The organism is Vibrio azureus, from assembly GCF_002849855.1.
In the GTDB taxonomy this organism is placed as follows: domain Bacteria; phylum Pseudomonadota; class Gammaproteobacteria; order Enterobacterales; family Vibrionaceae; genus Vibrio; species Vibrio azureus.
Genome location: NZ_CP018616.1, coordinates 2,766,538 through 2,997,223, shown reverse-complemented (window position 1 = coordinate 2,997,223; position 230,686 = coordinate 2,766,538). Strand labels below are relative to the sequence as shown.

Annotated in this window: 187 protein-coding genes, 18 tRNA genes, 9 rRNA genes, 1 pseudogene and 1 riboswitch (2 of these 216 running past the window's edge); of the genes and pseudogenes, 137 read left to right on the top strand and 78 right to left on the bottom strand. The window is 44.5% G+C overall.

The annotated features are described in order from the left end of the window. From ubiD to BS333_RS13640, 8 genes are all read left to right on the top strand, one after another. Positions 1-1,512, top strand: the 3' portion of a protein-coding gene (gene ubiD / locus BS333_RS13675) for a 4-hydroxy-3-polyprenylbenzoate decarboxylase (protein WP_021711259.1). The gene continues 345 nt to the left of window position 1, outside the view; only the last 1,512 of its 1,857 coding nucleotides appear in the window; its start codon lies off the left edge, out of view; its stop codon occupies positions 1,510-1,512. Positions 1,513-1,777: 265 nt separating this feature from the next. Next, entirely contained in the window at positions 1,778-2,491 is a 714-nt protein-coding gene (gene fre, locus BS333_RS13670; protein WP_021711260.1) for an NAD(P)H-flavin reductase, read from the top strand. 520 nt (positions 2,492-3,011) lie between these two features. After that, a 16S ribosomal RNA gene (locus BS333_RS13665) occupies positions 3,012-4,579 on the top strand. A 104-nt stretch (positions 4,580-4,683) separates the two neighbouring features. After that, positions 4,684-4,760: transfer RNA gene (locus tag BS333_RS13660), tRNA-Ile, on the top strand. A 42-nt stretch (positions 4,761-4,802) separates the two neighbouring features. Next, positions 4,803-4,878 (top strand) — tRNA-Ala (locus tag BS333_RS13655). Between the two features lie 335 nt (positions 4,879-5,213). Next, positions 5,214-8,104, top strand: a 23S ribosomal RNA gene (locus BS333_RS13650). A 114-nt stretch (positions 8,105-8,218) separates the two neighbouring features. After that, positions 8,219-8,335: ribosomal RNA gene (gene rrf / locus BS333_RS13645) — 5S ribosomal RNA — on the top strand. The 16S, 23S and 5S rRNA genes sit together here with 3 tRNA genes alongside, the layout of an rRNA operon. A gap of 88 nt (positions 8,336-8,423) precedes the next feature. After that, positions 8,424-8,514 (top strand) — tRNA-Ser (locus BS333_RS13640). A 458-nt stretch (positions 8,515-8,972) separates the two neighbouring features. Here BS333_RS13640 and BS333_RS13635 read toward each other — a convergent pair. The 4 genes from BS333_RS13635 to hemC are packed head-to-tail and all read right to left on the bottom strand — an operon-like array spanning position 8,973 to position 13,058. After that, entirely contained in the window at positions 8,973-10,154 is a 1,182-nt protein-coding gene (locus tag BS333_RS13635; RefSeq protein ID WP_021711626.1) for a heme biosynthesis HemY N-terminal domain-containing protein, read from the bottom strand. After that, positions 10,154-11,368, bottom strand: coding sequence for a uroporphyrinogen-III C-methyltransferase (locus BS333_RS13630; RefSeq protein WP_021711625.1), 1,215 nt, complete (start codon positions 11,366-11,368; stop codon positions 10,154-10,156). Before BS333_RS13630 ends, BS333_RS13635 begins: the two co-directional genes overlap by 1 nt. A gap of 17 nt (positions 11,369-11,385) precedes the next feature. After that, entirely contained in the window at positions 11,386-12,117 is a 732-nt protein-coding gene (locus BS333_RS13625) for a uroporphyrinogen-III synthase (protein WP_021711624.1), read from the bottom strand. Between the two features lie 2 nt (positions 12,118-12,119). Continuing rightward, positions 12,120-13,058, bottom strand: a complete 939-nt coding sequence (gene hemC / locus BS333_RS13620; RefSeq protein ID WP_021711623.1) for a hydroxymethylbilane synthase — start codon at positions 13,056-13,058, stop codon at positions 12,120-12,122. A 344-nt stretch (positions 13,059-13,402) separates the two neighbouring features. Between hemC and BS333_RS13615 the strand changes: the two genes are divergently transcribed. Next, positions 13,403-15,931 carry a class I adenylate cyclase gene (locus tag BS333_RS13615; protein WP_021711622.1) on the top strand — a complete coding sequence of 843 codons (2,529 nt, stop codon included), beginning with the start codon at positions 13,403-13,405 and terminating at the stop codon, positions 15,929-15,931. 62 nt (positions 15,932-15,993) lie between these two features. Here BS333_RS13615 and cyaY read toward each other — a convergent pair whose 3' ends face one another. Continuing rightward, positions 15,994-16,308, bottom strand: coding sequence for an iron donor protein CyaY (gene cyaY / locus BS333_RS13610; protein WP_021711621.1), 315 nt, complete (start codon positions 16,306-16,308; stop codon positions 15,994-15,996). Between the two features lie 74 nt (positions 16,309-16,382). Between cyaY and lptM the strand changes: the two genes are divergently transcribed. From lptM to yigB, 6 genes are all read left to right on the top strand, one after another. Continuing rightward, the gene (gene lptM / locus BS333_RS22625; RefSeq protein ID WP_033004475.1) at positions 16,383-16,499 is read left to right on the top strand and encodes an LPS translocon maturation chaperone LptM; all 117 of its coding nucleotides are present in this window, start codon (positions 16,383-16,385) and stop codon (positions 16,497-16,499) included. Between the two features lie 61 nt (positions 16,500-16,560). Further along, a complete protein-coding gene (gene lysA / locus BS333_RS13600) occupies positions 16,561-17,814 on the top strand; it encodes a diaminopimelate decarboxylase (RefSeq protein WP_021711619.1) in 1,254 nt (417 codons plus the stop codon). A 10-nt stretch (positions 17,815-17,824) separates the two neighbouring features. Continuing rightward, positions 17,825-18,655, top strand: coding sequence for a diaminopimelate epimerase (dapF, locus tag BS333_RS13595; RefSeq protein WP_021711618.1), 831 nt, complete (start codon positions 17,825-17,827; stop codon positions 18,653-18,655). Beyond that, on the top strand, positions 18,649-19,380 hold the full coding sequence (locus BS333_RS13590) for a DUF484 family protein (protein WP_021711617.1): 732 nt from the start codon (positions 18,649-18,651) through the stop codon (positions 19,378-19,380). Before dapF ends, BS333_RS13590 begins: the two co-directional genes overlap by 7 nt. Continuing rightward, on the top strand, positions 19,343-20,278 hold the full coding sequence (xerC, locus tag BS333_RS13585) for a tyrosine recombinase XerC (RefSeq protein ID WP_033004474.1): 936 nt from the start codon (positions 19,343-19,345) through the stop codon (positions 20,276-20,278). Before BS333_RS13590 ends, xerC begins: the two co-directional genes overlap by 38 nt. A 9-nt stretch (positions 20,279-20,287) precedes the next feature. Beyond that, complete coding sequence (yigB, locus tag BS333_RS13580; RefSeq protein WP_021711615.1) at positions 20,288-21,010, top strand: 5-amino-6-(5-phospho-D-ribitylamino)uracil phosphatase YigB; 723 nt, start codon at positions 20,288-20,290, stop codon at positions 21,008-21,010. Positions 21,011-21,096: 86 nt separating this feature from the next. Here the strand turns inward: yigB and BS333_RS13575 are convergent, their stop codons facing one another. Beyond that, the gene (locus BS333_RS13575) at positions 21,097-21,714 is read right to left on the bottom strand and encodes a tRNA-uridine aminocarboxypropyltransferase (RefSeq protein ID WP_021711614.1); all 618 of its coding nucleotides are present in this window, start codon (positions 21,712-21,714) and stop codon (positions 21,097-21,099) included. A gap of 110 nt (positions 21,715-21,824) precedes the next feature. Here BS333_RS13575 and BS333_RS13570 point away from each other — a divergent pair, with 110 nt between their 5' ends. Continuing rightward, positions 21,825-22,304 carry an EVE domain-containing protein gene (locus BS333_RS13570; protein ID WP_021711613.1) on the top strand — a complete coding sequence of 160 codons (480 nt, stop codon included), beginning with the start codon at positions 21,825-21,827 and terminating at the stop codon, positions 22,302-22,304. Between the two features lie 48 nt (positions 22,305-22,352). On the opposite strand, the gene BS333_RS13565 is transcribed toward BS333_RS13570, so the two are convergent. Together BS333_RS13565 and BS333_RS13560 are read right to left on the bottom strand one after the other, a co-directional pair. After that, positions 22,353-23,177, bottom strand: coding sequence for a Cof-type HAD-IIB family hydrolase (locus BS333_RS13565; protein ID WP_021711612.1), 825 nt, complete (start codon positions 23,175-23,177; stop codon positions 22,353-22,355). A gap of 147 nt (positions 23,178-23,324) precedes the next feature. Next, positions 23,325-24,323, bottom strand: a complete 999-nt coding sequence (locus tag BS333_RS13560) for an alpha/beta fold hydrolase (protein ID WP_021711611.1) — start codon at positions 24,321-24,323, stop codon at positions 23,325-23,327. Between the two features lie 65 nt (positions 24,324-24,388). On the opposite strand from BS333_RS13560, the gene rhtB reads away from it, so the two are divergent. From rhtB to arsJ, 4 genes are all read left to right on the top strand, one after another. Next, on the top strand, positions 24,389-25,006 hold the full coding sequence (gene rhtB / locus BS333_RS13555) for a homoserine/homoserine lactone efflux protein (RefSeq protein ID WP_021711610.1): 618 nt from the start codon (positions 24,389-24,391) through the stop codon (positions 25,004-25,006). 242 nt (positions 25,007-25,248) lie between these two features. Beyond that, a complete protein-coding gene (locus BS333_RS13550; RefSeq protein WP_021711609.1) occupies positions 25,249-26,250 on the top strand; it encodes an ArsJ-associated glyceraldehyde-3-phosphate dehydrogenase in 1,002 nt (333 codons plus the stop codon). 10 nt (positions 26,251-26,260) lie between these two features. Beyond that, positions 26,261-26,764, top strand: a complete 504-nt coding sequence (locus BS333_RS13545) for a cyclin-dependent kinase inhibitor 3 family protein (protein ID WP_021711608.1) — start codon at positions 26,261-26,263, stop codon at positions 26,762-26,764. A gap of 190 nt (positions 26,765-26,954) precedes the next feature. Beyond that, positions 26,955-28,184: an organoarsenical effux MFS transporter ArsJ gene (gene arsJ / locus BS333_RS13540; RefSeq protein WP_033004473.1), complete on the top strand. Its 1,230-nt coding sequence runs from the start codon at positions 26,955-26,957 to the stop codon at positions 28,182-28,184. A 337-nt stretch (positions 28,185-28,521) separates the two neighbouring features. Here the strand turns inward: arsJ and BS333_RS13535 are convergent, their stop codons facing one another. Next, positions 28,522-29,001 carry a cystatin family protein gene (locus BS333_RS13535; RefSeq protein WP_021711366.1) on the bottom strand — a complete coding sequence of 160 codons (480 nt, stop codon included), beginning with the start codon at positions 28,999-29,001 and terminating at the stop codon, positions 28,522-28,524. Between the two features lie 211 nt (positions 29,002-29,212). Between BS333_RS13535 and BS333_RS13530 the strand changes: the two genes are divergently transcribed. After that, a complete protein-coding gene (locus tag BS333_RS13530) occupies positions 29,213-30,226 on the top strand; it encodes an acyltransferase (protein WP_033004379.1) in 1,014 nt (337 codons plus the stop codon). On the opposite strand, the gene BS333_RS13525 is transcribed toward BS333_RS13530, so the two are convergent. Then, the gene (locus BS333_RS13525) at positions 30,223-30,552 is read right to left on the bottom strand and encodes a DUF2500 domain-containing protein (RefSeq protein ID WP_021711364.1); all 330 of its coding nucleotides are present in this window, start codon (positions 30,550-30,552) and stop codon (positions 30,223-30,225) included. The two genes, BS333_RS13530 and BS333_RS13525, sit on opposite strands and share 4 nt — an antisense overlap. 238 nt (positions 30,553-30,790) lie before the next feature. Between BS333_RS13525 and BS333_RS13520 the strand changes: the two genes are divergently transcribed. Together BS333_RS13520 and BS333_RS13505 are read left to right on the top strand one after the other, a co-directional pair. Beyond that, positions 30,791-31,159, top strand: a complete 369-nt coding sequence (locus tag BS333_RS13520; RefSeq protein WP_021711363.1) for a hypothetical protein — start codon at positions 30,791-30,793, stop codon at positions 31,157-31,159. Positions 31,160-32,063: 904 nt separating this feature from the next. Next, positions 32,064-32,702: a lysoplasmalogenase family protein gene (locus BS333_RS13505; RefSeq protein ID WP_021711362.1), complete on the top strand. Its 639-nt coding sequence runs from the start codon at positions 32,064-32,066 to the stop codon at positions 32,700-32,702. An 84-nt stretch (positions 32,703-32,786) separates the two neighbouring features. On the opposite strand, the gene BS333_RS13500 is transcribed toward BS333_RS13505, so the two are convergent. Further along, positions 32,787-33,053: a DUF1145 domain-containing protein gene (locus tag BS333_RS13500; protein ID WP_021711361.1), complete on the bottom strand. Its 267-nt coding sequence runs from the start codon at positions 33,051-33,053 to the stop codon at positions 32,787-32,789. 25 nt (positions 33,054-33,078) lie between these two features. Next, entirely contained in the window at positions 33,079-33,678 is a 600-nt protein-coding gene (gene rsmD / locus BS333_RS13495; protein ID WP_021711360.1) for a 16S rRNA (guanine(966)-N(2))-methyltransferase RsmD, read from the bottom strand. A 219-nt stretch (positions 33,679-33,897) separates the two neighbouring features. Here rsmD and ftsY point away from each other — a divergent pair, with 219 nt between their 5' ends. From ftsY to glpG, 6 genes are all read left to right on the top strand, one after another. Then, positions 33,898-35,082 carry a signal recognition particle-docking protein FtsY gene (gene ftsY, locus BS333_RS13490; protein WP_021711359.1) on the top strand — a complete coding sequence of 395 codons (1,185 nt, stop codon included), beginning with the start codon at positions 33,898-33,900 and terminating at the stop codon, positions 35,080-35,082. A gap of 22 nt (positions 35,083-35,104) precedes the next feature. Then, positions 35,105-35,779: a cell division ATP-binding protein FtsE gene (ftsE, locus tag BS333_RS13485; protein ID WP_021711358.1), complete on the top strand. Its 675-nt coding sequence runs from the start codon at positions 35,105-35,107 to the stop codon at positions 35,777-35,779. After that, positions 35,769-36,737 carry a permease-like cell division protein FtsX gene (gene ftsX / locus BS333_RS13480; protein ID WP_033004377.1) on the top strand — a complete coding sequence of 323 codons (969 nt, stop codon included), beginning with the start codon at positions 35,769-35,771 and terminating at the stop codon, positions 36,735-36,737. The genes ftsE and ftsX overlap by 11 nt, the downstream gene beginning before the upstream one ends. A 176-nt stretch (positions 36,738-36,913) precedes the next feature. Then, the gene (rpoH, locus tag BS333_RS13475; RefSeq protein WP_033004371.1) at positions 36,914-37,771 is read left to right on the top strand and encodes an RNA polymerase sigma factor RpoH; all 858 of its coding nucleotides are present in this window, start codon (positions 36,914-36,916) and stop codon (positions 37,769-37,771) included. Positions 37,772-38,195: 424 nt separating this feature from the next. Beyond that, positions 38,196-38,516, top strand: coding sequence for a thiosulfate sulfurtransferase GlpE (glpE, locus tag BS333_RS13470; RefSeq protein ID WP_021711355.1), 321 nt, complete (start codon positions 38,196-38,198; stop codon positions 38,514-38,516). Continuing rightward, the gene (gene glpG / locus BS333_RS13465) at positions 38,516-39,355 is read left to right on the top strand and encodes a rhomboid family intramembrane serine protease GlpG (protein ID WP_021711354.1); all 840 of its coding nucleotides are present in this window, start codon (positions 38,516-38,518) and stop codon (positions 39,353-39,355) included. Before glpE ends, glpG begins: the two co-directional genes overlap by 1 nt. 103 nt (positions 39,356-39,458) lie before the next feature. Here the strand turns inward: glpG and BS333_RS13460 are convergent, their stop codons facing one another. Continuing rightward, positions 39,459-39,869 carry a flagellar basal body-associated protein FliL gene (locus BS333_RS13460; RefSeq protein WP_021711353.1) on the bottom strand — a complete coding sequence of 137 codons (411 nt, stop codon included), beginning with the start codon at positions 39,867-39,869 and terminating at the stop codon, positions 39,459-39,461. 183 nt (positions 39,870-40,052) lie between these two features. On the opposite strand from BS333_RS13460, the gene BS333_RS13455 reads away from it, so the two are divergent. Next, a complete protein-coding gene (locus BS333_RS13455; protein WP_033004368.1) occupies positions 40,053-40,592 on the top strand; it encodes a chorismate lyase in 540 nt (179 codons plus the stop codon). Then, a complete protein-coding gene (gene ubiA, locus BS333_RS13450) occupies positions 40,593-41,447 on the top strand; it encodes a 4-hydroxybenzoate octaprenyltransferase (RefSeq protein WP_021711351.1) in 855 nt (284 codons plus the stop codon). Between the two features lie 76 nt (positions 41,448-41,523). Here ubiA and plsB read toward each other — a convergent pair whose 3' ends face one another. After that, positions 41,524-43,968 carry a glycerol-3-phosphate 1-O-acyltransferase PlsB gene (gene plsB / locus BS333_RS13445; protein ID WP_021711350.1) on the bottom strand — a complete coding sequence of 815 codons (2,445 nt, stop codon included), beginning with the start codon at positions 43,966-43,968 and terminating at the stop codon, positions 41,524-41,526. 370 nt (positions 43,969-44,338) lie between these two features. Here plsB and lexA point away from each other — a divergent pair, with 370 nt between their 5' ends. The 3 genes from lexA to dinF all read left to right on the top strand — a co-directional run bounded on the left by lexA (position 44,339) and on the right by dinF (position 47,372). Further along, entirely contained in the window at positions 44,339-44,962 is a 624-nt protein-coding gene (gene lexA, locus BS333_RS13440; RefSeq protein ID WP_021711349.1) for a transcriptional repressor LexA, read from the top strand. A gap of 149 nt (positions 44,963-45,111) precedes the next feature. Beyond that, the gene (locus BS333_RS13435; protein ID WP_021711348.1) at positions 45,112-45,900 is read left to right on the top strand and encodes a class I SAM-dependent methyltransferase; all 789 of its coding nucleotides are present in this window, start codon (positions 45,112-45,114) and stop codon (positions 45,898-45,900) included. 110 nt (positions 45,901-46,010) lie between these two features. After that, entirely contained in the window at positions 46,011-47,372 is a 1,362-nt protein-coding gene (gene dinF / locus BS333_RS13430) for an MATE family efflux transporter DinF (RefSeq protein ID WP_021711347.1), read from the top strand. Positions 47,373-47,435: 63 nt separating this feature from the next. Here the strand turns inward: dinF and sthA are convergent, their stop codons facing one another. Next, a complete protein-coding gene (gene sthA, locus BS333_RS13425) occupies positions 47,436-48,836 on the bottom strand; it encodes a Si-specific NAD(P)(+) transhydrogenase (RefSeq protein WP_021711346.1) in 1,401 nt (466 codons plus the stop codon). 289 nt (positions 48,837-49,125) lie between these two features. On the opposite strand from sthA, the gene fabR reads away from it, so the two are divergent. Both fabR and BS333_RS13415 read left to right on the top strand, forming a co-directional pair. Continuing rightward, positions 49,126-49,767 (top strand): HTH-type transcriptional repressor FabR, encoded by a 642-nt coding sequence (fabR, locus tag BS333_RS13420; RefSeq protein WP_021711345.1) that lies wholly within the window; start codon positions 49,126-49,128, stop codon positions 49,765-49,767. Beyond that, the gene (locus BS333_RS13415; protein ID WP_021711344.1) at positions 49,767-50,132 is read left to right on the top strand and encodes a YijD family membrane protein; all 366 of its coding nucleotides are present in this window, start codon (positions 49,767-49,769) and stop codon (positions 50,130-50,132) included. Before fabR ends, BS333_RS13415 begins: the two co-directional genes overlap by 1 nt. An 89-nt stretch (positions 50,133-50,221) precedes the next feature. On the opposite strand, the gene trmA is transcribed toward BS333_RS13415, so the two are convergent. After that, positions 50,222-51,331, bottom strand: coding sequence for a tRNA (uridine(54)-C5)-methyltransferase TrmA (gene trmA, locus BS333_RS13410; RefSeq protein WP_021711343.1), 1,110 nt, complete (start codon positions 51,329-51,331; stop codon positions 50,222-50,224). 185 nt (positions 51,332-51,516) lie between these two features. Then, positions 51,517-51,717, top strand: a riboswitch (cobalamin riboswitch). Between the two features lie 53 nt (positions 51,718-51,770). On the opposite strand from trmA, the gene BS333_RS13405 reads away from it, so the two are divergent. Both BS333_RS13405 and murI read left to right on the top strand, forming a co-directional pair. Beyond that, positions 51,771-53,618, top strand: coding sequence for a TonB-dependent receptor domain-containing protein (locus BS333_RS13405; protein WP_033004366.1), 1,848 nt, complete (start codon positions 51,771-51,773; stop codon positions 53,616-53,618). Positions 53,619-53,745: 127 nt separating this feature from the next. Continuing rightward, positions 53,746-54,552: a glutamate racemase gene (gene murI, locus BS333_RS13400; protein WP_021711340.1), complete on the top strand. Its 807-nt coding sequence runs from the start codon at positions 53,746-53,748 to the stop codon at positions 54,550-54,552. Here the strand turns inward: murI and BS333_RS13395 are convergent. Next, positions 54,515-54,970, bottom strand: coding sequence for an RNA recognition motif domain-containing protein (locus tag BS333_RS13395; protein WP_021711339.1), 456 nt, complete (start codon positions 54,968-54,970; stop codon positions 54,515-54,517). The two genes, murI and BS333_RS13395, sit on opposite strands and share 38 nt — an antisense overlap. Positions 54,971-55,574: 604 nt before the next feature. Between BS333_RS13395 and BS333_RS13390 the strand changes: the two genes are divergently transcribed. The 5 genes from BS333_RS13390 (at position 55,575) to BS333_RS13370 (ending at position 60,894) form a co-directional block, all read left to right on the top strand. Further along, positions 55,575-57,127: ribosomal RNA gene (locus BS333_RS13390) — 16S ribosomal RNA — on the top strand. Positions 57,128-57,217: 90 nt separating this feature from the next. Next, a tRNA-Glu gene (locus BS333_RS13385) sits at positions 57,218-57,293 on the top strand. Positions 57,294-57,629: 336 nt separating this feature from the next. Further along, positions 57,630-60,519 (top strand): 23S ribosomal RNA (locus BS333_RS13380). 114 nt (positions 60,520-60,633) lie between these two features. Next, positions 60,634-60,750, top strand: a 5S ribosomal RNA gene (gene rrf, locus BS333_RS13375). A 67-nt stretch (positions 60,751-60,817) separates the two neighbouring features. Next, positions 60,818-60,894, top strand: a tRNA-Asp gene (locus BS333_RS13370). A 381-nt stretch (positions 60,895-61,275) separates the two neighbouring features. Here the strand turns inward: BS333_RS13370 and pssA are convergent. Both pssA and BS333_RS13360 read right to left on the bottom strand, forming a co-directional pair. Beyond that, a complete protein-coding gene (gene pssA, locus BS333_RS13365; RefSeq protein WP_021711884.1) occupies positions 61,276-62,616 on the bottom strand; it encodes a CDP-diacylglycerol--serine O-phosphatidyltransferase in 1,341 nt (446 codons plus the stop codon). A gap of 71 nt (positions 62,617-62,687) precedes the next feature. Continuing rightward, on the bottom strand, positions 62,688-63,143 hold the full coding sequence (locus BS333_RS13360) for a GNAT family N-acetyltransferase (RefSeq protein ID WP_021711885.1): 456 nt from the start codon (positions 63,141-63,143) through the stop codon (positions 62,688-62,690). Between the two features lie 76 nt (positions 63,144-63,219). On the opposite strand from BS333_RS13360, the gene murB reads away from it, so the two are divergent. Both murB and birA read left to right on the top strand, forming a co-directional pair. Further along, positions 63,220-64,260 carry a UDP-N-acetylmuramate dehydrogenase gene (gene murB / locus BS333_RS13355; protein WP_033004577.1) on the top strand — a complete coding sequence of 347 codons (1,041 nt, stop codon included), beginning with the start codon at positions 63,220-63,222 and terminating at the stop codon, positions 64,258-64,260. Next, positions 64,260-65,228: a bifunctional biotin--[acetyl-CoA-carboxylase] ligase/biotin operon repressor BirA gene (gene birA, locus BS333_RS13350; protein ID WP_021711887.1), complete on the top strand. Its 969-nt coding sequence runs from the start codon at positions 64,260-64,262 to the stop codon at positions 65,226-65,228. Before murB ends, birA begins: the two co-directional genes overlap by 1 nt. A 9-nt stretch (positions 65,229-65,237) precedes the next feature. Here birA and coaA read toward each other — a convergent pair whose 3' ends face one another. Next, positions 65,238-66,161: a type I pantothenate kinase gene (coaA, locus tag BS333_RS13345; RefSeq protein WP_021711888.1), complete on the bottom strand. Its 924-nt coding sequence runs from the start codon at positions 66,159-66,161 to the stop codon at positions 65,238-65,240. A 206-nt stretch (positions 66,162-66,367) separates the two neighbouring features. On the opposite strand from coaA, the gene BS333_RS13340 reads away from it, so the two are divergent. The 14 genes from BS333_RS13340 (at position 66,368) to BS333_RS13275 (ending at position 83,299) form a co-directional block, all read left to right on the top strand. Beyond that, positions 66,368-66,443, top strand: a tRNA-Thr gene (locus BS333_RS13340). A 45-nt stretch (positions 66,444-66,488) separates the two neighbouring features. Next, positions 66,489-66,573 (top strand) — tRNA-Tyr (locus tag BS333_RS13335). A gap of 34 nt (positions 66,574-66,607) precedes the next feature. Beyond that, a tRNA-Gly gene (locus BS333_RS13330) sits at positions 66,608-66,682 on the top strand. A 13-nt stretch (positions 66,683-66,695) separates the two neighbouring features. Next, positions 66,696-66,771: transfer RNA gene (locus tag BS333_RS13325), tRNA-Thr, on the top strand. 102 nt (positions 66,772-66,873) lie between these two features. Next, positions 66,874-68,058: an elongation factor Tu gene (tuf, locus tag BS333_RS13320; RefSeq protein WP_101903902.1), complete on the top strand. Its 1,185-nt coding sequence runs from the start codon at positions 66,874-66,876 to the stop codon at positions 68,056-68,058. 269 nt (positions 68,059-68,327) lie between these two features. Then, a complete protein-coding gene (gene secE, locus BS333_RS13315) occupies positions 68,328-68,708 on the top strand; it encodes a preprotein translocase subunit SecE (protein ID WP_021711338.1) in 381 nt (126 codons plus the stop codon). Positions 68,709-68,721: 13 nt separating this feature from the next. After that, positions 68,722-69,270, top strand: coding sequence for a transcription termination/antitermination protein NusG (gene nusG / locus BS333_RS13310; RefSeq protein ID WP_021711337.1), 549 nt, complete (start codon positions 68,722-68,724; stop codon positions 69,268-69,270). Between the two features lie 141 nt (positions 69,271-69,411). Beyond that, positions 69,412-69,840, top strand: a complete 429-nt coding sequence (rplK, locus tag BS333_RS13305) for a 50S ribosomal protein L11 (protein ID WP_005440554.1) — start codon at positions 69,412-69,414, stop codon at positions 69,838-69,840. 4 nt (positions 69,841-69,844) lie between these two features. Continuing rightward, positions 69,845-70,546 carry a 50S ribosomal protein L1 gene (gene rplA / locus BS333_RS13300; RefSeq protein WP_021711336.1) on the top strand — a complete coding sequence of 234 codons (702 nt, stop codon included), beginning with the start codon at positions 69,845-69,847 and terminating at the stop codon, positions 70,544-70,546. A gap of 294 nt (positions 70,547-70,840) precedes the next feature. Beyond that, positions 70,841-71,335 (top strand): 50S ribosomal protein L10, encoded by a 495-nt coding sequence (gene rplJ / locus BS333_RS13295; protein WP_021711335.1) that lies wholly within the window; start codon positions 70,841-70,843, stop codon positions 71,333-71,335. Positions 71,336-71,392: 57 nt separating this feature from the next. Further along, complete coding sequence (gene rplL / locus BS333_RS13290; protein ID WP_021711334.1) at positions 71,393-71,758, top strand: 50S ribosomal protein L7/L12; 366 nt, start codon at positions 71,393-71,395, stop codon at positions 71,756-71,758. Positions 71,759-72,009: 251 nt separating this feature from the next. Next, complete coding sequence (rpoB, locus tag BS333_RS13285) at positions 72,010-76,038, top strand: DNA-directed RNA polymerase subunit beta (RefSeq protein ID WP_021711333.1); 4,029 nt, start codon at positions 72,010-72,012, stop codon at positions 76,036-76,038. A 105-nt stretch (positions 76,039-76,143) separates the two neighbouring features. Then, complete coding sequence (gene rpoC, locus BS333_RS13280; RefSeq protein ID WP_021711332.1) at positions 76,144-80,346, top strand: DNA-directed RNA polymerase subunit beta'; 4,203 nt, start codon at positions 76,144-76,146, stop codon at positions 80,344-80,346. A 394-nt stretch (positions 80,347-80,740) separates the two neighbouring features. Continuing rightward, complete coding sequence (locus BS333_RS13275; protein WP_021711331.1) at positions 80,741-83,299, top strand: lactonase family protein; 2,559 nt, start codon at positions 80,741-80,743, stop codon at positions 83,297-83,299. A 91-nt stretch (positions 83,300-83,390) separates the two neighbouring features. On the opposite strand, the gene BS333_RS13270 is transcribed toward BS333_RS13275, so the two are convergent. After that, the gene (locus BS333_RS13270) at positions 83,391-83,882 is read right to left on the bottom strand and encodes an Rsd/AlgQ family anti-sigma factor (RefSeq protein ID WP_021711330.1); all 492 of its coding nucleotides are present in this window, start codon (positions 83,880-83,882) and stop codon (positions 83,391-83,393) included. A 177-nt stretch (positions 83,883-84,059) separates the two neighbouring features. Between BS333_RS13270 and nudC the strand changes: the two genes are divergently transcribed. Further along, positions 84,060-84,839, top strand: a complete 780-nt coding sequence (nudC, locus tag BS333_RS13265) for an NAD(+) diphosphatase (protein ID WP_021711329.1) — start codon at positions 84,060-84,062, stop codon at positions 84,837-84,839. 139 nt (positions 84,840-84,978) lie between these two features. Next, entirely contained in the window at positions 84,979-86,046 is a 1,068-nt protein-coding gene (hemE, locus tag BS333_RS13260; protein ID WP_021711328.1) for a uroporphyrinogen decarboxylase, read from the top strand. A gap of 370 nt (positions 86,047-86,416) precedes the next feature. Here hemE and BS333_RS13255 read toward each other — a convergent pair whose 3' ends face one another. Further along, positions 86,417-86,989, bottom strand: a complete 573-nt coding sequence (locus tag BS333_RS13255; RefSeq protein ID WP_021711327.1) for a uracil-DNA glycosylase family protein — start codon at positions 86,987-86,989, stop codon at positions 86,417-86,419. Then, positions 86,980-87,228 carry a hypothetical protein gene (locus tag BS333_RS13250; RefSeq protein WP_021711326.1) on the bottom strand — a complete coding sequence of 83 codons (249 nt, stop codon included), beginning with the start codon at positions 87,226-87,228 and terminating at the stop codon, positions 86,980-86,982. Before BS333_RS13250 ends, BS333_RS13255 begins: the two co-directional genes overlap by 10 nt. Positions 87,229-87,294: 66 nt before the next feature. Here BS333_RS13250 and BS333_RS13245 point away from each other — a divergent pair, with 66 nt between their 5' ends. Then, positions 87,295-87,882 carry a YjaG family protein gene (locus BS333_RS13245; protein ID WP_021711325.1) on the top strand — a complete coding sequence of 196 codons (588 nt, stop codon included), beginning with the start codon at positions 87,295-87,297 and terminating at the stop codon, positions 87,880-87,882. A gap of 134 nt (positions 87,883-88,016) precedes the next feature. Here BS333_RS13245 and BS333_RS13240 read toward each other — a convergent pair whose 3' ends face one another. Further along, positions 88,017-89,147 (bottom strand): CNNM domain-containing protein, encoded by a 1,131-nt coding sequence (locus BS333_RS13240; RefSeq protein WP_021711324.1) that lies wholly within the window; start codon positions 89,145-89,147, stop codon positions 88,017-88,019. 315 nt (positions 89,148-89,462) lie between these two features. Between BS333_RS13240 and hupA the strand changes: the two genes are divergently transcribed. Together hupA and BS333_RS13230 are read left to right on the top strand one after the other, a co-directional pair. Next, positions 89,463-89,735, top strand: coding sequence for a nucleoid-associated protein HU-alpha (gene hupA, locus BS333_RS13235; RefSeq protein WP_021711323.1), 273 nt, complete (start codon positions 89,463-89,465; stop codon positions 89,733-89,735). A gap of 39 nt (positions 89,736-89,774) precedes the next feature. Beyond that, positions 89,775-90,485, top strand: coding sequence for a DUF1481 domain-containing protein (locus tag BS333_RS13230; RefSeq protein WP_021711322.1), 711 nt, complete (start codon positions 89,775-89,777; stop codon positions 90,483-90,485). A gap of 147 nt (positions 90,486-90,632) precedes the next feature. Here the strand turns inward: BS333_RS13230 and purD are convergent, their stop codons facing one another. Together purD and purH are read right to left on the bottom strand one after the other, a co-directional pair. Then, complete coding sequence (gene purD, locus BS333_RS13225; protein WP_021711321.1) at positions 90,633-91,922, bottom strand: phosphoribosylamine--glycine ligase; 1,290 nt, start codon at positions 91,920-91,922, stop codon at positions 90,633-90,635. Positions 91,923-92,018: 96 nt separating this feature from the next. After that, positions 92,019-93,626, bottom strand: coding sequence for a bifunctional phosphoribosylaminoimidazolecarboxamide formyltransferase/IMP cyclohydrolase (gene purH / locus BS333_RS13220; protein WP_021711320.1), 1,608 nt, complete (start codon positions 93,624-93,626; stop codon positions 92,019-92,021). Positions 93,627-93,888: 262 nt separating this feature from the next. Between purH and zntR the strand changes: the two genes are divergently transcribed. The 5 genes from zntR to rrf (BS333_RS13195) all read left to right on the top strand — a co-directional run bounded on the left by zntR (position 93,889) and on the right by rrf (BS333_RS13195) (position 101,490). Next, positions 93,889-94,287 (top strand): Zn(2+)-responsive transcriptional regulator, encoded by a 399-nt coding sequence (gene zntR / locus BS333_RS13215; protein WP_021711319.1) that lies wholly within the window; start codon positions 93,889-93,891, stop codon positions 94,285-94,287. Positions 94,288-94,433: 146 nt separating this feature from the next. After that, a complete protein-coding gene (gene cadC / locus BS333_RS13210) occupies positions 94,434-96,026 on the top strand; it encodes a lysine decarboxylation/transport transcriptional activator CadC (protein ID WP_021711318.1) in 1,593 nt (530 codons plus the stop codon). A gap of 452 nt (positions 96,027-96,478) precedes the next feature. After that, a 16S ribosomal RNA gene (locus BS333_RS13205) occupies positions 96,479-98,031 on the top strand. Between the two features lie 338 nt (positions 98,032-98,369). After that, positions 98,370-101,259: ribosomal RNA gene (locus tag BS333_RS13200) — 23S ribosomal RNA — on the top strand. 114 nt (positions 101,260-101,373) lie between these two features. Further along, positions 101,374-101,490 (top strand): 5S ribosomal RNA (gene rrf / locus BS333_RS13195). Between the two features lie 106 nt (positions 101,491-101,596). Here the strand turns inward: rrf (BS333_RS13195) and BS333_RS13190 are convergent. The 10 genes and pseudogenes from BS333_RS13190 to acs form a co-directional block, all read right to left on the bottom strand. Continuing rightward, a pseudogene (locus BS333_RS13190) lies at positions 101,597-102,633 on the bottom strand (IS630 family transposase). A gap of 372 nt (positions 102,634-103,005) precedes the next feature. Further along, entirely contained in the window at positions 103,006-103,302 is a 297-nt protein-coding gene (gene fis, locus BS333_RS13185; RefSeq protein ID WP_000462885.1) for a DNA-binding transcriptional regulator Fis, read from the bottom strand. A 23-nt stretch (positions 103,303-103,325) separates the two neighbouring features. Further along, positions 103,326-104,294, bottom strand: coding sequence for a tRNA dihydrouridine synthase DusB (gene dusB, locus BS333_RS13180; protein ID WP_033004106.1), 969 nt, complete (start codon positions 104,292-104,294; stop codon positions 103,326-103,328). A gap of 138 nt (positions 104,295-104,432) precedes the next feature. Then, entirely contained in the window at positions 104,433-105,320 is an 888-nt protein-coding gene (prmA, locus tag BS333_RS13175) for a 50S ribosomal protein L11 methyltransferase (protein WP_021710577.1), read from the bottom strand. Positions 105,321-105,525: 205 nt separating this feature from the next. Next, complete coding sequence (gene panF / locus BS333_RS13170) at positions 105,526-106,980, bottom strand: sodium/pantothenate symporter (RefSeq protein ID WP_021710575.1); 1,455 nt, start codon at positions 106,978-106,980, stop codon at positions 105,526-105,528. Further along, complete coding sequence (locus BS333_RS13165) at positions 106,970-107,251, bottom strand: YhdT family protein (RefSeq protein ID WP_021710574.1); 282 nt, start codon at positions 107,249-107,251, stop codon at positions 106,970-106,972. The genes panF and BS333_RS13165 overlap by 11 nt, the downstream gene beginning before the upstream one ends. 341 nt (positions 107,252-107,592) lie before the next feature. Further along, positions 107,593-108,936, bottom strand: coding sequence for an acetyl-CoA carboxylase biotin carboxylase subunit (gene accC, locus BS333_RS13160; RefSeq protein ID WP_021710573.1), 1,344 nt, complete (start codon positions 108,934-108,936; stop codon positions 107,593-107,595). A 14-nt stretch (positions 108,937-108,950) separates the two neighbouring features. Then, on the bottom strand, positions 108,951-109,409 hold the full coding sequence (gene accB / locus BS333_RS13155; protein WP_021710572.1) for an acetyl-CoA carboxylase biotin carboxyl carrier protein: 459 nt from the start codon (positions 109,407-109,409) through the stop codon (positions 108,951-108,953). Positions 109,410-109,468: 59 nt separating this feature from the next. After that, on the bottom strand, positions 109,469-109,918 hold the full coding sequence (aroQ, locus tag BS333_RS13150) for a type II 3-dehydroquinate dehydratase (protein WP_021710571.1): 450 nt from the start codon (positions 109,916-109,918) through the stop codon (positions 109,469-109,471). A gap of 298 nt (positions 109,919-110,216) precedes the next feature. Next, positions 110,217-112,169 (bottom strand): acetate--CoA ligase, encoded by a 1,953-nt coding sequence (gene acs / locus BS333_RS13145; protein ID WP_021710570.1) that lies wholly within the window; start codon positions 112,167-112,169, stop codon positions 110,217-110,219. A gap of 435 nt (positions 112,170-112,604) precedes the next feature. On the opposite strand from acs, the gene BS333_RS13140 reads away from it, so the two are divergent. Both BS333_RS13140 and BS333_RS13135 read left to right on the top strand, forming a co-directional pair. Continuing rightward, complete coding sequence (locus BS333_RS13140) at positions 112,605-113,822, top strand: 3-phenylpropionate MFS transporter (protein ID WP_021710569.1); 1,218 nt, start codon at positions 112,605-112,607, stop codon at positions 113,820-113,822. Between the two features lie 87 nt (positions 113,823-113,909). After that, complete coding sequence (locus BS333_RS13135) at positions 113,910-117,341, top strand: PAS domain-containing hybrid sensor histidine kinase/response regulator (protein WP_021710568.1); 3,432 nt, start codon at positions 113,910-113,912, stop codon at positions 117,339-117,341. 16 nt (positions 117,342-117,357) lie between these two features. Here BS333_RS13135 and BS333_RS13130 read toward each other — a convergent pair whose 3' ends face one another. The 8 genes from BS333_RS13130 to aspA form a co-directional block, all read right to left on the bottom strand. After that, complete coding sequence (locus BS333_RS13130) at positions 117,358-117,852, bottom strand: hypothetical protein (RefSeq protein ID WP_021710567.1); 495 nt, start codon at positions 117,850-117,852, stop codon at positions 117,358-117,360. 99 nt (positions 117,853-117,951) lie between these two features. After that, complete coding sequence (locus BS333_RS13125; RefSeq protein ID WP_021710566.1) at positions 117,952-119,679, bottom strand: sodium:solute symporter family protein; 1,728 nt, start codon at positions 119,677-119,679, stop codon at positions 117,952-117,954. Positions 119,680-119,689: 10 nt separating this feature from the next. Continuing rightward, positions 119,690-119,953 (bottom strand): DUF4212 domain-containing protein, encoded by a 264-nt coding sequence (locus tag BS333_RS13120; RefSeq protein WP_021710565.1) that lies wholly within the window; start codon positions 119,951-119,953, stop codon positions 119,690-119,692. A 201-nt stretch (positions 119,954-120,154) separates the two neighbouring features. Beyond that, positions 120,155-120,781, bottom strand: a complete 627-nt coding sequence (locus tag BS333_RS13115) for a MarC family protein (protein ID WP_021710564.1) — start codon at positions 120,779-120,781, stop codon at positions 120,155-120,157. A gap of 156 nt (positions 120,782-120,937) precedes the next feature. Further along, positions 120,938-121,573 carry a response regulator transcription factor gene (locus tag BS333_RS13110; RefSeq protein WP_021710563.1) on the bottom strand — a complete coding sequence of 212 codons (636 nt, stop codon included), beginning with the start codon at positions 121,571-121,573 and terminating at the stop codon, positions 120,938-120,940. A gap of 206 nt (positions 121,574-121,779) precedes the next feature. Beyond that, complete coding sequence (locus BS333_RS13105) at positions 121,780-123,618, bottom strand: protein-disulfide reductase DsbD (protein WP_021710562.1); 1,839 nt, start codon at positions 123,616-123,618, stop codon at positions 121,780-121,782. A 158-nt stretch (positions 123,619-123,776) separates the two neighbouring features. Next, positions 123,777-125,084 carry an anaerobic C4-dicarboxylate transporter gene (locus BS333_RS13100; protein WP_021710561.1) on the bottom strand — a complete coding sequence of 436 codons (1,308 nt, stop codon included), beginning with the start codon at positions 125,082-125,084 and terminating at the stop codon, positions 123,777-123,779. A 185-nt stretch (positions 125,085-125,269) separates the two neighbouring features. After that, a complete protein-coding gene (aspA, locus tag BS333_RS13095; RefSeq protein ID WP_021710560.1) occupies positions 125,270-126,721 on the bottom strand; it encodes an aspartate ammonia-lyase in 1,452 nt (483 codons plus the stop codon). Between the two features lie 429 nt (positions 126,722-127,150). Here aspA and BS333_RS13090 point away from each other — a divergent pair, with 429 nt between their 5' ends. Further along, positions 127,151-127,639 carry an FxsA family protein gene (locus BS333_RS13090; protein ID WP_021710559.1) on the top strand — a complete coding sequence of 163 codons (489 nt, stop codon included), beginning with the start codon at positions 127,151-127,153 and terminating at the stop codon, positions 127,637-127,639. A 103-nt stretch (positions 127,640-127,742) separates the two neighbouring features. Here the strand turns inward: BS333_RS13090 and trmL are convergent, their stop codons facing one another. The 3 genes from trmL to BS333_RS13075 form a co-directional block, all read right to left on the bottom strand. After that, positions 127,743-128,222 (bottom strand): tRNA (uridine(34)/cytosine(34)/5-carboxymethylaminomethyluridine(34)-2'-O)-methyltransferase TrmL, encoded by a 480-nt coding sequence (gene trmL, locus BS333_RS13085; protein ID WP_021710558.1) that lies wholly within the window; start codon positions 128,220-128,222, stop codon positions 127,743-127,745. 204 nt (positions 128,223-128,426) lie between these two features. After that, complete coding sequence (gene cpxA, locus BS333_RS13080; protein ID WP_021710557.1) at positions 128,427-129,821, bottom strand: envelope stress sensor histidine kinase CpxA; 1,395 nt, start codon at positions 129,819-129,821, stop codon at positions 128,427-128,429. Further along, positions 129,821-130,510, bottom strand: a complete 690-nt coding sequence (locus BS333_RS13075) for a response regulator (RefSeq protein WP_033004101.1) — start codon at positions 130,508-130,510, stop codon at positions 129,821-129,823. Before BS333_RS13075 ends, cpxA begins: the two co-directional genes overlap by 1 nt. 190 nt (positions 130,511-130,700) lie before the next feature. On the opposite strand from BS333_RS13075, the gene BS333_RS13070 reads away from it, so the two are divergent. From BS333_RS13070 to pfkA, 3 genes are all read left to right on the top strand, one after another. Continuing rightward, positions 130,701-131,198 carry a CpxP family protein gene (locus BS333_RS13070; protein ID WP_021710555.1) on the top strand — a complete coding sequence of 166 codons (498 nt, stop codon included), beginning with the start codon at positions 130,701-130,703 and terminating at the stop codon, positions 131,196-131,198. Between the two features lie 124 nt (positions 131,199-131,322). Then, positions 131,323-132,231: a CDF family cation-efflux transporter FieF gene (gene fieF / locus BS333_RS13065; protein ID WP_033004100.1), complete on the top strand. Its 909-nt coding sequence runs from the start codon at positions 131,323-131,325 to the stop codon at positions 132,229-132,231. Between the two features lie 280 nt (positions 132,232-132,511). Then, positions 132,512-133,474 (top strand): 6-phosphofructokinase, encoded by a 963-nt coding sequence (gene pfkA / locus BS333_RS13060; RefSeq protein ID WP_021710553.1) that lies wholly within the window; start codon positions 132,512-132,514, stop codon positions 133,472-133,474. Positions 133,475-133,694: 220 nt separating this feature from the next. On the opposite strand, the gene BS333_RS13055 is transcribed toward pfkA, so the two are convergent. Further along, positions 133,695-135,092, bottom strand: a complete 1,398-nt coding sequence (locus BS333_RS13055) for an MATE family efflux transporter (protein WP_021710552.1) — start codon at positions 135,090-135,092, stop codon at positions 133,695-133,697. Between the two features lie 384 nt (positions 135,093-135,476). Here BS333_RS13055 and BS333_RS13050 point away from each other — a divergent pair, with 384 nt between their 5' ends. Together BS333_RS13050 and groL are read left to right on the top strand one after the other, a co-directional pair. Continuing rightward, positions 135,477-135,767, top strand: coding sequence for a co-chaperone GroES (locus tag BS333_RS13050; protein WP_021710551.1), 291 nt, complete (start codon positions 135,477-135,479; stop codon positions 135,765-135,767). A 71-nt stretch (positions 135,768-135,838) separates the two neighbouring features. Beyond that, on the top strand, positions 135,839-137,485 hold the full coding sequence (gene groL, locus BS333_RS13045; RefSeq protein ID WP_021710550.1) for a chaperonin GroEL: 1,647 nt from the start codon (positions 135,839-135,841) through the stop codon (positions 137,483-137,485). Between the two features lie 101 nt (positions 137,486-137,586). On the opposite strand, the gene BS333_RS13040 is transcribed toward groL, so the two are convergent. Both BS333_RS13040 and epmB read right to left on the bottom strand, forming a co-directional pair. Then, a complete protein-coding gene (locus BS333_RS13040) occupies positions 137,587-138,084 on the bottom strand; it encodes an MgtC/SapB family protein (protein WP_021710549.1) in 498 nt (165 codons plus the stop codon). A gap of 94 nt (positions 138,085-138,178) precedes the next feature. Then, the gene (gene epmB, locus BS333_RS13035; protein ID WP_021710548.1) at positions 138,179-139,201 is read right to left on the bottom strand and encodes an EF-P beta-lysylation protein EpmB; all 1,023 of its coding nucleotides are present in this window, start codon (positions 139,199-139,201) and stop codon (positions 138,179-138,181) included. Between the two features lie 32 nt (positions 139,202-139,233). Between epmB and efp the strand changes: the two genes are divergently transcribed. The 3 genes from efp to BS333_RS13020 all read left to right on the top strand — a co-directional run bounded on the left by efp (position 139,234) and on the right by BS333_RS13020 (position 142,451). Further along, the gene (gene efp, locus BS333_RS13030; RefSeq protein ID WP_021710547.1) at positions 139,234-139,800 is read left to right on the top strand and encodes an elongation factor P; all 567 of its coding nucleotides are present in this window, start codon (positions 139,234-139,236) and stop codon (positions 139,798-139,800) included. A gap of 220 nt (positions 139,801-140,020) precedes the next feature. Beyond that, positions 140,021-141,424, top strand: coding sequence for an SPFH domain-containing protein (locus tag BS333_RS13025; protein WP_021710546.1), 1,404 nt, complete (start codon positions 140,021-140,023; stop codon positions 141,422-141,424). 343 nt (positions 141,425-141,767) lie between these two features. Then, a complete protein-coding gene (locus BS333_RS13020; protein WP_021710545.1) occupies positions 141,768-142,451 on the top strand; it encodes a nitroreductase family protein in 684 nt (227 codons plus the stop codon). A gap of 81 nt (positions 142,452-142,532) precedes the next feature. Here BS333_RS13020 and frdD read toward each other — a convergent pair whose 3' ends face one another. From frdD to frdA, 4 genes are read right to left on the bottom strand one after another with little or no spacing between them, the layout of a single operon-like run. Continuing rightward, positions 142,533-142,910 carry a fumarate reductase subunit FrdD gene (gene frdD, locus BS333_RS13015; RefSeq protein WP_021710544.1) on the bottom strand — a complete coding sequence of 126 codons (378 nt, stop codon included), beginning with the start codon at positions 142,908-142,910 and terminating at the stop codon, positions 142,533-142,535. An 11-nt stretch (positions 142,911-142,921) separates the two neighbouring features. Beyond that, positions 142,922-143,305 (bottom strand): fumarate reductase subunit FrdC, encoded by a 384-nt coding sequence (gene frdC / locus BS333_RS13010; protein ID WP_021710543.1) that lies wholly within the window; start codon positions 143,303-143,305, stop codon positions 142,922-142,924. Then, the gene (locus tag BS333_RS13005) at positions 143,305-144,066 is read right to left on the bottom strand and encodes a succinate dehydrogenase/fumarate reductase iron-sulfur subunit (protein WP_021710542.1); all 762 of its coding nucleotides are present in this window, start codon (positions 144,064-144,066) and stop codon (positions 143,305-143,307) included. The genes frdC and BS333_RS13005 overlap by 1 nt, the downstream gene beginning before the upstream one ends. Then, positions 144,066-145,913, bottom strand: a complete 1,848-nt coding sequence (frdA, locus tag BS333_RS13000; RefSeq protein ID WP_021710541.1) for a fumarate reductase (quinol) flavoprotein subunit — start codon at positions 145,911-145,913, stop codon at positions 144,066-144,068. Before frdA ends, BS333_RS13005 begins: the two co-directional genes overlap by 1 nt. 281 nt (positions 145,914-146,194) lie before the next feature. Between frdA and epmA the strand changes: the two genes are divergently transcribed. The 3 genes from epmA (at position 146,195) to BS333_RS12985 (ending at position 148,909) form a co-directional block, all read left to right on the top strand. Further along, positions 146,195-147,166 (top strand): elongation factor P--(R)-beta-lysine ligase, encoded by a 972-nt coding sequence (epmA, locus tag BS333_RS12995; RefSeq protein ID WP_021710540.1) that lies wholly within the window; start codon positions 146,195-146,197, stop codon positions 147,164-147,166. Between the two features lie 115 nt (positions 147,167-147,281). After that, on the top strand, positions 147,282-147,917 hold the full coding sequence (locus tag BS333_RS12990) for a TetR/AcrR family transcriptional regulator (protein WP_021710539.1): 636 nt from the start codon (positions 147,282-147,284) through the stop codon (positions 147,915-147,917). A gap of 35 nt (positions 147,918-147,952) precedes the next feature. Next, positions 147,953-148,909 carry a hypothetical protein gene (locus BS333_RS12985; protein ID WP_021710538.1) on the top strand — a complete coding sequence of 319 codons (957 nt, stop codon included), beginning with the start codon at positions 147,953-147,955 and terminating at the stop codon, positions 148,907-148,909. Positions 148,910-148,951: 42 nt separating this feature from the next. On the opposite strand, the gene BS333_RS12980 is transcribed toward BS333_RS12985, so the two are convergent. The 5 genes from BS333_RS12980 to BS333_RS12960 form a co-directional block, all read right to left on the bottom strand. Next, a complete protein-coding gene (locus BS333_RS12980; protein ID WP_021710537.1) occupies positions 148,952-150,082 on the bottom strand; it encodes a murein hydrolase activator EnvC family protein in 1,131 nt (376 codons plus the stop codon). 41 nt (positions 150,083-150,123) lie between these two features. Beyond that, complete coding sequence (cysE, locus tag BS333_RS12975) at positions 150,124-150,945, bottom strand: serine O-acetyltransferase (protein ID WP_021710536.1); 822 nt, start codon at positions 150,943-150,945, stop codon at positions 150,124-150,126. Between the two features lie 98 nt (positions 150,946-151,043). Then, positions 151,044-152,081: an NAD(P)H-dependent glycerol-3-phosphate dehydrogenase gene (gene gpsA, locus BS333_RS12970; RefSeq protein ID WP_021710535.1), complete on the bottom strand. Its 1,038-nt coding sequence runs from the start codon at positions 152,079-152,081 to the stop codon at positions 151,044-151,046. A gap of 195 nt (positions 152,082-152,276) precedes the next feature. Further along, positions 152,277-152,741, bottom strand: a complete 465-nt coding sequence (gene secB, locus BS333_RS12965) for a protein-export chaperone SecB (RefSeq protein WP_021710534.1) — start codon at positions 152,739-152,741, stop codon at positions 152,277-152,279. A 208-nt stretch (positions 152,742-152,949) separates the two neighbouring features. Beyond that, positions 152,950-153,384 (bottom strand): rhodanese-like domain-containing protein, encoded by a 435-nt coding sequence (locus tag BS333_RS12960; RefSeq protein ID WP_021710533.1) that lies wholly within the window; start codon positions 153,382-153,384, stop codon positions 152,950-152,952. A gap of 571 nt (positions 153,385-153,955) precedes the next feature. Between BS333_RS12960 and gpmM the strand changes: the two genes are divergently transcribed. Further along, entirely contained in the window at positions 153,956-155,488 is a 1,533-nt protein-coding gene (gpmM, locus tag BS333_RS12955; protein ID WP_021710532.1) for a 2,3-bisphosphoglycerate-independent phosphoglycerate mutase, read from the top strand. A 245-nt stretch (positions 155,489-155,733) separates the two neighbouring features. Here gpmM and asd read toward each other — a convergent pair whose 3' ends face one another. Beyond that, positions 155,734-156,591, bottom strand: coding sequence for an archaetidylserine decarboxylase (gene asd / locus BS333_RS12950; protein ID WP_021710531.1), 858 nt, complete (start codon positions 156,589-156,591; stop codon positions 155,734-155,736). Between the two features lie 268 nt (positions 156,592-156,859). Then, entirely contained in the window at positions 156,860-157,924 is a 1,065-nt protein-coding gene (gene rsgA / locus BS333_RS12945) for a small ribosomal subunit biogenesis GTPase RsgA (protein ID WP_021710530.1), read from the bottom strand. Between the two features lie 117 nt (positions 157,925-158,041). Here rsgA and orn point away from each other — a divergent pair, with 117 nt between their 5' ends. The 10 genes from orn to BS333_RS12895 all read left to right on the top strand — a co-directional run bounded on the left by orn (position 158,042) and on the right by BS333_RS12895 (position 160,057). After that, positions 158,042-158,587 carry an oligoribonuclease gene (gene orn / locus BS333_RS12940; protein WP_021710529.1) on the top strand — a complete coding sequence of 182 codons (546 nt, stop codon included), beginning with the start codon at positions 158,042-158,044 and terminating at the stop codon, positions 158,585-158,587. 156 nt (positions 158,588-158,743) lie between these two features. After that, positions 158,744-158,819: transfer RNA gene (locus BS333_RS12935), tRNA-Gly, on the top strand. 55 nt (positions 158,820-158,874) lie between these two features. Beyond that, positions 158,875-158,951: transfer RNA gene (locus BS333_RS12930), tRNA-Met, on the top strand. 104 nt (positions 158,952-159,055) lie between these two features. Then, positions 159,056-159,131 (top strand) — tRNA-Gly (locus BS333_RS12925). Positions 159,132-159,183: 52 nt separating this feature from the next. Further along, positions 159,184-159,260: transfer RNA gene (locus tag BS333_RS12920), tRNA-Met, on the top strand. A 104-nt stretch (positions 159,261-159,364) separates the two neighbouring features. Further along, positions 159,365-159,440 (top strand) — tRNA-Gly (locus BS333_RS12915). A 52-nt stretch (positions 159,441-159,492) separates the two neighbouring features. Beyond that, a tRNA-Met gene (locus BS333_RS12910) sits at positions 159,493-159,569 on the top strand. 104 nt (positions 159,570-159,673) lie between these two features. Next, positions 159,674-159,749: transfer RNA gene (locus BS333_RS12905), tRNA-Gly, on the top strand. A gap of 52 nt (positions 159,750-159,801) precedes the next feature. After that, positions 159,802-159,878, top strand: a tRNA-Met gene (locus BS333_RS12900). A 103-nt stretch (positions 159,879-159,981) separates the two neighbouring features. Continuing rightward, positions 159,982-160,057 (top strand) — tRNA-Gly (locus BS333_RS12895). Positions 160,058-160,904: 847 nt separating this feature from the next. Here BS333_RS12895 and queG read toward each other — a convergent pair. Then, positions 160,905-162,032, bottom strand: a complete 1,128-nt coding sequence (gene queG, locus BS333_RS12890) for a tRNA epoxyqueuosine(34) reductase QueG (protein WP_021710909.1) — start codon at positions 162,030-162,032, stop codon at positions 160,905-160,907. Between the two features lie 276 nt (positions 162,033-162,308). Between queG and tsaE the strand changes: the two genes are divergently transcribed. From tsaE to hflC, 8 genes are all read left to right on the top strand, one after another. Then, positions 162,309-162,773, top strand: a complete 465-nt coding sequence (gene tsaE / locus BS333_RS12885; RefSeq protein ID WP_021710908.1) for a tRNA (adenosine(37)-N6)-threonylcarbamoyltransferase complex ATPase subunit type 1 TsaE — start codon at positions 162,309-162,311, stop codon at positions 162,771-162,773. Continuing rightward, positions 162,767-164,491 (top strand): N-acetylmuramoyl-L-alanine amidase, encoded by a 1,725-nt coding sequence (locus tag BS333_RS12880; RefSeq protein WP_021710907.1) that lies wholly within the window; start codon positions 162,767-162,769, stop codon positions 164,489-164,491. Before tsaE ends, BS333_RS12880 begins: the two co-directional genes overlap by 7 nt. Before the next feature lie 17 nt (positions 164,492-164,508). Further along, the gene (mutL, locus tag BS333_RS12875; protein WP_021710906.1) at positions 164,509-166,584 is read left to right on the top strand and encodes a DNA mismatch repair endonuclease MutL; all 2,076 of its coding nucleotides are present in this window, start codon (positions 164,509-164,511) and stop codon (positions 166,582-166,584) included. Next, positions 166,581-167,513 carry a tRNA (adenosine(37)-N6)-dimethylallyltransferase MiaA gene (miaA, locus tag BS333_RS12870; protein WP_021710905.1) on the top strand — a complete coding sequence of 311 codons (933 nt, stop codon included), beginning with the start codon at positions 166,581-166,583 and terminating at the stop codon, positions 167,511-167,513. The genes mutL and miaA overlap by 4 nt, the downstream gene beginning before the upstream one ends. Positions 167,514-167,707: 194 nt before the next feature. Continuing rightward, positions 167,708-167,971, top strand: a complete 264-nt coding sequence (hfq, locus tag BS333_RS12865; protein ID WP_021710904.1) for an RNA chaperone Hfq — start codon at positions 167,708-167,710, stop codon at positions 167,969-167,971. A gap of 37 nt (positions 167,972-168,008) precedes the next feature. Next, complete coding sequence (gene hflX, locus BS333_RS12860) at positions 168,009-169,298, top strand: ribosome rescue GTPase HflX (RefSeq protein ID WP_021710903.1); 1,290 nt, start codon at positions 168,009-168,011, stop codon at positions 169,296-169,298. A gap of 45 nt (positions 169,299-169,343) precedes the next feature. Then, positions 169,344-170,546 (top strand): FtsH protease activity modulator HflK, encoded by a 1,203-nt coding sequence (gene hflK, locus BS333_RS12855; protein WP_021710902.1) that lies wholly within the window; start codon positions 169,344-169,346, stop codon positions 170,544-170,546. Positions 170,547-170,548: 2 nt separating this feature from the next. Beyond that, a complete protein-coding gene (gene hflC, locus BS333_RS12850) occupies positions 170,549-171,529 on the top strand; it encodes a protease modulator HflC (RefSeq protein WP_021710901.1) in 981 nt (326 codons plus the stop codon). Between the two features lie 147 nt (positions 171,530-171,676). On the opposite strand, the gene BS333_RS12845 is transcribed toward hflC, so the two are convergent. After that, positions 171,677-171,862, bottom strand: a complete 186-nt coding sequence (locus BS333_RS12845; RefSeq protein ID WP_021710900.1) for a DUF2065 domain-containing protein — start codon at positions 171,860-171,862, stop codon at positions 171,677-171,679. A gap of 174 nt (positions 171,863-172,036) precedes the next feature. Here BS333_RS12845 and BS333_RS12840 point away from each other — a divergent pair, with 174 nt between their 5' ends. Both BS333_RS12840 and motX read left to right on the top strand, forming a co-directional pair. Then, positions 172,037-173,353, top strand: a complete 1,317-nt coding sequence (locus BS333_RS12840) for an adenylosuccinate synthase (protein WP_021710899.1) — start codon at positions 172,037-172,039, stop codon at positions 173,351-173,353. Between the two features lie 224 nt (positions 173,354-173,577). Continuing rightward, positions 173,578-174,213 carry a flagellar protein MotX gene (gene motX, locus BS333_RS12830; RefSeq protein WP_033004224.1) on the top strand — a complete coding sequence of 212 codons (636 nt, stop codon included), beginning with the start codon at positions 173,578-173,580 and terminating at the stop codon, positions 174,211-174,213. Between the two features lie 114 nt (positions 174,214-174,327). On the opposite strand, the gene hmpA is transcribed toward motX, so the two are convergent. Next, positions 174,328-175,512 carry an NO-inducible flavohemoprotein gene (hmpA, locus tag BS333_RS12825; RefSeq protein ID WP_021710897.1) on the bottom strand — a complete coding sequence of 395 codons (1,185 nt, stop codon included), beginning with the start codon at positions 175,510-175,512 and terminating at the stop codon, positions 174,328-174,330. A 108-nt stretch (positions 175,513-175,620) separates the two neighbouring features. On the opposite strand from hmpA, the gene nsrR reads away from it, so the two are divergent. The 11 genes from nsrR to BS333_RS12770 all read left to right on the top strand — a co-directional run bounded on the left by nsrR (position 175,621) and on the right by BS333_RS12770 (position 190,928). Continuing rightward, on the top strand, positions 175,621-176,046 hold the full coding sequence (gene nsrR / locus BS333_RS12820; RefSeq protein ID WP_021710896.1) for a nitric oxide-sensing transcriptional repressor NsrR: 426 nt from the start codon (positions 175,621-175,623) through the stop codon (positions 176,044-176,046). Between the two features lie 120 nt (positions 176,047-176,166). Continuing rightward, complete coding sequence (rnr, locus tag BS333_RS12815; protein ID WP_021710895.1) at positions 176,167-178,668, top strand: ribonuclease R; 2,502 nt, start codon at positions 176,167-176,169, stop codon at positions 178,666-178,668. A gap of 91 nt (positions 178,669-178,759) precedes the next feature. Continuing rightward, positions 178,760-179,503, top strand: a complete 744-nt coding sequence (gene rlmB, locus BS333_RS12810) for a 23S rRNA (guanosine(2251)-2'-O)-methyltransferase RlmB (RefSeq protein ID WP_021710894.1) — start codon at positions 178,760-178,762, stop codon at positions 179,501-179,503. Positions 179,504-179,648: 145 nt separating this feature from the next. Continuing rightward, positions 179,649-180,335, top strand: a complete 687-nt coding sequence (locus BS333_RS12805) for a phosphoglycolate phosphatase (RefSeq protein WP_021710893.1) — start codon at positions 179,649-179,651, stop codon at positions 180,333-180,335. A gap of 116 nt (positions 180,336-180,451) precedes the next feature. Next, entirely contained in the window at positions 180,452-181,489 is a 1,038-nt protein-coding gene (gene trpS / locus BS333_RS12800; protein ID WP_021710892.1) for a tryptophan--tRNA ligase, read from the top strand. 396 nt (positions 181,490-181,885) lie between these two features. Further along, positions 181,886-184,888 (top strand): ExeM/NucH family extracellular endonuclease, encoded by a 3,003-nt coding sequence (locus BS333_RS12795; protein ID WP_021710891.1) that lies wholly within the window; start codon positions 181,886-181,888, stop codon positions 184,886-184,888. Between the two features lie 174 nt (positions 184,889-185,062). Further along, the gene (locus BS333_RS12790) at positions 185,063-185,650 is read left to right on the top strand and encodes an aminodeoxychorismate/anthranilate synthase component II (protein WP_021710890.1); all 588 of its coding nucleotides are present in this window, start codon (positions 185,063-185,065) and stop codon (positions 185,648-185,650) included. Between the two features lie 408 nt (positions 185,651-186,058). Then, positions 186,059-187,270, top strand: a complete 1,212-nt coding sequence (locus tag BS333_RS12785; RefSeq protein ID WP_021710889.1) for an aspartate aminotransferase family protein — start codon at positions 186,059-186,061, stop codon at positions 187,268-187,270. A 120-nt stretch (positions 187,271-187,390) separates the two neighbouring features. Beyond that, positions 187,391-188,410 (top strand): arginine N-succinyltransferase, encoded by a 1,020-nt coding sequence (gene astA / locus BS333_RS12780; RefSeq protein WP_021710888.1) that lies wholly within the window; start codon positions 187,391-187,393, stop codon positions 188,408-188,410. A 28-nt stretch (positions 188,411-188,438) separates the two neighbouring features. Continuing rightward, positions 188,439-189,896, top strand: a complete 1,458-nt coding sequence (gene astD / locus BS333_RS12775; protein WP_021710887.1) for a succinylglutamate-semialdehyde dehydrogenase — start codon at positions 188,439-188,441, stop codon at positions 189,894-189,896. Between the two features lie 222 nt (positions 189,897-190,118). After that, positions 190,119-190,928, top strand: a complete 810-nt coding sequence (locus BS333_RS12770; protein WP_021710886.1) for a DUF1338 domain-containing protein — start codon at positions 190,119-190,121, stop codon at positions 190,926-190,928. A gap of 143 nt (positions 190,929-191,071) precedes the next feature. On the opposite strand, the gene crp is transcribed toward BS333_RS12770, so the two are convergent. The 6 genes from crp to BS333_RS12740 form a co-directional block, all read right to left on the bottom strand. Further along, a complete protein-coding gene (gene crp, locus BS333_RS12765) occupies positions 191,072-191,704 on the bottom strand; it encodes a cAMP-activated global transcriptional regulator CRP (protein WP_005381432.1) in 633 nt (210 codons plus the stop codon). 240 nt (positions 191,705-191,944) lie between these two features. Beyond that, on the bottom strand, positions 191,945-192,814 hold the full coding sequence (locus BS333_RS12760) for a phosphoribulokinase (protein WP_021710885.1): 870 nt from the start codon (positions 192,812-192,814) through the stop codon (positions 191,945-191,947). Between the two features lie 203 nt (positions 192,815-193,017). Beyond that, on the bottom strand, positions 193,018-193,227 hold the full coding sequence (locus BS333_RS12755; RefSeq protein WP_021710884.1) for a YheU family protein: 210 nt from the start codon (positions 193,225-193,227) through the stop codon (positions 193,018-193,020). 33 nt (positions 193,228-193,260) lie between these two features. Then, positions 193,261-194,268, bottom strand: coding sequence for a hydrolase (locus tag BS333_RS12750; RefSeq protein WP_021710883.1), 1,008 nt, complete (start codon positions 194,266-194,268; stop codon positions 193,261-193,263). A 267-nt stretch (positions 194,269-194,535) separates the two neighbouring features. Beyond that, a complete protein-coding gene (locus tag BS333_RS12745) occupies positions 194,536-195,015 on the bottom strand; it encodes a TIGR02444 family protein (protein ID WP_021710882.1) in 480 nt (159 codons plus the stop codon). Further along, entirely contained in the window at positions 195,012-196,931 is a 1,920-nt protein-coding gene (locus BS333_RS12740) for an ABC transporter ATP-binding protein (protein ID WP_021710881.1), read from the bottom strand. The genes BS333_RS12745 and BS333_RS12740 overlap by 4 nt, the downstream gene beginning before the upstream one ends. Before the next feature lie 179 nt (positions 196,932-197,110). On the opposite strand from BS333_RS12740, the gene kefG reads away from it, so the two are divergent. The 5 genes from kefG (at position 197,111) to BS333_RS12715 (ending at position 201,454) form a co-directional block, all read left to right on the top strand. Beyond that, positions 197,111-197,698, top strand: a complete 588-nt coding sequence (kefG, locus tag BS333_RS12735) for a glutathione-regulated potassium-efflux system ancillary protein KefG (protein ID WP_021710880.1) — start codon at positions 197,111-197,113, stop codon at positions 197,696-197,698. Then, a complete protein-coding gene (gene kefB, locus BS333_RS12730; RefSeq protein ID WP_021710879.1) occupies positions 197,682-199,478 on the top strand; it encodes a glutathione-regulated potassium-efflux system protein KefB in 1,797 nt (598 codons plus the stop codon). The genes kefG and kefB overlap by 17 nt, the downstream gene beginning before the upstream one ends. A 29-nt stretch (positions 199,479-199,507) precedes the next feature. Next, positions 199,508-199,708: a YheV family putative zinc ribbon protein gene (locus BS333_RS12725; RefSeq protein ID WP_021710878.1), complete on the top strand. Its 201-nt coding sequence runs from the start codon at positions 199,508-199,510 to the stop codon at positions 199,706-199,708. An 87-nt stretch (positions 199,709-199,795) separates the two neighbouring features. Further along, positions 199,796-200,329, top strand: a complete 534-nt coding sequence (gene slyD / locus BS333_RS12720) for a peptidylprolyl isomerase (RefSeq protein WP_021710877.1) — start codon at positions 199,796-199,798, stop codon at positions 200,327-200,329. A gap of 192 nt (positions 200,330-200,521) precedes the next feature. Beyond that, complete coding sequence (locus BS333_RS12715) at positions 200,522-201,454, top strand: isoaspartyl peptidase/L-asparaginase family protein (protein ID WP_021710876.1); 933 nt, start codon at positions 200,522-200,524, stop codon at positions 201,452-201,454. Positions 201,455-201,511: 57 nt separating this feature from the next. Here the strand turns inward: BS333_RS12715 and BS333_RS12710 are convergent, their stop codons facing one another. Together BS333_RS12710 and BS333_RS12705 are read right to left on the bottom strand one after the other, a co-directional pair. Beyond that, entirely contained in the window at positions 201,512-201,739 is a 228-nt protein-coding gene (locus tag BS333_RS12710; protein WP_021710875.1) for a SlyX family protein, read from the bottom strand. Further along, entirely contained in the window at positions 201,736-202,722 is a 987-nt protein-coding gene (locus BS333_RS12705; protein ID WP_033004223.1) for a WD40 repeat domain-containing protein, read from the bottom strand. The genes BS333_RS12710 and BS333_RS12705 overlap by 4 nt, the downstream gene beginning before the upstream one ends. 129 nt (positions 202,723-202,851) lie before the next feature. On the opposite strand from BS333_RS12705, the gene fkpA reads away from it, so the two are divergent. The 10 genes from fkpA (at position 202,852) to BS333_RS12655 (ending at position 212,011) form a co-directional block, all read left to right on the top strand. Further along, positions 202,852-203,646 carry an FKBP-type peptidyl-prolyl cis-trans isomerase gene (gene fkpA / locus BS333_RS12700; RefSeq protein ID WP_021710873.1) on the top strand — a complete coding sequence of 265 codons (795 nt, stop codon included), beginning with the start codon at positions 202,852-202,854 and terminating at the stop codon, positions 203,644-203,646. 243 nt (positions 203,647-203,889) lie between these two features. Continuing rightward, the gene (locus BS333_RS12695; protein WP_021710872.1) at positions 203,890-204,612 is read left to right on the top strand and encodes a helix-turn-helix transcriptional regulator; all 723 of its coding nucleotides are present in this window, start codon (positions 203,890-203,892) and stop codon (positions 204,610-204,612) included. Continuing rightward, positions 204,609-205,001, top strand: coding sequence for a sulfurtransferase complex subunit TusD (gene tusD, locus BS333_RS12690; RefSeq protein ID WP_021710871.1), 393 nt, complete (start codon positions 204,609-204,611; stop codon positions 204,999-205,001). Before BS333_RS12695 ends, tusD begins: the two co-directional genes overlap by 4 nt. Continuing rightward, on the top strand, positions 204,998-205,354 hold the full coding sequence (tusC, locus tag BS333_RS12685; protein ID WP_021710870.1) for a sulfurtransferase complex subunit TusC: 357 nt from the start codon (positions 204,998-205,000) through the stop codon (positions 205,352-205,354). The genes tusD and tusC overlap by 4 nt, the downstream gene beginning before the upstream one ends. A gap of 7 nt (positions 205,355-205,361) precedes the next feature. Further along, positions 205,362-205,637 (top strand): sulfurtransferase complex subunit TusB, encoded by a 276-nt coding sequence (gene tusB / locus BS333_RS12680; RefSeq protein WP_021710869.1) that lies wholly within the window; start codon positions 205,362-205,364, stop codon positions 205,635-205,637. A 178-nt stretch (positions 205,638-205,815) separates the two neighbouring features. Continuing rightward, complete coding sequence (gene rpsL, locus BS333_RS12675; RefSeq protein ID WP_004399892.1) at positions 205,816-206,190, top strand: 30S ribosomal protein S12; 375 nt, start codon at positions 205,816-205,818, stop codon at positions 206,188-206,190. Between the two features lie 115 nt (positions 206,191-206,305). Then, positions 206,306-206,776 carry a 30S ribosomal protein S7 gene (gene rpsG, locus BS333_RS12670; protein WP_021710868.1) on the top strand — a complete coding sequence of 157 codons (471 nt, stop codon included), beginning with the start codon at positions 206,306-206,308 and terminating at the stop codon, positions 206,774-206,776. Between the two features lie 140 nt (positions 206,777-206,916). Then, positions 206,917-209,016 (top strand): elongation factor G, encoded by a 2,100-nt coding sequence (fusA, locus tag BS333_RS12665; protein WP_005532212.1) that lies wholly within the window; start codon positions 206,917-206,919, stop codon positions 209,014-209,016. Between the two features lie 154 nt (positions 209,017-209,170). Continuing rightward, positions 209,171-210,355 carry an elongation factor Tu gene (tuf, locus tag BS333_RS12660; RefSeq protein WP_101903900.1) on the top strand — a complete coding sequence of 395 codons (1,185 nt, stop codon included), beginning with the start codon at positions 209,171-209,173 and terminating at the stop codon, positions 210,353-210,355. Positions 210,356-210,733: 378 nt separating this feature from the next. Next, a complete protein-coding gene (locus BS333_RS12655) occupies positions 210,734-212,011 on the top strand; it encodes a malic enzyme-like NAD(P)-binding protein (RefSeq protein ID WP_021710753.1) in 1,278 nt (425 codons plus the stop codon). Positions 212,012-212,143: 132 nt separating this feature from the next. Here the strand turns inward: BS333_RS12655 and metJ are convergent, their stop codons facing one another. Beyond that, positions 212,144-212,464, bottom strand: coding sequence for a met regulon transcriptional regulator MetJ (metJ, locus tag BS333_RS12650; RefSeq protein WP_005432736.1), 321 nt, complete (start codon positions 212,462-212,464; stop codon positions 212,144-212,146). Between the two features lie 257 nt (positions 212,465-212,721). Between metJ and BS333_RS12645 the strand changes: the two genes are divergently transcribed. From BS333_RS12645 to metF, 3 genes are all read left to right on the top strand, one after another. Then, complete coding sequence (locus tag BS333_RS12645; RefSeq protein WP_021710752.1) at positions 212,722-213,885, top strand: O-succinylhomoserine (thiol)-lyase; 1,164 nt, start codon at positions 212,722-212,724, stop codon at positions 213,883-213,885. A 16-nt stretch (positions 213,886-213,901) separates the two neighbouring features. Next, the gene (locus BS333_RS12640) at positions 213,902-216,310 is read left to right on the top strand and encodes a bifunctional aspartate kinase/homoserine dehydrogenase II (RefSeq protein ID WP_021710751.1); all 2,409 of its coding nucleotides are present in this window, start codon (positions 213,902-213,904) and stop codon (positions 216,308-216,310) included. A 396-nt stretch (positions 216,311-216,706) separates the two neighbouring features. Beyond that, positions 216,707-217,609, top strand: coding sequence for a methylenetetrahydrofolate reductase (gene metF / locus BS333_RS12635; protein WP_021710750.1), 903 nt, complete (start codon positions 216,707-216,709; stop codon positions 217,607-217,609). Between the two features lie 84 nt (positions 217,610-217,693). Here the strand turns inward: metF and BS333_RS12630 are convergent, their stop codons facing one another. The 3 genes from BS333_RS12630 to argE form a co-directional block, all read right to left on the bottom strand. Further along, positions 217,694-218,233: a PadR family transcriptional regulator gene (locus BS333_RS12630; RefSeq protein ID WP_021710749.1), complete on the bottom strand. Its 540-nt coding sequence runs from the start codon at positions 218,231-218,233 to the stop codon at positions 217,694-217,696. 440 nt (positions 218,234-218,673) lie between these two features. Further along, positions 218,674-221,307: a phosphoenolpyruvate carboxylase gene (gene ppc / locus BS333_RS12625; protein WP_033004169.1), complete on the bottom strand. Its 2,634-nt coding sequence runs from the start codon at positions 221,305-221,307 to the stop codon at positions 218,674-218,676. A 334-nt stretch (positions 221,308-221,641) separates the two neighbouring features. Next, complete coding sequence (argE, locus tag BS333_RS12620; protein ID WP_021710747.1) at positions 221,642-222,778, bottom strand: acetylornithine deacetylase; 1,137 nt, start codon at positions 222,776-222,778, stop codon at positions 221,642-221,644. Between the two features lie 141 nt (positions 222,779-222,919). Between argE and argC the strand changes: the two genes are divergently transcribed. The 4 genes from argC (at position 222,920) to argH (ending at position 228,219) form a co-directional block, all read left to right on the top strand. Further along, positions 222,920-223,924 (top strand): N-acetyl-gamma-glutamyl-phosphate reductase, encoded by a 1,005-nt coding sequence (gene argC / locus BS333_RS12615; protein ID WP_021710746.1) that lies wholly within the window; start codon positions 222,920-222,922, stop codon positions 223,922-223,924. 21 nt (positions 223,925-223,945) lie between these two features. Then, positions 223,946-224,737, top strand: coding sequence for an acetylglutamate kinase (gene argB, locus BS333_RS12610; protein ID WP_021710745.1), 792 nt, complete (start codon positions 223,946-223,948; stop codon positions 224,735-224,737). Between the two features lie 119 nt (positions 224,738-224,856). Further along, positions 224,857-226,071 carry an argininosuccinate synthase gene (locus BS333_RS12605; protein ID WP_021710744.1) on the top strand — a complete coding sequence of 405 codons (1,215 nt, stop codon included), beginning with the start codon at positions 224,857-224,859 and terminating at the stop codon, positions 226,069-226,071. 273 nt (positions 226,072-226,344) lie between these two features. Next, the gene (gene argH, locus BS333_RS12600) at positions 226,345-228,219 is read left to right on the top strand and encodes an argininosuccinate lyase (protein WP_021710743.1); all 1,875 of its coding nucleotides are present in this window, start codon (positions 226,345-226,347) and stop codon (positions 228,217-228,219) included. A gap of 636 nt (positions 228,220-228,855) precedes the next feature. Here argH and BS333_RS12590 read toward each other — a convergent pair. Further along, positions 228,856-230,328 carry a dihydrolipoyl dehydrogenase gene (locus tag BS333_RS12590; RefSeq protein WP_021710742.1) on the bottom strand — a complete coding sequence of 491 codons (1,473 nt, stop codon included), beginning with the start codon at positions 230,326-230,328 and terminating at the stop codon, positions 228,856-228,858. A gap of 147 nt (positions 230,329-230,475) precedes the next feature. Then, positions 230,476-230,686: the final stretch of a glutathione peroxidase gene (locus BS333_RS12585; protein ID WP_021710741.1), read on the bottom strand. The gene runs 518 nt beyond the window's last position; the window shows 211 of its 729 coding nt (coding positions 519-729); the start codon falls outside the window, past its right edge; it ends in the stop codon at positions 230,476-230,478.

The window sequence follows — 230,686 nt, the reverse complement described above, 5'->3', positions numbered from 1 at the left end:
AACATGCCTGCTAAACGACTACGAAAGGCGCCTTGCCAAGAAGTTGTTTGGCAAGGTAGTGATGTGGATCTGGATAGAATCCCGGTGATGAGTTGTTGGGCTGATGATGTCGCCCCATTACTCACTTGGGGTTTAACGGTAACGAAAGGACCGAATAAGAAACGTCAGAACCTTGGTATTTACCGCCAACAGAAGATCGCGAAAAATAAAATTATCATGCGCTGGCTGGCCCATCGTGGTGGTGCGCTCGATTTACGTGATTGGATTGAAACTCACCCAGGTAAGCCATTTCCAGTCTCTGTAGCCTTTGGTGCTGATCCGGCCACTATTCTTGGTGCTGTCACCCCTGTTCCAGATACACTGTCTGAATACGCTTTTGCTGGTTTATTACGCGGCAGTAAAACTGAAGTGGTAAAATCAATCAGTAACGATTTAGAAGTCCCTGCCAGTGCAGAAATTGTTTTGGAAGGATATATCGACCCCACTGAGTTCGCTGACGAAGGCCCTTATGGGGATCATACTGGCTATTATAACGAAAAAGAAAAGCATCATGTTTTCACTATTACGCATATCACCATGCGTAAAGACCCTATCTACCATAGCACTTATACTGGTCGTCCACCTGATGAACCTGCGGTTTTAGGGGTGGCACTGAATGAAGTTTTTGTGCCTATCTTACAAAAGCAGTTTCCCGAAATTGAAGATTTCTACCTTCCACCGGAAGGGTGCTCCTATCGCATGGCGGTTGTCACGATTAAAAAACAGTATCCGGGTCATGCTAAGCGAGTCATGATGGGTGTGTGGTCTTTTTTACGTCAATTTATGTACACGAAATTTGTGATCGTCTGTGATGAGTCGGTGAATGCTCGAAGTTGGGATGATGTCGTTAAAGCGATGACTCTGCATATGGATCCGGTTGGGGACTGCTTAATGATTGACAATACGCCAATCGACTCACTTGATTTTGCCTCTCCTGTTGTTGGTCTAGGATCAAAAATGGGTCTAGATGCAACGATAAAGTGGGATGCCGAAAAGGCGTTAGACTTACAACCGCATCAAAACAACAGCAGTAGAATGCTCAGCGAAGCGGAGTTAGCAGGGCTTAAGCAACAGCGCCCAGACATTGTGGAAATTTATCAGCCAGAAAGAGCACAAGGTCAATTTGCAATTGTAACGATGCAAAAAACGCAAGCAGGTCAATCACAAGAGTTATTAGAATACTTGTGGCGCTTTTTTGATAAAACACATCAAAATAAGTTTATTATTGTGTGTGATGACGACGTTAATGCTTATGATTGGAATGATGTGATTTGGGCGATAACGACACGGATGGATCCAAACCGAGATACCATAAAAATCAGCCAGAAAGGTCAGATTAGCTCTAAGATCGGTTTAGATGCAACCAATAAGTTCGAGACTGAAGTCACAAGAGAATGGGGCACGCCAATTAAAAAAGATCCTACACTAGTGTCTCAAGTCGATAAAATTTGGGAGCAGCTAAATATTCTGTAAGCTTTCAGATTATAGAGCCGCCTTTTATTTGGCATTTGATGCTAAAGCAAAGAGACGTGATCTTGGCAGCAATGCTCAACCATAACCTTTGTTTGCCACACGGCTCTCCATTTGTGCAAGTATAACTTGTACGCAGAGCAATAGGGAGAGAGCTGAACACCTCTCCCATACTATTAAAAAATCAGCAAGGCTAGGTGCTTTCCTACTTAGTCTTTGTAGAAAGTAATTCAGTGCTTACCTGTCTAGTGTAAGCGAGAGGAACATCATGACAATCCAATGTAAAGTCAAGTCGATAGAACCATTAGCTTGCAACACCTACAAAATTCTTTTACAGCCGGAATCACCAGTGGAGTTTAAAGCGGGCCAATATTTAATGGTTGTGATGGGAGAGAAAGACAAACGACCTTTTTCTATTGCAAGTAGTCCATGCCGTCATGCGGGAGAGTTAGAGTTACATATTGGAGCTGCAGAGCATAATGCGTATGCGCTAGAAGTGGTCGAAGCAATGCAAACTGCTTTAGAAACAGGGAAGCGCATTGAAATTGATGCACCACACGGCGATGCATGGATTCAAGAAGAAAGTGAGCGTCCATTATTGCTGATTGCTGGTGGTACTGGTTTTAGTTATGTACGTTCAATATTAGATCATTGTGTGGCTCAAAATAAAACGAATCCTATCCATCTATACTGGGGGGCTCGTGATGATTGTCAATTATACGCGAAAGAAGAGCTGGCTGAGATTGCCGATAAATTTGCACATGTGCATTTTGTTCCTGTTATTGAGGTCGCGGAACAAGAATGGCAAGGGAAGGTTGGTAATGTATTGCAGGCTGTTTGCGATGATTTTGAAAGCCTTGAACATTACGATATTTACATTGCTGGTCGATTTGAAATGGCAGGGGCAGCCCGCGAGCAGTTTACACAAAATAAAAATGCAAAGAGTGACAGAATGTTTGCTGATGCATTTGCTTTCATCTAATCAGTCGATATCGAGCAAAAAAGAGGATTTTTTATTCTCTTTTTTGCTGCTTTGCTTAAATAAGCAACGAACATAGGTTTTTTTTGATTTTTTTTCAAAAAACTATTGCGCTTAATGTCAAACTGCCTATAATGCGCATCCACTGACACGGCAGAGGCAACAAGGCTTCAGTCGAGTTAGAGAGGGTAAGAAGTTCTAAAGAAAATAAATGAAAAAAGTGTTTGACACTTTCAATTATCTCGCTAGAATTCACCTCCGCTTTAAGAGAAAACTTCTCAAAAAGCCAAGCTCTTTAACAATATAGACCTATCAATCTGTGTGGGCACTCGTTGATGATAATCCAATTAGAAGCTTTAGCTTCAAATTAGGTTTCAGTGAACTGAGTGACCAAACGAGTCGAAAGACTTGGCACAGTCAATTCATTATCATTCTGTTGGAATGGTAATAGCTTTAAAATTACTTCTTACTTTTAAGTAAGGATGAGTTTTGAAGTCAGTATTCATTGAGCCGAAAAAACTTTAAATTGAAGAGTTTGATCATGGCTCAGATTGAACGCTGGCGGCAGGCCTAACACATGCAAGTCGAGCGGAAACGAGTTGTCTGAACCTTCGGGGAACGATAACGGCGTCGAGCGGCGGACGGGTGAGTAATGCCTAGGAAATTGCCCTGATGTGGGGGATAACCATTGGAAACGATGGCTAATACCGCATAATGTCGTTTTCTATAAACGAAGGGGACCAAAGAGGGGGACCGCAAGGCCTCTCGCGTCAGGATATGCCTAGGTGGGATTAGCTAGTTGGTGAGGTAAGGGCTCACCAAGGCGACGATCCCTAGCTGGTCTGAGAGGATGATCAGCCACACTGGAACTGAGACACGGTCCAGACTCCTACGGGAGGCAGCAGTGGGGAATATTGCACAATGGGCGCAAGCCTGATGCAGCCATGCCGCGTGTGTGAAGAAGGCCTTCGGGTTGTAAAGCACTTTCAGTCGTGAGGAAGGCAGTATCGTTAATAGCGGTATTGTTTGACGTTAGCGACAGAAGAAGCACCGGCTAACTCCGTGCCAGCAGCCGCGGTAATACGGAGGGTGCGAGCGTTAATCGGAATTACTGGGCGTAAAGCGCATGCAGGTGGTTTGTTAAGTCAGATGTGAAAGCCCGGGGCTCAACCTCGGAATAGCATTTGAAACTGGCAGACTAGAGTACTGTAGAGGGGGGTAGAATTTCAGGTGTAGCGGTGAAATGCGTAGAGATCTGAAGGAATACCGGTGGCGAAGGCGGCCCCCTGGACAGATACTGACACTCAGATGCGAAAGCGTGGGGAGCAAACAGGATTAGATACCCTGGTAGTCCACGCCGTAAACGATGTCTACTTGGAGGTTGTGGCCTTGAGCCGTGGCTTTCGGAGCTAACGCGTTAAGTAGACCGCCTGGGGAGTACGGTCGCAAGATTAAAACTCAAATGAATTGACGGGGGCCCGCACAAGCGGTGGAGCATGTGGTTTAATTCGATGCAACGCGAAGAACCTTACCTACTCTTGACATCCAGAGAACTTTCCAGAGATGGATTGGTGCCTTCGGGAACTCTGAGACAGGTGCTGCATGGCTGTCGTCAGCTCGTGTTGTGAAATGTTGGGTTAAGTCCCGCAACGAGCGCAACCCTTATCCTTGTTTGCCAGCGAGTAATGTCGGGAACTCCAGGGAGACTGCCGGTGATAAACCGGAGGAAGGTGGGGACGACGTCAAGTCATCATGGCCCTTACGAGTAGGGCTACACACGTGCTACAATGGCGCATACAGAGGGCAGCCAACTTGCGAAAGTGAGCGAATCCCAAAAAGTGCGTCGTAGTCCGGATTGGAGTCTGCAACTCGACTCCATGAAGTCGGAATCGCTAGTAATCGTGGATCAGAATGCCACGGTGAATACGTTCCCGGGCCTTGTACACACCGCCCGTCACACCATGGGAGTGGGCTGCAAAAGAAGTAGGTAGTTTAACCTTCGGGAGGACGCTTACCACTTTGTGGTTCATGACTGGGGTGAAGTCGTAACAAGGTAGCGCTAGGGGAACCTGGCGCTGGATCACCTCCTTATACGATACGGATAGTTTGCTTTCACTTTTTAAAAGTGAAGACAAATGAGTCACGATGAGTGTCCACACAGATTGATACGGTTTATAAGTAAAAGAGACGATACTGGGTCTGTAGCTCAGGTGGTTAGAGCGTTCGCCTGATAAGCGAGAGGTCGGTGGTTCGAGTCCACTCAGACCCACCAATTCTTCCCCAAAAGAATTGGCAAGAGTATCGACACCTTAATGGGGCTATAGCTCAGCTGGGAGAGCGCCTGCCTTGCACGCAGGAGGTCAGCAGTTCGATCCTGCTTAGCTCCACCATCTTTAAGCGCATTTTCTTGAAAAAGACGAGTGCTTTTAAAAATGGTTACTTTATCTTAAGTAATTAGCTCTTTAACAATTTGGAAAGCTGACAGATAACAATTTGATTAATTGTTATCTAATAAAAGTTCTCAAATCCTATGTCTTTTAAAGATGTAGGTACCAATACACATTCAAGTGTTCTTGGGTTTTACTTCGTTCTTAACGAATGAAGCAAAACATATTTGAGTCCGGCAAAATCGAACGCTATCTCGCTCATTTAAATAATGAGATAGCAACTTTGGTTGTTTAAACAACAAACTCAAGATTTCTTCTGAAACTCTTTGGGGTTGTATGGTTAAGTGACTAAGCGTACACGGTGGATGCCTTGGCAGTCAGAGGCGATGAAAGACGTAGTAACTTGCGATAAGCCCAGATTAGGTAGTAACAACCATTTGAGTCTGGGATTTCTGAATGGGGAAACCCACGTGCATAAGCACGTATCGTTATGTGAATACATAGCATAACGAGGCGAACCGGGGGAACTGAAACATCTAAGTACCCCGAGGAAAAGAAATCAACCGAGATTCCGAAAGTAGCGGCGAGCGAAATTGGATTAGCCCTTAAGCTTTTTATGCGTTAGACGAACGGTCTGGAAAGTCCGGCGATACAGGGTGATAGCCCCGTAGTTGACAACGCACATTCAGTGAAATCGAGTAGGGCGGGACACGTGATATCCTGTCTGAATATGGGGGGACCATCCTCCAAGGCTAAATACTACTGACTGACCGATAGTGAACCAGTACCGTGAGGGAAAGGCGAAAAGAACCCCTGTGAGGGGAGTGAAATAGAACCTGAAACCGTGTACGTACAAGCAGTAGGAGCCCACTTTGTTGGGTGACTGCGTACCTTTTGTATAATGGGTCAGCGACTTATATTCAGTGGCAAGGTTAACCATCTAGGGGAGCCGTAGGGAAACCGAGTCTTAACTGGGCGCTCAGTCTCTGGATATAGACCCGAAACCAGGTGATCTAGCCATGGGCAGGTTGAAGGTTGAGTAACATCAACTGGAGGACCGAACCGACTAATGTTGAAAAATTAGCGGATGACTTGTGGCTAGGGGTGAAAGGCCAATCAAACCTGGAGATAGCTGGTTCTCCCCGAAAGCTATTTAGGTAGCGCCTCGGACGAATACTACTGGGGGTAGAGCACTGTTAAGGCTAGGGGGTCATCCCGACTTACCAACCCTTTGCAAACTCCGAATACCAGTAAGTACTATCCGGGAGACACACGGCGGGTGCTAACGTCCGTCGTGGAGAGGGAAACAACCCAGACCGCCAGCTAAGGTCCCAAATTACTACTAAGTGGGAAACGATGTGGGAAGGCTCAGACAGCCAGGATGTTGGCTTAGAAGCAGCCATCATTTAAAGAAAGCGTAATAGCTCACTGGTCGAGTCGGCCTGCGCGGAAGATGTAACGGGGCTAAGTAGTAAACCGAAGCTGCGGCAATGCACTTTTGTGCATTGGGTAGGGGAGCGTTCTGTAAGCCGTTGAAGGTGTGTTGTAAAGCATGCTGGAGGTATCAGAAGTGCGAATGCTGACATGAGTAACGATAAAGGGGGTGAAAAACCCCCTCGCCGGAAGACCAAGGGTTCCTGTCCAACGTTAATCGGGGCAGGGTAAGTCGACCCCTAAGGCGAGGCCGAAAGGCGTAGTCGATGGGAAACGGGTTAATATTCCCGTACTTCTTACAATTGCGATGGGGGGACGGAGAAGGCTAGGTGGGCCTGGCGACGGTTGTCCAGGTTCAAGTGCGTAGGCTGAAGAGTTAGGTAAATCCGGCTCTTCTTAAGGCTGAGACACGACGTCGAGCTACTACGGTAGTGAAGTCATTGATGCCATGCTTCCAGGAAAAGCCTCTAAGCTTCAGATTGTAAGGAATCGTACCCCAAACCGACACAGGTGGTCGGGTAGAGAATACCAAGGCGCTTGAGAGAACTCGGGTGAAGGAACTAGGCAAAATGGTACCGTAACTTCGGGAGAAGGTACGCTCTCGACGGTGAAGTCCCTCGCGGATGGAGCTGTTGAGAGTCGCAGATACCAGGTGGCTGCAACTGTTTATTAAAAACACAGCACTGTGCAAAATCGTAAGATGACGTATACGGTGTGACGCCTGCCCGGTGCCGGAAGGTTAATTGATGGGGTTAGACTTCGGTCGAAGCTCTTGATCGAAGCCCCGGTAAACGGCGGCCGTAACTATAACGGTCCTAAGGTAGCGAAATTCCTTGTCGGGTAAGTTCCGACCTGCACGAATGGCGTAATGATGGCCACGCTGTCTCCACCCGAGACTCAGTGAAATTGAAATCGCTGTGAAGATGCAGTGTACCCGCGGCTAGACGGAAAGACCCCGTGAACCTTTACTACAGCTTGGCACTGAACATTGACCCTACATGTGTAGGATAGGTGGGAGGCTTTGAAACCAGCACGCCAGTGTTGGTGGAGCCGTCCTTGAAATACCACCCTTGTAGTGTTGATGTTCTAACGTCGACCCCTTATCGGGGTTGCGGACAGTGCCTGGTGGGTAGTTTGACTGGGGCGGTCTCCTCCCAAAGCGTAACGGAGGAGCACGAAGGTGGGCTAATCACGGTTGGACATCGTGAGGTTAGTGCAATGGCATAAGCCCGCTTGACTGCGAGAATGACAATTCGAGCAGGTGCGAAAGCAGGTCATAGTGATCCGGTGGTTCTGTATGGAAGGGCCATCGCTCAACGGATAAAAGGTACTCCGGGGATAACAGGCTGATACCGCCCAAGAGTTCATATCGACGGCGGTGTTTGGCACCTCGATGTCGGCTCATCACATCCTGGGGCTGAAGTCGGTCCCAAGGGTATGGCTGTTCGCCATTTAAAGTGGTACGCGAGCTGGGTTTAGAACGTCGTGAGACAGTTCGGTCCCTATCTGCCGTGGGCGTTGGAGAATTGAAAGGGGCTGCTCCTAGTACGAGAGGACCGGAGTGGACGAACCTCTGGTGTTCGGGTTGTGTCGCCAGACGCATTGCCCGGTAGCTAAGTTCGGGATCGATAACCGCTGAAAGCATCTAAGCGGGAAGCGAGCCTTGAGATGAGTTCTCCCTGATACATTAAGTATCCTAAAGGGTTGTCGGAGACTACGACGTTGATAGGTCAGGTGTGTAAGCGTTGTGAGGCGTTGAGCTAACTGATACTAATTGCCCGTGAGGCTTAACCATACAACACCCAAAGGGTTTTGATGGACTCAAAGCAAGAACGAATTGAATGTGTAAGAACTGAAACAGCTTTCCAGATTATTTAAATCCTGATAACAGGGTTTAAAACAGAATTTGCTTGGCGACCATAGCGATTTGGACCCACCTGATTTCCATCCCGAACTCAGAAGTGAAACGAATTAGCGCCGATGGTAGTGTGGGGCTTCCCCATGTGAGAGTAGGACATCGCCAGGCTTGATTAATACATTTAGATTTTTTAAAATCTAGGTGTAAAGCTAAGACTTAGCATCAAAGATAAGACTATGTTTTAGTAACAATTTGTGGAGAGATGGCTGAGTGGTCGAAAGCACCGGTCTTGAAAACCGGCAACCGTTAATAGCGGTTCTAGGGTTCAAATCCCTATCTCTCCGCCACTATTAAAAAAGCCGCTGTATTTACAGCGGCTTTTTGCTTTTTATCTCATGAAAAACTTTTAGCTCATGAGATAGTTGCCCCAAAGTCTTCTCTGTTAACACTTCATATCCTCCACGGACTCTTCTTCCTATACTCAGTGCTGAACTCATAGAGCAAGCATAAGGTCATTAGGATAATATTATCTTGACCCAATATTTTACGAACTACAACGACGTTGTGGATAAGCTCTGCAGTAAGTGGGGTCACTGTTCGGGAAGTGTTGATTTTCAAGGTTGGTATCATTTCCTAGATTAGTATAAGAAGTGGTGTTTGAGGCTTTCTTTAAGGGGCGCTTAGCGTTGATGTCTAACGACTATACTTATTCCTCTACAAGCCTTGAAGGGGTTAAGGAGCTAGGCTTATAGGCAATAAAAAAGCCGACAAAATGCTGTCGGCTTGAAAGATAGGTTAGAGATGGCTATTTCTCTTGGGTTAGTGCTAATGCTTTGCGGGAAACTTCGTGAGCAGCTTTAGTTAGATTCTGTTTCTCTAATGTATCGGCTAAAAAAGCATAATCGGAAATGTCAGTACGAACCTTTAATGCTGCTTCTAAATGATGCTGAGCGGGTTGCCACTTTTCTTGGCGGAACAAAAAGTGTGCAAGAGCACTGTGAGCGGCGGCATTGTGTGATTCTCGCTGTAAAGTGCCTTCTAGCAAAACGATGGCAGGATGGTCATCAGCCAATTTAAGCTCAGTCAGTAACTGGTAAAGTGTCTCCGTCGGCTGTTTTTTTAATGTGTTCTTGATCAGCGTAAATGCTTCATTATCTGCTTTTCGACCAATCAGCTCACGTGCAAAACATTCGATCAATTTGACATTCTGTTTTACTTTACGTGGCAAGCTATTCCAATGTAAAACCAGTCCCTCACTGCCTTGCTGAATGGCGATATCATGCATTAAACCACATTGAGCACTTTGCAGAAGTTCTGTCTGCTGCTCTTTAGTGATTTTTCTGACTTTGACCAATTCAGGGATAAGGTCGATGAGTGGTTGCCAAAGTTTCAACTGGATATAAGTATTTTTTAGTAAATCGAGTACGATGGCGTTATTGGAATATTTTCCTTTGAGTGTTTGTAACGTATCAAAAGCCGATTCGTAGGCACCATCATTAATAAACTGTTTAGCTCGGGTAAGCTCTACAGCAAGGTAAGCATCCTCTTGTTGGCTAGCGAGTGCTAAATATTCGTTACGCTTGGCTTTGTCTCCATTCCCTTGAGCGGCTTCAGAGGCCACCAGATAACAAAGTAATGGCATGTCATGGTGCTTTGCACAACTCAGTGCAAGCTTTTCGGCACTTTTCCAATCTCCCTCGAGCAACTTGATGATGCTTTCATTCGTTGTACGACGAGCTCGGCGTATTTTTCGAACATTAAAATAATCGAGCGAGTTAGTGCTGATACTAATGATGCTTTTGATTATATACTCAAGCAAGAAGAGGGCGGCTAAAGTGGCTATGATCAGGATTACCATAGTGGTAAAACTCATCTCTATCGTTTTATTTGCAATAGAAATGAGTACGTAACCTTGTTCATCAGCATAATGGGAGCCAGCATATAAACCCAAACCAAGAATAATAAACAGGAAAATCAAACGTATCATTATTGCCCCTCCGAGTTTGTCATTGGAGCAATATCTCGGTGTAGACGCTCACGAATGGTATTTTTTAGAGTTTGCTGACTTTTGAGTTCCGAAGGGTACTGTACCGTTAGGCTTTGTTGCTCAAGTTTATTGAGCTCTTGGCGAAAATCTGTCACAGCCTGTTCGTCGTTGTTAAAGAAATCCGCTATCCAGTTGTCTGCTGTTTGTAAGGATTGTTGATAAATCTCATCTTGCTGGCGATAAATGGCTTGTATGGCAACGCCGAGTTTCGCTTTGAGGTTCTCTTTTAGATAAAAATGCTGTTTGGGAGGCAGAAGTGGCGCTGTACTCTTATCTGATGTTCTTATCGTGATAAAGCTGTCAGCGAAGCTCTTGAGTGATGTTTTTAGGTTCTCTTGCCAATTTGACACATCTTCTGTCAGGACTTTTTTCTCGTTAGCCTCTTCTGGGGCTAGGATAGGTTGTGCCAGAGGTAGCGTGTCGACCTGTTGTTGAAGGGCTGTCAGTTTTAAGATCATGCTTTCTTGATCGACAGAAGGCAGCATTTTTAGCTGTACGATGTCATCAGTGATTTCCTTGCGCAGCTTGATTAAGCTTGGATCATTTAAAGCTATGATGCGTTGATCGGCATCTTTCATGAGTTGAATGGCGCTAGCAACATTATGCTCTAAATACAACTTTCTGCCTGCGAGTTGGACTAGATAGTTCGCTTCAGTAAGCAGCCAGCCGTTGGTCCTAGGCTGCTTTCCGCTCAGGCTGGCTATCTCTTGTTGTAAGCTAAGAATACTTCTCTCTTGCCGGTCCAGCCCCTCTTCAATCGCTTCTTTGGACTCTTCCTTAAACTTATTAGCTTTCTCTTCTGTCTCATTTTTATTGCTTTGTAGCGTCTTTTGAATGTTATTTTGTGTTAACTGTAATTGAGTTTCGAGATTGGTGAGTTGAACGATATAGTCGGCTTGTTGTTTTTGGAATTCGGCTTGTTGATTGGCAAACTTGTATGTCAGTCCTCCACCGAAAGCGAGTGAGATTAAAACGGCGAGTACACCAAGTTTGGTGCCGTGATTGCCAGGCTTTTTCTTTACTTCAGCCTTGATCGGTTTTTTCCCTGACTTTGCCTTAGTTGTTGTGGCCTGCTTTTCAGTGGGCGCCACTGATGGTTGATTATCAGAAGAAGTTGAGTCGTGTTTTTCTTGTTTGTTATTGTTACTTGTCATGCCTATATCCTGTTTAGCTATGGCGTGAGAGCCGTCAGTAAGTCTTGATTGGATGCACTTCCTATACACCTTATCTGAGAAAATCCCCTTTGACGTGCAAGATCAGCTACTCGTTGACTGGGGAGATAAAGCTCTTGCTGATTGAGCCAAGCTAATTGTTCTGATGTTAATGGATCACATAAATACGCTAATTGTTCACTACTAGTGATGACGATTTGGGAGACTTGCTGGACTTTCCACATTGCAAGGCAGCGTGCGGGGTCGAATGGAATAAGGTCTCGTTTGTATGTCTCACCATAGTGTACTGCTGCCCCCCGTTTTACGAGTTCATCTTTGATCAACTCACGGCCTCCGTTACCACGAAGAATAAGGACGTTTTGTTTTTTTACATGTTTGAGTTCAGTAAGTTGCAATAGATGTTCACTATCACTGAACCGATGTGGGTAGTGTACTTTTTGTTGGGTACACATGCTTAAATAGTGTGCTGTTTTTTGACCAACGGCAAGATATATTACTTGTTGAGGCCACGATTGATTGTGATTGCTTAGGATCTGTTCCGCATAATGAACGGCGTGCTGGCTGATTGCGATAATAATGTTGGCTTTATCGAGGTGTTGCAGCCACTCAACCTTATCTGGCATTGAGTTAATCGTAATTAATGGGTGATGGATAGCCTTCACCCCGTGATGATTAAGTAAAGAGCAAAGCTCATGACCTTGCTCTCCAGGCCGAGTGACCAAAACAGCCATAGTTAGTCGTGGTCTGCGTACAATTTGGTTAAAATGTCGCGCGCGCCTTTTTCCAGAAGCTCATTAGCCAACTGAATGCCTAACGCTTCGGCATCCTGACGATGTCCATGGATCTCACCGCGCACAATCAAGCTCCCATCAGGTTCTCCCACTAGCGCTCTTAGCCAGATGTTCTCTCCATCCAGTAAAGAGTAACTACCAATAGGAACTTGGCATCCTCCTTCCAGTGTGAGGTTCATGGCTCGCTCGCAACGAACACGATCAGCAGTGTCAGGGTGATTGAGAGGTTCTAGAAGCTGGCGAAGTCGTTGGTCATCAAGGCGACATTCAATCCCGACAGCACCTTGACCTACTGCTGGAAGGGATTGCTCTGGTTCGATTAAGCTGCTAATACGATCGTCTAGTTTGAGGCGTTTTAAGCCTGCTGCAGCGAGGATAATCGCGTCGTATTCTCCGGCGTCAAGTTTACTTAGTCTGGTGCCGACGTTACCACGAAGGTCTTTAATCACTATATCAGGGCGGTAAGCTTTTAACTGACATTGTCTGCGTAGGCTGCAAGTACCAACAATGGCCCCTTGTGGGAGGTCATCAATGGTTTTGAAATGATTTGATACGAATGCATCACGAGGGTCTTCACGTTCACATATCGTCACCAACCCTAGCCCTTGCGGAAAATCGACGGGAACATCCTTCATTGAATGCACTGCCAAATCAGCACGTCCCTCTAGCATGGCTACTTCAAGCTCTTTAACGAAGAGCCCTTTACCACCCACTTTAGCCAGTGGAGTGTCAAGGATCACGTCACCTTGAGTGACCATGGTGACCAGTTCAACCTCAAGGTTAGGGTGAGCGGCTTGCAAAGCATCTTTCACATAGTGAGCTTGCCATAAAGCAAGAGGACTTTTACGTGTCGCGATGCGAATGGGCGTAGATTGTGTCATGATCTTCTCAATATTACTGTGATTTGGTTTTATCCTACCACTCAACGGAGGAAAGTTTTAATGTTAGTTAGTGTTCTGTTGGTTTCAGAAATGGAATGCTTTTATATTATGAAAATAGTGTGATTGGATTCTCATTTAAACTCAGTCGGGTTATTATGTAAGAGTTGTAGCAAATGGCACTAGGACATAGTGAACTTGCGATTGGTATGGAAACCTTAAATCAAACTATTTGTAAGCAGTAATCTTTACCAATCTTAGCAAAAGTGTTAAATTGATCACGTTTTTTGCTCGGTATGGCTTAAAACATCAGCAGATTTCATGACTGTTCAACCAAGGAACCTCCCTTGCAGGCTTACACTCAAAAACTTATTCAGCGATTAGACAATCTCAACCAGCAGCGTATCGATCGTGCGTTGGCGCTTATGAGTTCGCAAAACCAGCAAGTTTTTCACCTGATTCCTGCTCTGTTGCACTTCAACCATCCTAATCTTCCCGGTTTTCTTGATGCAGAGACTCCGCATGGCTTGTTTGGCTTTGAGCTGAATGCGATGCAGCAGCAACTGGTTGATGCTTATTTTGACCATAGTCCCACTGTTATCGAAGCGGTGACCGACGCGGATATTCTTGGCTTATATACTATGGGGAGTACGTCCTCAATTGGTCAAAGTACCTCAAGTGATTTGGATATTTGGGTATGTATTCCTCCAACCATGAATGCTATACAGCGTGATTGCTTAACCAAGAAGTGCTTATCGATCACAGATTGGGCACAAGCTCAGGGAGTCGAGGCGAACTTTTTCCTTATGGACGAAGATCGCTTTCGTAATAATCATTCTGAACAAATGACCGGGGATAACTGTGGCTCTTCCCAGCACTTACTCCTACTTGATGAATTTTATCGCTCAGCAGTACGCTTAGCTGGACAGCGCTTATTATGGCAAATAGTGCCTCCTGAAATGGAAGAGTGCTATGGCGAGTACGTTGCTCAGTTATATGAGGATGGCAACGTAAAATGTGATGAATGGATAGACTTTGGCCAGCTTAACCGTATTCCAGCGGAAGAGTATTTTGGTTCCAATCTGTGGCAACTGTATAAAAGCATCGACTCACCGTATAAATCTGTATTAAAAGCGATCTTGCTTGAAGCGTATTCATGGGAATACCCAAATACGCAGCTATTGAGTATCGATACCAAACGACGTTTCTTTGCTGATGAGCCAGATTTATATGGCATGGATGCGTACTACTTAATGCTTGAAAAGGTCACGCGTTATTTAGAACGTATTCAAGATCAAACCCGCTTGGATCTTGTGCGTCGTTGTTTCTACCTCAAAACCCACGAAAAGCTCTCGCGTGACCCAGATACGGGGTCGGTTGCTTGGCGTCGTGAAGCGTTAAGCGAGATGATTTCCACGTGGAATTGGGACCATAAAGTGGTGGCGGAACTGGATGACCGACGTCATTGGAAAGTCGAACAAGTCAAAGTTGTTCATCATGCATTATTAGATGCCCTAATGCAGAGCTACCGTAATTTGATTCAGTTTGCCCGTCGTAATGACATTACTTCTGCGATAAGTCCACAAGACATTAGTATCTTAGCGCGCAAGCTGTATGCGGCATTTGAAGTGTTGCCGGGTAAGGTGACCCTTTTAAACCCACAAATATCCCCTGACTTGCACGAACCTGATCTGAGTTTTATCGAGGTCACAGAAAGTGGCGTGAATAAGCCTGGGTGGTATCTATACAAACAGCCGTTGGATGCTCATCGTATTCTTGGACAACCATTTTTAGAGCACCACGAGTACCTGAGTAAATTGGTTTCCTGGGCATTCTTTAATGGTTTGATTACAGAGTCGACCTATTTGCATGCTGTGGTACGTGAAGCACAACTGGATATCGATAAGTTCTACCAAATGGTGGGGGACTTACGTAATACCTTTTCATTGCGTAAACGTCGTCCAACTATGGAAGCGTTAGCAAGTCCTTGTGAGATAAGCCAACTGGCCATGTTTATCAATTTTGAACATGACCCTACCGCTGATTTGTCTGGCCGTATGTTGAAATCTGAGGTCAAGAGTACCGAGATATTCAGCTTTGGTCCCGATCAAATTAATTTGGTTGGCAGTGTCGACCTTGTCTATCGTAATTCATGGCATGAAGTTCGAACGTTGCACTTTCAAGGTGAAACGGCGATCTTAGACGCGCTTAAGACCATATTGGGAAAAATGCATCAAGATGCGCTGCCTCCTGAGTCTGTTGATGTGTTCTGCTATGCTAAAAACATGCGCGGAGTGATGCGTAATACGGTTTACCAGTTGCTTGCCGAGTGTATCGACCTACGTTTGAAACCCGTCGAGCCGGAAAAGAGACGTCGTTTTAAAGCCATGCATCTTGGGTGTCAAACTCATGGTTTATTCTTTGAACGCCGAGGAGTGTCTGTTCAGAAGTTAGAGAATTCGGTTGAGTTTTACCGCAGTATTTCGACCAATAAGCTGAATGGTTCACCGCTACTGATGCTGGATCGAGGGCAAGAATTTCAGTTGCCTGAGGTCGTTGATGGCTTCGCCAGTGAAGGGCTAGTACAGTTTTTCTTTGAAGATACTGAAACGGGCTTTAATATCTATGTGTTGGATGAAGCTAATCAAGTTGAAGTCTATCATCAGTTCAGTGGCACGAAAGATGAAATGATTGCATCAGTAAACGGCTTTTACACGGCGGTTAAAGATAATAATCAAGTCGCGTCACAGTGCATTAATTTTAACTTGCCTCAATACTACCAAATCATTCATCCATCAGAAGGGAATACACACATTATTCCTTACCGAAGCGAGAATGTCTCTTCAGTCTCTGTCCCTAAAACAGCCAGTGTGTAAATAAAAAGAGCATGATTAGCTCTTTTTATTTATGGCAACATTTGGGACTCACTAGTTCAGCGTTATACCCAATCTATGCTTTCACCCGCGTGTTTTTCACATTCTTCTTTAACCATATCAAAGAGCTTCATGGCCGTTTTTGAGCAGATCCACTGACCATCGATCTGCTTAAAATGAAAGCCTCCTGACTTTGATGCCAACCAGATCTCATGCATGGGTTCTTGACGATTGATGATAATTTGGCTGCGGTCTTCAAACTCTAGTGTCATAACATTGCCTGACACTTCGTAATCGATATCCGCGCCAGATTCGTCGATGGCTTCTTCGATGATTTGCAGTTGTGTGTCTACTTGTTGATGAAATTCGGTATCGTTCATCCTTTTACCCTATTGCTTTTCTTGAGTGTGGTGCGATTATAGAGGGCATTGATTCAATAATCACGATATGCAAAATGAAAAAACTACTCATGGTGTTGGGAATGCTCGCCGCTACGACTTTGGTCGGCTGTGGTCAGTCAGGTGCGTTGTATATTCCAGATGACGCTCAGCAGACTGAACAAGCACAATAATAACTCACCCCGAACGTTGTTTCATGGGGGAAGCAATCGAATTAATTAAGGGAAGTACACTTTGGACTATTTTAACTATCAGGATGATGGCCAGCTTTGGGCTGAAGACGTCTCACTTCAAGATCTTGCCGAGCAGCATGGCACGCCTCTTTATGTTTACTCTCGCGCTACGTTAGAGCGTCATTGGAGTGCGTTTGATAGGGCTGTGGGCCAACATCCTCATCTTGTTTGTTACGCAGTAAAAGCTAACTCTAACCTGGGTGTTTTGAATGCACTCGCGCGCTTAGGATCCGGCTTTGATATTGTATCGGGTGGTGAACTTGAACGTGTTATTGCAGCGGGTGGTGATGCGAAGAAGGTGGTGTTCTCTGGTGTGGGAAAAACACTGGCAGAGATGAAACGTGCGCTAGAGCTGGGCATAAAATGCTTCAACGTGGAATCAGAACCAGAACTTGAGCGTTTGAACAAAGTTGCAGCCGAGCTCGGCGTGATTGCCCCGATTTCGTTAAGAATCAATCCAGATGTCGACGCAAAAACACATCCTTACATTTCGACGGGTTTGCGTGATAACAAATTTGGTATCGCCTTTGATCGCGCGCCGGCGGTATATAAGTTTGCTCAAAGCTTACCAAACCTAAACGTGCAAGGCATTGATTGCCATATTGGTTCCCAGCTGACGGATATTGAGCCTTTCATTGATGCGACCGATCGTCTTTTGGCACTGATTGATGATTTGAAGGCACAAGGTATCCATATTCGTCACCTGGATGTTGGCGGCGGTCTTGGTGTGGTCTATCGTGATGAAGAACCTCCTCAGCCTGCAGATTATGCTAAGGCTTTACTTGATCGTTTGGCCAACCATCAGGACCTTGAACTGATTTTTGAGCCAGGCCGAGCGATTGCTGCTAACGCGGGTATTTTGCTGACGCGAGTTGAGTTTCTTAAACACACAGAACATAAAAACTTTGCTGTTATTGATGCGGCGATGAATGATCTCATGCGACCGGCGCTTTATCAGGCTTGGCAGGATATTGTTCCCGTTGTCCCACGCCAAGGTGAAGTACAGCTGTATGACTTGGTTGGGCCTATCTGTGAAACTGGTGACTTCTTAGGTAAAGATCGTGAACTGGCACTACAAGAAGGTGATCTACTCGCGGTTCGTTCTGCTGGTGCCTATGGTTTTGTGATGTCTTCGAATTACAATACGCGAGCTCGAGCGGCAGAGGTGATGGTTGATGGTAATCAGCACCATGTTGTCCGTCAACGTGAAGAACTGACGCATTTGTGGCAGTTGGAACAAATTTTACCGGAGTAATACACGACAAATGCACTTCCATTTTTCCAAAATGCATGGCTTGGGCAATGACTTTATGGTTGTTGACTGCATTACCCAAAATATGTTTTTTTCGCAAGATTTAATCCGCCGTTTGGCGGATCGTCATACTGGTGTTGGTTTTGACCAATTGCTTTTGGTTGAAGCACCGTACGATCCTGAAACTGATTTCCACTACCGTATTTTTAATGCAGATGGTAGTGAGGTAGAGCAATGTGGCAATGGTGCACGTTGTTTTGCTCGCTTTGTGCGCTTGAAAGGCTTAACCAATAAATACAGCATTAGCGTGAGCACCAAAAAAGGAAAAATGGTTCTTGATATTGAGGATGAAGGCATGGTGACGGTCAATATGGGGATACCCGAGTTTGAGCCGAATAAAATCCCCTTCAAAGCTAAGCAAAAAGAAAAAACCTATATTATGCGTGTGGGTGATAAAACATTATTCTGTGGTGCAGTCAGCATGGGTAATCCGCATGTCGTCACCGTGGTTGAGGATGTCGATAGCACCGATGTAGAAAACTTGGGGCCTTTACTTGAGTCTCATGAACGTTTTCCAGAACGCGTTAATGCTGGCTTTATGCAAGTGGTTAATCGTCAGCATATTCGTCTACGAGTGCATGAGCGTGGAGCAGGTGAAACTCAGGCGTGTGGTAGTGGTGCTTGTGGGGCGGTTGCGATCGGTATTTTACAAGGTTTATTAGATGAGACCGTTAAAGTTTCTCTACCTGGAGGAGAGCTTTCAATCTCATGGCAAGGCCCGGGTAAACCTCTGTTTATGACTGGACCTGCTACTCACGTATTTGATGGGCAACTCTCATGCTAATTGAAGGTAAGGAAAATCAACCGCAGCCAGTTCAAGCCGATGCCATGACGGCAGAAATTGTTGCAGAATACTTACGCGATAACCCCGATTTCTTTGTCCAACGTCCTGAGCTGGTAGAACGGTTGTCGCTGCCTCATGCTGATTTAGGCGCAGTGTCATTGGTGCACGTTCAAATGAATCGTCAGCGCCAGCGCATTGAAGAGCTGGAAGAAGAGATTACAGCTTTCATGTCATTGGCCGCAAAAAATGATAGAACGTTCTACGAATTCATGGACCTACAAGGGCAGTTGTTAAAGTGTTGTCATGTGAATCAGGTCATTATGGCGATTGAACGTAAGGCGAAAGAATTAGGTCTTACGGCTTACCTTCGTTTACTCAATGCCAATGAAAGCATGCCAGCACTTAAGCAAGAGGACTATCAACGTTTTGCTACCAACCATCTTAATGGTAAAGAAGCGTACTTGGGGCGTTTAAGAAAAGTTGATCGTGAGGCGTTATTTGGGGACGTATTAGTTCCTGAAATGGGTTCATACGTTGTTTTACCGCTTGGTCATAAAACGCCACTGGGCTTACTTGTATTTGCAAGTGAAGATGGTGGTCATTTTCAACCTGATATGGACACGTTGTTTTTACGTCATCTATCATTAGTAGTGACACACCTTGTTCAGACACTCGCATGGCATCAAGATGACGACAACAGTACAGAACATTCCTTTACCAAGTAGTTTGCAAAAGCCGTTGGAGCACTTCTACGAATACCTACGTAGCGAAAAAGAGCTTAGCTTACACACTCAGCGCAATTACAAGCAGCAGCTTGAGACAATGGCGCAGCATTTAGCCAATATGGGAGTGAAAGACTGGGCTCAAGTGGATGCGGGATGGGTTCGTCAAATTGCTGGTAAAGGGATGCGTGATGGCATGAAAGCCAGCAGTTTGGCGACGCGCTTATCATCCTTGCGTAGCTTTTTTAACTTCTTGGTTTTACGTGGTGAATTACTTGCAAACCCCGCGAAAGGTGTGTCTGCACCTCGAAAAAAACGCCCACTGCCTAAAAACTTGGATGTAGATGAAATGCACCAGTTGCTTGAGGTCAGTGAGAATGACCCTCTGGCGATACGAGATCGCGCAATGATGGAACTGATGTATGGTGCTGGATTACGGCTTGCCGAATTGATCAGTATCGATGTGCGAGATGTCAAACTACGCAGCGGTGAATTGCGTGTTATTGGTAAAGGCGATAAAGAACGCAAAGTTCCTTTTTCCGGGATGGCCACAGAGTGGCTGGGACAGTGGCTGAAGGTCCGAAATGAGCTTGCTTCGGCTGATGAGGCTGCTTTGTTCGTCTCTAAATTAGGGACACGAATTTCGGTTCGCAGCGTACAAAAACGTATGGCTGAATGGGGTCAGAAGCAGTCAGTAGCCAGCCATATTAGCCCACATAAATTACGCCATTCCTTCGCAACACATATGTTGGAGTCGAGCCAAAATTTACGCGCGGTACAAGAGCTTTTAGGGCACGAGAATATCTCTACTACCCAGATTTATACTCATTTGGATTTTCAACACCTTGCTGATGTCTACGATCAAGCTCATCCTAGAGCACGCAAGAAACAAGAAAGCTGAGGTCCTGTTGTGAAGTTTTATCGCAGTATTAAACCGATTAAAGCCATCACGTTTGATCTCGATGACACTTTGTATGACAACGTTGCCGTCATTGTAAAAATGGAGCAGGAACTGCTTGCTTGGTTTAAAGAGCACCATCCGGTCGTCGCGCAGATGAGTGCGGAAGATTGGCGTGTGGTCAAGCGCCGTCTCTTACGAGAAAAGCCCGCTCTTAAACATGATGTGACGTTACTTCGTTTCGTGCAGATTCAAGCGGTCTTCTTATCTCAAGGCTACTCATCGCTTCAGGCAAATCAGATCGCGCAACAAGCTGTTGAACTGGCGCTAGAGTGGCGAAATCGAGTAACCATCGCTCCAGATAATATTGCGTTATTGCAGACCTTAGCAGAAAAGGTGCCGTTGGTTGCGATTACCAACGGGAATGTTGACTGTAAAAAAATTGGCTTAACGCCTTATTTTCAGCATATTCTGCGAGCAGGTCCCGATGGGGCGGCAAAACCAGACAGAGATATGTTTCAAAAAGCACAACAACTCTTGGCTTTGCCTGCTGATAATATTCTTCATGTTGGTGATCATCTTATCTCCGATGTCAAAGGGGCGATATCGGCTAACTTTGCGAGTTGTTGGTTCAATAATACAGGCTGTCAGATTCGCACGTTATGCCATGGAGGCTTATTACCTGATATGGAAGTAAGTCAACTGGCTTCTTTATCTAGGCTAGTCGAAGGTTAATAGTTTCACGTGAAACCACTTGTTTTCAGTCGATAAACCGTTTTTTATCTTCGATAAATAGTTTGTTTTACCGTCAATGAATAGAATTAAAGGCGTTGATCAGGCGGGACGTCCTTTAACGGGTGGCCACTTTTCTCTGCTTGAAATCGAGACAAATATTGTTGGAAAAAATCCTGCATAAGTTGATGGTTTTTTTCTTCACCTAACTGGCTTAATAATTCAGCAGAGATTTCAAACGTACATAAATTACCCGTTTGTTGATTACGTCGTAAAGAATATTGAGAGTCCGCTTGAGTATTTAATGTCATTGTCGGAATGGACTCTAACCAGCGGCTTTTATTAAGTATTTTTCTGGCTTCTTGCCACGTTGCATCAAGGATGATAAAGAGCGGTACTCGATGTGATTCTTCACTATGCTGCATCACTTGAGGGAGTTCAAGGCTGTTTTCTGTGGGGAAAAGCAACACAGGAAACATACTCGGGTCGGTCAATTTTTTCCATAGTGAAGCTGGGGGTGTTTGTCTATCCCAAATCACTTGCTCGGCATTTAGCTGGCATTGAATGAGTAACTTGCCCGTGTTGCTTGCTCGCTTTTGTTCGTTGGGATGAGTGAGCAAAATAAGTGAATATTGACTGTTCAAGACCGGGGTCAAAGTGCAGTAACAATTGAATTTAAAGCCGCACTGAGAACAAGCTTGAGCCATGGTGAGTGTTCCTTTACTTTATGGGTTATATTTTGGCTGACTGTAGCTTGGGTGTTCAACATCATCTTGCTATTGCTGCTTTCACAATCGACCTCTACAGGAATGATATTATGGCATACTGGTTATTTAAAACAGAGCCTGACACTTTTTCAATTGATACACTTCGCGTACAAAATGTCTCTTGCTGGGAAGGCGTACGTAATTATCAAGCACGTAACATGATGAGAGATGAGATCAAATGCGGAGACCTGGTACTGATTTACCACTCCTCTTGTAAGCAAGTTGGGGTTGCGGGTATTGCTAAGGTCATTAAGGAAGCTTACCCAGATCATTTTCAGTTTGACCCAGAAAGCGATTATTACGATCCTAAATCCTCCGTTGATAACCCTCGTTGGGTGATGGTTGATATTGAGTTTGTCAGGAAAACGGCGCGTATTATTCCACTGTCAGTGATGAAGGCGATGCCAGAACTAGAGAGGATGCCATTGGTTAAAAGAGGCAATCGATTGTCGATAATGCCTGTTAGTGATCAAGAGTGGACAGCGATCCTCGGTAAAGAATGTCTCCCGAGTCAGCGTCGCTCGGTATAATTTTTCGGAGCACAAAGCGTCTATCTCAATGTGCTCCTTACTTACCTATTAAAGCAAATGTTCACTTAGGTAGTGCGCAACGGCATCATCAGCATTGCTGCCAATCACCTCATTATTTGGTAATGCTTTAAAGACCTTTTCATGGGCGGTTGCCATGACTAAGCCTTTTCCTGCCATCGATAACATTTCTACATCATTCATGCCGTCACCGAATGCGATGCAGTTTTCTAATGTTTGACCGAGCGATTCTGCAATTGCTTTTAACGCGCTGCCTTTCGATACATCGGCAGCCATCACTTCTAAGCACCATGGTGTTGAGAACGCGATATTTAATTGTTGGCCAAACTGTTGTTTAAGTTTGTTTTCAAATTTGACGAGGTGTTCATGATCTTCGCCAGGGTGAGTGAAGAAAATCTTAGCAATTCCTTCTTGTGGCGCTTGGTTTTTATCAAATAGCGTATAAGTAAATGCTTCGTGAAAATCACGCAGTTGCTCATCATCTTGACTGAGTAACCAAGCATCATTTTGATACATGTGGATAAGTATTTCCGGATCCATTTTGATCGTGTCGATCACGCCTTGAATGAGATTTTCAGGAATATTTTGACTGTAAATGAGTTGATCATTTTGGTCGTGTACTCGTGCGCCATTAGAAGTGATCATGTAAGCGGGAATACCAACACTGTGGCGAATGCTAGCAACATCAACATGGTGACGGCCTGTCGCAAAGATAAAGGTATATCCTTTGTCATGTAATGCTCTGAGCGTTTCTCTCGAATAGGCATTTAATTTGTGGTTAGGCGCTAATAAAGTGCCGTCTAAATCGGAAGCAACGATCTTAGTGATGGATTTGCAAGGTAGCGATGTGCTCATGAAGCCCTCATCAATAATGCTAAATTGTCTGAAGTTACTGCAGGTCATCGCTTTACTTAGTATGACGTGAGTAATGGTAAATAAACCCAAGCTTACTGCAAAATGAGCCAGAATAAGAGGATAAATTACCGATGTTATATTTCCTCTTTAATCTTCTTTTTGCTCAATATTACGCATAAAAGTAAAGAGTTTGTTGAGCGCCTGATTACGATATTGATCTTGTTCAAAGAGGACCTCGTGTTGTGAGCCCGCAATTGAAACGAATTCGACGCGAGCGTTCGTTTTGCTAAGTTTGTCGATAAACTTCTTTTGGGCAGTATTGCTGACAATACGATCGCTACCGGCTTGGAGTAATAAGACTGGCAAAGTGAGTTGGCGGGTGAGCAAAATACATTGTTTTGCAGCTATTAGCCCTTGCCAGACCCAACGCTTACTTGGCCCACCAACCTGTAACTCGGGTTTATCTTGGTATAATTGGCGAAACCAATGGTAGCGTTCATAGCTTTGACTCAATGGATTATCATCGAAAGGCTTTGCATAGTAGGCTTTCTGACCTGGAGCATAACTGGCCTGTGGTGAGCAAGCTGCCAAGATCTGGCACACAGGGAGAGCGATAGGGCTCAGGTACCAAGGAAGTTGGATGCCAAACATTGGTGAACTTAAAATTAATCCATTAAAGAGATGTTTGGGGTGAGTTTGCAAATAACGTGTTGCAATGGCACCTCCCATTGAATGTGAGAGCATTGTCCGATGCTGGTAAGCAGACAAATCAAAATGCTCAATGACGGATGCCATGTCTTTAATATAATCATCAAACTCGTAGACGTGACCTACATCAGTATTTTTTAAGAGCCGATCTGATAAACCTTGTCCCCGGTGATCAAAGGAATAGACATCATAGCCTTGTCGATAAAAATCATAAAAGAGCTCTTGATACTTCCAGACGGATTCAATTCGGCCATTGACGATAAACACGGCTTTGTCATGCTTGGGATGCGTAAGCTTGCACCAGTAAATTTTTTTCTTCTCAACGCCTTTGATAAAGCCCTCTTGGCGAGTGTGCCACAGATTTGCAATTGGGCCGGAAATGGCTTGCTTGAACAAATTTTCTTGAGAGCTTTTCAAAGGTGTAGCAGGAGTTGTCATGGATGGGTTGCCTAAATGAACACGATTAGAATGAACTATATTCGAAGAATTATAAAGGAAATGCAATGGATACACATGTTTGGCTTGCTTATCTGGCGACAGCGATAATTTTTAGCTTAGCGCCTGGCTCTGGTATGGTGAACTCGGTCAGCAATGGTTTAGCTTATGGGATGCGTCGTTCATTGAGCGCCATTGTTGGACTACAAATTGGCTTAGCCATTCACATTCTTTTGGTTGGGGCTGGGATTGGTGTTCTTGTGGCACAATCTGCAACCCTCTTTAATATCTTGAAATGGCTTGGCGCTGCTTATTTGCTGTGGCTTGGCATTCAAAAATGGCGAACAAGCTCGACTTTAGAATCTGTTCAAATAGAAAAATCAGTTTCAAGTCGAGCCTTATTTTACAAAGCAATTCTAATCAATTTGACCAACCCAAAATCGATCGTGTTTCTCGTTGCGTTGTTTCCGCAGTTTATTGACCCATATACCAATCAGATGACGCAATTACTGATTTTGGGGTTCACGACAGTGATCATTGATGGGGTTGTCATGCTTGGTTATACCTTTTTAGCTTCTCAAATTGGTGGCGTCGTTCGCTCGGAGAAAATAATGAGTAGGATGAATAAGGTTTTTGGTTCAATGTTTATTGGCTGTGGTGCTCTGTTAGCCTCAGCGAAGTATTAAGTAAGCGCTATTCAACCCATTCTTCAATACAAGCCAGTGGATTAAAATCATTGGCTTTTCTCTCTTGATATCCAGTGATGAATACCTGAATCACATTGCCATTTTGATGCTTAATTATTGAGTGCTTCGGTGCTGTTATTAATCTTTCATGACACTAGAGCCTAAGTCTTGACGGCATACGCTAAATTAGGATATATATGGAATCCCATATATATCGATTTGATGAGTATTAAGGTGGCGTGATGACAATTAAGGTCGGAATTAATGGCTTTGGCCGAATAGGACGTTTAGCACTGCGTGCTGCATTTGATTGGCCAGAATTGGAGTTTGTGCATATTAATGATGCTGCAGGCGATACAGAAGCTCTAGGGCACTTACTTGAATTCGATTCCGTCCAAGGACGTTGGCATCATGAAGTTGCCGTTGAAGGCACATCATTAATGATTAATGGCCAACGTATTGCGACTTCAAAAGAGCGTGATATTAATGCCGTTAATTGGGGACAATGTGATGTGGTCATAGAAGCAACGGGCGTTCATCGTAAAACCTCTTTGCTTAATCAATATTTACAGCAGGGTGTAAAACGTGTCGTTGTTAGCGCTCCGGTGAAAGAAGAAGGGATTGCCAATATTGTTGTTGGAGTCAATGAGCATGTATTTGACCCTGAGCAACATCGAATTGTAACGGCGGCTTCTTGTACAACTAACTGTATTGCTCCGGTAGTCAAGGTGATTAATGAAGCGCTGGGTATTGAACAATCACTGTTTACTACTATTCATGACTTAACCAATACACAGACTATTTTGGATGCTCCTCATAAAGACCTCCGTCGAGCTCGTGCATGCGGCATGAGTTTAATTCCAACCACCACTGGCAGTGCAAGTGCTATCGTGGAAATTTTTCCAGAACTGAAAGGTAAAATTAATGGCCATGCTGTACGGGTGCCTTTGGCGAATGCTTCATTGACCGACATCATTTTTGATGTGAAACGCGACACAACCGTTGAGGAAGTCAATGCTTTACTCAAAACCGCATCGCAAGGCGAGCTAAAGGGCATCTTGGGTTATGAAGAGCGTCCTTTAGTGTCTATCGATTACAAAGGTGATCAGCGTTCAACAGTCATTGATGCGCAATCTACCATGATGGTGGGCTCTCGGATGGTGAAGATCTATGCTTGGTATGATAATGAAATGGGTTACGCAACCCGAACCGCAGAATTGGTTCTGAAAGTCGGTAAAGCATAAGGAGTACACAATGACACACCCTACATGGCAGCTCGATCTCACAACTGGAAGCCTTATCTTGACCCCATGTCCTGGGACAAAAGATGCAGATTTATCAACCTCGCTACAGCAGTTGAAAAGCCAGGGGGCTGTAGCGGTTGTTACAGCTCTTGATGACCATGAACTAGCAGAAAAACAAGTATCAGCATTGGGTGATCTGGTTGGCCAATTAGGAATGAAATGGTTTCAAATTGAAATTGAAGACGATTGTGCTCCTGATCAGGTTTTTGCAGCGAAGTGGCAACAAATCAATGATGAGTTGCATGGCGTGCTGAACCAAGGAGGAAAAGTGGTTTTGCATTGCATGGGCGGGTCAGGTCGTACTGGTATTCTTGCTGCACATATACTTTTAGAAAAGGGTTGGACGTTACCAAAAGTGATTGAAGAAATTCAAACTCTACGTCCCAATGCATTCCAAAAGCCAAGCCAGCTTGATTACATACAGCGTATTGCAAAGCAAGCTGTACAGCTCTAATCGCATTTGGTACATGATGATCTAATTGGCTGTAAAGGTAGCAGCTCGCTTAATCAATCAAAAGAGTAATTTTTAATAAGCTGTTGATTTTGATTGTTTTTATTTTTTGTTTTTTATATTAACAAGTACGTTCAGAAAGAATTTGGGTTGCTATGATCCAAATGCTTGTTAGGCTGTACGTAATGGGGTCATGATGGAAAAACTGAGCAAAAGCATTCGCCAATATATGTTAGTCACTTTTAATTACTGGAACTTTACTGTGACTGACGGTGCGCTAAGGATGTTAGTGGTGCTTTACTTTCATCAATTAGGCTATTCAAGCCTCGCTATTGCCTCCTTATTTATCTTTTATGAGCTTTTTGGTGTAGTAACGAATTTAATTGGTGGTTGGTTAGGTGCTCGGTTAGGGCTAAATAAAACCATGAATATTGGTTTGATTATGCAAGTCTGTGCTTTGCTCATGCTCGCGGTTCCTAGCACTTGGTTGACTGTTGCTTGGGTTATGGTCGCTCAGGCGGTGTCAGGAATCGCAAAAGATCTGAATAAAATGAGCGCAAAAAGTGCGATTAAGGCATTGGTACCTAATGATCAGAACCACAAACTCTACAAGTGGGTAGCGATACTCACTGGTTCAAAGAATGCTTTGAAAGGGGTTGGTTTTTTTATCGGTGGTTTGTTGCTGTCCGTATTTGGCTTCCAAGCTTCGATGCTGCTGATGGCGAGTGTGTTAAGTGCAGTATTTATCTTTAGCTTGATTTGGTTAGAGAAAGATATGGGCAAAGCGAAGCATAAGCTGCCTTTTCGTCAAATATTTTCTAAGTCAGAACCCGTTAATATCCTTTCTGCGGCCCGAATGTTTTTATTTGGCGCAAGAGATGTATGGTTTGTGGTTGCGCTACCGATTTATCTTGGCAATGTCTTTGGGTGGGAACATTTGCAAGTTGCTGGTTTTTTAGCGGCTTGGGTCATTGCATATGGTTTTGTTCAAGGTCTGGCGCCACGAATTACCCAGCGGCTAAACGGCACGGTTCCGGATGGTCGTGCTGCGGTGATTTGGGCCGTTACGCTGATGTGTACCGTTGGCCTTATTGCCTACAGTGTTCAAGTTAACTGGCAGCCTCAATGGGTGATAACCATAGGTTTGATGGTATTTGGCGCCGTTTTTGCGATTAATTCCTCTTTGCACTCCTACCTTATTGTGGAGTATGCGAAAGCAGATGGAGTCTCACTGGATGTCGGTTTTTATTATATGGCCAATGCTATGGGGCGATTACTCGGAACGTTATTGTCAGGTTGGGCATATCAACAATCAGGCTTGGCGGCATGCTTGTGGGTTTCTTTTATCTGCTTAATCATCACCGCGATTATTTCTCTTTATCTCCCCAGACATATTCCACAAGATCATCCCAAGTCTTGCTAATGTTGCTCATGGCTTTTCAGTCTGTCACTTTAGGTACGCCGATAGACTGAAGAGCCATGATATACCCAAATGACCTCAAGATGCTTGATTCAGAGCGAGGTCACTGAGTTGAATTCAAGGAAGACTACGAAGCGGAATAGCAAGCTCTTTCCAAGTTGTCTGACGTAAGAAGTCGGCTCAGTGACACGCTCCCAAAGGGCGAGTGTCCTTAACTCTCAGACTTTGTTAACGATTCTCAATGTAGAACGACTATATCTCCGAATCGTTGCCGCGCCTGAGAGTTAAGGTCATCTCGCTGAACGCAGCATCTTGAGGTTATTTGGGTATATTAAAGGCCTTATGGGCAAAGAGGACCTAATTCAGCAGGCTGAATAATCTGTAGCTCTCCTTGCAATGGACGATAAACGACCACGTGTAAAATCGCGCCATTTTTTAACTCGTATTCAATCGCGTAATTCGTACCGCTGACAATTTGCGTTCTTACATCCAGAATTTTACTGAACTCTGGCGTCATATTGGTTTCGTTAAGCACAAAATCCATCGCGTGTTGTGCTTCTGGAGAGAGGTCCTGCTTTGACCAGCCCCCCGCTAGATTCTTATCGCCGCAGATGGGATTGGGCTTGGTGAGATCTTTGGTCAAATGCGATTCTTCCCATTGTTGTGGTGTCTCCGCCATGGCTTCTTCTGCCGCGACTTCTATTTTTTGCTGGGCTTCGCTGGTGGCTTGAGTAGGCGTCTCTATCACGACATCTTGTTTCTTATCACAACCAACCAGCGCAACAATACAAACCAGTGAGGCTAACAAGGTTTTTTTCATTATGATCTCTCTTAATATCAGCGGCTCAATAGATTAAAGGTGTAAGTTTATAATCATGTTCAAAATGAAAAGCTTAGGGCGTGAATCTCATTTATACAACTTTTTGGCGTAAATTGTTGATTAAGACTGGTAAAGGAAGAGTCTTTGATTAAATTTGTTGGGGCATATTCTCTACATGCTGGAGAATAAAATGGAAAAGCTATCAAAGGAAATGACAGAGCGAGTTCTATTTTTTTATTTATTACGTTGTGTTGCGGCACTTGCAGTCATCACTATTCATGTTATTGGGCCCTATCGACATGGCCTAGGTACCATTCCCATCGAGCAATGGCTTGTGGTTATTGGCATTAACAGTGCGAGCCGTTGGGCAGTGCCGGTATTTATTTTGATTACCGGAGCACTGATGTTGAGTGATCAACGGGCATTCAATCCTAGGTATTATGTTCAACGTCGCTGCAGTAGAGTGGTGGTGCCATTTTTATTCTGGTCTATCTTCTATGCCCTTTTATCTGGATGGACAACTCAGGGTAACAGCATTGAGCATACTCTATCGGCCATACGTCAACTCGGCTCTCAAGCAACGTATTACCATTTAGGTTTTTTCTACTACTTCATACCCTTGTACTTGGTTGTTCCGCTTTTCCACTGGATGCGCCAACATTTTGATGATAGCTGGCTCTATGGTTTTGTTGTGCTTTGGCTTTTTTCAAGTGTATTGTTTTTATTCAGAGTGGATGGGTTCTGGAGCCATCCACTTTGGCTTTATGTGGGCTACTTGCCATTAGGGTATCTTTTGTTTAAGAAAGTTCCTCTTACTGGCCGCACTGTAACATGGTTTGTTTTATTGGGACTGGCTGCGTTAGCTGTGACATTTGGAATGGTTGCCTTCAATAGCTTAGAATCGGGTAAATACAGTGTTGGACGATGGTTATCATACAAAACACTGAACGTGATTCTTGTGGCTGCGATGGTGTTTATTTTGTGTCGCTTTATCAGTGAGAGGTTGCCCCTAAAAACGCACAAGGCTATTCACTTTGTTGGGCAATATTGTTTTGGCATTTATTTGCTTCCCCCTCTTTTTCTATGGCCGATGCGTGAAATGGGGTGGTTTTCTGCACATCCCGTATTGGCAATTCCTACCTGGGTATTGCTCAGTGGTTTGGGAGCCTTAGTGATGAGTTATTGGTTATCTCTCTCTGCTAAGACTCGGTGGCTGGTGCCTTAACGTTCTAAAGCGAAGTGTAAAAACTTGTCGCCACGATAAGTGAGTAATCCCTTATCTCCCGGTGTTAGAGATTGGTAGTAGTGAATGCCGACTTGAAATTCACGTTTAGGGCCCATCATCCCACGTTGCACATAAATCCAATATTCTTGATCTTCTTGGCCAGGCTGAGTTTCTGGCAAGACTATTGCTTGCTTATCTAATATGGTCACTTTAGCTTTTTGTTCTGGGGCATTATCGCCAAAGTAATGTTTGTTATAGAACTGGAAGAAAGCCCAAGCACCAGCTGCAATAAGGGTGAGTAAGGCCAGAATAAGTGAGATTGGCATAATAACCTCCCATAGTTTGTTTTACTCCATTTTACCGTACTCTATGAGTCAGTAATGGGTTAAGGTGGCTTATTCGTGATCCAGTAAAAGTGTTGTCGGTATTATTCGATCTGCTTCACAGTTTATGAATTCTGAATTGTGAAACATAAATGGAAGCTATTCAGAACAAACCGAAAAGTGCTTAATTTATAGAAGAATGAAATGACAATAAGAGTAATAGTGACCAAGGAGGGTTGCGATGTCAGATATTGAAAAAGTGGTGATGCGCACCCGTAGGCTTGAAAAGCTACTACGCACCCAATATCACGCAGATGGTAAAGGTTTGCATCAAATGATCACCAGTTGTGAAGACCGCTTACCACACGATGTGATTGCTAAGTTACGCTTTATTGCGACGGTTCGTAATAAAGTCGTGCATGAAGAAGACTACACGCTCAATGATAGAAAAGGCTTTTTGCATGCATGTGATGTATGCGAAAAAGAATTGACACCAAGGAGCTCGCGTTTTATTTGGCGGACAGCAATTTTATTGATGGTTGCTATTACGTTAGCAGCTCTTGGGTTCTACTACATGCATTGGGACTTATTGGTACAACATTTGAAATGAAATAGCCGAAGAATAAAAGACCGTTGTGAAGGGCAAATAAAAAAGGGACGCGATTGCGTCCCTTTTTAAATCAATGGTTTAGTACATCATTGGCAGTGTCATTAAACCAACAACTACTGCAATCATAACCAGCCCTTGTTTTTGAGAAGATGAAATCATAACACTACCCCTACAAACTTTGATGAACTTAATGTAGACAATGTATCACTTTTTTGAGTCTTCGGTCAACATCGAGGCTGAAGTATTTTAAAAAATCATAATAACTTCTATTTTTGATGGGTTTTAATGGTAAGAAACAGTGTTTTTTGACATGGTTAACAAGTGTTCTTTGTTTGTTTTGTATACGATTTTTCAGTTTAAGTGTTTGTTTTTGTTTGGTTATAATGTTGGTGAATATTTATTCGTTTTTTTTGTTTTGTTTTTTTTGGTTTTTTATTTTTTTCTTATCGAAGTCCTTATAAGTATGATTAAATCTGCTTTATTTTGATGTTTTCCTTTGGGTGGTGATGGTCGGGGAGGGTTTTTCATTCATATGAAAGACTTTTCTGTATAAATTGATTGTTGTTGCTCTTTTTTTATTTTGCTGGTTTTGTTTTATATGGTTGTTTTGTTTGAATTAATTTTCAATTATTGCGCTTTGTTTTTCTGATTTTTTATGTTTTGTTTACTTTTGGTTTTAAATTCTGCTTCGGTTTGATGAGTTGGTTTTTTTTAAATGTTTTAGGTTCGAAGCTTAGCTTATTCACTGTTTGCTATATCGATTGGAGTGAAAAATTGTGTGGAACTAAAGTGGGTTGGAGAGAGTGAATGATTCGCTATCGAGATCCAACTTTGATTGATTATGCCTTTACATCAAGATTAGTCTACCTAGACTAGCGCGTGGATAAGTGAAAGGTATGGTGAGATGTGGAGTTGGTTAGCGATCGGTTTATCAGGTTTTTATTCTGTCCTTGGGACCAAGCAAGCGAACTTTATGCAGGCTCTGGTTTTTAAGCTTTTTACCTTGTTCTTGTTATTAATTCTGATTTTGACTGCTGGAAATACAACGGCTCATTCTTACTGGATCGCAGGCGGGTTGGTAACATTTATGCTTGCTGACATACTGCATTCATTGAAATCAGGTCGGTTCTTAAAAGCACTGTATTTTACCGGCTACTTACTTGCTCAGGTATGCTATAGCAAAGCCTTTTGGGTGCAGTTAAATGGCGAAGTGATTTGGTGGCTGTTAGCGTTACTATTATCTGCCAGTATCGTGGCTTTCTTCCTTTTATTGCCCCGACTTGATGCGTTATTAGTCCCTGTTGCTATTATGGGCGTTATGCTGGTTCAAATGGCTTGGGTATCGGGAGAAGTGTGGTTGCAAATGCCGAGTTATTCTAGTGCGTTGGGTTTTGGTGGCACTTTAGTCATGATTGCCTCCGCTCTTGGTTATGCAGTGTATGACTATCGTAAAGTGAATAAGACTATCAGCCTGTGGATCAATGGCAGTTATTTGCTTTGCCATGTTCTTATTGTTGCATCCGGTGTTTCTTTATCGATTTAGCGGATGTTGGCCGTGTAAGCGGTTGGATTACTTTCGTTCTTAAGCAAAAAAGCCGCGGCTCAATTGAGTCGCGGCTTTTTGTTTTTAGACCATGTGTTTACGACGAATATCGAGTAAAGCGAAGATACCAAACACAAGGATGGAATATTTCTCCCAGGTGCTCATCTTAATTTTATCGCCGAACGCACCGATGAAAATCGCCATTTGCAGTCCATGCATCATAAATAAGAAAGCGGTCATAATGTATAATGCGATGGCGGCTTTACCGGGGAAAGGGATAAAGATATTCAGGAGTAAGACAAACCAGACAAAGGCAATGGCTGCCTTGGCAAGTATCAATAATGCTTTCATTTAACTATCCTTTTAATGTCGTATGCTAATCAGATGAACGTTGATATAGACGGAAACTGACTTGACCTGCTGTTTTTTCTCTGTGTAAATGCCAGTTATTCGGTAACTTTGTCATAGTCAGTTCTTTTTCTGTTTCGATATAGATCATAGCGTCAGCGGCTAGCCAGCCTTGCTTCTCTAGTAAATCGATCGTCTCATCTAGAAGCCCTTTACGAAATGGAGGATCGATGAAGACGACATGATATGGGGTTGCAGGCTGCTGTAAAAACTGAAGTGCATCGTTTTGAATGAGTTCAATATTGGTGGCTTTTAGAGCCGTGACATTTTTTTGTAGTTGTTGAAATGCTTGTGCGTTCAGCTCAACCATAGTGACATGCTCAGCTTGCCGAGAAGCGGATTCAAAACCAAGGCTGCCGGCACCTGCAAATAAATCGAGACACTTCGCCTGTGGTACGTCTTGGGCTAACCAATTAAAGAGTGTTTCCTTGACGCGATCCGTGGTGGGACGCAAACCTTCTGCGTCGTGGACAGGGAGTTTTCTGCCTCTCCATAGACCACTAATGATGCGTACAAAGCCGCTGGTGGGCTTTTTTTGTGATGAGTTTTGCTGGCGACGTTTTACCATAGATTTTTTGACCGCTAATAAAGTGATACTATACCCAATCACTCAGGCTGTAAGCTTGGGTATAGCCCAGAATATTGAAGATGGTAGAGTGTAACATTAATACGATGAGATTTATCTCTTAGTCACGTTTGGAACACTTTGCTCATTGCTTTTCTGACAGAGCCATCTTGTTAGAAAAGAGTCATTAATAGATAAAAAGACAATCTAGGATAGCCCCTGATGACGGAAAAGAAAAAGCGCGGATTACTTTCGTGGCTAGGCTTTGGTGATGAAGAACCAAGCCAAAAATCAAAACAAGAAGAGTCTGCTTTACCAGAGAAGGCTGAACAAACAACAGCTGACGACAAGTCGCGAGAGGAAAACCAAGCCACAGCAGACAGCTCGGAGCCAGTTGCAGCGGTTGAGGTTGTTGAAGCTGAACAAGTCGAGTCTGTCGAGCAAGAAAATCTTTCTCCTCGAGTGCAAGAGCAAGAGAAACCGACCGAAAGCTTTTTTGCTCGCTTGAAGCGCAGCCTGAGCCGTACTAAAGCCAATATTGGTGCTGGCTTCTTTGGCCTGTTTAGCGGTAAAAAAATTGATGATGATTTGTTTGAGGAGCTGGAAGAGCAACTGCTGATTGCCGATGTTGGCATGGACACAACAACGAAAATCATCAATAACCTGACAGAGAAAGCGTCACGTCGTGATTTAAAAGATGGTGAAGCATTGTATGGTTTGTTGAAAGAAGAGATGGCAGACATTCTCGCTAAGGTAGAACAACCGCTTGAAATTGACACGAGCAAGACACCTTATGTGATTTTGATGGTCGGAGTGAACGGGGTAGGTAAGACCACGACAATCGGTAAACTTGCCAAACAATTCCAAAATCAAGGTAAAAAAGTCATGCTTGCTGCAGGGGATACGTTCCGAGCTGCTGCCGTTGAACAATTGCAAGTATGGGGAGATCGCAATCAGGTTCCTGTTATTGCTCAGCATACTGGAGCGGATAGTGCGTCGGTGATCTATGACGCGATTGAAGCGGCTAAAGCGCGTGGTGTGGATGTGGTGATCGCCGATACCGCAGGGCGTTTGCAGAACAAAGCGAACTTGATGGAAGAGCTGCGTAAAATTGTGCGAGTCATGAAAAAAATTGACGACTCTGCGCCGCATGAAATTATGCTAACGCTTGATGCAGGTACGGGTCAAAATGCCATTAGCCAAGCCAAATTGTTTAGTGATGTTGCTCCGCTTACAGGAATTACCTTGACTAAACTTGATGGAACGGCAAAAGGTGGAGTGATCTTCGCGCTTGCCGATCAGTTTGAAATCCCACTGCGCTACATTGGTGTCGGTGAAGGGATCGAAGACTTGCGTCCATTTGAAACTCAAGAGTTCATTGATGCTCTTTTTAGCCGAGAAGAGTAGTTAAGAGTGAGAGGAATTCACTGTGATTCAATTCCAGCAAGTTAGCAAAGTTTATCGAGGTGGTAGACAAGCCTTACAGAAAGTTGACTTTCATCTTCGACGTGGAGAAATGGCATTTCTGGGAGGGCACTCCGGAGCCGGTAAAAGTACTTTGTTGAAACTGATATGTGCGATCGAACGCCCAAGCGATGGCAAAGTGCATTTTAATGGTCATGATATCACTCGCATTTCGCCTAAAGATATTCCCTTTTTGCGTCGTAATATCGGAATCGTTTTTCAAGATCACCGCCTGCTTATGGATCGCAGCGTCTTTGACAATGTTGCTCTACCGATGCGTATTGAGTCTATTTCTGAACAGGAAATTAAACGTCGTGTCTCGGCTGCCTTAGACAAAACCGGTTTGCTTGATAAAGCCCGCTGCCTACCAAGCCAGTTATCTGGGGGAGAACAGCAGCGTGTTGGGATCGCTCGTGCTGTGGTTAATCGACCGACGTTATTAGTTGCCGATGAGCCAACAGGTAACTTAGACCCTGATTTATCTGGTCGTATTTTGCGTTTATTTGAAGAGTTTAACCGTGCAGGAGTGACGATCCTCATTGCTACTCATGATATTGGTTTGGTCAACTCTCGCCCACAATATCGACATTTTGAGTTGAACCAGGGCTTTTTGAGTGAGGTTGATGATTATGGAAGGTAATAAGCGAACTCACAAAAAAAGGAAGGGGCGCAGTACAAAACGAGTCAATACCGACAGTGTGCTCTCTTCTCATATCAAGCAAGCAAAGGCTTCTTTCAGTGAATTGTGGCGTCGGCCTCTAGGTAATATTCTGACCTTAGCCGTGATCTCCATGGCATTGGCTATGCCTGCTTGCGTGTATTTATTAGGGAAAAATTTAGCGAGTGCAGCTGAAGATGTGGCCTCTCCATCAAAAGTGAGTGCTTACTTGCTTGAAGGTATGCCAGATGCTCGGGTTATGGTGCTTAAAGACCAAATTGAGACTTGGCCGCTTGTTAAAGAAGTAGAATATATCTCGCCGCAACAAGGCCTCTCTGACCTGAGTCAATATGCAGGTTTTGATCAGGCGTTGAGCTTATTAAATGGTTATGCGTTACCTGGGGTCTTGGTGATTGCTCCTGATTCAGAAACGAAAAGTGATGTCCAAGCTTTAGCTAATAAAGTCGCAAAACTTGAAGATGTCACCGATGTCAGGTTAGATGAAGACTGGCTAGTTCGATTAGATGCCATCAAAACACTAGCGGGTGTCATCGTTATCACTCTCACTTTGTTGATGTTAGGTGCGGTATTTTTGATTGTTGGTAATACCCTGCGCTTTAATGTACTCGCCAATAAAGAAGAAATTCAAACCATGAAACTGATCGGAGCAACAGACGGCTTTATTCTTCGTCCTTACCTGTATACCGGTATGTGGTTTGGTGTGTTGGGAGCGTTAATTGCTTGGTTAGTGACCGCGGTGATTACCTTTGTGATGAACAATGCTGTGGCAGAATTAGCCTCACTGTACGACAGTCAATTTCGCTTAATTGGCTTAAATTGGGATGAATCCTTACTTCTGATGGTGACCGGAAGCTTAATCGGTTGTATTGCGGCAAGGATCTCTGCTCAGCGTCACCTTAAAGAAATTGAACCAGTTTAATTTGTCACTGTCATATTACAGGAATTAATTTAGCGTAAAATGTTGCCTAAAGCTTGTTTAGGTTGCGTGTTTGTGGATAATAGTTTGCCCTGTTTGAAATTTGTTCATGTTAGATTCAAGTAGGTTAAGCTACAGTACAAAACGATGCTCAAGATCAGAGATTGATGAGGAATGGAATGACAAAAGAAGCGTATCCGATGGCTCTAGTCACGCAAGATAGCCTTGATAGCTATATTCGATCTGTTAATAGCTATCCAATGCTAACAGCAGATGAAGAGCGTGATTTGGCAGAAAGATTACACTACAACGGTGAAATTGATTCAGCGAAAGGGCTGATTCTATCGCACCTACGATTCGTTGTTCATGTTGCTCGAGGATACTCTGGTTACGGTTTGCCAATGGCAGATCTGGTGCAAGAAGGCAATATCGGTTTAATGAAAGCGGTTAAACGCTTCAACCCTGAAGTTGGAGTTCGACTGGTTTCTTTTGCTGTGCATTGGATCAAAGCTGAAATCCACGAATATGTGTTGCGTAATTGGCGAATCGTTAAAATTGCGACCACAAAAGCACAACGCAAACTGTTTTTTAACTTACGTAAGTCTAAAAAGCGCTTGGGTTGGTTTAATAATGGCGAAGTAGAGACAGTCGCGCGCGAGTTGGGCGTTGAGCCAGCAGAAGTTCGTGAGATGGAGTCGCGCCTAGCGGCGGTTGATTCTGCATTCGATATGCCAGTCGATGAAGATGACAGTTCTAATGCCTATACGGCGCCAACGTTATACTTAGAAGATAAAGCCTCTGATGTTGCTGATAATATCGAAGCCGCAAACTGGGAAGAGCATACCAATAACCGCTTAGGCCATGCATTGGCTAGCTTAGATCAGCGTAGTCAACATATTGTTCGTTCTCGCTGGTTAGATGATGATAAATCAACTTTACAAGATCTAGCTGATGAATATGGTGTCTCTGCAGAGCGAATTCGTCAATTAGAGAAGAATGCGATGAAGAAACTGAAACTGGCTGTGGGTGAGTTTTAACTTCTAGCTTAACAAGCATCCGATTCTTAAAGTCATAACCTGATTCATAAAAACCGAGATCATTTGATCTCGGTTTTTTTTCGCCGATCGAAAAGGTGAGTTTTTATCGATCTTTTTACTTCGCCTGCCTGTGTATAACTCTGTGAAGTAATTATTCATCATCTGTTCGAAAGCTATATGAAATAAGGCGTAAAGGCTTGTTTGTTTTTGGGGATAGTTATAGATATACACACAGTTAGATCAAGATCATCACTACATCTTGTGGATCAAACTTAGCGAATGTACTTTATTAACGCAATCCACAGATTTATCCACAGATGTCTACAATATGAACAGTTTACAATGTCCTGATGTTCTCTGTGTCTAAGTTTGGCTCTGGATAGGTTATACTGGCAGCAAAATTGAACAAGACATGAGAACGGAAATGGACCAGTTTCAACATATTGATGTACAGGGTGCTCAAGCTCTGCTTGAAGAAAGCGAGGCAGTACTTGTAGATATTCGCGATCCTCAATCTTTCGCTGTTGCTCACGCGCAATCAGCCTTTCATTTGACCAATGACTCTTTGGTCTCTTTTATCAATGATACCGAGTTCGAGCAGCCAGTGTTGGTGATGTGCTATCACGGTATTAGTAGCCAAGGCGCTGCTCAGTATTTGATCAATCAAGGTTTTGAACAGGTATACAGCGTTGATGGTGGCTTTGAAGCTTGGCAGCGAGCTGAACTACCGATAGTGAGAAATTAATGAAGAGATTGGCGACATTTAACAATCCGAGAGTGGCACAGGCATTTGTTGACTATATGGCTGCACGTGATATTTCATTGCAAATGATGCCAGAAGGTGACGGGCAATTTGCCCTGTGGTTAGCCGATAGCCAACATGAAGCGGAAGTGGAGGCTGAGCTAAAGGCTTTTTTAAGTAATCCATCGGCGAGCAAATATAGTGCAGCCTCATGGCAAGTAGCCGATAGCCGGCATAATCAGTTTCACTATGCCAGTCCGAGCATGATGACAATGATCAAAGCGAAAGCCGGTCCAGTAACCCTTTCTATCATGTTGTTGTGCTGTGTCATTTACGCATTACAACTTATGGGGTTTGGTCAAGCTCTGTTTACACAGTTACATTTCCCTGCTTTTGAAGGTCAGAAATGGCAACTTTGGCGTTGGGCAAGCCATGCCTTACTGCACTTTTCGATCACTCATATTGTTTTTAACCTACTGTGGTGGTGGCAGTTAGGAGGAGATATTGAGCGTCGTTTAGGCTCCGGTAAGCTATTGCAGATATTCTTTATTTCTGCCGTTTTGTCTGGTGTTGGACAATTTTACGTCGAAGGGGCAAATTTTGGTGGTCTTTCTGGGGTCGTGTATGCGCTGTTAGGTTACTTGTGGGTATTAGGGATGCGTTTGCCGCACTTGGGGCTCGTTTTACCTAATGGGCTAATCGGCTTTATGTTAGTGTGGTTGGTTCTGGGGTTTGTGATACCTTTTATGAATATCGCCAATACGGCCCAGTTGGTTGGATTGCTATCAGGGATTTTGCTTGCCCTGTTCGATTCAGGTAAACGTAAGTACCAGTCTTCGTGATTCAGACACTGTCTCTCGGTGTGATTACCTGCTAGTGAATAAAAGACCGCTGAGAAATTGGCGGTCTTTTTGTTGAGTCTCATAAACTAATGAATTTAGATACCTACTGGTATAAATATTTAGTGAAAAGCAAATCGGCAATGACAGTCTTACCTGTCTCCGGTAGTAGGATTTCATTTATCTTATGGACTAAGGTTTTGCGGAGATCTTCACGGCCAGATAAGGATTTTATGGTGTCCTCACTTTGTTTGCCAAGTAACTCGATCACCGCATCCCTGATCAAAGGCTGATGATGCTCAACGATAGCAAGGTCTTGTGGATTCATAACCATAATGTCAATTCTAACTTTAATGTAACCGAGTTTTTTGCCATTGGTGTGGAAGTTCGTGGTTAAGTCCGGTTCTAGCGTAAAGTAAGCCAATTGCGATTCGGCGGGCTTGTCTTCTGCCAAGCTCAGGTTTGATGCAAACAGGCTTAAGGCAAAAATGAGGGTGCTTATATAACGTTTGTACATATTTCTAACTTTTCTTTCTCTGGATCGTGATATTCGAATCGCTTCAGTCTTGATACAATGGGCGGCTAAAACCCATAACGATACTTGTTATATCCAAGCTTCTTGAAGTTACTTGGTTATGTATTAATAGAATAATAAGTAATGGCTTTATTGTATGCATAAAGCTCTTAATTGAATACTAGTATGAATCAGCGAATATCACCTTATCTTGCTTCCTTAGTGGAAGTAGAGTGGCAAAACCCTAACAGCTTTGAATACCCAAGTGAACGTACTCGTCATTGGCTTGAAGAGCAAGGCTCGCTGTCGCGCCGTCTAAGCCAAGCTTGTCAGAACTTTACGGTCTCACAGGTGCATAATCACATTGTTAAAGCTGAGTCGCTATCGAGTGAGGAAAGCCAACTTTTGTCTGAACAAGATTGTTTATTGCGTGAAGTTATTTTGCGTGGGGATGAAAGAGACTGGATCATTGGGCGGACACTGATTCCAAACTCAACGTTAATCGATCAGCAGTACGATTTAACCCAGCAAGGGGAAATACCACTAGGAATCACGGTGTTCAGTGCTGCTAATGTTGAACGTGATGCGTTGCAAGTGGGTTGGGCTTATCTTGGTACACAACGCTTTTTAGCCCGTCGTTCAAGGCTTTGGATGAATCATAAACCTATGTTGGTGGCAGAGCTCTTTTTGCCGTCTTCACCTATTTATACTAAGGATTCTGAGTAAATGTCGTTACAAAAAGCCAAAGCGTATTGGCAATTGATGCGTATGAACCGTCCAATTGGTTCATTGCTGTTATTGTGGCCAACAATGTGGTCGCTCGTCATTGCGGCTCAAGGTCTACCAAGCTGGCATGTCTTGGGAGTGTTTGTATTAGGTGTATTTTTGATGCGCAGCGCTGGGTGCGTGATCAATGATTTTGCCGATCGTCATGTGGATGGCCATGTTAAACGTACCAAACTACGGCCATTGCCAGCTGGCTTGGTGACAAGCAAAGAAGCGATTGGCTTATTTCTTGTGCTCACTTTGCTGTCATTCCTATTAGTGTTAACCATGAATACATTAACGATTCAGTTGTCGTTTGTTGCGATTATTTTGGCCTTTATTTATCCATTCATGAAACGCTATACCCATTTTCCTCAGTTGTTTCTAGGATTGGCTTTTAGTTGGGCTATCCCTATGGCTTGGGCAGCTCAAACGGGAAGCTTACCTTGGAATGTTTGGTTTTTATTCGCCATTAATGCACTGTGGACGATTGCTTACGACACACAATATGCAATGGTAGATCGTGATGACGATATTCATATTGGTATAAAGTCGACGGCTATTTTTTTCGGTCGGCATGATAAATTGGCCATCGGAATATTACAATTGATGACGCTGGCCATGCTGGTGTTAGTCGGCGTGTATTACCAGCTTGGACAAAGCTACTATTGGGCGATTTTAACCGTCGCTGCTTTGTTTGCTTATCAACAACACTTGATTCGTCATCGTGAGCGTGAGCAATGCTTTAGCGCTTTCCTCAATAATAACTATGTTGGCATGGTGGTCGCGATCGGGTTATTGGTCGCTTTTTGGTGACACACCAAACTTAATATACTTAATCTAAAAAGGCATCCGAAATCGGATGCCTTTGTTGTTACGCGCGATGATAAAGTTAGTCTTGATCGCTGTGCTGTCCCTGCAGCTGGTGGATACTTTCCTCAATGGTAAGTTTTACCTCTGGATACAGCAGTACGGATAACAGCTTAGCTAACTGCTGGGTTTTCTCTGCGTTGCAGTTACCATCTGTATCTAAATATTCTTCTTCCTTTAAGGTGCTAAACATCGCACTGAAAACGCCTTTATCAAAAAACTCTGGAGCATTGATGCCATGCAAACGTCCTAGGCGCTGTGCAATATCTTGGCTTTTTTGCTCAAGATCGGATTTGCCCAGTTCGTGGTTCGCAACCAGTAGATTCATCGCAATCGAGTAACGTTGAAGGGTCTCACTGATAGTGCGGCCAAGCAGCACTAAAGGCTGACAGTTGGACTGGTTGATCTCTAGCTTATCCCCTTCCATGTAGATCATTTGTTGTCTGGCTAACTCATGCAGGGTTTTCAAGACCAAGTCATTCAATTCGTCGACTTGATGACTAAGAAAGAGCTCTTTTTTTAGGAACGGATAAATCTGTGCGACGCTGCTTTGAACTTTTTCTATGGTTAGGTTTTTACGACGAATAATGATTTGAGCAATTAATGAGGGCAGAGCAAATAAGTGGATGATGTTATTGCGGTAATAGGTCATTAGAATCGATTGGCTACGATCAAGAGAGATGATGTCACCCATGCTGTCTGTTTCAAGGACAAACTTATCTAATGAGATCGCGTGATCCACCAGTTGCTCGGCGGTTTCGTTAGGTACAGTAAAAGTACTTGAATAAGGGATATGCTTTAACACATCAAGGTAGCATTCAATTTGATGAATCAGAGAGTCACGAGAAAGCGCACGTTGTCGAGAAGCCAGTAAAGCAGTGGCACACAGAGTTAATGCGTTAGTGGCTGCAGCATCGTTGATGTGGGTCATCATTTTATTGGCTAGGTCGTTAACAACGGGTGTCATCCATTGTGGTTTATTGCCGCCCATTTGGTCGATGTCTTTCGCCCATTCTGGCGCGTGTTCATTCAAATATTGGTTAAGTTGAATGGGTTCACCGAAGTTTACGTAACCAAAACCAAAGTTACGTAGCTTGCGAAGAGTTCGCAGGACCAAGCTAGCATTTTCTTTTTCCTTGCGTGAGCCTCGTAGCTCTTTTGCGTAAGTTCCTACTTCCATGACGTGTTCGTAGCCAATATAAACGGGCACTAATGTCACCGGACGGTTAAGACCACGCAACATGGCTTGGATCGTCATCGCTAACATGCCGGTTTTGGCTTGCAGTAAGCGCCCGGTACGAGAGCGCCCACCTTCGCTGAAGTATTCGACGGAATAACCTTTGGCAAAGAGCTCTGCCAGGTATTCACGGAAGATGGTGGAATACAGTTTGTTGCCTTTGAAGCTACGACGAATAAAGAAAGCACCACCACGACGGAAGATTGGACCTGCAGGGAAGAAGTTAAGGTTAATGCCTGCTGCAATATGCGGAGGTACCATGCCTTCATTGTAAAGCACGTATGATAACAGCAGATAGTCCATGTGACTGCGGTGACAAGGAACATAAACAATTTCGTGGCCATCTTGAGCCAAACGACGCACGCTTGAAGCGTTATTGATGTGTATGCCTTGATAGAGCTTATTCCATAGCCAGCTCATGATACGGTCGCCATTTTTAACCAAGCCGTATGAGAAGTCTGCTGCGATTTCATCCATGATGTCATGGGCCATTTTATGGGCTTTTTCTAGCGAGATATCCTTGCTTCTTGCCTCGTTCTCAATCGCTTGTTCAATTGCGGGGGATTGCATTAAACGGGCGAATAAAACCTGACGTTGTGGAAGGTTTGGCCCTGATGCTGCGAGCTTTTGGCGTGAAAAATGAATGCGTGCGACTCGAGCCAGCTTATGAGCAATCGCACTATCTGTACCATGAGCATCCGCCATATGACGTAATGAAACCACTGGACTGAAACGAACCAAGCAGTCTCGGCCTGCAGTCATAACGGCCATGGCTTTTTGTGCGCCATTCATACTCTGTAAGTAAGGCTTAACTTGCTCCTCTTTACCTGGCTTTCGCCCCCACAGTACCGACGTTGGAATCACTTGAATATCTAGAGTTTGGTCCTGTTTGTGCAGTTCAAGAAGCTCAGTGAAAAGCGCGATCGAAGCACTAGGGATATTATGGTTACTGCTTACCACCTTTGGGTTTGAAGTAATAAACACGTAGCGATTGAGCGTTTTTCCTCCGACTTCTAATGGGCTCAGAGGATCAGGCAATCCCAAATTCTTTGCTTGCTTCTGTAGGGTGAGCAAGTCGACGTTTGAGCGAAATGGTAAGGCGTAAACGATAGGTTTTGCCAAGTCAATGTGAAGATCATCAATTGGATTTGATGGAATAGTGGTGCCTTTTACCATTACCGATAGAGGTAATTTGAGTAACGAGCGTGAAAATGATTGTCCACAAGACATAGAGTTTACAGCCTCAATAGATATGCAAAAGTACTTATCCTTATTTCTCGCTTAATGACTTTGTCTTTCATCGGTAGAAAGAAGCCTTTCGATTAGCAAGTAATAAGCTTAAGCAACAAATTTTAAGTGTGGCAAGAATAACAGAAACTGGTCAAACCTTTTAATTTTATTGGCGCTAAAATAATCAAACTAGAGAGAGAATGGCTAATTAATAGGGGTTCATACTGTATCTGTGCATTTTATTGACAGTTAGATTTGTGGACAAACTCTGAAAGAGGGGGCAAATAAACTAAAAAACAACCAATTGGGTTTTCATTTATTCATTTACTGGATATACTCACAGTTGACTGTATAAAAAGACAGGTGACCTATGAAGCCGTTAACGCTGCGCCAGCAACAAGTCTTCGATTTGATTAAATCCAAAATCGATGAAACTGGAATGCCACCTACTCGTGCAGAAATTGCGCGTGAGTTGGGTTTCCGTTCTGCGAATGCCGCAGAAGAACATCTAAAAGCGCTTGCTCGCAAACAAGCGATTGAAATTATCCCGGGCGCTTCCCGTGGAATCCGTATTTTGTTAGACGTTGAATCGGCTAATGAAAGTCAGGGACTGCCTTTAATTGGGCGAGTTGCTGCGGGTGAACCTATTTTAGCTCAAGAACATGTAGAATCTCATTATCAGGTGGATCCTTCGATGTTCAAACCAAAGGCTGACTTTCTTTTGCGTGTCAATGGAGAAAGTATGAAAGACATTGGTATTTTAGATGGCGATTTACTGGCCGTACATAAAACACAAGATGTCACTGATGGCCAAGTAGTGGTTGCGAGAGTGGATGACGATGTAACCGTCAAGCGAATTGAAAGAAAAGGTGCAACTATTCTTTTACATGCCGAAAATGAAGAGTTTGCGCCAATTCAAGTTGATCTGACTTCGCAGCATTTAACGATTGAAGGGCTTGCCGTAGGCATTATTCGTAATACAGACTGGATGTAGACCTTGAAGTTGTCGTTCATAAAGTCCAGTTTTCAAACTGGGCTTTACGATAGAGATAAAGCCGCGTTGTAAACCTTCCACACAAATGATATTGATAGTTATTATCATTTGTGGCATGGTGAGTTTTTCTCTTCAGAGAAGGGCGTGCTATGTCGTTACACCAAGTTCCCAGCCATTTGCTTAAACCTTTACTGCTACGAAGCCGTGAAAGCTTGGTGGATAATGGATTAGTTTACGATCCAATTGCAGCTAAAGCGTGTTTCCATTGTGAAATGGCAGCAGATTGTCTTCATGGTGATGTCGAGCAAAAGCAGCTTTTACATGCGACATTAACCAAACTCTGTGATCAACGAGTTAATCAATTCCTACAGCAGAACCCCTATGGATTGATCATCAATGTTGGTGCTGGCTTAGATACACGTTTTTATCGTTTAGACAATGGTTGTTGCCATTGGATTGAGTTAGATATTTCCGAACACTTACTGTGGCGTCAGCGCTTGTTCCACCGCAACGAGCGATATGAACATTATTGTGGTAGCACACATGATATGAGTTGGTTGGAGCGTTTGCCTCACTCTATCAATGTGCCTGTCTTGATTTTATGTGAAACTGCCTTACTTGATTGTACACAACCACAAGTGATTGAGTTTATCCAAGTGTTAAGCCGACACTTTACTTCCGCGGAATTATGTATGGTGTTAGCCGGGGATTTAACTGAAAGTAAATTAGGACAGAAGCTTGGCTCAGATCGCTATGCCCATGGGTTAGAGAGACCAACGAAGCAGCTATTGACGTGGTTCCCTTGGGTGCAATGGATACACGTTCTTTCTCCTATTGACTCATGCTGTCTTCGTTGGAAAATGTGGCAACGATGGCTAAAAAAAATCCCATTGCTCAAATACCGCTTAACCCCAGTGTTGGTTCACATTAAGTGGTAATTGACGACCTTATAACCTAAGTGACTTCAAGGTGCTTGATTGAGTGCATCTTGAGGTTACTTGGGTATAAAGCCTCAGGTACACTAATTACCTTAATTAGAGAGGTGCCTGTGACAAATTCATTTTTTTCTCCTTTATCCAACCCTAAAGTTCATCGTCAAGTATTAGCCCTTGCGATTCCTATGGTGCTCTCCAATGTAACTGTTCCACTACTGGGATTAGTTGATGCTGCTGTTATTGGCCACCTTGAACATGCCTGGTATTTGGGTGGGGTGGCGCTTGGTAGCACCATGATAAGTGTGACGTTTTGGTTGCTTGGTTTTTTACGTATGTCGACCACTGGATTAGCGGCTCAGGCTTTTGGCAAGGATGATCGTCAACAACTGGCTTTGGTTTTTGTCCAAGGGGGAGCAATGGCGCTGTTGTTTGCGGTGCTGTTTCTGCTTGCCCATCATCCCATTGCAGAACTGATTTTTAGCTGGAGTCAGGCTAGTGCTGAAGTTAAATATTATGGCATGGAATACTTTTCGATAAGAGTCTGGAGTGCTCCTGCTGCCCTAATTAATTTTGTTATCTTGGGCTGGTTGCTCGGAACACAGAATTCAACAGCGCCAATGTGGATGGTTATTCTGACTAATCTAATCAATATTGTCCTTGATGTGTTATTTGTGATTGGACTGGAGTGGGGAGTTAAAGGGGCAGCTTTAGCCTCGGTCATTGCCGACTATTCTGGGTTAATCTTTGGGTTATTGTGTGTGTGTAAAATATGGCGACATAGACAACTCCCTTCACCATGGCAGCGGCTGCGTCATGCTCAACATCAAATTGGCCGCTTCATCAAACTCAACCGAGATATTTTCTTACGTTCACTGTGTTTGCAAGCCACATTTAGTTTTATGACTTTCCAAGGAGCCAGTTTTGGCGATGATATTGTGGCTGCCAATGCGGTGCTAATGGGCTTTTTAATGGTCATTTCTTATGGTATGGATGGTTTTGCTTATGCGATAGAGGCCATGGTTGGCAAAGCGATTGGGGCTAAGGATAGTCAGCAATTGCGTGATTCTTTGGTCGGGACTTTTTTCTGGAGTGTGATCATCTGTGCTGGTTTAACGATAATTTTCGCTCTAGCTGGATCGCACTTGATCGCCATGATCACGTCGATTGATGCGGTTCAACGACAGGCATCGTTCTACCTTCCTTGGCTGGTGGCCATGCCATTGGTGGCAATGTGGTGTTTTCTGCTTGATGGTATTTTTGTTGGTGCTACCAAGGGTAAAGAGATGCGTAATAGTATGTTTTTAGCGACGTGTTGTTTCTTTGTTATTTTTTACCTGTTTTCTTCTTGGCAAAATCATGCTCTATGGTTTGCCATGACGGGTTTTATGTTGATGCGTGGCATAGGGTTAGGTGGGATCTTTTGTTATCAGTGGCGCAAGGGGCAGTTTTTGCCAAGCCATCAAACCTCTAAGTAGCTAGAAAGCCATGAAATAAAAACAGCAGATGAGTACCTGCTGTTTTTAATCGTAGAGCGAATTTTAGAATAAGCGATTCAAACCATTCAAAGCGGCGACACGGTAAGCTTCAGCCATGGTTGGATAGTTAAATGTTGTTTTAACAAAATATTCAATCGTGTTGGCTTCGCCTTTTTGTTCCATGATGGCTTGGCCAATGTGGATGATTTCTGATGCACGTTCACCGAAGCAGTGAATGCCAAGAATTTCCTTGGTGTCTCGATGGAAGAGGATTTTTAAACTGCCGACATTTTTTCCGGCAATTTGAGCTCGGGCGAGGTGCTTAAAAGAGGAGCGGCCGACTTCATAAGGGATCTTTGCTGCAGTCAACTCTTGTTCTGTTTTACCGACGGAGCTTATTTCAGGAATGGTATAGATTCCAGTTGGTATATCTTCAATTAAGTGCCCATCAGCTTGTCCTTTGGTAATTGCTTGAACGACAAAGCGACCTTGATCATAGGCAGCACTTGCGAGGCTTGGATAACCGATGACATCCCCAACCGCATAGATATGTTCAACATCTGTCTGATAGTTGCTATCGACTTTCAACTGACCGCGTGAGTCGGGCTCTAACCCGACAGCCGGTAAATTAAGTTTATCGGTGTTGCCTGTTCTGCCATTAGCATAAAGTAGACAGTCGGCTTTCATTTTCTTGCCGGATTGTAAATGAATAATGACGCCATCTTCTGTCCCTTCGATCTTATCGTAGGTTTCGTCATTACGAATGACTAAGCCGTTGTTCCAGAAGTGATAGGATAAGGCATCTGAAATTTCGTTATCCAGGAAAGACAGCAAGCGATCTCGAGTGTTAATCAGATCTGTTTTTACCCCGAGACCACGGAAAATAGAAGCATACTCACAACCAATGACACCAGCACCATAAATAATAATATGGCGAGGATCGTGTTCTAAACTGAGGATGGAATCGCTATCGTAGATTCGCTCGTGTAAAAAGTCGACATCATCTGGCTGATAAGGACGAGACCCTGTTGCGATGACAAATTTATCGGCGGTGAAGATCTCTTCTGTGCCATCACTTTGCATGACGGCAATCGAATATTTATCAATAAATCGAGCGGTACCGAAAAGTAGGGTACACATGTTTCGGTCATAAAAGCCCTGACGAAGTCGTGTTTGCTTATCGATGACTGACTTGGCATGGCTTAAGATATCAGAGAAGGTTGCGTGTAAGCTGGTATTGTTGTGGCAAAAAAGCGGGTTATTATTAAACTCAATGATGCGATTGACGGCGTGACGAAGTGCTTTAGAAGGGATGGTTCCCCAATGGGTACAGCCGCCACCGACACTGCTTTCTTTTTCAACAATGGCAACATTCAGTCCCGCTTTGGCTAATCCCATCGCTGCCCCTTCTCCGCCAGGGCCACTACCGATTACGATGACGTCATAGTGATGAGTCTGAGCCATAATAATTTTCCTTGTTATATTTATTCAACATTGCAATATCAAGATGTTAACTCATTTCTCAAGTAGAGGACACGGTTAGCGATGAGAGAGTGGAAGTGATCACGCAGAATTGAGCAAAAGGCGATAAAGATATGTTGAGCATCAATTATTTGCATCGATATGATTGCAATTAATTGCCCCTCGATAATAATGTGACAGGTGTATATTGGTGATAATGTGACTTTCTTCTTTAAGATGATATGCGTTATATTGAAACCTGTATACTCAATAGTAAACGAGCAAACTTAGAATGAAATCAATGGGAATTCGCGCGCAGCAAAAAGAAAAAACACGTCGCTCACTGATTGATGCAGCCTTTAATCAGCTCAGTGCGGATCGCAGCTTTTCTAATCTTAGCCTGCGTGAAGTTGCTCGTGAAGCTGGCATTGCACCAACGTCTTTTTACCGTCACTTCAAAGATATGGATGAGTTAGGTCTCACCATGGTTGATGAAGGTGGTTTACTACTGCGTCAGTTGATGCGCCAAGCGCGCCAACGTATCGTAAAGGAAGGCAGTGTCATTAGAACCTCTGTGGAAACCTTTATGGAGTTCATCGAAAGTAGCCCTAACGTTTTTCGTTTATTGTTACGAGAACGCTCAGGCACTTCTGCTGAATTTCGTACTGCCGTTGCTCGAGAAATCCAGCATTTTGCGGCAGAATTAACGGAGTACTTAATGAGCACAGGAATGACCAAAGAAGAGGCTTTTACTCAAGCCGAGGCCTCGGTTACTCTTGTCTTTAGCTCGGGTGCAGAAGCGTTGGATTTAGATCGACGTGAGCGTGATGAGCTTGCAGAACGATTGATCATGCAACTGCGAGTGATCGCTAAAGGGGCTTATTGGTACCGGAAAGAACGTCAACGTAACCGATTAAAAGGCGGAATAGAATAATGTCGAATGGAAACAACTCTGAAAAGAAAACGCTGATTTTGGCGCTGGTTGCCGGTGTGTGTGGGGATGCTTTACTGTCATGGTTTACCATGAGTGAAATTTCTTTCTCAATTTTCCCACTTATTGCTTTTGTGCTTGCGGTTCAAGCACTGTATCAAGAATACCTTAATAACCCTGTCTCGGAAGAACTGCCAATGGTTGCCCTTGCTTGCTTCTTCGTGGGTGTTTTTGGTCACTCAGCCTTTGTTAAAGCTCAATATCCAGAAACAGGCTCGAACTTCTTCTCAATTTTAGTTGCGATGGTTCTTTTACTCTGGATTGGCAAGAAGCTAGGGATCATGGAGAAGAAAGCGTCTGTCGAATAAAAGCACAGTCTTTGCTGACATCAAATACAAAGCGAGCTACTTGAGCTCGCTTTTTTTTGACTTAATAGTCGAGTATTTTGAGGTTATGCTCAGCCCTTACGCTCAAGGAGCACACCGGCTTCCATATGGTGTGTGTAAGGGAATTGATCGAATAAGGCGAAACGAACCACGTGGTGTGTTTCACTTAAGATGTCTAAATTTTCTTTTAACGTCTCAGGATTACAAGAGATGTACATAATTCGTTCGTAATTTTGGACCATCTTGCAAGTATCGATATCCATTCCGGAGCGAGGCGGATCAACGAAAATAGTATTGCAGTTGTAACTGTTAAGATCGACGCCTGCATCTTGTAAGCGGCGGAATTCGCGTTTTCCTTCAATGGCTTGGGTAAACTCTTCGGCAGATAAACGAAGGATCTGTACATTATTGATCTTGTTGGCCGCAATATTGTATTGCGCTGAGATAACCGATGGCTTGGCAAGCTCAGTGGCCAAGACGCGTTCAAAGTTTTGAGCCAATGCTAAAGAGAAGTTACCATTGCCACAGTAAAGCTCCAGTAAGTCACCACTGCTTTGTCGGGTACAATCTACCGCCCACTCCAGCATTTTTTCTGCTACTTTGCCATTTGGCTGAGTAAAGCTATTTTCAACCTGCTGATAAGTGTAGCTTTGGCCGTGAACATCGAGCTTTTCTATCACGTAATCACGATCCAAAACGATTTTCATTTTACGCGCTCGGCCGATGATATTGAGGTGATAACCTTGTTCACTGAGACGTTGCTTGAGCGCTTTCGCTTCATGGATCCATTTATCATCAAGTTGACGATGGTAAAGTAACGAGACCAATATTTCGCCGCTGAGTGTAGAAAGAAAATCGACTTGAAACAGTTTACGTCGCAGCGACTCATTGTCTTTCATGCTATCAATCAGTATTGGCATCAGCTCATTGATCAAAGCACTGGCCGCAGGAAATTGGTCAACACGATACTTTTCACGAGTTTCTTGGTTGAACATAATGTAGTACAAGTCTTCACCGTCATGCCAGACTCGAAACTCAGCACGCATTCGGTAGTGCTGCTCTGGTGATTCAAATACTTCCAAGTTTGGCATGTTGTATTGAGCAAACATACCAGTGAGGCGTTCGACCTTCTCTGCCAGTTGTTCTTGGTAGCGTTGTGGATTGATATCAAGAGTCGCCATGATTTTACCTTTTATGGTGCATGTTCAGTTTAAGAGCGCAGATTTTATTCAATCTCAACAGTATGTCCAGTTTTGTACACTGATTGAGATAAAGATAGTGTGTTCTGTGTCGTTTAATCATGAAATAACCCCCAATGTAGGTTGCTATACCGCACTCTTGTCTAGACAAAAAATCTAGAGCTGAATATTATTCGTCCTCAGTTGGTGCCAACTAGCAATCTAGATGGCTGAAATGGGAATCTGGTGCAAATCCAGAACTGACGCGCAGCGGTAATAGAGAACGAACGTTCAAGCAGACACTGCATGATTTATGTGGGAAGTCGAGCAAGTAGGCGGTTAAATCCGTGCTCTTAAGTCCGAATACCAGCCAACAGCCGAGGTATTCAGGTGTTTTTCATAACATCGGCTCGGTATGAATTACGCGATTTGGGAAAAACTAATGCAAAAAAAATGGATAGTGAGTGCCTGTACCTCACTGCTTTTACCTACCTCTTATTCACAAGCTCAAACCAATATTGTTGACGATACAATGATCGTGACCGCAAACCGTTTTGACCAAGTTGATGGGGCTGTTTTAGCACAGACGGTCACGGTGAGCCAAGAAGATATCACGCGCATGCAAGCCAACAGTTTGTTGGATGTTTTTCGGACTCTCCCCAGTGTTGAAGTTGCTCAAAATGGTGGGCGTGGTCAAAAAGCGTCGATTTTTGTCCGTGGTGGTAGTTCATCGCAAGTTTTGATTCTGGTTGATGGTATCCGCATGCCAAGCAGTTTGATGGGAAGTGTCGATTTCAGTCAATTCCCCCTTAATGTAGTAGAGAGGGTTGATTATATTCGTGGAGCGCGTGCTTCTATTTATGGGTCTGAGGCTATTTCTGGTGTGATCAATATTATTACTCGTGCAGAACTAGAAACGAATAAGAACACTCTTTCTGTTGGGTATGGTGCAAACAACCACAAAACAGGTTCGTTTATCATTTCTCAACCGACGGGGGAAGGGCAGCATCTTAAAGGTGTATTGGGTTATGAGAAAGTCGATGGCTTTAATGCTCACCCTATTCATGGTTTGAATGATGGCGATGAGCACGGCTTTGAATCTTTTAACCTGAAGTTAGGTTACCAGCAACGTCTGCGTGACAATATGATTGGGTATATCGGCCTTACCGCCTATGACAATGAGTTTGAATACGATAATAGCTATACTGAACGACACAAGAAAGTCGGTAAAGTTGAGTATGTCGGTGCGGAGCTTTCGTTGGAGCAACATATCAACGCGTATTCATCCGAATTGAAACTCGCTTACGGCCAACAAGATAACTACGATCATACCGCAGGAACACAATCCTCGACCGGTGACCATGTGACCATTGAACAACTTAATGGCATTTGGCTTAACTCATACCGTGTCAATGAATCTTTAAGTATTGGCGGAGGGCTGGACTCACGATTAGAAAAGTTGGCTAAAGGGTACCTTGCCCCAACGGAGTGGGGACCGGAAAAGAATTACGCGCCAGATAAGAACCCGAGAGTGAATATCGGGGTAAGTGCCATTGCACAATACCGTTTAGATGAATTGACGTTAGAAGCCAGTGTGCGGAATGACGATAACAATCAGTTTGGAAATAACACCACTTGGCAAGCTGCGATGGGTTGGCAAATTTCTGAAGATTACGAACTGACCTTCAGTCGCGGCAGTGCTTTTAGAGCTCCTAGCTTTCTTGATTTATATTATCCAGGCAGTGAAATGCCGACTTTAAAACCTGAAACCTCTCGTAATACGGAGCTTTCGTTCAGTGCTCGCCAAGCTTTGGTTGATTGGGCAGTAACGGCTTACCGTAATCAGATTATAAATATGCTGATATATGGAGGAGCGACAATGCAAAATGTCGGTCAAGCACAAGTAAAAGGGATCGAGTTAGAACTCAACTTTGATACGGACATTATCTCTCACCAAATATCATTAGACTTTAAAGATCCGATCGATAAGTCACATGGAAAAAATGAACCTCTAGCTTATCGCTCCAAACGTGGAGCAAAATGGGGGGCTTACGCGACCTTTGACCAATGGACTCTTGGTTCACAATATTTATATCAAGGCGAGCGTTTTTCTGGCTCCACTCGTTTAGCGGGTTACAGCTTGTGGAACTTTACTGCGTCTTATGCGCTGACCTCACGTTGGAATGCTAACCTAAAATTAAGTAATGCCTTTGATAAGGATTATGAGATGTATGATGGTTATGCCACGCCAGGTCGAGAAGTCTATATATCAACCGATTATCGATTTTGAGTCAGTATAGACCTATAAAATAAGCACAATTACAAAGCAGGGTCATATTGGCGACATTGAGGCAAAATATTGCCAAAATAAAACTAACCAGTATGATCACTGCGTTTTTATCTATTGAGTAAGGCATGTGCAAATAGCAAGACCCCCCAAAGTACTCATCTTCGACTCTGGCGTCGGTGGGTTGTCAGTATTTAGTGAAATACATCAGCTTTTACCGCATCTGGACTACTTGTATCTATTTGATAATGAAGCTTACCCATACGGTGAGTTAGATCAAGATGTTGTGATTTCACGTGTAAACCACCTAGTGACGAACTTGGTCGAAAGTCATCACATCGATATTGTGGTGATTGCATGCAATACCGCAAGCACCATTGTCTTACCATCTTTAAGGGAAAAATTAACGATTCCTGTTGTGGGAGTAGTGCCTGCCATCAAGCCCGCTTCGTTATTGGCCAATAAAGGGATAGGTTTGATTGCTACGCCAGCGACCGTCACTCGCCAGTATACTCATGAACTCATTCGTGACTTTTCTCAAGGTAAGCCTGTTGAATTATTAGGCTCCACACGTTTGGTTGATATAGCAGAAGAGAAGCTACGTGGTAAAGATGTTGTTCTGAGTGAGCTTGAAGAGATCCTAGCACCTCTGCAGGATAAAATAGATGTTGCAGTGTTGGGATGTACACACTTCCCATTATTGAAAGAAGAAATTACACGTGCAATGGGAGGGAAAATCATGCTGATTGATTCGGGGCTAGCGATAGCAAAACGCATCAAGACATTACTGATAGAAGAAACTTCCCACCTCAACACCGCAGAGGGCAGTAAACAAATTTACTCCAGTGCACCTCCTTGGCAAGAAGATGCACTGAATCATTGCTTAGCCGATTTAGGTTTTAGCCCAGTTCAACTCTACCAGAGTCAGGATGCTTAGGGTCATTGGCGATACGAACCTTTAGCTTTCTTTCCATATACTCATGTTCATTGAGTTTAGTTATGGCATCCGAAGCATGATTGGCTGCCATAACGACAAAACCAAACCCACGTCTTTTACCAGTACGTTTGTCTTTCATCAGTCTGACGGTATATACCTGGCCATATTCGGCAAATAGATTACGCACATCTACTTCATTTGCTCTGTATGGAAGGTTACCGACATATAAAGTTTTGGTTGAAGGATCAGAATCCGAAGATTGAACAGTAGGTGTCTTGCTTGAAATGGTAAAGATGAAAAGGGTAGCGACAACACCAAATACGAAGCTGACAATGGGTGATACTGGAAAGTAAGAAAAAACTACTCCACCAAGAACCACTAAGACAGCACACAAGATTAAATTTTTTTTAGATGTCATTTTAGTTACTACATAAATAGAGAATAAGGGTTTGTCTGACTATTAACAAAATAGACATATAAATATTACGTCTATGACTGATGTTTTTCCAACCCATTGCTGTGATATGTCTCAAATGTGATGAAGAAATATGCATTAACTGTTTTTTTGTGTAATTTTTAGTCGCTTGGTTATTTTTTTCTAGAAAAAGAGTTGCACCCGAATAGAAAGTACCTATAATGCGCATCCATCGACACGGAGTGAGGCGAAAGTCACACAACGAGTCGAAAAAGAGAGAAAAGGATTTAAAAAAGACTTGACTCTCTAAATGGGAAGCGTAAGATACGCACCCCTAACGACGAAACGCTGAAGCGATGAGTCAGTTAGAAAAGCTCTTTAACAATATAGACCTATCAATCTGTGTGGGCACTCGTTGATGATAATCCAATTAGAAGCTTTAGCTTCAAATTAGGTTTCAGTGAACTGAGTGACCAAACGAGTCGAAAGACTTGGCACAGTCAATTCATTATCATTCTGTTGGAATGGTAATAGCTTTAAAATTACTTCTTACTTTTGAGTAAGGATGAGTTTTGAAGTCAGTATTCATTGAGCCGAAAAAAACTTTAAATTGAAGAGTTTGATCATGGCTCAGATTGAACGCTGGCGGCAGGCCTAACACATGCAAGTCGAGCGGAAACGAGTTATCTGAACCTTCGGGGAACGATAACGGCGTCGAGCGGCGGACGGGTGAGTAATGCCTAGGAAATTGCCCTGATGTGGGGGATAACCATTGGAAACGATGGCTAATACCGCATAACGCCTACGGGCCAAAGAGGGGGACCTTCGGGCCTCTCGCGTCAGGATATGCCTAGGTGGGATTAGCTAGTTGGTGAGGTAAGGGCTCACCAAGGCGACGATCCCTAGCTGGTCTGAGAGGATGATCAGCCACACTGGAACTGAGACACGGTCCAGACTCCTACGGGAGGCAGCAGTGGGGAATATTGCACAATGGGCGCAAGCCTGATGCAGCCATGCCGCGTGTGTGAAGAAGGCCTTCGGGTTGTAAAGCACTTTCAGTCGTGAGGAAGGTAGTGTAGTTAATAGCTGCATTATTTGACGTTAGCGACAGAAGAAGCACCGGCTAACTCCGTGCCAGCAGCCGCGGTAATACGGAGGGTGCGAGCGTTAATCGGAATTACTGGGCGTAAAGCGCATGCAGGTGGTTTGTTAAGTCAGATGTGAAAGCCCGGGGCTCAACCTCGGAATAGCATTTGAAACTGGCAGACTAGAGTACTGTAGAGGGGGGTAGAATTTCAGGTGTAGCGGTGAAATGCGTAGAGATCTGAAGGAATACCGGTGGCGAAGGCGGCCCCCTGGACAGATACTGACACTCAGATGCGAAAGCGTGGGGAGCAAACAGGATTAGATACCCTGGTAGTCCACGCCGTAAACGATGTCTACTTGGAGGTTGTGGCCTTGAGCCGTGGCTTTCGGAGCTAACGCGTTAAGTAGACCGCCTGGGGAGTACGGTCGCAAGATTAAAACTCAAATGAATTGACGGGGGCCCGCACAAGCGGTGGAGCATGTGGTTTAATTCGATGCAACGCGAAGAACCTTACCTACTCTTGACATCCAGAGAACTTTTCAGAGATGAATTGGTGCCTTCGGGAACTCTGAGACAGGTGCTGCATGGCTGTCGTCAGCTCGTGTTGTGAAATGTTGGGTTAAGTCCCGCAACGAGCGCAACCCTTATCCTTGTTTGCCAGCGAGTAATGTCGGGAACTCCAGGGAGACTGCCGGTGATAAACCGGAGGAAGGTGGGGACGACGTCAAGTCATCATGGCCCTTACGAGTAGGGCTACACACGTGCTACAATGGCGCATACAGAGGGCAGCCAACTTGCGAAAGTGAGCGAATCCCAAAAAGTGCGTCGTAGTCCGGATTGGAGTCTGCAACTCGACTCCATGAAGTCGGAATCGCTAGTAATCGTGGATCAGAATGCCACGGTGAATACGTTCCCGGGCCTTGTACACACCGCCCGTCACACCATGGGAGTGGGCTGCAAAAGAAGTAGGTAGTTTAACCTTCGGGAGGACGCTTACCACTTTGTGGTTCATGACTGGGGTGAAGTCGTAACAAGGTAGCGCTAGGGGAACCTGGCGCTGGATCACCTCCTTATACGATGATTATTAAGACAAGTGTCCACACAGATTGATACGGTTTATAAAGTAAAAGAGAAAGAACATCCCCCAAGATGTTCAACTTAGTGTCCCGTTCGTCTAGAGGCCTAGGACACCGCCCTTTCACGGCGGTAACAGGGGTTCGACTCCCCTACGGGATACCATCTTTAAGCGCATTTTTTTGAAAAATACGAGTGCTTTTAAAAATGGTTACTTTATCTTAAGTAATTCGCTCTTTAACAATTTGGAAAGCTGACAGATAACAATTTGATTGATTGTTATCTAATAAAAGTTCTCAAATCCTATGTCTTTTAAAGATGTAGGTACCAATACACATTCAAGTGTTCTTGGGTTTTACTTCGTTCTTAACGAATGAAGCAAAACATATTTGAGTCCGGCAAAATCGAACGCTATCTCGCTCATTCAAATAATGAGATAGCAAATTTTGGTTGTTTAAACAACAAGCTCAAGATTTCTTCTGAAACTCTTTGGGGTTGTATGGTTAAGTGACTAAGCGTACACGGTGGATGCCTTGGCAGTCAGAGGCGATGAAAGACGTAGTAACTTGCGATAAGCCCAGATTAGGTAGTAACAACCATTTGAGTCTGGGATTTCTGAATGGGGAAACCCACGTGCATAAGCACGTATCGTTATGTGAATACATAGCATAACGAGGCGAACCGGGGGAACTGAAACATCTAAGTACCCCGAGGAAAAGAAATCAACCGAGATTCCGAAAGTAGCGGCGAGCGAAATTGGACTAGCCCTTAAGCTTTTTATGCGTTAGACGAACGGTCTGGAAAGTCCGGCGATACAGGGTGATAGCCCCGTAGTTGACAACGCACATTCAGTGAAATCGAGTAGGGCGGGACACGTGATATCCTGTCTGAATATGGGGGGACCATCCTCCAAGGCTAAATACTACTGACTGACCGATAGTGAACCAGTACCGTGAGGGAAAGGCGAAAAGAACCCCTGTGAGGGGAGTGAAATAGAACCTGAAACCGTGTACGTACAAGCAGTAGGAGCCCACTTTGTTGGGTGACTGCGTACCTTTTGTATAATGGGTCAGCGACTTATATTCAGTGGCAAGGTTAACCATCTAGGGGAGCCGTAGGGAAACCGAGTCTTAACTGGGCGCTCAGTCTCTGGATATAGACCCGAAACCAGGTGATCTAGCCATGGGCAGGTTGAAGGTTGAGTAACATCAACTGGAGGACCGAACCGACTAATGTTGAAAAATTAGCGGATGACTTGTGGCTAGGGGTGAAAGGCCAATCAAACCTGGAGATAGCTGGTTCTCCCCGAAAGCTATTTAGGTAGCGCCTCGGACGAATACTACTGGGGGTAGAGCACTGTTAAGGCTAGGGGGTCATCCCGACTTACCAACCCTTTGCAAACTCCGAATACCAGTAAGTACTATCCGGGAGACACACGGCGGGTGCTAACGTCCGTCGTGGAGAGGGAAACAACCCAGACCGCCAGCTAAGGTCCCAAATTACTACTAAGTGGGAAACGATGTGGGAAGGCTCAGACAGCCAGGATGTTGGCTTAGAAGCAGCCATCATTTAAAGAAAGCGTAATAGCTCACTGGTCGAGTCGGCCTGCGCGGAAGATGTAACGGGGCTAAGTAGTAAACCGAAGCTGCGGCAATGCACTTTGTGCATTGGGTAGGGGAGCGTTCTGTAAGCCGTTGAAGGTGTGTTGTAAAGCATGCTGGAGGTATCAGAAGTGCGAATGCTGACATGAGTAACGATAAAGGGGGTGAAAAACCCCCTCGCCGGAAGACCAAGGGTTCCTGTCCAACGTTAATCGGGGCAGGGTAAGTCGACCCCTAAGGCGAGGCCGAAAGGCGTAGTCGATGGGAAACGGGTTAATATTCCCGTACTTCTTACAATTGCGATGGGGGGACGGAGAAGGCTAGGTGGGCCTGGCGACGGTTGTCCAGGTTCAAGTGCGTAGGCTGAAGAGTTAGGTAAATCCGGCTCTTCTTAAGGCTGAGACACGACGTCGAGCTACTACGGTAGTGAAGTCATTGATGCCATGCTTCCAGGAAAAGCCTCTAAGCTTCAGATTGTAAGGAATCGTACCCCAAACCGACACAGGTGGTCGGGTAGAGAATACCAAGGCGCTTGAGAGAACTCGGGTGAAGGAACTAGGCAAAATGGTACCGTAACTTCGGGAGAAGGTACGCTCTCGACGGTGAAGTCCCTCGCGGATGGAGCTATTGAGAGTCGCAGATACCAGGTGGCTGCAACTGTTTATTAAAAACACAGCACTGTGCAAAATCGTAAGATGACGTATACGGTGTGACGCCTGCCCGGTGCCGGAAGGTTAATTGATGGGGTTAGACTTCGGTCGAAGCTCTTGATCGAAGCCCCGGTAAACGGCGGCCGTAACTATAACGGTCCTAAGGTAGCGAAATTCCTTGTCGGGTAAGTTCCGACCTGCACGAATGGCGTAATGATGGCCACGCTGTCTCCACCCGAGACTCAGTGAAATTGAAATCGCTGTGAAGATGCAGTGTACCCGCGGCTAGACGGAAAGACCCCGTGAACCTTTACTACAGCTTGGCACTGAACATTGACCCTACATGTGTAGGATAGGTGGGAGGCTTTGAAACCAGCACGCCAGTGTTGGTGGAGCCGTCCTTGAAATACCACCCTTGTAGTGTTGATGTTCTAACGTCGACCCCTTATCGGGGTTGCGGACAGTGCCTGGTGGGTAGTTTGACTGGGGCGGTCTCCTCCCAAAGCGTAACGGAGGAGCACGAAGGTGGGCTAATCACGGTTGGACATCGTGAGGTTAGTGCAATGGCATAAGCCCGCTTGACTGCGAGAATGACAATTCGAGCAGGTGCGAAAGCAGGTCATAGTGATCCGGTGGTTCTGTATGGAAGGGCCATCGCTCAACGGATAAAAGGTACTCCGGGGATAACAGGCTGATACCGCCCAAGAGTTCATATCGACGGCGGTGTTTGGCACCTCGATGTCGGCTCATCACATCCTGGGGCTGAAGTCGGTCCCAAGGGTATGGCTGTTCGCCATTTAAAGTGGTACGCGAGCTGGGTTTAGAACGTCGTGAGACAGTTCGGTCCCTATCTGCCGTGGGCGTTGGAGAATTGAAAGGGGCTGCTCCTAGTACGAGAGGACCGGAGTGGACGAACCTCTGGTGTTCGGGTTGTGTCGCCAGACGCATTGCCCGGTAGCTAAGTTCGGGATCGATAACCGCTGAAAGCATCTAAGCGGGAAGCGAGCCTTGAGATGAGTTCTCCCTGATACATTAAGTATCCTAAAGGGTTGTCGGAGACTACGACGTTGATAGGTCAGGTGTGTAAGCGTTGTGAGGCGTTGAGCTAACTGATACTAATTGCCCGTGAGGCTTAACCATACAACACCCAAAGGGTTTTGATGGACTCAAAGCAAGAACGAATTGAATGTGTAAGAACTGAAACAGCTTTCCAGATTATTTAAATCCTGATAACAGGGTTTAAAACAGAATTTGCTTGGCGACCATAGCGATTTGGACCCACCTGACTTCCATCCCGAACTCAGAAGTGAAACGAATTAGCGCCGATGGTAGTGTGGGGCTTCCCCATGTGAGAGTAGGACATCGCCAGGCTTTAATTTATTTTCACTTTTTATAAAAAAGTGAAGACAAAAACTTAGACTTTAAGTCTAACCAGTGCGGAGCGGTAGTTCAGTTGGTTAGAATACCGGCCTGTCACGCCGGGGGTCGCGGGTTCGAGTCCCGTCCGCTCCGCCACTTATCCCAGACCTCAGCAGAAATGCTGAGGTCTTTTCGTATTTGCGATATTATTTTGGTCTACGACCAACGAGTCCAATTGAGTGCAAGCCCAGCTACTCAGCCATTTATTTAGAAACCCAGCCTTTGTCGTTTAAAGCAAAGAGATTTTCCTTTTCAGGGTATGAGTCTAGTTTGATCACAACTTCTGAACTATTGGCGTCCCCGCAGTTCTACAATTGACTCAAATAAAGTCCTAGTAGACGATACTAGGGCTTCTTTGTATACGGAAGAGAGTTGGCTTGTTTATGATCTAGCCAAGCATTAGATTGACGGAGAAACATTCAAAAAACCCAGCATAAAGCTGGGTCAGTGGTGATAGGGTTACTTGGATATAGCCAGTTACAGGATACGCTTAAGTACACCATCTGCTTTGATTCGAGTTATCTTGCGAACCAGCTTCTGAACCACAGGTGGGTAATCTTCTAACTTTTCCAATTGTTTATAAGTACAGATCAGTTGAGTATGCTCCAGAATATTAGAGACTTCATGCTCAAACTTTTCTTTCATTAACCCTTTCTCATCTTGAACAAGAAGACCATTCTCAAGATCTAATGCCCAAGCACGAGGGTTTAGGTTATTGCCAGTAAGTAACATATAGCGCTTATCGACCCAGATACCTTTAAGGTGGAAGCTGTTATTCGCGTGTTTCCATAGGTGGATAGACAGCTTACGAGCCGCGATACTTGCTTCATTTGCTTTGGCAAAACGTCGTAAGTTTAGCTCGTAAAGGTAAGGAAGGCCGCCAATGGTTTTAAACTCTTCTTCTGGTGAAATGTAAAAATCATTGGCTGTTTTATCACCGACAACAACGGTCACTTTGACACCGCGTTTTATTGCCCGCTTTACCTCACGATGGAGTGATTTTGGCAGGTTAAAATATGGAGTGCAGATAAAAATCTCTTCTTTTGCCGACGCTAAAAGTTGGACGATTTTTTGATTCAGAAGATTACGACGTTTTCCTAAACCGACTAAAGGCGTGACTTTTACGTCTTGTGGCGCCGCTTCTTCAGCGATGAATTGATATTTAGCACGGGCTAGGGAAGAACGCAGTTGACGAATATCTGCTTTGATCTCTTTTGTTTCAGGCTTATCTTCACGGGCTAGGTCGTTTACTGCAGGGTGAGCAATCATTTCATCTTGAATAAACTTAACCATAGAGTCAGCCAAGGCTTTGTGACTAATCACATGGTAACGGTCAAAGCGGTAGCGCTCGTTGTATTGCAGGTAGACATTATTCAAGCTTGCCCCGCTATAGATGACGGTATCATCGACAATAAAGCCTTTTAAGTGCAGCACACCAAAGACTTCTTTTCCTCTTACAGGGATACCATAAACGGGAACTGAGTGTTTAAAGGTATTGGCAAACTTTTTATATAATGCAGCGTTACCTTCTGATGATTCTGCCCCGATTAATCCTCGTTGGGCTCGGTGCCAATCAACACATACATTGATATCCAAACCGGGATTTCTTTGTTTTGCTTCGTAGAGGGCAGTGAAAATCTCGCGGCCTGCGGCATCGTCTTCTAGATAGAGAGCGACTAGGTAAATTCGTGACGTTGCTTTGCTGATGGCATCAAGCAGGCGAATTCTGAAAGACTCTGCAGAAAGAAGTACCTCAAAATTATCTGGCTTTACCGCGAGACTTGGCAACGGTTCGAATGGATTCCTACTTACTATCATATCAGTGTGGGTACCTTGATTAAATGCAATATTGCGAACCTTATATTCTAACAAAGAACTGAATTGACTGGCTACAAAAGCTCGCAATTTACCGCATGTTCAGAGCTAAATTGCATCGGAATGAGATCTTTTCCACTCTCGACGTATCGTAAAAATGAGATTCTTAAAGCAGGCGGAAGTTCATCAGTCGTGATGCTTTTAAAACCATATTGAGAGTAATAACTCTCTAAATGACTGAAAGCGAAACAGTAGTCAGACTCTTTAAAAATATGCTGCTTGCAGTGAGCAAGGAGAGATTTACCAACGCCAGTTCCTCGGTAATCAGGAATAACAAGCATTCCAGTAAGAAGACGAAAACGGTCGATATTTTTTAACCTAAGCAAGGCAACGATATTCCCTGCTTGTATCGCCGTGAGGATCAGTTCATCGCTTTTGGCTTTTCCTGCTGGGTAATATTGTTTATAGAGCTTTTTAATAAGAGGAAGCTTAAGAGGTGGTAATTCCTCTATGTGTAATGAGTCGGGCATTGTCGCTGCAGTGATAAGATAAGTAATGTAGAATGTTTACAGTTTAAGAGAATCTCACTTGGTGTTGCAAATCCATATGGAAATTAAAGAACACGCAAGCCTTAAGGCTTTTCACACGTTCGGTATCGAGCAAACTTGTGACTACCTTGCCGTGGTTGAATCCGTTGATGACGTGGTAAAGCTTTTTAAAAGCCCAAAGTTACAAACCATACCCAAGCTTTTTCTAGGCAAAGGTAGTAACGTTCTTTTTACCTGCCCTTATCAGGGAGTCGTTATTGTTAATCGCCTAATGGGTAAATCGATACAGGAAACAGAAACACACTACTTATTGCATGTTGAAGGTGGTGAGGATTGGCCAAGTTTGGTTGAATGGTGTGTGGACAAAGGTATGGGTGGACTAGAAAACTTGGCCTTAATTCCTGGTTGTGTGGGGTCTGCTCCTATTCAGAACATCGGAGCTTATGGGCAGGAATTTCAAAATGTGTGCGATTACGTCGATATTTTGGACTTACAGACTTTTGCAACTCAGCGTATGACGGCAGAGGATTGTCACTTTGGCTACCGTGATTCTATTTTCAAACAAGCACTATTAGGCCAATGTTTTATCACAGGAGTTGGGCTTAAGTTATCGAAAAAATGGCAGCCACTCAATCAATATGGCCCTTTACAAACCATTGCAAAAGAGGCGTTGAGTCCAAGAGCGATCTTTGAGCGTGTTTGCGAAATTCGAAAAGAAAAACTACCAGATCCAGATCGAGTGGGTAATGCAGGCAGCTTTTTCAAAAACCCGGTGATCGAGAAAGATCACTATGATCAACTTAAAGAGCAGTATGCTGATATCGTGGCTTATCCTAGCGATGCTGGGATCAAAGTTGCGGCCGGATGGTTGATTGATCAATGTGGTTTAAAAGGGGTCTCTGTGAATGGTGCTCAAGTGCATCCGCAGCAGGCCTTGGTTTTAACCAACGCGGATAATTGCAGCGCAGAAGATATTATTCATTTAGCTTCTCTGGTGAAAAGAGCAGTGTGGAACAAATATCAGATAGTACTAGAACATGAAGTCCGTTTTATGGGCAGTACAGCAGAAACGAATTTAGCAAAGATCGAGGCAGTTTGATGAAGAAAGAGCATTCAGTGAAACTACATATATTGAAAACACTGAGTGATGGCGGGTTTCACTCCGGTGAATGTTTGGGGCAGGCTCTAGGGATCTCGCGAGCGGCGATTGCAAAACACGTTAAAACACTTAACGACTGGGGAGTGGATATTTATCGGGTTCAAGGCCGTGGTTATCAGCTTGCGTCTCCTTTACAGTTACTCGATGAAAAGAAGATTCAAGCTAGCACAGCTAGCCAATGTGAACTCATTTCAGTCATTGATTCAACCAATCAATATTTGCTCGATAATGTGGACAAATCGGAAAAAGGTCGCGTTTGTCTTGCTGAGTATCAAACTCAGGGACGAGGGCGTCGAGGCCGACACTGGGTTTCACCTTTTGGTACCAATTTATACTTATCTATGTATTGGCGCTTAGATGCAGGCATGGCAGCTGCGATGGGGCTAAGCCTAGCAATAGGCGTCGCAGCCGTTGAAGCAATTGAAAGTATCGGCATTCAAGGTGTCAAGTTAAAGTGGCCCAATGATATTTATTATCAAGATAAGAAACTGGCTGGAATTTTAGTTGAGCTCTCAGGGCAAACGGGTGGTGCCGCACATGTCGTGATTGGCATGGGGTTGAATATTGGTATGCCAGATCAACAACCTGATATTGACCAACCATGGATGATGTTGAATCAAATTAATAATGGCGCTGTGGTAGACCGTACTCAACTGGCCATCAATTTGATCGAAAAGTGGCAACGTGCACTTGTGGAATATGAGTTGACTGGATTAACTGGGTTTGTTGAACGTTGGAACCGATTGGATAACTTTTTAGGTCGCTCAGTTAAATTACTTATTGGGCCAAGAGAAGTGCACGGCATTGTCAAAGGGATCGATCACCAAGGAGGTATTGTGATTGAAACTGACAATGGTTTAGAGACCTATATTGGCGGAGAGGTCTCTCTGAGAAAAAATAGCCACTAAAGGTAGTGGTTATTTCCTTAAGAATACTTTATCGACTAAGTGGTTCGAGCCTTTATGAAGGATCAAGTGGGCTCGCTCTCGAGTGGGTAAAATATTTTGTTTTAAATTTAGCTCGTTAATACTACACCAAATTTCCTTCGCTTTTTTCTTCGCATCTTCTGTAGAAAGTTGAGTATAGTGGCTGAAATAAGAACCAGGTTTAGTAAAGGCACCTTGTCGAAACTTTAAAAATCGATCGATATACCATTGCTTTATTGTGTCGACTTCAGCGTCGACATAAATTGAGAAATCAAGAAAATCTGAGACAAAGACGCTATGTGGCTCGTGTGGGTAATCCATGCCACTTTGTAAAACGTTTAAACCTTCAATAATGAGCACGTCAGGTTTATCCACCGATTTAAATTGATCGGTAATATCATAAGTGATGTGCGAATAAATAGGTGCTTCGAGGTTAGGTTTACCCGCTTTGACATCAGATACGAATTCCACCAAACGTTTAATATCGTATGATTCAGGGAAGCCTTTACGGTGCATAATGCCTTTTTCTTCCAGTATCTTTTTCGGGTATAAGAAACCATCAGTTGTCACTAAGGCCACTTTAGGGTGATTTTCCCAGCGAGATAAAAGTGCGGTCAGCAAGCGGGCTGTGGTGCTTTTACCGACGGCGACACTACCAGCAATGCCAATCACAAAAGGAGGTGCGTGTTCCTCGGTGTTTAAAAACTGCTGGAGAACCGAATTACGGCTCTGACGTGCTTGCACGTATAAATTCAATAAGCGAGATAAGGGAAGATAGATTTCGACCGCTTCTTGCATGGTGAGGCTTTCATTAATACCTTGTAATGCAATGAGATCGTTTTCAGAGAGTGTCATCGGAACAGAATTACGCAGTTCTGCCCATTCGTTACGGTCAAATGACAAAAATGGACTCATGGGTCTATTCTATCCTTCGTTTCATAGAGAGCAAGAACATACAACAAGCCGTGCTCAAAGCAAATGACAAAGATCGAAACTTTGCTTTAAAAAGCGAGGCTTGTATGATTTTTCATCAAACAAATCTAAAAACTAAAAAAATACGCTTTTTTTTGCAATTACTATTGCAACCTAGAAAATCATTCAATAAAATGCGCAGCACTTATGCCGACTTAGCTCAGTAGGTAGAGCAACTGACTTGTAATCAGTAGGTCACCAGTTCGATTCCGGTAGTCGGCACCATTCTTTAAGGACTGTTCATTCAGCAAGTTAAGAATAAAGTATTTTGGAGGGGTTCCCGAGTGGCCAAAGGGAGCAGACTGTAAATCTGCCGGCACTGCCTTCGATGGTTCGAATCCGTCCCCCTCCACCATTTTCTTTAGGAAATAGCTCTCAGAGTTACGTGTGCGGGCATCGTATAATGGCTATTACCTCAGCCTTCCAAGCTGATGATGCGGGTTCGATTCCCGCTGCCCGCTCCAATCTAATTTGAGTGCTGATATAGCTCAGGTGGTAGAGCGCATCCTTGGTAAGGATGAGGTCGGCAGTTCGAGTCTGCCTATCAGCACCAGCTCTCAAGTTATTTCCTATAGATATAAGATTTACCAATTAATTTTTTTGGTTGCGTGGTCCTTGTTTAGACCACCTAAATCCGTACCTAGAGGGACAACTCATGTCTAAAGAAAAATTTGAACGTACTAAACCGCACGTTAACGTTGGTACTATCGGCCACGTTGACCACGGTAAAACAACTCTAACTGCAGCTATCTGTACTACTCTTGCTAAAGTTTACGGCGGTGTAGCTAAAGACTTCGCATCTATCGATAACGCTCCAGAAGAGCGTGAGCGCGGTATCACAATCGCAACTTCTCACGTTGAGTACGACACTCCAACTCGCCACTACGCGCACGTTGACTGTCCAGGACACGCGGACTACGTTAAGAACATGATCACTGGTGCTGCACAGATGGACGGTGGTATTCTTGTAGTTGCTGCGACTGATGGCCCAATGCCACAAACTCGTGAGCACATCCTACTAGGCCGTCAGGTTGGTATCCCTTACATCATCGTATTCATGAACAAATGTGACATGGTTGACGATGAAGAGCTACTAGAACTAGTAGAAATGGAAGTTCGTGAGCTTCTATCTGAGTACGATTTCCCAGGTGATGACCTACCAGTAATCCAAGGTTCTGCACTAGGCGCACTAAACGGCGAAGAGCAGTGGGAAGCGAAGATTGTTGAACTAGCTGAAGCTCTAGATACTTACATCCCAGAGCCAGAGCGTGCAGTAGATATGCCATTCCTAATGCCTATCGAAGACGTGTTCTCAATCCAAGGTCGTGGTACAGTAGTAACTGGCCGTATCGAACGTGGTATCCTAAACGTAGGTGACGAAGTTGCTATCGTAGGTATCAAAGACACTACTACTACTACATGTACTGGTGTTGAAATGTTCCGTAAGCTTCTAGACGAAGGCCGTGCAGGTGAGAACGTTGGTGCACTTCTACGTGGTACTAAGCGTGACGAAGTTGAACGTGGTCAAGTACTAGCTAAGCCTGGTTCAATCACTCCACACACTAAGTTCGAGTCAGAAGTATACGTACTTTCTAAAGACGAAGGCGGCCGTCATACTCCGTTCTTCAAAGGCTACCGTCCACAGTTCTACTTCCGTACAACTGACGTAACTGGTGATATCTCTCTACCAGAAGGCGTAGAAATGGTAATGCCTGGTGACAACATCCAAATGGTTGTTGAGCTAATCGCTCCAATCGCAATGGACGAAGGTCTACGTTTCGCTATCCGTGAAGGTGGCCGTACTGTAGGTGCTGGTGTTGTTGCTAAGATCTTCGACTAATTCTTAACGAATTAAACGAATATCTTCGGAAAATCTAGAATTAGATTTGACGAACTAGTATCAAAAAGGGCATCATTTGATGCCCTTTTTCTGCACTCAACACAATTTTTGCTGTTTTCTTGCACAAATATTTGTGATGAGCAGAGCAAGATTGGCTCTATGAGTTAATCTAAAGAGACGTAACGCTGAAGTATTTCGGCGATATGGAGTTTGCCCTGCAACAGCGGGGCTATTGTCGTCTATATTAAGACTTGTGACAGGTTGATGTTATGAAAGCAAATAATGCTGAGACTCCTGATAGCTCAAATTCAGCAGATACGTTTAAGTGGATTGTCGCTTTCGTTCTGGCTGTAGCCGCTGTTGTGGGTAATTACCTGTATGGTGAGGCGTCTGTAGTTTTTCGTGCTGCAGGTGCTGTTGTTCTTATTGCAGCTGCTCTCGGCGTTGCAGCAACAACCACTAAAGGTAAAGAAGCGATCAGTTTTGCAAAAGAATCTCGTATGGAAGTTCGTAAGGTTGTTTGGCCAACTCGCCAAGAAACCATGCAAACTACATTGATTGTTTTAGCTGTAAGTATTGTAATGGCTCTAGCGCTTTGGGGTATTGACGGCATTATGGTTCGTCTAGTAGCTCTAGCGACTGGGGTATAGAGGGTTTAAGTTCATGAGTGAAGCTCCAAAAAAACGCTGGTATGTGGTTCAAGCCTTCTCTGGATTTGAGGGTCGTGTGGCTCAATCTCTTCGCGAGCATATCAAAATGCATGCAATGGAAGAGTTATTCGGAGAAGTACTGGTTCCTACTGAAGAAGTTGTAGAAATGCGCGCGGGCCAGCGTCGCAAATCTGAGCGTAAGTTCTTCCCAGGTTACGTTCTAGTTCAGATGATTATGAACGATGAATCATGGCACTTAGTACGCAGTGTGCCACGTGTCATGGGCTTCATTGGTGGTACATCAGACCGTCCAGCACCTATCACTGACAAAGAAGCGGATGCAATTCTTAACCGTCTTGAAAAAGCGAGTGAAGCACCGCGCCCACGTACTATGTACGAAGCGGGTGAAGTGGTACGTGTTAACGAAGGTCCATTCGCTGACTTCAATGGTACCGTTGAAGAAGTGGACTACGAGAAGAGCCGTCTGAAAGTGTCTGTATCGATCTTTGGTCGTGCGACACCGGTTGAGCTTGAATTTGGTCAAGTCGAGAAACTTGATTAAAAAAACACCTTTTAAGGGTTGTTTAAGGCGCGAATTATGACTATAATTTCGCGCCTTTTTGCTTTTAATGAAGCAAAAAGTTTTTTCATAAACGGGGAGCTGGTTGACGACTAGCGATTGTACCCAAACTTAGGAATTATCATGGCTAAGAAAGTTGAAGCTTATATCAAGCTACAAGTTGCTGCTGGCGCTGCAAACCCAAGTCCACCAGTTGGTCCTGCTCTAGGTCAACACGGTGTTAACATCATGGAATTCTGTAAAGCGTTTAACGCAAAAACAGAATCTATTGAGAAAGGTCTACCGACTCCAGTAGTTATCACAGTATACAGCGACCGTTCTTTCACGTTCGTAACTAAGACTCCACCTGCAGCAGTTCTTCTAAAGAAAGCGGCTGGCGTTAAGTCTGGTTCTGGTCGTCCAAACACTGAAAAAGTGGGCACTGTAACTGACGCTCAAATCCAAGAAATCGCAGAAACTAAAGCTGCTGATATGACTGGTGCTGACATCGAAGCGATGAAGCGTTCTATCGCTGGTACTGCTCGTTCAATGGGCCTAGTGGTAGAGGGTTAATAAGATGGCAAAACTAACTAAGCGCATGCGCGTAATCCGCGAAAAAGTTGACGTAACTAAAGAATACGAAATCAACGAAGCTGTTACTCTTCTTCAAGAGCTAGCAACGGCTAAGTTCGTTGAGTCTGTAGACGTTGCTGTTAACCTAGGCATTGATGCTCGTAAATCTGACCAGAACGTACGTGGTGCAACTGTACTACCTCACGGTACTGGCCGCGATATCCGCGTTGCAGTGTTCACTCAAGGTGCAAACGCTGAAGCAGCTAAAGAAGCTGGCGCAGACATCGTTGGTATGGAAGATCTTGCTGAGCAAGTTAAGAAAGGCGAAATGAACTTCGACGTAGTTGTTGCTTCTCCAGATGCAATGCGCGTTGTAGGTCAACTAGGTACTATCCTAGGTCCTCGCGGTCTAATGCCAAACCCTAAAGTTGGTACTGTAACTCCTAACGTTGCTGAAGCAGTTAAGAATGCTAAAGCAGGTCAGGTTCGTTACCGTAACGACAAAAACGGCATCATCCACACTACTATCGGTAAAGCAAACTTCTCTGCTGAGCAGATCAAAGAGAACCTAGAAGCACTTCTAGTTGCTCTGAAGAAAGCTAAGCCATCTTCTGCGAAGGGTACATTCCTGCAGAAAGTAAGCATCTCTACTACTATGGGTGCTGGTGTTGCTGTTGATCAGGCTAGCCTGAACACTCAAGCATAATTTATTTGCTTAGGCGCGAAATTTGTGTATAATTTCGCGCCTAATATTTGTGGTTGGGGCTGAACTTTGGTTCTTTAGATCCTTGAGTGATTTAAAGTAAATTAAGACCCAGTCTCCGTCCAAGACCGTAGGTGTTTATTAAACAATAAACTTAATTATCCTACGTAGATGGTGCCCGAACTGACAGAAAGCTCTATGTAACAATAGTTAACTTTCTTCTGGGAATGCACCTAAATAGCTCTCACTGTTGTGATAATAGTGAGTGGTGTAACGACAACCAGGAGTAAATCCAAGATGGCTTTAAACCTTCAAGACAAAAAAGCAATTGTTGCTGAAGTCAACGAAGCTGCCAGTGGTGCACTTTCTGCAGTTGTAGCTGATTCTCGTGGCGTTGAAGTTGGCGCAATGACTTCTCTACGTAAGCAAGCGCGTGAAGCGGGTGTTTACATGAAAGTCGTGCGTAACACTCTAGCACGTCGTGCGGTTCAGGGTACAGACTACGAGTGTCTAACTGACACTTTCACTGGTCCTACTCTAATCGCGTTCTCTAACGAGCACCCAGGTGCTGCAGCGCGTCTTTTCAAAGACTTCGCTAAAGAGAACAAAGATTTCGAGATCAGAGCTGCTGCATTTGAAGGCACTCTAACTGACGCTGAAGTACTAGCAACACTACCAACTTACGACGAAGCAATCGCACGCCTAATGATGTGCATGAAAGAAGCTTCTGCTGGCAAGCTGGTACGTACTATCGCTGCTATCCGCGAGCAAAAAGAAGAAGCTGCGGCTTAAGCCTTGCTTTTTACTGGTTGCAAAATAAACTTATTGTTGACTTAAAAGAGAATTGTTATGTCTATTACTAACGAGCAAATCCTAGACGCAGTTGCAGAAATGTCTGTAATGCAAGTTGTTGAACTAATCGAAGCTATGGAAGAAAAATTCGGTGTTACTGCTGCTGCTGCAGTTGTAGCTGGCGGTGCTGCAGCTGAAGCTGCTGCTGAGCAAACTGAATTTGACGTAATCCTAGAATCTGCTGGCGGTAACAAAGTTGCTGTAATCAAAGCAGTACGTGGCGCAACTGGCCTAGGTCTGAAAGAAGCTAAAGCTCTTGTAGACGGCGCTCCAGCACCTCTAAAAGAAGGCGTTGAGAAAGCAGAAGCTGAAGCTCTTAAAGCTCAGCTAGAAGAAGCTGGTGCAACTGTTGCTGTTAAGTAATTATTGCATAGTTTCTTAGCCTAACGGCTATTTGGCTGGTGGTTTTTTTAACCACCAGCCTTTTTGCGCTGTAGGGTATAGGCGAATTTTCCCGCTGTTTAAGCGTCGATATCCAAGCAAAAAACGTTTCATTCATACGAGATGGAATGTCACTACAGTAAACAGCTATTTAGTCACTGTCCCTTACCCCCCTTAAGTAACTAGGAGCGGGCGGACAGTTTGGGTCACTTATCAGCGAGCTGAGGAACCCCATGGTTTACTCTTATACCGAGAAAAAGCGCATCCGTAAGGACTTTGGTACTCGTCCACAAGTTTTGGACATTCCATACCTGCTATCGATCCAGCTCGATTCGTTCGACAAATTTATCGAACAGGATCCTGAAGGTCAATATGGTCTTGAAGCTGCTTTCCGTTCTGTATTTCCAATTCAGAGCTACAATGGCAACTCTGAGCTGCAATACGTTAGCTACCGTCTTGGTGAGCCAGTTTTTGACGTCAAAGAATGTCAAATTCGTGGTGTAACTTATTCAAAACCACTGCGCGTAAAATTACGTCTAGTTATTTTTGATAAAGACGCACCAGCAGGTACTGTAAAAGACATTAAAGAACAAGAAGTCTACATGGGCGAAATTCCGCTTATGACAGACAATGGTACCTTCGTAATTAATGGTACCGAGAGGGTTATCGTATCCCAGCTGCACCGAAGCCCAGGCGTGTTCTTCGACAGCGATAAGGGTAAAACTCACTCTTCGGGTAAAGTTTTATACAATGCACGTGTTATTCCTTACCGTGGTTCATGGCTTGATTTCGAGTTTGATCCTAAGGATAACCTGTACGTGCGTATCGACCGCCGTCGTAAGCTACCAGCATCGATCATTCTTCGTGCACTTGGTAAATCGTCAGAAGAAATCCTAGATATCTTCTTTGAGAAAGTGAACTTCGAAGTGAAAGACCAAACTCTACTTATGGAGTTGGTTCCTGATCGTTTACGTGGTGAAACTGCGTCATTCGACATCGAAGCAAACGGCAAAACTTACGTTGAGCAAGGTCGTCGCGTAACAGCTCGTCATATCCGCCAACTAGAAAAAGATGGCGTTGATCATATTGAAGTACCTGTTGAGTACATCGTAGGTAAAGTTGCATCGAAAGATTACATCAACGAAGCAACAGGCGAGATCATTGTTAACGCTAACCAGGAAATTAGCCTGGAAGCACTAGCGAACCTATCTCAGGCTGGCCACAAATCACTAGAAACGTTGTTTACCAACGATCTAGACCACGGTCCATTCATGTCAGAAACGCTACGCATCGACAGCACCGTTGATCGTATTTCTGCATTGGTAGAAATCTACCGCATGATGCGCCCTGGCGAGCCACCAACAAAAGAAGCTGCAGAAGCCCTATTCGAAAGCCTATTCTTCTCTGAAGAGCGTTACGATCTATCGACTGTTGGTCGTATGAAGTTCAACAGTTCTATCGGCCGTGAAGATGCTCAAGAGCAAGGCACGCTTGATGAGCTTGATATCATCGAAGTGATGAAGAAGCTTATCGCGATCCGTAACGGTAAAGGCGAAGTGGACGATATCGACCACCTTGGTAACCGTCGTATCCGTTCTGTCGGCGAAATGGCTGAGAACCAGTTCCGTGTCGGTCTAGTACGTGTTGAGCGTGCAGTTAAAGAACGTCTAAGCCTAGGCGATCTTGACGCAATCATGCCTCAAGACCTGATCAACGCGAAACCAATCTCTGCAGCGGTTAAAGAATTCTTTGGCTCTTCACAGCTTTCACAGTTCATGGACCAAAACAACCCGCTATCAGAAGTTACGCACAAGCGTCGTATTTCTGCATTGGGTCCTGGCGGTCTAACTCGTGAACGTGCTGGCTTCGAAGTACGTGACGTACACGTAACTCACTACGGTCGTCTATGTCCTATCGAAACGCCGGAAGGTCCAAACATCGGTCTGATCAACTCTCTATCTGCGTTTGCGCGTTGTAACGAGTACGGTTTCCTAGAGACACCATACCGTCGCGTTGTAGATGGCGTTGTAACAGACGAAGTAGATTACCTATCTGCAATCGAAGAAGGCCAATTCGTTATCGCACAGGCTAACGCTGCGCTAACTGAAGAAGGCGGTTTTGCAGATGAGCTGATCACAGCTCGTCAAAAAGGTGAATCTGGTCTACACCCTCGTGAGCACGCTCAGTACATGGACGTTGCGACAAACCAGGTTGTATCTATCGCTGCCTCGCTTATCCCGTTCCTAGAACACGATGATGCGAACCGTGCATTGATGGGTGCGAACATGCAACGTCAGGCAGTTCCAACACTGAAAGCTGACAAACCGCTTGTTGGTACTGGTATTGAACGTAACGTAGCCGTTGACTCAGGTGTAACGGCAGTAGCGAAACGTGGCGGTGTAATCCAGTCTGTAGATGCTTCTCGTATCGTTGTTAAAGTGAACGAAGAAGAGCTAGTACCAGGTGAAGCTGGTATCGATATCTACAACCTAACTAAATACACACGTTCTAACCAGAACACATGTATTAACCAGCGCCCATGTGTGATGCCAGGTGAACCTGTTGCACGTGGTGATGTGCTTGCTGATGGTCCTTCAACAGACCTGGGTGAGCTAGCGCTTGGTCAAAACATGCGTATCGCGTTCATGCCTTGGAACGGTTACAACTTCGAAGACTCGATCTTAGTATCTGAGCGCGTAGTTCAAGAAGACCGCTTCACGACAATCCATATTCAAGAACTGACTTGTGTGGCACGTGATACTAAGCTGGGCTCTGAAGAGATCACAGCTGATATTCCAAACGTAGGTGAGTCTGCTCTGTCTAAACTAGACGAGTCAGGTATCGTTTACATCGGTGCGGAAGTTAAGGGTGGTGACATCCTAGTTGGTAAAGTGACACCAAAAGGTGAAACTCAACTAACGCCTGAAGAGAAGCTACTACGTGCTATCTTTGGTGAAAAAGCATCAGATGTTAAAGATACTTCTCTACGTGTACCTAACTCTGTATCTGGTACGATCATCGATGTACAAGTCTTTACTCGCGATGGCGTAGAAAAAGACAAGCGTGCACTTGAAATCGAACAAATGCAGCTGAAAGAAGCGAAGAAAGACCTAACAGAAGAATTCCAGATTCTTGAAGGTGGTCTTCTAAACCGTGTGAAAGCCGTGCTTCTTGAAGGCGGTTACTCTGACGCAAAACTAGACACGACTGATCGTAAGAAGTGGCTAGAACTGACGTTAGAAGATGACGCACTTCAATCTCAGCTAGAGCAACTTGCAGAGCAGTACGACGAGCTAAAAGCAGACTTTGATAAGAAGTTTGATACTAAGCGTCGTAAGATCACACAAGGTGATGATCTTGCTCCTGGTGTTCTGAAGATTGTTAAGGTTTACCTTGCGGTTAAACGCCGTATCCAGCCTGGTGATAAGATGGCGGGTCGTCACGGTAACAAGGGTGTAATCTCTAAGATTAACCCTGTTGAGGACATGCCATACGATGAGAAAGGTCAGCCTGTTGACATCGTACTTAACCCACTGGGTGTACCTTCGCGTATGAACATCGGTCAGATCCTAGAAGTTCACTTAGGTCTGGCTGCGAAAGGTATCGGTGACAAGATTAACCAAATGGTGAAAGAGCAACAAGAACTGGCGAAATTCCGCGAGTTCCTGCAAAAAGTTTACGATCTAGGCGATACGCGTCAGAAAGTAGATATTTCTGCTCTATCAGATGACGAAGTTCGTACTCTGATCAAGAACCTACGTGGTGGTCTACCTATCGCGACTCCAGTATTTGATGGTGCACCTGAAGCGTCGATCAAAGCGCTACTCAAACTTGCCGACCTACCTGAATCAGGTCAGCTAAAACTGTTTGATGGCCGTACGGGTGATGAGTTTGAGCGTCCTGTAACAGTAGGTTACATGTACATGCTGAAACTGAACCACCTTGTTGATGACAAGATGCACGCTCGTTCAACTGGTTCGTACAGCCTAGTAACTCAGCAGCCACTTGGTGGTAAAGCTCAGTTCGGTGGTCAGCGTTTCGGTGAGATGGAAGTATGGGCACTGGAAGCATACGGTGCAGCTTACACTCTACAAGAAATGTTAACGGTTAAGTCGGATGACGTTAACGGCCGTACTAAGATGTACAAAAACATCGTAGACGGTAACCACAGCATGGAACCTGGTATGCCAGAATCGTTCAACGTATTGTTGAAAGAAATTCGCTCGCTAGGTATCAACATCGAGCTAGAAGACGAAGAGTAATCTCTGCTGCTCTCGGCAATGATCGAGAGCATTTCAGTGGTTATTTAGTAGAAGGCGCTCACTTGATACGAGTGGGCTCCTTTTAACTCCTTACAGGAGCTGATTGTGAAAGACTTATTAAACTTTCTAAAAGCACAGCATAAGACCGAAGAATTTGATGCAATCAAAATCGGTCTATCTTCACCAGATATGATCCGTTCATGGTCTTTTGGTGAAGTTAAAAAACCTGAAACGATCAACTATCGTACGTTCAAGCCTGAACGCGATGGTTTGTTCTGTGCACGTATTTTTGGTCCAGTTAAAGACTACGAATGTCTTTGTGGTAAATACAAGCGCTTGAAGCACCGTGGTGTTATCTGTGAGAAGTGTGGTGTAGAAGTTACACAGACTAAAGTTCGTCGTGACCGTATGGGCCACATTGAACTTGCTTCACCAGTAGCTCACATCTGGTTCCTAAAATCGCTACCGTCTCGTATCGGTCTGCTTATGGATATCCCACTGCGTGATATCGAACGTGTTCTTTACTTCGAAATGTACGTAGTAACAGAACCAGGCATGACGGATCTAGAAAAAGGTCAGATGCTTACTGAAGAAGAGTATCTTGATCGTCTAGAAGAGTGGGGTGATGAGTTTACCGCTAAGATGGGTGCAGAAGCTATCAAGGACCTACTAGGTTCTATGGATATGCAGGCTGAAGCGGAACAAATGCGTGAAGAGCTAGAAACAACTAACTCTGAAACTAAGCGTAAGAAAGTCACTAAGCGCCTAAAACTGGTCGAAGCGTTTATTCAATCTGGTAACAACCCAGAGTGGATGATCCTTACTGTTCTTCCAGTATTGCCACCTGATCTACGTCCGCTGGTTCCTCTAGATGGCGGTCGTTTTGCGACTTCAGATCTGAATGACCTATACCGTCGTGTGATCAACCGTAACAACCGTTTGAAGCGTCTTCTAGAGCTTGCGGCTCCAGACATCATCGTACGTAACGAAAAACGTATGCTGCAAGAGTCTGTTGATGCGCTATTAGACAACGGTCGTCGCGGTCGTGCGATTACAGGTTCTAACAAACGTCCTCTGAAATCTCTTGCTGATATGATCAAGGGTAAACAAGGTCGTTTCCGTCAGAACCTTCTTGGTAAGCGTGTAGACTACTCTGGCCGTTCTGTAATCACAGTAGGTCCATACCTTCGTCTACATCAGTGTGGTCTTCCTAAGAAGATGGCACTAGAGCTATTTAAACCATTTATCTACAGCAAGCTAGAGACTCGTGGCATGGCGACGACGATCAAAGCAGCGAAGAAAATGGTTGAGCGTGAAGAAGCGGTTGTTTGGGATATCCTAGACGAAGTTATCCGTGAACACCCAGTACTATTGAACCGTGCACCAACACTTCACCGTCTTGGTATTCAGGCGTTCGAACCAGTACTGATCGAAGGTAAAGCTATCCAGCTACACCCACTTGTTTGTGCGGCGTACAACGCGGACTTCGATGGTGACCAAATGGCGGTTCACGTGCCTCTAACTCTAGAAGCACAGCTTGAAGCTCGTACACTGATGATGTCGACAAACAACATTCTGTCGCCAGCGTCAGGTGATCCGATCATCGTACCTTCTCAGGACGTTGTATTGGGTCTGTACTACATGACTCGTGAAAAGATCAATGTTAAAGGCGAGGGTATGTACCTTGCTGGCCCAGAAGAGGCTGAAAAGGCATACCGCACCAAGACGGCTGAGCTTCACGCACGAGTAAAAGTTCGTATCACTGAAACTGTTGTTGATGAAGACGGTCATAGCACAACTGAGACTAAGATGGTTGATACCACTATCGGTCGTGCAATGCTTTGGCAAATCGTTCCAGCAGGCCTGCCGTACAGCATCGTTAACCAAAAATTAGGTAAGAAGCAGATTTCTAACCTATTGAACGAGGCATACCGTAAGCTTGGTCTGAAAGACACTGTAATCTTCGCTGACCAAATCATGTACACTGGTTTCGCATACGCGGCACTATCAGGTGTATCGGTTGGTATCGATGATATGGTTGTACCAGCAGCTAAGTACACTGAAATCGCAGAAGCGGAAGAAGAAGTACGTGAAATCCAAGAACAGTACCAATCTGGTCTTGTTACTGCGGGTGAGCGATACAACAAAGTGATCGATATCTGGGCATCGACCAACGATCGCGTAGCAAAAGCGATGATGGCAAACCTTTCATCTGAAACGGTTATTAACCGTGATGGTGAAGAAGAGCAACAAGAATCGTTTAACAGCATCTACATGATGGCTGACTCGGGCGCTCGTGGTTCTGCAGCACAGATTCGTCAGCTAGCGGGTATGCGTGGTCTGATGGCACGTCCGGATGGTTCGATCATCGAAACGCCGATCACTGCGAACTTTAAAGAAGGTCTAAACGTACTTCAGTACTTTATCTCAACGCACGGTGCTCGTAAGGGTCTTGCGGATACGGCACTGAAGACAGCAAACTCGGGTTACCTAACTCGTCGTCTAGTAGACGTTGCTCAAGACGTTGTTGTTACTGAGCATGACTGTGGTACCCACGAAGGTGTTGACATGATGCCTCACATCGAGGGTGGTGATGTTAAAGTTGCACTAACTGAGCTAGCTCTAGGTCGTGTAGTCGCTGAAGACGTTCTTAAGCCAGGTACAGAAGAAGTTCTGATCCCACGTAACACTCTCATTGATGAGAAGTGGTGTCAGATCATGGAAGATAACTCAGTAGACAGCATGAAAGTGCGCTCTGTCGTTACTTGTGATTCTGACTTCGGTTGTTGTGCACAGTGTTACGGTCGTGACCTAGCACGTGGTCACCTAGTGAACCAAGGTGAAGCAGTTGGTGTAATCGCTGCTCAGTCTATCGGTGAACCGGGTACACAGCTTACGATGCGTACGTTCCACATCGGTGGTGCGGCATCTACTGCAGCAGCAGAGAACAGCATCCAAGCGAAGACAACAGGTACCGTTAAACTACACAACGCTAAGTTCGTAATCAACAAAGATAAGAAGCTAGTCATCACGTCTCGTGCATCTGAGCTAACAATCATTGATGAATTCGGTCGTACTAAAGAGAAGCACAAACTTCCTTACGGTTCTATCCTAAGCAAAGGCGACAACGACGCAGTAACAACTGGTGAAGTTGTTGCTAACTGGGAAGCGCACACCATGCCAATCATCACTGAAGTGGCAGGTCGCATCCAGTTCGTAGACATGATCGACGGTGTTACAGTTTCTCGTCAAACAGATGACCTAACTGGTCTATCTTCAAGCGAAGTAACTGACCCAGCCGCTCGCCCAGCAGCAGGTAAAGATATGCGTCCAGCTATCAAACTTGTTGATGAGCAAGGTAACGATGTAATGATCCCTGGTACAGAAATGCCAGCTCACTACTTCCTACCTGGTAAAGCGATTGTAAACATCGAAGATGGCGCTGAAGTTGGCATTGGTGACACACTATCTCGTATCCCTCAGAAATCTGGCGGTAACAAAGATATCACCGGTGGTCTACCACGCGTAGCTGACCTATTCGAAGCTCGTAAGCCTAAAGAGCCTGCGATTCTTGCTGAGCATACTGGTACAGTTAGCTTCGGTAAAGAAACTAAAGGTAAACGCCGTCTTGTTATCACTCGCGATAGCGGTGAAGCATATGAAGAGATGATCCCTAAACACCGTCAATTGAACGTGTTTGAAGGTGAGCGTGTTGAATGTGGCGATGTCATCGCAGATGGCCCAGAGTCTCCACATGACATCCTACGTTTGCGTGGCGTACACGCGGTAACTCAGTACATCGCTAACGAAGTACAAGAAGTTTACCGTCTACAAGGGGTTAAGATTAACGATAAGCACATTGAAACTATCGTTCGTCAGATGCTTCGTAAGTGTACGATTACTTTCGCTGGTGATTCTGAGTTCTTACCTGGTGAGCAAGTTGAATACTCACAAGTTAAGATTGCTAACCGTAATCTAGAAGCTGAAGGTAAAGAGCCAGCACGTTTCGAGCGTGAGCTACTGGGTATCACGAAGGCATCTCTAGCGACTGAGTCGTTCATCTCTGCGGCATCGTTCCAAGAGACGACTCGCGTACTAACAGAAGCTGCGGTTTCTGGTAAGCGTGATGATCTACGTGGTCTAAAAGAGAACGTAATTGTTGGTCGTTTGATTCCTGCAGGTACAGGTTTCGCTTACCACCAAGAGCGTCAAGCTAAGCGTGTTGAAGCGCAAGAAGGTCCTTCTGCTGAACAAGCAACGGACAATCTAGCAGCCCTTCTAAATGCTGGCTTCTCTTCTGACGATTAATCGTTAAGAACTTTAAATATAAAAGGCACCTTCTGGTGCCTTTTTTGTTTCTGTAGTAATAGGTTATTACGCTACGAGATGTGGGAGTAGATAATGCCTTACTCTGGGATTTGAGTGCGTATTGGATACCAACCATATATTTAGGAGAAAGAGCAAAGCAAGATCGCAAGCGAGTTGAAAACCCACCGAAAGGTGAACGATCCAATGTTTAACAAGTGATTCTGAATATGCCATTTTACTATGTGGTTCAAAGCTGACTTATCTTCTGCGGAAAATCTTTCTTAAGGGACAGATGTCTTTTGTGTATCGCGATCTTACTTCCAAATAAACGGATTGCCGTTCTGTTTGGCTGGGAATAAGATTGATATCTTCTTAATAAATAAGTGGTAAAGCGATGAATAAAAAATGTTTGTCTCTAATTATCGGCTCAGCGCTGTTATCTGGTGTTGTACAGGCCAGCAATAACCCCTCCTTTGCTAATGAACTTAACGATACTCATAGCCAAATTCAGCAGCGTATCACTGAGCTGCGTAAATATGCTGAAGATGAAAATAATGTCATCGTAAAAGAAGGTCAGCGTTTTATCGAAGTTAACGGTGTTGAATACCAAATCAACCAAGGTAACTATATTAAGTTTGACTTGCCGATACCATTCACTGATGAAAGCATGTTCCGTAATGTGTTTGATTTCTTAAATGATGATTGGGAACTCAGTTGGTATAACTTTGGTATGGTGGTCGTGAATAAGATCTATGGTAATTACGACTACGGTAATGGATGTTTAATTGAGTATGGCCCTGAAGGGGATGTTTACTCACCAAACGGTATGACGCATCTGTTGCTAGAAAATGACACTTGTGCACTAGAAGACGGTGAAAGTCTAACTGAGATAAAATTTTTGGGTACAGGTAAAACTCTAACTTATGCAGATTTTGGCTATCAAGTTGAAAATGAATTTTTGCCCGAATCAGTGGCATTAAGTCATGACAAAATTTATGTCGGTAACACAAACAGTGCTTTTTCTCATATTGCTCGATATGATTTGAGAAAGAATCAGCCGCTGGCGCCTATCACTGGTTTTTCGCTTAATGGTATAAGTGAAACCTACCGCGTCGTAAGCGATGTGGTGGAACACGATGGCCACTTATTTGTTGCTTCTCTCTCGTCTAACCGCGTCGATATCTACGATACCAACAACAATGACCAAATTGTTATGTCTTTGGGGACTGGTTCTTGGTCGGGCAATACTTTCGATAAAACTTTGACTCACCCATACAGCGTTGCAGCAAACGATGAGTTTATTTTTGTTGCTGATATCACAGGTAAAATTTCTATTTACCGTCAAGAAGATGTCAAGCTGGCCAACCATAAAAAATTGTCTAAGTATGGTTTTTTCAATTTGCCAGAAAGTAATTCCATCTATCGCAACTTAAAGATGGAAGTGGTGAACAATGAGCTGGTGGTTAACTTTGACAACGCGTTAACTTACGTATTCGATCTTGCATCCGTAAAAGCAGGTGACGAGCTAGTCGAAGCGAAACATCGTTTTACCAATACTCGTTACCGTAATACTTATCAAGCCAGTAATGGTGAAGTTTATGTCGGCAGCAATGTAGGTGTTGTAAAAGAGTTTAGCCAAGACCAGTTTAGTTTTGTCGAAGGCGGTATTGAAGGTGATGCGATGCATTCCTTTAAAGGCTTTTTTGACACTGGTACTGAAAAAGATCAATCACTAAAAGCGAGTTTTGATTTGGCGGTTGAGGCTAAAGTTTTAGCTATGCTGCAAGACCGGACCGTAGTGGTTGCTAATGTGGATGTACTGCGTGTTCACCAAGGCAATAAGCCAGCGACTCACGATCACGTATTTGATTTATTAGCGCCTGAAGTCGTCAAGAAGCCGTTGCTGTTTGATGGTGAAAGTTGGGAGAGTTTAACTTCTAACCATGAAGTAAGTATCGACCGTCTATTATCGGGTACACAGCGTATTGATGGTCTGGATATCACCAGCTATGCGGCTCAAACTACTTACGACCTGGTCGTTGAAGCGCGCTTTGGTGATGAAGGGAAATGGCTCAAATTGGGCACACTTGATAAGCTGGAGCCATTTGCGACTTACACAACGTCACATACTTTAAAAGATGGTGTGAAATACGCGAGTCTTGATGGCCTGCAGTCATTTACGATTAAAGGTTTAGCAGAGGCTACACATCTACCTCGAGATTTGGTCGATATCCGTCTGACATCTGGAACTGATGAATTCGTGCAGAAATTGACAGACTGGCAATCGAAATGGCGTTTGAGTTTCGGTACTTACTCACAAGCAAACGGCCACTGGGAAAAAATCACGTCAGCCTATGCGCGTGAATGGATGATCATCATGGCGAATTATGCGTACGTGATGAATAGCCCTGAGTTTGAACACCTATGGTTCAATTACAAGCAAAGTATTGGTCAAGGTCAAAATGAGTTCTTCGGTAACTCAGGTCCGGTTGATGGCCCAGGCGGAAATTTTACTGCGGAAGATTACCAGAATATTTACCAAGCCTTTATGAATCGCGATCGCATTCGCCTTGGTATATCAACCATTGGCGGTGGTCTGGGTGGTGGTGATGTACTTGGCATTGACACTTGGAACTACTATGCCCACTACTATAACTCAGGGATTGGTATCGTTGGACATGAGTTTGGCCATCACTGGGGGTCGCATGACAGTAGCTTTGCTAACTCGTCGCGTGGTTTGCAATTAATGACACATGATATTCATCAAATGATGATCCGACAGCAAGTGCTGCCTTATCTTGATGATGAGATTAATGCGTTTTACAAAACACCACGTGAGGAGATGTATAATGTTGTCGCTGAATATCTTCGAGTCCCTCGTCCACAAAGCCACATCAACCTTGTTGAACGCTACTTTGCTGAGAACCCAATGTGGCAGGCTTATCGCCACTAAGTAAAACTGTTTAGAAACAAGAAAGCCCAACAACAACTGTCAAGTGGCTTTCTTGTTTCTCTGGGGAAGCTTAATCCCGAATTCCTTTTCGCTATGAACCTGGCGGCATCGACAGGCTATCTGCGATAAGCTGAATCAAATGATCCTCTACCGCAAAACGTGTCTCGATAATTTCACCAAGCAAAGACATGTCTGAATCAAAGTCTACCAGCTCATCTTCAATGGAAACATCAGAGTATTTGTCGGTAAAATTTAGGAGTGGTTCTGTCGTAATAACGATTTTAGCGTAGGTTTGGTTGATCTCATCTGTCGCAACAAAGCCCGTTGCTTTCCACTTATCCATCACCATGTCGTATATCTTAAAGTGACCTTCAGAAATATAATCGACGAGGTGCTGGCAAAAATGTTGTAGATCATCAGGAGCAGGAAGCTCAACAACATTCGTTCTAGAACAAGGCTGCAGAGATGCAAGCTTACAATATTCGACGATGAGAAGTTGTCTCGTCTCTAACCAGTGGTCGATTACCTCACTCGAACCACCCCATTGATCTTGTGTTTGTTTGAATTTTTTTAGCATGACCATGCCCTCATGATCTGGACACCTACTGGTGAACGTATCCTTTGCATAGCAAAGTAAGTAAAGTGATTACAAACTCTTGTCCTTACTAGAATTTATAGCTGTAAAATCAGCAAACAACAAACTCTGGTATGAAATTAGATTGCCAGTAAAATGAATGAACTTCAAGCAAAGGTAAGCATAATGTTAAGAAAAAGTGAAGTTAACCATGTCGGTAAGGCTTATTGGTGTGTTGTATCAGGCAGTGAAGTTTGGCTGCTCAATGGACATATTCCATTCGGCCAAGCTGCTGATTTTTCTCTTCCTGACGGTTGTGGTCATCAAATTGGCCATTATCAGGGAGAGCCTGTTAGGTGGGTTAATTTATCCGACCTTGAAGGTGACCTTGAGCTCACTTCTTTGCGAGACTGCCTTCATTTTCCCGAAGCCCTCTTTTTATTGATCAGTAAAGCGGCTCAATACGGTCATATGACCAGCAGTTTACGCTTTTGTCCTCAATGTGGTGGCCGCAACTTCCTTAACCATAATCAACTCGCAATGCAATGCAGTGAATGTCGAACCTTGCACTATCCGCGTATTTTCCCATGTATTATTGTGGCCGTTCGTAAAGGTGAACAGGTCCTCCTTGCACAACATGCGAGACATCGTAACGGTATGTACACGGTGATTGCAGGATTTTTAGAGGTAGGGGAGACATTAGAAGAATGTGTTGCGCGAGAAGTTTATGAAGAAACGGGTATCCATATTAACAACATTCGTTATTTTGCCAGTCAACCATGGGCTTTTCCATCAAGCATGATGGTGGGATTTCTTGCTGACTATCAAGCGGGTGAAATAAAGCCGGACTATGCCGAATTGGCTGATGCGAAGTGGTTTGATATCACAAAGCTTCCTGCTATCGCTCCTCAGGGGACGATCGCAAGGGCTCTTATTGAAAGAACACGTCAGGATATTCAGTCTTAAACAAATACCCCAGCAAATAGGTTAAGTATTGTTGGTTCTGGGTGAATTAAAACACTTTCCTTGTTTGGTGAGTCAACTATTCACATTAAATCAATGCTAGAATACGGGTCAGTTGAAAGCTAATAATTGGAATGACGGAATGACTGAATTAAAAAATGATCGTTATCTGCGTGCTCTACTTAAAGAGTCAGTCGATTACACACCAGTATGGATGATGCGTCAGGCAGGTCGTTACCTCCCTGAATACAAAGCTACCCGAGCGCAGGCTGGTGATTTTATGTCTTTGTGTAAGAATGCTGAACTAGCGTCGGAAGTCACCCTTCAGCCATTACGCCGTTTTCCTCTTGATGCTGCAATTTTATTCTCTGATATTCTTACTATTCCAGATGCGATGGGCCTTGAGCTCCGTTTTGCTGCTGGTGAAGGTCCGGTTTTCGACAAACCGATTACTTGTAAAGCAGATGTGGAAAAAATTGGCTTACCGGATCCTGAAGGTGAGCTGCAATACGTCATGAATGCTGTGCGTCAAATCCGCAAAGACTTAAATGGTGATGTTCCACTGATTGGTTTTTCAGGAAGCCCATGGACACTTGCGACATACATGGTTGAAGGTGGCAGCTCGAAAGCGTTCACTAAGATCAAGAAGATGATGTACGCAGAGCCACAAACGCTTCACTTACTTCTAGATAAGCTTGCAGACAGCGTTATCGAATATCTAAACGCGCAAATTAAAGCGGGTGCACAATCGGTGATGGTATTTGATACATGGGGTGGAGTACTGACACCTCGTGACTACAACCTGTTCTCACTGCAATATATGCACAAGATTGTTGATGGTCTGATTCGCGAAAATGACGGTCGTCGTGTGCCAGTCACTTTGTTTACCAAGAATGGCGGCATGTGGCTTGAGCAAATCGCAGCGACGGGGTGTGATGCCGTTGGTCTAGATTGGACAATCAACATTGCAGATGCGAAAGCGCGTATCGGTGATAAAGTGGCGCTCCAAGGTAATATGGATCCATCTATGTTATATGCTTCACCAGAGCGTATCCGTGAAGAAGTTGCGGATATCTTAGCAGGCTTTGGTGATGCAGGTACTGGCCATGTGTTTAACTTAGGCCACGGCATTCATCTTGACGTACCGCCAGAAAACGCAGGCGTGTTTGTTGAAGCGGTACACGAATTATCTAAGCCATATCACAAGTAAATTCGACGTTTTAGCTCAAATACCGGCACTTCATGCCGGTATTTTTTTACCTAAAATTTAGGGTTGTACAGCTTTGGTAGTATTTGGCCTACTATGATCCAATTGCTATTTAAGCTGTACATCAGAGATTAAAGTCATTTATCACAATAAAATTCAACACTTTGCAATCAAATGCTGGCAACCGGTGTCGGCATTTTTTTGCCTGAAATTTAGGATTGTACAGCTTTGGTTGCATTTGGCCTACTATGTTCTATTTAGTTATGAGGCGATACTGGGGAGTTTTATGGCAATAAAATCATGAGTTTATTTTTTATTTAGTTGTGTTTGAATTTCATTGTACAGCTTAGCAAGTAAAAGGATCATAGGTGACCTAAAGCATTGAGTGAACTCGTTGCTGAAGATGTGGCACGACGTCTGATTCAAACCATGGATTTTTCTTTAGCCACAATGAATTACGTGGAGAGGGGTGGGGAAGTGGAATAAAATCTGGCTGCCAATCCTGCCACTGTCGCACGGTTTGAGTCAGCGTTTTGGGTTTATTGGTTAGGTAATATTGCTGTGAGTAGTGGCCAATCAATAAAGTCAGTTCTATACGCGGAAGTTGCTCAAGGATTTTTTGATGCCAAGTGGGGGCGCACTCTTTACGAGGAGGTAGATCGCCAGATTGACCTTTGCCCGGATAACAGAGGCCCATTGGAACAATGGCGATTTTATTTGGATCATAGAAGTCGTCTTTATCGATATTTAACCACTGGCGTAGTCGATCACCGCTTGGGTCATTCCATGGTATTGAGGTTTGATGTACTCGTGTGCCAGGGGCTTGGCCAATGATTAAAATGCGTGCTTCTTTCCCTGCCTGTACAACAGGGTTTGCGCCCAAAGGCAGGTCCTCAACACAGATTTGACATGCACGAACTTGTTTTAGCAGATTCTCTAAACGCATAACATGGCCTTCTCTTTTCTTAACCTCAAGGTCTTTGCCTTAATCAACGTTGATTGTAGCCAGTCAAGCGGTGAAAACTCGGCTAATCTTTGTAATAGTAATGCGATATCTGCCTGTATGAGTTGAATGGTTTTGGATTGTTCAATCAAACATTGTTTGGCCAATTTCTTCTGTTTGAATAAAGTTTTATCGGTGTTGTGATGCTCTAAAGGCAGGAAAATCTGATTTGGCTGCGGCATTAACTTTTTTCCCAGTGATGAATCAAGTACACTTTCGCTGTTTTTTTCTTCAATGATTGAGTGACTATGCTTAAGAATCCTCTTCAGGTTCGTTTGGAAAAACTAGAACCTTGGCAACAAATTACTTTCATGGCGTGTCTGTGTGAACGCATGTATCCCAACTATGCGATGTTTTGTGAGAATACCGAATTTGCAGACCCCCGAGCTTACCGAGCGATTCTTGATAGTGTATGGGAAATTCTGACAGTTAAGACCGCAAAAGTGAATTTTGAACGTCAATTAGAGAAGCTGGAAGCGCTTTTCCCTAGTGCGGATGAATATGACTTTTATGGTGTGTATCCTTCAATGGATGCATGCCAGAGTTTATCGACGCTTCTGCATGGCCTACTCGATCGTGATTATCTGTTTGATTCAATGATTAAGATTAGCCAGCAATCGGTACAAACCGTTGTCGATTTAGAGCAAGCGCAGGGTGCTGAGCCAATCACGAATGACAATCAAAAACAAAATGAAGCGGTTTGTGAAGAATGGGATGTCCAGTGGGCTATTTTCCGTCCTCTTCGTGAAGCAACAGAGCGTGATATCAGTTTGATTAAAGATTTACGTGAAGAATTACGTGAGGAAGGTGTCAGCAATATCGGTATCGCGCTTTAAATATCAAGTATCTTGAGGTCATTTGGGTATAAACGATAAATAGCAACTTGTCTCAATGTGAAAAAGGCACCCGTGATTGGGTGCCTTTTGACTTTGTTAACGACTGAGTTTAAGCAAATTTTCGTTCAAGTCGATTAAGGTGCCTTTGTCTCTGATTGAGCAGGCTCTATGGCTTGAGTTGATTTGTGTTGTTCGAGATCTTGATCGTCTTCATCGTCATCTCGACTCTCAATTACGCCGTGTTTTTCTTTCCAACTTTCCCAGCGCTGGTAAGCCAGTTCCTGCATATCTGTGCTTTTGTCTGCTTCATCGATGATCTCCTCACCTAACAGGTGTTCAAAGATATCTTCCAACGTGACTAGACCTTGAACTGTTCCATATTCGTCAACCACTAAAGCCAGTTGTAAGCGATGCGTCATCATCTGATCGAATACTTTGGGCAGGTTCGTGTTATTCAAAACAACTTGAATTGGGCGCATGACGGATCCCAGTTGCTTTTGTCCACTCCCTGTTTGCTGAAGCTTAAATAGCTCTAGACGGTGAACAAAACCAATGATGTTATCTTTTTGCTCACTGTAGACCAGTGGACGAGAAAAAGGCGTATCCTGATGTTCTTCAAGAAAACGATCAATCGTCATCGTGGCGTCTACTCGAAATACAACGGGGCGTGGTGTCATGACTTGGGTAACTGGCACATCCTGAATGCCAAGTAGGTTGCTCAGGATTTTAGATTCACCTTCCGCGAACTCACCGCTTTCTTTGGCCAGAATCGCCATAGCTGACAGCTCATCACGCATTTTGGGTGCTTCGTGATTGCGTGCAAGACGTTTGGTTATTTGCTCAGAGAACCAAACGAACGGTGTCAGTGCCCACACCATCCAACGTAATGAAACCGCTGCAGTTGGCGCTAATTGACGCCAATAGGTTGCGCCTATGGTCTTAGGTACAATTTCAGATAAGACCAGAATGGCTAAAGTCAATAACGCTGAAAATACACCGAGAGACTCACTGCCGAACACAATGGCTGCTTGTGCACCTGCAGTTGCAGCACCAATCGTATGCGCAATAGTGTTAAGCGTCAAAATAGAAGCCAGTGGTCGATCGATATCTGCCTTGAGCTTTTCTAACTGCGGCGCAGCAGGGTTACCCTGTTGTCTAAGTTGTGCAATGTAGCTTGGACTAATACTCAGTAGAACCGCCTCTAGCACCGAACAGATAAATGAAACGCCGATTGCAATAGAGATATAAATAGATAACAGCAGCATAGTTGCCCTTGAATGTAGTGGATAGTCAGGATTTGCAGAAATTATATACCCGAATTACTTCAAAGATAATTTCGGGCCAGTTGGTCTCTTGAGCTGGCTGGATCATCACTGCAAAATTTGTCATATAAATCGGTCTTATTGCAGTAGAAAGCAAGCGCTTTTGCTTGGTAAGTAGTAACAAATTGTGAGTTATTACTCATATTGTGGCTAAAACTGCGTCAGAAAATCGAAAGAACACTCACAAACCTTTGCCAGATGGGGCATTTATGTTTTAGAGTGAGATGTATCCGATAACATATTGAGAAGGGAAACCTAATGAACAAGACCCAATTAATCGACTTTATTGCAGAGAAAGCAGATCTATCAAAAGCACAAGCTAAAGCTGCTCTTGAAGCAACTCTTGAAGGCGTTACTGGCGCACTTAAAGATGGCGACCAAGTTCAACTAATTGGTTTTGGTACATTCAAAGTGAACCACCGTGCTGCACGTACTGGTCGTAACCCTCAGACTGGTAAAGAAATTCAAATTGCAGCAGCGAACGTACCAGCGTTTGTAGCAGGTAAAGCACTGAAAGAATCAGTGAATTAAGTTACAATGCACCGAGGTTTCTCGCCTCGGTGCAATATCATGAAAAAATATTTACTCCCTTCCTTCCTCATATCGTCTCTATCTTTATTAGCAGGCTGTTCTTCTGTTGAAACCTCCCCTATAGAATCTTTCAGCCACTTTTCTGCTGGTGAAGTGATAGAAGATGGTGTGCAGTTTTACTGGTTGACAGAATGGCTTTCGCGTACGAGTTCAGCAGCAGACTACGTTATGATGGGAGATAAAGGTGCTTATCAGAGTGACTATCGTTGGAGTGAAGGTGAACTCAGAGAACTGATGCGAACAGGCACACACCTCAGTGCAGCGCATGGCTTGGTCCCATTTCAAATCCACATACGTTTTAATAAAAAGGGTGAGGCAATTTACCAACGTTATCGCGTGAATGGCAGAATTCTTCCTTTGCAGCAGAACCAGTTAGACAACTACAAAATGGAAGCAAAATCAGTCGTTGCATCTGTTAGAAAGCTATCCAGTCGAGGTGAGAGCTTAATCCAAGGACACTGGAGTGATTCATCAGGTTTCCGCTCTTGTCATGATGGGCGTAAGTACTCGGTATCGTCACTGGGGCAAATGTCCACGATGCTAGCAAATGGGAATCCGCCATATTCAGATAAGTATTATATCGCTTTTACTGGTCAGGAATCTCGTTATACAGTGCAAGCAAATCAGTTACTCATGACCAAACCAAACTCCTTTGAGTGTGTGAAAAGGCCGACGCTTCTTGCGGAATAATCACCCTCGTTCATCGATGAGTTTACAGCATTTCCTCGGCCATCCACTTTACATCTCTTTGTGAGCTTACTCGTGGCGGTATATAAAAACAAACAAAGGTGCATGAAGCACCTTTGTTGGTTAGTGTTATTCGCTAAATGGTAAAACTTAGCTCTGTTTCTCACGAGCAATCGCACGATAGCCAATGTCGCTACGATGGAACATCCCATCCCAACTAATGTGTTTTGCCAGGTCGTAAGCGCGCTGTTGTGCTTCTGATACGCTGTTGCCGAGTGCTGTGGCGCAAAGTACGCGACCGCCGTTTGTTACTATGTCGCCATCTTTGTTATTGGTTCCTGCATGAAAGACTTTTTCACCTTCAATTTCAATTTGCGGCAGACCTGAAATTATGTCGCCCCTGCTGTATGTGGCTGGGTAACCACCTGCTGCGAGTACAACACCGATCGACGCGCGAGGATCCCATTTTGATTCTGCTTGATCAAGTTTTTCATCGAGTGCAGCAAGGCAGAGATCAACAAGATCCGACTCCATGCGCATCATGATCGGCTGCGTTTCAGGGTCGCCGAAGCGGCAGTTGTATTCGATCACTTTTGGAGTGCCGTCTTTGTCGATCATCAGCCCCGCATATAGGAAACCAGTGTATGGGTTGCCTTCGGACTCCATACCGCGCACAGTTGGGTAAATTACTTCTTCCATGATGCGATTATGGATTTCAGATGTAACAACTGGAGCTGGAGAGTAGGCTCCCATTCCACCCGTATTCGGACCTGTATCTTTATCACCAACACGTTTGTGGTCTTGGCTGGTGGCCATTGGTAGGATATTTTTACCATCGACCATCACGATGAAGCTAGCCTCTTCACCATCGAGGAATTCTTCGATAACTACGCGGCTGCCAGCATCACCAAATGCGTTGCCAGCGAGCATATCTTTGATCGCGTCTTCTGCTTCTTCTAACGTCATTGCGACGATGACTCCTTTCCCTGCCGCAAGGCCGTCGGCTTTAACGACAATCGGTGCACCTTGTTCACGCACGTAAGCAAGAGCAGGCTCGATTTCAGTAAAGTTTGCGTAAGCACCTGTTGGGATCTGATGGCGTGCTAAGAAATCTTTAGTAAAGGCTTTAGAACCTTCAAGTTGCGCGGCAGCTTGTGTCGGGCCAAAAATAGGCAGACCTGCTTCTCGGAAAGCGTCCACAACACCGATAACCAGTGGCGCTTCAGGGCCAACGATCGTTAGCTCAATGGCTTGTTCTTTTGCAAAAGTAAGTAAGCTTTCAATGTCATCTACTGCGATGTTGATGTTTTCTAGTTTAGGCTCTAGTGCTGTCCCTGCATTACCCGGAGCAACGAAGACTGTTTCAACACTTGGGTTTTGTGCTGCTTTCCAACCTAGTGCGTGTTCACGACCGCCTGAACCAATAATTAAAACTCGCATATTAGAATCCTTTATCAATGATTTAGTTTAGCCCTGGGTGAGTGACAGGGCTATTAACCACTCTAGCACCTAGTTTCTAGGGCTTCGTTATATGAATTAGTGGCGGAAGTGACGCATGCCTGTAAAGATCATTGCCATACCATGCTCATCAGCAGCAGCAATCACCTCATCATCACGCATAGAGCCGCCCGGCTGGATAACGCATTTTATGCCAGCTTCTGCCGCCGCATCGATACCATCACGGAATGGGAAGAAAGCGTCAGATGCCATGACACTGCCTGCAACTTCTAAACCTTCATCTGCAGCTTTGATGCCTGCAATCTTCGCTGAGTAAACGCGGCTCATTTGGCCTGCGCCCACACCAATAGTCATATCACCTTTCGCGTAAACAATCGCGTTTGATTTAACAAACTTCGCGACCTTCCAGCAGAATAGGGCATCTTTCAGCTCTTCCTCGGTTGGTTGACGTTTAGAAACCACTTTCAGATCATTTAGGCTTACCATACCTTGGTCACGGTCTTGAACCAGTAGACCGCCATTAACACGCTTCACGTCGAAACCTGTTGTCTTGGTTGACCATTCCCCACACTCAAGCAAGCGCACGTTTTTCTTCGCCGCAACAACTCCAATCGCTTCAGCAGATACGGAAGGGGCGATGATCACTTCAACGAATTGACGCTCAACGATAGCAGCAGCTGTTTCTGCGTCGAGCTCTTGGTTGAATGCAATGATGCCGCCGAATGCAGATGTTGGGTCAGTTTGGTAAGCGCGGTTGTACGCCTCTAGGATGTCTTTACCCAGAGCTACACCACATGGGTTTGCGTGTTTAACGATGACACATGCAGGTTCGTTGAACTCTTTCACACACTCAAGCGCTGCGTCTGTATCTGCGATGTTATTGTAAGAGAGCGCTTTGCCTTGGATTTGGCGAGCAGTAGAAACAGATGCCTCTTGTGGGTTGGCTTCTACGTAGAAGGCTGCCGCTTGGTGGCTGTTCTCTCCGTAGCGCATGTCTTGCTTCTTCTCGAACTGTTGGTTGAACGTACGTGGGAATTTGCTCTTGTTTTCAGGAGAAGGTTCATCACCTTCTTTGTTCTCACCGTAAGATGGAACCATTGTGCCGAAGTAGTTTGCGATCATGCCGTCGTAAGAAGCCGTGTGTTCGAATGCTGCGATAGCAAGGTCGAAGCGAGTTTCTAGCGTGAGAGATTTGTCGTTCGCGTCCATTTCAGCGATCACGCGGTTGTAGTCGTGAGCGTTCACAACGATAGTTACGTCTTTATGGTTTTTCGCAGCAGAGCGAACCATCGTTGGGCCGCCGATATCGATGTTTTCAACCGCGTCAGCAAGCGTACAGCCTTCTTTTGCTACGGTTTCTGCGAATGGGTATAGATTAACAATAACCATATCGATAGGGTTGATTCCGTGTTTTTCCATCACGTCATCATCTTGGCCACGACGACCCAGAACACCACCGTGAACTTTCGGGTGAAGCGTTTTAACGCGACCGTCCATCATTTCTGGGAAACCAGTGTAGTCAGAGACTTCTGTTACAGTGATGCCTCGTTCTGCAAGTAGACGAGCCGTACCACCAGTAGATAGGATATCGACACCACGCTCAGTAAGAGCTTGTGCAAATTCAACAATACCTGTTTTATCTGATACGCTGATAAGCGCACGGCGAATAGGACGAGCGTTGTTCATGCTTCCATTTTCCTCAAATTCACGGAGTTAAAGATGTTTGCCAAAAGTGAGCCAACTGATATCCATCGGAGTAATTTTGGCTAGTTTTGGTAAAAATCCTTGCCGGATGTTGCCTAGGTAAGCAAGCTGTACGATCTGATGGCGCACATTCTAACTAACTTCTTATAAAAAAGCTCGCGCAATCGTTTGGCATTGACGAAAATATTGTGAAAATGCTAATTTCTAGGCTTGAAAAGTACAAGTGACTGGATGGAGAGATTGTATGTTTCAGATTGGTGAGCTAGCGAAACGTTGTGGTGTAACAACGGATGCGTTGCGCTTCTACGAAAAGAATGCGCTGCTTAATCCTGCTGGTCGCAGTGAGTCAGGGTACCGCCTCTACAATGAAGAAAATCAACAGCAGGTACGTTTTATCTTAAAGGCCAAAGAACTGGGTTTGAGCTTAGAGGAAATAAAAGATCTGTTAGGCATCAAGCTCGAGGCAACGGAGCACAGTTGTGCTGAAGTGAAAGCAATTACGTCAGCTAAATTAAATCTAATTGATGCAAAAATTGCAGAATTGACAAAAATACGCCGTGCTTTAAAAAAAATAAACGACGCTTGTTGCGGCCATCGTAATGATGATGCGAGTCACTGTTCTATTCTTGCTGCACTGGAATAATTTATTATTGTCTCAATTTTGATAAATATATGGCCTAGGTCTCCCCTTCTTTTTTACATATAATTCCGCCTCTTCGGATCTTTGCATTACTCTACTTTTTGGGATGCAAGTAAGGTCATTATGCTAACAATGAGAGTTGATCAAATATGGTTGGAAGCTATTTTCAAATCAATGATTGGATATTGAATATTGATGAAAATAAGCTGTATCGACAAGACAAGGAAGTAAATGTTGAGCCGCGCTTAATTAATTTACTGCATTTTATGGTGCGCCATCCCAATAGGATCTTCAATAGAGACGAATTAATCGAATCTGTATGGGGTGGTGCAGCTGTGACAGAACAGGTAGTCACGCAATCTATTTTTGAACTTCGTAAACTGCTGCGTGATGGCCGTGCTGACTCAATAAATTATGTCATCACTGTCCCTAAACGTGGTTATAAATTAGTCACAACGGTAAAGTCTCTATCGCATATGGAGTTTATTTCTGCTTGTCTTGCTTTCGGGATTAATATTTCTTCTGAAAGTTGCAAAAAGATAGAGCAAGAACCAACAAGAACTGATAAATATGCGTCAGTTGAGCAAACGCTTCCGACCTCGAAGACAATGACTGCGAAATGTGCAGATATGATTTGTCATCTTTTCTCTTTACATAAGAAAGTTTCACACAGGCGTCTTAACGTCATGAACTTTTTTTTGTTTAGTGCCTTGGCAACTTTACTTGGCACTTTGGCCTATTCTCAACCGAATAAGCCAACAAAGCTAGATGCAAACGTTATAGAATTTCAATTCCGAGATCATATTAGTAGGAAAAATGAATTTTATAGTTTGGCGGATGGTTTTGCTCAAAAACTGATGTTCGATGTCGCTTTACTGAGTGACTTTGAAGTAATTAACAAGGTTGAAGAACAGACGTCTGCCCAGAAGGCAGGAAAAACCATATTCACCAGCATTAAAGGACGTCACGGGAAAGACATCTTTGAAGTTGAATATAGAGACAATATCTTAGATAAAGTGATCTTCAAACGTGACTATGTGCTGAAAAAAGATAAGTTACGATCTTTGATGCGACATATACCTTTGGAATTGCTGCGCAAACTTAATGTACCTAAAGCTAGACTGAAATCTAAAGTTCTTAATGCTGGCCTCCCAATGGATGCGGATGCTTTAGAACTGTTCATAGAAGCAAATCACTTCCTCTCAATACAAGAAAGAAAACCCTTTCAGCACGGGATCGATCTACTTGAGAAGACTTTATCCCTAGAAAAAGATAATGCTTATGTGCAGGCTGAGCTGCTGGTGGCATATCATATTCAACAAGCTTTGAAATTTGAACCTGAGTTAAATATGAATCGACTTAAGGAGCTTGAAAGGAAGCTTGAAGCCAATGTCAGAATGCAACTTGGCTTTATTCAGCCAAAAATATATGAGGCTCTTGCATTGCACTCGATGCTCAATGGCAAGATGAGTAAGGCTAAAAAGTATTTACGACAAGGGCTGAAAGTACGTAATTCAGTGTTGTCTTATGTGCTGCTAGGAAAGTACGCAGAAATAGATGGAGATATTAAAAGGGCAAAAGGCTTCTATATGGATGCGCTTGTGAATAATGGTTCGAAGGCAACTTACCAATTATGTGAGAAGTTAGTATTCTCAAGTGATATGAAGGTCGTACTTGGTAAATTAGCATTTCAACACTCTAGTCCAGTTGAAGATACGAGCTTTATTAAGATTACGCAGTAAGTATAGTAGCAAGTATTGTTTATTTCATCGCCGATCAGGCGTTGAAATATTCATTGTGAGTGCTTTGTGTTCGTTTGGTGTTTTTTTTTAGAAAAAAGCTTGCGTAGAAATTGGAATTCCCTATACTGCGCATCCACCGACACGGAGTGAGGCGAAAGTCACACAACGAGTCGAAAGAGAGAAAAGAATTTAAAAAAACACTTGACTCTCTGGATGGGAAGCGTAAGATACGCACCCCTAACGACGAGGCGCTGAAGCGATGAGTTAGTTAGAAAAGCTCTTTAAAAATAAGAACCTATCAATCTGTGTGGGCACTCGTTGATGATAATCCAATTAGAAACTTCTCTTAATGAGAGGCTTCAAATTCGATTTCAATGAACTGAGTGACCAATCAAGTCGAAAGACTTGGCACAGTCAATTTATTCAGTATTCATTGAGTCAAACAAAATCTTAAATTGAAGAGTTTGATCATGGCTCAGATTGAACGCTGGCGGCAGGCCTAACACATGCAAGTCGAGCGGAAACGAGTTGTCTGAACCTTCGGGGAACGATAACGGCGTCGAGCGGCGGACGGGTGAGTAATGCCTAGGAAATTGCCCTGATGTGGGGGATAACCATTGGAAACGATGGCTAATACCGCATAACGCCTACGGGCCAAAGAGGGGGACCTTCGGGCCTCTCGCGTCAGGATATGCCTAGGTGGGATTAGCTAGTTGGTGAGGTAAGGGCTCACCAAGGCGACGATCCCTAGCTGGTCTGAGAGGATGATCAGCCACACTGGAACTGAGACACGGTCCAGACTCCTACGGGAGGCAGCAGTGGGGAATATTGCACAATGGGCGCAAGCCTGATGCAGCCATGCCGCGTGTGTGAAGAAGGCCTTCGGGTTGTAAAGCACTTTCAGTCGTGAGGAAGGCAGTATCGTTAATAGCGGTATTGTTTGACGTTAGCGACAGAAGAAGCACCGGCTAACTCCGTGCCAGCAGCCGCGGTAATACGGAGGGTGCGAGCGTTAATCGGAATTACTGGGCGTAAAGCGCATGCAGGTGGTTTGTTAAGTCAGATGTGAAAGCCCGGGGCTCAACCCCGGAATAGCATTTGAAACTGGCAGACTAGAGTACTGTAGAGGGGGGTAGAATTTCAGGTGTAGCGGTGAAATGCGTAGAGATCTGAAGGAATACCGGTGGCGAAGGCGGCCCCCTGGACAGATACTGACACTCAGATGCGAAAGCGTGGGGAGCAAACAGGATTAGATACCCTGGTAGTCCACGCCGTAAACGATGTCTACTTGGAGGTTGTGGCCTTGAGCCGTGGCTTTCGGAGCTAACGCGTTAAGTAGACCGCCTGGGGAGTACGGTCGCAAGATTAAAACTCAAATGAATTGACGGGGGCCCGCACAAGCGGTGGAGCATGTGGTTTAATTCGATGCAACGCGAAGAACCTTACCTACTCTTGACATCCAGAGAACTTTCCAGAGATGGATTGGTGCCTTCGGGAACTCTGAGACAGGTGCTGCATGGCTGTCGTCAGCTCGTGTTGTGAAATGTTGGGTTAAGTCCCGCAACGAGCGCAACCCTTATCCTTGTTTGCCAGCGAGTAATGTCGGGAACTCCAGGGAGACTGCCGGTGATAAACCGGAGGAAGGTGGGGACGACGTCAAGTCATCATGGCCCTTACGAGTAGGGCTACACACGTGCTACAATGGCGCATACAGAGGGCAGCCAACTTGCGAAAGTGAGCGAATCCCAAAAAGTGCGTCGTAGTCCGGATTGGAGTCTGCAACTCGACTCCATGAAGTCGGAATCGCTAGTAATCGTGGATCAGAATGCCACGGTGAATACGTTCCCGGGCCTTGTACACACCGCCCGTCACACCATGGGAGTGGGCTGCAAAAGAAGTAGGTAGTTTAACCTTCGGGAGGACGCTTACCACTTTGTGGTTCATGACTGGGGTGAAGTCGTAACAAGGTAGCGCTAGGGGAACCTGGCGCTGGATCACCTCCTTATACGATGATTATTAAGACAAGTGTCCACACAGATTGATGGTTTTGAAGCATTAGGCTTCAAGCTGTAATTGCTCTTTAACAATTTGGAAAGCTGACAGATAACAATTTGATGAATTGTTGTCTAATAAAAGTTCTCAAATCCTATGTCTTTTGAAGATGTAGGTACCAATACACATTCAAGTGTTCTTGGGTTTTACTTCGTTCTTAATGAATGAAGAAAAACATATTTGAGTCCGGCAAAATCGAACGCTATCTCGCTCATTCAAATAATGAGATAGCAACTTTGGTTGTTTAAACAACAAACTCAAGATTTCTTCTGAAACTCTTTGGGGTTGTATGGTTAAGTGACTAAGCGTACACGGTGGATGCCTTGGCAGTCAGAGGCGATGAAAGACGTAGTAACTTGCGATAAGCCCAGATTAGGTAGTAACAACCATTTGAGTCTGGGATTTCTGAATGGGGAAACCCACGTGCATAAGCACGTATCGTTATGTGAATACATAGCATAACGAGGCGAACCGGGGGAACTGAAACATCTAAGTACCCCGAGGAAAAGAAATCAACCGAGATTCCGAAAGTAGCGGCGAGCGAAATTGGATTAGCCCTTAAGCTTTTTATGCGTCAGGTGAAACTTCTGGAAAGTTGTGCGATACAGGGTGATAGCCCCGTAACCGGCAACGCATTTAAAGTGAAATCGAGTAGGGCGGGACACGTGATATCCTGTCTGAATATGGGGGGACCATCCTCCAAGGCTAAATACTACTGACTGACCGATAGTGAACCAGTACCGTGAGGGAAAGGCGAAAAGAACCCCTGTGAGGGGAGTGAAATAGAACCTGAAACCGTGTACGTACAAGCAGTAGGAGCCCACTTGTTGGGTGACTGCGTACCTTTTGTATAATGGGTCAGCGACTTATATTCAGTGGCAAGGTTAACCATCTAGGGGAGCCGTAGGGAAACCGAGTCTTAACTGGGCGCTCAGTCTCTGGATATAGACCCGAAACCAGGTGATCTAGCCATGGGCAGGTTGAAGGTTGAGTAACATCAACTGGAGGACCGAACCGACTAATGTTGAAAAATTAGCGGATGACTTGTGGCTAGGGGTGAAAGGCCAATCAAACCTGGAGATAGCTGGTTCTCCCCGAAAGCTATTTAGGTAGCGCCTCGGACGAATACTACTGGGGGTAGAGCACTGTTAAGGCTAGGGGGTCATCCCGACTTACCAACCCTTTGCAAACTCCGAATACCAGTAAGTACTATCCGGGAGACACACGGCGGGTGCTAACGTCCGTCGTGGAGAGGGAAACAACCCAGACCGCCAGCTAAGGTCCCAAATTACTACTAAGTGGGAAACGATGTGGGAAGGCTCAGACAGCCAGGATGTTGGCTTAGAAGCAGCCATCATTTAAAGAAAGCGTAATAGCTCACTGGTCGAGTCGGCCTGCGCGGAAGATGTAACGGGGCTAAGTAGTAAACCGAAGCTGCGGCAATGCACTTTTGTGCATTGGGTAGGGGAGCGTTCTGTAAGCCGTTGAAGGTGTGTTGTAAAGCATGCTGGAGGTATCAGAAGTGCGAATGCTGACATGAGTAACGATAAAGGGGGTGAAAAACCCCCTCGCCGGAAGACCAAGGGTTCCTGTCCAACGTTAATCGGGGCAGGGTAAGTCGACCCCTAAGGCGAGGCCGAAAGGCGTAGTCGATGGGAAACGGGTTAATATTCCCGTACTTCTTACAATTGCGATGGGGGGACGGAGAAGGCTAGGTGGGCCTGGCGACGGTTGTCCAGGTTCAAGTGCGTAGGCTGAAGAGTTAGGTAAATCCGGCTCTTCTTAAGGCTGAGACACGACGTCGAGCTACTACGGTAGTGAAGTCATTGATGCCATGCTTCCAGGAAAAGCCTCTAAGCTTCAGATTGTAAGGAATCGTACCCCAAACCGACACAGGTGGTCGGGTAGAGAATACCAAGGCGCTTGAGAGAACTCGGGTGAAGGAACTAGGCAAAATGGTACCGTAACTTCGGGAGAAGGTACGCTCTCGACGGTGAAGTCCCTCGCGGATGGAGCTGTTGAGAGTCGCAGATACCAGGTGGCTGCAACTGTTTATTAAAAACACAGCACTGTGCAAAATCGTAAGATGACGTATACGGTGTGACGCCTGCCCGGTGCCGGAAGGTTAATTGATGGGGTTAGACTTCGGTCGAAGCTCTTGATCGAAGCCCCGGTAAACGGCGGCCGTAACTATAACGGTCCTAAGGTAGCGAAATTCCTTGTCGGGTAAGTTCCGACCTGCACGAATGGCGTAATGATGGCCACGCTGTCTCCACCCGAGACTCAGTGAAATTGAAATCGCTGTGAAGATGCAGTGTACCCGCGGCTAGACGGAAAGACCCCGTGAACCTTTACTACAGCTTGGCACTGAACATTGACCCTACATGTGTAGGATAGGTGGGAGGCTTTGAAACCAGCACGCCAGTGTTGGTGGAGCCGTCCTTGAAATACCACCCTTGTAGTGTTGATGTTCTAACGTCGACCCCTCATCGGGGTTGCGGACAGTGCCTGGTGGGTAGTTTGACTGGGGCGGTCTCCTCCCAAAGCGTAACGGAGGAGCACGAAGGTGGGCTAATCACGGTTGGACATCGTGAGGTTAGTGCAATGGCATAAGCCCGCTTGACTGCGAGAATGACAATTCGAGCAGGTGCGAAAGCAGGTCATAGTGATCCGGTGGTTCTGTATGGAAGGGCCATCGCTCAACGGATAAAAGGTACTCCGGGGATAACAGGCTGATACCGCCCAAGAGTTCATATCGACGGCGGTGTTTGGCACCTCGATGTCGGCTCATCACATCCTGGGGCTGAAGTCGGTCCCAAGGGTATGGCTGTTCGCCATTTAAAGTGGTACGCGAGCTGGGTTTAGAACGTCGTGAGACAGTTCGGTCCCTATCTGCCGTGGGCGTTGGAGAATTGAAAGGGGCTGCTCCTAGTACGAGAGGACCGGAGTGGACGAACCTCTGGTGTTCGGGTTGTGTCGCCAGACGCATTGCCCGGTAGCTAAGTTCGGGATCGATAACCGCTGAAAGCATCTAAGCGGGAAGCGAGCCTTGAGATGAGTTCTCCCTGATACATTAAGTATCCTAAAGGGTTGTCGGAGACTACGACGTTGATAGGTCAGGTGTGTAAGCGTTGTGAGGCGTTGAGCTAACTGATACTAATTGCCCGTGAGGCTTAACCATACAACACCCAAAGGGTTTTGATGGACTCAAAGCAAGAACGAATTGAATGTGTAAGAACTGAAACAGCTTTCCAGATTATTTAAATCCTGATAACAGGATTTAAAACAGAATTTGCTTGGCGACCATAGCGATTTGGACCCACCTGACTTCCATCCCGAACTCAGAAGTGAAACGAATTAGCGCCGATGGTAGTGTGGGGCTTCCCCATGTGAGAGTAGGACATCGCCAGGCTTTAAATTTAAAAAAGCCCACTCTGATGAGTGGGCTTTTTTGCATCTGAAGATATGACTTAACACATTGTTGTCCCTTCTGGCATACCTTATACCAATCTGGAAAATTAGCTGATCAGGTCAATCCAATCCCTTGTACACTTTTGGGTAACCCTATCAGCACGCTCCAAGAATCGATTCCATGCAGTGCACACTTTCGACACAATATCTTGGTAGTCGGTAAAACTCTGATTGGCAAGATAGTGTTGTCTGAGCCAACTCCACACTTGTTCTATTGGGTTTAGCTCTGGTGAATATGGCGGGAGTTTGATGATACTGACATTACTGAACTGTTCAGCAATGTCATCTGTATGCCAGCCAGCACCATCCATAATGACCACTGCGTGACGACCTTTTTCGGTCACCGCGGATATCTGCTTAAGGTGCTCAACCATAATGTCCTTGTTAACCCAAGGAACGACCAGCGCCTCGCCAATACCTCTAGCGGGACATGCTGAGCCAAACAAATACGCATATTCAAACTGCTGCTGTTTAACTGCTCTTGGTCTTGACCCACGCTTAGCCCAAAGTCGAGTGGTCGTGTTTTGCTGACCAAATCTTGCTTCATCTTGAAACCAGACATCGACGTTATCAAGCCCCATGTGACCGGGGATCTTAAGGATCGTTTCAATTTTGAATTTTTTTAAAATCGTCTTGGATTTGCTGGGATTGACGAGGGTGCTTGGAGCGTGATGTTATCCAAGAGAAGCCCATGTGATTAAGCAAATAGTAGATAGAGTCTGGGTGGTAGTGTTTACCAAACTCTTTCACGATATAAGCATGAATATCAGTACCTGTTAACCTCCCCCCAGATGAATCTTCGGCACGTGCCTTTATAAACAGGCTTAGCTGTTCACGTTGTTGGGTATTGAGGAATGCTGGTCGACCCGTTCTTGGTTTCTCTTGCAGTCCTTCAAGCCCCCTCTTCAAAGAATGTTTGTACCCATTTGTTCACACTGGTTCTACTGACTTTAAGGAACTTGGCGATTTGGGTGCGAGAGTGGCCATCTTTAAAGTGTGCCAATGCGAGTAATCGCATCTTCATCTGGATAGATTTTTGTTGGCTAGCAAGCTTTTTAAAATCAGTGTTATCGAGGTTGTCCATTGCATCCCTTTGACGATAAAGTAACAACCTCAATTAGATCATATTTTTACTTTAATTGGCATTAGATGGCTTTGCCTTTTGACAATAAATGTCGGTCTTTTTTAGAGAGATGAAAATACGAGCTGTATAGCTTTTTAAGGGCTAAGGGTGATCATACAATAACGTTCTATACTTTCTTGATACCATTGTGCTCTCAGTCCTTTGTGGCGAGTCTAGGCGCCATTCTTTCTCCTTGCCTGACGATATTTTTATCTAGTCTAATGCCATGTGCTCGATGCAGAATTGAGGTCATAATTTTAAAGGCAATAAGCAATAAAAAGGGGTGAGTCATTGCTGACTCACCCCTTTTTACAAAGATACTTTATAAACCTATTAGTTCATGCCGTACTTTTTAAGTTTTTTGCGAAGAGTACCGCGGTTGATACCCATCATAGTCGCTGCACGAGTTTGGTTGCCGCGAGTGTACTGCATGATGGTATCTAGTAGTGGTTGTTCAACTTCAGCTAGAACTAATTCATATAGCTCTGTTACTTCCTGACCGTTTAATTGGGCTAGGTAGTTTTTAAGAGATGCTTTAACAGAGTCACGTAAAGGCTTTTGCGTAATCTGGTCTTGTGACGTTACTGTAGTTACTGTTAATGCTTCTGAAGTCAGATTTTGTTCGAACATATTCGGTCTAGCTCTTCTCTTAATTATGATGCAACGTTATCAAAATAACCTTCTAACGCCTCAAGTTGCAGTTCTGCAGCGTCGATAGCGTTGAAGGTACGGCGAAACTCACTTGCTTGCTCATGTTCTTTTAGGTACCAGCCTACGTGCTTACGCGCGATTCTCGGGCCTAAGAACTCACCATAGAAGTCATGTAGAGCATTAACATGACCAAGCATAATGGCTTTCACTTCCTCACTAGGAAGTTCACCCATTGTGGTGCCGTTTTCCAAATAGTGATGGATTTCCTGAAAAATCCAAGGACGGCCTTGGGCAGGGCGTCCAATCATTAAAGCATCAGCACCGGTGTACTCTAGTACAAACTTTGCTTTTTCCGGGCTATCGATATCACCGTTTGCGATAACCGGAATGGATATAGCTTGTTTCACTGCTTTAATGCTGTCGTATTCGGCCTCACCTTTGTACATACACGCTTTTGTTCTGCCGTGGAGAGCAAGAGCTTGTATGCCGCAGTTTTCGGCTAATTTAGCGATTTGGACACAGTTTTTATTGTCTGTATCCCAACCTGTCCGGGTTTTTAACGTCACAGGTACGTCTACTGCTTTTACTACCGCAGTCAAAATCTGTTCGATAATGTCTGGATATTGAAGTAAGGCAGAACCGGCAAGCTTTTTATTCACTTTCTTTGCTGGGCAACCCATGTTGATGTCGATGATTTGTGCACCGTTTTCAACACTGAACTGAGCCGCATCAGCCATAAGCTGTGGATCGGCTCCTGCAATTTGTACAGAGCGAATGCCCGATTCACCTTCATGTACCATGCGTTGTTTCGATTTTGACGTTCCCCACAGTTTCGGGTTGGCAGACATCATCTCACTGACTGCCATACCGGCACCATAGCGAAGACACAACTCGCGAAACGGTCTATCCGTTACACCAGCCATTGGGGCTACGATTAGATTGTTTTTAAGTTGATAGTTTCCGATTTTCAAAACGTCATCACAGTTCTGTTCCAGCAAGGGCGCGCATTTTACGCATTTTTTCACTGTGTGAAAAGACTAATATTTGAGCATTTACAAATTGTTTGTGAAATTGCATAAAATTCAGTCAATTAAATTTTAAAATCGCAATCAGTTTTGCTTCTTGCCAGAGATGCGACACCACTCGTTTTGTTCGATAATTGGGTCGATATCAAGATCATCACGATAGTAGTTCGCTACGTCTTCGGCTTGAGTATCTAATACGCCTGACATCGCTAACCCACCACCAGGTTTCACTAGGCTTTTAATGACAGGTGCGAGCTCTCTTAATGGGCCAGCAAGGATATTGGCAACGACGACGTCTGCCACTAGACCTTGAGGCTGATTCTGAGGCAGATAGACTTCTAATTTATCTGCGACGCCATTGCGCTGTGCGTTATCCAAAGAGGCTTGAAGAGCTTGTGGATCGATATCAATCCCGATCACTTGTTGTGCCCCTAGTTTGATGGCAGCAATGGCGAGAATGCCAGAACCACAACCAAAGTCGATAACCGTCTTTCCTGATAGATCAAGGCTCTCTAGCCATTCAAGACATAATGCTGTTGTTGGGTGAGTACCTGTACCAAAAGCAAGGCCAGGGTCAAGCATAACATTGACTGCCTGTGGATCGGGTACTTCGCGCCAACTTGGGCAAATCCATAGGCGCTCGCCAAATTTCATTGGGTGGAAGTTCTCCATCCATTCACGTTCCCAGTCTTTATCTTCGAGCTGTTCCACTTTGTAGGCAAAGTCACTCGCGAGAAGTTGGCTTGCTTTAATTTGGCTAATAATAAAGTCAGTATCCGCTTCAGCATCATACAGTGCCAGAATATCAGTATCGCCCCACAAACGAGTTTCACCAGGGAGAGGTTCGAATACTGGAGTGTCTTGTGCATCTAAAAATGTCACAGATAACGCGCCTGTCTCTTCCATTAGCATGTCGCCGATTTGTTCAGCGTTCTCATTGGTCGCGTTAAGTTTGATTTGAATCCAAGGCATGTATTTATTCGCTTTTTTTGGTTAGCTATGGTTAAGGAGGCAGATTCTAACAGTTCTTGCAGATCTGTTGAAGTATATTGGTTGATTTTTAAACGACTAAGTAAGCGCAGAAAGATTATAAAAATGCGTTATGTTCAAGGTGCTCGTTTTACAGAACACCTTGAATAATGCAAAGGAGGCATACGAAATAATGAGAACTTAAGCGCTAGATGGCTTTTATTGGTCTTTCGTTAGGTTTGTAATAACTGCCGAGTAAAAATGCAATTAAGCCAATAATCATAGTCGGCACAATTGCGTGTATACCGCCAAGGTTGGGTTTAAACCAAACCAAACAAAGGTAGCAGGTTAGTCCAACACTCATAGAGGCTAAAGCACCAATCGCGGAGGCTTTTCTCCAATAGAGCCCCATAATAAGTGGCCATAAAAATACCGCTTGCATGCCACCTAATGCGACTAGGTTGAGCCAGATGATCATTTCGGGAGGATTCAATGCGGCAAAAAAGACGAGAATAGAAAATATAACGGAAATCCATATCGAAAGCTTCGACAGCTTTCGGTTGGCATTTGCTTCTTCAGTCATTTTAGGATTAAGGTAGTTAATGTATAAATCCTTGAGTAATGTAGCGGATGCTTGAATGAGCTGTGAATCAATCGTTGACATGATCGCTGCCATTGGGCCTGCTAAAAAGAGACCTGCAACGATTGGAGATAGTACGGTCATCATAAGTGTTGGCATAATTTGGTCCGGGCTTGCTATGTCTGGCACGATGGCACGACCTAACGCCCCAGCGAGGTGCATGCCAAACATAAGGAAGGCAACCATGATCGTACTGATCACCATACCACGATGTAATGATGCACTGGATTGGTAAGAGATACACCTCACGGCTGCATGAGGGAGGCCAATGACACCAAAACAGACTAATACCCAAAAACTCAACATCATAGGTTGATTGAGAAATTGGTTTGGTCCGTAAGGTGAAATGAGCGCTGGATCAATGGTATGTAGGCCTTGGATCAATTCACCGACACTTCCACCAGCTTGAACGATCCCATATAGTAAAGCGACAGTGCCAATGATCATCATGATCCCTTGTAATGTGTCGGTCATTACTACGGCTCTGAAGCCACCAATAGTGGTATATAAACCAACAGTCAGTGAGAAAATCATCAGACCTTGAGTGTATGAAAGTCCAGTCACTGTTTGTAATAACCTTGCTCCACCAATAAATTGCACGACCATGGTGGCGAAGAAAGCCAATAATAGCGCTAATGAAGCGAAGATCACCACGGCACGGTTTTGGTAACGAGCATAGAGCATATCGTTAAGGGTGATCGCGTTATGTCGTCTTGCCTCGATAGCAAATTTTTTGCCGAGTACACCGAGGGTTAACCAAGCTGCAGGTAATTGTATCATCGCAAGTAATACCCAACCCAATCCCATTTGATAGGCGGCTCCTGGTCCACCAATAAATGAACTGGCACTGGCATACGTTGCTGCGAGTGTCATGGCAAGCACGAAGCCTCCCATACTGCGATTACCGATTAAATGTTCAGTTAAAAAATTGCTGCTGTTGTTTTTATGACGTCGCGAATACAAAGCTAATGCAAACACTGCTAAAAGGTAGAGGGTTAGAGAGAGCAGTAGTTCAATGTTCATTATCATCCTCCGTAATATCGAGAGGCATATCTTGGAAAAGGTAGCGCACCATCAGAGCACATAAGAGACTGAAAATAAGTGGGCCTAAAATACAGGCAAGTAAAAACCATAGAGGAAATCCAAAATAGAGTTCAGGTACCTCTGATGAGTTTGGTTCTGGTGCGATGACGTAGGCGGATAAATACCACCAAACAAAGTAAGCGAGTGCTAAAGCGCATGACCATTTAGCTTCTTTATGTGCTTGATGATAGCGCTCTGATAGAGTCTTCATTGATTGAGTCCAATTTTATCGAGTGATTAACGTTCAATGTTGCGTTATACCCAAATCTTGTCCGTTATATTACGTGATGTGAATGCTGCTCGATTCACAAGGTCGAGATTGATTTTTTTACCAGTATATGTATTCGTTTTTATTCGTTTATGTATTAAGAAAAGCTCACTATTTTGGCAAAACTAGACGGCCAGTACTAGAAGTGAAAACCTATTTTCAGGGATGATGGATGGGGTTTTTGATTTGCGCTTTAAGTAGGTGAAACTTCGATTGGCTGGGTATTAAAACAAATAAAATGGGCTGCAAGTTGCAGCCCATTTTGAACAAGAGAAAATGAGTACTTATTGAAGGCCTAGCTTCTTCTCTAGGTAGTGAATGTTAGCACCACCGTGTTGGAAGTTCTCATCATTCATGATCGACTCTTGAAGGGTAATATTGGTTTTAATACCTTCAATAATCATTTCGCTGAGTGCATTTTTCATGCGTGAGATTGCAACGTCACGATTTTCACCAAATGTGATCAGCTTGCCGATCATTGAGTCGTAGTGTGGAGGAACCGTGTAACCTGTGTAGATGTGAGATTCCCAACGAACACCCATTCCACCTGGTGGATGGAAGCGCTCAATTTTACCTGGGGAAGGCAAGAAGCGCTCGGGATCTTCAGCATTGATACGGCACTCAATCGCATGACCTCGGATCTTAATGTCATCTTGAGTAAAGGACAGCGGTTGACCTGCTGCAACACGAAGCTGCTCTTTTATTAGGTCTACACCTGTCACCATCTCTGTTACTGGATGCTCAACCTGAATTCGTGTATTCATTTCGATGAAGTAGAATTCGCCGTTTTCGTACAAGAATTCAAATGTACCAGCACCGCGGTAACCAATCTCGATACACGCACGAGTACAACGTTCACCGATGTATTTACGCATTTCTTCAGTGATACCTGGTGCCGGCGCTTCTTCAACGACTTTCTGGTGGCGACGCTGCATAGAACAATCACGTTCACCAAGATGAATCGCACTACCTTGACCGTCTGCAATGATTTGTACTTCAACGTGACGAGGGTTTTCTAGGAATTTTTCCATGTAAACGACGTCATTATTGAAGGCCGCTTTTGCTTCTGCACGAGTCATTGCAATCGCTTGAATAAGGTCTGCTTCTGAACGGACTACGCGCATACCACGACCGCCGCCGCCGCCAGATGCTTTGATGATTACTGGGTAACCAATACGTTTAGCGTGAGCTTTGTTTTTGGTTTCATCGTCGTCGAGTGGACCGTCAGAACCTGGTACACAAGGAACGCCCGCTTTTTTCATTGCGTTGATGGCTGAAACTTTGTCACCCATCATGCGAATGGTCTCTGCTTTAGGACCAACGAAAATGAAGCCGCTACGTTCTACTTGCTCTGCAAAGTCTGCATTTTCAGAGAGGAAACCGTAGCCTGGGTGAATCGCAATAGCTCCTGTTACTTCGGCAGCAGAAATGATGCGAGGAATATTTAGGTAACTGTCGATGCCACGCGCTGGACCGATACAGACGGTTTCATCAGCAAGAAGGACGTGTTTTAGATCGCGGTCAGCTGTTGAATGCACAGCAACCGTTTTGATACCTAACTCTTTACAAGCGCGAAGAATACGAAGTGCAATTTCACCTCGGTTCGCGATGACTACTTTATCTAGCATAAGGCGAGCCTCGCTTATTCGATTACAACGAGTGGTTGGTCGAATTCAACTGGTTGGCCGTCTTCAACTAGGATTGCAGTGACAACACCTGATTTGTCAGCTTCAATCTGGTTCATCATTTTCATTGCTTCAACAATACATAGAGTATCACCAGCGGTTACGCTTTGGCCCACTTCAACGAAAGCTTTTGCATCTGGGCTTGGAGAGCGGTAGAACGTTCCCACCATTGGAGAAAGAACCTGATGACCAGCTGGTGTTGCTGGTGCAGCCGCTGGAGCTTCTGCTGCTGGAGACGCAGTAGGTGCTGCTGGTGCAGGCGCTGCAATAGGAGCTGCTGCATATTGAACGGGTGCTGCTGTAGCTGGAGCGTTACGACTGATACGTACCGACTCTTCGCCTTCAGAGATTTCTAGTTCAGCAATGCCAGACTCTTCAACTAATTCGATCAGTTTTTTGATTTTACGAATATCCATCTTTTCTTTCTCTTTTATCTTGTGATTAAGACAACCCTACAGGCTGCAGAGCATGTGGCCTATTTTATCTGCAATCTTGCTATCGCTGCAGACAGAGCGAACTCATAGCCTTGTGCGCCTAAGCCACAGATCACGCCTTCTGCTTTATCAGACAGATAAGAGTGATGACGAAATGGCTCACGTGCATGAACGTTCGATAGGTGTACTTCTATAAATGGGATAGCGACACCAAGTAATGCATCACGCAGCGCGACACTTGTATGAGTAAAAGCTGCTGGGTTGATGATAATAAAGTCCACCTTGCCATGAGCGGCATGAATGGCTTCGATTAATTGGTACTCTCGATTTGACTGAAGATGCTCTAGTTCGAATCCCGAGCTGTGAGCTTGCTCAGTTAAAGTCGCAACAATCTGTGCTAGGGTACGGTGACCATAATGTGTTGGCTCGCGTAGACCTAATAGGTTAAGGTTTGGTCCGTTTAGGACAAGAATCCGTGACTTTGCAGACATTGTGTTGCTATCTTCCTATATCGTGAGTAGAGCGTTAATATTCCCAAATATACGATAATTCGCAACGGTTTTTCTGTTGAAACCGCACAAATTCTAAAAAATAGACCAAGATTATAGCTAATTCACAGCAATTAGCAGCAAATTACTGGTCTAATCACCCTGATTGTTGTCGTGTTTGTGCAACGAAGTGAACAAAAATGAGAGGATGTTCTAGAAGTTGGTTGCCGAAATTTGACGACTAAAAAATAAGCCGCCCATGCATAGGCGGCTCAAAATCAAGCGTTTATCAGGTGAATCACTAGGCGAGCTCTGCTTTTTCTGCAATCAGCTTTTCAACCACGCTTGGATCAGCAAGTGTCGAGGTATCACCGAGATTACTGGTATCACCTGTGGCAATTTTACGCAGAATACGACGCATGATCTTTCCTGAGCGAGTTTTTGGTAATGAATCGGTCCAGTGCAACACATCCGGTGTGGCGATAGGGCCAATTTCTTTGCGGACCCAGTCTTTAACATCTTTGTGCAGCTCAGCCGATGGAAATTCTCCATCATTTAGGGTGACGTAGGCATAAATGGCTTGGCCTTTGATATCGTGAGGAATGCCGACAATCGCCGCTTCTGCAATTTTATTATGTGCAACCAACGCAGACTCTATTTCTGCTGTGCCCATTCTATGACCCGAGACATTGAGAACATCATCGACTCGGCCTGTTATCCAGTAGTACCCATCTTGGTCACGACGTGCGCCATCACTGGTAAAGTACATACCTTTAAATGTTGAAAAGTAAGTCTGCTCAAAGCGCTCATGATCACCATAAACGGTACGCATTTGGCCCGGCCAAGAATCAAGAATAACCAAATTCCCCTCTGCGGTGGTCTCTTCAATAATATTACCTAAGTTATCGACTAAGGCGGGTTGAATACCAAAGAATGGTCGAGTTGCTGAACCTGGTTTTAGATCGGTTGCACCTGGTAAAGGAGCAATTAGGATGCCACCCGTTTCAGTTTGCCACCAAGTATCCACAATCGGGGATTTTTCATTACCAATGGTCTTGTAATACCACTCCCAAGCTTCAGGGTTAATCGGTTCACCGACAGAACCCATTATACGTAGGCTTGAGCGTGTGGTTCCAGCAACGGCTTCGTTGCCTTTGGCCATCAGTGCTCGGATTGCAGTAGGTGCTGTGTAAAGGATATTCACCTGATGTTTGTCGACCACTTCACTCATACGAGCAGTACTTGGATAATTCGGCACGCCTTCGAACAGAACTGTTTTCGCACCATTGGCGAGAGGTCCGTAAATAAGGTAGGTATGGCCCGTTATCCAACCGACATCCGCCGTACACCAGAAAGTTTCTCCCGGTTGATAGTCGAAGACATATTTAAAGGTCATGGTTGCGTAAACGAGATAGCCACCAGTGGTATGTAAGACGCCTTTTGGTTTACCTGTTGAGCCAGAAGTATAAAGAATAAACAGCGGATCTTCTGCTTTCATTTCTTCTGGTGGACACACATCTGAAACCACTGCCGTTGCTTCGTGCCACCAGACGTCACGGTGCTCATGCCAATCAATGTCACCGCCAGTGCGTTTTAGTACGATAACTTTTTTGATGGTGTGTACTTCAGGGTTAGTCAGTGCTTCATCGACATTTTTCTTTAATGGTACAGCGCGACCGCCTCTTACACCTTTGTCTGCGGTAATCACCACTTTTGCATCTGAGTCGATAATGCGGCCAGATAAGGCTTCTGGTGAGAAACCACCAAAGACGACAGTATGAACCGCACCAATACGAGTACAAGCGAGCATGGCGATGGCGGCTTCAGGTACCATCGGCATGTAGAGGCAAACAACATCACCTTTAGCAACGCCTTGCTCTTTAAGTGCATTTGAAAATTTACATACCTCTTGGTGAAGTTGCTTAAAGGTCAGTGTTTTGTCATCTTGCGGGTCATCACCTTCCCATATGATGGCCACGTCATCTCCACGTTCTGCAAGGTGGCGGTCAATACAGTTGGCTGAGACATTAAGTGTGCCGTCTTCAAACCATCGAATGTCAACATGACTGGTGTCGAAAGACGTATTTTTGACTTGAGTGAATGGTTTAATCCAATCAACGATTTTTCCATGCTCACCCCAAAAACCTTCAGGATCGCTAACTGATTGCTGATACATGTTTAGGTAAGTATCATTATCCGCATGGGTATGGTTCTTAATATTCTCTTTTACCGGATAAACGTGAGCTTCACTCATGGCTTCTCTCCCTTGTGCCTTGTAAGCTGTTTCTAAGTGACGCCTTAAATCACTTAGATAAATTCATGACGTTGTGCTGCTCACTGTCCGTTACTGTGTTGAGTTATACAATTAGACTTTAGGATGAGAGTGATATGTATACAGAAACTTGGCTGAGATAAAAGTAATTATGGGAGGTGGGTCTAAAGCCTTTGTTTACGAGAGATACCAAGGAGCGATGAGCTAGAGACCTTTGAGAATATGTATACCCAAGTGACTTCAAGGGGCTGTGTTCAGTAAGGAGGCTCAACTGCGTTTATATTTCCACCATGGAAACAATATGTTGCCAACACTTCGCTTTTTATACGCGATAGAGTCTTCATAATTAAATACACTCTTCATAATTCATTGCCGCACAAAGTGTGGTGTTTGCTTGTCAATGTTAGGACGTCTTTGATGTTAACTCCCTCACCTTATGGTTGGATCTCTCAATACTTTATTGGGTTCTTTTTTGCTTATGGCGTTTACCTGCCATTTTGGTCTCTATGGTTTGAGAAGCAGGGTGTTTCACCTGCGGATATTGGTCTGCTCGTTGGGCTGGGTTTAGTCACCCGCTGTGTGGCTAATTTGACCTTAACCCCAAGGTTGCACAAAGTTGAACACTTATTACCAGCCTTGCGTTGTTTCAGTGTGCTGGCGTTGATTTTTGTTGGTTGCCATTTTCTGGTCGGCGGTAACTTTTGGCTTATGGCGGTGGTCACCATTTTGTTTAACAGTTGTTGTGGACCGATTGTCCCTGTATCTGATGCGGTGGCGAACTACTATGCTCGCTTGAAAATGCTAGATTATGGCCAAACACGACTATGGGGTTCCATTGCTTTCATTTTGGGTTCTACTGCGGTGGGTTATTTGATCACGGCTTATGGCACTGACATGATTTTGTATACCGCCATGTTCGGATTATTGGTCTCGTTTGTGTTAGCCATGCGCCTTGTTAATCCTATGCCCGTCACAGAGAGCCAGCATTTCCAACAACGACCAAGTTTGTTGGCGTTATTAAGCGATCGTGCGACCGTCAAGTTTTTATGCTTAGTGGCCCTCATTCAAGGTAGCCACGCAGCTTACTATGGTTTTAGTGCGATTTACTGGCAAGCATCAGGCATTTCCGCAGAAGTGATTGGCTATCTTTGGAGTTTAGGTGTTGCTGCTGAAGTCGCTATTTTTGCCTTGAGCAAACGTCTATTTTCTGGTTGGTCCATACGAAGCCTATTTATTATGGCTGCGTTTGGTGTGATATTGCGTTGGGGGATGACGGCAATGAGTACCGCAATGTGGGTCTTAGTGTTGGTACAACTCCTTCATGGGGTTACCTTTGCTGTTGCACATATCGCGGCAATTCAATATATCCAGCGTGCAGCAGAAAACAAAGTGGTTGTGTTACAAGCTCTGTATAACGCCATTCCACTGGGTGGCTTTATTGCTTTGATGACGATTTTAAGTGGTCGACTGTATGAGTCATGGGGAGGGAACGTTTTTTGGTTGATGGCAGCGATGGGTGGCTTGGCGTTAATGATTAAGTTAGAGCCGCAGAGGAAGGATTACTCTATTGTTGACTTATCTAAACCTTCTCAGGGAACAGATAATCCTACTTCTGTGACCAGTATAAAAGACTAACTTTTGTATCAATCAACAAAGCAGTGTTAAATGAAACCTCTCCTGTCTGGGGAGGTTTTTTATTAGAAAAATGAGCAAGGAAAGCGCATGCAAGGATGGCTGGTGGTTCCCGTTTCGTTAGTGTATTTGGGAGTTCTATTTTTAATTGCTTGGTATGGTGATAGGAATAAACAATGGTTATCAGGTTGGCGGCCTTGGATCTATAGCCTATCGATAGCGGTTTATTGTACGTCATGGACTTTTTACGGCACGGTGGGGCAGGCCAGTGTCAATCCTTGGTCTTTTTTACCCATTTATATTGCGCCTATCTTAGTCTTCACTATAGGTTGGCGTGTGCTGGCGCGATTGATCTTAATTGCTAAGCGCGAGCATATCACTTCGATTGCCGATTTTATTGCTGCGCGCTACGGTAAATCTCAGGGGTTAGCGGTTGTGGTCACGTTAATTGCGGTTGCTGGGATCCTGCCATACATCGCCCTACAATTGCGCGGTATCACCATGGGGCTAGAAATGATTGCGCCTGAGTTGGTGAATCATGAACAGTACCAAGAAGGCCGTATTTCGTTGTTTGTGGTCGGGGCAATGGCGATGTTTACCATGCTTTTTGGTACTCGCCATATTGATACAACGGAACATCATCGTGGGATGATGATGGCGATCGCCTTTGAATCGGTGCTTAAATTGGTGGCTTTTTTAGTGGTTGGAGTGTTTATTGTTTGGCTAGCCTTTAACACCGACAGTATCAATTTGGCGGAGGTCGCCACGCAAACTTATCAGTCGCCTAACGTGGCTACCTTGATGATTCATATTGTTTTAACCGCCTTAGCTATCGTGTGTTTACCGCGTCAGTTTCATACCATGGTGGTTGAAAATGAACGACCTCAAGATCTCCATGTTGCGCGTTGGTTATTTCCTTTGTACTTAGTATTGATGGGGGCTTTTGTGCTTCCTATCGCTTGGGTCGGGCAAAGTCTGTTAGCCCCTGACTTAGCTGAGAATTACGTGATCAGTGTGCCGATGGCCGTTGGTGCGGATCATATTGCCTTATTGGCCTTTTTAGGTGGGACATCAGCGGCCAGTGGGATGGTTATTGTATCAACGATTGCACTAGCGATTATGGTGTCTAATGATTTGGTGATGCCTCTTATTTTGCGCCGTTTCAAACTGTCTCAGCACAGCCATCATGATATTTCAGATCTGCTGCTACGAATTCGCCGTGGCTTAATTTTATTACTGCTTTTGGGAGCATGGCTGGTTTATCAGGCTCTAGATGGTATTCATTCACTGTCTACGATTGGCTTTCTGTCCTTTGCTGCGATCACTCAGTTTGCTCCTTCATTGATTGGCGGGATGTACTGGCGTCAAGGTAATAAAAAAGGTGTCTACTTCGGGTTGTTCGTCGGTTTTACCTTGTGGCTTATTACGTTGCTCAACCAAGCAAATATGCTGGTGGGGGAAGCTGAAAATAATGGCTTAATCTGGTTAATCACCCCTCCTGAATGGCTTGCAGGTTTTGATATCGCTTGTTCGGATTGGGGAATGATTCTGAGTGTTGGTGCGAATGCACTGTGTTTTATCATCGTGTCTTTAATGACAAGGGCAAGTGTAAGTGAGCGCTTACAATCTGCTTCTTTTATTGGTATCGGTTTAGCGGAAAGTGAAAATATTAGCCTGTATCAAAGTCGAGTGACGGTGAATGAATTGGAAATGTTGGCTTCTCGTTTTGTGGGCCGAGAGCGTATGAAGTCAGCATTTCAAACCTATTGGAAGGAACATGGTCAGATCCTCCAATCTAGCCAGCAAGCTCCGTCGAGTTTAATTCGTCACACTGAACGCGTGCTCGCTGGTGTATTTGGAGCCTCTTCTTCTAAGTTAGTACTTACTTCTGCTCTGCAGGGAAAAAACATGCGGCTTGAAGAGGTCGCGACGATAGTCGATGAAGCCTCGGAATTGTACGATTTTAGCCGAGGTCTGCTGCAAGGTGCGATAGAACACATTGGTCAAGGCATCGCGGTCGTGGATAAGCAACTTAGACTGGTAGCGTGGAATCAGCGTTATCTTGAATTGTTCGTTTTTCCTCCGGGCCTGATTCAAGTCGGCCGCCCTATTGCTGAAGTGATCCGACACAATGCTGAGCAAGGCTTGTGTGGCCCGGGCGATCCTGAGCAGCATGTACGCCGGCGGGTAGAGCATTTAGAAAAAGGTACTCGCCATACTTCCTCTCGTATTCGACCTGATGGACGTGTGATTGAGGTGCAAGGTAATCCGATGCCAGGTGGAGGGTTTGTGATGAGCTTTACCGATATCACGGTTTTCCGTCAAGCGGAACAAACGTTGAAAGAGGCCAATGAAACCTTGGAAGAACGTGTACAAGTTCGTACTCATGAGTTGGAAGCACTGAATAAACAACTGGTGATTGCAACGCAGCGTTCTGAACAAGAGTCACAATCTAAATCTCGTTTCCTTGCCGCCGTAAGTCACGACCTGATGCAACCGCTTAACGCCGCGCGTTTATTTGCCTCCTCATTATCGGAAGTGGCTAAGGATGGTGAAGTTCACCGACTTTCTTCGCATATCGAGAGTGCGTTAGGAGCCGCGGAAGATTTGATTGGTGATTTGCTGGATATTTCTCGTTTGGAGTCGGGCAAATTAGATGTGCATGCTTATGGTTTTGCCATCAATGATGTTTTGGCGAATTTGCACGCTGAGTTCAGTGCTTTGGCCAAACAGCAAAATATTCAATTTTCAATGGTGTCTTCCTCATTGATGGTGAAGTCTGACCCCAAATTATTACGTCGAGTTGTACAGAACTTCTTAACCAATGCGTTTCGTTATGCGCCGAAAGGGAAGGTTGTTTTAGGTGTTCGGCGTATTAAGGGTCAAGTTCGTATTGATGTTTGGGATAATGGCATGGGCATCGAACAAGAAAAACAACAAGAGATTTTTGAAGAGTTCAGCCGAGGCACTCAAGTACGCTCTGATCAAGGGCTAGGTTTAGGACTGGCGATTTCAAAGGGCATTGCCCAAGTATTAGGGCATCAAATTTCAATGCGCTCTTGGTTTGGTCAAGGCAGCGTGTTTTCCATTGTTTTGGACAAAGCAGAAAAGATTCAACTTGAGCTCATTCAAGAGTCAAAACGTGAGTCATCGAATGTGAGTCATTTACGAGTACTGTGTGTCGATAATGAGCCTGATATTTTGGTGGGTATGGACAATTTACTCTCTCGCTGGGGGTGTGATACCCGTCTGGCTGGCGATATTGTTGAAAGCCTCAAAATGATTGATGATGAATGGATTCCAGATGTGATTTTTTCAGATTATCGTTTGGATGATGGACGGACTGGCTTAGAAGTCTTACAGCAGTGCCGTCTACGTTTAGGTCATCGTTTCAAAGGGGTGATAATCAGTGCAGATCGGACCCATGAAGTGGTTGATGGGATTAAAGCGAACGGCTTTGACTTTGTTGCTAAGCCCGTTAAACCTCTCAAATTACGTGCGTTACTGAATCAAATAGTTTGAGGCTCTTTGTGAGCCTTTAATTCTCGGTTTCTTCAGTAAATAATGTCTCATATTTGACGAAAGGGGTTTGTGTTTCTCCGTAGTAGAGTGTGCCATTTGATTGAATGACGACACGGAGTAAACTTGCTGCTGATTGAGGCTTGTTGAGGGTAACGTACCACTGCTGGTGGCTACTATCCGCTTTAGTCATCTCAATGGGGAGTGGCTGATGGTCTGGATCATCGACGATGGACAGTTTCACTCCTTCGATAGGGTAATCTGTGCTTAAAGAGAGTTGTAGCTGATCTTCGGTCAATTTCTCTGAGCGAAAGCGAACTTTAAACTCGCCATTTTTCATATCACATAGCCCACTGGTGTAACGACAGTTAGATTGACTGGCTAATTTATAACTCTGTCCAGCTTGGGCAGCATGCGGTTTTTCACTCAAAGCAAGGTCAATACCAAAATAAGCGATGACAGAAAGCAGTGGCGCAACCAGTAAGGCGATAATGACGTGTTTATTTTTGAACATGCGGAACTCCTTTTACTCATGTTTTGTTGGGGGGGGATATCACCGCGAACGATAGCAACAAAAAGCCCCGAGTTGGGGCTTTATGCTGTCTATTGAGGTTTAGTGACTGATTGCACCACCTGCGCCTACAGGCACACGTACTTCTTCGACAAGATCTTTCACTTCTTGTGGTGTCTCTGCAGTGACTCTTGAAACCGCAAAAGCGACGAGGAAGTTAAATCCAGCACCAATGGCACCAAACGCGTTGGGCTCAATACCAAAGAACCAGTTTTTCCCCCAACTTTGTAGGAAAGTCCAATCGGCAACAAATAAAATCCCCTTATGCTGGAATACATAGAACAGCGTCAGAGTAATGCCTGCAATCATACCAGCAATGGCGCCTTCCTTATTAATCCGCTTACTAAAGATACCCATCATTAAGGCGGGGAAAATGGATGATGCGGCTAGACCAAAGGCTAGGGCAACGGTTCCAGCAGCAAAGCCGGGAGGATTTAAGCCAAGGTAACCCGCCACCGCAATCGCGACCGCCATCGATATTCGACTGGCAAGTAACTCTTTCTTTTCGGAAATGTTTGGATTAATTACGCCCTTTATCAGATCATGCGAGATGGCAGACGAAATCGCTAGGAGCAAGCCTGCTGCCGTGGAGAGTGCTGCAGCTAATCCTCCAGCCGCGACTAAAGCGATGACCCAGTTAGGGAGCTGTGCAATCTCTGGGTTAGCCAGCACCATGATATCGCGATCGACTTTTAGTTCATTAGTGGCAGGATTCGACGTATATTCGATCAAACCGTCGCCATTTTTATCATCAAAGCCAAGTAAGCCCGTTTTTTCCCAATTTTTAAACCAATCTGGACGCTCATCATAAGCTAAATGCTGACCAGGGGTCGGTGTCACTGTGTCCATCAGGTTAAGGCGAGCCATAGCAGAAACAGCGGGGGCAGTGGTGTAAAGTAACGCAATAAAAACGAGCGCCCAACCAGCTGAAGTTCTTGCATCTCGAACTTTAGGCACGGTAAAGAAACGGATGATAACGTGAGGCAGGCCTGCGGTACCTATCATCAACGATAAGGTGTACACAAACATATTTAATGTGTCGCCACGCACTTGTGTGGTGTATTCACTAAACCCAAGCTCGGTGACCACTTGATCGAGCCTATCTAGCAGATAGACATCGGTCCCATTGATGGTACTGCCTAAGCCAATTTGAGGTAGAGGGTGCCCAGTCAGCTGTAAAGAAATGAAAATTGCGGGAATAGTGTAAGCAAGAATGAGTACGCAATATTGAGCAATCTGGGTGTAGGTAATGCCTTTCATGCCGCCCATAACGGCATACATGAACACAATACACATACCAATAAGCAGTCCTGTTGCGTAGTCCACCTCAAGGAAACGGCCAAAGGCAACCCCAACCCCTTTCATCTGCCCTATAACATAAGTGACTGAGGCGATGATCAAACAAGCGACAGCGACAATGCGTGCGGCTTTGGAATAGAAACGTTCACCGACAAATTCTGGTACGGTAAATTTACCGAATTTACGCAAATAGGGAGCAAGTAATAGGGCAAGGAGAACATAGCCGCCTGTCCAACCCATTAAAAAGACAGAGCCACCGTAACCCATAAAGGCGATTAAGCCGGCCATTGAAATGAAAGACGCCGCAGACATCCAATCAGCCGCTGTTGCCATACCATTAGCAATCGGGTTAACCCCACCACCCGCGACATAAAACTCTTTGGTTGATCCAGCTCTCGCCCAGATAGCGATACCAATATAGAGCAGAAACGTCGCACCAACGACTAGGTAAGTAATTGTTTTTAGATCCATGTTAATGCCTCTACTCGTCTACGCCAAATTCACGATCGATACGACGCATTTTCCATGCGTAATAAAAGATAATGCCTAGGAAAGCATAGATTGAACCTTGCTGAGCAAACCAAAATCCAAGCTTATACCCACCTAACTGAAATTGATTAAGCTGATCGACAAATAAAATACCGCAGCCAAATGATACGACGAACCAAATGGTCATGAGTGTGATCATGAGTTTGACATTTTTATCCCAATAGGCTTTTGCTTTTTCTTTATCTTCAAATGCCATACCGTCTCCTTACGATTTACATTGATTGTTAATGAAATGTTTCATTCACTTACGTTATCAAGATAGGAAACAGAATACTTTTCAACTTTAGTCGGGATAAGAAAATACGAAAAAGCGCCCTATCAAGGGCGCTGAGTAAGAAAAGAGCGATAAGAACGATGTGAATCGTCTGTGATGTTAGCCAAAGGTCTAAAATATTTATCAGTTAATATAAAATTCTTTGATGCCAAGCAGTAAATTATTCAGTGCAACAGCGGCAAGTATTAGACCCATAACGCGGCTGATGATGGCGGCTCCGACATTGCCTATGATTTTTTGAATGGTATTGGCGCCTAGAAGTAATATTAACGTTACCAGTAACACCGCCAACATCACGCCTGCCGTCATAGCTTGATCGATAACCGAGTAGCGATTGTTGTCTGTCAGCATCACAATTGCCATCATGGCGCCAGGCGAAGCGATCGACGGTATGGCAAGCGGATAGACAGCAAGGTCAGCCAAATCGGAATGACTGACTTCTTCACTCAATTTTTGTTCTTGTTCCGGTTTGCTCTCGCCAAAAATCATACTTAAGGCAAACAGCAGTAGCACGAGTCCACCAGCGGCTTGGAAGGCCGGAAGGGGGATTTGCATTGCTTCTAGAAGGAGCTGGCCTGCAATTAAGAAAAACAGCAAGACACCCATCGCGATCGCAACGGCTTTGAGGGCCACAAGTTGGCGTTGCTTAGCGGATAGGTGCTGAGTTTGGGAGAGGTAAACAGGTACAGAACCGACAGGATCAATGACGGCCCACAGAACAACGAATTGGGTGATGAGAATACTGAGCAAAGTATGACCTTCCTGTATAAATGATGAATCGATACATAAAAAGCGCCATGGTGCAGCTTTTAACCTGTAACGTCAATTACTGAGTTTTATGTCATTTATTTAAGGTCAATAACTCAACCTTGTCTCAAATCATTTTAGGAAGTGATTGAGTTAGACTCAAAGTTCTGGCTCCATTTGCTGTAAAAGGATAACCGCTTGTGTCCTGTTTTTTACCCCAAGTTTGCGGAAAATAGCCGTCATATGAGCTTTGATGGTGGCTTCTGATACGTGCAGCTCATAAGCAATTTGTTTATTGAGTAATCCATCCGACAGCATACTGAGGACTTTATATTGCTGGGGAGTCAGTGCGGCCAACTTATCGGCTAAATCATTACAAACTTCGTTGTTGGTGATCAAATCGGCAGGGAAATAGGGATCGCCGTTGAGGACTTGGTTAAGGGCATTGACCAACTGACGCATATCACTGGATTTAGGAATAAAACCGAAAGCTCCATGACTTTTCACTTGCGTGACGACACTGGGTTCTTCGCTGGCAGAAACAACCACAACAGGTAAGTGCGGGTAATCTGCGCGTAACTGGATAAGACCTGACATGCCGTTGGCTCCGGGCATTTTTAAGTCGAGTAATACCAGATCTGGCTCGGGTTGTTTTTCTAGTAGATCAAGCAAAGTATTCAGAGTGTCGGCTTCAAGGAGGTTGGCTCCGCTGACGGCTAAATGTACGGATTGAAAGAGAGCATTGCGAAAAAGGGGGTGATCATCGGCAATGATGATGGTGTAGGTCGAGTCCATGACGTAATACACTTTTTTGACTATTTAGTTATTTGAATTATTGTCCACCTTTTAGGGGAGCGAACAATAATCAGGATTTAAAATTCTGAACCAAATCGACTTTTATTAAAAAAAACGCATATGAAATGGATGTCTAAGGAGAGATGAACGGTTACGAGTGCGCCAGTGATTAGGTACTGGCGCAGTAAGAGTATCAATTCGTTGGTTTAGAATTGATCAATGTGTTGAAGGAAAGGGGTGGCTTGGATGAAGCCGCTTAAACGAGCTTCAGGTACCGGTTCGCCATTCGCATTCCAAAACTCAATCGTCGGTAAACCTAGTACATCCATATGTTTAAGAAGCTCGATATCCTCAACTTGGTTTTTGGTTACATCGGCTTGAAGTAGCACAAACTCAGCCAGCTTCTTTTCAACTAAGGGATCATGAAAGGTGTATTTTTCAAATTCTTTACAGGCCACACACCAATCGGCGTAAAAATCCAACATGACAGGCTTTCCAGCTTGTTTGGCTAACGTCAACTGATGTTCTAGTTCAGCGATGTTAGACACGCGAATAAATTCGACTTTGATGGTTTCTGACGAGATAGCAGAAGTGGAATGGAACCAATAATTAAACACGGGTTGCGCTGAAGCAAACAGCCCAAGGACGGCAACGATTCCGACTGCGCTTTGTTTCCAGCCGCCAAATTCAAAGCTGTTCTTTATATGATACAGCCAACTGAAAGCGGCGAAGCCTAACGCCGACCACAAGATTGTCGACCAGACTTCGGGCAAAATGCGCTCCAACAGGAAAATAGGGGCAGCGAGTAAGATAAAGCCAAACAGTGTTTTGACTCTGTCCATCCATCCTCCGGCTTTTGGGAGCAACTTATTGCCAAACACAGCAACTAGAATTAGTGGGATACCCATACCCATGGCAAGAGCGTAAAGAGCGACACCACCAGTGATAAGATCGCCACTTTGTGCAACGTAAAGCAGCGCGCCAGAAAGTGGGGCGGTTGTGCAAGGGGAGCAGACTAATCCAGAAATGGCTCCCATAGCGAAGACACCTGCACCACTACCACCTTGTTGTTTGTTGCTTAGGTTATTGAGCCAAGTTTGAATGCTGCTTGGCAGTTGCAAGTTATACAAACCAAACATTGAGAGAGACAGAGTAACAAATAGCACGCTCAGGCCAATTAACACATAAGGGTGCTGCATCGCCGCCTGAAATTGAATACCAGCAGAGGCGACAACCAAGCCAAGTAACGTATAGGTGAGAGCCATGCCTTGAACATAAAGGAATGAAAGTCCTAGTGCTCTGCGTTGACTGAGCTTGCCGCTACCAAGAACGATACTGGTTAAAATCGGGTACATAGGTAGAACGCATGGAGTAAAAGCGAGGCCTACACCCAGGGCTAAAAAGAGCAGTGGAGTCCACCAGTTATCCGCTAAATTTGCAGCAAGACTGTTTTGTTGGGTACCCGTTTCAGAGGGCGTTGTCGTTGCCGATGATGGAGTGGTTGGCTTCACCTCTGCTGGTTTGGCGGAGGGCACTGATGCTTCAGTCGAAGACGCTTTCTGAGTGGCGACCTCAGAGGCCTTGAACGCACTAATCGGGATGATACGAGTTTCTGGTGGATAGCAAAAACCTGCTTTCGCACAGCCTTGATACTGAACGATAACACGAGCTTCAGGCTGCCAGTTAGATAAATTAAGATTAACGAAAAGCGGTTGACTATAGATATGTACATCACCGAAGAACTCATCTTTGTGTGGGGTACCTTCCTCCATTTCGATACTATCGAGAGTCACGTTTTCGCTCGTAAACGATAGACGCTCTTGATAGAGGTAATAACCTTCTTTTACTTGCCAATCGAGCATCAATTGCTGATTTTGTTGATAAAAGTTAAATGAAAATGCTTGTTCAACAGAGACAAAACCATCGTTTTGGTTGGTAAAGCTGCTGGTTGGTGTACTGCTGCCTTGTTGGTCACCAAACAGGGCTAGCGTGGGCGTTGAAAAGGTCATGAGCCCCAAGAGTAATACAGAAAATAATGCACGCATAAGAACTTCGTTTGAATTTAATTATTTGTTGTCAGTTTAACCTAATCAGACAGGCTTGTGATTGAATTAGTTTCATCTTTGTGGTTATTTCTCGTTCAGTAAATTATTTGAAGATAAAAAAAGGGGAGCTGTCGCTCCCCAATCAAATCAAGAAAGCCTTACAGAATAAAGCTTCCAAATATAAAGCCTAATGCCACCGCTGAGCTAATAGTGGTCACCCCTGGAATGAAGAATGGGTGGTTGAAAACATACTGGCCAATACGGGTTGAACCTGTATCATCCATTTCAACTGCTGCCAGGAGCGTTGGGTAAGTCGGTAAAACAAACAGCGCACTGACCGCAGCAAAGGAGGCAACTGCTGTTAATGGAGCTACGCCAATGGCAAGTGCTGCCGGCATTAAAGCGACGGTTGTTGCGCCTTGTGAGTAAAGCAACATTGAGGCAAAGAAAAGAACTAAAGCCAGCATCCAAGGATAATCTGCCAATAATGTTCCAGCGACTTCTTTGATGCCATCAACGTGTGCGTTAACGAAAGTTGAGCCTAACCAAGCGACACCAAGTACACAGACACATGCGGTCATACCGGAACGAAACGTGGCCGCTGAAGGAATTTTGTCAGCATCGATTTTACAACACATCACGATAGCAGTCGCGGCGGCCAGCATGATGGTCATGATGGCTTCGTTACGACCCAGAGCAGGGTTCTCGATTAAGCCGATTGAGCCTGAAATAGCGGCGGCATAACACACCACAAACGCGATCGCTGCGAGGAAGATAAAAGTGGCTTTTTTCGCGGTGGGCAAGATTTCGCGTCTAGATTCGGTGTTAAGTTTGATCAGGCCTTTTGCTAAACGCTCTTGATACTCAGGATCATCTTTTAGCTCTGAACCCATATAGTTTGCGACGAATGCACCGATCATACAGGCGATAAAGGTCGTTGGGATGCACACGGCAAGTAAGGTGAGATAATCCACTCCAAATGGTGCCAACATTGCAGCAAAGGCCACGACAGCGGCAGAGATAGGAGAGGCTGTGATGGCAATCTGTGAAGCAACGACGGCAATCGATAGCGGACGAGAAGGCCGGACACCTTGACCTTTGGCAACTTCTGCGATGACTGGTAGGGTTGAAAATGCGGTATGCCCAGTACCAGCGAGAAGCGTCATAAGAAAAGTCACAATGGGTGCATAGAAGGTGATTCTGGCAGGGTTGCGACGTAAAAAATCTTCGGCGACTTGAACCATCCAATCGAGACCACCTGCCACTTGCATCGCCGCAATCGCCGTGATGACCGACATAATGATCAAAATAACATCAACCGGAATGTAAGATTGACTGGTTGGGACACCCAGAATGAGCGATAACGCAACAACACCTGCACCACCCGCAAAACCAATGCCGATACCGCCAATTCTTGCTCCAATATAAATGAAGAAGAGAACCACAAAGAGTTCGACCATGACCATAGATTATTACCTCTTGAGTTTTAAGATTCTGATTTTTTGAATACTTGAATTTGTAGGCACTGAGGGATGAAACAAATATTCAGAAAAGTAGACTCACATTGAGAAAATATAAACCACTTAAAAAATAAGGGATTAAGTGTGCGGCCTAAAAAAGGGCCCCCTTGGGAGCCCTAAGTTGTGTGCACTTAATCGTAACGTTTTGCTTTGTAGGTTGGGTGCATAAAGTTTTCGACTGATAAGATGTCATCGAGTTCTTCAGCCGTTAATAAGCCCCGCTCGAGAACGACGTCACGGACACTCTTGCCTGTTTCTGCGCAGATCTTGCCGACAATATCCCCCTCGTGATGACCGATATACGGGTTAAGGTATGTGACGATTCCGATGGAGCTGTAAACGTAGTTCTCACAGATCTCCTTGTTGACGGTAATACCATCGATGCATTTATCACGCAGATTAACACACGCATTGTGAAGAAGAGAGATCGATTCAAAGACGCTTTGTGCGATCACAGGTTCCATAACGTTGAGCTGAAGTTGCCCACCCTCTGCTGCGAAAGAGACGGTATTGTCGTTACCGAGTACCTTAAAGCAGACTTGGTTGACGACTTCTGGAATAACAGGGTTAACCTTTGCTGGCATGATCGAAGAGCCAGCTTGCATTTCAGGTAAGTTCAGCTCGTTAAGACCTGATCGTGGACCTGAAGAAAGTAGACGAAGGTCATTACAAATCTTTGAAAGTTTGACTGCTAGACGCTTAAGTGCGCCGTGTGCCATAACATAAGCGCCACAGTCAGAGGTTGCTTCGATCAAATCTTCAGCAGGAACAACGTCTAGGCCTGTTACCTCTGCTAAGTGTTTGACGGCCAAAGCTTGGTAACCGGTTGGTGTATTCAGGCCTGTACCGATAGCGGTCGCACCCAGGTTGATTTCGAGTAGCAGTTTAGACGTGTAATCGAGTGCACGAATTTCTTCGTTTAGTGTCACGGCCCAAGCGTGGAATTCCTGACCTACCGTCATTGGCACTGCATCTTGCAACTGGGTACGTCCCATTTTAAGAACATCTTTAAACTCAGATGCTTTCAGTTCGAAGGCACCTTTTAGATATTCAATTGCTTCCATCAACTGTTGTACGCTGTTGAAAACCGCGATACGAAATCCTGTTGGGTAAGCACAGTTGGTCGACTGGCTTTTATTGACATGATCGTTTGGATTGATGAACTCATATTGGCCTTTTTCCTTGCCCATCAGTTCAAGCGCGACGTTGGCAATCACTTCATTGGTGTTCATATTGACAGAAGTGCCAGCTCCACCTTGAAATACATCTGATGGGAACTGGTCCATACATTTGCCTGTCTCAAGGATAAGATCACACGCTTGAAGAATGTAATCAGCGACGTCTTTAGGGATGGCTCCGAGCTCTTTATTGGCCAGTGCAGCAGCCTTTTTGGTCATGACCATGCCACGTACAAATTCAGGAACGTCTGAAATGGTGGTACTTGAGATGTTGAAGTTTTCTATCGCACGCAGAGTATGGATGCCATAGTAAGCATCAGCTGGAACATGACGTTGGCCGAGCAGGTCTTCCTCAATTCGTGTGGCTTGATGTGCTGTTTGTGGAGCATCAGATAGTGTAGCCATAACAGGATCCTTAGATGGTAATTCTGATATAAAGAGTGTTTTTTAGCCACATCTGCAGTTGAGAGTCCGTTCATCAGAGTATTTGGCTGGAAAATCCGTCCTGACTTAATGCGGTACATAATACTGCAGTTTGCGTATAAAAATAGTAAGTGGATCACTTTTCTTGTTATTTTAACCACGATATTTTGCAATATATAAACAGGGTTTATTTGAAGAGAAAACTGATGAGGTGGGCGCTCAAAGTAATTTCGTTGCTGCCATGATTTGGATCATAGTGAGGTTTATTTGAGCCAAGTAGAGGTTTGCCATTACACTGTACTCAAGCGACTGCATTCAAGGGGCTTTAGAGGCGTTCAATGCATCAACAGCATGCGCTATCCAGAGTAACAACTTGAATTGGCAGAGGTATATCGAAACAAAGGAGTGAGTGTGTTTCCTATTTTATTATTGGCTTTTATTCTTGTCCCAGTTATTGAGATTGGTTTGTTTATTAAAGTGGGCGGCTTTTTGGGCTTTTGGCCAACCATTGGACTGGTCTTGATTACCGCTTTTGTTGGTGCTTCTTTGGTTCGTAGCCAAGGTTTGCAAACATTGATGTCTGTTCAGACTCGCTTACAGCAAGGTGAATTGCCTGCTCAGCAAATTTTCGAAGGTGTATTGTTGGCGGTTGCGGGAGTGTTACTTTTAACCCCTGGTTTTCTGACCGATGCTTTGGGAATGACGATGTTATTACCTGCACCTCGAGCAATGATGGCCAAGTATCTCATGGCAAAAGTCGTGCTTAAGCCAATGGGAAATGGTGGTTTTCATGCTGGCTATTCAAATCATGGCCCATTCGATAGTCACTCCGAACAAGGGAAGACATTTGAAGGGGAATATGAACGTAAAGACGATGATGATCGAAACAAGCTCAATTGACTTTAATCTCAACGGAGCTTGCTGAGTGTTCATTAATAGCCCAATTCACTTGATTGGGCTTTTTTATGCATAGAACGAAAGAGATGGGTGAGGTAATAACGGTTTAGACCGCGCCGTTAAAGCCCATTTGTCTCCATGCTTCAAAGGCTATAATTGCGACGGCATTGGATAAATTGAGGCTGCGAGCATCAGGCATCATGGGAATACGAATACGCTGTTCCATGGGTAGGCTATCAATCACTTCTGCAGGTAAGCCGCGCGTTTCAGGGCCAAACATGAGTACATCACCAGGTTGATAGGTAGCATCAACATGATGACCTGTCGTTTTGGTTGTACAAGCGAACAGGCGAAAGTTACCTTGTTTTTCTTGCTGTAAGTATTCCAGAAAAGCTTGATAGTTTTTATGGCGTGTCACGCGGGCTAAATCACGATAATCTAACCCAGCTCGGCGAACTCTTTTTTCTTCAAGATCAAAGCCAAGTGGCTCAATTAAATGGAGGTTGGCACCACAATTAGCACATAGGCGAATAATATTACCTGTGTTAGGTGCAATTTCTGGTTCATATAGAGCAATATCAAACATGGTTGGTCATCGATTGAGTGAAAATAGGTCAGCAGTATATACGCAGTTAGGGCGTCGGGTATAGACGCAACCAGAGTTGAGTTCCGATGGCTAGCCACTTTTCTCTTGAGAACTTTCTACTTGAGAACTTTCCACTTGAGAAGATGTGACGTGAGAAACGGCCAGCCATCATAAGTAGCAAGATAACCTTTATTTGCCTAACTCTTACCTGAGCAAAGGCAAGGTCACCGTGACTCGTAAGCCACCAAGCGGGCTCTCTGAAGCAAGAATGGTTCCGCTATGCTGGCGAATGGCACTCTCGGTAATGGTTAAGCCTAACCCTGTGCCTCCAGAGTGTCGGTCTCGAGCGGTTGAAACTCGGTAGAATGGACGGAAAATGGCCTCACGTTCTTGCTCTGGGACGCCTTCACCATTGTCATCAACCACGATGCTTAATCGTTCAGGAGAATCGGTAATTTCGATCTTTACCTCGTCTTTACCATAGTAAATAGCGTTACGAATAATATTTTCCACTGCGCTCATTAGCAGCTTGGGGTTCCCGGAGATCGTTCGCTCGGGAAGAGGGGTATAGCGGAGGTGTTTGCTCATTTGTTCGGCTTCAAATTGAGCATCTTCAAGGATCTCCTCCCATAAACTGGAAAGAGGTTGTGTTTCTCGCGTTAAATGGCTGTCGACTTGGCTGCGCGAGAGTGTCAGTAACTCAGCGATCATTTGTTCAAGGCGCTGGGCTTCGGTATCAATACGAGTCAGTTCAGGGCTCTCCCCTTGTTTTCGTGTTGCTAATGCGTTGGCCATGCGCAATCGTGTCAGGGGGGAGCGTAACTCATGAGAGATATCAGACAGCAGACGCTGCTGACCTGAAATCATTTGATTCACTGCTTCAACCATCTGATTAAAGCTCGCACCTGCTTGACGAAACTCTGTCGTGCCCCTTTCTAATTTGGGATCAATAATAAACGCCCCTCTAGCTACATTCTTTGCTGCTGCTTCTAATCGGCGAGCGGGTTGACTGAGGGCCCAAGCGAGCCACAAAAGCAAAGGTGTACTGGCCAGCATAATCGCTAATAAGAGCTGTACAGGATGGTCAAATAAGCGCAGCATAAATGGAGGCGGTTCATTCCATTTAAAACCGACGTACATCAGTAAATCAGAGTTCGCCAGTGTGATGGGGATTGGTCCTGCCAACATGTAGCGGCCATACAATTTTTGGGTTGGGCGAGAGATATCTTCGCTGAGCGTGACAAAATTTTTCAGAGCACGAAGCTTGAACTCTTTGTGTTTGGCAGTGCTGAGAATCGTGCCTTCATGATCAGTAAAGAATAGGCGTGGACGCAGAGGGTATTTATTGTGTCGTATCCCTTCGATACCAAAGAGAATTTTGCCGAGGTTTGTTTGACCATGATATTGTTTTTCTAGGTTATTGCGAATCTCCAGTAAGGTCTGTTGCTGAGATTGTGGGATATCATGTACTTTACGAGGGTCAAGATGGGGCAGTGACAAAACTGCGATGAGAACCAAAAACATGGTGAGCCAAAAAATCGCAAAAATACGTCCGTATAAACTGTTTAGGTGTGGCAAGCTAAAACGTGATTGGCGCATTAGTCCTCCTCAACAAACAGGTAGCCGCGTCCGCGTAACGTTTTGATGCGCGGTTTGCCGTTATTTTGCTCTGGGAGTTTTTTGCGTAAATTTGAGACATGCATATCAATCGCACGATCAAAGGCGGCTAAGCGTTTCCCAAGTACTTCGATGCTCAACGTCTCTTTGGTAAGCACTTGACCTGGGTGCTGTAAAAAATGCGTCAGCAGGGCAAATTCGGTGGTGGTTAAATCGAGTAATGTTTGCTCAAAGTAAGCTTCTTGCTTACCTGGATAAAGTTTTATCTGTTGATACTCGACACAATCGCTATCTTTACTGCTTTTTTGATTGCTGCTTGTACGACGAAGAATGGCACGAATACGGGCTAACAGCTCGCGATCACTGAATGGCTTTGGTAAATAATCATCAGCGCCAAGTTCTAGACCTATGACTCGGTCAATCTCTTCTCCCTTTGCGGTCAGCATGAGTACGGGGGTGTCCCATTGCTCTCGTAGACGTTTCAGTGTTTCTAGCCCATTCAGTTTGGGCATCATCACATCAAGTAAGATGAGGTCTATATCGGCATTGAGTGCAGCCAACCCGGCTTGGCCATCATTGGTTTCGGTAACCAAAAATCCCTCAAAGCTGAGCACTTCTTTTAGCAAGCCAGTGAGTTCTATATCATCATCAATTAAGAGAATGTTTGCCATTGTCATATCCATAATCGAGTGGTTTTTGTTTAATCTTACATCTTATCTTGTGTGAGCAAGGGTATCTCAAGCGATTCTTTACGATTCTTTACGCTTTCTATACGTTGCTTTACCTAACAGGTTTTATTCTACACTCAAGCGCTGTGAGAGCAGCTCAGATGAATCACTAACCTGTGTAAGGAATCTAATTATGAAATCGACCAAACAATTTGTACTAGCGGCGATGGTTCTACCTTTAACTTTGAGTGCAGCAAGTGCATTTGCTTCTGATGGTAAAGCGCATTCAGGTGACAAGTGCATGGGTCAAGAACGTGCGCTTTTGAAGCAGCTTGATTTAACTGATGCGCAAAAAGAACAGATAAAAGAATTACGTAAATTCAGCAAACTCGAAAAGAAACAAAAGTTTGCCAAGCTGGAAGAAAAAAAGGTAGCACGTTTAACTCACAACGAGAAAGTGCAAGCTCTTGTGTTGGCAGACAACTTTGATAAAGAAGCGGCGAACAAGCTTGCTAAAGAAATGGTTGAAAAGCAAACCGAGCGTCGCGTCGCATTGTTGGAGAAAAAACATAAATTGCTTAGCGTATTAACACCTGCACAAAAAGTGAAATATGCCGAGCTGAAAAAGGCACGTACGCAGGAATGTGCTGAGAAAAAATACATTCGCCTTGAGAAAAAGCACAACGATTGATTCTCAATCTCGAATCATGCCCCCAAAAGAGCAGCATCCGCTGCTCTTTTTGATTGGTAAATTCATACTCATGACATGATTATCAAGATATACTCAACATATGGCTTGAAGTAACTTTTTGATTATGAAACACCAATATGCACGTTTAGTCACGATGGCTGCTTGGACGGCGACGATAGTGGCAACCCTTTTATTAATCGTAAAAGTCATCACTTGGTGGATGACAGGTTCAGTGAGTTTACTGGCATCTTTGATTGATTCGATGTTGGACATTGCTGCCTCGGTCGTTAACCTTGTAGTGGTGCGCTATGCCCTACAGCCTGCTGATCGAGAGCACACATTTGGTCATGGTAAAGCAGAATCCTTGGCGGCTTTAGCACAAGCGATGTTCATTTCTGGCTCGGCAGTTTTCCTTATTCTCAATGGTATTGAACGCTTTTTCCGCCCCGGGGAACTCAATGATCCGGAACTGGGTGTGTATGTTTCGATGTTTGCTATCGTTGTCACCTTTGGGCTTGTCGTGTTCCAAAAGCATGTGGTTCGGGTTACTGGCAGTCAGGCGATTGCGGCTGACTCACTACACTATCAAACCGACTTGTATATGAACGGAGCGATCATGGTCGCGCTGGGCCTCAGTTATTTTGGCTTCACACAAGCGGATGCGGCATTTGCGATCGGCATTGGTGTGTTTATTCTTTACAGTGCGTTTAATATGGTGAAAGAAGCGACGCAAACCTTATTAGATAGAAAATTGCCTGATGAAGAATTAGCGCAAATTCGCACGACTTGCCTCACCGTTGAAGGTGTATTAGGTGTTCATCAACTACGAACTCGTATGTCGGGCCCGACACGATTTATTCAGCTGCACTTGGAATTAAACGATAACCTACGTCTTATTGAGGCACATTATATTGCCGACAAAGCGGAAGAAGCACTTTTGGCGAAGTTTCCGGGTGCTGATATTCTGATTCATCAAGATCCCATATCGGTTGTTTTTGGGGCTGAGAAAGAACAAAAAGAGCAAGACTGGTAGACATTGGTTAAGCAGATATTGTTGAGACAAATGGCTACTTATTGGCTATCTTTCCATCTTAGTTAATTAAGAATCGAGATCCTGATGTGAATCAACAAAGGGTAGGCTGAAACTGTAATACTATTACATAAGTAGAAAATTTACATAAAAAAGTGCGTTTTCATTGGTATTCCTGTAGAGGAAATGTAACATAACGTACAGTTCTGAATTAACTAGGTTGCTTGATAACAAGAAGCCTACAAAAAATCCAACAATTGATTGCCAAAGATCGAGGGTGAACATGATTAAGAAGATTGGTGTTTTAACAAGTGGCGGTGACGCACCTGGTATGAACGCAGCAGTACGCGGTGTCGTTCGTACGGCACTATCTGAGGGATTGGAAGTTTACGGTGTTTACGATGGCTATTTAGGTCTTTATGAAGGCCGCATTGAAAAACTGGATCGTTCAAGCGTTTCTGATGTGATTAACAGAGGCGGTACTTTCCTAGGCTCTGCACGTTTCCCTGAATTTAAAGAAGAAGCCGTTCGCGAAAAAGCGATTGAAAATTTAAAACAGCATGGCATTGATGCACTTGTTGTTATCGGTGGTGATGGCTCTTACATGGGTGCTAAGAAACTGACCGAAATGGGTTACCCATGTATTGGTCTCCCAGGTACTATCGATAACGATATCGCAGGCACGGACTACACAATTGGCTACTTAACAGCTTTAAATACAGTCGTTGACGCTATTGATCGTTTGCGTGATACCTCTTCATCTCACCAACGTATTTCCATTGTTGAAATCATGGGCCGCCATTGTGGCGACTTGAGCCTAATGTCAGCAATTGCTGGTGGTTGTGAGTACATCATTACTCCTGAAACCGGATTAGACAAAGAAAAGCTGATCAGCAATATTCAAGATGGTATTGAGAAAGGTAAAAAGCACGCCATTATTGCTCTGACTGAGTTAATGATGGATGCCAATGAGCTAGCAAGAGATATTGAAGCGGCAACTGGACGTGAAACTCGTGCGACTGTACTGGGACACATTCAACGTGGTGGACGCCCAACGGCATTTGACCGAGTACTGGCTTCTCGCATGGGTAACTATGCGGTTCATCTTTTGATGGATGGCCACGGTGGTCGTTGTGTTGGTATCGTGAAAGAGCAACTGGTTCACCACGATATCATCGATGCGATAGAGAATATGAAACGCCCTGTACGTAGCGATCTCTACCAAGTTGCTGAAGAGTTGTTCTAATAAGCAGCTATGATTTAAAAAGCCCCGTCAATGGACATCATTGACGGGGCTTTTCATTTTATACTCCAGCATCTTGAGGTGACTTGGGTATAAGGGGTTGTCTTAGGTTTTATGTGTTGCGCGGCGACATTATACTTAGCAACGATATAGCATTAGTAACAATATAGTATTAGTAACAATATAGTATTAGTAACAATATAGCATTAGCAGCGACATCGTATTATAGGCTGGAAGAGGACGACGTTTGATAATGCGCCTCTAAAGTTAATCGTCTCTCTCGTACCACAAACAGGTAAGCACAAACGCCACCTAACACATTCCCTACGGCAATACCGATAAACAACCCTTCAATGCCGTATAACTGACTCCCCACCCAAGCAGACGGCAAATTAAAGATGAATAGGCGCATGAAGCTCCACTGAAAGGCTCGCAGTGGTTTATGCATCGCATTGAGCCCGCTGACAAGCATCATGACAATTCCTTGGAAACCATAGCTAAGTGGAACGGCAAGCAAGTAGTGGTTAAGGAGTCCTTTTACTGCAACATCTTGAGAGAAAAGTGTTGTGACGGGGCCACTGAGCGTGATCATAGCCAAGAAAATCCCGGCTTGAAACAAAATAATAAAGCGCATACACAAGAACCAACCTTCAAAAGCACGTTGTGGATTGTTCGCACCTAGGTTCTGAGCAATAAATGGGGTTAAAGAAGACGTCAGAGACATCAAAACCAACAGCAAAATTGATTCGATACGTTGGGCAGCACCATAGGCTGCAACGGCAGCGGTACCATAACTTGACAACAGCATCATTAACACGGCACCCGACAGAGGGTTCATGATGTTAGAAAAAGCGGCAGGAGTACCAATTTTTAGTGTTTGCAGCCAATCTTGTTTAATAAAGACCAGCTGGGGAGGGGCGAGCATGTTCTCTCGTCTTAATAGCGCATACAAAGACCCACATAGAGCACCCAACCAACTGATGGCACTGGCGATGGCGGCCCCTTGAATACCGAGCTGAGGAAATGGGCCGTAACCGAAAATGAGTAGGGGATCGAGGATGCCATTCAGTAGTCCTGCCAAGATCATTAATTTAGCTGGTGTTTTTGTATCTCCAGTTGCTCGAAGCGCGCTATTACCCGCAATAGGAATCACCAACAAAGGGATGGTCAGAAACCACACTTGCATGTATTGCTTAATCAGTGGAATTGAATCTTCTTTAGCTCCGAGCTGATTAAACAGAGGTTCAATGGCGAAGAAACCGGTGATAGAAACGATAGAAACCAGAGAGACAGCAAGTAATAAGCCGTGGCTGGTAAAGCGAGCAGCTTGGGAAGTGTCTCCTTGGCCTAGAATACGAGCAATATTAGCGGATAGACCAGTACCTATTCCCATGCTGATGCTATTGACAGCGAAGGTGACCGGAAAGGTATAACTGATAGCAGCCAGTGCTTCGGTTCCCAGCAAAGAAATAAAAAAGGTGTCGACCAAGTTAAACATCAAAATAGCGCACATCCCCACACTCATGGGAATGGTCATCTTGCGTAAAGTGCTCGCGATGGGTGCAGTTAATAAACCATGTTTGTCTTCACAGTGATGAGCGGATGGTTTTTTTTCCAGCATCTTTGATGTCTATTCCGGTGAGGTAATAACAAAGGATACAAGAAACTCTCTTTGTGAGCGAGCCAACATTTTATATATTTCCGGACCCCTTTGAACATAGCCGAGGTGGCATCGCCTTACCATTAAACTCATCACTTATGGCAAGCTGTTGTTATTACAAAATGTTACTTCCTGTCTTTTCTGTTGGTTGCATAGCGGCGAAGTGTGAGATTGGCACAGTGTTGATTGTGTTTGTTGAGGGTTAACCCCTTGTTATTTTAACTATGTCACAAAAAATATTAGCGCTCCCCTTGGGATCAGAGACTTAACACCCTATATAGTTATCACAGGCTATTCGGGCCTACTTATCAAATAAACCATGGAAATTTTCAGGAGAGACGACCAATGAACATTCGTCCATTACATGACCGAGTTATCGTTGAACGCCAAGAAGTGGAATCTAAATCAGCAGGCGGTATCGTTCTGACTGGCTCGGCGGCAGAAAAGTCAACTCGAGGTACGGTTTTGGCTGTAGGTAAAGGCCGCATTCTAGAAAACGGCGAAGTAATGCCATTGGATGTTAAAGTGGGTGATACTGTTATTTTCTCGGAAGGCTACGGCACGAAAACCGAAAAGATAGACGGTAAAGAAGTTCTGATTATGTCTGAAAATGACATCATGGCTATCGTTGAGTAATCGCTACCATTGAGTAAATTTTTGCTCTGATAACAACAAGATTGAAAACAGAATTTAAAAGGAAATCAAAGATGGCTGCTAAAGACGTTAAATTTGGTAATGACGCACGAGTGAAAATGCTAGAAGGCGTAAACGTTCTAGCGGACGCAGTAAAAGTAACACTGGGTCCTAAAGGTCGTAACGTAGTGCTAGACAAATCTTTTGGTGCACCAACAATCACTAAAGATGGTGTATCAGTTGCGCGTGAAATTGAACTGGAAGACAAATTCCAGAACATGGGCGCACAAATGGTTAAAGAAGTTGCGTCTAAAGCAAACGACGCAGCGGGTGACGGTACCACAACTGCAACCGTACTTGCACAAGCAATCGTAAACGAAGGTCTAAAAGCTGTTGCCGCGGGCATGAACCCAATGGACCTGAAGCGTGGTATCGACAAAGCGGTTATCGCAGCAGTGGAACAATTAAAAGAGCTGTCTGTTGAATGTAACGACACTAAAGCCATCGCACAGGTTGGTACTATCTCGGCTAACTCAGATGTGAGTGTAGGTAACATCATTGCAGAAGCGATGGAAAGAGTAGGCCGTGACGGCGTGATCACGGTTGAAGAAGGTCAAGCTCTACAAGATGAGCTAGACGTAGTAGAAGGTATGCAGTTCGACCGCGGTTACCTATCTCCTTACTTCATCAACAACCAAGAAGCGGGTTCGGTTGATCTAGAAAATCCATTTATCCTTCTGATCGATAAGAAAGTATCTAACATCCGTGAACTGCTTCCAGCACTAGAAGCGGTAGCAAAAGCATCTCGTCCACTATTGATCATCGCTGAAGACGTAGAAGGCGAAGCATTAGCAACATTGGTTGTGAACAACATGCGTGGCATCGTTAAAGTCGCGGCAGTGAAAGCTCCTGGTTTCGGTGATCGCCGTAAAGCAATGCTTCAAGACATCGCAATCCTAACTGGTGGTGTTGTGATTTCTGAAGAAGTCGGTCTAGAGCTAGAAAAAGTGGCTCTAGAAGACCTAGGTCAAGCGAAGCGCGTTGCAATCACAAAAGAAAACACAACCATCATCGATGGCGTAGGCGAAGAAGGCATGATCCAAGGTCGTGTTGCCCAAATCCGTCAGCAAATCGAAGATGCAACATCAGACTACGATAAAGAGAAATTACAAGAGCGCGTTGCTAAGCTAGCAGGCGGTGTTGCAGTCATCAAAGTTGGTGCAGCAACTGAAGTTGAAATGAAAGAGAAGAAAGACCGCGTAGAAGACGCACTTCACGCGACTCGCGCAGCGGTTGAAGAAGGCGTTGTTGCAGGTGGTGGCGTTGCGCTTATCCGTGCGGCGGCTAAGATTGCTGAACTGCAAGGTGACAACGAAGAGCAAAACGTTGGTATCCGCGTTGCTCTACGTGCAATGGAAGCGCCAATTCGTCAAATCACCACCAATGCGGGTGATGAAGAGTCAGTCGTTGCGAACAACGTGAGAGCTGGTGAAGGTTCTTACGGCTACAACGCAGCAACAGGCGAATACGGCGATATGCTAGAGATGGGTATCCTAGACCCAACAAAAGTAACACGTTCTGCTCTACAGTTTGCTGCGTCTGTTGCAGGTCTTATGATCACAACAGAAGCAATGGTAACGGACCTACCACAAAAAGACGGCCCAGCAATGCCTGATATGGGTGGCATGGGCGGTATGGGTGGCATGGGCGGTATGATGTAGTCATTTTGTCTGTGTTGTCTAAACCAGGTTAAATGAAAGCCGAGGATTGCTCCTCGGCTTTTTTGTTTCTCAATATTTTGTCACCTTGTTAGCCGTGGAGGCTATTTGGTTAATCGCCGTGATGATTTACGCTGGAGAATTTTTTGGTGCACACCTCGGCGCAGTGCTTTGATGCGACTCTCTGCCTTGTCTACCCCAAGTAAAACGATAAGGGCTAACACTGTAATAACGATGGATTGAGTCAGGTAGCCTAAACCAATCATCAAACCGATGCCCGCGAGTACCCAAATGACCGCTGCAGAAGTCACGCCATGGATCTTTCCATCTTGCGTCATCATCACTCCAGCGCCTAAGAAACCGACACCAGTAATAATTTGGCCTAGTACTCGTGCTTGATCCAACGTATTTGGGGATAAGGACACCGCCATGGACATAAATAAATAGGTTCCAGAGATAACCAAGATTGAGGTTCGGATTCCGACGGGTTTGCCACGAGTCTGTCGCTCAATACCGATCATTAAACCATTAATGGCGCAGCAAAGTAGAGCGGCCCAGTTAAAGGGCCCGAGATCGAAAATGTATTCAAAAGTTATTGGCATTTTATCCTCCTAATTAGCGGAGTATGCACATAGAAATTTGCACAAGCGAACAAAAGCTTTTACTCGTGACGATAACTTTTATACGTCGACGTGGTTACTCTAGATGCAGATCCAAGGGAGTTTTACTTGGGCGCCCGCCGATTTCTCGGGTCAGCTTAGGTACTAAGTAACCTGAAACTCGGGTAATCACACCTTGTATAATGGCTCTGGCTTTGTCATCGGAGATATAGTAGTGCGCTGCCCCTTGAACTTTATCCAAGACATGTAAGTAGTATGGCAGAATTCCAGCATCAAAAAGAGCTTCACTGAGCGCAACCTGCGTATCGATACTGTCATTTACCCCTTTTAACAGCACACTTTGATTCAACAAAGTAATGCCTGCTTGTCTCAGTTTGAGCATTTTCTGGCAAAATTCTGTATTGATTTCATTTGCATGGTTAATGTGAGTGACCATAATCACTTGTAGTGGTGAGTCGGCGAGCATCTTACATAGAGCATCCGTCACACGGGCAGGGATGACAACAGGTAAGCGGCTATGAATGCGTAAGCGCTTAACATGAGGAATGTGACTGATTTGTTCGATCAGCCACTCAAGCTCTTGATCTTTCGCCATCAAAGGATCGCCGCCGGAAAAAATGATCTCGTTGATCTCCGGGTGTTGTTTAATATATTCGAGACTGTTCGCCCAAGCTTGCTTGCCGCTTTTGTTGTCTTGATAAGGGAAATGACGTCGAAAGCAGTAACGACAATTAACCGCACAGCCACCTTTGACGATCATCAGAGCACGGTTTCGGTATTTATGCAGCAGCCCTGGGGTCAAATTATCTTGTTCTTCTAGGGGATCTTGAGAGAAACCATCATGGACCTCAAACTCTTCACTTAGCGGTAATACTTGACGTAAAAGAGGATCGTACGGATTGCCTTTTTCCATTCTATCGATAAAACTTTGTGGGACACGTTGGGCAAATAGGCGACGTGCAGCAAACCCGTCCTGCCATGGAGAAGGATCAACTTCCAAATACTCCAGTAGTTTTGCGGGGTCAGAGATCCCATTCGCTAACTGTTTGAGCCAGTTTTGCTCAACAGATTCGACTTTTCGGGTTATTATATGCGGCATTGAATTAGCTCTAAGAATGTAAAGAGGAAAAAATGGCTACAGTTAGCACCAATGAATTTAAAGGCGGCCTTAAGTTAATGCTTGATAACGAGCCTTGTGTCATCCTGGAAAATGAATACGTTAAGCCAGGTAAAGGTCAAGCATTTAACCGCGTTAAAATTCGTAAGCTTCTTTCTGGTAAAGTGCTAGAGAAAACCTTCAAGTCTGGTGACACTTGTGAAGTGGCAGACGTGATGGATATCGACCTAGATTATCTCTATTCAGATGGCGAATTCTACCACTTTATGAATAATGAGACGTTTGAGCAGATTGCTGCAGACGCAAAAGCAGTGGGTGAAAACGCCAAGTGGTTAGTAGAGAACAACACTTGTATGATCACTTTGTGGAATGGTAACCCAATTACGGTTACGCCACCAAACTTCGTTGAGCTGGAAGTTATTGAAACAGATCCAGGCCTTAAAGGTGACACTCAAGGTACGGGTGGTAAGCCAGCGACACTATCAACAGGTGCGGTTGTTCGAGTTCCACTATTTATCGCTATCGGTGAAGTGATCAAAGTCGATACACGTTCAGCTGAATACGTAGGTCGTGTAAAGTAATTACTTGATTCCATATAAAAAGGTCGCTTAAGCGGCCTTTTTTTATACCTGCTAAATATTAATGATATAAAAGTAACAAAATATTTCGGTAAAACCTTGGTTATTTTATGAATCTTTCGACTATTTCTTAACAATGCACTCTGATACATTAATTTTGTGGCTAGGGGGAGACCTATCACCATGACTTAAAAGCAATTATTTAAGTTCAGAGGAGATAATAATGTATGACAGAAACTTGGGAAGGGATCTAAAAATGAATGAACGACGCCAGAAATTACGTAAAACGCTTAAAGTCGCTTTAGTTGGTGTACCACTATTGGCACTGGGTTTAACGATCAATAGCTCGGTGTTAATGACAGATGCAGGCTATACCTACGTGCATCAGAATAACATAACGGGTGAGTTAGACGTATTTACAGAGCCAGGAATTCATTTTCGAATGCCGTTCTTATCTAAGATATTTAAGTATGATCAGGTGGTTACCGTGTCATTTGGTAATAATACAGGCGAGGACTTTTATCAGCGTTTAAATCCGGTTCAGGTGCGTTTTGCTGATACGTACATCGGCAAAATCCCAGTGACGTTTCGATTTAAACTCAGCAATGATCCCGAAGAATTGAAAAAAATGCATAAAGAGTTCCGCAATAACAACAACCTCATTGATGCGTTGTTAGTCAAAAATGCTCGCAATGTCACGGTGATTACCGCAACGCAATATACAGGAGAAGAATTTTTCCAAGGTGGCCTTAACCAGTTTAAATCTAAACTAGGGGATCAGCTTCGAGAAGGTATTTATCTTACTGAACGTCGCCAAGTGGAAGTCGAAGAATTGGATCTTGCTCCAGTTGGTATTAATCAAAGTAATGCGAATCAATTACAACGTACTAATCAGCTGGTGTGGAAAACGGTCCCTATTGCGGACAAGGCGGGGCAGCCTATACGTCAAGATAATCCATTGCAACAATATGGAATTCAAGTCACTCAGGTAACCATTGGTGATCCGCAACCGGAAAAGCAACTGGATAAATTATTGGCGGATAAGAAGCGTTTAGTGGCCGACCGTATTCGTGCTATTCAAGAGCAGGAAACGTCAAAAGCACAGGCAGAGACCGAGCAGCTACGTAAAGAGATTCAACGAACTCGTGAAGTTCAAGATGCTCAACGTCGTAAAGAGTTAGCCATTATTGCTCAGCAAAAAGAAGTTGAAGTTGCTCGTCAAATCGCGGAACGTGAAATTGTTGAAGTTGAAAAAACGAAGCGCTTAGCGGAAGTTGAAAAAGAGAAAGAACTGGCTATTGCAGAAGCGAACCTTGCGATTCAAAAAGCGAATTCATTATCGGCAGAATTTGAAGCAAAAGCGATTCTGGAAACAGGGCGAGCAGAAGCAGAGGTTCTGAAAGCGAAATACGCCGCTTTAGGTGCAAACCATGAAGTTTACTTAGCTGAGCTGAACCGGGATGTAGCTAAGTCGTTGTACAGCAACTTGAAAAACTTCAAAGTGCAAATGCCGCAAAACTACATTGGTGGAGGCGATTCGGCTGGCCTTAAAACCAACCTAGATGTCATTACTGGCTTTGGTGCTCTGGGTTTAATGGACCAAACCCAAAAGGTCATCCAGCAATAAGATCATAGGTAGTCAAAAGCTTTAAAAGTAAAAAGATCATAGGTGGCCAAAAGCTAAAAAATGAAAAAGAACATCGATGGTCAAATGCAAATTAAGCAAAAAGTACATAGGTGGCTGAAAGCTTAACAAGCGATGTATTTATTATAAGAAAAGCAGTGAGTGGTAACTAAGAGAAAAGAGGCTGATATGGACTATCAGCCTCTTTGTTTATTCACTCGGACCCGAACAGCAGTATTAATATTTGCACTTTCTCTCAATCTTGAGTGATGAATCAGCAGAATGGGCTGTTAATAGCAAAACTATAGCTATAGTGAGACAGACGGTAATTGCGCAAGGAAGCCTTATGTCTAAAGTAGAACAGCATCACACGTTGGATGATTTTGTCGAATATCCACCACAACAAATGCTCGATAGAGCAGAAGCAAATTTGCACTTACTTCAACGACGCCACTCGATTCGGAGTTTTTCCGATCGTCCTGTTGCTAAAGAGGTTATTGAACGCTGCATTCGCGCTGCAGGAACGGCGCCTAGTGGTGCTAATCACCAACCTTGGCATTTTGTTGCCATTAATCAGGCAGAAATGAAAACCCAGATTCGCCAAGCTGCTGAAGATTTAGAAAGTACCTTCTATCAAGGGAGAGCGGGGCAAGAATGGTTGGATGCACTAAAACCACTGGGAACTCATGCCAGCAAGCCTTATCTCGAAAAGGCCCCATGGCTTATCGCAGTCTTCTCACAAAAGAAAGGCGGCATAGAGAACAACGGTGAGCAAACCAATTACTATGTGCATGAATCGGCTGGAATTGCGACGGGGTTTTTGTTGCAGGCTTTGCATAACGCTGGGTTGGGGACGTTGACTCATACGCCTAAGCCGATGAGTTTTTTAAGTAAAATTTGTGGTCGGGATAATGACGTGGATCGCCCTTATATGCTGATTGTGACAGGTTACCCGGAAGACGATGCAACGATTCCTGAGCATGCCTTGCGCAAAAAGCCTCTTGAAGAAATCGCGACTTTTATAGAGTAATCAGTCATCCACAAGAGTCACTGCGCTGAAAATAAGTAATAAAAAAGCTGGCAGGTGCCAGCTTTTTAGGATTTGCTTGGTTTAAATCATCAACACAAAGATAACAGCAAGCACAGAGATGAGCGCTGCGAACGCATAGCAGGCGATTTTACCAACCACACCAGTGTGCAGCTTTAGATCGTGCATACCGTGATGAAGACGGTGCATGGCATGCCACATTGGCAGAGCCAAAGTCGCGATAATAAACAGGCCTCCGATAAAGCTCGTGGCAAATTCGACAACTCGCTCGTAGCTAAGCGCTTGTTGATCAATCACCCCCATCGGAACCAAAAGGCCTAACACCAAAATGGTAATTGGGGTAAACATGGCAAACCACGTGCCCCCAGCTCCGAATAAGCTCCACCAGATAGGCTCATCAGAACGTTTTGGTGTTCTATTGATAGTGTAATTTGGTTTCATGAGTCAGCTCCTTACATCACAATGAGAACAATCAGTGAGATAAAGGTAACGGCTGCCCACTGAATAAGAACAATGATTTTCTTGTCTATCGGTTTTCCGTTTAAACGGATAGGCATCACTTGTGGCATCATATTAAAGAAGGTGTGAGCATGAAAAAGGCTACCCAGTAAAGCGACAACATTGATCGCCATAACGATAGGGTTCGCCATGAACTCTAACCAACTTTGCCAAGCTTGTGGCCCTTTTACTAACGCGCCTAAGCCCACCGTTAGGAAGAGAGTAAATAAGATAAGCGGCAATACCGTTGCTTCTCGTAACATATAAAAGCGGTAGAATGGATTATTTTGCCACCAAGTACGTTTTACTTCTCGGATGTAAGGCTTTCTGTTACTCATTACTTTGCCTCCACTGTATGAGGTGAACCATCAGGTTTAAGCATCGCGATAACAAAATCCATCGAAGAGGCGATCTTACCTTGGTTCACTGCCGCTGCAGGATCCACATTCTTTGGACAAACGTCAGAGCAATAGCCTACGAATGTACAACCCCAAGCACCATTTTCGCCATTAATTAACCCCATGCGTTCATCTTTGCCGTTATCGCGACTGTCTAAATTGTAGCGATGTGCCAGAGTCAAAGCTGCAGGTCCAATAAATTCAGGATTTAGACCAAATTGAGGGCAGGCGGCGTAACACAAACCACAATTGATACAAGCGGCAAACTGCTTATATTTGGCCATTTGTGCAGGTGTTTGCAGGTTGGTGCCATCTTCCGGTTTGCGATCGTTACCGATGATGTAAGGCTTGATCGCTTCTAAACGTTCAATGAATGGCGTCATGTCGACAATCAAATCTTTCTCGATAGGGAAATTGGCTAATGGCTCGATCGTGATACCGTCTGGGTAATCGCGAAGAAAGCTTTTACATGCGAGCTTAGGTACGTTGTTGACCATGATGCCGCACGAGCCGCAAATCGCCATTCGACAAGACCAGCGATATGACAGCTGTTTATCGAGGTTATCTTTGATGTAACCAAGGGCATCAAGAACGGACATAGTGTCATCAAACGGCACATCGTAGCTTTGGATGTAAGGTTGCGTATCTTTTTCAGGGTCGTAACGCAGAATATCGACTTTTTGAATGCGGTTAGCGGGCATTATGCTTGCTCCTCTGCATGTGGAGTTACGGCCTCAGTTTGTGTTGTTTGCTTTTGTGTGGCGGTTTGCTCTTGTGCGGCGGCTTTCTCTGCTGCTTCACCATACAAACGTGCTTTTGGCTGAGATTTAGTGATGGTGACATCGCTGTATTCTATGCTCGGCGAGGCATCATCGGCTTGGAAGAAGGCGAGAGAGTGCTTGAGGAAATTTTGATCATCACGCTCTGTGCAGCCATCATCAAGACGTTGGTGTGCGCCGCGAGATTCTTTGCGCAAAATTGCCGAATGCACCATAGCTTCAGCCACTTCAAGACCATAACCAACCTCGATGGCGTATAGCAGATCGGTGTTAAAGACCTTGCCTTTGTCTTGAATTCGGATACGTTTGTAACGAGCTTTAAGTTCGGCCAGTTTATCGATGGTTGCTTGCATCAAATCTTGTTGACGATAGATGCCACAGCCAGCTTCCATGGTATGCCCCATTTCTGTGCGAATATCTGCCCAGTTTTCATCACCTTCTTGGCCCATTAGCGCTGTAATACGCTGCTCAACAGCCTTGACTTGAGTCGCAATTGAATGGTCATTCCACCCGCTAAATTCAGCGGCATGTTTGACGGCTTGTTCACCAGCAACACGACCGAATACGACGAACTCAGCGAGAGAGTTGGACCCCAGACGGTTAGCTCCATGTAACCCGACAGAGGCGCATTCACCCACGGCGAACAAACCTTTAATACGCGTTTCACATTGTGCGTTGGTTTCAATGCCGCCCATGGTGTAATGCACGGTTGGGCGAATTGGAATTGGCTCTTTGGCTGGGTCGACATTGACATAGGCTTTGGCAAGCTCACAGATAAAGGGTAAGCGTTCTTGCAAATATTCTTCTCCGAGGTGACGAAGATCAAGGTGCACGACATCCCCAAGAGGATGTTTGATGGTGTTACCTTTTTGCTGTTCATGCCAGAATGCTTGAGATACTTTATCGCGTGGTCCCAACTCCATGTATTTGTTTTTTGGCTCTCCAACAGGGGTCTCTGGCCCCATGCCGTAGTCTTGTAGATAGCGATAACCATTTTTATTAATGATGATCCCACCTTCACCGCGACAGCCTTCGGTCATGAGAATACCTGTTCCAGGTAGGCCCGTCGGATGGTACTGAACAAACTCCATGTCACGTAACGGGACTCCATGACGATAAGCCATCGCCATTCCATCGCCAGTGACAATGCCACCATTGGTATTACAGTGATAGACTCGTCCTGCTCCACCTGTTGCGAGGACTACAGACTTGGCTTTGATCGTAACAAGTTTACCTTCCGACATATGGATAGCAATGAGCCCTTGTGCTTGACCCTCATCCACCAACAAATCCACCACAAAGTATTCATCAAAGCGTTTGATGTTGCTGTACTTCATCGATGTTTGGAACAAGGTGTGCAGCATATGGAAGCCTGTTTTATCGGCCGCGAACCAAGTACGTTCAACCTTCATACCACCAAAGCGACGCACGTTGACTTCGCCGTTTTCTTTACGGCTCCACGGGCAGCCCCATTGCTCCATCTGGATCATTTCACGGGTTGCATTTTCTACAAAATATTCCACAACATCCTGTTCACATAGCCAGTCACCACCGCCGACAGTATCGTTAAAGTGGTTGTCTAGACTATCTTCATCCTTGATAACTGCTGCCGAGCCACCTTCTGCTGCAACCGTATGGGAACGCATAGGGTAAACTTTAGAAATCAAAGCGACTTCTAAGTCAGGGTTTGCTTCAGCTGCTGCAATGGCAGTACGAAGACCAGCGCCGCCTGCGCCGATGACTGCGATATCTGTGATGATCGTTTGCACAGTTATCCTCCAGTTGGTGATGCGGAAAATCCGCTTGTTATTGTGAACATGAAAGGCGAACAAGCCCTCACTTTTAGTAGGGGTAGTGTAGGGGAGGTAGAAGGGGCAAAAATTGATGTATTTAGGTTTTTTTGTCGGTAATACGATCCGAGAATAAGAAAATATAGGATATGTGATTATTATCACGTGCTCGATATTGCCAGTTTTCTACTTGGAGGGGCTAGGAAAAACGGGGCAAAATTGCTATTTTTCCTCTCCTTTCTCGTTCTTAGAGTTTTGTTATGCAAACGACCTGGCAACCGAGTGCCTCGATATCAAATCTTCGTCAGCGAGCGGCTTTAATCGCGACCATTCGTCAATTTTTCACTGATCGACAGGTTATGGAAGTGGAAACGCCAGCGATGAGCCACGCTACGGTTACGGACATTCATTTACAGACCTTCCAAACCCGTTTTGTTGGTCCTGGCTATGCGGATGGTCAGCCATTATTTTTTATGACTAGCCCTGAGTTTCACATGAAGCGTTTATTGGCGGCGGGCAGTGGCTGTATTTATCAGATCGGTAAAGCATTCCGTAATGAAGAAAGTGGCCGACATCATAACCCGGAGTTCACCATGTTAGAGTGGTATCGAGTGGGTTTTGATCATCATCAGCTAATGGATGAGATGGACGAGTTGCTGCAAGCGATATTGCGATGCGAGGCGGCAGAGCGAATGACCTATCAACAAGCTTTTCTCAATGTGCTTAAGGTGTGCCCGCTTGAGGCGTCGATGGCTGAATTGAAAAAGGTTGCTGATACTCTCGGCTTAAGTGACATTGCGGCACAAGAAAATGATCGCGATACGCTTTTACAATTACTGTTTAGCATGGGCGTGGAGACCCGTATCGGCCAGCAGGTTCCCGTCTTTGTGTATGATTTTCCTGCTTCCCAGGCGGCTTTAGCCAAGATTAACCAGCAAGATCCTCGTGTGGCGGAGCGTTTTGAAGTGTATTTTAAGGGGATTGAGTTAGCCAATGGCTTTCATGAGCTGGATAATCCACATGAGCAGCGAGTTCGTTTTGAGCAAGACAACGCCAAGCGTCTGGAAATGGGGCTACCAATCCAACCGATTGACCAGAACTTGATTGATGCGCTACATGCTGGACTGCCAGACTGTGCAGGGGTGGCACTGGGTATCGACCGTTTGATTATGTTGGCGCTCGGTTGTGATCATATTGACCAAGTGAGTGCATTCTCGTTCCCTATTGCTTAAATAGAATATAACGAAAACAATAATCTACGTTTGATTTTGGTAAAAGCGCGGCTATCGACCAAAGCGTTGTGAGCCGCTATACTCGATGGCCGAATGAGAAGGGAGTTTGATAACAATGAAAACGCGCGACAGAATTGTCTATGCTGCTCTGGAGTTGTTCAATCAACAGGGTGAGCGTAACGTGACAACCAATCATATTGCTGACCATCTTGAAATCAGCCCAGGTAATCTTTACTACCATTTTCGCAACAAGCAAGAAATTGTACGTGATATTTTCACGCTCTACTCGAATGAATTAATTGAGCGTTTTACGCCCATTCAAGGTTCGCAGGAGAGCTTAACCATGTTGAAGCGTTATCTTGATTCCATTTTTACTTTAATGTGGAAATATCGTTTCTTCTACGCAAACTTACCAGAAATTCTCGCTCGAGATGAGCACCTACACGAAGCTTACATCGATATTCAGAATCAGTTACAAGCCAACTTAATTGCCATTATGCAAGAGTTTGTCTCGATGAGATTATTGGATGTGGAACCGCAACAAATGGAATCTTTGGTGCGTACCTTACACCTGATTGCTTGCAGCTGGTTAGCTTACCAACTCGCGATGTCACCAAAAACACCGATCACAGAGCAAATGGTTAAGCAAGGCATGCTACAGATGCTCAATGTTGTTAAGCCAGTCGCAACATCACAAGGGATGGAGCAGTTAATTCTGCTTGAAGATGCGGTTAACGCATTACACAGTTAATCTAGTGCTTTTCGGTGTGTTGAGGCCAATATTCAATGAATTACGATGTCTTTAATGGTGACGCGGATGGGATTATTGCCTTACTTCAACTGCGTTTGGCCAATCCAACTGATGCTCAATTGGTCACGGGAGTAAAGCGGGATATTCACTTGCTAGACAAACTCACCGTTCAAGCGGGTGATGAGCTGACGGTGTTGGATATTTCAATGGAGAAAAACCGTGTTGGTCTAGAAAATGTGCTAAGGCAAGGGGCTATAGTATTTTATGCCGATCATCACCAAGCTGGTCACATGCCCAAATATGAAGGTTTAACCGCGCACATCAATCTAGACGCCAATACTTGTACGGCTTTGATTATTGACGAGCTTTTAGAGCAGCGTTTTCATCATTGGGCGATTGCAGGGGCCTACGGCGATAATTTATTGGCAAAAGCGGAACAACTGGCTGATCTTGCTGGGCTGAATAGCGAGCAAAAGACACAGTTGGAGCAGTTAGGGACGCTGATTAATTACAATGGTTATGGTGCTCAATTGGATGACCTTCATTTTCACCCGGCCGATTTGTTCCGTGCTTTAGTCCAATATCCTTCTCCCTTCGATGTGATTGCGGATCTTACTTCTCCTTTTTATTCCCTACAATCGGCTTACCAGCAAGATATGACACGAGCACAAAGTGTGTTGGCAATGTATGAAGGTCAACGATTAAAACTGTTTGAGTTACCGAATCAGGCATTCTCTCGTCGGGTCAGTGGTGTGTATGGCAATTGGTTGGCCAATCAGGAGCCAAACTTTGCTCATGCAGTGTTAACCGATAATGGTGATGGCAGTTTTACCGTGTCTCTTCGAGCTCCTCTTAACAATAAGCAAGGAGCTATGGCTGTGTGTGGGCAGTTTCCATCGGGAGGTGGAAGACAAGCCGCAGCAGGCATCAATCAGCTACCTAAAGCCTCGCTAAATGCTTTTATTTCGGCGGTAGAACAGTATTACGCTTAAACTTTGTTATTGTGGTCTGTAAGATCACCAAAACGACTTTGTTTAACGGCGTTTGAGCCACGATTTGGGGTTTTGCGCTTCGCTGTTACGGCGAATTTCAAAATATAAAGAAGGTCTTTCTTGCCCGCCAGTATCTCCCGCTAGGGCAATGACTTCCCCTTTAGTGACTTTATCGCCTTCCTTTTTGGTCAAGGCTTGGTTGTAGCCGTATAACGTCATGTCACCTTTGCCGTGATCGAGCAAGACGACTAAACCATAACCACGAAGGTATTCTGCAAAGACAACGGTACCGGGATAAACCGCTTTAACTTGTTGACCATAGCTGGCAGACAGCACGATGCCTTTCCAGTTAACTTGACCCGTTTGCCGGGTGCCAAAATTATGCAGAACGCGACCCTTGATTGGCCATGGCAGTTTACCGCGCTGTTTCGCTAAACCATCCATGGGAACGGCGTTACGTTTTGCTGCTTTAGCTATCTCAGCTTTGAGGCGAGTTTCATTGCGTTGCAGTTCGGCCAAATAACGCTTGTCATCTTTAATGCTTTTCTGAATTTTATTCAGTGTGCCTTTACGTTGTGATTGCGTTTTAGCAAGAGAGGTCTTTTTCTCTGACTGCTGGGTGAGTAGAGTTTGAATTTGCTGCTTTTCTAATTCCAGCTGCTTTTTGTTGTGTGCTAACGCTTCCGTTGTTTTACTTATAGCATCAATGACTTCCGCACGAGCTTGAGCTAATTGCTGAAAATATTGGCTGATGCGATCTTCTTCTACCCCATCATTGAGTAAATGGCCATTAGCTTTGGCTCGGTCAGTCATATAATAGACTTGGAGAAGTTGTTTGAGCTCCTGCTCTTGAGTGTTGCGTTGTTCTTCTTGGCGAGTGATTTTGCCTTCTAACTTAGCGATGTTTTGATCGGCTTTCGTTAATTCGGCTTTGGTGGTTTTGATGTCTTTTTCGAGTTTGGAGATCCCCAGTTCTTGGCTTTTTAGCGATTTTTGTAGATCATTAAGCTGTTTCTCTTGTGAGGTCAAAGATTTCTTTTGGCGTGAAATTTCACTCGATACGCCTTTCAGTTCTTTCTGACTGGCTGAGTGAGCGGTAAGAGGGTGGAGCGTGAATAAAGCCCCCACTAATAACAAAGTTGAACGTACTACTGAAAAATGTTGTTGTCGCACTTAGATATTACCTACCGCGTTGATCTAAAGAGTTTGGGTGATTAAATACCGTCACCGTGAACGAAGCTTTGTGACTTGCCGTTAAAGCCTTGATCCATATCGAGAGAAGGTTTGTCCGTTTTAGGACGCCCCAAGATTTTTGCTGGGACACCTGCCACCGTAGTATGGGGCGGAACCGGTTGTAAGACCACAGAGCACGAGCCGATTTTAGCGCCTTCGCCGACTTCAATATTGCCCAGAATTTTTGCGCCAGCTCCAATCATCACGCCCTCACGAATTTTAGGGTGACGATCGCCGCATTCTTTACCAGTACCACCTAGTGTGACGTCTTGTAATATGGAAACGTCATTCTCCACTACGGCTGTTTCACCGATGACAATCCCTGTGGCGTGGTCAAGCATGATACCACTGCCGATCCGTGCTGCTGGGTGGATATCAACTTGGCAAGCCACAGAAATCTGATTTTGCAGGTAAGTGGCCAGAGCAAAACGGCCCTGTTTCCATAGCCAGTTTGCCACTCGATAGCCTTGAAGAGCATGGTAGCCTTTGAGGTAAAGCAATGGCATGGAGTACATTGCAACAGCAGGGTCACGAGTCACGGTTGCGCAAATATCGCAAGCAGCGCTGTCGGTTATCATTGGGTCGGCAGCAAAGGCTTCTTCAACGACCTCACGTACTGCCATCGCTGGCATAGAAGCGGTGTTCAATTTATTGGCTAAAATGTAGCTTAATGCCGCACATAAACTGTCATGCTTGATGATGGTAGCATGATAAAAACTTGCCAGCATGGGCTCTTGCTCTGACATTTCACGGGCTTCTGAGACGATTTTATCCCAGACTTTTTTCTTCTTGCAGTCTTTCATTGTTGGTGTCCTGAATGATTCTTCCGTGATCCGTCAGTATTTTTTACTTTTATTATTCTGTACTTTTGCTTACCAGTCATTTTTGTGAGGCTAGTGGTTTATTTGCCCTCAGTTTTTTTATCTCGAGCAAGTAAATCTTGGGCAGCTTGACGTGCTTCTTTACCTTGATACAACACTTGATAAATTTGGTCAACAATTGGCATCTCTACACCCATGCGCTGAGCTAATACCCAAACCTCTTTGGTATTACGGTAACCTTCGACCACTTGACCAATTTCTTCTTGCGCGACATCCACCTCTTTTCCTTGGCCAAGAGCTAAACCAAAGCGACGGTTACGTGACTGATTATCGGTACACGTCAAGACTAAATCACCAAGTCCAGCCATGCCCATAAAGGTATCTGGCTGAGCTCCTAGCGCGGCACCAAGACGGGTCATTTCTGCTAATCCTCGGGTAATCAAGGCAGTGCGAGCATTGGCACCAAAACCAATACCATCGGACATACCGGCCCCAATTGCGATAACGTTTTTAACTGCCCCGCCAAGTTGCATACCGATAAAGTCATGATTGGCGTAGACGCGGAATGTTTTTCCGCAGTGGATTTGCTCTTGTAGGTCAGAAAGAAAGTCAGTATCAGGTGAAGCAACTGAGATGGCGGTTGGCATGCCCATCGCTAATTCCTTAGCAAACGTTGGGCCTGACAAGACAGCAAGAGGGTAATGTTCACCAATGACATCAAAAGCCACCTCTTTTAGTAGGCGGCCTGTTTCTGGCTCTAACCCTTTGGTGGCCCAACAAATACGCGAGTCTTTGCGCAAGAAAGGCTGGATATTCGTGAGAACTTGGCCAAAAACATGGCTTGGCACTACAACAAGAAGATCACGGCTGGCTTGGGCGGCCTTTTCTAGGTCTTGCTCAATAATTAAGCTATCAGGGAAATCAATATTTGGCAGAAAAGCGTGGTTGGCGCGATCATGCTCAAGGCGAGCCATGTGTTCTGGATCATGCCCCCAAAGGATAATGTTTGCGCCATTTCGAGCAAGGGAAATAGCTAATGATGTTCCGTATGAGCCCGCTCCAATAACGGTCATTGCGATCTCTTTACCATAAGCATTATTTGAGTTTGCTGGTGTCATATTGCCGCCTAGTTATCTTTTTACTACTAGTAATCTAGTCCATAAACGCCAGATTTTACGCACTCTAGAGGCTAGGGACTAGAAACTTTTGTGAGAAATAAAAAATGCACATAACATCGTAAAGAGGATGCTGTGTGCATTTTTATCGAATATTCAACGCATCAAACGTGGAGATACGTTTTATTTCAGCTCGAATTATGCTTCGACTTCGCCTTGCTGCGCTTGTTGCTGTAGGTAGTTCATGAACAGCGCATCAAAGTTAACTGGTGCTAGGTTTAGCTGTGGGAACGTGCCTTTTACCACTAGGCTTGAGATAGTTTCACGAGCGTATGGGAATAGGATGTTCGGGCAGAAAGCGCCAAGGCAATGTGCTAATTGACCTGCTTCCATTTTCTCAGCAGTGAAAATACCACCTTGTTGAACTTCACATAGGAATGCAGTTTCTTCTTCGTTCTTCACTGTTACAGTAAGACGTAGAATCACTTCGTAAACGCCTTCACCCAGCTCACGGCTTTGCGTGTCTAGGTCAAGTTTTACGTCTGGATTCCATTCTTTTTGGAAAATTACTGGAGAGTTCGGTGCTTCGAAAGAAACGTCTTTCAGGAAGATACGTTGAATTGCAAAGTTTTGTTGTGCGTCTTGTGGTGCTGCTTCAGCCATTTTTCTATTCCTTAATCAATAATGAGTTGGGTGTCACTGCGTGCCCTAAACCCAAGAAGAGGTTTTGCTCTGAGGCTAACGGAGAGAATCAACCTTGACCAGATGAGGTACTGATTTCATTGCAGGACTTCACATCTTAATGTTGCGGTTGATTCTAAATTGTTCAGTTAGAACCTCAGGCGATTTGCGCTGTAATATTTCTGAGGCCTTATTTCTTTCCTCGAATCAGAGGAAGGTTGGCTTCATTCCATGCGATCAAACCATTTTTTAGTAGGCTGACATTAGTAAAGCCTGATTTTGCAAGTAGGTTTGCACTCTCATGAGCGTTGTGGCCTGTTTTGCATACTAGGATGATTGGGTCTGATTTGTGTTTTTCAAGTCCACGAAGCGTTCCCGCTTTAATATCTGATGGTAAAATGTGAACTGAATCAGTAATGTGACCTTGTTTGAACTCATCTTTTGAGCGAATGTCGACGACAACGCCATTTTCACGGTTCATCAGGTGAGTTAATTGACCCACATTAACGACCTTGTAAGGAGCGGTTGCTGATTTCACTAAGTTGACGATAAGCGCAACCAGTAGGCCTACCCAAACTAAAGATAGAATCATATTTTGTTGAAAAAATTCAATGTACTCTTGCATGTCTTGAGCTCTTGCACGGTTGGCGGAAAATAAAGCTGGAGTATAGCGAGGTTAGCCGTCTTAGGCGAGAGGGTAAAAACGTTCTGGTCAATAATTGAGACTTGTACATTTCGGTTCGATGTTGGATAAAGTCCTCTTCTTGATAAAAAAGACACTACTCATGGTAGCGTTTGGAAAAAACTATTAATGTAATTGGCAGAAACGATGGTCGCTTTTTTCTTTAACGGTGCATAATAGTCTCATGGTTTGCAGAAGTGGTTTCTACTCTTGATTGGATTAAAAGATGAGGTCTAGCTTAAAAAGAGAGAGTCCTGATTAAAACAAAGATAGCGCCTGTCATAAACAGAATATGGATTATCAAGAAAAGAGCACTGATGCGTTTGAATTACTGGAGAAACCTGCGAACGAACAGGTCAAGTTGTAAAATAGCAACGATAAATCGCACACATAATTTGATCTTACCCTACAGTTTTGGGTTAAAAGTGTAGTAAAATTACGCTAGTTTTGTTTCAAGGTTCGTTTGGGTTTCGCCCTACACCAACAGTTACTTAAATTTGATGAGGTCATTACTATGTCAGCGAAAAAGCCATTGGCTTTAGTTATCCTTGACGGTTACGGTCACCGTGAAGACACAGCAAGCAACGCAATTGCCAATGCCAAAACACCAGTAATGGATGCGCTTATTGCGAATAACCCGAATACACTCATTTCTGCTTCTGGCATGGATGTGGGTCTACCTGATGGACAAATGGGTAACTCAGAAGTCGGCCACACTAACATCGGCGCAGGTCGTGTCGTATATCAAGACCTAACTCGTATCACTAAATCTATTGCTGATGGTGAATTTAGCGAAACTGCAGCGCTAGTCGCAGCGATTGATACCGCAGTAGAGGCAAATAAAGCGGTACACATTATGGGTCTGATGTCACCAGGTGGTGTTCACTCTCATGAAGATCATATTTATGCGGCAGTAGAAATGGCGGCGGCACGTGGTGCTGAAAAGATTTACTTGCACTGCTTCCTTGATGGACGTGATACGCCACCACGCAGTGCAGAAGGTTCGCTTCAACGCTTCCAAGACCTTTTTGCCACATTAGGTAAAGGGCGTGTTGCTTCAATAGTGGGCCGCTATTATGCAATGGATCGTGATAACAACTGGGAACGTGTTCAAGTTGCTTATGACCTGCTTACTCAAGCTAAAGCAGAGTTTCATGCAGAAACGGCGGTGGCAGGTTTAGAAGCGGCTTACGCTCGTGATGAAAATGATGAGTTTGTTAAAGCAACGGCAATCAAAACTGCGGAGCAAGAAGACGCGATCATGCAAGATGGTGACTCGGTGATCTTCATGAACTATCGTGCAGACCGTGCCCGTCAAATCACTCGCGCTTTTGTTCCTGAGTTTGATGGCTTTGAACGTGCGACTTTCCCAGCAGTTAACTTTGTTATGCTAACGCAATATGCCGCTGATATTCCGCTTGCGACTGCCTTCCCACCAGCATCACTCGAAAATACTTACGGTGAGTGGTTGTCTAAGCAAGGTCAAACTCAGCTACGTATTTCAGAAACAGAGAAATATGCTCACGTGACTTTCTTCTTCAATGGTGGTGTTGAAAGCGAGTTTGCTGGTGAAGAGCGTCAGCTTGTGGCTTCTCCAAAAGTTGCTACGTATGACCTTCAACCAGAAATGAGCTCTCCTGAGTTAACTGAAAAGCTGGTTGCTGCAATTAAATCAGGTAAGTTTGATACTATCATTTGTAACTATCCAAATGCTGATATGGTTGGTCATACGGGGGTTTATGAAGCCGCTGAGAAAGCAATCGAAGCGCTAGACGAAAGTGTTGGTAAAGTGGTAGAAGCCATCAAAGAAGTAGGTGGCCAGCTACTTATCACTGCTGACCACGGTAACGCTGAAATGATGGTGGACCCAGAAACAGGTGGTACACATACAGCACATACTAACCTACCAGTACCTTTGATTTATGTCGGTGACAAAGAGATTGAATTCAAGTCAGGTGGTAAGTTATCAGACCTTGCACCAACAATGCTGTCTCTTGCTGGCTTAGAGATTCCTGCTGAAATGTCTGGTGATGTTCTGACTAAATAAGCACGTTTGTACTGAAAAGACATATACCCTAAAGCCCTTGGTTAGAGATAACCAAGGGCTTTTAGTTATGTCTAAAACATGGGCAATTAGATAACGTGAAGAGTAAAAAACAGATAATGTGAAGGGTAAAAAAAGCCTCTGAGGTCAGTCAGAGGCTTTGCGTTCAATGAGCGTCTAGAAAAGCCAAAGAGGCTCTACTGAGCTCGATATGCGTGAGCTCGCAGCGCTGACTTCTTCTTACAGGCTTACTGCTTATGTGCGAATGGCGTGCCCATCAGTGTCGGCTTACCATTTTCAATGCTGGCATCAAATGTTACGGCATCTTTAGCAAACAGGTTAATAACCGTTGAACCAAGTTTGAAGCGGCCCATTTCTTCGCCTTTCTTCAATTTAATTGCTTGTTCACCTTCTGCTGGGTAGTCCCACTTATACACGGTATTACCACGTGGTGGTGTGATGGTGCCAGCCCAAACTTGTTCAATACTACCGACAATTGTTGCACCGACAAGCACTTGTGCCATTGGCCCAAAGTCTGTATCAAAAATACACACAACACGTTCGTTACGAGCGAATAGGTTTGGTACATTTTCTGCTGTTAATGGATTAACAGAGAACAGATCGCCAGGAACATAGATCATTTGACGCAAAGTTGCATCACACGGCATATGGACACGATGATAGTCTCTTGGCGATAGGTAAAGTGTTGCAAAGGAACCGTCTTGGAATTCTTGAGCAAGTGCTGCATCCCCACCTAAGAGTTCTTGAGCTGAGAAATGATGGCCTTTTGCTTGGATTAGCTGACCATTTTCAATCGCACCGAATTGGCTCACGCAAGCATCAGCCGGGTGAGTTATCACGGACTCGTCTTGTGTGATTGGGCGTGCGCCTTCTTTTAGTTCACGGACGAAGAATTCATTGAAGGTCTCAAAATGCTCTGGGTTTGAGTGCTTCGCTTCATCCATGTTGACGTTATATTGCTTTATAAACCAGCGGATTACGGCTGTTGTTAGACGACCAGCTTTAGCGGAAGCCAATTTGCCTACCAAGCGGGTTAAACCATGCTGAGGAAGCCAGTATTGCAGTCCAACTTTAATTTTATCCATCTCTAATTCCGATACTTCTGTTAGATTCTCGCGTTAAGACGCGAGATATTACTAAATTTTGTTCTTATTGTCTGTCTTATCCCAAAAAGCCTGTTGCTATAAGGTGAGAGAGAAACAAAGAGATCCATTGAGCTGTTGTATTGACGATAAAAAGCTGACGGTTCAACTTACCGATTAATCATCACAATGGTTGCTATATACCCAAGCACCTGAAATGACTTGGGTATAAGTACTTGACGTTTAATTATACAACATTGAGTGCGTTTGACTACAAATCCGCTTTCTTACTGCGTGAGTACTGTCGGTTTGCTTTATTTTCCAACATGCTATCCAAAATACGATGATAGTTATCAAATCGAACTTGGCTGACTTCGTTTTGTTCTACCGCTTCACGTAGTGCACACCCAGGATCGTCTCCATGTTTGCAATCTCTGAATTTACACAAACCAAGAAATGGACGAAACTCGACAAAAGCTTTGGTGATTTCCTCTGCTTCTAGGTGCCAGAGGCCAAACTCGCGAACACCAGGAGAGTCTATCAGATCACCGCCTGTCGGGATGTGGTATAGGCGGGCAGCTGTTGTGGTATGTTGACCTAAACCAGAGTTTTCTGAAATGGCCCCTTCTTCAACTTCATTTTCGAGCTCCGGCATTAATGCGTTAACCAAGCTCGATTTACCCACGCCAGATTGCCCGACGAAGATATTAATTCGTCCATGAAGATGGGCTTCTAACTCGGCGATGCCTTCACCGGATTCTTTACTCACAAACAGGACTTTGTAGCCAATACGTTGATATTCTGTTAGCCAATCTTGATAGGTATTTCGTTCTTCGACGGAGAGTAAATCAATTTTGTTGAGTACCAGCAATGGTGCTATTTTTAGCGTTTCTGAAGCAACAAGGTAGCGGTCAATAATATTGAGTGAAAGTTCAGGTAAGACCGACGACACAATCACCATTTGATCAACATTGGCAGCAACGGGTTTTAAGCCATCGTAGTAATCTGGGCGAGTTAAAACGGAGGTTCTTGGCTCGACGGCTTCAACAACACCAGAAATACCTGACATCGATTCTAACCCTTCTCGCCACAGCACGCGGTCACCAGAGACAAGAGATTCAATGCCGCGGCGAAGATTACAACGCTGAATGTCACCGGTTTCTAGGTCTTCGATGTCGGCATGTTGGCCAAAGCGTGTAATGACTAACCCCTGCTTACTGGCACCGAGCATCGCTTCATCCCACTGGATTGAATCTTCTTGCTTTTTTAAACGCTTTTGTTGGTTGTTGCGTACTCGACGCACTTGACCTTTGGTTAACTTTTTCTTTTTTGCCACAATTTTGTACTTAATATGAGTTCGCTCAACCGTTTTGATCGGCGTTGTGAGTATCGTGTTTCAAGTATTTTCAGGTATAGTACCTCTTTTAGCGATAAACAAATAGGCGGCATAACTATGTCTTTTAGCGATCAAAACTTGATTTGGGTTGACTTAGAGATGACAGGACTTGATCCTGAAACGCATAAAGTCATTGAAATCGCTTCTATTGTCACCGACAGTGAGCTGAATATTTTAGCCGAAGGGCCAGTACTTGCGATTCATCAAGATGACGCAGAATTAGCCAAGATGGATGAGTGGTGCACCAATACTCACACTAACAGTGGATTGGTCGAACGTGTGCGTCAGAGCCAAATTTCTGAGCAACAGGCGGTTGAACAAACTATTGCTTTCTTAGAGCAGTGGGTGCCAAAAGGTGTTTCACCTATCTGTGGCAACAGTATCGGACAAGATCGTCGCTTTCTCTACAAGCATATGCCGGAATTGGAAGCGTACTTTCATTATCGCTACTTGGATGTCAGTACTCTGAAAGAACTTACTCGTCGATGGAAGCCACAGATATTAGCTGGATTCAGCAAACAGGGAACGCATCTTGCGCTCGATGATATTCGTGAGTCGATTGCCGAACTTAAATACTATCGAGAAACCATTTTTAAGATCTAACTGTTAAAGCTGTGATCCAAATTGTTGAAACTAATGAGTGTTTTGCTTGCTTTTTCATCAGTCGAAAAAAAAATAAAGTTTTTTTGAAGGAAGGGCTTGCATCGCAAGAAAATGCTCTTATAATTCGCAGCCCTAAACAGCGGAAACGTTGTTGATGCGACACTAGCTCAGTTGGTAGAGCGCAACCTTGCCAAGGTTGAGGTCACGAGTTCGAACCTCGTGTGTCGCTCCACTTTCTCTTAAGAAAGTGAGATGACTTTTCATTACGTTTAAGTGATGAGTATGGACGCGGGATGGAGCAGCTTGGTAGCTCGTCGGGCTCATAACCCGAAGGTCGTCGGTTCAAATCCGGCTCCCGCAACCAAATTCAAGACAGTTTGATGGTTAGTATTCATAACCTTCAGGCCGTCGACGGATGCGCCGCCCGGTTTAAATCAGGCCCCGCAACCAAATCTCTAATGAGAATATGCGACACTAGCTCAGTTGGTAGAGCGCAACCTTGCCAAGGTTGAGGTCACGAGTTCGAACCTCGTGTGTCGCTCCATTTCTCTTGGAAGTTTCATAAGCTCTCATTGTGCTCAACAATGACATACGGACGCGGGGTGGAGCAGCTTGGTAGCTCGTCGGGCTCATAACCCGAAGGTCGTCGGTTCAAATCCGGCCCCCGCAACCAAATTCAAGACAGTTTGATGGTTAATATTCATAACCCTCAGGTCGTCGACGGATGCGCCGCCCGGTTTAAATCAGGCTCCGCAAGCAAATCTCTAATGAGAATATGCGACACTAGCTCAGTTGGTAGAGCGCAACCTTGCCAAGGTTGAGGTCACGAGTTCGAACCTCGTGTGTCGCTCCATTTCTCTTGGAAGTTTCATAAGCTCTCATTGTGCTTAACAATGACATACGGACGCGGGGTGGAGCAGCTTGGTAGCTCGTCGGGCTCATAACCCGAAGGTCGTCGGTTCAAATCCGGCCCCCGCAACCAAATTCAAGACAGTTTGATGGTTAATATTTATAACCCTCAGGCCGTCGACGGATGCGCCGCCCGGTTTAAATCAGGCCCCGCAACCAAATCTCTAATGAGAATATGCGACACTAGCTCAGTTGGTAGAGCGCAACCTTGCCAAGGTTGAGGTCACGAGTTCGAACCTCGTGTGTCGCTCCATTTCTCTTGGAAGTTTCATAAGCTCTCATTGTGCTTAACAATGACATACGGACGCGGGGTGGAGCAGCTTGGTAGCTCGTCGGGCTCATAACCCGAAGGTCGTCGGTTCAAATCCGGCCCCCGCAACCAAATTCAAGACAGCTTGATGGTTAATATTTGTAACCTTCAGGCCGTGATGGATGCATTGCCCGTTTTAGTTCAAGCAGCGCAGCCAAGTCTCTTACGAGAATATGCGACACTAGCTCAGTTGGTAGAGCGCAACCTTGCCAAGGTTGAGGTCACGAGTTCGAACCTCGTGTGTCGCTCCAATTCATTAAGTGAGAATAAGGTTGAGATAACCGTATCTGACTTAACAGCTTCCTGCATTTTTCATCAGCAGGACCAATGATGCTTACTCAATAAGAACAATAGCCACCTTCGAAAAGAAGGATGTTGTAATTGTCTTTTGGGATAAATGTTCTTTATTATGTTTAGAAATTAAGGCATCTAGCGTACTAAATCACGTGCTCTAAAAGTAGGAAGTATCTTTGATTAGGCCACGTGTTCAAATCCAGTCTTTTTGATTGGCTCATAGCTCTTTCATCATGCTGAGAAGCATTGTCCCCTAAAATAAGCGTTATTTTTCTGTATTTGATAGCAGATTTATCTACTCATTTTTGAAACATGTTCATATTAACCAAGTGTTGTATGCATGGCTTTCTGAGTATCTTTCAACTTTTAATTAACAGAGTTACCCACAGAATTTGTTCTGTGGATAAGTTGGTTGATAAAGTGTTTTCTCTTGAGAATAGATTTGAACGGTATGAGTGATCTTCTGATTGTTCAGGAAAAACTTAAAGCTGTGTTTTTAATTTAAGTTATTGTTATAGTTAGACTAATTATTATTTTTCACCAAAAAAAATAATATAATTAGGATCTTTACTGGATTTTTCTTTGATCTTCATCATCAATTTATCTTGTGCTTAACTTTTTAAAACTCTTCCTTTTACCTAATCTTGTATCTTTTTTTCCACACTGAATAAATGAGAGCAGTGTCATGAATTGTTCATGTAAAAAAAGTTCTCAATCTCTTACAGATAAGCTACGAACTTATTAACCTTAAATGCATTATTCGATCGGGTCACTTGGGTATACATGAGTATAAGGAATGAAAAGCTAGGCGTCTCTGGGTAAACCTTTTTCAATAATTCTGATTAAACGTTTTTGTTTCGTTTCTGCTTTTTCAGTACGATTAAAGCTAAGGTTGTTGACTTGTTGCTCTAAAGCCCAAGCAATATGTTCATCCAAAAGGGGACTTTGGCCCTGCCTTGCTTCTAAGGCTGCGATAGCTTTGTGACTGTATTCTGCATTACCTAAAGCGACTGCAATATTTCTTAGCCACTGGGTGTGACCAATGCGACGAATGGGGGAACCTTCCATGTGTTTCAAAAAAGTGGCTTCATCCCAGCTGAATAGCGTCACAAGGTCTGGTTCTTGAAAGTTTTCACGGCGATGGAAATCTTCTTGCTCGGTGATGTCAGCAAAACGGTTCCATGGACAGACAAGCTGGCAGTCATCACAGCCATAGATACGATTACCGATGGGTTGGCGAAACTCTTCTGGAATGACGCCATCAAATTCTATGGTGAGATAAGAGATGCATCGTCGAGCATCAACGACTTTATCAGCTACTATGGCTTGAGTCGGGCAAGAGGTCATGCAAGAGTGACATTTACCACATTGATCTTGGCTCGGTTGATCGACTGGCAAAGGCAAGTCGATTAATAACTCACCTAGGAAAAACCATGATCCACAATCTTTGTCTAAGATAAGAGAATGCTTTCCTGCCCAACCTAATCCTGCTTTTTGAGCCAGTGGACGTTCTAGGATGGGAGCGGAGTCTACAAAAGGTCGGTAACCGAGCTGCTCCACTTCTTTTTCGATACGTTGGCCAAGCTTGTTGAGCTGTTTTCTTACCAGCTTGTGGTAGTCACGTCCAAGTGCGTAGCGGCTAATGTAGGCGTGGTTACGATTGGCTAAGTTAGAAGCGAACCCGGCTTCTGGTGGCAAGTAATCCATTCGAACACTGATCGCGCGGAGAGTACCAGGTAAGAGCTCATCAGGTCGAGCTCGCATCATCCCATGGCGAGCCATCCAATCCATAGAACCGTGATAGTTGGAATCTAACCATTTTTGCAAGGCTGTTTCATGTTCACTAAGATCAACATCGCAAATACCGACTTTCTGAAAGCCAAGTTCTTTGCCCCAGATTTTTATTTGTTGTGCGAGTTGTGTGTAATCCATGTTGTATCACCAAGAAAAAGGGTGGCGGATCTTAACGGATCTAATGATAGGGTGCCACTAGAAAGTCTAGCAAAAAAGAGTAAGCACGCTTCTTAGCGAGCCAGTATGACACTAGGTGTATTCAAGATTGGCTTGTTCAAGGGGGCATTTGGGCTTTTTCATTACTTTTTTTATATATATGACATTTGAGAGCTTGTCTCTCAAAACCAACACAGTTTACTATTCTTGTTATTTTGATTTTTTTATAGTCGACGATCATCAGTCAGAGAAAAAACCATGAACACAAAACTCTTTAATCTTAAAAATGAGCACGAAACAGTCGCTTTGGGTTCGGCGTTAGCTCAAGTGTGTTCTCAACAAACAACCATTTATTTGCATGGTGATTTAGGGGCAGGTAAAACTACTTTTAGCCGAGGGTTCATTCGTGCACTTGGCCATCAAGGCAATGTGAAAAGCCCAACTTATACACTTGTGGAACCTTACCAATTGGATAAGTGGCAGGTGTACCATTTTGACCTTTATCGCTTAGCGGATCCTGAGGAACTAGAATTTATGGGGATTCGTGATTACTTTACGCCTGATGCTATCTGTTTGGTTGAGTGGCCCGAAAAAGGGCACGGCTTATTACTACAGCCAGATTTAGACGTGAATATACGCTATGTCGGTGAGCAAAGAGTTGCTGAGCTAACAGCGAATAATGATTATGGAATACAGTTACTAAGTTTGTTGGAGCTATGTTGATTTTCTCAAAATTTAGAGCTGCAGTGACTTTATTTACTGCTGTCTTTGTTCTTATTCCTCACTTAGCGCTAGCTAACGTTGTTAAAAGTTTTCGAGTGTGGCCTTCACCTGATGAGACTCGAGTTGTCATTGATTTGAGCTCAGAAGCGAATTACTCCTACTTTTCTCTTTCTGGCCCGGATCGTCTTGTTGTGGATTTGAAAAATACCACCATGCAAGCGAAGTTACCTTTAAATGTTACTGAAAGCCCAGTTTTAAAGCGCGTTCGTAAGAGTACACCTCCAGCTAAAGGGACCTATCGTTTGGTCTTCGAGCTGAAGCAAGCGGCGGGTGCAGAGCTTTTTACGCTTAACCCTACCCCTGGAGGTCAGTACGGTCATCGTTTAGTGGTTGATTTACCACATGGCAAAAAAGTCGTTAAGCCGAAAACTGCAAAACCATCGAATACAACAACGCCAAGTAAAGACATGAGCAGTGTCAAACGAGGACAAGAGATCTTAATTGTGATTGACCCAGGACATGGTGGTGAAGACCCTGGCTCGATTGGTCCATCTCGTCGTAAGTACGAAAAAGATGCGGTATTAAGCATTGCTCATAAGTTGGCAGCTAAACTGAATGCTGTGCCTGGCGTTAAAACTCGTATGACGCGCTCTGGGGATTACTTTGTCAACTTGAACCGACGTGTCGCCATCGCCCGTGAAAATGATGCCCATTTACTGATCTCCGTGCACGCTGATGCTTTTACTTCTTCGAAGCCTCGTGGAGGCTCTGTATTTGTTTTGAACACGCGTCGAGCCAATACAGAAATTGCTCGTTGGGTTGAAAACCACGAGAAACAATCAGAACTCTTAGGAGGCTCAGGTACCGCTTTCGTAAGAAATACGAAAGATAAAAATGTTAACCAAACCTTGTTAGACCTACAGTTTAGTCACTCTCAGAAGGAAGGCTATAAACTGGCGAAAGAGATTTTAGGTGAAATGGGGAAAGTGGCGCGCTTACATAACTCGAAACCCATTAATACTAGCCTCGCGGTATTACGCTCCCCTCAAATTCCATCGGTATTAATTGAAACGGGCTTCATTTCTAATCCAACAGAAGAAAAGCTACTATTTCAGCGCGCACACCAAGACAAATTAGCCAGTGCGATAACAAAAGCGGTAGTGAAATATTTAAAAGAGAACCCTCCGGAGGGAACGGTATTCTCTTCAACACACAAGCCAATTGTACATACGGTTAAGCGTGGAGAGTTCCTATCGGTCATTGCTCAGAAATATGGCACATCGACAAAAGCGATCATGAGTGAAAACAACCTCAAATCCAGTCATGTAAAAGTAGGGCAAAAACTTACAATTTTTGCTGGTGCTTCTTCACCAACTGCAGTACCGGCTCAGCGTAGCTCGGTGAGAACAGAAACGATTACGCACACCGTTAAATCTGGCGAGTTTTTGGGTAAGATTGCCAGTCATTACAAAGTGAAAGTCGCAGATATCCGCCGAGAAAATAATCTTAAGTCGGATACCTTGTGGGTTGGGAAGAAACTAAAAATCACCGTGGCAGTCAAAGACAAGCCTGTGCAAAAGCACAAAGTCGCCCGCGGTGAGTATTTAGGCAAAATTGCGAAGAAATATGGTGTCAGCATGGCCAGTTTACGTAAGGCCAATAAATTGCGTTCAGACACGTTACATGTTGGACAAGTTCTGATTATTCCTAACAACTAGATGAGCTTAAACCTATCATGACGATTAAGATTTTACCGGCTCGATTAGCCAACCAAATTGCTGCAGGAGAAGTGGTCGAAAGACCCGCCTCCGTGGTCAAGGAATTGGTTGAAAACAGTCTTGACTCTGGTGCTACCCGTATCGATATCGATATCGAAAAAGGCGGCGCTAAGCTGATTCGTGTTCGGGATAACGGTAAAGGTATTGTGAAAGATGAATTAGGTTTAGCGCTCAGTCGCCATGCGACATCGAAAATTCATACCTTGGATGATCTTGAAGCCATCATGAGCTTAGGCTTTCGTGGTGAGGCTCTCGCAAGTATCAGCTCGGTATCACGCCTGACCATGACTTCACGCCCCGCGACTCAGGAACAAGCCTGGAGTGCTTACTCCGAAGGGCGGGATATGGAAGTAAAGTTACAGCCAACAGCACACCCTATCGGGACATCGGTAGAAGTGTTGGATCTGTTTTTTAATACTCCTGCCCGCCGAAAGTTTCTGCGAACTGAAAAAACAGAATTTACTCATATTGATGAGCTGCTAAAACGGATTGCCTTGAGTCGTTTTGATGTGACGATTAATGTACGTCACAACGGTAAAATGGTCCGCCAATATCGAGCGGCAACCAATCAATTACAAATGGAAAAGCGTATCGCAGCTGTGTGCGGTAATGGTTTTGTTCGCCATATGTTGCGAATTGAGTTGGAGCATCAAGGTCTCAAGCTGCATGGTTGGATAACCACACCAGAAGGTGCTCGGCAGCAAAGTGATTTGCAATACTGCTATGTCAATGGCCGGATGATGCGTGACAAGTTAATCAATCACGCGATTCGTCAGAGTTACTCGATGAGTCTTAAGCCAGAGCAGTTTGCCGCTTATGTGTTGTTTATAGAATTGGATCCACACCAAGTGGATGTCAACGTTCATCCTGCGAAGCATGAAGTGCGTTTCCATCAAGCTAGGTTAGTGCACGATTTTATCTATCAAGCGCTTGCTGATGCTTTGGCCCAAGGTTCGGTAGTCGATACTCCACAAATTAATGAGTCCGCATTTCATTATACTTGTGAGCCATCAGCCGATGAGCAACATGTTGAGCGACAAAAGGTGCCTGAACAGTCTGTCCCTAAGCAGGTTTATCAAGCCATTAATGATACTCCGGCTTATCCTGGACGCAACGATTATGAAGCCAACCATCGAGCTGAAAACGGCAACCGTTTTTCAGCACGAGAAGCTGAAACAGCAGAAAGGACAACCACGACCGATTGGATTGAGTCTAAGCCACTTGTAAAACAGAAACCTCAGCAGGAACGATACTCTGAGCCAGCACCAAGCCAACAAGAAGTGCGTGCCTATCAGGAGTTATTACAAACTCCAGAGGGTAACGACAATGTTCCAGCACAGTCAGCGTCTAAACAGTCAGCATCTAAACAATTCGCTTCAGAACAGTCTGCTTCAGAAGAGCCTGCCCCTGAACGACGAGCATCGAAACCGTTAACCTCAAACGAGTCTTTACCAGCGCCTACTCAATTGGGTAAAGCGTTAGCCATTGTGGAGCAACAGTTTGTGCTAATGAGCAGCAGTCATGGGGTCGCTTTAGTGGCACTTACGAAAGCGGAGTTTTATCGGACTCAAGGACAGCTTACCCCTGTTCATGAGCCCTTAAAGGCGCAACCTCTTTTGGTGCCACTATCGATAAAAATAGAACCGGAATTACTTAACTTAGTGACAACATATCCGCACTGCTTTGCTCAGCTTGGTATTCAGCTTAAGCTGCGTAATGATAAGTCAGTGATGGTTATGGGTGTCCCTTCTCCTTTGCGACAACAAAACTTACAATCTTTAATCCCAGATCTGTTATCTTACGCGCAAACACGCATGAAGAAAGAGGGCGTCGCAGAAGGCGCTATCATAGCTGAGCTTATCGATTGGCTTGCAATTCAGGTTACGACGGTGAAGAGCCACTATACTCTTTCTGAAGCAATTCAAATTATTGCAGAAATTGAGCAGCTCAAACATGGTGTATTACCATTGGAGGATACAGAGTTTGTATCCTCTGTTGACTTTTCTGCCACTATTGCCAAATTAAAACCATGACAGATAAATTACCTTTGGCTCTCTTCTTGATGGGCCCCACCGCATCAGGGAAGACGGAGTTAGCAATACGTTTACGGGAAAAATATCCGGTTGAAATTATCAGTGTAGATTCAGCGTTGATCTATAAAGATATGAATATTGGTACAGCAAAGCCAGATGAACGCGAGTTGGCGCTTGCTCCCCATCGCTTGATCAACTTGCTCGATCCTAAGGAAGCATACTCGGCCGCCGATTTTCGACGTGATGCTTTACAGGCAATGGATGAAATTGTTCAACAAGGAAAAATTCCGCTGCTGGTTGGTGGAACCATGCTTTACTATAAGGCATTACTTGAGGGTTTATCGCCTCTTCCGGCTGCAAACTCGGAGATTCGTCAGCAAATTGAGCAAGAAGCATTGACTAAGGGCTGGTCGGTGTTGCACGATGAACTTAGCGAGATAGATCCGGTATCAGCTGCGAGGATTCACCCTAACGATCCTCAACGTTTATCTCGTGCGCTGGAAGTCTTTCGTATTTCAGGTAAAACTTTAACAGAACTAACACAGACGAAAGGCGAACCTTTGCCATATAGTGTAAAGCAGTTTGCAATAGTCCCCAAGGATAGGGCAGAACTCCATCGTCGAATTGAATTACGCTTCGACAAAATGATGCAGGCAGGATTTGAACAAGAAGTCAGGGCATTACATGCACGAAAAGACCTTCATGTTGATCTTCCTTCTATTCGTTGCGTAGGTTATAGGCAGATGTGGGAGTATTTGGATGGCGATTGCACTCGAGATGAAGCGGTTTTTCGTGGAGTTTGTGCAACCCGTCAATTAGCCAAGCGTCAAATCACCTGGTTACGCAGCTGGAATGATTTAACTTGGTTGAATAGCGATGACATTGATGAAGCGCTCGACACCATATCAGAAGCAATAGCATCTGCTTGATGTCACTGTGTATAATGTGATCGTTTTTGCGTGAATGCACTCTCAACTTGATGGTTGTTGGCACTTCCTAAACTTAGGTGCTACAAACTTAGAGTGCTTTTTTGATTCGTTTAGCACATGTGCAAAAATTTGTACTTTTTGCATCGCACCACTTGCTAAATAATTACAACAACAAATTAAATAAGGAAAATAAAATGGCTAAGGGGCAGTCTTTACAAGACCCATTCCTAAACGCGTTACGCCGTGAACGCATTCCAGTATCGATTTATCTTGTGAATGGCATAAAGTTGCAAGGTCAAATTGAATCATTCGATCAGTTTGTGATCCTCTTGAAAAATACCGTCAATCAAATGGTATATAAGCACGCAATTTCTACCGTTGTGCCGGCTCGTCCTGTGAGCCATCATAGCGGTGAACGCGCTCAAGGCGAGCGTCCACAAGAAAAAACTGAAGATTAATTTTTAATTAACATGTTTATAAAAAGAGGTTGATTGCTTGTTTGACCGTTATGAATCCGGTGAGCGAGCCGTACTTGTTCATATCAACTTCACGCAAGAAGGGGAGTGGGAAGATCTAGCTGAATTTGAAATGCTGGTTTCTTCCGCTGGGGTAGAGGCACTACAAGTTGTTACTGGTAGCCGCCGCTCCCCGCACCCTAAATATTATGTTGGAGAGGGTAAGGCTCAGGAAATTGCAACAGCAGTGCAATTGGCTGGAGCTGAAATCGTGATTTTTAATCACTCTCTCTCACCTGCCCAAGAACGTAATCTAGAAGCGTTGTGCAAGTGTCGAGTTCTCGATCGCACAGGTCTTATCCTTGATATTTTTGCCCAACGAGCTCGAACTCACGAAGGGAAGCTGCAAGTAGAGCTTGCCCAACTTCGTCATATTTCAACTCGTTTGATTCGAGGCTGGACGCATCTTGAGAGACAAAAAGGTGGGATAGGTCTTCGAGGACCGGGTGAAACCCAGTTGGAGACGGATCGCCGTTTATTGCGTGAAAGAATTAAAACCATACTTCGTCGCCTAGAAAAGGTTGCGAAGCAGCGAGAACAAGGGCGACGCGCCCGAAACCGAGCCGAAATTCCAACGATTTCACTCGTTGGTTACACCAATGCTGGTAAATCGACGTTATTCAATTGTATAACTGAAGCGGGGGTATATGCCGCCGACCAACTATTTGCAACGCTTGATCCGACGTTACGTAAAATCGAGCTAGCCGATGTGGGGCCTGCTATCTTAGCGGATACGGTTGGTTTTATCCGACACTTACCTCATGATTTGGTTGCTGCATTTAAAGCAACGTTACAGGAAACGCAAGAAGCTGACATTTTGTTACATGTTGTTGATGCCAGTGATGAGCGTTTTCGTGAGAACATTCAAGCTGTTCACGATGTATTAGAAGAGATAGACGCACATGAAGTGCCAAGTCTCGTTGTCATGAATAAGATTGATAACTTAGAACAACCACTCCCACGCATTGAGCGTGATGAGCAAGGTATACCTCGTACGGTTTGGGTATCTGCGATGGATGGCATTGGTATCGAATTACTATTTGAGGCGCTAACCGAACGTTTAGCTTCAAAAATGGTAGAGTACCAGTTGCGTGTTCCTCCTGAATACCAAGGAAGAATTCGTAGTACATTTTTCCAAATGAAGTGTATACAGCGTGAGGAATATGACCAAGAAGGGAACCTGTTGATCGATGTTCGAATGCAGCAAGTGGATTGGTCTAGACTTGAAAAAAGAGAAGGGGCAGTTTTAGTCGACTTTATAGTCACTTAAAGGACTGCTACAGTATAACGTCATATCAAATGATGGAGCTTTCTAATGGCGTGGAATGAGCCTGGAAATAACAACGGCAACAATGGCCGCGATAAGGACCCATGGGGTAATAATGATCGTGGTAGCCAACGTCCTGGTGGACGGGAACAAGGTCCACCAGATCTTGATGAAGTCTTTAACAAACTGAGTCAAAAGTTAGGTGGTAAATTCGGTAAAAAAGGTGGTGGTAGTTCCTCCGGTGGCGGGAGTGGTGCGATTGGGTTTGGTGTCATTGCCGCTATCTCGATTGCTGTTTGGTTCTTCGCTGGTTTTTACACCATTGGTGAAGCTGAGCAAGGTATCATCTTACGTTTAGGTAAATACGAACCCGAGGTCGTCGTCGAACCTGGTCTGAACTGGCGTCCTCGTTTTATTGATGAATATCGAGCTGTAAACGTACAAGCGATTCGTTCGTTGCGTGCTTCTGGTCTCATGCTGACCAAGGATGAAAACGTAGTGACAGTCTCAATGGATGTACAATATCGTGTGGCTGATCCGTATAAATATTTATACCGCGTCACCAATGCGGATGACAGCTTACGTCAAGCGACAGACTCGGCGCTTCGTGCTGTTATCGGTGATTCCTTGATGGACAGTATTTTGACTAGTGGTCGCCAACAGATCCGTCAAAGTACCCAGGAAACTCTGAATCAGATTATCGATAACTATGACATGGGTTTAGTCATTGTTGATGTAAACTTCCAATCCGCTCGCCCACCCGAGCAGGTAAAAGACGCATTTGATGATGCTATTGCTGCTCGTGAGGATGAAGAGCGTTTTGAACGTGAAGCAGAAGCATACAGCAATGATATTCTTCCTAAAGCAACAGGTCGTGCTGAACGATTGAAGAAAGAAGCGCAAGGTTACAGTGAACGAGTAACGAATGAAGCTCTGGGTCAAGTAGCACAGTTTGAAAAACTGTTGCCAGAATATCAAGCGGCTCCTGAAGTAACTCGTGACCGTTTGTACCTTGATGCAATGGAAGAGGTGTACTCAAACACATCGAAAGTGCTTATTGATTCTGAGTCTACTGGTAACATGTTGTATCTACCGATCGACAAACTTGTTGGTCAAGATGGAAAAACACAAACAAAACGTAAATCAAGCTCGTCTTCGACTTACGACAAAATTGAGTTGGAATCTCAGGTTACTAACAGTACAACGAATACACCATCTCGCTCAACAAGTACACGCCAAGGGAGATACTAAGAATGCGTAAGTTAATGATCCCTGTACTGATCATCGCTCTAGCTTTGATGTTGATGTCACTGTTCGTTATCCCTGAGGGAGAACGTGGCATTGTGGTTCGATTTGGTCGTGTCTTAAAAGACAACAATGACGCCACGCGTATTTATAGTCCTGGTTTGCACTTTAAGATGCCATTGTTTGATAGTGTGAAGCAATTGGATGCGCGTATTCAAACGATGGATGGGCGAGCTGATCGATTTGTCACTTCTGAGAAAAAAGACGTTATCATTGATTCATACGTTAAATGGCGTATTGAAGATTTCGGTCGTTACTATCTTGCGACTGGTGGTGGCAACGCACTAACCGCTGAAGCGCTATTGGAACGTAAAGTGACAGATGTCTTGCGTTCTGAGATTGGTTCTCGTGAGATTAAGCAAATCATTTCTGGGCCACGCAAAAAGAGCCAAGAGCTGGTTGGGAAAGTAGAAGATGATCTCACCACAGAAGCAGCATTGAAAGCACTAGAAATTGATGGTGAACGTGACTTAATCATGTCTGAAGTACTGAACGACACTCGTAAAAGTGCGATGAAAGACTTAGGGGTTCGCGTAGTTGATTTCCGTATTAAGAAAATCAACCTACCTGATGAAATCAGTGAGTCTATTTACCGCCGTATGAGAGCAGAGCGTGAGTCCGTTGCGCGTAAGTTCCGTTCTCAAGGCCGAGAAAAAGCGGAAGTTATTCGTGCACAAGCTGAGCTTGAAGTGGCAAAAATTCTTGCTGAAGCGGATAAAACAGCGCGAGTGACACGCGGTGAAGCTGATGCGGAAGCGACAAAAATCTACTCACAAGCGTACAGCAAAGATCCTGAGTTCTTCACTTTCTTACGTTCTTTGAAGGCTTATGAGAAATCATTCAATTCTAAGAGTGATATGCTAGTTCTGGATCCAAAGAGTGAGTTCTTCCAGTACATGAATAACGCCAAAGGCGCTGCAGTTAAGTAAGCAGAGTTGAGACTCGACTTTTACATCAAATACCGATGACAAAAAGGCTCCAGTTTGGAGCCTTTTTTATACCTGATTATTCACTGAAAAAATTGGTTCGAAAAATCACAGGTTCTCGGGGGAGAGTGTCATTAGTGGAGTTAAGGGCTAGCTCATCATGATGGCAATGATGGTTCCTGCAACGACTAAGCATCCACCGACTCGGCGCAGTTGATTATCGGGTTGCTTGCTTAATTGTGTGATCATTTTACGCCAGCCGTCAGGAGCAACCAAAGGCCCAAGCCCCTCGACAATTAAGACCAACCCAATCGCTAACCAAAGAGAACCTGTCATTTTGCATTCCAATCTATTAAAGAAAAGTAAATATTATCAGTGATGTAGTGATTTAGAAATGGACAAAATTGGTTGGTTTATTATCAAACTATTAAGACTGTGAACAAAAAATGACTGCAAGGAAGATGATTCGGTGCTAGAATCCATTTTTAACTAGCAGTCAGACTTGGAAAGATGGGAAATAACGTAGTCGTTCTAGGCACCCAATGGGGTGACGAAGGTAAAGGTAAAATCGTAGACCTTTTAACTGAAGATGCAAAATACGTGGTGCGCTACCAAGGCGGTCACAATGCAGGTCACACACTTGTAATTGACGGTGAAAAAACCGTTCTTCACTTAATTCCATCAGGTATCCTTCGCGATAACGTCAAATGCGTTATCGGTAACGGTGTAGTACTGTCACCTGAAGCTCTAATTAAAGAAATGAAACCTCTTGAAGAGCGCGGCATTCCAGTACGCGAACGTCTTTTCATTTCTGAAGCATGTCCACTAATCCTTCCGTACCATGTTGCTATGGACCAAGCGCGTGAAGTCGCCCGCGGTAAAAAAGCAATCGGCACAACAGGTCGTGGTATCGGTCCAGCTTACGAAGACAAGGTAGCTCGTCGCGGTTTACGTGTTGGTGACCTATTCGATATGGAATCGTTTGCTGAGAAGCTAAAAGAAGTCATGGAATACCATAACTTCCAGCTTGTTAACTTCTACAAAGTTGATCCAGTGAGTTACGATGATGTGCTTGAGCAGGCTAAAGGTTATGCTGAGCTATTAACATCAATGGTTATCGATGTTACTGATGAGCTTGATGCAGCACGTAAACGTGGTGATAAGATCATGTTCGAAGGTGCTCAAGGCACGCTACTGGACATCGACCATGGTACCTACCCGTATGTAACTTCTTCTAACACGACTGCTGGTGGCGTCGCTGCTGGTTCTGGTTTTGGTCCTCGCCATATTGGTTACATTCTTGGTATTGCTAAAGCTTACTGTACTCGTGTTGGAGCAGGTCCATTCCCGACTGAGCTATACGATGGTTTAGATAAGCAAGATCCTGTTGGTAAACACTTAGGTGATGTTGGCCATGAGTTTGGTGCAACGACAGGTCGTCTGCGTCGTACTGGTTGGTTCGATGCGGTTGCCATGCGTCGTGCGATTCAAATCAACTCAGTAACTGGATTCTGTCTCACAAAACTTGATGTACTAGATGGCTTAAAAGAGCTTAAGATCTGTACTGGTTACAAGATGGATGATGGCTCTGTGCTAGAAGTTTCACCAATGGCAGCTGAAGCTTTTGAAAAAGCAACGCCAATCTATGAAACTATGCCAGGCTGGTCTGAGAATACGTTCGGTGCAAAATCTATTGATGAGCTGCCACAAGCGGCACTGAACTACATCAAGCGTATCGAAGAGCTGACAGGTGTACCAGTAGATATTATCTCTACAGGCCCAGACCGTAACGAAACCATCGTTAAGGTTCACCCATTCGAAGCTTAATCAATCTTGAGTAATAAAAACCGGCGAATAAGCCGGTTTTTTTGTATCTGAAGTTGTCAGTTTGCTTTATTAAGGCTGGTGAAGTGGAGGCAAACTTTTGCCGCCAAATCATCATCGCAGGCAAAAATTGTCTAAAGCTTGACGGCTTTTTGCCGATAAGGTTATCAAGCGTCGGAGATCCTACGGTGATCTTTGATTTATCAGAGACCTTACAGAGCGCAATTATGAAGTTAAAGACAGTGGCAGCTTCACTGTTATTGATGCTGAGTGCGACATCGGTGCAAGCAAGTCTTGCTGATGTAGGCGCACCTGTGCCTATATATACCGAAGCTGAGCTCATTAAGCTAATAGAACAAAACAAGCACCTTGCACGCGTGCGTGCTGATAACTGCCAGTTGGTAGAAGATATTGTTGCACGCGCAACACGCATTAGTTTGCCTTCCTATGAGTTTCTCTACGGAGATATGTTAGCGTGGGGAGTCTGTGTAGAAAAAGACGTAGCTTTAGGCTTGTACTATATGGAAAACGCAGCGCAACAAGGTTTGCCTGTTGCTTTAGAGCAGCTCGGTCGCTACTACTCTCGCGGAACTTTGGTCCAGCAGGATAAAGAACGCGCGATACCTTACCTTCGCGAAGCTGCAGCGATGGGAAATTTAAATGCACGTATTCACCTTGCTGAATTGTTATTACGAGATTACGGCAGTCCGCTAGATTATGAGGATGCCTATCGTTGGCTCTATAATTCGGTGACGGCAGATAAAAGAAAGCATAAACGTATTTCCGTCTTAAGAAATGGTTTAGAGCAACGCATGCCACAAAATATTATTGCTCGAGCAAAGCGTCGTGATAGCTTTTGGTAAGTATCGATTACTTAATGACAAAAATAATAAAGCCCACAAAATGTGGGCTTTATTATTAAATTAACTCTAAATTGCTTTTAAGTTAACGCTATTGTTGTGAGATTAACTTTATCGTTATACCACTTTGTGTGGGCCAAAACATTCGTAGTGGAATTGTGTTTCTGGCACACCTAATTCAAGCAGCTGTTTTGCAATGTGCTGCATAAATCCAACTGGACCACAGAAGTAAACTTGAACATTGTCTTGCTTAAGTGCTGCTTCAATTTGTTTTAAGTCGACAAAACCGGTGAAGTCAAAATCGGCACCAAGCTTATCTTCGGCCGCTGGCTGGCTGTACCAAACGTGTGAGTTCATATTCTCTTTGGTACTTACTAGCTGATTAACGTGCTGTTTGAAAGCATGTTGTTGACTATTTTCAGCCGCGTGTACCCAAGTTACAGACGCTTGATGCTGGGTTAAGCTTTCTAGCATTGACAGTGTTGGTGTTAGACCGACACCTGCAGAAACAAGGACTACTGGTGTGTTTTCAGCAACATCCATAAAGAAGTCGCCAGCAGGCGCCGCTAACTTCACTGTATCGCCAATGTGCAGGTTATCGTGCAGGTAATTAGACACTTTACCTTCCGCTTCGCGTTTTACTGAGATACGGTATGTATCTTCTTGAACTGCAGAAGAAAGGCTGTATTGACGAATTTCTTGGTTTTCAAATTTATCGCTGTTGATGTAAATACCTAGGTACTGACCTGGTTTGTAGGCCGATACTGCTTTGCCATCGGTTGGTTTGAAAACAAAGCTACAAATATGCTCACTTTCTGGTTGCTTAGCAATTAACTCAAACTCGCGTAGGCCACGCCATCCACCTGCTTTTGCTTCTTTTTCTTGGTAGATTTGCTCTTCACGCTGAATGAATACATTAGCTAGTACACCATAAGCTTCTGCCCATGCGTCTAATACGTCTTGACCAGGAGAAAAAAGTTCATCAATAGTGGCAAGTAAGTGTGAACCCACCACTTGATACTGGTCTTGTGTAATAAGAAAGCTGCTATGTTTATGAGCGATTTTTTCTACTGCGCCCAATAGTGCTGGTAGGTTGTCAATATTGGTTGCGTATGCACAGATCGCATTGAAAAGTGCTTCGCGTTGATCACCATTTCTTTGGTTGCTCATGTTGAAAATATCTTTTAACTCAGGATTATGAGTGAAGAGACGATCGTAAAAGTGTGCGGTTAACTTTGGGCCTGTTTCCGCTAAAAGTGGTGCAGTTGCTTTCACGGTATCAATGGTTTTTTGACTGAGCATAATGGTGTCCTATTAAAGTTGCATTCTTAATGTATGTTTAAAGTTGTACCGCAAATGTATCTTTTTTTCAAGGAAAGATTTACAATATTGCGTATAGAGGAGTAAAAAATGCAATTAACGAGCTTTACTGATTATGCAATCAGAACACTGCTTTTTTTGGCTTCATTGCCGAAAGATGAGTTAACCAATATTACGGAAGTCACCAATTTATTTGGTGTTTCTCGTAATCATATGGTCAAAGTGATTAACCGTTTGGGTCACCTTGGTTATATACAAACGGTACGTGGTAAAAATGGTGGAATTCGTATTATGAAACCTGCCAATGATATTCTCGTAGGGCAAGTTGTACGCGATCTAGAACCATTAGAACTGCTTAACTGTTCTGTCGAGGCATGCCATATTACTCCTGCTTGTCGTTTAAAAAGTAAGTTGGCGAAAGCGAAGATGGCATTTTTAACTGAGTTAGATAACTGTACTATCGCCGACTTGCTTAATGATAACTCAGAGCTTCTTATTCTTCTGGCCCGCCCGTAAGATAAAACTCATATTTGATCGTTTGACTTTCAAGGACCTCTTTTTTCAAAGCAATTCTGTAGGTTATCAAGAGAGTCAGATATACTAGCTCTATACCTTCCTTGCAAAATAGGCGTGCCTATGTCAGACAATATGCCAAACGATCCTTTTGCTGATCGTGAATCCCAGAATTACGAAAACCCTATCCCCAGCCGCGAGTTTATTATTGATTTTCTCACTCAAGCGGGTGTGCCGATGAATCGTAATGATTTATTTGAAGCACTAAAGTTGGAAGGCGAAGAACAATACGAAGGTTTACGCCGTCGATTAAGAGCCATGGAGCGCGATGGTCAGTTGGTATTTACTCGCCGACAATGCTACGCACTGCCTGAAAAGCTTGAAATGGTCAAAGGCTACGTCATCGGTCACAAAGATGGTCATGGCTGGGTTCGTCCAGAAGGCAGTGTCGGCAAGGATAATGATATTGTCTTACCTCACCATCAAATGAAGCACATTATCCATGGCGATTATGTTTTGGTTCAGCCGACCGAGAACAGCAAGCGTGGACGTCGTGAAGGCCGCTTAATACGAGTCCTAGAAGAGCGTCAAAACCAAATTGTTGGTCGCTTTTTTCTTGAGTATGGTTACTCCTATGTGGTCGCAGATGACTCACGTATCAGCCAAGATATTTTGATTCCCAATGAGCATAAAGCAGGTGCTCGTATGGGCAACGTTGTAGTGATTGAAATTACCGATCGAGGCTCTCGCTCAAGAGGTATGATGGGGAAGGTTGTTGAAGTTCTTGGCGAAAATATGGCGCCAGGCATGGAAACGCAAATTGCTATTCGTACCCACCAAATTCCTCATGATTGGCCAGAGGCGGTTGACAAGCAAATAGAAAACTTGGGTGAAGAAGTACCAGAAGAAGCGAAAGTTGGCCGCGTAGATCTACGTGAGCTGCCGCTGGTGACCATCGACGGTGAAGATGCGCGTGACTTTGATGATGCCGTTTACTGTGAGAAGAAAAAGAGTGGTGGTTGGCGTCTGTGGGTAGCGATTGCGGATGTCAGTTACTATGTTCGTCCGGATTCTGCATTGGACAAAGAAGCCATTAATCGTGGTAACTCGGTATACTTTCCATCACAAGTTGTCCCTATGCTGCCAGAGGTGCTATCGAATGGTTTATGTTCGCTAAACCCACAAGTCGATCGCCTGTGTATGGTGTGTGAAATGACCATTTCTGAGACTGGTAAGCTATCGGGGTATAAACACTACGAAGCAGTGATGAACTCACATGCTCGCTTAACTTACAGCAAAGTCGGTGCCATCCTTGAGGGCGATGAAGAGCTACGTATACGATACCATACGTTAGTACCACATTTAGAAGAGCTGCATAGCATGTATAAAGTGCTGAAAACAGCTCGTGATAATCGTGGTGCGATTGAGTTCGAAACCGTAGAGGCGAAGTTCATCTTTAATGCTGATCGTAAGATTGAAAGCATAGAGCCCGTCATTCGTAATGATGCGCATAAGATCATCGAAGAGTGTATGATCCTCGCCAATATTGCGTCAGCGTCTTATGTGGAAAAAGCCAAAGAGCCGGCCTTGTATCGTATCCACGAATCACCAGGTGAGCTTCGTTTGCAAGGCTTCAGAGATTTTCTCGGTGAGTTAGGCCTCGACTTAAAAGGTGGTTTAGAGCCGTCTCCCACTGATTATGCTGATTTAGTTAAACAAATTGCAGAACGCCAAGATAAAGAGCTGATTCAGACAATGCTGCTGCGTTCAATGAAGCAGGCCGTTTACAATGCAGATAATGCGGGTCACTTTGGTTTGGCCTTGAAGCGTTACGCGCATTTTACTTCACCTATTCGTCGTTACCCGGATTTACTATTGCATCGTGCGATCAAATATTTAATCGCCAAAGAGCAAGGGCATAATCAAGACCGCTGGACACCAACGGGGGGATACCATTATTCATTTGATGACATGGATTTCTATGGTGAGCAGTGTTCTATGACAGAACGCCGAGCTGATGATGCGACACGAGAAGTCGCGGATTGGTTGAAATGTGAATACATGCAAGATCATGTCGGTGATGAGCTCGATGGTGTGATTGCTAATGTCACCAGCTTTGGTTTCTTTGTGCGTTTAACTGATCTTCATATTGATGGTTTGGTGCATATTTCTTCTTTAGCGAATGACTATTATCAATTTGACCCAATTGGTCAAAGGCTTATCGGAGAGAGCTTCGGTAACATCTATCGTTTGGGTGATGCAGTAAAAGTGAAGGTGTTGGCGGTTAACCTACATGATAAGCAAATTGACTTTGAATTAATCGAAACAAGTCGTAAGCTACGTGGTGTAGGTAAGACGGCCAAGAAGCGTGTGGCAGAAGCAAAACGCAAAGCTAAAGAGAAAAAGCGTGCAGCGACCCGCTCTACAGACAAGAGCAAAAAGAACCCAAGTGTTTTGCCAGTGCTAGAGCCGACTAAACGTCCTGAGCCGACACCTGAGGAGCACTCTGGTAAGAGCAAAAAACGCGGTGATGGTGCCAAGAAACCTAAGGTCACGAAAGCACGTAAGAAAAAGCCTCACAGTAAGCCCCAAAAAACCAAGCGCAGCAAAAATGATGCTCAATGAGCAGACGTGCATTGTGCTTTTTGAGTGTGATGAGTTTAGAGTGTTATGGTGAGGTTGGCACAAGTAAATAACCAGAACAACAGGTTAAGTAATGAGTAACGAATTTATCTACGGCATTCACGCAGTGAAAGCGGTATTAGAGCGCGAACCCGAGCGTTTTATTGAGGCATATGTATTAAAAGGTCGTCAAGATGAACGCTTGATGCCTATTTTAAATGATCTCCAAGTATGTGGCGTTTCGATTCAACAGATGTCACGTAAGACACTGGATGACAAAGCGAATGGTGCTAACCACCAAGGTATTATTGCGCGAGTTAAAGCAGCAAAACAGCTCAATGAAAACGATATTGATGCCATTTTAGCGCAGCATGAATCGCCGTTGTTACTGATATTAGACGGTGTGACCGATCCCCATAATCTTGGTGCTTGTTTAAGAAACGCGGATGCGGCTGGTGTCGCTGCGATTATTGTTCCTAAAGATCGCTCTGCGCCTATGAATGCGACTGTCAGCAAGGTTGCCTGTGGGGCGGCAGAGGTTGTGCCATTAGTTCGGGTGACGAATTTGGCTCGAACCATGCGTACGTTGCAAGAGCAAGGTATTTGGTTTGTTGGTACGGCTGGTGAAGCGACTCATGATATCTATCAGGCGAAACTGACAGGGCCTTTAGCTATCGTTATGGGGGCAGAGGGAGACGGCATGCGTCGTCTTACTAAAGAAACGTGTGATGACTTGATCAAGATCCCCATGGCAGGAAGCGTATCAAGCTTAAATGTTTCAGTAGCATCAGGTATCTGTTTGTTCGAAGCTGTTCGTCAACGTTTGACAGCAAAATAGACCATTATTACGAGCGATTTCTTTGTCATTAAACGCAACAAAGTTGAGTCGCAATCTTAATCACAAAGGATGGTTGACCATCCTTTGTTAATTTTTTATACCTAATGTTTGCACTAACATGGGTAACGCAATAACTAGAGAAACTATGACCCAGCATACGATAAAACTCATTGCCTTTGACCTTGATGGTACGTTACTCGATAGTGTGCCTGATTTAGCGGTTGCTGCGCAGCAAACAATGCAAGATTTAGGCTTTCCAAGTGTGTCTGAGCATCAAGTTCGTGATTACGTTGGTAATGGCGCTGATATTTTGATCGGGCGTGTTTTAAGCCAAAGTTTGCAGATTAATCCTGAACTTTCTGAAACGTTACGTGCTAAAGCGCGCGTTCTGTTTGATGATTATTATGCGCAAAGTGGCCACAAGCTGAGTCACCTTTATCCGACGGTTAAAGAGACTCTGGACTGTTTACATCAAGCTGGATTCATCATGACCCTAGTCACAAATAAGCCATCCAAGTTTGTTCCTGAAATCCTAGAACAGCATGGCATCGCGAGTTATTTTGTTGATGTTTTGGGTGGCGATGCTTTTGCTGAGAAAAAGCCCAATCCGGTTGCCCTGAATTGGTTGATGGAAAAACATCATATTCAATCGAGTGAGATGCTGATGGTTGGCGACTCAAAAAATGATATTTTGGCGGCTAAGAATGCAGGTTGTCTCTCCTTTGGTTTAACTTATGGCTACAACCATGGTGAGCCAATTGCGCAATCGAACCCCGATTTTGTTGCCGATAGCTTGAAAGAATTGCTGGATATCGTAGCGGTTTCAGCATAACGATAAGAAAAGAGCTTCCAAAATACTCGTTAATGAGTACACTGATTAAACCGTGCAATTAAGACTGCACGGTTTTTTTCATTTAATTAGATTAAGAAGTCAAAGGAATCATTCTAATGAGCAAACCCATTGTATTGAGTGGTGTTCAACCTTCAGGTGAACTAAGTATCGGTAACTACTTGGGTGCTCTACGTCAATGGCAGCAGATGCAAGACGATTATGATTGCCAATATTGTGTTGTTGACCTTCATGCAATCACGGTCCGTCAGGATCCTAAAGCACTGCATGAAGCGACGCTAGATGCACTGGCAATTTGTCTGGCAGTTGGTGTTGACCCTAAAAAGAGCACGCTATTTGTTCAGTCGCACGTACCAGAGCATGCTCAACTTGGTTGGCTTCTTAATTGCTATACCCAAATGGGTGAACTGGGCCGTATGACCCAGTTTAAAGACAAGTCAGCGCGTTACTCAAGTGATAGCTCAAGTCAGTTTGGTGATGTGAACGTTGGTTTGTTTGACTACCCAGTGCTGATGGCTGCAGATATCCTACTTTACGGCGCGCATCAGGTGCCTGTTGGTAGCGACCAAAAGCAACACCTAGAGCTCGCTCGTGATATTGCTCATCGTTTTAACAATATCTATTCGCCAGAACAACCGATCTTTCAAGTGCCAGAGCCTTACATTCCAACGGTCAATGCGCGTGTAATGAGCCTTCAAGATGCAACCAAAAAGATGTCTAAGTCTGATGATAACCGTAAAAATGTCATTACGTTGCTGGAAGAGCCTAAATCGATCATTAAGAAGATCAACAAAGCGCAAACCGATACACAAACACCGCCACGTATCGCCCACGATTGGGAGAACAAAGCCGGTATCTCTAACCTTATGGGGCTTTATTCAGCTGCAACAGGTATGAGCTTTGCTGAGATTGAAGCGCAATATCAAGGCGTTGAAATGTATGGCCCATTCAAGAAGGATGTTGGTGAAGCTTTAGTTGCGATGTTAGAGCCTATCCAAGCGGAGTATCGCCGGATCCGTGCCGATCGTCACTACATGGACCAAGTGATGAAGCAGGGAGCGGAGAAAGCCTCAGCGCGTGCCGCAGAAACCCTGAAGCAAGCTTACCAAGCAGTAGGGTTTGTACCTCGTCCATAAGCCGTCTCTGATTTACTTCGATAATCGTTATTAATCCAAATGGCCAAATTGATTTATTTGGCCATTGAGCTTGGTTTTTTTCGTCATATCGAGTCTCCTTGAGAGCACAAATCTATTTGTTCCCTCCCCTCTGTTTTACTCGTTCCGGTTGCATTGTAAGAAGTTCAGATTCTCATATCGAACGTCATTCTTATTTCTTTTATTTCAGCATGTTATGAATGCTTGCTTGTTTTTTTCTTATAAAATCTCCCATTTTTGTCTCAATTTTAGATTTAATTTGTGACTTTCGTCATGAATGTCAATGCTCATTCTTATCTGTTTGATAAATAAGTCCGATAGTGTTCGCCATCAGTCGAAGTAAGACTGTTTTATCTCCAATAACAACTAGGTAAATCCATGGACACGTTAATCAAACCCTCTTTAATTGCACTGGTGGTCTCCAGTGTATTAAGTGCCAATACTCATGCTGACATTATTCTTTCTCAATACGTAGAAGGCGGAAAATTTAACAAAGCCGTAGAAATTGCTAATACAGGTGACACGGCTGTCAACCTCAGTGGTTATGAGTTGGCCAAATCATCTAATGGAGGTGGTGTATGGGGGAGCAAACTTGACTTAAGTGAGGTGACACTGGAAGCCAAGCAGGTATATGTATTGGCTCACGGTGATGCAAGCGATACCATTAAATCAGTGGCTGATAAAACGGATAAAAATGTTGCAAACTTTAATGGTGATGACCCCATTGCATTACTTAAAAATGGCGCAGTCCATGACATTATCGGTGTGATGGGAGATATTGATCTTGTTCAAGATGTGACGTTAGTTCGCAACCTTGACGGGGCAACTCCTTCTGTAACATACCAAGCATCACAATGGACGAGACTAAAAAAAGATACAGTTGACGGCTTAGGGCTATTCAATCTTGCTGAACCGACCGAGCCATTTGAATGTAAGGATAATGGTCAGTCACCTAATTTTACCTCAATACATGATATCCAAGGGGAAGGTGAAAGCTCCCCATTGGTTGATGGCTATCCTTATGTTTCTGTTGATGATCATTTTGTCACAGGAGTTGTCACCGCGGTCACCACTGGTTTAACCAAAGGCTTTTATATACAAGCTCTAGATAATGACCATAACGCTAAGACATCTGAGGGGTTATTTGTTTATACCGGAGCTGCGGAAACTCAGTTGACTCCGGGCGATGTGGTCTGCGTGAAAGGCAAAGTTAAAGAGTACTACGACAATACCCAATTAGCTTCTGATAGTAACAGCTATGTAAAGACCGGCACCTCAGCAGCACCATTAGTGACAAGTTTGATTATCGAGCCGAATGAGACATTGCGTGACGCTCTAGAACGTTACGAAGGCATGCAAGTGGAATTGAATGTGGCAAGTAATCTCTTTGTGACGCGTAATTTTTCTTTCGATTATGGACCAAAACGTAACAACATGGTGGTGTCGTATCAAGCATCATTGTTTAAGCCAACTCAGTTATATCCTGCTGAGAGCGAAGCGGCACTCGCACAAGCCAAACACAATGCTGAGAGCCTGATGTATATAGAGTCGGATAACAAGGCGCCAGATGGGAAAATTCCTTATTACCCGGATTTTTCTAAAGATATTGATCAAGATGGATCTTCTGAACAGCATATTCGTCTTGGTTCAAGAATTGAAGGTCTTCAAGGGGTGATTTCCTACAGCCACAACGATTATCGACTGATTGTAACCAATGAAGTGGATAGCTCTAATTTCGTAACCTCTGATGTGGAGTTCGATGTAGCGCGCAAAGCAGCCCCTGAAATTGCAGAAGCAGATTTACGCATTGCAAGCTTTAACGTATTAAATTACTTTACATCGGTTGCTAATAGTGGCGAGCCAAATCCAACGGGAAGTAATCGTGGTGCAAAAAGCTTGGACGACTTTTTACTCCAGAAAGCGAAAATTGTTAAGGCAATCAACTTAATGGATGCCGACATCATTGGTTTGATGGAAGTGGAGAATAATGGCTTTGGCCCCAACGGTGCGTTGAAAGACTTGGTCGATGCTCTGAATGCGGAGATTGAGCTGAGTCAAGAGCACTACACTTTTGTGGAAATTGAAGATCGCGATAAATACCAAGGTGCTTATTTTGGTGGTGACGCAATCATGGTAGCGTTGCTATACCGTGCTAACACTGTTGTGCCTAAACAAGCCGCGAGAGTGATCGTCACTCCAGAGCAACACGTTGCAAAAAACACCATTACCCGTGAGAGTGACGGTGAAGGAAATCCAGCTTATGACAAATATCAACGTCACAGCTTACTGCAAACCTTTACTGTCAAAGAGACAGGTAAAGATTTATCGGTTGTGGTCAATCATTTTAAATCGAAAGGATCAAACTGTATTGAAGAGTGGATTGCGGATGTTGGCAAATCAGGGCCTGACGACTTGCAAGGCAACTGTAATAATTTCCGTGTCTCTGCGGCACAAGCTGTGGGAGAGGCATTGCGAGAGGTTGACGGTGATGTCTTAATCATTGGCGATCTCAATGCTTACGGAATGGAAGATCCTCTTCTCACTCTCACGGACTATTCGAAAGAAAAATATGCTCGGGATATTTATACAGCGGCTTACACTACGCTAGATGGCGGTGAACTTCAAACTGAAAAAAGCCAAATTCATCAAGGTTATGGCTACCGTAACTTGAATACTTTACTGCACAGTACCAAGACGTTTTCATACACGTTTTCTGGTGAACTCGGTAACCTAGACCATGCGCTAGCGAGTGAAAGCCTTGCAAAAAAGGTGGTTGATATTGAAGACTGGCACATTAACTCTCTCGAAAGTAAGTTGTTTCAATACAGTGGGCAATACACGGGTGATATGCCGAAGTATAAAGATGTTTTCTCAGCATCTGATCATGATCCGGTTTTGATCGCAATAGATTTCCCTGATGATGAAACTGGCTCAGAAGAAGGCGGTACAGATTCTGGCACAGGTTCAGAAGAAGGCGGTACAGATTCTGGTACAGGCTCAGAAGAGGGCGGTACGGATTCTGGCGCAGGTTCAGAAGAAGGCGGTACGGATTCTGGCACAGGCTCAGAAGAAGGCGGTACGGATTCTGGCGCAGGCTCAGAAGAAGGCGGTACAGATTCTGGCACAGGTTCAGAAGAAGGCGGTACAGATTCTGGTACAGGCTCAGAAGAGGGCGGTACGGATTCTGGCGCAGGTTCAGAAGAAGGCGGTACGGACTCTGGCACAGGCTCAGAAGAGGGCAGTACGGATTCTGGCGCAGGTTCTGCAGAAGGCAGTACTGATGCAGAAAAGCCTAAACGAAGTGCGGGTTCATTAGGTTTTGGTGCTCTACTAATGCTACTCGGGCTCGGCTTCTTGCGTCGACGATTCTCATTCCGTTAACACTGATTACTACGATACAATAAAAAAGACCAGATGAGACTGGTCTTTTTTATTATCAACAGGGGTATAAATGCTTGCCTTTCTTGCGTTGTGTTGCAAAATACCGCCCTTAATGGCCTTAGGCGACAGCTTAGGTTAAACGGACAAAAAATGGATAGGAGCAAGTGACGCTTTATGTTGCTGATCATCGATAACTACGACTCTTTTACTTACAACCTATATCAATACTTTTGTGAGCTTGGAGCGGAAGTTAAGGTTGTACGTAACGATGAAATCGATATCCAAGGGATTGAAGAGCTTAATCCAACCCATCTTGTTATTTCTCCAGGGCCAGGTACGCCTGACGAAGCGGGCATTTCACTCGCGGCGATTAAATATTTTGCTGGTAAGCTACCCATTCTCGGAGTGTGCTTAGGGCATCAAGCGATCGCACAAGTGTTTGGCGGAGAAGTAGTAAGAGCTCGTCAAGTGATGCACGGTAAAACTTCTCGTATTCGACATAATGGCCAGAGTGTGTTTAACAACCTTCAGAACCCTCTTACTGTGACACGCTATCATTCACTGATTGTTAAGGAAAGTACATTTCCTGACCAACTTGAGGTGACAGCTTGGACGGAATATCCAGATGGCAGTAAAGATGAAATTATGGGGTATCAGCATAAGTTTTTGCCAATTGATGCTGTTCAGTTCCATCCTGAATCGATCAAAACGGAGCAAGGGCATGAGATGTTAGCTAACTTTCTCAAACGCACTACTATCTGATCTCGATCACTTTTCTTAACAATTTTTTCATATTTATTGCCTGCTAGAAAGAATGCAAAACTATTCGTTCCTATTGTGTTCGTTTTCTTACTTCAAACTCCTTGCCTGTCTATAAAACTGAGTCAAAAACCACTGTAAAAATCATCATGTCGGCCCAGTAAGCGCTAAGATTTATACAGGCTTGCTTAAAAATTGCTTCACTAATCACGTGTTGTATTGCATAAATAGTCATTATTGTTGCTTTGGGATAGGGTGGTTGTTTTTTTAATATTATAAATCACCGTTGAAATAGTTAATTAAATGTAAATACAATGCCGTAGTAGCATATAGGCAATATATTCTTTGCTAGTTAAGTGGCTAAGTAAATGTACTTATCTACTCGTGTGCCGTATCAAGAAGGAATGTGCAATGACAGTGGAAAATAAAGTAGAGCGTGGCTTATTCAATGACGTGATGGTGCCTTGTTATAACCCAATGGAAATGATTCCGGTAAAAGGTCAAGGTTCACGTATTTGGGATCAAGACGGTAATGAATACATCGACTTTGCTGGTGGTATTGCGGTGAGCTGTCTTGGGCATTGTCATCCTGTCATGGTCAACGCGTTGACCGAGCAAGGGAACAAGCTTTGGCACCTCAGTAATGTGATGACCAACGAGCCTGCTTTAAGGCTCGCTAAAAAGCTAACGGACATCAGTTTTGCAGAACGAGTTTTCTTTGCTAACTCTGGCGCAGAAGCGAACGAAGCCGCACTGAAACTGGCACGTCGTTATGCTGCCGATGTTCACGGTCCTGAAAAGTCTGAAATTATCGCTTTTACTCAAGGTTTCCATGGCCGTACCTTTTTCACTGTTACTGTCGGTGGTCAAACGGCTTATTCCGACGGTTTTGGTCCTAAACCAGGTGACGTGACTCACCTTCCTTACAATGATATCGAGGCACTGCAAGCGCATATGTCTGATCGTACGTGTGCGATTATGATGGAGCCTCTCCAAGGGGAAGGTGGCATTATTCCACCCACACCTGAATTTGCTCAAGCAGTGCGTGAATTATGCGACAAACACAACGCACTGCTGATCTTCGATGAAGTTCAGACGGGGAACGGTCGTACGGGACATTTCTACGCATACCAAGGTTTAGGTATTACACCAGACATTCTAAGCACAGCGAAATCACTAGGAGGTGGTTTCCCTATTGGTGCCATGTTAACGACTGCGAAACTGGCTGAGCACATGAAAGTGGGCACCCATGGTTCAACTTACGGCGGTAATCCATTAGCTTGTGCGGTGGCAGAAGCAGTGGTTGAAGAAATTGCCAAACCCGAAGTCTTAGCTGGTGTATTGGAACGTGAAAGTATGTTTCGCGAAGGTCTAGAGAAAATCAATGCGAAGTATCAACTCTTTGCTGAAATTCGCGGTAAAGGTTTACTGCTTGGTGCGGCTTTGAATGAAGAATGGCAGGGGCGTGCAAGAGATATCTTGGTTGCTGCTGGTAAACAAGGCCTGATGGTATTGGTTGCGGGTGCCAATGTCGTTCGTTTCACTCCTTCACTCGTTATTACACAACAAGAAATTGAACAAGGCTTGGAAAAACTGGATAAAGCGATCGCTACACTCGTGTAAGCACGCTATCAGTTTATCAAGCGAAAACCCTCCATCAAGGATTGATGATGGAGGGCCTGTTCCTACAATATCGTTTTCCTACAATATCGTTAGGATTTTTTGCATCTGGAGGGAATATTGATGCTAGTTGTTCGCCCTATTGCAATGTCAGATTACGAAGCTCTACACACTTGTGCTGTAGAATCGGGATTTGGTTTTACTTCTCTGCCGGTTAATGAAGAACTATTAACCAACCGCATTAAACACTCGGAATATAGCTTTTCCAAGCCTGATGTAAAAGAAGCAGGAGACGAAGGCTATTTGATGGTTGGCGTGGATTCTGACACGGGTGAAGTCGCAGGTACGACAGGGATTGAAGCATCGATCGGATGGGATGTGCCCTTTTACTCTTATCATATCAGCAAGGTTGTTCACTCTTCACCTAAATTGGGTGTCAATAATGTCGTAAAGCTTCTGACTTTCGGTAATAACTACACAGGTAATAGCGAAATTTGTACGCTTTTTCTTCGTGAAAAGTTCCGTCAGGGATTAAATGGACGTTTAATGTCTAAATGTCGTTTTCTCATGATGGCTGAGCATCCCGAACGGTTTTCCGACACGATTTTTGCCGAAATGCGCGGCGTTTCTGATGAAGACGGTAACTCCCCTTTTTGGCAGTGGTTACAAGAGCATTTTTTCTCGATTGACTTTACTTTGGCCGATTATCTAACAGGGATAGGTAAAAAAGGCTTTATTGCAGATCTGATGCCTAAGCTCCCGATTTATATCAACTTACTCAGCCCTGAGGCTCAAGCGGTTATCGGTAAAGTACACGATAATACGCGCCCTGCGTTGAAACTATTAGAGCACGAAGGTTTTACCAATCGCGGCTACGTTGATATTTTCGACGGCGGTCCAACCATGGAATGTGATAGGCGCAATATTGAATCGGTACGTCATTCTTATCGTGCACGGGTACAGATATCTGAACATGCCAGTAGCAAAGATTTTTTGATCGCGAATACATCGTTTGAGAACTTTCGAGCAACAGCGACCAAAGCGGTGTTCGACACGGAGAGCGAGACCGTGATTATTTCCTCAGAAGTTGCTGCCGTATTGATGGTCAAAGAAGGGGACTTTGTCCGCTTTCTACCTCAGTAATTGAACAAAGAATGTAAGGATAAAACGCATGACACATTGGATTGCAGGTGAATGGGTGCAGGGTGAGGGAGAGCACTTCTCCTCTCTATCTCCGTATAATCAAGAGGTGATCTGGCAAGGTCATAGCGCCACAGAGTCGCAAGTTGAACAAGCCGTTGCTGCTGCTCGCGAAGCATTGTTAGAGTGGAAAAAGCGTCCATTTTGTGAACGTGAAGCGATAGTGTTGGCATTTGCTGAAAAAGTAAAAGAGCACAGTGAACAGATTGCTGAAGTGATTGCCAAAGAAACGGGTAAACCTTTGTGGGAAACTCGCACAGAAGCTGCTGCGATGGCGGGCAAAATTGCTATCTCAATCCGTGCTTATCATCAACGAACAGGCGAGTCGTCACGAGAAGCGGGCGGTAACCAAATTGTGCTGCGTCATCGCCCTTTGGGAGTGATGGCCGTGTTTGGCCCTTATAATTTCCCTGCGCACTTACCTAATGGTCATATAGTGCCTGCATTATTGGCAGGTAACACTGTGGTTTTAAAGCCTTCAGAACAAACTCCATGGAGTGGTGAGTTGGCTATGAAGTTGTGGGAAAGTGTCGGTTTGCCCAAAGGGGTGATTAATTTAGTCCAAGGAGCGAAAGAAACGGGGATTGCTTTAGCAGAAGCAAAAGGCATCGACGGTGTCTTGTTTACTGGCAGTGCCAATACCGGACATCATTTACATCGTCAATTTGCTGGTCAACCAGGGAAAATGTTGGCGCTAGAGATGGGGGGTAATAACCCGTTGGTTGTCACGGACAATTATGATGACTTAGATGCAACGGTTTATACCATCATACAATCTGCCTTTATTAGTGCGGGCCAACGTTGTACCTGTGCGCGTCGTTTATATATTCCGTTCGGTGAACGAGGGGATGAGCTCATCAATAAACTTGTTCAAGCGACGGCGAATATTAAAGTTGATCAACCTTTCGCAGAGCCTGCTCCTTTTATGGGGCCGCAAATATCAGTTGCTGCCGCGCAGCATATTCTTGAAGCTCAAGCTCGTTTGCAGTCGCTAGGAGGGCGGAGCCTTATTGAAGCGAAAGCCGGTCAAGCTGCGTTTGTTTCCCCTGGTATCATCGATGTCACTAACGTCGCAGAATTGCCTGATGAGGAATACTTTGGTCCACTCTTACAACTCGTGCGTTACGATGGTTTTGCAACGGCGGTAGCATTAGCCAATGACACTCGTTTTGGTTTATCTGCAGGATTGATTTCTAGCGATGACGATGAGTGGCAGTATTTCGTTGACCATATTCGCGCCGGTATCGTTAACCGAAATCGCCAACTTACGGGCGCCAGTGGTGATGCGCCATTTGGAGGACCTGGGGCTTCGGGTAACTTACGACCCAGTGCTTATTATGCGGCAGATTATTGCGCTTATCCGATGGCGTCAATGGAAGGGCAGGAGTGTGTGCTGCCTTCTAATTTGAGTCCTGGTATCGAACTGTAAAATATTCACAAGTAATGAAAATGGGGTGAAGTGGCTGGTTGCGTGTTGAAAGCGCAGAAATCTTCTTTACCCCAACTGCTTTCAATTGGCGGTCGTTGTACATTTCTTCAATCAATAACGCCAAGTAAAACGTCACAGGTTGATCGCCATTTTTCGCCTTAGGGGGAAGTAAACCAATGGCTTGTCTTTTTTCTTAACTTTTATTTGATAACAGGAGCTATCATGACGCCCGATGTGCTATTTGATTCCTTATGGAAAGATTATATTCATCGTCTTTGTCCCTCCGCGGCGAAAGTTCACCAACTTCTGCAAGAAAATGAACCATTGATTAATGATCATATTGCTTTGCGGACATTTGATGTTGCTCCTTTAGGACTTGCCACCTTAGCTCAGCCATTTTTAGATGTTGGCTATTTGCCTGGTGGAGATTATGTGTTTGAAAGTAAAAAACTGATTGCAACCCATTTTGAACATCCAGATCCAAAGCAACCAAAGGTGTTTATTAGTGAACTGAAAGTCAATGATTGTTCTGCGCAATTACAAGCCATCGTGCATAAACTGGTTGAACAGGTTGATATCACTCAGTTGACCCAGCCGGAATTTCTCTATGGTGGCCGCTTGTGGGACCTCAGCTATGAAGACTTTAAAACGTTAGCACAGGAAAGTGAATATGCTTCTTGGTTGGCAGCTCACGGCTATGGTGCCAATCATTTCACTGTCAGTGTTAATCAATTAAGTCAGTATCATGAAGTGATGCAAGTAAACGATTATTTACGCCAATCGGGTTTTACTATTAATGAAAGTGGGGGCGAAGTAAAAGGCACGCCAGCTGTCCTTTTAGAACAATCATCAACGATGGCGGATAAAGTCCCAGTGACGTTCATCGAGGGCACTGAGCTGGTTCCGGGTGGTTTTTATGAGTTTGCTAAGCGCTATCCAATGGAAAATGGTAAGTTGTACCCAGGGTTTGTAGCAGCCTCAGCAGATAAAATATTTGAAAGTACCGACAGCAAAGTTCATATGGATAAGTAATTGCTTACTCACTTCGTAGGCTAGGGTGTGAAGGGATAGCAACGAAGGTACCCAGTTGACTTTCAGATGTTTAAGATACAGTAAAAGCCACTAATGAAGTGGCTTTTACTTTATTGCATGTTGATTTAGTACTCGATTATGGATTAACGAGTTCCGTAAACCACGATGGTTTTACCGTGAGCAGAAATCAAGTTTTGCTCTTCTAGCATCTTCAGGATACGACCGACCGTTTCACGAGAACAGCCAACAATTTGGCCGATTTCTTGACGTGTGATCTTGATTTGCATGCCGTCAGGGTGCGTCATCGCATCGGGTTGTTTCGCAAGGTTGAGCAGCGTTTGAGCGATACGACCCGTCACATCTAGGAAAGCAAGGTCACCCACTTTTTGGCTAGTAACCTGAAGGCGTCGTGCCATTTGTGCAGAAAGACGCATCAGAATATCTGGATTGACTTGGATGAGCTGACGGAATTTCTTAAATGAAATCTCAGCCACTTCACAAGGAGACTTAGCTCGAACCCAAGCTGTACGCTCTTGATCTTCTTCAAATAAGCCCAACTCACCAATAAAGTCGCCTTGGTTGAGGTAAGAAAGGATCATTTCTTTGCCTTCTTCGTCTTTAATAAGCACAGCAACGGAACCTTTGACTATGTAGTACAAAGTTTCCGCTTTCTCGCCCGCATGAATTAGCGTGCTTTTTGATGGGTACTTATGAATATGACAGTGTGAAAGAAACCACTCTAATGTTGGATCGGTTTGAGGTTTACCTAGAACCATAATATCTCACTTCCTCTGCAGGGTATGCTTGCGCTGTCCATATTTTAGCTAAGCGTGTCGTTGGCCTACTAGAATAAGAACTCTTTTTCTATGCTGCAAGCTATCTTGTGTCTCTACAGGAAATAGTATCCTTTTTCGAGTTTGATTTCTTGATTTTAATCGCGTCATTCCTGCTATTTTTTACGCAAAATTGTGCACATGATCACGGAGTGAAAAGTAAACACCTAAATAGCCATATTTTTAGCCAATTTTTCCGGTTTCAATCAGCTTCTGTAGGATGGGTCTGACGATTAATTCCATCGCAAAACTCATTTTACCACCGGGGACGACAATGGTGTTATGGCGCGACATAAATGAGCCATCTATCATTGCTAGCAGGTAAGGAAAGTCGACATTTTTAATGCCACGTAAGCGGATTACGACAAAACTTTCATCCAAGCTTGGTATTCCTTTGGCATTTAGTGGATTCGAAGTATCGACAGTGGGGACACGTTGAAAATTAATATGTGTACGAGAAAACTGCGGGGTGATGTAGTTTAGGTAGTCATCCATAGAGCGAACAATGGAATCCATGACGGCTTCTCGTGAATGGCCGCGCTCACGAGTATCGCGAACAAACTTTTGGATCCACTCTAAGTTCACGATAGGGACCATTCCAATCAGAAAGTCGACATGACGAGCTACATTGACTTCGCCATCGACAACACCGCCATGAAGGCCTTCATAGAACATGACATCGCTGTTTTCTGGTAAATCTTGCCAAGGCGTGAAGGTACCTGGCATTTGGTTATAGGGAACGGCTTCATCGAACGTATGGAGGTAGCGGCGCACACTGCCGATTCCTTGTTTGCCATATTGACGAAAGAACTCTTCTAAGCTGGAAAAATCATTGGCTTGCGGACCAAAGTAGCTGATGTGTTTGCCCTGCTCTCGGGCTTTTCTTATTTCAACATCCATTTCGGGACGAGTAAAACGGTGGAAACTATCTCCTTCGACCCAAGCTGGTTTGACATTCATCATGTTGAACATTTTTCGAAATGCTTCAGATGTTGTCGTAGTACCGGCACCAGATGAACCAGTGACCGCGATGATAGGGTGTTTTGCTGACATGACAAACCTTGTCGTAATTAACGTACCTGTTAGCGTACAGCGCTTTTGCACTGTACGAATGATGAAGCACTATATCACGTAAAACGAACCTGTCATCGAGTGGAGTAAGGTAAAGTGTGAGCAAACGAGAGCTAGTGACTGAGTTATTTTCATGTTGATACAGGGGGAAAGCGATGTTTGTAGTCAGAAATGGTGTCTGCAGACTATTTGGCTTTCAGTTTGATATCGACGGTTTCATGCAGTTCTGAAAAGACGATCACGGCTTCATCATGCTCAAGCTGCGTTTTTACTTGCTCAATTTTGCTTTGTAGGGACATTTCTACCGCACCGTAATCGGTGCCTTCACGAAGAACAAATTCCCGGATTAAATTTTCTAGTGTTTCTGGTGCAATATCTTGCCATGGGATAATCATAAATACCTCGAACGTTTATGATGGCCGCTTAGTTTACTGTGTTCTTTGTGTCGATACACCAGAAAGATAATCAGCCGCGATACTTTCGTAGTACGCAGGAAGTGCTTCTTCAAGCCAGAAGCGTGGTTTTAGCACGGAGCCACAAAGAAAACCGACATGCCCCCCATGTTCATATAGCTGATAATCGATATTATCGGGCAAAACAAATTTGGGGATTACAGCCTCCGTCATAAAGGGGTCATCTTTGGCGTGAATGATCAGCGTAGGTAAACGAATACGTTGTAGTTTGTTTAAACCAGAGCATTGCGCGTAATAATCTTGAGCATTTTTGAAACCGTGTAATGGTGCGGTGACCAGATCGTCAAACTCGTACAGGCGTGTGACTCGTTTGATTGAGCGATAAGATAAAGCAAGTTCGCCATGAATTAACTCGTGCTTTTGTAAAGCATTACGCTTAAGAGAAGAAAGCAGATAACGTCGATAAACCTTAGAAAAACCACGTTCGATACGATTGGCACACGCGGCAAGATCGAGTGGTGCAGAAACAATCGTTGCGGCATCTAAGAGTGGTTGGCGGTCATACTGCGCGAGATAGTTAGCCAACATATTTCCACCGATAGAAATACCCACCGCCACTTTAGGTTGACCAGGAAATTGTTGGTCAAGGTGCTCAAGGAAAAATCGAGCATCATTGATTTCGCCTGAATGGTAAGCGCGCGCTTTTTTGTTTGGCTTACCACTACAGCCTCGAAAATGCATCATGACTGCCAGCCAGCCCGATTGTGCAAAAGCGTTCATCAAGCCATTGGCATAAGAGCTATAGAAGCAGCCTTCTAGTCCATGAAAAAGAATAAAAATAGGCTTTTGAGCAGCAAACTCCTGATTAAAAGGCTCTGACCAAGCTAAATCGAGGAAATCCCCATCTGGAGTATCAAGAGTTTGCCATATTGGAGTAAATAATGCTTTTTTTCTGATCAATCGTGGGAGGAGAGTTTGAAGGTGTGGGTTTTTAAGGCCAGTAGCAGGAAAAAATTGAGTCATACAGGGCACCAATCGAAAAAGCATATTAAATTGCTAGGCACGCTCTTCGGCTGATTCATAGCAAATACGGGTTGATGGATAAGCTCACTTCTTGGCGCTAAAAACCGCCTTAACGACGAATTCGGCGTTAATGGAAATCTCGGGCTTGTGAAGATGAGGCCAACGAACGTATTTTTATTATGAATTTACATGCTGATTATTATAGATAGAGACTCAAGTAACCTCAAGGCTGAGGAGCGATATGCACCGAACGGAATCACACTGAGGTTAAAAGTGGTTTGGCTTGGGGAAGGGGAGAGAAAAGGCATGCTGTAGGTGATCACCACCTAAATGACGACAGTATCTGAGAGTTAATGGATCACCGTCATTCGCTGTTAATGATAGTGTATTGATGCAATCCACTAAGTCTGCTTGTTGCTGTTTTTCAAGTTCAAGCTCAAACTGCAGAGCCTGGCGGTATAAAGCGTCGTTAAGCTGAGGCTTAAGTTGGCGACGCAGCTCTCGGTAGGAGTACAGCAGGGTTTCACTTCTTGTTAAGCTATGTTGCACTGCGGGCCAATCTTGCTCGGAGAATGTAACCTGTTGTTCATCTAACCATCTTAAAAGTAAGACTAAGTTCACATTGCCCTGATAGTGATTTTGTAATGATAGACACGCCTCTTTCACCTGACGAACACCATAAAATTGCAAACTAAATTGCCAGAGACTTTCTAGGGTTAGGGGCGGGTTGGCGTGTCGGTTACTCATTGATTAAACTCAAGTTCCATTTGTTCTAGGCTTTCTTGTGCGGACATCCATTCTAGCTCTACTTCTTCAAGTTGTGCTTTGCTGGTGGCTTGCAGTGCAAGAACTTTATTAAGTTTGGCCTTGTTATCGAGCTCATAGAGTGAATTATCGCTTAAAGCTTCTTCAGCCTGAGCTAAATCTTCACCTAATTTATCCATTTTCTTTTCTAATTGCGTTAGCATCTTTCTGATAGGGGCCGTTTGCTTACGAAATTCTGCTTCACGCCTTTTTTGCTCTTTTTTCGCTGCGGCACTGTTGCCATTATCTTTGCTTGGCTGTGCTGCCTGTGCTTCACGACGTTCTATTTTTTGCTGTTCAGTGAGCCATTTGTAGTAGTCGTTTAGATCTCCATCAAAGGGTGCGACTTGACGGTCGTGAACTAAATACAGGTCATCGGTTGTTGCTCGTAAGAGATAACGGTCGTGGGAGACAATGACCATTGCTCCTTCAAAGGTCTGTAATGCCATCGTTAATGCTTGGCGCATGTCGAGATCAAGGTGGTTGGTTGGTTCATCAAGCAACAAGAGATTCGGTTTTTGCCAAACGACTAAAGCTAAGACTAAACGTGCTTTTTCACCACCAGAAAAAGGCGCTACCTTTTCCAGTGCTTTATCCCCTTGGAAACCAAAGCTACCGAGGTAATCTCGTAATTGTTGTTCGGTTTGGTCCGGCGCAATTTGCATCATATGCTGCAAAGGGGTTTCTTCTGGGTGTAAGGTTTCTAACTGATGCTGCGCAAAATAGCCGATTTTGACCCCTTGAGAATAAGTAAGTTCGCCACTTTGCGCCTTAAGATCTCCAGAAAGCAGTTTAATTAACGTTGATTTACCTGCGCCGTTACGGCCTAGAAGACCGATACGACTGCCAGGGACTAGATTTAAACGTATTTTTTCTAATATTAAGTTATCGCCATAACCCGCCGAGACTTCTTCCATCATCATGATCGGATTAGGTAAGGCTGCGGGTTCTCTAAATTGGAAGCTAAATGGGTTATCAAATTGTGCTGGCAGCACTTTTTCCATCCGTTCTAAAGCTTTGATTCGGCTCTGCGCTTGACGAGCTTTAGATGCTTTGTAGCGAAAACGGTCAATATAACTTTGCATATGCGACATCTGCTTTTGCTGTTTTTCAAACATCGCTTGTTGTAAGACCATCTTTTGTGCGCGCTGATTTTCGAATGACGAGTAATTGCCCGTGTATTCATTTAATTGTTGGTTTTCTATATGAGTAATACGGCTGACAATGGGATCGAGAAAGTCTCGGTCGTGAGAAATAAGGATTAAGGTGCCAGGGTAATTTTGTAGCCAGCGTTCGAGCCACATGACAGCATCGAGATCAAGGTGGTTAGTTGGCTCATCGAGTAACAATAAGTCTGAACGACACAACAGAGCTTGCGCCAAGTTAAGACGCATTCGCCAGCCACCAGAAAACTGCGTGAGATTCCAGCTCATTTGTTCTTGACTAAACCCCAGACCGTCTAATAGTTCAGAGGCTCTTGCTCGGATGCTATAGCCGCCAATGGTTTCTACTTTACCATGTAACTCTGCTACGAGTGTGCCGTTGTCTTTGGCTTCTGCGTCGGCAAGCTGTTGCTCTAAATGACGAAACTCTCGGTCACCATCAATAACGTATTCCAAAGCGCTTCGGTCCAAAGCGGGCGTTTCTTGCGCTACCCAAGCTAATTCCCAATGTTGTGGCTGGCTGAAAGAGCCTGCATCAATCGAGAGTTCATCTTTTAGCAAAGCAAATAGCGTTGACTTTCCGCAGCCGTTTTTGCCGACTAGGCCGACTTTGTCACCAGGGTGTATGGTTGCAGAGGCTTGATCTAAAAGAGGTTTACCGCCACGCAGTAATTGGATGTCAGAGAAGGTAATCATAGAATTTTTATTCACTTTGCGCTGAGCGCGTTACTTTGGTCGTTTATCTCGCGCTGAATAGTAGGGCTATTAGCGAGAAAAGTCGATGATTGAGCTCTAATTGCATTATGCTATATAAATAAGTATAACAAACTGATAACGGTAAGTTTCTTTTAGAATATCCACAAAGGACGAATTTTTTGTTTGTTTCAGCGTCTACTCCCCCGAGAGTTTTGATTATCTATGCTCATCCTGAGCCACATCATTCGGTTGTAAACCAAATCATGATTAAGCAAGCTCAACGGCTTGAGCATGTGACGGTACATGATTTATATGGTGCTTATCCTGATTTCTTTATTGACGTCAATCATGAGCATCAATTACTCATGCAACATGATGTGATTGTTTTTCAGCATCCACTGTATATGTACTCTTGCCCTGCCTTACTTAAAGAATGGCTAGATCGAGTACTTGGTAAAGGGTTTGCTTTTGGCGATGGCAGTGCATTAGCGGGTAAATATTGGCGCAGTGTGATTACCACTGGCGGAAGGCAAGAGGCGTTTAGCCCAATGGGATATAACAAATACCCACTCGAGCAAATTTTGCAACCTTTTGAACTGACTGCTTCTTTATGTCAAATGAAATGGCTCGATCCGTTAGTTTTGTATTGGTCACGTAATGTCTCTGATAGTGCTCGGGAGCATCACGCCGAACAATACCGACAATGGTTGGCAATGCCTTTGACTGGTGAAATGAATCAAGGAGAAGACTGTGTCAGTGACCAATGAGTTTCTACAAAGTAGCGTCGTGTTTTTGTCGGCAGCAGTCATTGCAGTGCCGATTGCCCAGCGTTTAGGTCTTGGCTCAGTGTTAGGCTATCTAATTGCTGGAGTCTTAATTGGTCCTTGGGGACTTGGACTCATCAGCGATGTCGATGCGATTCTCCATTTTGCTGAATTAGGCGTGGTTTTACTGCTGTTCCTTATTGGCCTTGAGCTTAATCCGAAAAAATTGTGGCAAATGCGAGGGCCCATTTTAGGCTTAGGTGGTGCACAAGTTGTTGTCACCACGGCTGTTATTGCTGGTGTGGTCAGTTTGTTCGGCGTGAGCCTTCAGGCCTGTTTGGTGATCGGAATGGGGTTGGCGTTGTCATCAACGGCGATTGCATTGAAGGTCATTGAAGAGCAAGGTCAGGGTGGTACTGAAACCGGGCAATCTGGCTTTGCAGTCTTGCTCTTTCAAGATATTGCTGTGATTCCAATGCTGGCCATGCTGCCATTGTTAGCCGGAGGACAAACGGGTGGTGATTGGTTAGATGCTCTGTTTGTTATTGCGAGTGTTGTCGCGCTACTGGTTGGAGGCCACTTCCTATTACGGCCCCTTTTTCGCTTTGTTGTGATGAGTGGCGTGCGCGAGTTGTTCACGGTTGCTGCTTTGCTGGTTGTGCTTGGTATCTCGGTGACGATGCAAAAGCTTGGTTTGTCGATGGCTTTGGGAACATTTTTGGCCGGTGTGTTACTGGCTGAAAGTGAATATCGCCATGAGCTTGAAGTGTCTATCGAGCCATTTAAAGGACTATTGCTGGGGCTATTTTTTATCGCGGTAGGCATGGCAGTTAACATTGGACTGCTTGCCCTTCAGCCTCTGGCTATCTTAGGCTCCGTACTGGCGTTAGTAATTGTGAAAGGCTTGGTTTTGTATGGATTAGCCAGAGTCTCTCGTGTTCGTCCTAAAGCACGCAGTCGTATGGCAGCAATTCTCAGCCAAGGGGGCGAATTTGCTTTTGTTATTTTCACAGCCGCGAGTCAAGAAGGCCTTTTAACTCAGCAGCAAGTGGCTTTCTTATTGGTCGTGGTCAGTTTGTCGATGGTCACCACACCATTGCTGTTAACGGCACAGAAAAAATGGTTTGCCCACACTTTGAATCATGAAGAAGAAGAGCCTTCAGGCCACGTCGTTGACCGCCATCCAAGAGTCATTATTGCCGGGTTTGGTCGTTTTGGACAAATCGTTGGTCGCTTGATGTATGCCAATAAAATTAAGGTGACGGTACTGGAAAGTGATGCGAGCCAGATACACTTGCTGCGTAAATATGGCTATAAAGTTTTTTATGGTGATGCAACCCAAATTGATTTGCTACGTGCAGCGGGTGCAGACAAAGCGGAAGCCCTAGTCATATGTACTGATTCACCTGATGAAATCATCGCGATTGTTGATATTTGCCAAGTGCATTTCCCCAATTTAAAGCTGCTTGCGAGAGCTCGAAGCCGAGTAGAAGCGTATCAGTTATTAAACTATGGTGTGCACAACTACTCGCGTGAGACTTTCTTGGGCGCTTTGGACTTAGGACGTCAAACCTTAGTAGAACTGGGAATGCACCCATATCAGGCCAAGCGAGCAGAAGCCCATTTTCGTAAGTTAGATAACGCCATGTTAAAAGACCTGCTGCCTCAACATAACGAAGACAAGAAACTGTCTGAAAGAACGAAAGAAGCGCGTAAAGAGCTAGAAGAAATTTTCGGTCGAGAAATGGAAAGCGATAAACAGTCGCCGAACCACTGGAAGTGATCGCCACGTTTAAGAAGCAAGGATTTAAAGTGAAAATAAAAAAACGTTTTATCGCAGGGGCAAGTTGCCCCAAATGCAATCAGCAAGACACACTTCGCTGGTGGATTGAAAACAATATTGAATTAGTTGAATGTGTCGATTGTGATTATACCGAGCAACGTAAGCCTCAATCGGTGGAGAAGAACCCTCATTCAGAGCAAGAAATGATAGGGATTTTTAAGCCAGAATAATTGAACTTCGATAAATGATCCCCATAATACAGTTATCTTGTCGCTTAACTTATTATGATTAAGTCAACTAACCTCCTTGGAGTGAGTATGAAAATTGAAAAGAATGTTGTTGCAAGTCTTGCCTACAAAGTCATGTTGGAAGACGGCGTTGTGGTTGATCAGTCAACTTCAGAGGCACCACTTGATTACCTACATGGTCACAACAACCTTATCACTGGTCTTGAAAAAGAGCTGGAAGGCAAAGTTGCTGGTGATAAATTTTCTGTAACAGTTGCTCCAGATGATGCTTATGGTGAACACAACGATGCGCTCGTGCAACGTGTACCTGCTGATGTATTCCAAGGTGTTGACCAGATTGAAGTTGGTATGCGCTTCCTTGCTGATACTGACCAAGGCCCAATCCCAGTGGAAGTGACAGAAGTTGATGGTGATGAAGTTGTGGTAGACGGTAACCACATGCTTGCAGGTCAGACTCTGACGTTTGAAGTGGAAGTAATGGCTACACGTGAAGCAACAGCGGAAGAAATCGAACACGGCCATATCCATCAAGATGGTGAGCATTGTGGTAGTGAAGATAAAGGTGATGATCACGAGTGCTGCGGTGGATGTGATTCTCACTAATTTGTCTCGCAAGCTCAATGATAGATTGAATCATTGACCATTAAGCGCAAGTTGAACTTTCAACTTGCGCTTTTTTATTGGCGAACTTACTTGGTTATGTCGGTGCTTAAGTACAGTTGAGAGCAACAGATAAAGCATAAAGGTAGCGGCCAAGCACAGTCAAAGTCATTAACAAGTTCACAGGGCGGAAAGATGCAGCATCAACCTTTCTCAATTGCAATTCATGGTGGAATCAACACAGTTTGGCAGTCAGGACACAACAAGCAATACGAGCAAATGATATTGCGGGTACTTGAAAAGGCAGTCAAAACGGGCCATCAGGTTTTAGCTCAAGGCGGCCAAGCCACAGAGGCTGTGGTGCAAGCGGTTAAAATATTGGAGGACTCTTCTCATTTTAATTCGGGAAAAGGAGCGGTATTGACCTCTAATGAAATGGTTGAACTTGAAGCTGCGGTGATCGATGGGAAGCAAGGTGACTCGGGTGCAGTGGCATGTGTTAGGCATATCAAAAACCCCATTTTACTTGCTCGGGATATCATGAAGCATAGACCGTCAGGTTTTTTGGTAAGCGAAGGCGCTGAGAAATTCGCTTTTGACCAAGGGCATCAATACACCGAACAAGATTACTTCTTTACAGAACACCGTTATGAACAATTGTTGTCCATACAAGAAAACCAACCTTTGGAAGTGGTGTATTTAGAGGGTTCTAATCTTGGTAATATTGGCGCTGTGGCTATAGATAAACAAGGCAATTTAGCCGCGGCAACCAGTGGTGGTGGCGTCAATAAATCCTGTGGTCAGGTGAGTGATACAGTAAAGATTGGGCGCAGTATTTTTGCTGAGAATCGTGTGGCAGCCATATCATTTGTTGGCGGAGACGAAAGTCTATTCAGCCCAGGGTTAGCTGAAGACGTGATTGCGAGAGTTCGATATTTAGGAGAAAACCTCAAGGATGCTTGCTGGGATGTCATCAATAAAAAACATCATTGGGGCGAACGTCCAAGGGGGCTGGTCGCGATAGATGCCCAAGGGAGGGTGTACTTTGCTCACCGAAGTCCAGCCATGTATCAAGCCGCGATTAATGCTCAAGGTCAGTTACGTTTGACGATTGACACTGCCCGGTAAGCATTATGCGGGCAGTGGACTGAAAGCGATTATTGCTGCCTATTTCGCGCTTATCGATCAGTAATGAGGCGGTGGCGGCTCTTTACTTGGATCCGCTAAATTGGAGGTATCGATGTTCTTTACCTTACCAACGACGTATTTCATTTGATCTTGTATTTTGGCCAACTGCAACTGCTGTTGAGTCAGAGCACCATTGAGTTCTTCAATGGTTTGTTCTTGGAACGCAACCTGACATTCTAGGTCATTAATGCGCCCTTCTAATTGTTGAATGAGTTTTTCTGTCATGAGCCATTCTCTAGTTGCCAAGCTTGCGCAATGCCAGCTGACGTTGCGGTAATAACACGTTGCTTGGAGTCAAAGGCTGCATCATACACGACCGCGCGTGGAGGGCGAGTATCTTTTTTAGGCTCAACATTAAATGTCGCTGTCTGTTTTCCGCTGGCGGTATCCCAAACCGCAGTACGCCCGGAAGGGGTTCCTGTAACCAGTTGACGGCCATCGTCCGAGAATCGAGCGGTGGAAAAAATTAGCTGGCGTGACCAACTGTTTAATTCACTGAGATTTTTCCCCGTTGTTAAGTCCCAAATCATCGCTTGGTTACCACCATCAGATGTGAAAGCTAATTTACCATCTCGTTGCAGCGCCACCCGTACCACACGTTGATCATGTTCAAAAGTGTACAATACCTGCCCAGTTTGGGTGTCCCATAGGTAGGCTTTGTAGTCATTACCGCCTGTTAAAGCGAACTGACCATTAGGTGAAATTGCTACGGAATTAATTTTTTCTTGGTGAGCAAGGAACTCTAGGCGTCTTCCGGTGACTAAGTTGACGTAAATTGCTTTACCGTTGGAAAGGCCTAAGAGCACTTGTTGGCCATGATTGGCGATGTCAATATCTCGAATTAATGCGTCTGAAATTGACCATAGCCCTTGAGCTTGTGCCCAACCAAGGTCCCAAACTGCAAAGTTAATTTGACTGGCTGTGACTGCGTATCGTCCATCGTCTGAAAAACGAATGTGCGAGACAGTGCTAGCAGCTTGGTCGAGTTCTCCCAGCTCTGCGAGTTGTTGGTTCTGCTGTAAATCCCACATGATTAGGTGATGCTCTTTGGAGTACAGCAGAGCAAAGCGACCATCTCGACTGAGCGCAAAGCTGGTAGAGCCTTGTGGTTCAAGTGACCAACGCTGAACTTCCTTATTGGTGGAAAAGCAACCGCTGAGGGTGCTGGTGATCATCAAATATAGGAATAAATAAGAAATTTTTTGCATCACATCTAATAATCCGGTTTGTGTCTTAAGACATATACCTAGTATATTGATATAACGACTATCTTCACTAGTCTCAAGTGAGATTTGTGTATAATAACTAATGGCCGTGACCATTATTGGGAGAATTGAATGAAATCAGTGTTTAAAGTGTCTCTACTTGCTGCAACAGTAATGCTAGCAGTAGGCTGTCAGAAAGAAGAAGCAAAACCAGCAGCAACGACTCAAACAGAACAAACACAAGCAGCAGCAAGTACTGTTGACCTAAAAACTGAAGATGATAAAGCAGCATATGCAATTGGCGTTTCTTTCGCTAATTACCTAAGCGCTAGCATCGAGAAGCCAAGCGAAATCGGTATCGACCTGAACAAAGAGCTTGTTCTTAAAGGTATTGATGATGTCTTCCAAGGTAAAGCAGCATTAAATGAAGAAGAAACTCGTGCAACGCTAGAAGCACTTGATAAGCGTGTTTCTGAGAAAATGCAAAAGCAAGCGGCTGAAAAATCAGCTGAAGCTAAAAAAGCTGGCGATGACTTCCGTGCTGAATTTGAAAAACAAGCTGAAGTTGTGAAAACTGACTCAGGTCTACTTTACCAAGTTATTACACCAGCATCAGGTGATAAGCCACAAGAAACGGATACAGTACAAGTACACTACAAAGGTACGTTGACTGACGGCACTCAGTTTGACAGCTCTTACGACCGTGGTGAACCAGCAACGTTCCCACTAAATCGCGTTATCCCAGGTTGGACTGAAGGTGTTCAGCTAATGCCTGTTGGTTCTAAATTTAAATTTGTTATCCCGCCAGAGCTTGCTTACGGTGAACAAGACACGCCAAGCATTCCTGCAAACTCAACGCTAGTATTCGAAGTTGAGCTACTTAAAATCGAGAAGCCTGAAGAAAAATCAGAAGCTGCGACTAAGTAATTAGTGCGATAAAAATCAAAAAGGTCCGGTTATCGGGCCTTTTTTTGTTTTTAGCTCTGATTTCCTACTTAAATAAGGCAATGTATCCTAGCGCCTCAATCGGCCTATCACTGGAGACGTTATTTTGCGTAACATCCTTTGATTAAAACAAAACTTAGATCTGAAAGATGAACAGAGCCTAGGTTGCTGTTCAAATTTTCTGATAAACTTACACCAATTTGTTGATTTATCCTGCCAAGGCCTATGACTACTACAGAAACACTCAATGCGGAAATGCTGTTAGAAATGGAATCGGTTCATGTGATGCCCTTTACTGAACACGATAAAATCATCTTGAGATCGTATGAGGCCGTTGTAGATGGTATTGCCAGCCTAATTGGTCCATTTTGTGAAATTGTTCTTCACTCATTAGAAGATTTAAACACTTCAGCGATTAAGATTGCTAATGGTGAAAATACTGGCCGCCAAGTTGGGTCTCCGATTACTGATTTAGCTTTGAAAATGTTGAAAGATATTGAAGGCTCAGAGCGCAATTTTTCTCGTTCTTATTTTACGCGAGCAAAAGGCGGTGTGTTGATGAAATCAATCACTGTCGCTATCCGTAATGGTGAGAATCGTGTTATCGGTTTACTGTGTGTGAACGTTAATCTTGATGCTCCATTTTCTCAAGTCTTGCAATCCTTTATGCCGACTCAAGAGGCCAAAGAAGCGGCTTCTTCCGTTAACTTTGCCAGCGATGTGGAAGAATTGGTCGACCAAACGGTTGAGCGTACCATTGAAGAAATCAATGCTGATAAATCGGTTTCTAATAACACCAAGAACCGACAAATAGTCATGGAGCTCTACGGTAAAGGCATTTTTGATATCAAAGACGCGATTAACCGTGTTGCTGATAGGCTCAATATTTCCAAGCACACGGTATATCTCTATATTCGCCAACGTAAGACCGAGGATGAATTGGAATGAGTTTAACCTATACTCTTGTCGTTAATGGGCCTATCTATGGCAGCCAGGCTGCGCGTAGTGCTTATCAATTTGCTCAAGCATTAATTGAGCAGGGCCACTCTTTGGTCAGTGTGTTTTTTTATCAAGATGGTGTGAATAATGGTACAGCACTGAGTGTTCCAGCAAATGATGAGTTTGACCTCAGTAAAGCGTGGCAAACGTTGGCAACGCAGCATGAAGTGCGTCTTGAAACTTGTGTCGCTGCAGCCCTGCGCCGTGGCATTGTTAGTCAAGACGAAGCCAGCCAACATGCGCTGACACAGCACAACCTAGCACAAGGGTTTGAGCAAGCTGGATTAGGCAGTTTGGCAGAAGCCATGTTAACGCAAGATAGAGTGGTGCAATTTTGAGTCAGTTAACTTATCTATTTCGCACCGCCCCACACAGTAGTGCTGCAGGGCGTGAAGGTGTCGATGCGCTATTGGCAGCCTCTGCTTATTGCGAAGATATTACCGTTATGTTTGTTGGAGATGGCGTTTATCAACTGCTGCATGGTCAAGACCCAAGCGATATTCTGAGTAAGGATTATGCACCAATGCTAAAGCTTTTTGATTTATACGACATAGAGCAAGTATTTGTCTGCGCAACATCGTTAGCAGAGCGAGGTTTAGCACAAGCGGATTTCGTGATTGATGCGGTTAAGCTCAATCAAGAGCAATTCAACGTACAACTGCATCAGGCGAGTAAGGTTCTGTCATTTTGAGGAAAGCATGTTACATATCATTAAATCCGTAGCCGCCCTAAACGAAGCCATGGCCTTGTATGCAGAGCATGATGAAGTATTACTGATCGAAGGGGCGGTATATGCAGCTAACCCACGGCATCACGCTTTCGCACCGCTGAAAGAACGACGTGTTTATGCTCTCCAAAGTGATATTGAAGCGCGCGGTATTAAACATTGCATTAGCCCTGCAGTATCGATAACGAATTACCAAGGATTCGTTGAGTTAACCGTAAAACAGGCAAACTCGCTGACTTGGGACTGAGTTGAATGCTCAGTAAAGTGGGCTTTGAGTGCGAATTCCCTTAATTGAACAAAAAAGATTCGTATATTTCTTGACACACATCCCACTGCTGCATAGAATTTTGCGTCCCTAACTGCAATGGCAGATTAGGGCTAGATTTTTCACAAAGCTTACTTTCAAGTAAATCAGGAGCTAGTTAATGGCAACTATTAACCAGTTGGTACGTAAGCCACGTGCGAAGCAAGTTGTTAAAAGCAACGTGCCAGCACTAGAAGCGTGCCCACAAAAACGTGGTGTATGTACTCGTGTTTACACTACTACACCTAAAAAACCTAACTCAGCACTTCGTAAAGTTTGTCGTGTACGTCTGACAAACGGCTTCGAAGTTACATCGTACATCGGCGGTGAAGGTCACAACCTTCAAGAGCACAGTGTTGTACTAATCCGTGGCGGTCGTGTAAAAGACCTTCCGGGTGTACGTTACCACACTGTTCGCGGTGCACTTGACTGTGCTGGCGTTAACGACCGTAAACAAGGTCGTTCTAAGTATGGTGTGAAGCGTCCTAAGTCTTAATGCCCTTCTGTGTAAGAAGCGTTAAGTAAGGCCAAACACTAAAATTAAATTTTAATTTTTGAAGAAACTGAAAAGTTTTGGATAACCTGAAGAATAAGACTACGGAGATAAATCCATGCCACGTCGTCGCGTTATTGGTCAGCGTAAGATCCTTCCAGATCCTAAGTTCAAATCTGAACTGCTGGCAAAATTCGTTAACATCCTAATGGTTGACGGAAAGAAATCTACTGCAGAGAAAATTGTTTACACTGCACTAGACTCAATGGCTGATAAGTCTGGTAAAGACCACTTAGCTATTTTTGAAGAAGCTCTTGAAAATGTTCGCCCAGCGGTAGAAGTTAAATCTCGCCGTGTAGGTGGTTCAACTTACCAAGTACCTGTAGAAGTACGTCCGGTTCGCCGTAACGCACTTGCTATGCGTTGGTTGGTTGAAGCTGCGCGTAAGCGTGGTGAAAAATCTATGGCTCAACGCCTAGCTGCTGAAATGCTAGACGCGTCTGAGAACAAAGGTACTGCTGTTAAGAAACGTGAAGACGTTCACCGTATGGCAGAAGCAAACAAAGCGTTTGCACATTACCGTTGGTAATACCTTTTCAGTGCTGCAAGGTTCCTTGCAGCACTTCTCTAGTTCCTATGCCTATGCTAGGAACTATTGCTATATATGGAGCTTGATATTTTCACTGTATACAGCAATAGTCCCTATCTCTAAGTTAAGAGGATTCAATCGTGGCTCGCAAAACTCCTATTGAGCGCTACCGTAATATTGGTATCGTCGCTCACGTAGACGCAGGTAAAACAACCACAAGTGAACGTATTCTGTTCTACACTGGTCTTTCTCATAAAATCGGTGAAGTTCACGATGGCGCTGCTACCATGGACTGGATGGAGCAGGAGCAAGAGCGTGGTATCACTATCACTTCTGCTGCAACGACTACCTTCTGGCGTGGTATGGATGCACAATTCCAAGACCACCGCATCAACATTATCGATACTCCTGGACACGTTGATTTCACCATTGAAGTAGAGCGTTCTTTACGCGTACTTGATGGTGCCGTTGTTGTGTTCTGTGGTTCATCGGGTGTTGAACCTCAATCTGAAACTGTATGGCGTCAAGCTGACAAGTACCACGTTCCTCGTATGGTATTTGTTAACAAGATGGACCGTGCAGGTGCTGACTTCCTACGCGTTGTTGATCAAATCAAAAACCGTCTTGGTGCGAACCCTGTTCCTATCCAACTTAACGTTGGTGCGGAAGATGACTTCAAGGGTGTTATCGACCTAATCAAGATGAAGATGATCAACTGGAGTGAAGCTGACCAAGGTACAACCTTCACTTACGAAGAGATTCCTGCAGACATGCAAGAGCTTGCTGAAGAGTGGCACAACAACCTAGTTGAGTCAGCGGCAGAAGCTAGCGAAGAGCTGATGGACAAATATCTTGAAGAAGGCGAACTAACGGAAGCTGAAATCAAGCAAGCACTGCGTACACGCACACTAAATAACGAAATCGTACTGGCCACTTGTGGTAGTGCGTTCAAGAACAAAGGTGTTCAAGCGGTACTCGATGCAGTGGTTGAATTCTTGCCATCACCAATCGACGTTCCAGCGATTAAAGGTGTGGATGACAACGAGAAAGAAGTTGAGCGTCATGCAGATGACAACGAACCGTTCTCAGCATTAGCATTCAAGATCGCAACTGACCCATTCGTAGGCACGCTGACCTTTATGCGTGTTTACTCTGGTGTGGTGAACTCTGGCGACGCAGTCTACAACTCTGTGAAGCAAAAGAAAGAACGCTTTGGTCGTATCGTACAGATGCACTCAAACAAGCGTGACGAAATTAAAGAAGTTCGCGCTGGCGATATTGCAGCAGCAATCGGCCTTAAGGACGTGACAACAGGCGATACGCTATGTGACCAGAACCACAAAGTGATTCTGGAACGTATGGAGTTCCCTGATCCGGTAATTCAGATCGCGGTAGAGCCTCGCTCTGTTGCCGATCAAGAGAAGATGGGTATTGCACTAGGTAAACTAGCGGCAGAAGATCCATCATTCCGCGTAGAAACGGACGACGAAACAGGTCAGACACTGATCTCTGGTATGGGTGAGCTTCACCTAGATATCATCGTTGATCGTATGAAACGTGAATTCAGCGTTGACTGTAATGTTGGTAAACCTCAGGTTGCGTACCGTGAAACAATCCGTGGTAACGCGGAAGTTGAAGGTAAATTTGTACGTCAATCTGGTGGTCGTGGTCAGTATGGTCACGTATGGATCAAACTGGAGCCATCTGAACCTGGCGAAGGTTTTGTCTTTGTTGACGAAATTGTGGGTGGTGTGGTTCCTAAGGAATACATCAGCTCGGTAGCGAAAGGTATCGAAGAGCAAATGAACAGCGGTGTTCTAGCGGGTTATCCTGTACTAGATATTAAAGCAACGCTGTTTGATGGTTCTTACCACGATGTTGACTCTAACGAGATGGCGTTTAAGATCGCTGGCTCGATGGCATTCAAGAAGGGTTCATTAGAAGCACAGCCTGTTCTTCTTGAGCCAATGATGAATGTTGAAGTAACTACTCCTGAAGATTGGATGGGTGATGTTGTTGGTGACCTTAACCGCCGTCGCGGTATGATCGAAGGTATGGACGATGGTGTGGCTGGTATTAAGATCATCCGCGCTCAAGTACCACTATCTGAGATGTTTGGTTACGCAACGGACCTACGTTCTGCAACTCAAGGCCGTGCGTCTTACTCTATGGAGTTTAACGAGTACGCTGAAGTACCGAAAAACTTCGCAGATAAAATCATTGCAGACCGTGGTTACTAATTTTGGTGAGTGATCGGTAAAAAGTTTATGACTTTTTGTTAGATCAAGCCGTCCAAATATTGCGCTAACGAGCGTTGGCGCATAAAATAACAATTTCTGGCGCGCCGAGATCAATAATGATCCCGACGAATCATAACTAGGAAGGAACACGATTGTGTCTAAAGAAAAATTTGAACGTACTAAACCGCACGTTAACGTTGGTACTATCGGCCACGTTGACCACGGTAAAACAACTCTAACTGCAGCTATCTGTACTACTCTTGCTAAAGTTTACGGCGGTGTAGCTAAAGACTTCGCATCTATCGATAACGCTCCAGAAGAGCGTGAGCGCGGTATCACAATCGCAACTTCTCACGTTGAGTACGACACTCCAACTCGCCACTACGCGCACGTTGACTGTCCAGGACACGCGGACTACGTTAAGAACATGATCACTGGTGCTGCACAGATGGACGGTGGTATTCTTGTAGTTGCTGCGACTGATGGCCCAATGCCACAAACTCGTGAGCACATCCTACTAGGCCGTCAGGTTGGTATCCCTTACATCATCGTATTCATGAACAAATGTGACATGGTTGACGATGAAGAGCTACTAGAACTAGTAGAAATGGAAGTTCGTGAGCTTCTATCTGAGTACGATTTCCCAGGTGATGACCTACCAGTAATCCAAGGTTCTGCACTAGGCGCACTAAACGGCGAAGAGCAGTGGGAAGCGAAGATTGTTGAACTAGCTGAAGCTCTAGATACTTACATCCCAGAGCCAGAGCGTGCAGTAGATATGCCATTCCTAATGCCTATCGAAGACGTGTTCTCAATCCAAGGTCGTGGTACAGTAGTAACTGGCCGTATCGAACGTGGTATCCTAAACGTAGGTGACGAAGTTGCTATCGTAGGTATCAAAGACACTACTACTACTACATGTACTGGTGTTGAAATGTTCCGTAAGCTTCTAGACGAAGGCCGTGCAGGTGAGAACGTTGGTGCACTTCTACGTGGTACTAAGCGTGACGAAGTTGAACGTGGTCAAGTACTAGCTAAGCCTGGTTCAATCACTCCACACACTAAGTTCGAGTCAGAAGTATACGTACTTTCTAAAGACGAAGGCGGCCGTCATACTCCGTTCTTCAAAGGCTACCGTCCACAGTTCTACTTCCGTACAACTGACGTAACTGGTGATATCTCTCTACCAGAAGGCGTAGAAATGGTAATGCCTGGTGACAACATCCAAATGGTTGTTGAGCTAATCGCTCCAATCGCAATGGACGAAGGTCTACGTTTCGCTATCCGTGAAGGTGGCCGTACAGTAGGTGCTGGTGTTGTTGCTAAGATCTTCGCTTAATTCTTAATTGAATTAATCGTAATCTTGCACTGTTCTTCTTTGAAGAGCCGCGCATAAAAAAGGAAAGCTTCGGCTTTCCTTTTTGCTTTTAGAACAGAATACATGTGGTAAATTTCTTCTTTCTTCTTTCTTCTTTCTTCTTTCTTCTTTCTTCTTCTTATGTTCTGACGGGCTATTTATTACTTCGCCTTTGAGTTGCTATAGGATGAAGGCGAGTTAAAAGTATTAAATATTCTTTTCGTCACTAATATCTGGTCTAATCTCTACTTTATCAGTTATTTTTAATGATATTGGTCGCAATTCCACCTATGAAGATTGGCATCTATCCGCTAGAATTTATTCCCCCTTACACAAAAAATAACAAAAGAGAAACTATTCATGTCTGAAGACAATCGCCAAGAAATGACCTTTGAAGAGCAGCGCCGCCAGCAAGCGTTAGATTACCATGCTTACCCTACACCAGGAAAAATTGCTGTTGAGTTGACTAAACCAGCAGAAACCGCAAATGATTTGGCGTTAGCTTACAGTCCAGGTGTTGCTGAACCTGTGCGTGAAATTGCGCAAAATGCTGACAATGTATACAAGTACACAGCAAAAGGTAACATGGTTGCGGTTATTTCTAATGGAACGGCGATTCTTGGTTTAGGTAACCTTGGTCCATTGGCGTCAAAACCAGTAATGGAAGGTAAAGCGTTACTGTTTAAGCGTTTTGCGGGACTTGATTCTATTGATATTGAAGTAAAACACCGCACGATCGACGAATTTGTTGATACAGTGGCTAATATTGCTGACACTTTTGGCGGTATTAACCTAGAAGATATCAAAGCACCAGATTGTTTTGAAATTGAAAAACGCCTTATCGAGCGTTGTGATGTACCTGTATTCCATGATGATCAGCATGGTACTGCGATCGTAACCGCTGCAGGCATGCTAAACGCAATAGAGTTGCAAGGTAAAAAGCTGGAAGAGTCAACGATCGTTTGTCTTGGTGCTGGCGCAGCAGCAGTTGCTTGTATGGAGCTTTTGATCAAGTGTGGTGCAATGCGTGAGAAAATCTACATGCTGGATCGTAAAGGGGTGATCCACACGCGTCGTGATGATCTTAATGAATATAAGCAACTCTTTGCTAATAATACCGATAAGCGCACCCTTGAAGATGTGATTGAAGGTGCTGACTTATTCTTAGGTGTATCGGGTCCAAACCTATTACCACCTGAAGCCCTAAAATTGATGGCTGATAAGCCTGTCGTGTTTGCTTGTTCAAACCCAGATCCAGAAATTAAGCCAGAGCTGGCGCGTGATGTTCGTAACGATTTGATCATGGGAACAGGACGTAGCGATTATCCAAACCAAGTGAATAATGTGTTGTGTTTCCCATTCATTTTCCGTGGTGCTCTTGATGTACGTGCCAGCGAGATCAATGATGAAATGAAATTAGCTGCGGTAGATGCCATTCGTCAATTGGCGAAAGAGCCAGTACCTGAAGCGGTACTGAAAGCTGCGGGGGCTGATGCACTGGAGTTTGGCCCTGAGTATATTATTCCTAAGCCAATGGATCCGCGTCTGTTGCCACGCGTTGCAAAAGCGGTCGCTCAAGCGGCGGTAGAGTCGGGTGTTGCTCGTATTGAAATGCCAGAAAATTATATGGCGGAATAAGCGGCATCATTACTTCTTATAGTAAATATAAAGGGACATCACTTGTCCCTTTATATGCCCAAGCATTTTAGGTTACTTAGGTATATTATTTTCGCACTGAAAAGTGATTAAACTCTAATGATCGAACAGTGCTTACTCTTCATCAAAAGCTTCAAACTCAATTCCCATCGCAGTCATCAGTGCTTTAGCTTCTGTTGGAATGTCATCTGGGCGGTCTTTACGAAGGTCTTCATCGGTTGGCAGTGGTTGGCCTGTGTAAGCGTGCAAGAATGCTTCGCATAGGAGTTCACTGTTAGTTGCATGGCGCAAGTTATTGATTTGACGTCTTGTTCTTTCGTCAGTCAACACTTTTAAAACTTTTAGCGGGATAGAGACGGTGATCTTTTTTACTTGTTCACTTTTTTTGCCGTGCTCTGCATACGGGCTAATGTATTCGCCATTCCAGTCAGCCATTGCGTACCTTCATTTGTGTAATTAGTTAAGAAAATAAATTGTGTGGCTAATTTTAGCTGGATTTACTGCCATAAGCAAAGACATATAGACGTCTAGAAGTGTTGACGTCTTAATTTTTGGCGGGTAAAGTGAGATCAACTGTTAGGAATGCGTATTGGTTCGACTAACATGTTTATTTGATTAACTAGTATATTTATTTGATTAACTAGTATATAGCGCATTCCCACTTCGATGTCACCCCGTGAAAGGATACACAGATGAGCACTCGCCATAAGCCTGCAACTATCGCTGTTCGCACTGGTATTGAATCTGATACTCAGTACCATGCTGTTGTTCCACCGATTTACCTCTCAACCAATTATGGCTTTCCTGCTTTTGGGGAAGTTCCACAATATGACTACACTCGTTCAGGTAACCCAAATCGTGGGCTATTAGAACAAGCCCTTTATGAGCTCGAATCAGGTAAAGGTGCGGTTGTGACGAATTGCGGGACAGCGGCGTTAAATCTATGGGTTTCGGCATTTCTGGGTCCAAATGATTTGATTATTGCCCCCCATGACTGTTATGGCGGTACCTACCGGTTATTTAATAGTCGAGCTAAAAAAGGTGATTTTAAAGTCCAGTTTGTTGATCAATCGAATCCACAAGCATTGGAAGCGGCTTTGGAGAACAGACCAAAGCTTATTCTGATTGAAAGCCCATCTAACCCGCTTGTCAGAGTGGTCGATATTGCTTCGGTATGTGACAAAGCAAAGCAGGTAGGGGCATTAGTCGCGGTCGATAATACTTTTTTGACACCCATATACCAAAAGCCATTAGAGTTAGGTGCTGATTTTGTTATCCACTCGACGACAAAGTACATTAATGGTCACTCCGATGTCATCGGCGGTGTGGTGATCACGAAAAGTGAGCAACATGCTGAAGAGCTAGCCTGGTGGGGGAACTGTATTGGCTCAACAGGGACACCTTTTGACAGCTATATGACGTTAAGAGGCATTCGTACTCTTGGGGCAAGAATGCGCATGCACGAAGAGAGTGCTCAACAAGTTTTGACTTATCTCCAAGGGCAGCCACTAGTAAGCGTTATATACCACCCTAGTTTACCCGAACATCCCGGACATGATATTGCCAAGCAGCAGCAATCGGGCTTTGGCGCTATGCTGAGTTTTGAGTTTGCTGGTTCTTTCGCCCAGCTTAAAGTTTTTGTCAAAGAGCTGTCTTTGTTCTCGTTGGCTGAGTCTTTGGGAGGCGTAGAGAGCCTGATTTGTCACCCAGCATCAATGACGCACCGAGCAATGGGAGAGGAAGCACTGGCAGAAGCTGGAGTTTCTCAACAGTTACTGCGTTTATCGGTGGGACTCGAAGATGCGCAAGACTTGATCGCAGACTTAGATCAGGCTTTTGTTAAGGCTGGATACTAATTAAGGGAAGAAAATCATGAATGTTCAGCGCCAGTTACATAAATTTGGTGGCAGCAGTTTAGCTGATCCAGAATGTTATCGACGAGTGGTTGGGATCCTTAGAGAGTATTCTGCTGACAACGATCTAGTGGTTGTGTCTGCAGCAGGCAAAACAACCAATCAATTAATTGCGTTTGTTGAAGGGTTAAGTCTGGATGGCCGCATTGCTCATGAGCGCTTGCAAATATTAAGGCAGTTTCAGTTTGACTTGGTTGAGTCGCTGATAACGGGCCAAGCCAAAGAGCAACTTCAGTCGTTGTTGCGAGATGACTTCAGTATGTTGGCCGAGTTGGCGGCACCATTGACTCAGGCTCAGCAAGCGACGGTTCTGGGCTGTGGAGAGGTTTGGTCTTCACGCTTGTTAGCAAGTTTGTTGTCACAATCTGATTTACCTGCAATCGCGCAAGATGCTCGTGTGTTTCTTCGTGCGGAAGAAGGAACGCAACCAGAAGTCGACCGCGCTCGTTCTTATCCTCTCGTTAAAGAAGCACTTGCTCAGCATCGCCATCAGCGTATCGTTATTACGGGATTTATGGCTAAGAATACGGCGGATGAAACCGTCTTGCTTGGACGCAATGGCTCTGACTACTCTGCGACGGTTATTGGAGCGCTAGCCGGAGTGGAAACGGTGACGATTTGGAGCGACGTCGCTGGTGTTTATAGTGCTGATCCTCGAGTGGTCTCCGATGCCTGCTTATTGCCATTACTACGTTTGGACGAAGCGAGTGAATTAGCACGGCTAGCAGCGCCCGTTTTACACAGTCGGACCTTACAGCCAGTGGCGCAAAGTACAATGAATTTGCAGTTGAAATGCAGTTATCAATCGCAAGCGGGATCAACGCGAATTGAGCGGGTGCTAGCTTCGGGGAGAGGCGCTAAAATTATTACTTCTTTGGATGATGTCCTTTTAATTCAACTTTCATTTGTTCATGGTCATGACTTTGAACGAGCAAAAGAAGAAGTACTAAGAAGTTTAGCAAGGGTTCAGTTAGAACCTTTAGCGTATGAAATTCAGGCTGAGCAACAGCAGTTACGTTTAGCGTACACTCCTGAAATTGCTGGAGGGGCACTGGCTTACTTGCAAGAATTAGCGGTTGAGGCTGACATTAAACTCAAAGAGGGCTACTCATTGATTGCGGCTGTTGGAGCAGGAGTGACCAAAAATGCCAATCACTGTTTCGGTTTTTATCAGCAATTAAAATATGCATCTGTGGAATTCATTGCTGCGACAGAATCGGGCATGAGCTTAGTAGCAGTCCTGCGTTGCCCAGAAGTGACTTCTTTAGTTCAAGCCATTCATAGCCAATTATTCCAAGCTCAGAAGCGAGTTGCTGTGGCTTTGTGCGGCAAAGGCAATATTGGCTCAAGCTGGTTATCCTTGTTTGCGACCCAGCAAGAAGAGCTGAAGAAGCGCCATGGTATGACGTTTGAATTGGTCGCAGTGATTGATAGTCAAACTTATCTATTTGATGAGAATGGCCTTGACCCACTAAAGGTGTTGCGCAATTTTGATGATGACAGTATTGAAAATGATGGTAGTTGGTTGACCAAGCTTGGAGAGCTATCTGATTTTGATGAAGTCGTTGCCTTGGATGTCACGGCGAGTCAGCAGTTAGCCGCTCGTTATGTCGATATTGCACAATACGGTCTTCATTTAATTTCCGCTAACAAGGTTGCAGGTTCTGCTGACAGTTATTATTACCATCAAGTGCAAAGTGCTTTTAGCAAAACGGGCCGTCACTGGCTGTATAATGCCACAGTTGGAGCTGGTTTACCGATCAATCATACCGTGCGTGACTTGCGTGAAAGTGGTGATGAGATTGTTGCGCTATCAGGTATTTTCTCAGGAACGTTATCTTGGCTATTTCAACAATTTGATGGCAGTGTCCCTTTTAGTGAATTAGTCGATTTAGCCTGGCAGCAAGGTTTAACTGAGCCCGACCCTCGAGCTGATTTAGACGGCAGTGATGTGATGCGCAAGCTGGTTATTTTAGCTCGTGAGTCTGGACTTGAGATCGAGCCTGAGCAAGTCAGAGTCGAATCACTTGTTCCTTCGTCTTTACGAACGTTAAGTTTAGATGCTTTCTTCGAACAAGGGGCAACACTCAATGAATCCTTACATGAGCGATTGAAACAAGCACAAGAAAAAGGGCAGGTGTTGCGTTATGTGGCACGACTTGAACGCAATGGCAAAGCGACAGTCGGTATTGAAGCTTTACCTGCTGAACATGCGCTGGCGAACCTATTGCCGTGTGACAACATCTTTGCGATAGAAAGTCAGTGGTATAAAGACAACCCGCTTGTGATTCGTGGACCTGGGGCCGGTCGTGAAGTGACGGCCGGAGCCATTCAATCGGATCTGAATCGATTAGCGAGTTTATTCTAGGGTAAAGGTGTCTTATTTTTTAAGCTTAGGCTGGGGAGAAAAATGGACTCATTGACTTCATCGTGAGTCGTTTGATTTTGCGATGCATGACAAAAACCTTGGCTTAGGACCAAGGTTTTTTGCTTTTGGTTTGTGCGATACTTGCTGATACTCAAGTGACCTCACAATGCTTAGGTATAAACAATGCTTAGGTATATTCGTCTCCTTGAATCCAACTGAAGGGATGACTCTTAAAGATGAATGATGGTGAATCCAATTAATGATCAACTTGAATAAAATTCATATTTACGAGGTTGACATTAAACTGAATTCATTACATTCTGTGGACATATAGACGTCTAAACGTCGGTTTGAGGATTTAATTTTTGTGGTCAACAGCCACACAGGGAGAGTAAAATGGGTTATACACACGCAGGCCATATTGATGCCTTAAATCAGAATATTGCCGAACTATCGGACAATATCAATGTGTCATTTGAATTTTTTCCACCTAGTAGCGAGAAGATGGAAGAAACCCTCTGGAACTCGGTACATCGCCTCAAACACCTCCAACCTAAATTTGTTTCGGTCACATATGGGGCAAACTCTGGAGAACGAGACAGAACGCATTCCATCATAAAAGATATCAAAGCGGCAACGGGTCTGGTCGCCGCTCCCCATCTCACTTGTATCGATGCAACGCGAGAAGAGTTGAACGCGATTGCGGATGATTATTGGTTTAACGGTATTAAAAATATAGTGGCGTTAAGAGGGGATATTCCTCCGGGTGGAGGGACTCCTGATATGTATGCTTCAGACTTAGTCGAGTTACTTAAAGCACGCCATGATTTCGATATTTCAGTCGCGGCATTCCCAGAAGTACATCCAGAAGCGAAAAGTGCACAATCCGATTTGTTGAACCTTAAGCGTAAAGTCGAAGCGGGTGCTAATCGAGCGATTACCCAATTCTTTTTTGATGTTGAATCTTACCTGCGTTTTCGTGATCGTTGCGTTGCTGCTGGTATCGATGTGGAAATTGTTCCAGGTATTCTTCCTGTTTCCAATTTCAAGCAAGCATCGCGCTTCGCTGCACAAAATAATGTGAAGGTGCCGGGGTGGATGAGTAAGCAGTTTGAAGGGCTGGATGATGACCCAGTTACTAGGCAGTTAGTGGGTGCGAGTCAGGCAATTGATATGGTTCGTGTACTAAGTCGTGAAGGCGTTAAAGATTTCCATTTTTATACGCTTAATCGAGCTGAGATGACTTATGCACTCTGTCATACACTGGGCGTTCGGCCACAAGTTGCCGTAGAAGCTTAAAAAGCTTGAGGTGACTTGAGTATATAAAATTAAAGGCTTGCCATGAGGCAAGCCTTTTATCTATTCACGTGCTGGTTGATAGGATTAACCAATCACTTCTAGTTCTGTCAGTACTTCGTCAGCCCAGTTAATCCACGCTTCGCGAAGCATTAAATTACGACGTAGCGTCAAACGCTCCAAACGAGCTTGCTTGTCTAGCGTAGACGGTGTTGCGTAGTAAGCCGCTTCAATCTCTTTGTAGTGAGAAACCAATTTACGTGATTCAGCAACAAGCAGTGCAAGTTGCTCACGGAAAGGGGCTGCAGGCTGAATCGCGCATGCCATTAACTTGGCAGAAAATTCATCACGGACAGTAGGATGCGCAGTTGGTTGATCAAACCACTCACCTAGAGCACTACGGCCAGCATCAGTAATAGAGTAGACTTTACGATCCGGTTTGCCTTCTTGAGGTTCTAGGACACAGGAAACTAAATCCTTTTCAGCCATTTTATTGAGCTCACGGTAAACCTGCTGATGGCTTGCTTTCCAGAAGTAACCGATGCTCGCTGAGAATTCTTTTGTAATATCGTAACCCGTGGCATCGCGAGTACTGAGAACAGTTAAGATAACGTGTGGTAATGACATGTCTTCAATCCAATGGTCAATAAACTTGTAAACAAGCTATTCATACTTTCAGATGTGCTCTTTTCGGCACTTGAGCTTTTTGTGTATAACACTTGATCTTTTTGTGTATAAATAGCACCAACAATGTTGGTCCTGTCACCTTAAAGCCGTTTATCACCTAGAGTGATGGAGGCCCATCAAGCTGAAGCTTATATGATTAGAGTAATATGCTTCTAGCGGCTAAGTAGTATATAAATAATAAGCATGAAGTGGAATAGGAGTAGGGAATAAGTTAAAAAAATTAACAATATACTCATTAGTGGAAATAAATGGTTTTATATTTTAAGTTTTATTTAATTTATAGTTTTTAATTTTGTAATGCAGCCAAAAAAATCCATCATCAACGATACGAATATCCTCGAGGCTGAAAATTTATCAGCCTCGAGAAGTGGTTTTTGGCTTTAGCCCGTATTACGCATTCCTGCTGCGATGCCTGCAATCGTCACCATCAAGGCTTCTTCTAAATGGGTCGAAGGTTGCTCCGTTTGGCGAGTTCGATAGAGAAGCTCTGCCTGCAGCATATTCAATGGCTCAACATAGATGTTACGCAGGCGAATAGACTCAAGACCCCAAGGGTTACGTTGCATGAGGTTCTCGTTATTTTCAACATTCAGTACGGCTTTGATATCCTGCTGCAGTTGCTCGCGTAGGCGTTCTCCGAGTGGGAGAAGCGATTCATCGGCAAGACGTTGATCGTAATAACGTGAAATATCGATGTTGCACTTAGAATACACCATCTCAAGCATGCCTAGGCGTGTCGAAAAGAATGGCCATTCACGGCACATTTCTTCCAGTAGAGCTTGGTGGCCTTGGTTAATCGAATATTGAATCGCTTCGCCTGCACCTAACCAAGCGGGCAGAACTAATCTATTTTGGCTCCAAGAGAAGATCCAAGGGATAGCACGTAAGCTCTCAACACCACCATTTGGATTCCGTTTGGCTGGGCGAGAACCGAGAGGCAGTTTACCAAGCTCAAGTTCTGGAGTCGCTTGACGGAAATAAGGCACAAAATCAGGTTCGTCGCGCACGACTCGACGATAGGCTTCACAACTGACTTGCGAGAGGACTTCCATCAGTTCACGCCACTCTTGCTTTGGCTCCGGTGGTGGTAGGAGATTCGCTTCTAAGATTGCACTGGCGTAAAGGTTGAAACTATTAACAGCGACATCCGGTAAACCAAGCTTAAAGCGGATCATTTCCCCTTGTTCGGTAACACGTAGGCCTCCTTTCAAACTCTTCGGTGGTTGAGAGAGTAAAGCGGCGTGAGCAGGTGCACCTCCTCGACCAATGGTGCCTCCACGGCCGTGGAAGAGCGTCAGTTCAATGCCTTCGTTTTCAGCGACTTTAACCAATGACTCCATAGCATGATATTGTGCCCAGCCAGCCGACATAACCCCAGCATCCTTGGCTGAATCAGAGTAACCGATCATCACCATTTGATGGTTTTGGATAAAACCGCGATACAGGTCGATTCCCATGAGTTGCTGGATGACAGATTCTGCATTATTCAAATCGTCGAGCGTTTCGAATAGTGGACATACATCCATGCGGTACGGGCAACCTGCTTCTTGCAGCAGCAGGTGCACCGCAAGTACATCTGAAGCAGTACGAGCCATTGAAATTACATACGCCCCAAATGCCTCACGCGGTTGGGCAGCAATAATCTTACAGGTATCTAAAACTTCTTTGACCGGCTCAGACGGTTCCCAGTCTCGGGGAAGAAGAGGGCGCTTGGAGGCAAGCTCATTGGTGAGGAAAGCAACTTTATCTTGCTCACTCCATTGTTCGTAGTCACCAATACCGAGATAACGCGTCAGCTCAGAGAGAGCATCTGCATGACGTGTGCTCTCCTGGCGAATATCAAGGCGGACTAGATGAACACCAAAAGCCTTAACACGGCGTAGAGTATCTAAAAGGGAGCCATTGGCGATCACCGTCATGCCACATTCGGTAAGCGATTTATAGCACGCGTAAAGTGGTTCCCATAGTTGTTGGACATTTCTCAGTGGAGCTTTAACGGCAAGTTGTTGACCATGGATTTTAGCATCTAAAATATCTTTGCTTTCAATGAGCAGCGAACGAAGTTGCTTTAGAATGGCACGGTACGGCTCATGCGCATCTTCTCCCGCTAACTGGCGGACATTTTCATTGCACACCGTCATCGACAATTCACTGATCAATTCATTAATGTCATTAAGGTAGAGATCCGCGGCTTTCCAGCGAGAAAGCAGGAGCACTTCACGTGTAATACTGTGGGTGACAAATGGGTTACCATCACGGTCACCACCCATCCAAGAGGAGAAATGAACGGGACGAGCATCGATAGGGAGGCCTTCGCCGAGGTAAGGCTTTAGGCGATCATTCATTTCACGTAGAAATTCTGGTACGGCTTCCCATAAAGAGTTCTCGACGACGGCGAAGCCCCACTTAGCTTCATCTAATGGCGTCGGGCGTTGCTGGCGAATGACATCGGAATGCCAGCTTTCCGCGATCAGTTGTTCTAAACGACGTTCTGTTTTTTTACGTTCTTTAAAAGAGAGATCGCTGAGTTCTAATTTGGAAAGGCACTCATTAATTTTGACCAGCTTATTGATCATGGTGCGGCGAGTAATTTCGGTTGGATGCGCGGTGAGAACCAGCTCAATATTAAGGTCTTTAACCGCTTGAGCTGTGTCGAGTTTACTCACCTTGTTTTGAACCAGCTTTGAGAAAAGAGTATTCATAGCGTCTGGTTCGCAGACATGCTCTTCGCAATGACGCGAAATAGTATGATATTGCTCAGCAATATTAGTTAGATTCAGAAATTGATTAAACGCTCTTGTTACAGGTGTGAGTTGTTCATCTGGCAAGCTTTTAATTTCTTCGATTAAGCTTTCCCTGTCTGCTTGGTTCCCTGCTTGAGCGGATTTAGATAATGTACGAATTGTTTCTACTTTTTCGAAAATCTCTTCACCATGGGCATCACGAATCGTATTCCCCAGCAAATGGCCTAGCATGCGTACATTGCTTTTGAGTGCCGCGTATTTTTCGTTCATCGTCATCCTGCCTCGTAAAAAAACTACATTCATATTCCTTGTTAAGATTCCAATTTAGCGAAAATCAGCGGCGATAGTCAAATAAAGCCGATTAAGTGAACCATGAATCTGCACTTCTTCTGATTTAGAGCAAATCCGGTTAGTGATTTGAAAAGGAAAATGAAATTTAATTACAAATTAGCCAGTGAAGATTGAAGTAAATTGGGATAAGGAGAGAGTAAATCGTTTTACGTTTGTTAAGGCGTATTTGCTCACAATAACTGGGCAACACACCTTTCCTTACCTAAAACGATTTTATCTTGAACGTAACTTAGCCACGAAAGAGTAGCAGACTCTAATGACAATATTTGATCATCGCACGGGACAAAATATCGATAGTGGGATTGATAAAATCTAGCGACAAGAACTCATCAGGTTGGTGGGCTTGCTCAATCGACCCTGGGCCCAGTACAAGAGTAGGGCATAAGGTCTGTAAGAATGGCGCTTCGGTACAGTAGTTGACAGTTTCTGAACGGGTTTGACATATTTCTTCGATACCACCGATAAAAGGGTGTTCATGATCACATTCATAGCCCGGGATCGGTTCATGCAGCGGGAGGATTTCAATTCTGCCCGGCCACTTAGATTCGACTTCTTTTAAAGCACCACGTAGCATGTTTTCTAAACCATCAAGGCTAATTCCTGGTAGAGGGCGCACATCATAATGCAGCTCACAGCATCCACAAATGCGGTTAGCGCTATCTCCCCCATGTATGTGACCTAAGTTAAGCGTTGGGCTTGGAATGGCAAAACCTGGGTGATGGTATTCTTTCACCAGCTTATCGCGTAATTGCATCATGGCAAACATCACTTCATGCATGATTTCTATTGCGTTTACGCCAAGCGCAGGATCAGATGAATGACCAGATTTACCCGTCACGCGTATGGCGTTTGCGACATGCCCTTTATGACCTCGAATCGGAACAAGGCTGGTAGGCTCTCCAATGATGCAATAATCCGGTTTAAACGGTGCGTGTTCCGTAAAATGACGAGCACCCAGCATCGTGGTTTCTTCATCGCAAGTGGCCAAAACATAAAGAGGTTTGGTTTGCTTACTCCAGTCGAGTTGCTTTACTGCTTGATAGATAAACGCAAAAAAGCCTTTCATATCCGCAGTGCCCAAGCCGTAAAAGCGATTGTTTTGCTCAGTTAATGTATGGGGATCAAAATTCCAACGTCCTTCATCAAACGGCACTGTATCGCTGTGCCCAGCTAGGAGCAACCCACCTTCGCCTGTCCCCAGGCGTGCGATCATATTGTGTTTACCTGGCGCTACTTCGATCACATCGACAAAAAAACCAAGATCTTTGAACCAAGAAGCCAGCTTCTCGATCACTTTTGCATTGCCTTGATCCCAACTTGGATCGGTTGAGCTTATCGATGAAGTGCTAATAAGGCCTTCATAGACTTCGAGAAAAGTAGGTAATTGCATAGGTTATCTCATTCTCCTATTGACAGACTGATGATGAAAATGTAAAACACATAATAAATCAATTTGAGTGAATAGAAAATCAAATTAAGGTTTAATTTATAGATTAATAATCATTTTGCTTAAGTGAATGGATATCAAAGCATGCTAAAAACCACGATAATTGGAGCCAGCGGGTACACCGGTGCAGAATTGGCTTTGATGGTCAACCAACATCCACATCTCTCTCTTGCCGGACTGTATGTTTCAGCAAATAGCGCAGATGCCAACAAGAATATTGCCCAATTACACGGCAAACTTAAGGGCGTGATTGATCAACCTGTCCTCCCCTTAACTGACTTACAACAAGTCGCCAATGAGGCCGATGTCATTTTCCTCGCGACGGCTCATGAAGTGAGTCATGACTTAGCGCCCACCCTGTTACAAGCAGGTTGCCAAGTGTTCGATTTATCTGGTGCATTTCGGGTTAAAAGCGCAGGTTTTTATCGTGAGTTTTATGGGTTTGAGCATCAGTACCACAATTGGTTGGATAAATCAGTCTACGGGTTAGCAGAATGGAACTCAGTCGCGATAAAAACTTCGCCACTGATTGCCGTTGCAGGCTGTTATCCGACAGCATCACAATTAGCCATCAAGCCTCTTCTTGAAGCAGGCCTAATTGACACTTGCCAATGGCCAATCATCAATGCGGTGAGTGGTGTTTCAGGAGCAGGCCGAAAAGCATCGATGACCAATAGTTTTTGTGAGGTAAGTTTGCAGCCTTACGGTGTGTTCCATCATCGTCATCAACCAGAAATTGCTCAACATTTAGGTTGCGATGTGATTTTTACTCCACACCTAGGCAACTTTAAGCGCGGTATTCTTGCCACGATCACGATGAAGTTGGCGCAAGGCGTGACGGAAGCACAAGTGGCGCAAGCGTTTGAACAAGCTTACCAAGGCAAGCCAGCGGTTCGTCTTAAAGGTGATGGTATGCCACGTATTCAGGATGTCGAAAATACCCCTTTCTGTGATATCGGCTGGAAGGTACAAGGCGAACACATCATTGTGATTTCGGCAATCGACAACCTACTTAAAGGTGCATCGAGTCAAGCGATGCAATGTCTCAATATTCATTACGGTTACCCAGAACTGACAGCGTTGCTGTAGTCATTGAAAGAGGGAAATGCGATGACGCAAACCAATCAAGCTCCATTAGTCATTAAGCTCGGTGGTGCAGCTCTATCTTGCACTCAAACGTTAAGCCAATTGTTTGGTGCCATTTCGGCTTACCAAAAGTTAGCGCAGCGACAAATCGCTATCGTTCATGGCGGTGGCTACCTAGTTGATGAGTTGATGGCAAAGCTTCAGTTTGAAACCGTAAAGAAAAACGGTCTTCGCGTGACGCCTTATGAGCAAATTCCTGTGATTGTAGGCGCGCTTGCAGGCACAGCAAACAAATTGCTTCAAGGTCAAGCGATTGCGGATGGTCTGAATGCAGTGGGTCTTAGTCTCGCAGATGGTGGATTATGTGATGTTGAAGAACTTGACCCAGAGCTAGGCGCTGTAGGCAAAGCATCACCGGGTAATTCAACCCTTTTACAAGCGTTGCTAAACGCAGGTGCACTGCCGATCATCAGCTCAATTGGTCTGACTGAAAAAGGTCAAATGATGAACGTCAATGCCGATCAGGCAGCAGTGGCAGTGGCGGGTGCTTTAGATGCAAATCTGGTTTTTCTTTCCGATGTCACTGGGGTTCTCGATGGAAAAGGACATTTGATCCCCATTTTATCGGATCAAGAAGCGCAAGGTTTGATCGAAGGGAAAGTGATCACCGACGGCATGATCGTCAAAGTGAGATCCGCTATAGAAGCGGCGAAGGATCTTGGTCGCGTAGTTGAAGTTGCAAGCTGGCGATCCCCAGAAAAACTCACTCGATTGTTGTCTGGAGAAAGAATTGGAACTCAGTTTCTACCTCAATAAAAAGCGGCTTCGACTTGCTGAAACACGGCATTTTGAGGTGACTGGGTAGAACATATTAAATATTAGGAAGTAATTGGCACTGACCGCCAAGTGCAGCGCCAGTAAGTTTGGAGAAGAAAATGAGCAAAGTGAATGTAAATAAAGTGGTTGTCGCATACTCAGGTGGTCTCGATACTTCAGTGATTATTCCGTGGTTAAAAGAGAATTATGATTGTGAAGTAGTTGCGTTTGTCGCTGATGTTGGTCAAGGCGCCGAGGAGCTTGAAGGGATTGAAGCTAAAGCGAAGGCTTCGGGAGCTTCGGAGTGTTACATCGCAGACCTGAAAGAAGAAATGGTTGCGGAATACATTTTCCCGACACTAAAAACCGGTGCTTACTATGAAGGTAAATACCTACTAGGTACATCAATGGCCCGTCCAATTATTGCCAAAGCCCAAGTTGAAGTCGCACGTAAAGTAGGTGCTGATGCACTGTGCCATGGCTGTACAGGTAAGGGTAACGACCAAGTTCGTTTTGAAGGCGCATTTGCAGCACTAGCACCGGACCTACATGTGATTGCACCATGGCGTGAATGGGATCTTGTCAGCCGTGAAGAGTGTCTTGATTACCTTGCTGAGCGTAACATTCCTTGTTCTGCTTCTTTGACCAAGATCTATTCACGTGATGCAAACGCATGGCATATTTCAACAGAAGGTGGCGTACTTGAAGATACATGGAATGCACCCAACGAAGATTGCTGGGTTTGGACGGTCGATCCTGAGCAAGCACCTGATGAAGCAGAATATGTCACTTTAAAAGTTTCTAAAGGTGAAGTGGTTGAGGTTGATGGGGAAGCCATGACGCCTTATAACGCACTTATTTATCTCAATGAAAAGGGTTCGAAGCACGGTGTTGGACGTATCGACATTGTAGAAAATCGCTTGGTTGGAATGAAGTCTCGTGGCTGCTATGAAACACCTGGTGGCACCATCATGATGGAAGCATTACGTGCCGTTGAGCAGCTTGTTCTTGATAAGTCATCATTTGAATTTCGCGAGGAATTAGGCTTGAAAGCTTCCCACCTTGTTTACGACGGTCGTTGGTTTACACCGTTATGTAAATCGATTCTTGCAGCTTCAGAGGAGCTGGCACAAGATGTTAATGGTGAAGTCGTGATTAAGCTTTACAAGGGGCAAGCGACAGTGACACAAAAACGTTCTGACAATAGCTTGTACTCTGAAGAGTTTGCAACGTTTGGTGAGGATGAAGTATACGATCAAAGTCATGCTGGTGGCTTTATTCGTCTGTATTCACTATCGAGCCGGATTAGAGCTTTGAATAGTCAGAAAAAGTAACGGGTCAAGCTAGGAAGTTAAGTGGCTCTCCCAATTGAAGAAAAACAAGACTTGTGAGCGATTAACAGGTCTTTTTTTGTAAGTAGTTACTCAATCTTTAATTGAATAAATATGCCAGAATTATGAATTAATACTTTATTTTTGCATGAAGTTATCGTAACTTAGATTGATAACAACAAGTAAGCACAGGCCAGCTGTTGGTTAGTGAATACAAAATGAGTCGTAAACAAGTGTAAGCAAGTAGAAATAAGCAATAAGCATCAGGAGAGACGCATGGCATTGTGGGGCGGAAGATTTACTCAAGCAGCAGATACTAGGTTCAAGGATTTCAACGATTCATTGCGTTTTGACTACCGCTTAGCTGAGCAAGATATTATCGGCTCGATTGCTTGGTCGAAAGCGTTGTTGTCAGTTGGGGTATTATCTGGCGAAGAACAACAAAAGCTCGAGCTAGCTCTGAACGCCCTCAAGCTTGAAGTAATGGAAGACCCAAACCAGATCCTACAGTCGGATGCGGAAGATATTCACTCTTGGGTTGAACAGCAACTGATCAGTAAAGTGGGAGACTTGGGTAAAAAACTCCACACAGGACGTTCACGTAATGATCAGGTTGCCACGGATTTAAAACTTTGGTGTCGTCAGCAAGGCCAGCAACTTCTTATTGCACTCGATCGCCTACAAACTCAAATGGTCAATGTGGCAAAGCAGCACCAAGCCACGGTTTTGCCCGGTTATACTCATTTACAGCGTGCTCAGCCTGTTACTTTTGCTCACTGGTGCTTGGCGTATGTAGAAATGTTTGAACGTGATTATTCTCGTTTAAACGATGCACTACAGCGATTAGACGCCTGTCCTCTTGGATCGGGGGCTCTTGCAGGAACGGCCTACCCGATTGACCGGGAAAAACTCGCGCATAACTTAGGTTTTCAACGTGCAACGCGTAACTCCTTAGACTCTGTCTCTGATCGTGATCATGTGATGGAATTGATGTCAGTAGCTTCCATTTCTATGTTGCACCTCTCGCGGTTAGCGGAAGATATGATTTTTTATAATTCTGGAGAGTCTAATTTTATTGAGTTGGCAGATACCGTGACTTCAGGCTCTTCATTGATGCCACAGAAGAAAAATCCAGATGCGCTTGAGCTTATCCGTGGTAAGACTGGCCGCGTTTATGGGGCGCTTGCTGGCATGATGATGACGGTTAAGGCATTGCCGCTGGCATACAACAAAGATATGCAAGAAGACAAAGAAGGTCTATTCGATGCACTCGATACTTGGAATGACTGTATGGAAATGGCGGTTTTGTGCTTTGATGGCCTTAAAGTGAATGGTGAGCGAACTCTAGAAGCAGCGAAGCAGGGCTACGCTAATTCTACAGAATTGGCTGATTATCTTGTGGCAAAAGGGATTCCATTTAGAGAAGCCCACCATATTGTGGGTGTTGCTGTGGTCGCCGCTATCAACAAAGGATGTGCGTTAGAAGAGTTGTCTTTACAAGAATTGCAGGCTTTCTCGGGTGTGATTGAAGCGGATGTTTACGGTATTTTAACCATCGATTCTTGTTTAGAAAAACGCAGCGCATTGGGAGGGGTATCATCTAAGCAGGTTGCTTATGCTGTGGATCAGGCCGACCAACGACTTGCACAGCGTGATGCATCAGCAGTTAAAGTTCGTCCTGCACGTTTGACGGACATTGATATGCTAGAAGGGATGGTCACTTACTGGGCCAACATGGGAGAAAACCTTCCACGTTCACGTAATGAATTAGTACGTGATATTGGCTCTTTTGCTGTCGCTGAACATCATGGTGAAGTCACAGGATGTGCGTCGCTGTATGTTTATGATTCAGGTCTTGCAGAGATTCGTTCACTCGGTATTGAAGCAGGGTGGCAAGGCCAGGGACAAGGCAGTGCTATCGTGAATTACCTGATTGATAAAGCCCGTCAGATGGCGATAAAAAAAGTGTTTGTCTTGACTCGTACTCCTGAGTTTTTTATGAAGCAAAGCTTTTTACCGACCTCAAAATCGTTACTACCAGAAAAAGTACTTAAAGATTGCGATCAGTGTCCACGTCAGCATGCATGTGATGAAGTTGCATTAGAAATCAATTTGTTGGAGCAGTTAATTCAAAAAAGCTGCGTTGCTTAGATTGACCGTAAAAATAGAAGCCGTGGTATAGATTTATTGTATTTAAGAAATTGAAAAAAAATCTGGAACTTTTACGAAAGTGCCGAGTCTACTTAAATACCACTGCTTTTTCTTAGAAGAATCTAAGAAGGCCCCAAGACTATAATTGGTCTTGGGGCTTTTTTCTTTTTCTTACCCTCCCAGATTTTAAGTCTCTTCTCTTCTCTTTTCTTATTCTTCTTGTTTCTTTTTGTTTCAGTTATTGGGCGGAATATGTGCAGCGCTTTGGCTGATAAAGTCAAAAATGCAAAATTAGCTTAGTGAGTAAGAGAGGTGATTCAACTCGTGTAAGGTGTTCTTCATTTAAGGTGAGGAAAAAGTATGTCAGTTGAACTTAAAGTTGCACTTGGCTTCGCGAGTGGTTTTTTTGTGATTGGATTGACCGCGATCGTTATGGTCAGCCGCTATGCAATGATTGCTGCATAATATTTTTTACAAGTGGCTGATATAAAAAGTAATCTCAGGGTGCTTTGAAGGTCATCCTGAGAAAGCTTGGATATATAGAAAATGCCTCATCTGTTATTGAAATGATGAGGCATTATTGTTCTAAACTGTGATTGTTCTAAAACGTGATTGTCTTAAACCATTGCTGTACGGTTAACAGCCAGGTCCACAGTCAAGACAATGTTTGATCATTTCAGGGCCTAAATTGAGTTTGGCATTTAGATCACGCAGTGCGGTTCTTACTCCTTCCTCGATAACGGGATGGTAGAACGGCATATCTAACATTTCTGAAACCGTCATCTTGTTTTGATGTGCCCAAGCGAGTAGGTGGGCCAAGTGTTCGGCATCAGGACCGATCATTTCTGCGCCGAGGAAACGTCCTGTTCCTTGCTCACCATAGACATGTAACAGTCCTTTATTACGTAGCATGACTCGCGAACGGCCTTGATTTTCAAACGAAACCTCACCTGTTTCAAAGCATCCACATGTTCCCAAACGTTGTTGTATTTGTTTGAAGGTTTCACCCACCATCGCAATTTGTGGGTCAGAGAAAACGGCTGAAATATGTGAGCGACGAAGTCCTTGCTTAATCTCTGGGAAACGTCCCGCATTATCACCAGCAATTCGAGCCTGATCGGCAGCTTCATGTAGCAGCGGTATTTGGTTACTGGCATCTCCAGCAATGAATATACTTTCAACTGAAGTCTGGAGAGTATGGTAATCGGCTTTTGGAACACCTCTATCATCGAGCTCAAGATGCGTGTTTTCTATTGCTAAATTATCAACATTTGGTCGACGACCTGTTGCTGCCAACACATAATCGGCGATAAATGTCTCTAATTCACCTTGATGGTTGATGAATTGGATCTCAACGTGATCGTCGCCGTTTCCATCTAATGAAGGTATGCGCTTCATGCTTTCGATGTTGACATTGGCATCAAGATAAAACTCGTCTTGAAAGGCTTTTTCTGCATAGTTCATCACTTCAGGATCCGTCAACGGACCCACCTGCCCACCAAGACCAAATAGTTTGACTTCAACGCCTAAACGATGCAGAGCTTGACCTAACTCAAGACCAATAACACCAGGGCCAAATACGGCGACAGCGCGAGGTAGGTCGTTCCAATCGAACACATCGTCATTGATCACTAATCGATCGCCTAACTCATTCCAAGCTGCCGGATAGGCCGGTCTCGAGCCTGTGGCAATAACAATACGCTTTGCGTGGATCGTGGTGTGATCATCAACTAACAATGTATGGTCATCGATAAATTTTGCGTATCCAGAAACTTTGTCTTGCGCTGGGATTTCATCGACACCTTCCAAAACGAAGCCAACAAAGCGATCACGCTCACTTTTAACTCGAGCCATCACTTCTTGTCCATTAATGAGGGTTTTACCTTGTGGATGGACACCAAAGCCGGGTGCTTTTTCTATTTGATGAACGCTTTCTGCTGCTGCAATTAACAGTTTCGAAGGCATACAGCCAACGCGAGCACAGGTTGTGCCATAAGGGCCACCTTCAATCATCACAACATGATCAGTATGAGCTTTTGCTGCTCTGTAAGCGCCAAGACCGGCAGTGCCACCACCAATAATGGCGACATCGACATTTAATGTTTTCATAATAAACTCTCACTTTATGGCCAAACCGCGTTATCGCTTAGTTTGGAAGTCGTTATTTTTAATCGGGTCGAAAGTCTTTGGTGATGACATCGTAAGACTTGTATTTGGAGGTGCCTCCTGACGTTTGTGACAGGAGGCGAGATATTATTAATCTAGGTAAGCTGCTAGGTCGTCACTGCCACCAATGTGTTTACCGCCAATAAAGACTTGAGGAACCGTTGAGCGGCCAGAAACTGCGCGCAAACTTACGGTTGATGCGTCTTTGCCAAGAACAATTTCTTCAAACTGTAAACCATGTTCACGCAAGTTTTGTTTTGCCTTAGTACAGAAAGGACAGCCAGGTTTAGTAAAGACAGTG

Coding starts and splice junctions, on each gene's coding strand:
- BS333_RS12760 (WP_021710885.1), bottom strand. CDS start 192,814: ATGTCAGCAAAACACCCTATCATCGCGGTCACTGGTTCATCTGGTGCC.
- BS333_RS13435 (WP_021711348.1), top strand. CDS start 45,112: ATGTCGTTACACCAAGTTCCCAGCCATTTGCTTAAACCTTTACTGCTA.
- tsaE (WP_021710908.1), top strand. CDS start 162,309: ATGAACACAAAACTCTTTAATCTTAAAAATGAGCACGAAACAGTCGCT.
- BS333_RS13125 (WP_021710566.1), bottom strand. CDS start 119,679: ATGGATCTAAAAACAATTACTTACCTAGTCGTTGGTGCGACGTTTCTG.
- BS333_RS13630 (WP_021711625.1), bottom strand. CDS start 11,368: ATGACAAGTAACAATAACAAACAAGAAAAACACGACTCAACTTCTTCT.
- argB (WP_021710745.1), top strand. CDS start 223,946: ATGACGCAAACCAATCAAGCTCCATTAGTCATTAAGCTCGGTGGTGCA.
- dapF (WP_021711618.1), top strand. CDS start 17,825: ATGCACTTCCATTTTTCCAAAATGCATGGCTTGGGCAATGACTTTATG.
- gpsA (WP_021710535.1), bottom strand. CDS start 152,081: ATGACACCAGCAAACTCAAATAATGCTTATGGTAAAGAGATCGCAATG.
- hmpA (WP_021710897.1), bottom strand. CDS start 175,512: ATGCTCAGTCAAAAAACCATTGATACCGTGAAAGCAACTGCACCACTT.
- hemE (WP_021711328.1), top strand. CDS start 84,979: ATGACTGAATTAAAAAATGATCGTTATCTGCGTGCTCTACTTAAAGAG.
- BS333_RS12640 (WP_021710751.1), top strand. CDS start 213,902: ATGAATGTTCAGCGCCAGTTACATAAATTTGGTGGCAGCAGTTTAGCT.
- BS333_RS13270 (WP_021711330.1), bottom strand. CDS start 83,882: ATGGTCATGCTAAAAAAATTCAAACAAACACAAGATCAATGGGGTGGT.
- BS333_RS12590 (WP_021710742.1), bottom strand. CDS start 230,328: ATGAAAACATTAAATGTCGATGTCGCCATTATTGGTGGTGGCACTGCC.
- BS333_RS13505 (WP_021711362.1), top strand. CDS start 32,064: ATGTGGAGTTGGTTAGCGATCGGTTTATCAGGTTTTTATTCTGTCCTT.
- epmA (WP_021710540.1), top strand. CDS start 146,195: ATGCAAACGACCTGGCAACCGAGTGCCTCGATATCAAATCTTCGTCAG.
- rpoB (WP_021711333.1), top strand. CDS start 72,010: ATGGTTTACTCTTATACCGAGAAAAAGCGCATCCGTAAGGACTTTGGT.
- nudC (WP_021711329.1), top strand. CDS start 84,060: ATGTTAAGAAAAAGTGAAGTTAACCATGTCGGTAAGGCTTATTGGTGT.
- ppc (WP_033004169.1), bottom strand. CDS start 221,307: ATGAACGAAAAATACGCGGCACTCAAAAGCAATGTACGCATGCTAGGC.
- BS333_RS13140 (WP_021710569.1), top strand. CDS start 112,605: ATGTTAACTCCCTCACCTTATGGTTGGATCTCTCAATACTTTATTGGG.
- purD (WP_021711321.1), bottom strand. CDS start 91,922: ATGCGAGTTTTAATTATTGGTTCAGGCGGTCGTGAACACGCACTAGGT.
- BS333_RS13635 (WP_021711626.1), bottom strand. CDS start 10,154: ATGATACGTTTGATTTTCCTGTTTATTATTCTTGGTTTGGGTTTATAT.
- rhtB (WP_021711610.1), top strand. CDS start 24,389: ATGGATACACATGTTTGGCTTGCTTATCTGGCGACAGCGATAATTTTT.
- ftsY (WP_021711359.1), top strand. CDS start 33,898: ATGACGGAAAAGAAAAAGCGCGGATTACTTTCGTGGCTAGGCTTTGGT.
- astA (WP_021710888.1), top strand. CDS start 187,391: ATGCTAGTTGTTCGCCCTATTGCAATGTCAGATTACGAAGCTCTACAC.
- BS333_RS13565 (WP_021711612.1), bottom strand. CDS start 23,177: ATGAGCACATCGCTACCTTGCAAATCCATCACTAAGATCGTTGCTTCC.
- crp (WP_005381432.1), bottom strand. CDS start 191,704: ATGGTTCTAGGTAAACCTCAAACCGATCCAACATTAGAGTGGTTTCTT.
- asd (WP_021710531.1), bottom strand. CDS start 156,591: ATGGATAAAATTAAAGTTGGACTGCAATACTGGCTTCCTCAGCATGGT.
- pfkA (WP_021710553.1), top strand. CDS start 132,512: ATGATTAAGAAGATTGGTGTTTTAACAAGTGGCGGTGACGCACCTGGT.
- hemC (WP_021711623.1), bottom strand. CDS start 13,058: ATGACACAATCTACGCCCATTCGCATCGCGACACGTAAAAGTCCTCTT.
- BS333_RS13525 (WP_021711364.1), bottom strand. CDS start 30,552: ATGCCAATCTCACTTATTCTGGCCTTACTCACCCTTATTGCAGCTGGT.
- BS333_RS12710 (WP_021710875.1), bottom strand. CDS start 201,739: ATGACAGAAAAACTCATTCAACAATTAGAAGGGCGCATTAATGACCTA.
- BS333_RS12785 (WP_021710889.1), top strand. CDS start 186,059: ATGACAGTGGAAAATAAAGTAGAGCGTGGCTTATTCAATGACGTGATG.
- BS333_RS12960 (WP_021710533.1), bottom strand. CDS start 153,384: ATGCAAGAGTACATTGAATTTTTTCAACAAAATATGATTCTATCTTTA.
- BS333_RS13240 (WP_021711324.1), bottom strand. CDS start 89,147: ATGCTGCTGTTATCTATTTATATCTCTATTGCAATCGGCGTTTCATTT.
- lexA (WP_021711349.1), top strand. CDS start 44,339: ATGAAGCCGTTAACGCTGCGCCAGCAACAAGTCTTCGATTTGATTAAA.
- rplK (WP_005440554.1), top strand. CDS start 69,412: ATGGCTAAGAAAGTTGAAGCTTATATCAAGCTACAAGTTGCTGCTGGC.
- tuf (WP_101903902.1), top strand. CDS start 66,874: ATGTCTAAAGAAAAATTTGAACGTACTAAACCGCACGTTAACGTTGGT.
- BS333_RS13625 (WP_021711624.1), bottom strand. CDS start 12,117: ATGGCTGTTTTGGTCACTCGGCCTGGAGAGCAAGGTCATGAGCTTTGC.
- BS333_RS13230 (WP_021711322.1), top strand. CDS start 89,775: ATGAAAAAATATTTACTCCCTTCCTTCCTCATATCGTCTCTATCTTTA.
- fieF (WP_033004100.1), top strand. CDS start 131,323: ATGAAACACCAATATGCACGTTTAGTCACGATGGCTGCTTGGACGGCG.
- BS333_RS13550 (WP_021711609.1), top strand. CDS start 25,249: ATGACAATTAAGGTCGGAATTAATGGCTTTGGCCGAATAGGACGTTTA.
- groL (WP_021710550.1), top strand. CDS start 135,839: ATGGCTGCTAAAGACGTTAAATTTGGTAATGACGCACGAGTGAAAATG.
- BS333_RS13130 (WP_021710567.1), bottom strand. CDS start 117,852: ATGTTCAAAAATAAACACGTCATTATCGCCTTACTGGTTGCGCCACTG.
- trpS (WP_021710892.1), top strand. CDS start 180,452: ATGAGCAAACCCATTGTATTGAGTGGTGTTCAACCTTCAGGTGAACTA.
- BS333_RS13135 (WP_021710568.1), top strand. CDS start 113,910: ATGCAAGGATGGCTGGTGGTTCCCGTTTCGTTAGTGTATTTGGGAGTT.
- BS333_RS12655 (WP_021710753.1), top strand. CDS start 210,734: ATGTCTGAAGACAATCGCCAAGAAATGACCTTTGAAGAGCAGCGCCGC.
- fis (WP_000462885.1), bottom strand. CDS start 103,302: ATGTTCGAACAAAATCTGACTTCAGAAGCATTAACAGTAACTACAGTA.
- BS333_RS12705 (WP_033004223.1), bottom strand. CDS start 202,722: ATGCAAAAAATTTCTTATTTATTCCTATATTTGATGATCACCAGCACC.
- BS333_RS13075 (WP_033004101.1), bottom strand. CDS start 130,510: ATGGCAAACATTCTCTTAATTGATGATGATATAGAACTCACTGGCTTG.
- BS333_RS12795 (WP_021710891.1), top strand. CDS start 181,886: ATGGACACGTTAATCAAACCCTCTTTAATTGCACTGGTGGTCTCCAGT.
- BS333_RS13245 (WP_021711325.1), top strand. CDS start 87,295: ATGCTTAAGAATCCTCTTCAGGTTCGTTTGGAAAAACTAGAACCTTGG.
- rpoH (WP_033004371.1), top strand. CDS start 36,914: ATGACAAAAGAAGCGTATCCGATGGCTCTAGTCACGCAAGATAGCCTT.
- tusD (WP_021710871.1), top strand. CDS start 204,609: ATGAGTTTAACCTATACTCTTGTCGTTAATGGGCCTATCTATGGCAGC.
- BS333_RS13070 (WP_021710555.1), top strand. CDS start 130,701: ATGAAATCGACCAAACAATTTGTACTAGCGGCGATGGTTCTACCTTTA.
- BS333_RS13025 (WP_021710546.1), top strand. CDS start 140,021: ATGTATGACAGAAACTTGGGAAGGGATCTAAAAATGAATGAACGACGC.
- astD (WP_021710887.1), top strand. CDS start 188,439: ATGACACATTGGATTGCAGGTGAATGGGTGCAGGGTGAGGGAGAGCAC.
- acs (WP_021710570.1), bottom strand. CDS start 112,169: ATGAGTGAAGCTCACGTTTATCCGGTAAAAGAGAATATTAAGAACCAT.
- efp (WP_021710547.1), top strand. CDS start 139,234: ATGGCTACAGTTAGCACCAATGAATTTAAAGGCGGCCTTAAGTTAATG.
- BS333_RS12840 (WP_021710899.1), top strand. CDS start 172,037: ATGGGAAATAACGTAGTCGTTCTAGGCACCCAATGGGGTGACGAAGGT.
- murB (WP_033004577.1), top strand. CDS start 63,220: ATGGAAATTAAAGAACACGCAAGCCTTAAGGCTTTTCACACGTTCGGT.
- fkpA (WP_021710873.1), top strand. CDS start 202,852: ATGAAATCAGTGTTTAAAGTGTCTCTACTTGCTGCAACAGTAATGCTA.
- cyaY (WP_021711621.1), bottom strand. CDS start 16,308: ATGAACGATACCGAATTTCATCAACAAGTAGACACACAACTGCAAATC.
- argE (WP_021710747.1), bottom strand. CDS start 222,778: ATGCAATTACCTACTTTTCTCGAAGTCTATGAAGGCCTTATTAGCACT.
- rplA (WP_021711336.1), top strand. CDS start 69,845: ATGGCAAAACTAACTAAGCGCATGCGCGTAATCCGCGAAAAAGTTGAC.
- cpxA (WP_021710557.1), bottom strand. CDS start 129,821: ATGCGCCAATCACGTTTTAGCTTGCCACACCTAAACAGTTTATACGGA.
- gpmM (WP_021710532.1), top strand. CDS start 153,956: ATGTCAGCGAAAAAGCCATTGGCTTTAGTTATCCTTGACGGTTACGGT.
- BS333_RS13415 (WP_021711344.1), top strand. CDS start 49,767: ATGTCGAATGGAAACAACTCTGAAAAGAAAACGCTGATTTTGGCGCTG.
- BS333_RS12740 (WP_021710881.1), bottom strand. CDS start 196,931: ATGATTACCTTCTCTGACATCCAATTACTGCGTGGCGGTAAACCTCTT.
- tusB (WP_021710869.1), top strand. CDS start 205,362: ATGTTACATATCATTAAATCCGTAGCCGCCCTAAACGAAGCCATGGCC.
- prmA (WP_021710577.1), bottom strand. CDS start 105,320: ATGCCTTGGATTCAAATCAAACTTAACGCGACCAATGAGAACGCTGAA.
- BS333_RS13055 (WP_021710552.1), bottom strand. CDS start 135,092: ATGCTGGAAAAAAAACCATCCGCTCATCACTGTGAAGACAAACATGGT.
- BS333_RS13405 (WP_033004366.1), top strand. CDS start 51,771: ATGCAAAAAAAATGGATAGTGAGTGCCTGTACCTCACTGCTTTTACCT.
- BS333_RS12880 (WP_021710907.1), top strand. CDS start 162,767: ATGTTGATTTTCTCAAAATTTAGAGCTGCAGTGACTTTATTTACTGCT.
- BS333_RS13535 (WP_021711366.1), bottom strand. CDS start 29,001: ATGAAAAAAACCTTGTTAGCCTCACTGGTTTGTATTGTTGCGCTGGTT.
- fabR (WP_021711345.1), top strand. CDS start 49,126: ATGAAATCAATGGGAATTCGCGCGCAGCAAAAAGAAAAAACACGTCGC.
- frdD (WP_021710544.1), bottom strand. CDS start 142,910: ATGAAACCAAATTACACTATCAATAGAACACCAAAACGTTCTGATGAG.
- aspA (WP_021710560.1), bottom strand. CDS start 126,721: ATGGCTACACTATCTGATGCTCCACAAACAGCACATCAAGCCACACGA.
- birA (WP_021711887.1), top strand. CDS start 64,260: ATGAAGAAAGAGCATTCAGTGAAACTACATATATTGAAAACACTGAGT.
- BS333_RS12755 (WP_021710884.1), bottom strand. CDS start 193,227: ATGATTATCCCATGGCAAGATATTGCACCAGAAACACTAGAAAATTTA.
- BS333_RS13275 (WP_021711331.1), top strand. CDS start 80,741: ATGAATAAAAAATGTTTGTCTCTAATTATCGGCTCAGCGCTGTTATCT.
- accC (WP_021710573.1), bottom strand. CDS start 108,936: ATGCTAGATAAAGTAGTCATCGCGAACCGAGGTGAAATTGCACTTCGT.
- BS333_RS13050 (WP_021710551.1), top strand. CDS start 135,477: ATGAACATTCGTCCATTACATGACCGAGTTATCGTTGAACGCCAAGAA.
- ubiA (WP_021711351.1), top strand. CDS start 40,593: ATGTCGTTACAAAAAGCCAAAGCGTATTGGCAATTGATGCGTATGAAC.
- BS333_RS12745 (WP_021710882.1), bottom strand. CDS start 195,015: ATGAGTAACCGACACGCCAACCCGCCCCTAACCCTAGAAAGTCTCTGG.
- BS333_RS12845 (WP_021710900.1), bottom strand. CDS start 171,862: ATGACAGGTTCTCTTTGGTTAGCGATTGGGTTGGTCTTAATTGTCGAG.
- cysE (WP_021710536.1), bottom strand. CDS start 150,945: ATGAAAGACTGCAAGAAGAAAAAAGTCTGGGATAAAATCGTCTCAGAA.
- pssA (WP_021711884.1), bottom strand. CDS start 62,616: ATGATAGTAAGTAGGAATCCATTCGAACCGTTGCCAAGTCTCGCGGTA.
- glpE (WP_021711355.1), top strand. CDS start 38,196: ATGGACCAGTTTCAACATATTGATGTACAGGGTGCTCAAGCTCTGCTT.
- rplL (WP_021711334.1), top strand. CDS start 71,393: ATGTCTATTACTAACGAGCAAATCCTAGACGCAGTTGCAGAAATGTCT.
- BS333_RS12645 (WP_021710752.1), top strand. CDS start 212,722: ATGAGCACTCGCCATAAGCCTGCAACTATCGCTGTTCGCACTGGTATT.
- BS333_RS12790 (WP_021710890.1), top strand. CDS start 185,063: ATGTTGCTGATCATCGATAACTACGACTCTTTTACTTACAACCTATAT.
- BS333_RS13110 (WP_021710563.1), bottom strand. CDS start 121,573: ATGGACTCGACCTACACCATCATCATTGCCGATGATCACCCCCTTTTT.
- BS333_RS13455 (WP_033004368.1), top strand. CDS start 40,053: ATGAATCAGCGAATATCACCTTATCTTGCTTCCTTAGTGGAAGTAGAG.
- zntR (WP_021711319.1), top strand. CDS start 93,889: ATGTTTCAGATTGGTGAGCTAGCGAAACGTTGTGGTGTAACAACGGAT.
- BS333_RS13520 (WP_021711363.1), top strand. CDS start 30,791: ATGTCAGATATTGAAAAAGTGGTGATGCGCACCCGTAGGCTTGAAAAG.
- BS333_RS12770 (WP_021710886.1), top strand. CDS start 190,119: ATGACGCCCGATGTGCTATTTGATTCCTTATGGAAAGATTATATTCAT.
- purH (WP_021711320.1), bottom strand. CDS start 93,626: ATGAACAACGCTCGTCCTATTCGCCGTGCGCTTATCAGCGTATCAGAT.
- queG (WP_021710909.1), bottom strand. CDS start 162,032: ATGGATTACACACAACTCGCACAACAAATAAAAATCTGGGGCAAAGAA.
- fre (WP_021711260.1), top strand. CDS start 1,778: ATGACAATCCAATGTAAAGTCAAGTCGATAGAACCATTAGCTTGCAAC.
- BS333_RS12715 (WP_021710876.1), top strand. CDS start 200,522: ATGCAGCATCAACCTTTCTCAATTGCAATTCATGGTGGAATCAACACA.
- BS333_RS12990 (WP_021710539.1), top strand. CDS start 147,282: ATGAAAACGCGCGACAGAATTGTCTATGCTGCTCTGGAGTTGTTCAAT.
- hfq (WP_021710904.1), top strand. CDS start 167,708: ATGGCTAAGGGGCAGTCTTTACAAGACCCATTCCTAAACGCGTTACGC.
- BS333_RS13255 (WP_021711327.1), bottom strand. CDS start 86,989: ATGCGTTTAGAGAATCTGCTAAAACAAGTTCGTGCATGTCAAATCTGT.
- BS333_RS12695 (WP_021710872.1), top strand. CDS start 203,890: ATGACTACTACAGAAACACTCAATGCGGAAATGCTGTTAGAAATGGAA.
- metF (WP_021710750.1), top strand. CDS start 216,707: ATGGGTTATACACACGCAGGCCATATTGATGCCTTAAATCAGAATATT.
- BS333_RS13395 (WP_021711339.1), bottom strand. CDS start 54,970: ATGACATCTAAAAAAAATTTAATCTTGTGTGCTGTCTTAGTGGTTCTT.
- BS333_RS13560 (WP_021711611.1), bottom strand. CDS start 24,323: ATGACAACTCCTGCTACACCTTTGAAAAGCTCTCAAGAAAATTTGTTC.
- BS333_RS13020 (WP_021710545.1), top strand. CDS start 141,768: ATGTCTAAAGTAGAACAGCATCACACGTTGGATGATTTTGTCGAATAT.
- BS333_RS13460 (WP_021711353.1), bottom strand. CDS start 39,869: ATGTACAAACGTTATATAAGCACCCTCATTTTTGCCTTAAGCCTGTTT.
- trmA (WP_021711343.1), bottom strand. CDS start 51,331: ATGGCGACTCTTGATATCAATCCACAACGCTACCAAGAACAACTGGCA.
- arsJ (WP_033004473.1), top strand. CDS start 26,955: ATGATGGAAAAACTGAGCAAAAGCATTCGCCAATATATGTTAGTCACT.
- BS333_RS13105 (WP_021710562.1), bottom strand. CDS start 123,618: ATGCGTGCATTATTTTCTGTATTACTCTTGGGGCTCATGACCTTTTCA.
- mutL (WP_021710906.1), top strand. CDS start 164,509: ATGACGATTAAGATTTTACCGGCTCGATTAGCCAACCAAATTGCTGCA.
- panF (WP_021710575.1), bottom strand. CDS start 106,980: ATGAACATTGAACTACTGCTCTCTCTAACCCTCTACCTTTTAGCAGTG.
- miaA (WP_021710905.1), top strand. CDS start 166,581: ATGACAGATAAATTACCTTTGGCTCTCTTCTTGATGGGCCCCACCGCA.
- plsB (WP_021711350.1), bottom strand. CDS start 43,968: ATGTCTTGTGGACAATCATTTTCACGCTCGTTACTCAAATTACCTCTA.
- xerC (WP_033004474.1), top strand. CDS start 19,343: ATGACGACAACAGTACAGAACATTCCTTTACCAAGTAGTTTGCAAAAG.
- rpsL (WP_004399892.1), top strand. CDS start 205,816: ATGGCAACTATTAACCAGTTGGTACGTAAGCCACGTGCGAAGCAAGTT.
- argH (WP_021710743.1), top strand. CDS start 226,345: ATGGCATTGTGGGGCGGAAGATTTACTCAAGCAGCAGATACTAGGTTC.
- BS333_RS12985 (WP_021710538.1), top strand. CDS start 147,953: ATGAATTACGATGTCTTTAATGGTGACGCGGATGGGATTATTGCCTTA.
- secB (WP_021710534.1), bottom strand. CDS start 152,741: ATGGCTGAAGCAGCACCACAAGACGCACAACAAAACTTTGCAATTCAA.
- nsrR (WP_021710896.1), top strand. CDS start 175,621: ATGCAATTAACGAGCTTTACTGATTATGCAATCAGAACACTGCTTTTT.
- argC (WP_021710746.1), top strand. CDS start 222,920: ATGCTAAAAACCACGATAATTGGAGCCAGCGGGTACACCGGTGCAGAA.
- BS333_RS12750 (WP_021710883.1), bottom strand. CDS start 194,268: ATGACTCAATTTTTTCCTGCTACTGGCCTTAAAAACCCACACCTTCAA.
- BS333_RS13120 (WP_021710565.1), bottom strand. CDS start 119,953: ATGGCATTTGAAGATAAAGAAAAAGCAAAAGCCTATTGGGATAAAAAT.
- motX (WP_033004224.1), top strand. CDS start 173,578: ATGAAGTTAAAGACAGTGGCAGCTTCACTGTTATTGATGCTGAGTGCG.
- hflK (WP_021710902.1), top strand. CDS start 169,344: ATGGCGTGGAATGAGCCTGGAAATAACAACGGCAACAATGGCCGCGAT.
- BS333_RS13165 (WP_021710574.1), bottom strand. CDS start 107,251: ATGAAGACTCTATCAGAGCGCTATCATCAAGCACATAAAGAAGCTAAA.
- BS333_RS13570 (WP_021711613.1), top strand. CDS start 21,825: ATGGCATACTGGTTATTTAAAACAGAGCCTGACACTTTTTCAATTGAT.
- BS333_RS13530 (WP_033004379.1), top strand. CDS start 29,213: ATGACAGAGCGAGTTCTATTTTTTTATTTATTACGTTGTGTTGCGGCA.
- BS333_RS13590 (WP_021711617.1), top strand. CDS start 18,649: ATGCTAATTGAAGGTAAGGAAAATCAACCGCAGCCAGTTCAAGCCGAT.
- slyD (WP_021710877.1), top strand. CDS start 199,796: ATGAAAATTGAAAAGAATGTTGTTGCAAGTCTTGCCTACAAAGTCATG.
- cadC (WP_021711318.1), top strand. CDS start 94,434: ATGGTTGGAAGCTATTTTCAAATCAATGATTGGATATTGAATATTGAT.
- rnr (WP_021710895.1), top strand. CDS start 176,167: ATGTCAGACAATATGCCAAACGATCCTTTTGCTGATCGTGAATCCCAG.
- BS333_RS13100 (WP_021710561.1), bottom strand. CDS start 125,084: ATGGTCATGGTCGAACTCTTTGTGGTTCTCTTCTTCATTTATATTGGA.
- epmB (WP_021710548.1), bottom strand. CDS start 139,201: ATGCCGCATATAATAACCCGAAAAGTCGAATCTGTTGAGCAAAACTGG.
- secE (WP_021711338.1), top strand. CDS start 68,328: ATGAAAGCAAATAATGCTGAGACTCCTGATAGCTCAAATTCAGCAGAT.
- rsmD (WP_021711360.1), bottom strand. CDS start 33,678: ATGGTAAAACGTCGCCAGCAAAACTCATCACAAAAAAAGCCCACCAGC.
- ftsX (WP_033004377.1), top strand. CDS start 35,769: ATGGAAGGTAATAAGCGAACTCACAAAAAAAGGAAGGGGCGCAGTACA.
- hflC (WP_021710901.1), top strand. CDS start 170,549: ATGCGTAAGTTAATGATCCCTGTACTGATCATCGCTCTAGCTTTGATG.
- BS333_RS13545 (WP_021711608.1), top strand. CDS start 26,261: ATGACACACCCTACATGGCAGCTCGATCTCACAACTGGAAGCCTTATC.
- glpG (WP_021711354.1), top strand. CDS start 38,516: ATGAAGAGATTGGCGACATTTAACAATCCGAGAGTGGCACAGGCATTT.
- BS333_RS13040 (WP_021710549.1), bottom strand. CDS start 138,084: ATGCCAATAACTTTTGAATACATTTTCGATCTCGGGCCCTTTAACTGG.
- rlmB (WP_021710894.1), top strand. CDS start 178,760: ATGAGTAACGAATTTATCTACGGCATTCACGCAGTGAAAGCGGTATTA.
- sthA (WP_021711346.1), bottom strand. CDS start 48,836: ATGGCTCAGACTCATCACTATGACGTCATCGTAATCGGTAGTGGCCCT.
- BS333_RS13500 (WP_021711361.1), bottom strand. CDS start 33,053: ATGAAAGCATTATTGATACTTGCCAAGGCAGCCATTGCCTTTGTCTGG.
- BS333_RS12805 (WP_021710893.1), top strand. CDS start 179,649: ATGACCCAGCATACGATAAAACTCATTGCCTTTGACCTTGATGGTACG.
- BS333_RS13360 (WP_021711885.1), bottom strand. CDS start 63,143: ATGCCCGACTCATTACACATAGAGGAATTACCACCTCTTAAGCTTCCT.
- BS333_RS13575 (WP_021711614.1), bottom strand. CDS start 21,714: ATGGCTCAAGCTTGTTCTCAGTGCGGCTTTAAATTCAATTGTTACTGC.
- orn (WP_021710529.1), top strand. CDS start 158,042: ATGTCTTTTAGCGATCAAAACTTGATTTGGGTTGACTTAGAGATGACA.
- rpsG (WP_021710868.1), top strand. CDS start 206,306: ATGCCACGTCGTCGCGTTATTGGTCAGCGTAAGATCCTTCCAGATCCT.
- coaA (WP_021711888.1), bottom strand. CDS start 66,161: ATGAGTCCATTTTTGTCATTTGACCGTAACGAATGGGCAGAACTGCGT.
- accB (WP_021710572.1), bottom strand. CDS start 109,409: ATGGATATTCGTAAAATCAAAAAACTGATCGAATTAGTTGAAGAGTCT.
- aroQ (WP_021710571.1), bottom strand. CDS start 109,918: ATGTCTGCAAAGTCACGGATTCTTGTCCTAAACGGACCAAACCTTAAC.
- frdC (WP_021710543.1), bottom strand. CDS start 143,305: ATGAGTAACAGAAAGCCTTACATCCGAGAAGTAAAACGTACTTGGTGG.
- rplJ (WP_021711335.1), top strand. CDS start 70,841: ATGGCTTTAAACCTTCAAGACAAAAAAGCAATTGTTGCTGAAGTCAAC.
- BS333_RS12605 (WP_021710744.1), top strand. CDS start 224,857: ATGAGCAAAGTGAATGTAAATAAAGTGGTTGTCGCATACTCAGGTGGT.
- metJ (WP_005432736.1), bottom strand. CDS start 212,464: ATGGCTGACTGGAATGGCGAATACATTAGCCCGTATGCAGAGCACGGC.
- BS333_RS12630 (WP_021710749.1), bottom strand. CDS start 218,233: ATGTCATTACCACACGTTATCTTAACTGTTCTCAGTACTCGCGATGCC.
- hupA (WP_021711323.1), top strand. CDS start 89,463: ATGAACAAGACCCAATTAATCGACTTTATTGCAGAGAAAGCAGATCTA.
- BS333_RS13005 (WP_021710542.1), bottom strand. CDS start 144,066: ATGCCCGCTAACCGCATTCAAAAAGTCGATATTCTGCGTTACGACCCT.
- trmL (WP_021710558.1), bottom strand. CDS start 128,222: ATGTTTGATATTGCTCTATATGAACCAGAAATTGCACCTAACACAGGT.
- BS333_RS13250 (WP_021711326.1), bottom strand. CDS start 87,228: ATGCCGCAGCCAAATCAGATTTTCCTGCCTTTAGAGCATCACAACACC.
- lptM (WP_033004475.1), top strand. CDS start 16,383: ATGAAAAAACTACTCATGGTGTTGGGAATGCTCGCCGCTACGACTTTG.
- nusG (WP_021711337.1), top strand. CDS start 68,722: ATGAGTGAAGCTCCAAAAAAACGCTGGTATGTGGTTCAAGCCTTCTCT.